The organism is Streptomyces sp. NPDC002742 (assembly GCF_042888885.1).
Lineage (GTDB): Bacteria > Actinomycetota > Actinomycetes > Streptomycetales > Streptomycetaceae > Streptomyces.
This window is the reverse complement of record NZ_JBIAQF010000010.1, coordinates 56,835-286,455: the sequence shown is the minus strand read 5'-3', so window position 1 is coordinate 286,455 and position 229,621 is coordinate 56,835. Positions and strand designations below refer to the sequence as shown.

The window sequence follows — 229,621 nt, the reverse complement described above, 5'->3', positions numbered from 1 at the left end:
TCGATGGCCGGGTCGACCCGGAGCGGCTCGTACGGCTCCTCCGTATCGAGCTGGAAGCGGTTGACGCCGACCACCACGCGCTCGCCGGAGTCGGTCTCCTGGGCGACCCGGTAGGCGGAGCGCTCGATCTCGCCCTTCTGGAAGCCCTGCTCGATGGCTTCGACGGCGCCGCCGAGGTCCTCGACCCTCGTCATGAGGGCGACGGCGGCCGCCTCGACGTCGTCGGTCATCCTCTCGACGACGTACGAGCCCGCGAAGGGGTCGACCGTCGCCGTCACGTCCGTCTCGTAGGCCAGTACCTGCTGGGTGCGCAGGGCCAGTCGCGCGGACTTGTCGGTGGGCAGCGCGATGGCCTCGTCGAAGGAGTTGGTGTGCAGCGACTGGGTGCCGCCGAGGACCGCGCCGAGGCCCTGGACCGCGACCCGGACGAGGTTCACCTCCGGCTGCTGCGCGGTGAGCTGGACGCCCGCCGTCTGGGTGTGGAAGCGCAGCATCAGCGACTTGGGGTTCTTCGCGCCGAACTCGTCCCTCATGACCCGGGCCCAGATGCGCCTGGCGGCACGGAACTTGGCGACCTCCTCCAGGATCGTCGTACGCGCGACGAAGAAGAAGGAGAGGCGGGGTGCGAAGTCGTCGACGTCCATGCCGGCGGCGACGGCCGTACGGACGTACTCGATGCCGTCGGCGAGCGTGAACGCGATCTCCTGCGCGGGAGTCGCTCCCGCCTCGGCCATGTGATAGCCCGAGATCGAGATCGTGTTCCACTTCGGGATCTCGGTCCGGCAGTACTTGAAGATGTCCGCGATGAGCCGCAGGGACGGCTTGGGCGGGAAGATGTACGTCCCGCGGGCGATGTACTCCTTGAGGACGTCGTTCTGGACGGTGCCGGTCAACCGGTCCGCCGGGACGCCCTGCTCCTCGCCGACCAGCTGGTACATCAACAGCAGCAGCGCGGCGGGCGCGTTGATCGTCATCGAGGTGGAGACCTTGTCCAGCGGGATCCCGCCGAACAGGACGCGCATGTCGTCGACCGAGTCGATCGCCACACCGACCTTGCCGACCTCGCCGTGCGCGAGGGGGGCGTCCGAGTCGTGGCCCATCTGGGTGGGCAGGTCGAAGGCGACCGACAGGCCCGTCGTGCCGTTGGCGATCAGCTGCTTGTAGCGGGCGTTGGACTCCACGGCCGTGCCGAAACCGGCGTATTGCCGCATGGTCCACGGACGGCCCGTGTACATCGACGGGTACACACCACGGGTGAAGGGGTACGCGCCCGGCGCGCCCAGCTTCTCGGCCGGGTCCCAGCCGTCCAGGGCCTCGGGGCCGTAGACCGGTTCGATGGGCAGTCCGGACTCGGATTCGCGCGCCATTGCTGTGCCTCCCGTGAAGCGGCCCGCCGACAGGAATCGACCTCGGCCACGGACTGTAGCGGCCCCGGTGCACCAGGCGGAGGGACCCGCGCCGGGACCTTGCTCACCGGCCCTTTCGCGGGCCGGTTCCATGGTTCTCTTCCACCATGCGGCCTTTCGCGACCGGTCACCCCCGGGGAGCATCTCAGGTGACACGACGGCGGGACGGGGGCCTGATGTGCATGACAGGACGGGTGGAACAGGGGTCCGGATGCGTACGACTGGCTTGAAGAGATCACTGGCCGCGCTCGCGGCCCTCGCCGTGGTGAGCGGCTGCACGGCGCACGCCGTGGACGCGCGGGGGAAGAAGCCTCCGGTGCGGATCGACGGTTCGCTCGCCCCGGCCCCCGGCGCGAAGGGGGAGGACGGCAAGCCCGCCGCGCCCTCGAAGGGGGAGGACGACAACTCCGGCTCCGCGGGGGCGGGGAAGGACGACAAGCACGACAAGTCCTCCGCCGCACCCGCCGAAGTCCTCTGGTCCAGCGGCGACCGGGGCGATGACGTCCGCAAGGCGCAGGCCCGGCTGCACCAGGTCGCCTGGCTGATCACCCCGCCGACAGGGACGTACGACGCCCGGACGGTCGACGCCGTGAAGGGGTTCCAGGGCAAGCGGGGACTGCCGCGCACAGGTGAACTGGACACCGTCACCTGGCAGCGCCTGCGGAGAATGACGCACGAACCGGCGGACTGGGAGCTGTACCCCTACGGCGGGCAGCCTGCCGCGAAGCCCGACCCGCGCTGCATGACGGGCCGGGTTCTGTGCGTCAGCAAGACGAGCCGCACGCTGCGTTGGATGATCGACGGCAGGACGGTCTCGGAGATGGACGTGCGGTTCGGCTCGCAGTACACACCGACCCGCGAAGGTGTGTTCAGCATCTACTTCAAGTCACGCCACCATGTGTCGACGATCTACCACACGTCGATGCCGTACGCGATGTTCTTCAGCGGTGGCCAAGCGGTGCACTATTCCTCGGACTTCGCGGCCCGCGGCTATTACGGCGCCTCGCACGGTTGCGTCAACGTGCGGGACGAGGGGAAGGTCGCGGCGCTGTTCGCGCAGGTCCGCAGCGGCGACAAGGTCGTCGTCTACTGGTGACGCGCCCCTGCGCCGGGTCGGGGCGAGGGGGAGAGTGGGGCGCGGGCGGGACCGGGGGAACGTGTCCCACCCGCGCCGGTTGCACAGAGCCATGGGTACGGGGGGAACCCGGGCTCCGTGCGACGGCCGATGACCAGTCGGCTCACCACGTACTGCGCCACGGCGGCCGAAAACGTCACACCCGGCCCGGAAAAAGTTCAACAACATACGAAAGCGCAGGTCAGCGGGTTGGGGCGGACCTCGCCGAACGAGGAGTCACGGCTCTGGGCCACCCGACGGGGCACGACCGTACCGAGCCGGGCGGCGCGCTCCGCGCGAGGACGACCGCGACAACAGTGCGCCGGCCGGAGAGCTGACGGCACGACATCACCGGCAGAAAAGCCAATGGCACCATCAGCGCCTGGAAGAACGGCGGTTCACGAAAGGACGCTGCCGGACGGGCTCGTCGTCGGGCTCGTCGTCGCCCTCGGCAGCGGGGACCTCGTCGGCACGGCCGGCCGGAGCGGAACCCGCCCCGGGTGCAGGGCGGACCGGACGATACCGCCGTCGCCCCGGGGGTCGTTGCCGCGCGGCGCTATGTGATGGCCGTCGCCGTCACCGCCGCCCTGGTCGCCGCCCTGGTCCCCCTCACCGCCCTGGCCGGAGCCCTGCCCCGACCCTTGTCCCGACCCCTGCTCGCCGCCGTCACCCGCTCCGCCGCCCGTGCCGCCGCCGGCTCCGCCGCCCGGTCGGCGACCGAGGACGCCCGAACAGTAGAGCTTCACCCGGCCGCCGCCACCGGCCACATGCTCCAGGACGCGCCTGCGGTCCGCGTCGAGATCCTTGCCGTCGAGGACATCGCGGCAGTACGAACGCGTACGGACCCACCACTCGCGGGGGTGGTCGGCGCTCTTGGTGAAGTCCGGACGCGGCGGACCGCTCGGGTAGTCCGTGCCGGAATCGGCGGGCGAGGACGTCTCGCCGGAGGGCTCATCCGACGGACCGTCAGGAACCGGCACCATGGAGCCGGTTCCGCCGGAGAGTCCGGGCGAGGGGGAGGCGGAGACGAGTGGCCGGTCCGGAGTCCGTACCGCCGTGGCCGAGGCGGCCGGGCCCGGGTGTTCACGGGTGAACGGAGTCGGCAGCACTCCGGTTCCGGCCGCGACGGCGACCCCGCCGACCATCCCGACGGCCAGCACCGCGGCGAGCCCGAAGCGCGTGGGCCGTCCCCAACGCGTCCGGCGTCCGTGCGCGCCGGGTCGCCCGATCCGCACCAGACCGGCGTCCGCCACATGCGCGCCGGGTCGCGCGTGACCACGGTGGCCGAGGGGCGCCGCGGCGCCGTCCCCGCCCGCGCGCGCCTTGCGGAACGCGGCCAACGCGGCGGCCTCGCCCGGGAGTTCGTCACTGCTCAGCTTGGGTTCGGCGGCCAGTGCGCCGAGGGCCTCGGCAAGGCGGTCCACCTGCTCGCGGGTCCCGGCGTCGACGGCTTCCAGCGGCTCTCCGCGCAGCAGACGCTCCGCGGCGTCGCGGTCCAGCCACCTGTACTGCTCGTCGGCCATCACATGTCCTTCTGCGCCCGCGAACGCGTATGCGTCACACCGGCGGACGTCACCGCGCGGGTGCGCGAACCTCGTTGCGGGGGAACGGCGTCGAGCGCGCCGACGGATTCCGGATCGGTGCCGAGCAGCTCCGCGAGCCGTTTCAGGCCGCGGTGTGCCGCCGTGCGGACGGCTCCGGGGCGCTTGCCCAGGGTCTCGGCGGCCGTCTTGGCGTCGAGGCCGACGACGACACGCAGGACGACCGCCTCAGCCTGGTCCTGCGGGAGCTGGGCGATGAGCGAGAGGGTGCTGTCGGTGGCCAGCGCCTCGATCGCCTCGACCGCGGTGTCGGACTCGGCGGCCTTGCCGGTCAGTTCGGTCTCGTCGCCGCCTATCGAGGGACGGCGGCCACGCATCCGTATGTGGTCCAGGGCGCGGTTGCGGGCGATCCTCGCCGCCCAGCCTCGGAAGCGGTCCGCGTCCCCGCTGAACCGCTCCAGGTCACGGGCGATCTGGAGCCAGGCCTCGGACGTGACGTCCTCCGCGTCCGGCTCGCCCACCAGCGTCCGTACGTATCCGAGCAGGCGTGGATGCACCGCTCGGTACACAGTCCGGAACGCGGTCTCGTCCCCGCCCTGTGCAGCAAGTACCGCGGCGGTCAGCTCCGCGTCGTCCCCCAGCACCCCCGCGCCCCTCTTTGCGCCTCAACCGGCGCCGCTCTCGCGGACCGGATTCTCGCCGTCGTGGTTCCTCGATGGACGGTTGTGGTCCCAGATCCGTGTGGTCGTGGTCTCAGATCCCACACGGTTCCGGTCTCAGGCCCCACGTGGTCGCGGTCCCGGATTCCACTCAGTCGTGGTCTCCGGTTCCTCGTGGTTGCGGTCGTCCGTTCTCCGCACCGGCGCGAAAGGCACGTTACGGCCTGAAACAGCTCCCCGTCCATGTTCGTACAACGCGCAACTACATGGTGACGGTGCGAGGTGTGACACAAAACGCAGTCCCGGCGCTGTAGGGAGTACGGGTCGCCGCGCGGCCCGTGCCGCGCGACGGTCGGGGCCTCTCCTGTGGGGGGTGGCGGCCCCGGCCGTTGCCATCGGCGGGAAGGTGCGCCGGAGCCGCCGGAGCCCGGTTCGAATCCGCGGCCTGCCGCCCGGCCCGTCCACCGCCGCACGCCCTACCGCTCGTTCTTGGACTTCGTCGCCTCGGGCGTGACGGCCGGGGCTCCCGGAACCGGCGTCCCGGCCGCGGACCCGGGCTTCCCCGTCCCCCTGGTCCCCTTCGCGGCCTTGGCCCCGTCGTGCGCCGCCAGTTGCCCGGCGCAGTACGCCTCGACCTCGCGCTCGCCACCCGCGGCCGCGACGAGCCGCCGCCAGGCCCTCGCGTCCATGGCGTCGCCCCGGCCCCCCGCCGACGCGTACGCACGGCAGTGGGCCTCGTTGTCACGGGCCCGTGCCGGACGCCCCGCGGGGTCGGTCGCCACGGAGCCGCCCGGGGTGGAGACACCGGGAGCCCCCGGGCCGACGGGCGGCGCGGCCTCGACGGAGAACCGGTCCGGAACGCTGCCGGAGGGACGGGCCCCGGCTCCGGCCCGGTGGCCGCCGTCGTCGTGCGAGGACGGCCCGACGGCCGCGAAGGCGACGCCGCCCAGCGTCAGACCGGCCAGCAGCACGGCGAACGCGACCCTCGTGGAACGGCTCGGCCACCTCTGCTCGCCGGGGCGCCAGTCGTCCCGCCGCCGGGTGCGCGCGGTGTGCGCGCCGTCGTCCCGCGCGGCCCGGAAGGCGGCCACGGCCCGCTTCTCCGCCTCGGTGTCGTCCGCCCGGGCGCGCATCGCCGCGCCGAGAAGCGCCTCCACGCCGGCCGGTCCGCTCCCCGCGTCCGCCGGATGCGCGACGCGAGGGCCGGCAGTCCCGCCGCCGCCGTGCCGTTCGCCCTTGTCCGGTTCCACGTCCGGTTCCACGTCCGGTTCCCTCTCCGTCCGCCACTCCGCCCGACGACTCCTCGCCGTACCGGGACTCCACTCCACGCTCCGCGCCGTACAACGACCTCGCGCCGTACAACGACCGTGTGCCGTAGGACGACCCCGCTCCGTACGGCGGCTGCTCGCCCCGCGGCGGCTTGCGGCCGAGGGGTGACATCCCGCCTTACGACGATGCCGCCGCGGATGACGACGGCGTACCGGCCGTACCGGACGAACCGCTCACCCCGACTCCCCCAGCGTCCGGGCCTCGTCATCCGTCACACCCGTGACGCCGAGTTGGCGCGCGAGCCGCTTCAGGCCGCGGTGGGCGGAGGTTCGCACCGCGCCGGGGCGTTTGCCGAGCACGCGCGCAGCGGCCGGTCCGTCGAGGCCTACGACCACGCGCAGGAGCACCGCCTCGGCCTGGTCACGCGGCAGTCCCGCGACCAGTTCCAGGGCGTACTCCGTGGACAGGGTCTCCAGCGCCTCGTCGTGCGTGCTGTGCCTGCCGGGCAGGTCCAGCGCGTCCTGTTCGATGGTGGTTCCCCGGGGCCTCACCCTCAGCCGCCGCAGATGGTCCAGCGCCCGGTGCCGGGCGATGGTCGCGGTCCAGCCGCGGAAGCCCGCGCCGTCCCCCCGGAACCGTCCCAGGTCCCGGGCGATCTCCAGCCAGGCGTCGGACGCCACGTCCTCGGCCTCGTCGCCGACGATGCCGCGGAGATAGCCGAGCAGTCCTGGCTGCACGATCCGGTACGCGACCGCGAAGGCGACCTCGTCCCCCTCCTGCGCCCGCGCCACGGCCACGCCCAGTTCCGCGTCGTACGGCTGCGCGCGGCGGGGTTCCCCTCCCTGGCCCAACACTGTCCTCGTTCGCACCGAGTTCGCCCGAATGTGCTCCGTCGACGCGGCCGGCCGCGTCGACTCCCCCATGGTCATCAGCGTCGGGCCCCGGGGAAATGTCACAGTGCGTCAGACGTCCGGCCCGGCCCGGCCGGACCACCGGCCGCGGAAGACGTCCGCCGGGCGCGCGCCCTCGCGGCAGCCGACGGGACGACGCGGTACGGAACCCCAACTTCCGCACCCACGGCCCTGGTTCACCTGTCCTGACGGGTGGCCTCGCGGCACAGCAGGCGCAGGGAACCGTCGCCCGCGTAGCAGCGACGGGCCTCCTCGATCGGGTCCCAGAGTCGTCCGTCGGGCGATCGCAGCCAGTGTTCGCCGCCGGTCTCCCACCACTCGGCGCCGACCTGACGGGCGACGACCTCACCGGCGTACGCCCCGAACCCGCGGAGCACGCTCTCGACGGCGGCGTACGGGGCGCCGTCCCGGCGTATCTCGTCGATCACGCGGTCGACACGCAACAGGCTCTGCGCCGAGTAGTCGAGGCGCAGCCGGGCGCCCTCGCGCATGGTCGCGACCGTGTCGGCCGCCCAGCGAACGGGCTTCGTCGCAGCTGAGGGCCGGGTTGCTTGAGTTGCGTTCACACTCGATAGAGCGCGACGACAGCCGGATTCGTCACGCGTCCGGGCGAGGGTTCGCGACACCGGCCCAGGACCGTCACCTCCACCCCAGGACCGTCACAGGAACCCCTCAGGATCAAGGTTTGGGGTGCGCCGCAGCCGTACCGCCTCCGGCGCACCCGCGTCCCGGGGCTACACCCGCCCGCGCGCCCTGCGTGACACCACCGCCCGCAGCACGCGCCGCCCCTCCGTCGACGCGTCCAGCGCGAGCCGGAGTCCACCCTTGCCGTGCTCGGCGAGCAGTTCCAGGATGGCGACCTGACGGCGCAGTTCGGCGGCGACGAGGGGGGACATGCCCTCCGTGCGACCCTCACGGCGCGCCGTCACGCACGCCTCCGCGTCGTCGGCGTGGTCGAGGAACCGGTGCACCTGCAGCGCCGCCACCGAGCAGGCGTCCGACCAGGCACGCAGCTCCTCCTCGTCAGGCTTCGCGGGGACGGCGTCGAGCATGCCGCGAGCGAGCACGGCGGCGTGGTCCTCGTCGGTCACGGCGGGCTCGGGGTCCTCCGCGTCCAGCTTGGCACGCGCCTCGTCGAGGCGCGTCCCCCACTCGGCCCACGGGTCCGTCTCCGCCAGGCTCGCCCACAGGGGTCGCAGGACATCGTCGTCACCGCCCAGCAGCGGCACACACCGATCCAAACAAGCCAGACCGCTCGCCGCCAGACCTCGCTCGTCGGCCTGAGCGATCAGTTCCACCAGACTCATCACGACTCCCTCGAAATGCCTCGACAGGGCGCCCTTGCCTTACGGAGCCCGCACTTCCCCTTACTGCGTGCAACGGACCAGGAGTGTCACAGTGCGACCCCACCTTGCCTGCCGAAGAGCCGGATGAACAGGTTTTCAGCCAATTGCTCTGACTCGCACCCGACACGCCGAGGAGCGGCCGGCCGGCCGCTCAGGCGCGCGAGAGCACCCCCGCCAAAAGGGGCGACTGTTGAATTTCAGACGCCGGACGCGACCGGGCCCTCGTGCGCCTTGCGGTCCTGCATCCGCGTCAGCTTCAGCACGACGAGGATCGCGAACACGGCGGCCACGATGTCGAGGGTGTCCGCGATCATGGCCTCGCCGGCCGTGGCCTGGAGCTCCCCGGCGGTTTCGGCCTTGCCGTTCGCGCCGAAGGAGGCTCGGCCGAACAACAGCCCCATGATCCAGAAGGTCCACCAGACGTTGACCAGCCCATGCCCGCGCCGGGCACCCGCGGGGCGGCTCGCGTCCCAGATGTCCGCCATGACCCGACGCGGGAACCACAGGTTCACCACCGGGACGAACCAGCCCCAGCCCACCCAGGCGCGGGATTTCTCGTGCCCGAAGGGACTGAAGACCTCGGCGTTGACGCGCACCCGCAGGAACCAGTTCAGGAAGACGACGGCGGCCACCACGAGCGTGGCCCCCTGCGCGTACCCGACGGCGGCGTTGAGCGATTCCGCGTGCTCGGCCCGTCGCCAGGCGGTGTCACCGGACCCGCCGTCCACGAGGACTCCCAGCGCGTTCTCCAGCGTGTAGTCCGCCCAGACCGCGAAGAGGTCCACGGCGATCACCAGGCCGAGCAGCGCGGCGGCGACCTTTCCGAGGACGACGGGCGAGCGCAGCGAGGCGGGGCCGTGCGGCGACGGGAGCGGCGGCAGCGGCGGCAAAGGGGCCCGTGAGGCGGTCCCCTGCGCAGCGGGCTGCGGCGGCACGGGCCCTTCCGCCACGGGCTGCGCCGGGGCAGGCGCCTCCGACATGGGCTGCTGCGGCGATGGTGGCACGGTCATGGGAACCCCCCGGGTGTGCGTCACCGCGCGGTGACGGCACAGGAAGCCGGGCGCCCCCTCCCCGGAGGTCGCGCCCGGCATACGAACAAGTAGCCGAAGATATGGTTCAACGCGTCGCCACGTCCAGCGCGTTCCGGCGACACCCCGTACCGGCCCGGTACCGCCTCAGCCCAACTGGTTCGCCAGTGCCTTGAACTGCGTCCAGGACAGGGCCGGCGTGCGCGGGTCCCAGAGTTTCTGGGTCAGGGCGCGCAGCGGCATGCGGATGCCCGCCGCGACCTGGTCCTGGGTCTGCGAGCCCGCGAGGTCGCACCAGACGGCGAAGGACCCGCCGAGGATCTGGGGGTCGTACTTCGCGGGGACCGGCGCCGTACCGCGCAGGACGAGGGGCGTCCACTGCTGGTAGATGCGCTGCCCGGTCGGGTAGACGAAGGTCTGGGGCTCGCCGAGGACGTAGTAGAGGAACTCGTCGTTGTAGTTGACGACCTTGCGGCCCGCGCTCAGATACGCGAGCGGCTGCCGGGCCCCGATCTCCTTGCCGGTCCAGTACGCCACCTGGAGAGCGCCGTCCGCCTGGACGGTTCCCCCGCTGAAGATGCCGTCGTTCCAGGCCCGCGCCGTCCGGCCGTGCCCGTGGATCAGCTTGGCGCGGTCGTTCAGCCAGCCGGTCGTCAGGTCGGCGACGCTCGCGCCCGCTCCGTACTTGTTCCTGGCCGCGGTGGCCAGCTGCGGGAAGGAGGCCGCCGGGTTCGCCACCGTCAGGGCCTGGTACTCGTCGCCGCCGAGGTGCCAGTAGGCGCCGGGGAAGAGGCCCGCGTACTCGTTGAGCAGGTCGTCGACCATGGTGGCCGCCGCGGGCTTGGAGATGTCGACGGCGCCGCGGACGGGGACCCCCGACACATTGCGCAGCTGGAGGTCGGGGTGCGCCGCGATGACCGCGCCGAGGTGGCCCGGCGAGTCGATCTCGGGCACGACGGTGATGTGCCGGCTCGCCGCGAGGGCGAGGATCCGGCGCACCTCCGCCTTCGTCAGGTGCTGGTTCGACACGATCTCGGGGTGCGTGTCGGACTGGATGCGGAAGCCCTGGTCGTCGGAGAAGTGCAGGCCGAGCTGGTTGTACTTCAGGTCCCCGAGCTCCCGCACCCGGTCCTCGATCCAGGCCGCCGTGAAGTGCTTGCGCGCGATGTCGAGCATGAACCCGCGGAACGGCTTCGCGGGCCGGTCTCGCACGACGCCCTCCGGCGCCGTACCGCCGCCGTGCACCTCCTGCTTGAGGGTGCGCGTGCCGTAGAACACACCGGCCTCGGCGGGCCCGGTGATCTTGACCCGGCTGTTCTTGACGGTGAGGGAGTACGACTCCGGGCCCGCGCTCCCCTTGTCCAGGCCCAGCTCGACATCGCCGGCCTTGGCACCCGTCCGTCCCGCGTACGTCAGCTTGAGCTCGCCGGCGAGCAGCCTGCCCTCGTCGGCGAGGCCGTTGTCGTCGACGACGACCCGGGCGCCGGCGGCCGGGCGCCAGCCGGGGCCGTGGGCCGCGGTGTGCTCCCGTACGGCCGGGATGGTGCGAGGGGCCTTGGAGAGCGGGTAGCTCCGGGTCGGCGAGGGACTGGCGGCGGGCGACAGGCCGGCGGACACGGCCTGGGACCGGTCTGCGGACGGCACCCGCGCCCCGGCCGGCTGCCCACCGCCGCCTGGCCAGACCGCCACGGTCACCGCGACGACGCCGGCGACCGCCAGACCGCCCGCGACGAGCCCGGCCTGCCCGTTCCGCCCTGTCCGCCGCCGCGGTGCCCGCCGCCTGCCACCACTCACTCCGCCACCCTCATCTCACCGCGCTCGTTCCGCCCTGCTCACTTCACCTTGATCACTACGCCGCGCTCACATCACTCTGCTCACTTCACCCGATTCATTTCGCCACCACATCTCGCCACCACATCTCGCCATCACATCTCACCCCGCCGGTTCCGTCACGTTCGTGTCGCCGCCCGGGGCGCTCCCCGATGCGCCCGCCCGTTCCGCCACGCCCGAGCCGCCGCCGGACCCGCTCCCCCATTCAGGTGTACTCCTCCATCGAGGCGTCCACCTCTCCACTCCGCTCCCCGGCGCCGCTTCTCCGCTCCACCGAGAACTCTGCCGCGACCGTCAGCACAACCGTCCACCACACGCTCCGAAACTCTCCCGTGCGGGTGAAATCCAGGCATCCGTCGGACAGGTCCCGACACACCTCGATAGCGTGAGCGGCACATCTTTCACTTCCCCCCCTGCCGAAACACACGTATCGCACGCACGTCACGCTCACGGGGCGTCGCGTGTCACACCCCCACCGCCGAGGACCCACGCTGACGTCTCACCGTCTCCCACGCCTCCCCGGCCAGGTCGCCCTCCCCGAGCAGAAGAGCGCGGGGCCGTCCCCGGCCCGCCTCGACGGGTTCAACTCCGCACCCGCCGATGAGGTCACCCGCGCCCTGCTCGCCTGCTGCCGCAGCCTGCGCTGGGTCCACCGTCTGACCGACCACCGCCCCTACCCGGACCTCGGCGCCCTGCTGGCCGCGGCCGACGAGGCGGCGTACGACCTGACCCCCGCCGACCTGGCCGAAGCCCTGGCCGGCGAGTCGCTCACGCCGCTCCCGGACAGCGCGTACTCCGCCGCCCACACCGCGCTGAGCGCCGCGCACGCCGCATACGAGAGCAGATTCGGACACGTGTTCGTCATCTGTCTGGACGGATTCGCCCCCGGGGAGGCGCTCGACCGGGTGCTCGTCGGAATCCGGTCCCGCCTGACGAACGATCCCGAGGAGGAACGGGTCATCACCGCCGACGAGCTGCGCGGACTGGCCCGCGGCCGGCTGACCCGACTCGTCCGTCAGTACGCCCAGGAACCGCGACCCGCCGAGATCCGGCGTCCGCAATAGCCCGAACGTGCCTGATTGATTGCCAGTTTGATCACATTGATAGGGCCGCTGTAAGCGTTCCGACAACACGTCGCTACGATGGCCGGGGCCGGTGGACCGTACCCGGCCGGGCCCGACCGACAGAGAAGCCGGCGCGGCCCCAATCCCCGCTCCCGGAGGGTTCTTCCGTGCCGGCTGGAACGCTGTACCGCGGCCGGGAAGGAATGTGGTCCTGGGTGGCTCATCGAGTCACCGGCGTCCTCATCTTCTTCTTCCTGTTCGTACACGTACTGGACACCGCTCTCGTCCGTGTCTCCCCCGAGGACTACGACAAGGTCGTGTCCACGTACAAGACGCCGGTCGTCGCGCTGCTGGAGTACGGCCTCGTGGCCGCCATTCTCTTCCACGCGCTCAACGGCCTGCGTGTCATCGCCGTCGACTTCTGGTCCAAGGGCCCGCGCTACCAGAAGCAGATGCTCTGGTCCGTCGTCGGTATCTGGGTCGTGCTGATGTTCGGGGCTCTTTACCCCGTCCTCGGTCACGCATTCCGCGAAGTATTCGGGAGCTGACGCAGATGTCCACTACTGACACCGCCGCTTCCGGTATCGGCCCCGTAGAGGGCGCCGGAGGTTTCTCGGCCTACAGCGTCGACAACCCGGCCCCGTTCATCGAGGCCCCGCGCAAGCGCACCAAGAAGACCCCGAAGTCCACCCGTGGCAACTTCGAGATGTACGGCTGGCTCTTCATGCGCCTGTCCGGCATCGTCCTGGTCGTCCTGGTCCTCGGCCACCTGCTGATCCAGCTCGTCCTCGACGGCGGAGTCTCCAAGATCGGCTTCGCCTTCGTGGCCGGCCGCTGGGCGAGCCCGTGGTGGCAGGCCTGGGACCTCGCGATGCTGTGGCTGGCCATGCTGCACGGCTCCAACGGCCTGCGTACCGTCATCAACGACTACGCGGAGCGCGCGAACACGCGCCTGTGGCTGAAGGGCCTGCTGTACACCGCCACGGTGTTCACGATCCTGCTGGGCACGCTGGTGATCTTCACCTTCGACCCGAACATCCGCTAGGCACGGGGCTGAGGCAACCACTCATGAAGATCCACAAGTACGACACCGTCATCGTCGGCGCCGGCGGCGCCGGCATGCGCGCCGCCATCGAGGCGACGAAGCGCAGCCGCACCGCCGTGCTGACGAAGCTCTACCCGACCCGCTCCCACACGGGCGCCGCGCAGGGCGGTATGGCCGCCGCGCTCGCCAACGTGGAAGAGGACAACTGGGAGTGGCACACCTTCGACACGATCAAGGGCGGTGACTACCTGGTCGACCAGGACGCCGCCGAGATCCTGGCGAAGGAGGCCATCGACTCCGTCCTCGACCTGGAGAAGATGGGCCTGCCGTTCAACCGGACGCCCGACGGGACGATCGACCAGCGCCGCTTCGGCGGTCACTCCCGCAACCACGGCGAGGCCCCGGTCCGCCGGTCCTGCTACGCCGCGGACCGCACCGGTCACATGATCCTCCAGACGCTGTACCAGAACTGCGTCAAGGAGGGCGTGGAGTTCTTCAACGAGTTCTACGTCCTCGACCAGCTGATCGTCGAGATCGACGGGGTCAAGCACTCGGCGGGCGTCGTCGCCTACGAGCTCGCGACCGGCGAGATCCACGTCTTCCAGGCGAAGTCCGTGATCTACGCGTCCGGCGGCACCGGCAAGTTCTTCAAGGTGACCTCCAACGCGCACACCCTCACGGGTGACGGCCAGGCGGCCGTCTACCGCCGCGGGCTGCCGCTGGAGGACATGGAGTTCTTCCAGTTCCACCCGACCGGCATCTGGCGCATGGGCATCCTGCTGACGGAGGGCGCCCGCGGTGAGGGCGGCATCCTCCGCAACAAGGACGGCGAGCGCTTCATGGAGAAGTACGCGCCGGTCATGAAGGACCTCGCGTCCCGTGACGTCGTGTCCCGCTCCATCTACACGGAGATCCGCGAGGGCCGCGGCTGCGGTCCCGAGGGCGACCACGTCTACCTCGACCTCACGCACCTCCCGCCGGAGCAGCTGGACGCCAAGCTGCCCGACATCACGGAGTTCGCGCGCACCTACCTCGGTATCGAGCCCTACACGGACCCGATCCCGATCCAGCCCACCGCGCACTACGCCATGGGCGGCATCCCGACGAACGTCCAGGGTGAGGTCCTCTCGGACAACACCACGGTCGTCCCGGGCCTGTACGCCGCCGGTGAGGTCGCCTGTGTGTCGGTGCACGGCGCCAACCGTCTCGGCACGAACTCGCTGCTGGACATCAACGTCTTCGGCAAGCGGGCCGGCATCGCGGCCGCGGAGTACTCGGCGAAGGCCGGTTACGTCGAGCTTCCCGAGGACCCGGCCTCCCAGGTCGTGGCCCAGGTCGAGCGCCTGCGCAACTCCACGGGCACCGAGCGGGTCGCCGCGATCCGCCTGGAGCTGCAGGAGTGCATGGACGCCAACGTGATGGTGTTCCGCACCGAGCAGACGATCAAGACGGCGGTCGAGAAGATCGCGGAGCTGCGCGAGCGCTACCTGAACGTCTCGGTCCAGGACAAGGGCAAGCGGTTCAACACCGACCTGCTGGAGGCCATCGAGCTGGGCAACCTGCTCGACCTGGCCGAGGTCATGGCCGTCTCCGCGCTCGCCCGCAAGGAGTCCCGCGGCGGTCACTACCGCGAGGACTACCCGAACCGCGACGACGTCAACTTCATGCGCCACACCATGGCGTACCGCGAGGTCGGCGAGGACGGCACCGAGTCCATCCGTCTCGACTACAAGCCGGTCGTCCAGACCCGCTACCAGCCGATGGAGCGTAAGTACTGATGGCTACTCCCACCCTGGACAAGGCGGACGCGGCCGGCGCACCCGAGCCCGGTTTCGCCGACTCCCCGTACATCACCGCCACGTTCCGCGTCCGCCGGTTCAACCCGGAGGTCTCGGCCGAGTCGGTCTGGGAAGACTTCCAGCTGGAGATCGACCCCAAGGAGCGTGTCCTCGACGCGCTGCACAAGATCAAGTGGGACCAGGACGGCACGCTCACGTTCCGCCGCTCCTGCGCGCACGGCATCTGCGGCTCGGACGCCATGCGGATCAACGGCAAGAACCGCCTGGCCTGCAAGACGCTGATCAAGGACCTCAACCCCGAGAAGCCGATCACGGTCGAGGCCATCAAGGGCCTGACGGTGCTGAAGGACCTCGTGGTCGACATGGACCCGTTCTTCCAGGCGTACCGCGACGTGATGCCCTTCCTCATCACGAAGGACACCAACGAGCCGACGCGCGAGCGTCTGCAGTCCGCCGAGGACCGCGAGCGGTTCGACGACACGACCAAGTGCATCCTGTGCGCGGCGTGCACGTCGTCCTGCCCGGTGTTCTGGAACGACGGCCAGTACTTCGGTCCGGCCGCCATCGTGAACGCCCACCGCTTCATCTTCGACTCGCGTGACGAGGCCGGGGAGCAGCGTCTGGAGATCCTCAACGACAAGGACGGTGTGTGGCGCTGCCGCACGACGTTCAACTGCACGGACGCCTGCCCGCGCGGTATCGAGGTCACCAAGGCGATCCAGGAAGTCAAGCGCGCTCTGATCACGCGCCGCTTCTGAGGTCTTCCTCTGCAGCTTGTACGTCGTGTGGGCCCCGCTCCCTCCGGGAGCGGGGCCCACACGCGTGCGGAGCCACGAACGGGTGAAACGGACCGATCACGACTCAGGGGCGCCCACCGGCCTACGATGATGCTCTCGACACCAGCCCACAGGAGGCACGTGATGTCCGCAGCATCCGTCGAGCGGCCCCACGACGACCGTCCGCTGATCGCGGAGGCGAACCGTCTCATGGACCGCAACCCGGGCTACCGCGTCGAGATCATCGAAGGCCAGATCCTCGTGTCCCCGCCGCCTGACGGCCCTCACGCCGAGGCCCTGACCAGTCTCACCGTCCCCTTCTTGACGGCTGGGCTGCACGCTTCCGGAACACGAGTGCTCCAGGGGGTCGGGCTGTGGCTCCCCAGTGGCACGGAGGACTATGCGATTCCGGACCTGTCGGTGGTGGATGCCGACTACCGGGACAGCTGCGTCGAGAACAACTGCTACGACCCCATGTGCTTCCGCCTCGTCCTGGAAGTCACGTCCAGCAACTACCAGTCCGATCTGCGCACCAAGGTCTCCGCGTACGCCGCCTCCGACGTGCCCGTGTACGTCATCGTCGACCGCAAGCACCAGCGCCTCCACGTGCTCACCGACCCGGCCGAGGGCGGATACGGCAACCACCGCATCCACGCCCCCGGCGAAATCGTCACTCTCCCCGACTCCCTCGGCGCCAAGGTGAGCCTCGACGTGGCCGAGATCCTCGCAGCGGGCGGCCCCGAACCGGCTTCCTGATCACAACTGGCTCAGGATCGTCGGATCCGTGATCCGCAGGTCGTCCGCCAGCAGCATCGCCTTGCTGAGGATCAGCGCCAGCATCCGGTCGCCCTCGAAGGGCAGGTAGCCGGTCCGGGGCTCTCCCACGGCGGACTTCGGGACGATGCACAGGTACTGGTCGTTCGGAGTCATCAGGATGTTCCCCGAGCCCAGATGGATCTTGTACGTGTGCCGCTCGCCCTTCACGTGCAGGAAGCGGCCCTCCAGCGTGCAGCGGTCGGCTATCGCCAGCCGGGGGATCAGCCGGTCGAGGAGGGCGCGGCGGGTCTGCGCGGTCTCGGTCAGATCGCCGAAGCCGTACGACGTCCAGTACTCCTGGAAGCGGCCGCCGGGGCCGCCGTCCTGCCACGTCGGGTCATTGCCGACACTGGCCACGCCGACGAACAGGTCGACGTCCCGCAGGACTTCGGACAGGACGAGGGGCGGGATGTCGGTGAGGGGCAGTGGCTCCACCGGGTCCCGGCCGTCCCACAGCGGCATGCGGTACTCACCGCCGTAGCAGTGCGCCGAGTTCTCGGGCGCGTCGATCGGATAGAAGCGCACCTGGTCGGTGCGCAGCCGCAGATAGCTGCCGGACTCGGTGGTGTCCTCGCCGTACTCGCCGTCGCCGGTGATCCAGTACTCGGCGCGCAGCCCCCACTGCGGCAGCTCCCGGGTGGCCGGGGGCGCCTCGTCGTCGACGCAGAGGCGGAGCTTGTTGCGCCATCCCCTGACGGCGGCAAGGGAGTTGAACTGGTGCTGGCGCACGAAGTGCGCGGCGAAGCGGTTGGAGTACGTGGCCGTCGCGCGCTCGGCGTCGGTGAGGAGGTACACCTCACGGTGGGCCTGCTTGAAGGGCTGGGTGATCTCGTGCCGCTCCAGCCAGTCCCGCCAGGCGACGACCTCGGCGGGCTCACGGCCGACCGGGTGCCAGAGGGTGACCTCCGTGCCTTCCTTCACCGGGTCGTCGGTGAGAGTGGAAAGCTCGCCGTTCGCGAACCCGACCGGTGTGCCGTCGACCGTCCACAGGAGCCGACGGGCGAGGGTGCCGACGAGCGGGTGGTCGAGGCAGCGCTCGCGCCAGGTGTCGTACGTCCAGGTGCGCCGGGCGAGGAACTGCCGGTCCAGGCGCTCGACCTGTGCCGACAGCATCTTGTCGATGTCCTTGACCGCCGCCTTGAGCTCCTTGAGCTCCTCGGCGTGGTCGCGCCGCACGGCGGCGGGCACGCTCTTGACGGCCTTTCCGGTCGCGTTGTGCCAGCTCAGCGTGGCGCGGGTGCCCTGGACGCCGACGAGTGCGGTGATCTCCCCGAAGTCGTGGCGGGCCTGCCCCACCTCGCTGAACCCGTACGCCGGGACGGCCAGTTCCTCGATCTCCTCCCGGCTCATACCGAGGGCCGCGGCCTTCGCTTCGAGGAAGCCGTCGATGAGCTTGCCCGTGGCCTTGTACGTCACCCGGGTGGCCAGCCGGGCCAGTTCGGCGAGGGCTGCTTCGCCGTCGATTCGGGAGAGCGCGATCACACCGGCGTTGGCGACCTTCGGATTGCGCGGGCCCAGTCCGCTGACCTTCTTCAGGGACGTCTCGACGAGTGCGCCGAGGGCCCGGGCGGTGTCGGGGTGGGGCGGCAGCACGGAGACCAGCCAGGCGAGGCCGCGCAGGGCGTTGGCGTTGTACGCGTCATAGGTGCTGTTGATGTCCGCCTCGTACGACCTGGGCTCCAGCGGGTGGGTGCGTGGGCGGCCGACGAGGGCGAGCCAGGACAGAGCGGCGGCGCGGACCCGGTCGGTGCCGAGGGCTTCGACGAGGGCGTGTGCCTGCCGGTCCCACTTGGCGGAGGGCTTGGAGGCGGTGGCTGTCATCAGATGGACGAGCAGAGCCTGCCAGTCGGGCGCGGAGGCGTCCCTCATGGCCTGCTCGGCCCATTCCTCACCGACGTTGAGCACGGGCTCCGTGAGCTTCTTCATCAGGGCCGCGACGGACTCGCGGCGGTAGGTGTCAACGCCCGTGCGGCGGAAGACCGCGACCACGGCCGGGTCCAGTGTGCGGCCGGCCGCCAGTTCGGCCTCGGCCAGGACGTCCATCCGCGTCGCGTACCAGACGGTGTTCTGCCTGCCGAGTTCCTCCAGTTGCGTCGCCCGCTCGTCGGCGAGCGGGTACTCCGTCAGGCCGTGGGAGATGGCGGCGAGCAGGGTCAGCACGTTGTTGCGGGGTTCCGATCTGCCGCCCACCGTGTGATAGCCCTCCGCCAGTGCGCCGGCCAGCCTTTCCCGCTGGTCGGCGGGCAGCGCGCTCAGCAGGTCGAGGACCTCGTCCCAGCCGCTGCCCCACTGGCCCGGGTTGACCAGTGCGGCCCTGAGGAGGTCGGTGGCGAGCCCGCCGATGTTGCCGTCGGCCGCCTGCGAGCGGATCCACTCCACATGCGTCTTGGTGTCGGCCATCGTCATCCCCCTACCAGCGCGACGAGCTTGAGGAACGTGACCTCGGTGCCCAGGACCAACTCGATCTCCTCGTCGAGGTCGGTCACCTGGCGCTCGCCCACGAGCACCAGAAAGCCGTTCCCCGCGAAGGCCTTGAGCGCCAGCTCGCTCTGCGCCTCCGGGTCTATCCGGCGGGGCGTGCGCAGCGCGTAGCCGTTCAGCACCCGCTCGGTGTCCTCGGGCTGCACGAGCCCCTGGAACACCTCCGGCATGCGCGCGTTGTACTCGGCGACCTCCTGGAAGACCCGCCGCCGGATCAACTCGCGCACCGCGAGCCGCTCCTCGGCGATCTCGATCCCCCAGCCGGCACCCCGGCCCCCACTGGTCGTCTCGTCGACGAACGTCACCATTCCCATGCCGACGAGAGTACGAGCCACCACTGACAATCGGTCACCGAGCCCGGATCAGCCCTCGTGCGCTGTCTCCGCAGTCGGCCCCGAACCGCCCCTCCGTCTGCCGATGGCCGTCAGATCGATCTCGATCCCGAAGGGGACGGTGGCCTTGAGGCGGTCGTGGAAGATTCCGGTGAGGGCGTACGACTTGGTGGCCGGGTCGAGCTCGTAGACGTACACGACGGGCAGGCCCTTGTCCTCGTCCTGTTCGACCCGCCAGAAGTGCGGGACCCCGGCCTCGGCGTACTTGCGGGGTTTGACCTCCCGGTCGCGTTCGCGTGAGTCGGGCGAGACCACTTCGACGGCCAGGAGGATGTCCTCGGGCTTGTACCAGGTCTGGCCCGGCCCCGTGTTCGCGTCCACCGGAAACACCATCACATCCGGCTCCGGCCGGTTCTTGGTGTCGAGCTTGATCGTCATCTCCCGCATGACATCGAGATGGTCCGGAGCCTGCTCCAGGAGAGTGTTCTCCAGCAGACGCATGCACCGTCCGTGAAAAGCCGTCTGCGGACTCATGAAGACGAGACTCCCGTCGATCAACTCCGTGTGCGGTGGGAGGCCCGGAATCCGGTCGAGGTCGTCCGCGGTCCAGCCCTCGGGGGGCGGGATCGGCCAGCGGTACGCCGGCTCGTCGTCGAGCCCGTTCTCGGATGCGGCGCTCATCAGTGCTCCCATGGGCCGGAGTCTCGCCTGTCGATTCAGCGTACCCAGGGGGAACGGGAGGCGCTTCACCTCAACGGGTGATCACATGTTCGGCCTGCGGTCAGCCCCGCCCCGTCTCCCCGTGGCCCACTCCTAATCTGATGGCATGTCAGACGCGGTGTCGTACGAACTTCTCGGACTCGACAACGCACTGCTGCCCGTCGGGAATCTCGGCGAGGCCGTGGGTTTCTACGAGCGTGCCGGGTTTCCGCCGGCCTTCCGGCTCGACGAGGCCGGGATCGCGCTGCCGAAGGTGGGCAAGGAGACACCGGGTGTGCCGCTGCGGCTGGACGAGGAGCTGAGCCACCGGCCGCCGCCGTGGGCGTCGCCGCGGCTGTGGCTGGAGGTGCCGGACGCCCGCGGCGGCCCGCTCGCCGGCCGCCGCGGGCATCACACCCCTCGACGAGCCCTTCTCCGGCACCACCGGCTGGACCGTCGAGATCGCGGACCCCTGGGGCAATGCCATCGGCCTGACGGACTACACCAAGCGCCCCGAACTGGCCTGCGGGGCCCAGCGATAGCCCCGGCTCACCTCGATGCGCCGCCCCTGGACGTGGCGCTGACGCACCGCGGCCCGAGCGCGGCCGATCCATTCGCGAGATCCGACTTGAACATGTTCAAAAGCAGGTCTACATTCATCCCGGACAGTGTTTTTGAACGCGTTCAAGAAGGGGTGGGGACATGGATCTCACAGTCGTCGCGTACGTCATCTATCTGCTGGTCAGCATCGCTCTGACGGTCTGGGTGGCACGCACGCTGAGCCACAACGGACGGATCTTCCTGGCGGACGTCCTGCATGGCAACGAGAAGCTCGCCGACGCCGTCAACCATCTGCTGGTGGTCGGCTTCTACCTCGTCAACCTGGGCTTCGTGGCGCTCTATCTGCACCAGAGCGACGAGATCTCCAACGCCCGCGAGATCTTCGAAGCCCTGTCGACGAAGCTGGGCGTCGTCCTGCTGGTGCTCGGCGTCATGCACCTGGGGAACGTCTACGTGCTGAACAAGATCCGGCGGCGGGGCGTCATGGAGCGGGAGCAGGTGCCGCCGGTACGGCCGACGGACTGGGTCGCCCCCACGGCCGGGGCGTGAGGGCGGTGGCCGGCACCTCAGCCACCCGGGACCGGGGCGCCGCGCGCGTCCCGGTCCTCGGGCTCACCGTCCTCTACGACGCGCGCTGCTCCCTGTGCGCCTTCCTGAAGCAGTGGCTCGCCGGGCAGGCGCAGCTCGTTCCGCTCCGGTTCGTACCGGCGGGCTCCGAGGAGGCCGCCCTGCGCTTCCCGGGGCTCGATCACCGCGCCACCCTGGACGAGATCACCGTGGTGGGCGACGCCGGGCAGGTGTACCAGGGTGCCGCCGCCTGGGTCGTCACCCTGTGGGCGCTGCGCGACCACCGGGCGCTGGCCCATCGGCTGAGCACTCCCACGGGTGCGAGGCTGGCCAGGGGCGCGACCCTCGCCGCCGCCAAGTGGCGCGGGGCGCAGGCATCACGGACGTCCCGGCGGTGGGGCGGTGGCGCGTACCAGTGGGGCGACGGGTGGAGCTACGACCCGACCGCGGGATGGACGTACGCACCCCCCGCCTGCGACAGCGGCGAATGTTCGACCGTTCCCAGTCGTTAGGCTCGTCCCGTGCCAGCACCGACAGACAGCCCCGGCCCCATCGGGTCCTCCGAACCCGACCAGCCCACCGAGGCCACCGCGGCCACCGAGCCCTCCAAGTCCCTTGGCAAGGAGACGACGAAGAGCCCGGCCAAGAGCGAGCAGACCCGGGCCCTGATCCTGGAGACCGCGATGCGGCTGTTCCAGGAGCGGGGGTACGACAAGACGACGATGCGGGCCATCGCCCAGGAGGCCGGGGTCTCCGTCGGGAACGCGTACTACTACTTCGCCGGCAAGGAGCACCTGATCCAGGGCTTCTACGACCGGATCGCCGCCGAACACCGGGAGGCGGTCCGGGAGGTACTGGACCGCGAGACGGACCTGGAGGCCCGGCTGGGCGGCGTGCTGAGGGTATGGCTGGACATCGCCACGCCGTACCACGAGTTCGCCGTGCAGTTCTTCAAGAACGCCGCCGACCCGGACAGTCCGCTCAGCCCCTTCTCCCCCGAGTCGGAGCACGCGCGCGAGGAGGCCATCAGCGTCCACAAGGAGGTGCTGGCCGGGACGAAGACCAAGGTGCCCGAGGAACTGCGCGAGGTGCTGCCCGAGCTGATGTGGCTCTCCCAGATGGGCCTCGTCCTGTACTGGGTCTTCGACCGTACGGAGGGCCGCGAGCGCAGTTACCGGCTCGCCGAGCGCGGCGCACGCCTCACCACCCGCGGCGTCCAGCTGTCCCGTTTCCGGCTTCTGCGGCCCCTCGTCCACGAGGTGCACGAGCTGTTCACGGACTTCCTGCCGGGAATGACGAAGGCCCTGCCCGATCCGGCCAGGAAGAAGGAAGAGTGAGGGGCGCCCGCGAGGCCGGGCACCCCTCACATCATGCGAAGACTGCGTCCGGCGGCCTCAGTTGACCGCGTCCACGTCCACCTCTCCCTCCGCCAGCTCCACGTCGTGCACCAGCGGTTCGTCCGTGACGACCACGTGCCGTGCCCGCGTCCCGTACGAACGGGCCGTCGCCGACAGCAGGTACTTCCCCGGGGCGGGCACCGAGACGATGTACGAACCGTCGGCCAGCGAGGTCACCCGGTCCAGTTGACGGCCGCCCTGGGACAGCAGGGTGAGGACCGCTCCGTCGACGGGCGCGCCCTCCGCGTCTCGGACGAACCCGTGGACGACCGACGCGCCGCCACCGGCCGGTGCCGCTTCCTCGGACGACGCCTCGGCCGGTTCCACCGCCAGGTGCGGCAGCCGCTTGTCCAGGCCCGCGGGCAGCCACCAGTTGGAGTTGCCGAGCAGGTGCATCGCGGCGGGGACCAGGGCCGTACGGAGGATGAAGGCGTCCAGGGCGACGGCCGCCGCGAGGCCGACGCCCGCCATCGCCGCTCCCGCGTCACCGCTCAGGACGAAGGCGAGGAAGACGCACACCATGATCAGGGCGGCGGAGTTGATGACCCGGCCGGTCTCGGCCAGACCGACCCGCACCGCACGCGCGTTGTCCTTCGTGTGCACCCATTCCTCGTGCATACGGCTCACCAGGAACACCTGGTAGTCCATGGAGAGGCCGAAGAGGAGCGAGAGCATGATGACGGGCAGGAAGGCGTTGATCGGGCCCTCCTTGCCGAGGCCCAGCAGCCCCAGGCCCCAGCCCCACTGGAAGATCGCGACGAGGACGCCGAAGGACGCGGCGGCGGCGATCAGGTTCATCAGCGCCGCCGTCAGCGGGACCACCAGCGAGCGGAAGGCGATGAGCAGGAGCAGGAAGCCGAGGCCGATGATCGTGGCGACGAAGTAGGGCAGGCGGTCGCCGGTGATGGTGGCGAAGTCCTTCGACACGGCGGTGACGCCCCCGACATGGGCCGTCACCCCGGCGTCCGGGATCACCCGGTCCCGCAGGGTGTCGATGAGCTGGTCGGTCCTCGTCGACTGCGGTGAGGTCGTCGGCACCACCTGGATCACCGTCACGCCGTTCGCGGGCGGCAGCGCGGCGACCGCGGCGACTCCGGACGTACCGTCGATGCTCTTGACCAGGGCGGCCGTGTCGCCGTCGGTCACGACCACCTGCAAGGGGCCGTTGAAGCCGGGTCCGAAGCCCTCGGCGAGCAGGTCGTAGGCCTTCCTGGTCGTCGTCGTGGAGTCGTCGTTGCCCTGGTCGGTGGCGCCGAGGTGCAGCGACAGGACCGGGATCGCGAGGATCGCCATCACGACCAGCGCGAGGGCGGCGATCGTACGGGGGCGGCGCTGCACGGTCATCGACCAGCGGGCCGCGGCACCGCTCGCCCGCTCCGGTTCGGGCCCCCGCGCCGCCAGTTTGCGCCGCTGGCGGCGGCTGAGCACCCGGGTGCCGAGGAGCCCGAGCAGCGCCGGCAGCAGAGTGGTGGCCGCGAGCACGCTGAACACGACGGTGAGGGAGGTGCCGATGACCACGCCGTCCAGGAAGCGGAGGTTCGTCACGAGCATGCCGGCGAGCGCGATGCACACCGTGCCGCCCGCGAACAGCACCGCCCGGCCGGAGGTGTTGAGGGCGACGACCGCCGACTCCTCCGGCGCCAGGCCGCGCAGGATGCCGCGCCGGTGCCGGGTGACGATGAACAGCGCGTAGTCGATGCCGACTCCGAGGCCGATCAGCGTCGCCAGCAGCGGGGCGAGGTCCGGGATGGCCGTGGAGTGGCTGAGCAACTGCGTGGAGAACAGCCCCGTACCGACCCCGAAGATCGCGATGCCGATCGGCAGCAACATGGCGAAGAGCGAACCGAAGGCGAGGAAGAGGACGACGGCCGCGGCCAGGATGCCGACCATCTCGGCGAGCCCGGTGGGCGGTTCCTGTACGCGCTGGATCGCCTGGCCGCCCAACTCCACCTGGAGTCCGCCGCGTTCGGCGCCCTGCGCGGTGTCGACGACCTTCTGCACCAGTTCCTTGGGTACGGCGTTCGCCTGCTCGGCGAAGGTGATCTGGGCGTACGCGATCCTGCCGTTCCGGCTGATCTGAGCGGCGCCCCGCTCACCCTGGTACGGCCCCGCGACCTTGCCCACGCCCTTCATCCCGGCGATCTCGTCCAGCACGGGCTGGATCCGGGAGCGCACGGAGGCGTCCCTGACCGTGCCCGCGTCGACCTTCCACACCACCGTGTCGGTGTCCCCCGCGCTGTTCGGGAAGGCCTTCTCCATCTGGTCGTACGCACGCTTGGAGTCCGTGTTCGGGAGGGAGAACACGTTCGCGTAGTCCGTGCCCGCGGTGGTCGCCGCGAAGCCGAGACCGAACAGCGCACCCACCCACAGCAACAGGACCACCAGCCGGTGCCGATAGCACCACCGTGCCAATGCCGCCACGTTCAACGCTCCTTAGTCGGTCGGTCGGTCCCCCAGGTCCTGGGCAACAGGATTGGCGCCGACGCGTACGCGTGGACATGACCCGCCCATGACTCTCAAGGAACTCCAAGGGGCGAACGGCTCCCGCTGTCGGTGGCCCCGCCGATACTGGGGACATGACCGTCGCCCACGAGGGAGCCACCATCCTCGTCGTCGAGGACGAGCCGAGCATCGCGGACGTCCTCACCATCGCGCTGCGCTACCACCGCTTCGAGGTGATGGCCGCCGGCACCGTCCGCGAGGCGCTCGCGCTCGCCGAGCGCACCCGCCCCGACGCGGCGCTGCTCGACGTGATGCTCCCGGACGGCGACGGCCGGGCGCTCGGCCGTGAACTGCGGTTGCGGCAGCCCGACCTGGCCGTCGTCTTCCTCACCGCGCGGGACGCGCCCGCCGAGATCGTCGGCGCGCTCGGCTTCGGCGACGACTACATCACCAAGCCGTTCAACATCGACGAGGTCGTGGCCCGGATCACCGCCGTCCTTCGCCGTACGCGGCCCGACGACGTCCTGCCGCAGCGCCCGCCGCTGCGCTACGGCGATCTGGAGCTGGACGAGACGACGTACCGGGTCCACCGCGCGGGCACCACGGTCGAGCTCACTCCCACCGAGTACGCGCTGCTGCGCTTCCTCGTCCGCAACGGCGGGCGGATCGTGCCCAAGGAACAACTCCTGCGCCATGTATGGCAGTACGAGCACTCCGCCGAGTCGACGGTCGTGGAGACGTACATCAGCTATCTGCGGCGCAAGCTCGAACCGCTGGGGCCACCGGTGATCCAGACCCGCCGGGGCGTCGGATACGGACTCGCGTGAACCCGCCCGTCCGGCCCGGCTGCCGCCCCCCGCGCTACAAGCACGGCGTCCACTCACTGCGCGGCAAACTGACCATCGCGAACGTCGGACTGCTGGCCCTGGGCATCGTGGTGGCGACCGCCGTGAGCCTGATGGGCATGCGGCACTATCTGCTCGACCAGGTGGACACGCAACTCGCCAAGACCCGGCAGTCGCTGGGCGTCTCGCGGCTCACCATGAGCCAGATCGACTCGCTGAGCGCCCTCGCGTTCGTCCGCGACCGGATCGGGCCCGCGGTGGACGAGTCGCCGAAGCCGGACTCGATCTTCGCGGCCGTCGACCGGCGCGGCGAGGCCGTCGAGGTGGCCGGTTTCGAACCCACCCGGACACAACGGGCGTTCGCCGCCGCCGTGGACGACCCGGCCGCGCTCGCCCGCGCCGACGAACCGCGCGACATCACCGTGCGCGGCGCGGCCTACCGGGCGACCGGGGCACGGCTCGCCGACGGGACGTACGTCCTGTTCGCCGCGTCGACCGACGGGCTGCACAAGGGCATAGCGAAGGCGCTCAAGCTCGATCTGACCGTGGGCACCCTGCTGTTGGCACTGCTCGCGTGCCTGACGATGTTCAGCGTGCGCCGCCGGATGCTGCCGCTGGAGGCCATGGTGGAGACCTCGTCGGCCATCGCCGAGGGCGATCTGACCCGGCGGGTGCCCTCCAGCCATCATCCGACCCAGGAGGTCGAACAGCTGCGGCTCGCGCTCAACTCGATGCTGCACCAGGTCGAGTCGGCCTACCGGACGCGTGAGGACAGCGCCGCCCAGCTGCGCCGGTTCGTCGGCGACGCCTCGCACGAGCTGCGCACACCGCTGGCGGCGATCCGCGGCTACCTCCAGTTGTACGAGAAGGGGATGCTGACCGATCCCGTCGAGCGCAGACGGGCCTGGGACCGGATGAACGCGGAGGCCGACCGCATGGGCCGGCTCGTCGACGAGCTGCTCACCCTGGCCCGTCTCGACCAACGGCCCGAACTGCGCTTCAGGACCGTCGACCTGAGCCGGCTCGTGCGGGACGCGGCCGAGGACCTGCGCGCCCAGCAGCCCGGCCGTCCGGTGACGGTGGGCGCCGACGGCACGCTGCTGGTGCAGGCCGACGAGTCGGGGCTGCGGCAGGTACTGGGCAACCTCGTGGGCAACGTACGCACGCATACGCCCGACGACGTACCGGTGCGGCTCGCTCTGGAGCGCGCGGACGGTGTCATACGGCTGTGTGTCGCGGACAAGGGGCCCGGGCTGGCGGAGGAGGACGCGGCGCGTGTCTTCGACCGCTTCTTCCGGGCCGGAGGCGGCGCGGGCAGCGGGCTCGGAATGGCGATCGTGCAGGGCGTGGTGAGGGCGCACGGGGGCAGCGTCGCGGTACGGACGGCCCCTGGTGAGGGCCTGGCGGTGACGGTGACGCTGCCGGTGCGGTGAGGGCGCGGACGCCGGTGCGGCGAGATCGCCGACGGCGGTTCGTCCGGCGACACTGCGGACTCGGTGGGCGAGCGTGCCGACGCTCGTGGGGCAGGGGTGACGACGCCGGGCCGTGGCCCTGCCAGGGTCTGCCGCGCGGGACGGGACGAGCGTGCCGACGCCCGTGGGGCAGGGGTGACGACGCCGGGCCAGTGGCTCTGACGGGTCTGCCGTGCGGGCCGGGACGTCCTCGCTCGCACTGCCGTGACCTGCGGGAACGGACTTGGGCAGAAGCTGACCGAAGCGGTTGAACACGGGCCGCCACGTCCCCGTACACCACGATGAGGGCGAATCGGTCTCTTCCGATGGCCCCGCCACGCCACCACGACGCATCGCACGGAAGGACCGCCGGGTTGTCGTTCAAAACGAGCTCTCGACAGCTGCCGAACACGGACGAGGCGCCTCCACGCGACGAGCCGACGCCGGAGCCGCTCGCGGCCTCGGACACGGAGGCGGAGGCAGAGACGGAGACGGATTCGGACAGGGTCACGGATCCGGCCGCGGACACGGACAAGGACGCCGCCGCCTCGGGCGAGGGGGAGGCAGCGGCCGAGGCGGCCCCCGAGGGCATCCCGACCGGCGCGACAGCCCCGGCCGCGCCGACCGAGGGGGCCGCCTCCATCCACCCGCAGGACCCGGACGGGACTCCGGCGGAACCGGCTGCCGCTGAGCCGGCAGCCCCGGCAGGGACCGGCACCGGCAAGGACACCGGGGCCGAGAGCCCGGTCGAGGCGGGTGCCGCGGACGATGCCCCCGCCGACAGCTCCGCCGAAGCGGTCTCGACCGGAACCGCGACCGTGACCTCGGCCGAGGAGTCGGCCGAGGAGTCGGCCGAAGCCGACGCGGACACCGTCGAAGCCTCGGGCCCGTGCGCGCAGGCCCCGGACCCGGCCGTCGGGGACGTAGACGGTGACGGGGCCGTTGACGGAGAGGAGCCTCCGGGAGACGAGCCGCCCGTACGCGGCCGGTGGCGCGGGTGGCGGGACCGGTATCCCGTCGCCGCCCGCACCCTCGCGTGGGCCACGACCCTCGCCGCCGTCGCACTCGTCCTGTTCGCGCTGCTCATGCCGACCCAGTCGGACAAGTTCCGGGCGGCCGCTTTCGTGCGTCTCCCGGTGGAGGCGATCTTCGGCGCCGCCCTGCTGATCGTCCTGCCCCGCAAGCCGCGGATCGCCGTGGCGGTGTTCGCCGGGCTCGGCCTGGGCGTGATGACCGTCGTGAACTTCCTCGACATCGGTTTCAACGAATACCTCGGGCGAGGCTTCAACCTCGTCCTCGACTGGTCGCTCTTCAGCGATGCGCAGGGATACCTCCAGGACACGTTCGGCGCGGGCGGCGCGCTCGGCATCGCGGCCCTGGCCGTGGCCCTCGTGCTCGCCATACTCGCCCTCATGACGATGTCGGTGGTCCGCCTGGGCAACCTGGCGGCCCGGAACACCGAGTCGGCGACCCGCACGACGCTGATACTGGCGATCGCCTGGGTCACCTGCGCGGCGCTGGGCGTCCAGTACGCCGCGGGCGTGCCCATCGCTTCGGAGCACACCATGCAGGCCCTCCAGTTCAAGGCGCAGCAAGTGCGGCAGACGCTGCGGGACGAGGCCGAGTTCGCCAAGATCTCCAAGAAGGACAACTTCGCGAACACGCCGCCCAGCCAGTTGCTCACCGACCTGCGCGGCAAAGACATGATCATCACGTTCATCGAGAGCTACGGCCGCAGCGCCATCGAGGACCCGGTCATGGCGCCGGGCGTCGACGCGACACTGACCGCGGAGAACAGCAAGCTGACCCAGGCCGGTTTCGCGGCGAAGAGCGGCTGGCTCACCTCCGCGACGTACGGCGGCAGCAGCTGGCTCGGCCACTCCACGTTCCTGTCGGGCCTGTGGATCAGCAACCAGCAGCGGTACCGCACCGTGACCGCGGGCAAACACCTGACCCTGACCGAGGCCTTCAAGAAGACCGGTGACTACGACACCGTGGGCGTCATGCCGGGTATCCAGAAGGCCTGGCCCGAGCAGAAGTACTACGGCATCGACAAGCTCTACGACGCCAACCACCTCGGTTACAAGGGGCCGAAGTTCAGCTGGTCGACCATGCCCGACCAGTACGCCCTGACCGCGTTCGAGCGCCTGGTGCACAGCAAGAAGCACGACAAGCCGCTGATGTCGACGATCATCCTGACCTCCAGCCACCAGCCCTGGGCGCCGATCCCCAAGACGGTTCCCCAGGACCAGGTCGGCGACGGAACGATCTACGACGCCATCGAGAAGGCCGGCAACAAGCCCGCGGACATCATCACCAGCTCGCCGAAGTCGAAGGTGGAGTACGGCAAGTCGATCCAGTACTCGGTGACGAGCCTCATCGACTACCTGGTGAGGTACGGCAACAAGAACACCGTGCTGATCTTCCTCGGCGACCACCAGCCGATCGCCCGGGTCAGCGGTGCCAACGCCAGCCGCGACGTGCCCGTCTCGATCATCGCCAAGGATCCGAAGGTGCTCGACAAGATCGCCGACTGGGGCTGGACGGACGGCCTGCAGCCCGAGCACAACGCTCCGGTGTGGAAGATGAACGCCTTCCGTGACCGCTTCCTGACGGCGTACGGATCCACTCCGCACCCGTAGAGGTGCCAACTGCTCATCCGCGGGCGGCGGTTACGGCGAGGGCCGTCACCGCCGCCCGCGGACGGAACGCGCAGGGGGCCAATGATCATTTCAGGCCCGTTCCGCAGCGGCCTCTCAGGCCTGGCGCGAGGCCAGCTCGACGACCGTGATGTCCGAGGGCGCGCCGACCCGGGTCGGCGGTCCCCAGGCTCCGGCGCCCCGGGAGACGTACAACTGCGTGTCGCCGTAGCGGTCCAGGCCCGCGAGTGTCGGGTTGGCCGCGGCCGCGACGAAGTTCCCTGGCCACAGCTGTCCGCCGTGCGTGTGTCCGGACAACTGAAGGTCGACCCCGTGGCGTACCGCCTCATGAATCTGCACCGGCTGATGTGCGAGCAGCACACAGGCTCGTGTCATGTCCCGGTCCCCGAGCGCCTTGCCGAAGTCGGGGCCGTGCCCCTCGCTCCGGCCCTGCAGGTCGTTCACGCCGGCGAGGTCGAATCCGGCCAGCTCGGTCCGCGCGTTCTCCAGGGGATGGATCCCCAGCTCCCGCACCTCCCGGATCCACTGCTCGGCTCCGGAGAAGTACTCGTGGTTCCCGGTGACGAAGTAGGACCCGTGCCGGGCTCGCAGCCGGGCGAGCGGTGCGGCCGCGGGGCCGAGGTTCTTCACACTGCCGTCGACCAGGTCACCGACGACGGCGATCAGGTCGGGCTGCGTGGAGTTGATGGTGTCGACGACCTTCTGGGCGAACCCGCGCCCGAGCACCGGCCCCAGGTGGATGTCGCTCACGACGGCGATCCGGAAACCGTGGGCGGACCGGGGCAGTTTGGCGAGCGGCACGGTGACGCGCTTCACCGCGGGCCCGCGCAGGACGCCGTACGTCCCGTAGCCCACGGTCCCCACCGCGACGGCCGCGGCCGCGCCGCCCACGATCCGCGAGACGAAGAGACGCCGCGACGGCGCCCGATCGACCTCGGCGGCTCCGGCGGCTCCGGCCGCTCCGGCCGCTCCGGCCGCTCCGGCCGCTCCGGCCAATTCTGCCGACCCGGTCACCCCAGCCGGTTCCCTCGGCCCTGCCGACTCCGTAGGTCTCGACTGTTCCGCCGGTGCCGACGGCTGTTCCACCGGTGCCGGCTGCGCCGCAGGCTCCGGCTGTCCCGCCGGTGCCGGCTGTTCCGCGGGCTCCGGCGAAGGCGACGCGCCGGGGCGGGAACGTACGGTCCCGCCCGGCCGCGCACCCTCGGCCGCGGCTGGGGTCGCGGCCCCGTCGGTCTCCTGACGTCCGGCAGCCCCGCGCTCCACGGCCCACCGCAGCAGCGGCCGTACGACCTCCCCGGCCAGCAGCGCCAGCAGGAGGTAGAGGGCCAGCGCCATCCACAGGAACCCCGGCCAGGACAGCGTCTGCTGGAGCCAGAAAGGAGCACCCGCACGCTCGCTCGCGACGGCGCCGATCATCAGCACCGGCCCGGCGGCGAAGACGGCCGCGCCCACCCGGCGGACCGCTCCGGGGCCGCTCGTGGTGTCCCGGATCAGCCTCCGCCAGGCATACCGGTGGAGTCCGCCGAGCACGGCCGCCGCGGCCACGCCCGCCAACACGAACAAGATGACCATGACGTCGTATCCCCGGTTATGACGTCTGGCGCAAAGCGCGTACGCCGCGCAACCCGATGACCCCGACGGCCGTCCCCAAGACAAACGAAACGACGGCGAGCGTCAGATGCACCCAGAAGTACGCCGTCGGATCGCCCGCGCCATCGAACGCGAGCCCGCTGGCGTCTTTCCAGAGATTCTTGACGAAAGTGACCCAAATGACCCAACTCCACACTCCGAAGGCGAGCAGGAACCAGGACACGGGGCGGCTGAGCTTCATGCGTTCAGTATCGCCGTCGCCCACCGTGATCCGGCGCCGGGGTGGAGAGGGCGAGACTGCTTCCCCGAATGGTGATGGGACTTCCGGTCATGACCCCTGTACTTTCTCGATCGTGCCCGCCTCGAAAAAGACCATCCGACGATCCCTGTTGGTTGCTTCCGCCTCCTTGTTGACCCTTTCGCTCACCGCGCCCGCGTTCGCCGACGCCGCCGACGACGTGGCCCCGACCGAGAGCCCCACGGCCTCGCCGTCCGCAACTCCCCCGGCGAACATGTCGACCCTCGGTGGTGAGCGACTCGGCCGGCCCGGCAGTCAGGTGAACCTCGGCGGCGGCGCCCCCGTCCTGCCCAAGGACATCACCGCCCGTTCCTGGATCGTCGCCGACGCGGAGTCGGGCGACGTCCTGGCCGCGCACGACGCCCACTGGCGGCTGCCCCCGGCGAGCACCCTGAAGATGCTGTTCGCCGACACGGTGCTGCCCAAGTTCCCGAGGACCACCTCGCACAAGGTGGCCCCCTCCGACCTGGCGGGCATCGGCGCGGACTCCAGCATGGTGGGCATAAAGGAGAACGAGACGTACACCGTCCACGACCTGTGGCTCGGTGTCTTCCTGCGTTCCGGCAACGACGCCGTACATGTGCTGTCCGCGATGAACGGCGGCGTGGACCGGACGGTCAAGGACATGCAGGCGCACGCCGAGGACCTCCAGGCCCTCGACACGCACGTGGTGAGCCCGGACGGCTACGACGCCGGGGGCCAGGTGTCGTCGGCGTACGACCTGACGCTGTTCGCCCGTTCAGGGCTCCAGAAGAAGGATTTCCGGGAGTACTGCTCGACGGTGCGGGCGACGTTCCCCGGCGCGACGACCAAGAACAAGAAGGGCACGACGAGCCGCGCGTCCTCCGAGATCCAGAACACCAACCGGCTGTTGTCCGGTGACAGCGACGTCACCGTGTACCAGGGCATCGCGGGCGTGAAGAACGGCAACACCACCAACGCGGGCGCCACCTTCACGGGCGTCGCCGAGCGCGACGGCAAGGTGCTGCTCGTCACGGTCATGAACCCGGAGAAGAAGGAGCACAACGAGGTCTACAAGGAGGCCGCTCGGCTGCTCGACTGGGGATTCCAGGCCGCGGGCAAGGTCCAGCCGGTGGGCGAACTCGTCGCGCCCAAGGGCGTCGACACCACCGCTCAGCCGGGCGCGAAGGCATCGGGCGGGGCGAGCTCCGACGCGGGCTCCGGCACGAACTCCGCGAACGCCTCCACGAAGCCGGTGGCGGCCTCCTCCGGCGCGGCGAAGAGCGGTTCGAGCGGCATCGGCGTCGCGCTCGGCCTCGCGGGCGGCTTCCTCCTTCTGCTCGCGGCGGGCGTCTTCCTGGTCAACCGCCGCTGGCCGCTGCCGGACCTGATGCGCCGCCGCCGCTGACCACCCGGGGCTCCGGAGCCTTCCCGTTCTTCGGAGCCCCCGAGGCCCTCCGGCCCTCCGAGCCGGCCTGATCGGCGGAGTCCGACGGTTCCCGCGGGCCGGACGCTTCCGGTGAGCCGGCCGGATCCGGTGAGCCGGCCGGATCCGGTGAGCCGGCCGGATCCGGTGAGCCGGCCGGATCGTCCGGCCCCGCGGGCGCATCCGGCCCCGCGGGCTCGTCGGCACCCGCCGCTTCCCGTGCCGACGCCCCGCTCGGCGTCGCCGTCCAGGCGGCGGAGTACAGGAGCAGTTTCGACGTGAAGTTGATCCACAGGAGCAGCGCGATCGGCACCCCGAAGGCGCCGTACATGCTCTTCGACGCCACGCCTCGCATATAGCCGCTGAGCAGCAGTTTGAGCAGCTCGAACCCGATGGCGCCGATCAGCGCGGCGACGATCAGCCTGCGGCGCGGCGGCTCGACGCCGGGCAGCAGTGTGAGGACGTACAGCAGGACGAGGAAGTCGGCGAGCACGGCCACCGCGAAGGCGATGACCTGGAGCAGGGTGCTCCCCCAGCCGTGCTCGTCGAGGCCCAGGTGCCGCGCCGACCAGCCCATCGCCGTGGACGCGAGCGTGGAGACGGCGATGGTGAGCAGCACGGCGCCGCCGAGACCGACGAGGACTCCGCCGTCCTTGAGCTTGCGCACGAACGGGTTCTCCTCGCTGTCGGGCAGCTCCCAGACCGCGCGCAGGCACTCCCGCATCGAGCCGACCCAGCCGATGCCGGTGATCAGCAGCAGGGCGCCCGCGATGATCCCGATGGTGCCGGCGTTCTGGACGAGGCCCTGGATGTCGAGCTGGTCGGAGATGCCCGGCACCTGCTCGGCGAGCTTGTCCTGGAGGTCCTTCTGCTGCCCGCTGCTCAGCGTGGCGGCCCCGATCGCCGCGGCCAAGGTGAGCAGCGGGAAGAGCGCCACGAAGCTGATGAAGGTCATCGCCGCGGCGAGCCGTGTCCATTTCACCCGGTCCAGCCGCTCGTACGACCGCCACGCGTGCGTGGCCATCAGGCTGACGACCAGAGGTCCTACGCCGGGAATCCTTTTCAGCCAGTCCATGATCCAACTCTGCCCTCGCCTCGGAAAACCAGTGACCGGGTACCCCAAAAACGCAGGACAGTGGCGAACGCCATGCCGATTCCCGCGCCCGAGACGGTGTCCGCGGGCGGTGAGGTGAACCCGGGCCCGTAGTGACCGACGGCGAGGCAGAGCAGTTGCACGAGCGCGCCCGCGATGTTCACCGCGAAGAAGATCACGTACCGGTTCCATGACGGCGGTCCCGGGGCCGCGACGCCCGCCCCGCCCGCGTCGCGGAGCCCGGAGCCGGGCCGGTCCTCCGTGGCGCTCACCAGTTCGCCACCGCGAGCCCGTACATCGCCAGCCACACCAGGCCGATGAGGGCGAGCGGGCGGTCGCGCAGGACCACGTCCTCCGGCTCACCCGCCGTACCCCGGTCGGCGAAGACGGCGTAGCGCAGGACTGCCAGGATGAAGGCGACCATGGACAGCTGACGCCACGGCAGCACACCGGTGCTCGGCACCCCGCCGCCCTCCAGGGCCCACAGGCAGTAGCCGAGGACGGAGACCCCGGCGGCCAGCTGCCAGACGAAGCACAGGTAGCCGGTCGTGTACTCGGTGAGCAACGCGCGCGTGGCACCGGCCGTCCCCGCCATCTGCACGGCTTCGGAGTAACGCTTCGCCGAGACCATGAACAGCGCCCCGAAGCCGGTGGTGATCAGGAACCAGCGCGACAGCGGGATGCCGAGGGCCAGACCGCCGATCATCGCCCGCATCAGGAACCCGGTCGTGACGACGACGAGGTCCACGACGAGCACGTGCTTCAGGCTGACGCAGTAGGCCAGTTGCATGCCGACGTACGCGATCAGCAGCGCGCAGACGGCCGGCGGGCAGAACCAGGCGGCGACGGCGGGCGCGAGGACCCCGAGGGCGCCCCCGACGGCGTACGCGACCGGGACGGGGACCTGGCCCGCGGCGACCGGGCGGTGGCGCTTCACCGGGTGGGCGCGGTCGGCGACGGCGTCCCGGGCGTCGTTGATCAGGTACACGGCGGCCGCGCAGACCGTGAACAGGGCGAAGACGAGGCCGAGTCGACCGAGCGCGTGCGCCGAGAAGAGCCGGCCCGCCGCGGCCGGGGCGGCCGCGACGAGCACGTTCTTCACCCACTGGCGCGGACGCGTGGTTCTGACGAGGCCCCGGACGAGCCCGGTCAGGTTCCTCGGCGGTGGGGCCACGGCCGGGGTGCGCTCCAGAAGCGCCGTGCGCTCAGCCATGGCCGGCCCCGATCCAGCGGGCGCCCAGTCCGGCCGCCGCGGCGCCCAGGGCCGCGCCCGCCGCGACATCCGTGGGGTAGTGGACGCCGACGACCAGGCGTGACAGGCACATCGCGACGGCGATCGGCGGGACGGCGTACCCGCCGAGCGCGCCGTAGGCGACCGCCGCGGCGGTCGCGGAGGTGGCGTGCGAGCTGGGGAAGGAGTGCCGTCCGGCCGTGCGGACCCGGGGCGCCACGTGCGTGGGGCGCGGGCGGCGCACGATCCGCTTCACCCCCATGCCCGCGAGATGCGCGGAGGCGGTGAGCGCCGTCGCGCGCAACCACGCGCCGCGCCGCTCACGGTCGGTGGCCGCCCCCGCGAGTCCCGCGGCGAGCCACAGCGCGCCGTGCTCCCCGCTCCGGGACAGGACGCACGCGACGGCCGCGACGCGCGGGTCCCTGCCGTACGCGTGGACCGCGGACAGCAGCCGACGGTCCACGCCATCGAGTCGGCGATCCATCTCTCTCCTTGCGTGGGAATCCCGGCCTTCGGGCCGGGCGGGAAACGCGTCCTGAGTGCCGGAGCCGGTGAAGCGGCGCAGGAGGCTTTGCTTCCGCCTTCGGCAAGCGGTCAGGGCGTGGCCGTCATGAACTCCCTCGGAGTCGAGTGCGAAGCCCCCTCGTTCACGAGCGGGAGGAGTCGTCACGTGATCCCACTCTTCTAGGGAGGGGTCGCAGAATTACGATATTCTCGTACGACATCCCATTAATCACCCATTTCGGTGAGGGCTTGTGAGGGCTGGGTGGATTGCCCCGAAACGCACCCTCAACGGCGCTACGGTCACGGTCATGCCTGCCGACACCGTCTCCGTCACGGGTTGGGGCCGCACCGCCCCGACCACCGCCCGTCTGGTGCGCCCGCGCACGTACGGGGAGGCGGCGCGGGCCGTCCGGGAGTGCGGGGCACGGGGAGGGATCGCCCGGGGACTGGGGCGGGCGTACGGCGACGCCGCGCAGAACGCGGGCGGGGCGGTGCTCGACATGACGGGCCTGGACCGGATCCACACCATCGACGTGGACGGCGGCACGGTGCTGTGCGACGCGGGGGTGTCCCTGCACCGGCTCATGGAGGTCCTGCTCCCCCTCGGCTGGTTCGTGCCGGTGACACCGGGGACCCGCTACGTCACCGTGGGCGGCGCGATCGGCGCGGACATCCACGGCAAGAACCACCACGGGTCGGGCTCGTTCACCCGCCACGTCCCGTCCTTCGAGCTGCTCACCGCGGACGGCGAGATCCGGACGGTCGGACACGGCACCCCCCTCTTCGACGCCACGGCGGGCGGCATGGGCCTGACCGGTGTGATCCTCACGGCGACCGTCCGCCTCCAGCCGGTGGAGACCGCCGTGATGCGCGTCGACACCGAACGCGCGGTGGACCTGGACGACCTGATGACCCGCCTCACCGCCACCGACCACCGGTACCGCTACTCGGTCGCCTGGATCGATCTCCTCGCGCGCGGGGCGCGGCTGGGGCGCTCGGTCCTGACCCGCGGCGATCACGCGCCGCTGGACTCGCTGCCCCCACGCGCGCGCAGACACCCGCTGGCGTTCCACCCCTCACACCTGCCGGCCACCCCCGCCTTCGTACCGGAAGGGCTCCTCGGGCGGACGACGGTGGGCCTCTTCAACGAGCTCTGGTACCGCAAGGCGCCCCGCGCCCGGACGGGTGAACTCCAGCGGATCCCCGCCTTCTTCCATCCCCTCGACGGGGTGCCGCACTGGAACCGCGTCTACGGGCGCGGCGGCTTCGTCCAGTACCAGTTCGTCGTCGGACACGGCCGGGAGGAGACGCTGCGCCGGATCGTGCGGCGCGTCTCCGAGCGCCGCTGTCCGTCCTTCCTCGCCGTCCTGAAGCGCTTCGGAGAGGGCGATCCGGGCTGGCTGTCCTTCCCCGTGCCCGGCTGGACCCTCGCCCTGGACCTCCCGGCGAACCTGCCGGGCCTCGGCGCCTTCCTCGACGAACTGGACGAGGAGGTGGCGGGCGCCGGGGGGCGCGTGTACCTCGCCAAGGACGCGCGGCTGCGGCCCGAGCTGCTGGCCGCGATGTATCCGCGGCTCGGCGCGTTCCGGTCCCTGCGCCGGGAGCTGGACCCACGGGGAGTCTTCACCTCGGACCTGGCCCGCCGCCTGGGCCTGTAGAGCACCCTTCCCGGCCGCCCGTCCTCGTCCCCTCGTCCCCAGGAGCTGTCATGAAGGACGCCTTCGGAATCCCCCAGTCCCTGCTGGTCCTCGGCGGCACGTCCGAGATCGCGCTGGCCACCGCGCGCCGGCTGATCACCCGGCGCGCCCGCACGGTGTGGCTGGCCGGACGGCCGACGCCCGCCCTGGAGGAGGCCGCCGAGCACTTGCGGCGACTGGGCGCGGACGTGCGTACCGTCTCCTTCGACGCCCTCGATCCCGAATCCCACGAGGCCGTGCTCGGCAAGGTCTTCGCCGAGGGCGACATCGACATGGTGCTGATGGCCTTCGGGGTGCTCGGCGACCAGGCCGTCGACGAGAAGGAACCGGTCGCGGCGGTTCGGGTGGCGCAGACCAACTACACGGGCGCGGTGTCGTCCGGCCTGGTGTGCGCACGGGCACTGCAGACGCAGGGGCACGGCTCCCTTGTGGTGCTGTCCTCGGTCGCGGGCGAACGCGCCCGCCGCTCGAACTTCATCTACGGCTCCAGCAAGGCGGGCCTGGACGCCTTCGTACAGGGCCTCGGCGACGCCCTGTACGGCACGGGCGCGCACGTCATGGTCGTACGCCCCGGGTTCGTCCGTACGCGGATGACGGCCCATCTGCCGGAGGTGCCGCTGTCGACCACTCCGGAGGCGGTGGCCGCGGCGATCGAGCTGGGGCTGCGGCGCCGGTCCGAGACCGTGTGGGTGCCGGGCGCGCTCAGGATGGTCATGTCGGCGCTGCGGCACACGCCGAGAGCGGTGTTCCGGCGGCTGCCCGTCTGAGGTTCCGCCGACGGGCGGGGACCACGGAGAGCGGGGCGCCCGAGACCAGAGACCGGCACCCCGCGGGCCGGGACCCGGAGCGGACGGGCCGGTCGTCCTAGAGCGCCGGGAGTGTGGTGTCCCGCTCGGGCGCGCACGCCTGCGGGGGCACCACCGCGCCGCCGAAGACGAACTCGCGGAGCTTGCGCCACACGCCGTCGGCGCCCTGCTCGTAGAGGGCGAACCCGGTGCAGGGCCATCCGGCCTCGTACCCGGCGAGCGCCTCGAAGGCGCGGTCCATCGCCTCGTCGTCGATGCCGTGCGCCACGGTGACATGGGGGTGGTACGGGAACTGCAGCTCACGGGCGACCGGTCCCGAGGCGTCCCGGACCTGCTTCTGCAGCCAGGTACAGGCCTCCGTGCCGTCGGCCACGCGTACGTACACGACCGGCGACAGGGGGCGGAAGGTGCCCGTGCCGCACAGCCGCATCGGGAACGGGCGCCCGGCGGCCGCGACCTCGACGAGGTGCGCCTCGATCGCGGGAAGCGCCGAGGCGTCGACCTCGGTCGGCGGCAGCAGGGTGACGTGCGTGGGAATGCCGGAAGCCGCGGGGTCGCCGAAGCCCGCGCGCCGCTCCTGGAGCAGGCTGCCGTGAGGCTCCGGGACCGCGATCGAAACACCGATCGTTACGGTCCCCACGTCGTCTCCTGTCGTTGTCGATGGTCAGGGCTGTTCGGTGGTGCTGCGCGGGCGGAGGCGGTTCGCCGGCCCGCCCGGCTTTCGACTGTACGGCGGTATGACCCGCAATCGGCCGTCGTAGGAGTGTCGCGCTCGTCTCGTACTGACTGACGAGGGTGCTGTGGTAGAGGACCGTGCCCCGCCGTACGCCGGGGCACGGCCGCGCCTACGGTGGCGGCCTCGGCCGTCAGTGCTTGGCGGGCAGGAATCCGACCCGGTCGTATGCCTGGGCGAGGGTCTCGGCGGCGACGGCGCGCGCCTTCTCGGCGCCCTTGGCCAGGATCGAGTCGAGTGTCTCCGGGTCGTCCAGATACTGCTGGGTGCGCTCCCGGAACGGTGTCACGAAGTCGACCATGACCTCGGCGAGGTCCGTTTTCAGCGCACCGTAGCCCTTGCCGGTGTACTTCTCCTCCAGTTCCGCGATCCCGGTCCCGGTGAGCGTCGAGTAGATGGTCAGCAGGTTGCTGATACCCGGTTTGGCGCTCGTGTCATACCTGATGACGGTGTCCGTGTCGGTGACCGCGCTCTTGACCTTCTTGGCGGTCGCCTTCGGGTCGTCGAGCAGATTGATGAGGCCCTTCGGCGTCGACGCCGACTTGCTCATCTTGATCGACGGGTCCTGGAGATCGAAGATCTTCGCCGTCTCCTTGAGGATGTACGGCTTGGGGATCGTGAACGTGTCGCCGAAGCGGCCGTTGAAACGCTCCGCGAGGTCGCGCGTGAGCTCGATGTGCTGGCGCTGGTCCTCACCGACCGGGACCTCGTTGGCCTGGTACAGCAGGATGTCCGCGACCTGGAGGACCGGGTACGTGAAGAGGCCGACGCTCGCGCGGTCGGCGCCCTGCTTGGCGGACTTGTCCTTGAACTGGGTCATACGGGCCGCCTCGCCGAAACCGGTGAGACAGTTCATGATCCAGGCGAGCTGCGCGTGCTCGGGGACATGGCTCTGGACGAACAGCGTGCAGCGCTCGGGATCGAGACCGGCGGCGAGCAGCTGTGCCGCGGCGAGCCGGGTGTTGGCACGCAGGTCCGCGGGGTCCTGCGGAATCGTGATCGCGTGCAGGTCGACGACCATGTAGAAGGCGTCGTGGGACTCCTGGAGCGCCACCCACTGACGGACGGCGCCGAGGTAGTTGCCGAGGTGGAACGAGCCTGCCGTGGGCTGGATTCCGGAGAGCACGCGAGGACTGTCAGAGGCCATGCTCACCATTCTCTCAGGTACGGGGGCCCGCTCCGGAACTGGCCGGAAAGTCATGGGTCCCTGTCGGGGCGGCGCCGCGATTCCTGGAACGGCGCCCTCCGGGTCTCCGGCCGGTCGGCACAGACGGTGACCGTTTCGCTCACCTGAGCGGTTTTCGAACACTCGCCGTCATAGAAGTGCAACGGTGAGGTGACATTCCTGCTGGAGGGGGTGTTTTTCGAGGTCCCGGAAGCTTAAGAATGCCGAAACGCCAGGTAGCCGGATTCGGCAGGGCGGAGCACTGCTCGGACGTCGCCGTCGAGGGGAACCCCGGCGGGCCCCCGGCGGTGTACCCAGGATTTGGCACAACGGTGTGCGGGCCGACTCTGCGTCGGCCGGTTGGGGGTTCCATGCGCGGGCTTCGTGAACTGGTCACGGTGATGGGAACGTTGGGGGCGACCGCCGTGGCGGTGATGTCGACGGCACCGTCCGCCCTGGCCGGCCCGGCGGCGAGTGCGCCGGTGGTCTCACCGGCGGTCCTGGAGAGCGCGGAGCACGCTGTGGAGCGCACCTCGGGGGACAGCCCTGACGTCGCCCTGACGATCGCGGGTGACACGGGACGGACGACCACGCTGCACAACGAGGACCCGGACTTCGGACGGCTGTGGCGGCTGCTGTCTCCCCGGTACACGGGAACGCAGAAGGCGCCCGACGGGTGGCGGGACGGCCACCTCCCCGAACCGCAGGCCACGGTGATCTGGGGGGTCACGGGTAACGAGGGCGGGACACGGACCGCACATCGGACACCCGGCGGTGATGTCACCATGGAGCGCCAGGACCAGGTGTACATCGCCCTGGACGGTACGCCGTGGGTGCGGTCGAACCTGTCGCCGGACTCGATGAACCACGACATCCGCTGGCATCCGGCGTCGCGCTCGGTGTTCGACGAGCTGACGAAGGACGGAAGGCTCTTCGGCTCCGGGTCGACCGTGTCCGCCGCCAAGGTGGAACTGGACCCCGGGTTCTGGGCGGTGCCCGGACTCGCGGCGGGCGTGGCGCTCGGCGCCGGGGCCACGTGGTTCATCTGCAACGCGGCGGTCCGGGCCCGGCGTGAGAACGGCGGGTCACTGCTGGGGCCCCGCCAGGAGCTGATCGAAGTCCAGTGACCGGCCGGCCCGGCCCGACCTGAGCCGGGCCCGACCTGAGCCGACGTGACCCGAGCCGACGTGACCCGAGCCGGTCCGAGCGCCTCGGGCCGGGCGGCCCGTCATCGGTCCGGCCCCCGTGCCGGTCCGGGGCCGGACCGGTCCGGCCCCGGTGCCGTGCGTCAGCCGAGGTCGATCTCCGGGTAGAGCGGGAACGGGGCCAGCAGGTCGGTGGCGCGGTGGGCGATCTCGTCGGAGATCTTCGCGTCCAGGACGTGCTGGGCCTTGGAGGGGGCGCCCTTGGCGGTGGTGCCGGCCTCGGCGGCGGTGAGGACGCGGTCGATCAGACCGGCGATCTCGTCCATCTCGGTCGCGCCGAGACCACGGGTGGTCAGCGCGGGGGTACCGATGCGGATGCCGGACGTGTACCAGGCGCCGTTCGGGTCGGCGGGGATGGCGTTGCGGTTGGTGACGATGCCCGAGTCGAGCAGGGCGGACTCCGCCTGGCGGCCGGTCAGGCCGTAGGAGGAGGCGACGTCGATGAGGTTGAGGTGGTTGTCCGTACCGCCGGTGACCAGAGTGGCGCCGCGCCGCATCAGCCCCTCGGCCAGGGCACGGGAGTTGTCGACGACGGCCTGGGCGTAGTCACGGAACTCGGGGCGCCGCGCCTCGGCGAGCGCGACGGCCTTGGCCGCCATGACGTGCGGAAGGGGGCCGCCGAGCACCATCGGGCAGCCGCGGTCGACCTGTTCGGCGAGGGTCTCGTCGCACAGGACCATGCCGCCGCGCGGGCCGCGCAGCGACTTGTGCGTGGTGGTGGTGACGATCTGGGCGTGCGGGACCGGGTCGAAGTCACCGGTGAGGACCTTGCCCGCGACCAGGCCGGCGAAGTGCGCCATGTCGACCATGAGGGTGGCGCCGACCTCGTCGGCGATCTCCCGCATGATGCGGAAGTTCACCAGACGCGGGTAGGCGGAGTAGCCGGCGACGAGGATCAGCGGCTTGAACTCGCGGGCGGACGCGCGCAGTGCCTCGTAGTCGATGAGACCGGTGGCGGGGTCGGTGCCGTAGGAGCGCTGGTCGAACATCTTGCCGCTGATGTTGGGCCTGAAGCCGTGCGTGAGGTGGCCGCCGGCGTCCAGGGACATGCCGAGCATGCGCTGGTTGCCGAAGGCCTGGCGCAGTTCGGCCCAGTCGGCCTCGGTGAGGTCGTTGACGTTGCGGACGCCGGCCTTGGCGAGGGCCGGGGCCTCCACGCGGGCGGCGAGGACGGCCCAGAAGGCGACGAGGTTCGCGTCGATGCCTGAGTGCGGCTGGGCGTAGGCGTGCTCGGCGCCGAACAGTTCGCGGGCGTGCTCGGCGGCGAGGGCCTCGACGGTGTCGACGTTGCGGCAGCCGGCGTAGAAGCGGCGGCCGACGGTGCCCTCGGCGTACTTGTCGCTGAACCAGTTGCCCATGGCCAGCAGGGTGGCCGGGGAGGCGTAGTTCTCGGAGGCGATCAGCTTGAGCATGTCGCGCTGGTCGGCGACTTCCTGGCCGATGGCGTCGGCGACACGGGGCTCCACGGCCCGGATCACCTCAAGGGCACTGCGGAAGGCGGTGGACTCGGTGGAAAGGGGCTCTGGCATGACGGCCTCCGGACGTGGCGTTCAGCGTTCACGGGTCGGCCCAGGCGCACGGCACTCGGTTGCCACGACTCTCGCCCGGATACTCCGGGCCCCTCGGGACGGCCTGCTTCTCCGTTCAGAGGTCCGGGAATCACCCCGGGGAAGCCACAGCGCGGGTGCCGCTCCCCGATGGTCGGTCCCATCCCAGCGCGCCAGTCACGGCCCCGCCGGTCAGCCTACCGGGCGCGCCGGATCACCGGGGTCCCCGGTCCACCATGCGAGCGACGATAGGAAATAGGCCACAAGCCCAGCCCCGCGCGGGCGACACGAGCCCGTGCCCGGGGAGAACGCGCCGTGCGGCGTGCCGGGGAGGACCGCGCCACTCCCCCGTGCCGCTCGTCAGAGAACGGAGTTCCCGTGACCGCCATGGAAGCCAGGGAGACCACGGAGGCGTTCATCGCCTCGGCCGACGCGCACAGCGCGCACAACTACCACCCCCTGCCGGTCGTCGTGGCGACGGCGGACGGAGCCTGGATGACGGATGTCGAGGGGCGCCGCTTCCTCGACATGCTGGCCGGATACTCCGCGCTGAACTTCGGCCACGGCAACCGGCGGCTGATCGAGGCGGCGAAGGCGCAGATGGACCGGGTGACGCTGACGTCGCGGGCGTTCCACCACGACCGGTTCGCGGACTTCTGCCGGGAGCTGGCGTCGCTGTGCGGCATGGAGATGGTGCTGCCGATGAACACCGGCGTGGAGGCGGTGGAGACCGCGGTGAAGACGGCCCGGAAGTGGGGGTACCGGGTCAAGGGCGTCCCCGCCGAGATGGCGAAGATCGTGGTCGCGGGCAACAACTTCCACGGGCGTACGACGACGGTCATCAGCTTCTCGACGGACCATGAGGCGCGGGCCGACTTCGGCCCGTACACACCGGGGTTCGAGATCGTGCCGTACGGGGACGTCACGGCCATGCGGGCGGCGGTCACGGAGAACACGGTGGCCGTCCTGCTCGAACCGATCCAGGGGGAGGCTGGGGTGCTGGTGCCGCCGGCCGGCTATCTGCCGGCCGTGCGGGAGCTGACGCTGGAGCGTGACGTGCTGTTCGTCGCGGACGAGATCCAGTCGGGGCTGGGACGGACCGGCCGTACGTTCGCGTGCGAGCACGAGGGTGTGGTGCCGGACGTGTACGTCCTCGGGAAGGCGCTGGGCGGCGGGGTGGTGCCGGTGTCGGCGGTGGTGTCGAGCGCGGAGGTGCTCGGGGTGTTCCGGCCCGGGGAGCACGGATCGACGTTCGGCGGGAATCCGCTGGCCTGCGCGGTGGCGCTGGAGGTGATCGCGATGCTGCGGTCGGGCGAGTACCAGCGGCGGGCTGCCGAGCTCGGTGAGCATCTGCACCATGAGCTGGGCCTGTTGAAGGACTCCGGTCATGTCACGGCGGTGCGCGGGCGCGGGCTGTGGGCCGGCGTCGACATCGCCCCGGTGCACGGCACGGGCCGGGAGATCTCGGAGAAGCTGATGGACCGGGGCGTCCTCGTGAAGGACACCCACGGCGTCACCGTCCGGATCGCCCCGCCGCTGGTCATCGGCAAGGACGACCTGGACTGGGGGCTGGCCCAGCTGCGGGCCGTGCTGGGGGCGTAGATCCCGGCGGGACGGGCCCGTCCCGCCGGGATCCGGACCAGGACCGGCACCGGCACCGGGACCACCGCCCGGTCCCGGACCGGCACCGGCACCGGGCGGGACCTGAGCTCCCCGCAGGCCCTGCCCGGACCCGCCCGGGTCCGGGCAGGGCACGCCCGGGTCCGGCGGCTAGAGGATCACGTGCGGCAGGAATCGGGCGTACTCGTCCGTGATCGGGCCCGAGGACTCCCGGATGCCGAGGCCCGCCGACTCGTCCTCGACGACCCAGGCGCCGAGGACGACACGGTTGCCGTCGAAGGACGGGAGCGGCGCCAGCTCCTGGTAGCAGCAGGCCTCTTCGCGTACGACGGGGGCGGCGCCGGCTTCGTGGATCGTCACGCCGGCGCCCTCGCGGCCGAGCAGGGGCTTGGAGACGTACCCGTTCGTACGGGCCAGCTCGCGCGGGCCGTCGAGGTAGGCGGGGAGAAGGTTCGGGTGGTCCGGGTGGAGCTCCCAGAGGACGGCGAGGAGAGCCTTGTTGGAGAGGAGCATCTTCCAGGCGGGCTCGATCCACAGCGTCGTACCGGTGCCGCCGCCGTTGTCGAGGGTGTCCAGGACATGGCCGCCGAATTCGTCGGAGACCAGCCACTCCCAGGGGTAGAGCTTGAAGCAGCTGCGGATGAACCCGAGCCGGTTGTCGACGAAGCGGCCGGACAGGTGGTCCCAGCCGATCTCCTCCATCGAGATCCAGTCGGTGTCGAGACCGGCCTGTTCCGCGGTCTCCTTCAGATAGGCGACCGTCATCAGGTCCTCGCCGAGTTCGTCCTCGGCGGAGTGCGCGAAGAAGAGCGGGCTGCCCGGCGGGAGCAGGGCGCCCTGCTTCTTCCAGGCGGCGACGAGGCGTTCATGGAGGGAGTTCCACTGGTCGGCGCCGGGAAAGCGGTCCTCCATCCAGAACCACTGGGGGCTCGCGGCCTCGACCAGGGAGGTCGGCGTGTCGGCGTTGTACTCAAGGAGTTTCGCCGGGCCCGTGCCGTCGTAGCGGAGGTCGAAACGGCCGTAGACGGACGGGAGTTCGGCACGCCGGTGCCAGGCCTCGGCGACGGCCGCCGCGACCCGCGGATCATCGATGCCGAGGTCGGCGAAACGTTCCCGCTCGACGATGTGACCGGCCGCCGTCAGACACATGGCGTGCAGTTCCTCGACGACTTCCTCCAGCGCCTCCACCTCTGGCAGCGAGAAGGCGTAGTAGGCGCTCTCGTCCCAGTAGGGGCGCAGGGAGTCGTCGGGGTGGCGGGTCAGCGGGTAGACGAGCCCCTGCTGCTCGACGGTCTGCTGCCAGCCGGGGCGGGGGGCGATGGTGCGGCGTTCCATGGTGGGTCTCTGTTCGGGCGGGGCGGGCCGGCCGGCGCGAGGGGCGGACACGGCGGGAGGGGCGGGGCGTTTCGTGGGGGCGCGGCGGCCGCGTCTCGTCGGCGCCGGACGCGCTGGGCGCATTGGGTGCCGTGGGTGCGGGGGCGCCGGACGCGCTGGGTGCGGGGGCCGCGGACGCGCTGGGTGCGGGCGCGTCGGAGGCATCGGTTACGGGCGCGCTGTCCGGTCGGAGGGCGCCCGCGGGATCACCGGCGCCTCAGCCGCCGGAGCCGCCCTTTCCGCCGCCGAAGCCACCGCGGTGGACACCGCTGTGGCTACCACCGGTACCGCCGGAACCGCCGGAGCTCCGGGGCTTGGTGAAGGAGCCGCCGTCGACCCAGCCGCTCTTCCTGTCGCCGTCGTAGTACCAGGCGCTGTTGGCCGAGACCTTGGTGGAATCGCAGTTCTTGTCGGAGACGACCTTGTAGCCCTTGCCGAGGCGGTAGCTGTCGCGGTCGACGCAGCGCTGGTCGGGTTCCGAGGAGCAGGCGGTGAGCGCCGCCGCGAGGAGCCCCATGCCGCCGAGGACGACCGTGCCAGAGCGCAGTTGGCGCCGTACGTCCACCATGTCCGCTTCTCCCGTTTGTTCTGTTCGTGTTCGGTGAGGGGAACAGACTAGAGAGCGGGTGGAGCCCACCCGCGGTGGCCCCCGGGGATGCGCTGTCCCCTACAGTCGCTTCGTGCTCTTTGGAATGGTGTGCGCCCTTGGTGCCTCGGTCTGCTTCGGTACGGCGACGGTTCTGCAGGCGATGGCCGCGCGGGCCGCGGGCGAGAGCGGGACGGGCGGCGGAGCCGGCGGTGCGGCGGCACTGCTGCTGCGGGCGCTGCGGCAGTGGCGCTATGTGGCGGGGCTGGGCCTGGACGGGGTCGGCTTCCTGCTGCAGATCGTCGCGCTGCGGTCGCTTCCGATCTACGCCGTCGGCGCGGCCCTCGCCGCGAGCCTGGCCGTCACGGCGGTGGTGGCCTCGCGGCTGCTCCATGTGCGGCTGAGCCGGGTCGAGTGGGGCGCGGTGGCGGTGGTGTGCGCGGGTCTCGCGATGCTGGGGCTGGCATCCGGGACGGAGGGGGACCGGACGGGGTCCCTGACGTTGAAGTACGTGATGCTGGCGACCTCCCTGGCCGTGCTGGTGCTGGGGCTGGTCGGCGGACGGCTGCCCGACCGGGGGCGGGCGCTCGCCCTGGGGCTCGGGGCGGGATTCGGGTTCGGGGTGGTCGAGGTGGCGGTGCGGCTGATCGCGGACCTCGATCCGGGGACGCTGCTGGCCAATCCGGCGACGTACGCGCTGCTGATCGGTGGCGGGGCCGCGTTCCTGCTGCTCACCACGGCCCTGGAACGGGGTTCGGTGACGACGGCCACCGCCGGCCTGGTCATCGGGGAGACCATCGGGCCCGCGCTGGTGGGGGTGGTGTGGCTGGGCGACCGTACGCGCGAGGGACTGTCCTGGCTGGCCGTTCTCGGTTTCGCGGTGGCTGTGGCGGGGGCCCTGGCGCTGGCGCGGTTCGGCGAGGCGCCGGGCACGACGACGTCCGCGGCCGCGTCCGGGCGCACGGAGGCGGAGGCGGAGGAAGAGGAAGAGGAAGAGCGGAAGGCGTAGGTCCCGCGAGGGGAAGAGCGTCCGCGAGGGCTGCCCTCCCGGTGGTGGGTCCTTTTCAGGGAAGTGCTCGGCACAGCGCGTCGAGCGCGCCCGACCAGGCGTGATCCGGCGGTGTGCCGTAGCCGACGACCAGGGCGTCCTGGGGCGGGGTGACGGCGGCGGGGTGGCGGTGGCGGGAGAGGCCGTGGACGGCGAGGCCCTGCCAGGCGGCGGCCTGGACGACCGACCGCTCGGTGCCCGGCGGCAGTTGGAGCACGGCGTGCAGCCCTGCGGCGATGCCGGTGGCGTGCACGGCGGGGGCACGGGTGGCGAGCGCCGCGACGAGGGCGTCTCGGCGGCGCCGGTAACGCAGCCGGGCGGCGCGGACATGGCGGTCGTACGCACCGGAGGTGATGAACTCCGCCAGGGTCAGCTGGTCCAGTGCTCCGGTCGACCAACCGCCCTCTCCTTTCAGGGAGATGACCTCGTCCGCGAGGGACGGCGGCAGCACCAGCCAGCCCAGGCGCAGCGCGGGCGCCAGCGATTTGCTCGCGGTGCCCAGATGGATCACGTGGTCGGGGTCCAGGCCCTGCAACGCGCCGACGGGCTGCCGGTCGTAGCGGAACTCGCCGTCGTAGTCGTCCTCCAGGACGAGCCCGCCGGTGCCGCGGGCCCAGCCGACGACGGCGGCCCGGCGGTCCGGGTGCAGCGGCACGCCCATCGGGAACTGGTGGGCGGGAGTGAGCAGTACGGCTCGTACACCCGTCATGTCACCCGTGTCGGTGCCGAGTTCGTCGAAAGGCAGGGGGGTCGTGCGCAGGCCCGAGCGGTGCAGGAGATTCCAGTGCACGTCCAGGCCGTAGGACTCCACGGCGAGCGAGCGCAGCCCCCGCCGCCGCAGGACCGCTCCGAGCAGCGTGAGTCCGTCCGAGAAGCCGGAGCAGATCACGATGCGCTCCGGGTCGGCGCGGACGCCCCGGGCACGGGAGAGATAGCCCGCGAGGGCGGTGCGCAGTTCGGGGCGGCCGCGCGGATCGCCGTAGCCGAGGGCGTCGTGCGGTGCGACGGACAGGGCGCGGCGGGCCGCCTTGAGCCAGGCGGTGCGCGGGAAGGACGCGAGGTCGGGGGTGCCCGGAACGAGGTCGTACGCGGGACGGCGCTGTTCAGGGGGGCACGGCGCGGCCCTGGGCGCCGGTCGTACGACGCTCCGCCCGGCCACCCGTGTGCCCGAGCCCTGGCGGGCGGTGAGCCAGCCCTCGGCGACGAGGTCGCCGTAGGCGTCGGCGACCGTGTTGCGGGCGACGCCCAGGTCGGTGGCGAGCGAACGGGAGGACGGGAGGCGGGTTCCGGGGGCCAGCCGGCCGCTGCGGACCGCCTCGCGCAACGCGTCCGTCAGCCCTTTGCGGACGCCGGATCCGGTCGGCTCGACGTGAAGGTCGACTCCCAGAGTGGCCCATGTTCTCGCCATGGAAATGGACCATACCCCTGGGCTACTCCCCTCGTAGGGTCGATCTCATGACGACGCGGGACATGACCACGCAGAACACGACGACGAACACCACGACCAGCACCGACGACTCCGCGCGGTACGCGCCCGAGCCCGTCCCGCGACTCGACTGGACCAAGCTCGCCCCCGACGTCTACAAGGCGATGGTCAGGCTCGACGCGGCGGCCCGGCGCGGGCTGGACCCCCTGCTCCTGGAGCTGGTGAAGATCCGCGCCTCGCAGCTCAACCACTGCGCGTTCTGTCTCGACATGCACACCAAGGACGCGCTCGCGGCGGGCGAGAGCGTGGAGCGGATCGTGCAGCTCGGCGCGTGGGAGGAGTCGCGGCACTTCTACACGGAGAAGGAGCTCGCGGCGATCGAGCTGACGGAGGCCGTCACCGTGCTCACGGAAGGGTTCGTGCCGGACGAGGTGTACGAGCGCGCGGCCCGGCACTTCGAGGAGGCCGAGCTGGCCCAGCTGATCGCCGCGATCACCGTGATCAACGCCTGGAACCGGTTCGGCGTGACCTGCCGCCTGGTGCCCGGCCACTACCGGGCGGGCGGGCACAAGTGAGGCTCCGGCTCGGCCCGGAGGGCAATGGCGTCCCGGACGGAAGTGCACGGTGGTGAACAAGGCCGAGGTGTTCCGGGCGCTGCACCACGGCCGCGGGCCGGTGAACGTGTTCGCCCGGCTCGACGGGGTATCGGCGGCGGAACTGGGTGAGCTCGGGGCCACCCGGGTCACGTTCGGCCCCGGCCCGCAGCGCCGGGCGACGGAGGCGCTGCGGGACATCGCGGCCGGGCTGAGGTAGGCCGGACGGCGGCTCGCCCCGCAACGCTCCCCATGGTGCGGGGGCGGGGCGGGCACCGCTCCTGGCGCTCGCCCCGCACCCGCCCCCGCAGCCGCGCGCGAGAGGCGCGCGCGAGGCGGCGACTACGAGTGGGACGGAAGCCACGCCCGCCAGGTCGACGCGTGGCGCTCCGCCCACTTCTTCGCCGCTTCCTCGGGCGTCAGCTTGTCGTTGGCGATCATCAGCGAGACCTCGTTCTGGTCCGCGGTGGTCCACTTGAACTTCTTCAGGAAGGCGGCGGCCTTGCCGCCGGTCCTCGCGAAGTCGGCGTTGAGGTACTTCCGCAACGGGGTGTGCGGGTAGGCGCAGGCGACCTTCGCCGCGTCGGCGTCGCAGCCGTCCTGGTAGGCGGGCAGCTTCACCTCGGTCATGGGGACCTTCTCGAACAGCCACTGCGGGGAGTACCAGTACGTGAGGAACGGCTTCCGCTCCTTCGCGAACTGCTTCATCTGCGTGATCTGCGCGGCCTCCGAACCGGCGAACACCACTTGGTAGTTCAGGTGCAGGTTGTTCACCAGCGCCTTGTCGTTGGTGACGTACGACGGGGAGCCGTCGAGGAGCTGCCCCTTGCCGCCGCTCTCCGGCGTGCGCAGCCGGTCGGCGTACTTGTCGAGGTTCTTCCAGTTCGTGACGTCGGGGTGCTGCTTGGCGAAGTACGTGGGGACGTACCAGCCGATGTGCCCGGTCACGCCCAGGTCCCCGCCGGGCGCGATCGTCTTCTTGCCCTCGACGTACCGCTTCTCCTGGTCGGGGTGGCCCCAGTCCTCCAGGATCGCGTCGACGCGGCCCTGGCTGAGCGCGTCCCAGGCGGGCACCTCGTCGACCTGGACGGTGTCGACGCGGTAGCCCATCTCGTGTTCGAGGAGGTACTGCGCCACGGCGACGTTCGACTGGGCGCCCACCCAGGACTGCACGGACAGGGTCACCGTTCTCGCGCCCCGGGCGTTCGCGAAGGGCGAGGCCTGCTTGGTCATGTCGGCGGCACCGCAGCCGGTGAGCAGCAGCAGGGCCGACGCTCCGGCCACCGCGGATGTCGTACGGACGCGCATGTCAGGCTCCCGTCTTCGCGCGGCGTTCGGTCGGCTGGGTCACCCGGTCGAGCATCAGGCCGAGGCAGACGATCGCGGCGCCCGCGACCAGGCCGGTGGCCAGATCGCCCTGGGCGAGGCCGAACACGACGTCGTAACCGAGCGCGCCACCGCCTACCAGGCCGCCGATGATGACGACGGCGAGAACCAGGACGACGCCCTGGTTGACGGCGAGCAGCAGCGCGGGCCGCGCCAACGGCAGCTGGACCTGGCGCAGTTGCTGCCCGGGGGTCGCGCCCAGGGAGCGGGCGGCCTCCAGTGCGGCCGGGTCGACGGCGCGCAGCCCCTGGGTGGTGATGCGGACCACGGCGGGCAGCGCGTAGACGACCGCGGCGGCGACGGCGGGTGCCCGGCCGACGCCGAACAGCGCGACCACGGGGATGAGGTACACGAACTGCGGCATGGTCTGGAAGACGTCGAGGACGGGTCGCAGCAGGCGCTCGAACCGCTCGCTGCGCGCGGCGGCGATGCCGGTGGCGAAGCCGAGCACGAGGGTCACGGCGACGGCCGCCAGCACCTGGGAGAGCGTGTCGAGGGACGGCTTCCACGCGCCCAGCACGCCGATCGCGGCCATGGCGAGGACGGCCGTGAGCGCGGTGCTCCAGGTGCCGATCAGCCAGGCCAGGGCGGCCACGGTGAGGAGCAGCGCCCACCAGGGCAGCCATTGCAGGCCGTCCCGGAGCGGGTCGAGGACCCAGGTGGTGAAGTGACCCGCCCAGTCGGCGGTGCCGCCGACGTAGGGGACGCCGGAGTACAGATGGCCGGTCATCCAGTCGACGGCGCTGTTCACCGGCTCGGCGATGTTCACCGCCCAGGCGTCGGGCCAGTCCAGCCGGCCCGTGAGGCGTCCGGCGGTCACGACGGCCACGACGGCGGCCGCCGCGTACAGCCAGGGCGTCTTCTCGCCGGCCTGTCCGAGCCGTTCGCCCGCCGCGGCCGTGACCCGGTCGAGGACGACCGCGAGGAGGACGATCGGGATGCCGGCGGCGAGCGCGGCGCCCACGTCCACGGAGGCGAGTGCCTGGTAGACGCGGTCGCCGAGACCGCCGGCGCCGATCACCGAGGCGATGACGGCCATGGACAGCGCCATCATGATCGTCTGGTTGAGGCCGAGGAGGAGTTCCTTGCGGGCCAGTGGAAGTCGGGCGGTGAGCAGCCGCTGCCGGGCCGTGGCGCCGAGTGAGGCGACGGCCTCCATCACGCCCTCGTCCGCGTCGCGCAGGCCGAGCGCGGTGAGCCGGGCCATCGGCGGGGCGGCGTAGACGACGGTGGCGAGCACGGCCGCGGGGACACCGATGCCGAAGACCAGCACGACGGGCAGCAGGTACGCGAACGCCGGGAGCACCTGCATGGTGTCGAGGACGGGGCGCAGCGCGCGGTGGGTGCGGTCGGAGAGCCCGGCGGCGAGGCCGAGCAGCGTACCCAGCACGACGGAGGCGAACACGGCGACCACCATGACGGCCAGCGTCTGCATGGTGGGCACCCACATGCCGAGCAGACCGCAGGCGAGGAAGGCCGCGCCGGCGCCGAGGGCCGACCGTACGCCCGCGGCCCGCCAGGCCACGAGGGCGGCCACGGCGGTCACTCCGGCCCAGCCCGCCGCGAGGAGCAGCAGATAGACGGCGCGCACCGAGAGGACGACGGCGTTGCTGACGTAGCCGAAGAAGTACAGGAACAGCGGGTGGCTGTCACGGTTGTCGATGATCCAGCCGCCGGCTCTGCCGAGCGGTCCGGTCAGGTCGACGGTCAGCGCGTGCGGCCAACTGCCACCGGACCAGCGGGCGTCGGCGAGGGGCACGAGCACCGCCGCGACGACCGCGAGCAGCAGGAGCTTGGCGACGGCCGGATGCCGGAGGAGGCGGGGAAGGACGGTACGGGGGAGGGAGGTGGACGTGGTGACCGCGGCCATCACAGCGCCTCCTTCCGCGGGTCCGCCCCGCCGCGTGGGTCCACGCCGGTGCGCGAGTCCGTCGCGACGCCGAGGTCGGTTCCGGCGACGACGGCGAGCAGCCGCTCGTGGTCGACGACGCCGAGACAGCGGCCGTCCCGCACGACGCAGGCGGCCCGGCCGCTGCGGGCGACGGTCCTGATGGCGTCGGCGACCACGGTTTCGGGGGCGAGCGCGCCGGGGTGGTCCGGCCCGCCGCAGTCCCCGGCCCGCATGGCGGTGCGGACCGTCATGACCTGCTCGCGGGGCACGTCCCGGACGAACTCGCGGACGTAGGCGTCGGCAGGGGAGCCGACGATCTCCTCGGGGGTGCCGAGCTGGACGATCCGGCCGTCGCGCATCAGGGCGATGCGGTCGCCCAGGCGCAGGGCCTCGGTCAGGTCATGGGTGATGAAGACCATCGTGCGGCCCTCCTCGCGGTGCAGCCGGACGACCTCCTCCTGCATGTCACGCCGGATCATCGGGTCGAGCGCGCTGAACGGCTCGTCGAAGAGCAGGACTTCGGGGTCGGCGGCGAGCGCGCGGGCCAGCCCGACGCGCTGCTGCTGACCGCCGGACAGCTGTCCGGGCCTGCGCTGCTCCATGCCCTGCAGACCGACCTTGGCGACGACCTCGGCGGCCCTCGCCCGGCGTTCCTCGCGCGAGACGCCCTGGATCTCCAGGCCGTAGGCGACGTTGTCGAGCACCGAGCGGTGCGGCAGCAGGCCGAAGTGCTGGAAGACCATGGCGGCACGGTGGCGGCGCAGTTCGCGCAGCCGGGCCTTGTCCATCGCGAGGACGTCCTCGCCGTCGATCGAGAGGCGGCCCGAGGTGGGCTCGATCAGCCGGGTCAGGCAGCGCACGAGCGTGGACTTGCCCGAGCCGGACAGCCCCATGACGACGAAGACCTCGCCCTTGAGCACGTCGAAACCGACGTCACGGACGGCGGCGGTGCAGCCGGTGGCGGCGCGCAGTTCGGCGGCGTCGAGCGCGGCGAGTTCGGGATCGCCGGGGACTCGGTCGGCCTTCGGCCCGAAGACCTTCCAGAGGTTCCGCACGGAGAAGACGGGCTCGCTCGACTGGGCGGTGGCCCTGACTCCCTTGCCGGGCACGGCGGTTGTGGCGTCGGCGGGGGTGTCGTCGTCCGCGGCGGACGGGTTCACGTCGGTGGTGGTACTCATCGCGCACCGCCCCCGATCAGGTCGGCGGCCTTCTCGCCGACCATGAGCACGCCGATCATCGGGTTCACGGCGGGCATGGTCGGGAAGACGGAGGCGTCGGCGATCCGGATGCCGTCGAGACCGCGGACGCGTAGTTCGGGGTCCACCACCGCGCGTTCGTCGGAGAGTTCGCCCATCCGGCAGGTTCCGGCCGGGTGGTACACGGTGTGCGCGACCTGGCGCGCGTACGCGCCGAGTTCCTCGTCGCCGGTGACGGCGGGACCGGGGCACACCTCGCGTTTGAGCCAGCCGGCGAGCGGCTCGGCCGCGGCTATCTCGCGGGCGATCTTGATGCCGTCGACGAGGGTACGGCCGTCGTAGTCGTCCTCGTCCGTGAAGTACCGGAAGTCCAGGGCGGGTTTGACGGCGGGATCGGCGCTGGTCAGGTAGAGGCGGCCGCGGCTGCGCGGCTTGGGGATGTTGGGGGTCATGGAGACGCCGTGCGCGGGGCGTTCGTAGCCGAGGCGCTCCGGGTTGTCCGTGAAGGGGAGCTGATAGAAGTGGAACATCAGGTCGGGACCCGGCTGTTCGGGGTCGCGGCGCACGAACAGGCCCGCGTCGGAGTCCATCGCGGAGTTCTCCGGGATCGGCCCGTTCGTCTCCCAGACGATCACCGACTCGGGGTGGTCGAGCAGGTTCTCGCCGACGCCCGGCAGATCGTGCACGACCGGGATGTCCAGCTCCTCGAGGTCACCGGCGGGTCCGATGCCGGAGTGCAGCAGCAGCCGCGGCGAGTCGACCGCGCCCGCGCACAGCAGTACCTCGTTCCGGGCCCGTACGAGAACCTCTTCGTCGCCCTTCGTGCGGACGTGCACGCCCGTGACGCGCGTTCCGTCCAGTTCCAGCTTGTACGCCCAGGTCTCCAGCAGGAGCGTCAGGTTGGGACGCCCGTCCATCACCGGGTGCAGGTACGCCACCGAGGCGCTCGACCGCTTGTTGGTCTCCGGGTGGTACGCGAGGTCGAAGAATCCGACGCCCTCCGTGAACGGCTGCCGGTTGAAGCCCTCGACGCGCGGCACGTCGAGCGCGGCCTGTGCCGCGTCCACGAAGTCCCTCGCGATGGCGTTCCGGTCCTTCTCGTCGACCGGGACGATGTTGTTCAGGAGCCGCGCGTAGTACGCCTCCATCGACACCGCGCCCCAGCCCTTGGCGCCGGCCGCCTCCCACTCGTCCCAGTCGGACGGCAGCGGCTTGAACGCGATCAGCGTGTTGTGCGACGAGCAGCCGCCGAGGACCCGGGCGCGGCTGTGCCGGATGTGCGAGTTGCCGCGCGGCTGCTCGGTGGTCGGGTAGTCGTAGTCCAACTCCCCGCCGAGCAGCCCCATCCAGCGGCGCAGGGTGAGGACGTCGTCGCGGCCGACATCGCTGGGGCCGCCCTCGATGACGGCGACGGTGACGTCCGGGTTCTCGGTGAGGCGGGACGCGATCACGGAGCCCGCCGTGCCGCCGCCGATGACGACGTAGTCGTACGTGTTCTCGTGCTGGGACATGAAGGAGTGCTCCAAAGTGCCTTGTGCGGTGGGGTTTCGGGGAGGGACGGAGCCCTGGAGGGGGACGGGGAGGCCCGCCGGGCGGACGGAAGCCGAAGTCGGCCGGCGAACCGAAGGACGCGCGCGGAAGCCAGGCGGCGGACCGACCGACGGGCGCCGAAGTCAGCCGGCGAACCAGCGGACCGGCGCCGGCGCGAGGTTCTGGTAGACGTGCTTGGTCTCGCGGTACTCGGCGAGCCCGGCCGGGCCGAGTTCGCGCCCGACGCCGCTCCTGCCGAAGCCGCCCCACTCCGCCTGCGGGAGGTAGGGGTGGAAGTCGTTGATCCAGACGGTGCCGTGGCGCAGCCGCCCCGCGACGCGGCGGGCGCGGCCGGCGTCGGCGGTCCAGACGGCGCCCGCGAGGCCGTACTCGGTGTCGTTGGCGAGGGCGACGGCCTCGTCCTCGGTGGCGAAGGTCTCCACGGTGAGGACGGGCCCGAAGACCTCCTCGCGGACGACCCGCATCCCGCGGTGGCACTGGTCGAGCACGGTCGGCTCGTAGAAGTACCCGCCGGCGGGCCGGACCCTTGACGGCTCGGGCCGCTTGCCGCCGGCGCGCAGCACCGCGCCCTCGGCCAGCGCGGAGGCGACGTATTCCTCGGTCTTCGCGCGCTGCTGCTCGGAGACGAGCGGGCCGCACTCGACGCCGTCCTCGGTGCCGCGGCCGAGCCGGATCACGGTTGCCCTGCGGGCGAGTTCGGCGACGAAGCGCTCGCGCAGGGACTCCTCGACGATGAGCCGTGAACCCGCCGAGCACACCTGGCCGCTGTGGATGAAGGCGGCGTTGAGGGCCTGGTCGACGGCGGTGTCGAAGCCCTCCTCGGTGGCGCAGGCGTCGGCGAAGACGACGTTGGGGTTCTTGCCGCCGAGTTCGAGCGCGACCTTCTTGACCGTGTCGGCGGCGGCACGTGCCACCTTCGTACCGCTGGCGAGGCCGCCGGTGAAGGAGACGAGGTCGACGTCGGGGTGCTCGGCGAGGCGGGCGCCGACGGTGTGTCCGGGGCCCGTGACGAGGCCGGCGACTCCGGCGGGCAGCCCGGCCTCGGCCAGCAGACCCAGCAGGGCGACCGTGGTCAGCGGGGTGATCTCGCTCGGCTTGACCACGAAGGTGTTGCCCGCGGCCAGGGCCGGAGCGATCTTCCAACTGGCCTGCAGGAGGGGGTAGTTCCAGGGTGTGATCAGGGCGCACACTCCGACGGGCTCGTGCACGACGACGCTGTGGACGTCGGACGAACCGGCGTCCACCACGCGCCCGCCGCCCTCCCCCACCACGAGGTCGGCGAAGTAGCGGAAGGCGGCGACGACGCAGTCGATGTCGACGCGGCCCTCCTCCAGGGTCTTGCCCGCGTCACGGCTTTCGAGCAGCCCGAGCTCCTCGCGGTCGCGGACCAGGAGGTCGGCGACGCGGCGCAGCAGGGCGGCGCGCTCGGTGACGGGGGTGTGCGGCCAGGGACCCTCGTCGAAGGCGCGGCGTGCGGCGGCGACCGCGAGGTCCGCGTCCTTCCCGTCGCCCTCCGCGACCACGGCGAACGGCTCGGCATCGGCGGGGTCGAGGATCTCGCGCTTCGCGCCGGAGAGCGCCGCGCGCCACTCGCCGCCCACGTGGATGGTCTGTTCTGCCTGCTGTCCGGCCATGATCGGTGTTGCCTTCCGTTCCTGTTCGATGCCCCTGTGTCACACGTGTGTCACTCCCGGGAGCCGTGAGCACCTGCCCTCCGACCTCGATCGCATGCACAATCCGTCACCAGAAGTGCGCCGGGTCACTGAAAAATCGACCAAAATACGACCAGAACGGCCGCTCGGCAGCGATGGACGGTTCGCTTTCCTTTGACTAAAGTCAAAGGAACATGGACGGAACGGCACCGGAACCGGACAGGGGGCCGGAAAAGATGGAGCCAGTGTCAGCGGACCAGGTGACGGCGCTGCGGCGGTTCAACCGCTACTTCACCCGGCGCATCGGAGCACTCGACGACCACTACCTCGGCCAGGACCGCCCCCTGGGCGAGGCCCGGCTGCTGTTCGAGATCGGCGGGGCGGGGGCCTCCCTGCGCGAACTCAGGGCCCGGCTCGGCCTGGACGCCGGGTACTTGAGCCGGATGGTGCGGGCCCTGGAGTCACAGGGTCTGGTCCGGGTGAGCGTCCATCCCGGCGACAGCAGACTGCGCGTCGCCGATCTCACGGCCGCCGGGCAGGCCGAGGTCAAGGAACAGAACCGGCTGGCCGACGGTCTGGCCGAGGGTCTGCTCGGCGGGCTCGACACTCCCCGGCGCGTGGAGCTGACCGCGGCCCTCGACACGGCACACCGGCTGCTCCGGCTCGCCGCGATCACCGTCGAGACCGTCGACGGCGCCTCCCCCGACGCCCGCGCCTGCCTCGACGCGTACGCGGCCGACATCGACGAGCGGTTCCCCGAGGGCTTCGACCCCGGCGCCCTCGTCCGGCCCGACGAGGTGTCGGGCGACGCGGGCGCCTTCCTCGTCGCCTACGAGGAGAACCGCCCCGTGGGCTGCGGCGCGCTCCGTCGGCTCGCTCCCCGCGTGGGCGAGATCCGCCATGTGTGGGTGCACCCCGGCGCCCGCCGCCTCGGCCTCGGACGCCGCATCCTCGACGGCCTCGAACAACGGGCCACCGAACGCGAGTTCACCGTCGTACGGCTCGACACGCACGCCGTGCTCACCGAGGCCCGGGCCATGTACCGGGCGTGCGGATACACGGAGATCCCGCGGTACGACGACAACGTGTACGCGGCGCACTGGTTCGAGAAGCGGCTGCCCGGCGCCGGGACACAGGAACCGCCCGCGCGTTAGGGGCGGTTCCTTCTCCAACGGTGGTTCTGAGCCGGGTGGGGCTCGTTTGTCAGGTGGGGCCCGCGTGTCAGGTGAGGCCCGCGTGTCAGGTGCGATTCATGCGTCAGGTGGAGCTGGTGCAGTCGAAGCCGGTCGGGCAGAAGGAGTTCACGGCCGTCGTCAGCTGTTCGGTCATGTCCACACCCGGCGGACCGCTCGCGACGATGGCGTACGGCGTGCCGTCGGCGGCCTGGAAACGGTGGTCGATGGTCTGTGTGGCTCCGTACCGCTTGTCGTAGTAGCTGTAACTGAACTCCGTCCAGCCGGTGCCGGTCCGCCGGTCCAGGTACTGGTAGTCCTTGGCCCCCTGCGCGATGCTCTCGGCCTGCGCCGAGGATTCCGCCGCCGAGGGTTCCATGATCTCGAACACCAAGAGCCTGCGGTTTCCGTCGGGCGCCGTGTAGGTGACGACGGGCGCCAGCTTGCCCTGCTTCTCCTCGCGCGCCCAGCCGTCCGGCACGTCCACGGAGTAGCCGACCGGGTCGTCCGCCCGGCGGTACCCGGGGGACGGCACAGGAGCGGTGGTCGCCGCCGGGTCGGCGTAGGCGCCCTCGCCGCCGGAGGCGCCGGAGGCGTTCGAGGTCTCCGGTGACACGCCGGGCCGCGTAGCCGTCACGGTCACCGAGGGACCGGACGAACCCGCGCCCGGATGCCCGGGTGAGCCCCCCTTGGTCAGCGCCCACAGCCCGCCACCCACACCGCCCGCCAGAACGGCCACGGCCACGATCACCAGGAGCAGCCGCCGCGAGTCACCGGCCCTCGGCGCCGCCTGACCGCCCCCGGGCGTCGCGCCGCCCCCGGGCCAGGTCTGCGGTTGCTGGTGCGGCTGCTGGTGCGGCTGCGACCAGGCCTGAGCCTGCTGCTGATATTGATACTGGGGCTGGGACCAGTGCGGCTGCTGTTGCTGTTGCTGTTGCGGCGTCTGCACCTGGGGCTGCGGCGGTACGGAACCCGGGGGCGGACCGGGCTCAGGCTGCCGCAGTGGACCCGCCTGCGTGGCCGCCGCCCACCACTGCTCCTGGTCCCCGGCCGGCGGCGCTCCGCCGGCGTCGACACCGTCCTGAACTCCACCACCGTCCTGAACTCCACCATCGGCCGGCCGGACCGTACCGTCATCGACCCATTGCCGACGGTCCGCGTCCCATCGCTGCGCCATCCCGTCACCCCCCGCTCCCCGTCGGCCCCACCCGACGGCCCGATCCCGACGCATTTCTCGCCGAACCTCTGCCGCGCCCCTGTCCCCAGCGGACCGTACGCAATGACGATAGTGAGAATTCCGCCAACAGCACCCCTCTTTATGGCGACAAAGCACACACGTTCGATACGTACTTTCCGTACGCCTTTCCGCCCTTCACCCGCGCCGCCGGACGACAAGGCGGTCTCCGGCCGCATGGACGCGCGTACACGCGACGGCCGGCCCCCGAACACACCGATGCCCGGGTGGTGAACACCACCCGGGCATCGTGTGTACTGCGGAGGAACCGACTCGGCCAAGCCGAGTCGGACCGGTATCAGCCCGACTCGGACCGGCTCAGCTCGGTCCGCATCGGATCGGATCGGATCAGATCCCGGTCGATCGGATTCCGGTCGGATCGGATTCCGGTTGGATCAGATCAGGCCGAGGCTGCGGACCGCCTCGCGCTCCTCCTCGAGCTCCTTCACGGAGGCGTCGATGCGGGTGCGCGAGAACTCGTTGATGTCCAGGCCCTGGACGATCTCGTACCGGCCGTCCTTCGTGGTGACGGGGAAGGAGGAGATGAGACCCTCCGGCACACCGTACGAACCGTCCGACGGGATACCCATGGAGGTCCAGTCGCCGTCGGCCGTGCCGTTGACCCAGGTGTAGACGTGGTCGATGGCGGCGTTGGCGGCCGAGGCGGCCGAGGACGCGCCACGGGCCTCGATGATCGCCGCACCGCGCTTGGCGACGGTCGGGATGAACTCCTCGGCCAGCCACTTCTCGTCGTTGACGACCTCGGCGGCGTTCTTGCCGGCGACCGAGGCGTGGAAGATGTCCGGGTACTGGGTGGCGGAGTGGTTGCCCCAGATCGTCAGACGCTGGATGTCGGCGACCGTGGTGCCCGTCTTCTTCGCGAGCTGGGTCAGCGCGCGGTTGTGGTCCAGACGGGTCATCGCGGTGAAGCGCTCGGCCGGTACGTCCGGGGCGGCGGCCTGGGCGATCAGCGCGTTGGTGTTCGCCGGGTTGCCGACGACCAGGATCTTGACGTCGTCCGCGGCGTTGTCGTTGATGGCCTTGCCCTGCGGCTTGAAGATGCCGCCGTTGGCGGAGAGCAGGTCGCCGCGCTCCATGCCCTTGGTGCGGGGGCGGGCGCCGACGAGGAGACCGACGTTGGTGCCGTCGAAGGCGACGTTCGGGTCGTCCGTGATGTCGATGCCCTGAAGAAGCGGGAAGGCGCAGTCGTCGAGCTCCATGGCGGTGCCCTCGGCGGCCTTCAGCGCCGGTGTGATCTCCAGGAGGCGCAGCTTGACCGGCACGTCCGCGCCGAGCAACTGGCCGGAGGCGATGCGGAAGAGCAGGGCGTAACCGATCTGGCCGGCCGCGCCGGTGACGGTGACGTTCACGGGAGTGCGGGTCATGGCGTTCTCCGTATGACAGCTGGCGGTGGGGCGTCCCTGCCCCGGGTGCAGGATCGTCCCCTGCAACCGCCGCAATGATCGATCAAAGGTGACGATGATCGATCTCTCGGCGTCAAGAGAGATCCGCCGTCAGGCTATCGCGCATCCGGGACGCCGGACGTCAGGGTCCGTGTGGCCCACCCCACAGATCTCCCGCAAATACCCCCGGGAGGGCGGCCGCCGGGCTCGGGAGAGGGTGAACTCGGCGACGCCAAAGGGGTTACCGGGGGCGCCGGAAAGGGATCTCCCCCCTCCCCGACAGCACCGGATCCCGTGGGGGTACCGTCCGCCTGCCCCCTCCGGGCGAACTCAAATCCCCCAACCCGGAGGATTTCTCCGGGGTCTGTCCGCGGCTGTGCTTCGCATCCTCCGCCGCGTCCTCCGCCGCGTCCTCCGCCGCGTCCTTCCCAAGGTCTCTGCTTCGCTCGACCAGGGAACCCTCATCGCCCCTCAGGCTCCGCCCCGGGCCCCGTCCCCGGGGCGCCGGACGATGCTCCGCCCCGTCCCGTCCGGACGGCTGCACCGGCACCGGTACCGGCGCGACGGCAGGCCTCAACGACCACCCAGCGGGCCGGAGTTGAATATTTCTCGTCGCACAGCGCGCACACCGTACCGGAATGGTCACTTCCGTGCCACAGCGGACGGCCGGCTGTTGAACAGTCCGTTCCCGTACACAAGGGTTGACCCCGGGCGGAACACTCGCCCGACCGCGGCCCGTCCCGACTCGGGGGAGGGGACGAGCCGCCGTCACCTCCGGACGGGAAACCGAAGTCGAGGCCGAGTCGACGCCGGAGTCGGAGTCGACGTCGGAGTCGACGTCGGAGTCGAGGCCGAGTCGAGTTCGACATCGAAGTCGCCACGCGGGCGTCGGCAAGCGCGCGTCGGCAAGTGCGCGTCGGGTGAAACAACACGGCCCGCCTTCCCCCGAAGGAGAAGACGGGCCGCGGGCCGCAGAGGCGAGCCGGGACACGCGCAGGTCGTCCGCGATTCAGCGCACCGTGAAGTGCAACGTGTCGTCGAGGAACGGGATCACCAGCATCGGATGGGGCTGGGCCATCAGCGCGAGCACGACGATGGCGGTACCCAGGACGCCGTACGTGAGCATGTCCGTGAAGCGGGAGCGGACCGCGAGCATGCCGACGCTGGGCAGCATCCAGCGCATCGCGGCACCCGCGAGCAGCGCGGCGCCGATCAGGATCGTGCCGACGCGGAACACGTCGAGCGCGGTGAGCAGCAGGCCGAGCGCGACGGCGGACAGCACGGTGAGGATCGGCCACTGACGCGCGGGCGCCGGGGCATCCCCGGCCGCCGCCCGGCCACCGCCCTCGGGCCGGGCGGTGTCCCGGGTGAACAGCGGGAAGCGCCGCGTGGTGCGCCGCGGCTTCCCCTCGGCGTCGGGTGCGCTGATCGCGTCCCGCACGGTCACCCCGTCCAGCTCATCCCCCTCGGCCTCGGAGCCCGTCCCGGTCCCGGACCCGGTCTTCGCCTCCGCCACGGACCCGGCCTCGCCTCCGGCCTTTTCCCCGGCCCCGGCCTTCAACTCGGTCTGGGTCTCGGTCTCGGTCTCGATCTCGGTCTCCTTCTCGGAAGCGGACTCGGTCCGCCGAGCGGTCCCGGTCCCGGCAGCCGACCTGGGCTCGGTCCCGGCGGCCGACCCGGGCCCGGTCGCCCGGCCGTCCGTGCCCCGCGCCCGGGAACCGGCCCCCGCCCCGGCTCCCGCAGAAGCGGAGGCGGGGGCGGACGAGGAGGCGGACGAGGAGGCAGAAGCACGCGTCCCGGTGACGGCCTCGCGCAGAGCGCTCTCCGCCTCCCGTACGGCCGCCTCGGTGCCGGCGCCTCGCGCGTCGCGCGCCGCGCCGTCCCCGGACTCGTGGGTGTTGCCGTCAGCCGACACTGCGTTCCGCCGCTTCCACCACGTTGACGAGCAGCTGGGCCCGGGTCATCGGGCCGACACCGCCCGGGTTCGGCGAGATCCAGGCGGCGACCTCGGCGACGTCCGGGTGGACGTCGCCGACGATCTTGCCCTCGGCGCTGCGCGAGACACCGACGTCCAGGACGGCGGCGCCCGGCTTCACGTCCTCGGCCCTGATCAGGTGCGCGGAGCCCGCGGCGGCGACGATGATGTCGGCGCGCTTGAGGTGCGCGGAGAGGTCACGGGTGCCGGTGTGGCACTGGGTGACGGTGGCGTTCTCGCTGCGCCGCGTCAGCAGCAGAGGCATCGGGCGCCCGATGGTGACGCCGCGGCCGACGACCACGACCTCGGCACCCTTGATCTCCACGCCGTAGCGGCGCAGGAGCGTGAGGACGCCGTTGGGGGTGCAGGGCAGCGGGGCGGGCTCGTTGAGGACGAGACGCCCGAGGTTCATCGGGTGCAGGCCGTCCGCGTCCTTGTCCGGGTCCATCAGTTCCAGGATGCGGTTCTCGTCGATGCCCTTGGGGAGCGGCAGCTGGACGATGTAGCCGGTGCAGGCGGGGTCCTCGTTCAGCTCCCGGACCACCGCCTCGATCTCTTCCTGCGTGGCGGTCGCGGGCAGTTGGCGCTGGATGGAGGCGATGCCGACCTGGGCGCAGTCGCGGTGCTTGCCCGCGACGTACTTCTGGCTTCCGGGGTCGTCGCCGACCAGGACCGTCCCGAGGCCGGGCGTGACGCCCTTCTCCTTCAGGGCCGCCACGCGGACGGTCAGGTCGGACTTGATCGCGGCTGCGGTGGCCTTGCCATCGAGAATCTGGGCGGTCATGACCCCCATCCTCCCGGATGACGCGGTCCAGGTTCCAATCCGGGGCCACAACCGCCCTCCCGCACCCGATTCGCCCGTATCCGGCCATGATCACTCATGTTGCACTTGGACAACACATACGGAATGGCGCTGGACAAGTAAGAGCCCGCTAAAGAACGATGAGCACACAGTGTCGCGGGCAGTACCGGGGGGACAGACCGCTCTGTAGCAATTCCTCCGAACCGTGCCACGCGTAGTCACCGCACCAGGCAACGGAGGAAACCCGCCATGAGTTTCGGCGACCCGAACAACCCCTACGGCCCGCCGCCGCAGCAGCCTCCCACCGCGCCGCCGCCTGGGCCTCCCGGGTACGGATATCCGCAGGCCCCGCCCGGCGTGCCCCCGCAGGGCTACGGCTACCCGCAGCAGCCCGCGTACCCGGGCTACCCGGTCGGCAACATGATGCAGCCGACCATGCCGGGCCTGATGACCACCGCTCGTGTGCTGCTCTACATCGTCGCCGCCGTTCAGGTCCTCATCGGCATATTCGCGATCTTCGGCGCCGCCACCATCAACGACGCGTCCAACGCGGGCGAGAACACCTTCGGCAACAACGGCTTCTCCGACCTCGGCCACGACTCCGCGGGCATCATCCTCGTCATCGCGTTGCTCTTCCTCGGCCTCGCGGGTCTGTCGATCACGCTGGGAGTCAAGTTCACCAGAGGCGGGCAGGGCGTCCGGATCACCACCATGATCTACGGCATCCTGGGCTCCCTGTTCGGCTTCCTCGGCCTGATCTCCGCGGCGAACGCCAACTCCTCCGCTTCGCTGGTGTTCGCGCTGCTGTGGATCGGCTTCGGCGGTGTGATGGCGGCGGCGATGATCGTGCCGTCCGGCGTCGCGTGGTTCAACCGTCCGCGCTACTGAGCGAACCCGCCAAGGGCCGTGCCTCACCCCTACAGGGGGGACACGGCCCTGGTGCTTGCGCCGCTCGCGCGAAATCCCGTACGCGGACGGGCTCGGCGCGGTCGGGGATCAGTGGAAGAAGTGCCGTGTCCCGGTGAAGTACATCGTGACACCGGCCTTCTTCGCGGCCTCCACGACCAGCTCGTCGCGGACCGAACCGCCGGGCTGGACCACGGCCTTGACGCCCGCGTCGGCGAGGATCTCCAGGCCGTCGGGGAACGGGAAGAACGCGTCCGAGGCGGCGTAGGAGCCACGGGCGCGCTCGGCGCCGGCCCGCTCGACCGCGAGCTTCGCGGAGTCGACGCGGTTGACCTGGCCCATGCCGACGCCGACCGAGGCGCCGTCCTTGGCGAGCAGGATGGCGTTGGACTTCACCGCGCGGCAGGCGCGCCACGCGAAGGCCAGCTCGTCGAGCTCGCCCTCGCTCAGGGCGTCACCGGTCGCCAGGGTCCAGCTCGCCGGGTTGTCGCCCGCGGCCTGGAGCCGGTCGGTGACCTGGAGCAGCGCGCCGCCGTCGACGGGCTTGATCTCGACCGGGGCGGCCGGGGCGTTGTGGGCCCGCAGCACGCGGATGTTCTTCTTCTTGGTGAGGGCTTCGAGGGCGCCGTCCTCGTACTCCGGCGCGACGATGACCTCCGTGAAGATCTCCGCGACCTGCTCGGCCATCTCCTTGGTGACCGGCCGGTTGACCGCGATCACCCCGCCGAACGCGGACAGCGGGTCGCAGGCGTGCGCCTTGCGGTGCGCCTCGGCGACGTTCGACGCGACGGCGATCCCGCACGGGTTGGCGTGCTTGATGATCGCGACGCAGGGGTCCTCGTGGTCGTACGCGGCACGGCGCGCGGCGTCCGTGTCCGTGTAGTTGTTGTACGACATCTCCTTGCCGTGCAGCTGCTCGGCCTCGGCGAGGCCGCCCGTGCCGGAGGTGTAGAGCGCCGCGGGCTGGTGCGGGTTCTCGCCGTAGCGCAGGGTGTGCGCGCGCTCCCAGGTGGCACCGAGGAAGTCGGGGAACTGCCCCGCGGCGGAGCCGCTGTCGGCCGCAGCGTCGACCGGCGCGTACGAGGAGGCGAACCAGGAGGCGACGGCGACGTCGTACGCGGCCGTGTGCTGGAAGGCCTCGGCGGCGAGCCGCTTGCGGGTGTGCAGGTCGAAACCGCCGTCCTGGACCGCGGCGAGGACGTCGCCGTAGCGGTCGGGGCTGGTGACGACGGCGACGGAGGGGTGGTTCTTGGCCGCGGCACGGACCATCGAGGGACCGCCGATGTCGATCTGCTCGACGCACTCGTCGGGGGTCGCCCCGGACTCGACCGTCTCCCGGAAGGGGTAGAGGTTGACGACGACGAGGTCGAACGGTTCGACGCCGAGCTCGGCGAGCTGCTGCCGGTGGCTCTCCAGGCGCAGGTCGGCGAGGATCCCGGCGTGGACCTTGGGGTGCAGGGTCTTGACGCGGCCGTCCAGGCACTCGGGGAAGCCGGTCAGCTCCTCCACCTTGGTGACGGGCACACCGGTCGCGGCGATCTTCGCGGCGGTGGATCCGGTGGAGACGAGCTCGACGCCGGCCGCGTGCAGCCCGCGGGCCAGCTCCTCAAGACCGGTCTTGTCGTACACGCTGACGAGCGCGCGACGGATGACCCGCTTGGTGCCCTCGGTGCTCTCGGCCGTGACTGTGCTGTCGGCGGTCACTGGATAACTACCTTTCGTCCCTCAATGCGATAGCCGTTGCGGGCGAGCCGCCCCACGACATCGACGAGCAGGCTTCGCTCGACTTCCTTGATGCGCTCGTGCAGAGCGCTCTCGTCGTCCTCGTTGCGGACCTCGACCACGCCCTGGGCGATGATCGGTCCGGTGTCGACGCCGTCGTCGACGAAGTGGACGGTGCAGCCGGTGACCCGGGCTCCGTACGCGAGCGCGTCGCGGACGCCGTGGGCGCCGGGAAAACTGGGCAGCAGCGCGGGATGGGTGTTGACGAACCGTCCGCCGAAGCGGGCGAGGAATTCCTTCCCCACGATCTTCATGAACCCGGCGGACACGACAAGATCGGGCTCGTACGCGGCGGTCGCGTCGGCGAGCGCGCGGTCCCACTCGTCCCGGCCGGCGTGGTCCTTGACCTTGCACACGAAGGTCGGGAGCCCGGCCCGCTCGGCCCTCGCGAGCCCCTCGATGCCGTCCCGGTCGGCCCCGACGGCCACGATCTCGGCACCGTAGGCCGCCGGCCCCGCCTCCGCGACGGCGTCGAGCAGTGCCTGCAGATTCGTACCTGATCCGGAGACCAGCACGACGAGGCGCTTGGTCTTGGCCACGAGAGGGCCCTTTCTCGGGGGAGCGTTTGTACGGTCGTACGAATGCTTCGCGCCCCGGGATACGGGGAAGTCTACGAAGCGGCCGACCGACAGCAACGATACCGGCACACCGGGCGGCCCCCGCGGGACGGGGGCGAGGCCGGAAGGTAGCGTCTGGGGAGGATCCACCCGGGAACACCTGCGGCAGGGGGAACGCCCCGTGCGCGCGGGACGTTGACCTGGGACAAGACGAACTGTCGGGGCACGGCCCCGACACCACCTGTGGCACGGGCCCCGGAGACATCCGGAGCGCGTGTTTGGGGGGTACGAGCTCGGGGCGCGAGTCCGGAGTGCGAAGCTCGGGGCGTCAGTCCGGGGCGGACCGGCCCGAGGCGTCAGCCCGGGAGGACCGGCTCGGGGCGCGCGTCACGAGCGCGAAGCTGTGTGGACACGCCGCCTGCCAGAACCACCAAGGGGAAGACGCTCACCTGATGCCGGACCGCAGTCTCCGACTCCCTCCGCTCCTGCTGCGCGAGCGGCGCCCTTCGTCCACCCCGCCGAGGTCGGGCGGGGACGGCTCCACAGGACCCGGCTCCGCGGACGGGAACGGCGGCGGCTCGGCGGGTGGAAGCGGCGGCCCCTCGGACGAGCGCGGACCCGACGCGCCCGACGCTCCCCCGTCCGACCCGGCCTCCTCCGGCCAGGAGGACAATCCGTTCGCGCCGCCGCCGGAGGGGACACCCGACCGGCCATGGCAACCGCGCCGGCACGGCCACGGACAGGGCTCGGGCGAGGGCGGCGAGGGCGGGCATCAGGGTCCGGGGCCCTCCCCCTGGGGCAGCCAGTGGAGCGACCGGCAGCCCGGTCCCTCCAGTGGCGGCGGCTTCGGCGACCGGCCGGGCGCGCCGCAGGGGCAGAGCGGCCCCGAAGGACCCGGCGGCACACCCGGCGGGGGGATGCGCTGGGACCCCACGGACCCGGCCCAGCGCCGCGCCCGTTACGCACTGCTCTCCGGCATGTGGGCGTTCTTCTTCGTCCTCTTCGGCTGGCCGTACGTGGCCCTGCTGCTCGGCACACTCGCCCTGTACTGGGGCGGCAGCGCGCTCCGTTCCAGGACGCGCACTCCGGACCCGGACGCCCCGGCGCCCGACCCGAACGTCCGCCCCCAGATGACCGCCGCGGTGAGCGGCATGGTCACCGCGTCGCTGGCCATCGTGATGGTCGCCGGGATCTTCACCGCCCACCTCGTCTACAGCGACTACTACTCCTGCGCGAACGACGCCCTGACCAACGCCGCGAAGCAGTCCTGCAACGACCTTCTCCCGAAGGACCTGCGCGGGCTGCTGGGCACCCACAACTGACGAATCGCCTTCTGCCCGGGGCCACCGCCCGGGGCAGGAGGCCGGTTCGCCGCCCGGCAGGAGGCCCGCTCCCCGCCCGGCAGGACATGCGCTCAGGGCCCTGCCGGGCCCTCCAGGCCCTCCGGGTGTTCCAGGCCCTCCGGTTCCTCCGATTCGGCGTGCCCGCTCGCCTTCTTCAGGGCCTCCCAGCGGGTCTCCCTCGACGTTTCCTCGTGCCACGCGACCGCCGCGGCCTCCCCCGGCAGAAAGTCGTACGGCTCGTACGGCTCGTCGGGGCCGTAGGGGTCGTAGCGGTCGTACGGATCGAAGGCGTCCTCCAGAACGGACTCCAGCACCGCGGGTTCGACCCGAGCCGCGGGTTCCGCCCGAGCCGCGATGGACGGCGACGCCCGCGTCGGCACCGGCACCGGCACCGGCACCGAGGTCGTGCCCCTCCGCCGCGGCATCCAGCGTGACATCGGCAGCCGGGGGGTCCAGCCGCTGCCACGCGCGTCCCGGCGGACACCCGCGTCCTTCGCCGCCCCGCGCCCACGGTCCTTCCACTCGGCCGCACCCACCGCGACGGGAATCCCGACGACCGCCGTCCACACGGCCGCCGCGGGCCCCACCTGCCACCACACCGGCCCGAAGTGGGTCAGGGCGCCGACCCCCAGCGGCCCCCCGGCCAGCCCGGCGAGCACGCCGAGCGCGATGCCGCACCACCCGGCGGCGAGCGAGACGACGCCCACGATCCGCCCGAGCGGCCAGGGTTCCTCCCGGCCGTGGGTCCCCCGTACGGCCCGCGCCTTCACCACGAACCGCGCCACCGTCACCCCGGCGGCCACCGGGACCAGCCAGCTCAGCCAGGTCGGCGGCGCCCCGGAACCGGCCCCGGGCAACGCCGCGAGCAGCGGGAACGCCGGGAGCAGATCGGCCGACGTGCGCGCGCCGGCGACGGTCGCGGACAGCGGCCCCGCGACATGACCGGCGCTCAGGACGACGCCGGGGCCGAGCCCGTACGCCGCCCCCCACACCGCCGCGTTCGGCACCAGGACAAAACACAGCAGCAGCACGGCGAACCGGCCCGACCAACCCCCGGCGAGCTGGACGAACGAGGCGCGAGCCGTGTCCCCGTGCCAGACCAGCGACGCGGCCACGAGCAGCGCGCCACCTCCGACGAGGACCGCGACTCCGGCCGCGGCGGCCCGCGCCGCTCCGCCGAGGGCACGGTCGTCGTCGGCGACGAGACGGCGTACGGCCAGGACCGGACGCACTCCGTCGAGCGGAAGAGCCGCCGCGGCCCGCTTCCGCCAGAACGGCATCGGGCCCCACGGCCGGCCGTACGCCGTCCAGACGCCCGTTCCGGCGGCGATCACCGCGAGCAGCGGCAGGCAGACGACGGCCCAGGTCCAGGAGGGGCGCAACGTCCCGCCCGAGGCGTACAGCGCGGCGGCCCAGCCGACGGACAGATAGCCGGTCACGACACCGGCGCACGCCGTACGCGGCGACGCCCCCGACGTGACATCGGCCGCCTCCCGCCCGGCCCGGTGCAGCAGCCACACCGGAAGGGCGAGCAGGAGGAGCGGCGTCACCCCCACCGGCATCGGCAGGCCGGACAGGGTGTCGGTGCGGATCAACTCCACGCCGTGGGCGAGCAGCCAGAGCGCGGCGGCGACATGCAGCGCCCCGCCCGGCCCGCTGTCCGGGTACGGCGAGCTGATCCACAGCACCATGACGAGGACGGCGAACGAGCCGAGTCCGAGCCCCGCGGCGAGGGCGCCGCCCAGGAGGCCCGAGGCCAGTCCGGGTGATCGGTCGCGCATCCGGGTGAACAGCGGCGACAACGAGAGCCTGCGGTCGGTGATTTGGGTCACGACTCTCATGCTCCCAACGACACGCGCTTTCTCGTCGTAACAGGCGAACCCTGGAGGTGTCGCTCAATATGCAGTTATGTACTTTTTCGCACGAAGGGGCACCCTGGGGGATCCGACATGACACAGAGCCCCGTCACCCCGCTGCCGGCGCCCAAGGAGCGCCGCCGCCTGCGCGAGGGCCGATCGTTGAGCCAGGCCGACGTGGCCACCCGGCTGGGCGTCAGCCGGGCGACGGTGCGCTCGTGGGAGTCCGGCCGTTCGGCACCGCACGGCAGCCTGCGGGAGGCGTACGCGAGCCTGCTCACCGCCGAGTCGGCCCACGCCCAGGTGAACCTCCGTCAGGAGGACATCGCTCCCGAGCTGGTGGGAGCGGGTGCGGGGACTGGGACGGGGACGGGGACGGGGGCGGCCCAGGAGGCCAGGCCGGCCGGGGGCGGGGAGCGGTCCGCCACGGGCAGGAAGCGTTCCGATCGGGCGGGGCAGCGTTTCGACCGGGCCGGTGAGCGGCTTGCCGCGAACGCGGACCCCGATCCCCTGGAGCCGCCCCTGACGCCCACTCAGGCCTTCGACGCGCTCTACGCGTTCTGCGCCCCCGCCCTCGTACGACAGGCCTATCTGCTGACCGGGCGGCGCGAACTGGCCCGAGAGTCCGTGGAACGCGCGTTCCAACAGGCCTGGTACCGCTGGCCCGAAGTGGCCGTGGACCGCGACCCCGCCGGATGGGTGCGCGCGACGGCGTACGAGTACGCGCTCTCCCCCTGGCATCGGCTGCGCCCGCGCTACCGGCACCCGGAGGCGCCGCCCGCCGGCGCGGCCGACCGTGCGCTGCTCGACGTACTCCTCGAACTGCCGCCCGTGTACCGGCGCACGCTGCTGCTGTACGACGGTGTCGGGCTCGGGCTGCCGGAGACCGCGGCCGAGACGGAGGCGAGCACGCCCGCGGCGGCCAACCGGGTGCTGCACGCACGCGAGGCCGTCGCCGCACGGCTGCCGGAGCTGGCCTCGCCGGAGGATCTGCACTGGCGGCTGGCCGAACTCGCGAGCGCGGAGCGGCTGCGCGCGGCGAAGCCCCGCACGGTCCGCTGGTACGGCGAGCGGCGCGCCCAGCAGTGGACCCGGGCCGCCATCGCCTTCACGGTCCTGCTCATCGGGGTGACCGCCCTGACGCTGCGCACGGCCCCGGACCACTACGAGGCCCCCCTCTCCCCGCCGGAGACCATCCACGGGCTGCCGCCCCGGGCCGCCCCCGGGCCGCTCTCCGCGGCGGAGCTGAGGCTCCGGGCCGAGCTGAGGTCCCAGGAGATGAGCGGCCCGGAGCGGATGGTCCCGGAGATCCGCTGACGTCCGGAGCGCGAGAACGCCGGTGGGCCCGCACCCCCAAAGGGTGCGGGCCCACCGGCGTTCGGTCGGGCTACAGCTCAGCCCGCGAGGATCTCGCGCGCGAGCTTGGCCGTCTCGGTCGGCGTCTTGCCGACCTTGACGCCCGCGGCCTCGAGGGCCTCCTTCTTCGCGGCGGCCGTGCCGGAGGAGCCGGAGACGATGGCGCCGGCGTGGCCCATGGTCTTGCCCTCGGGCGCGGTGAAGCCGGCGACGTAGCCGACGACCGGCTTCGTCACGTTCTTCGCGATGAAGTCCGCCGCACGCTCCTCGGCGTCGCCGCCGATCTCGCCGATCATGACGATCAGGTCGGTGTCGGGGTCGGCCTCGAACGCGGCGAGCGCGTCGATGTGCGTCGTACCGATGACCGGGTCGCCACCGATGCCGACGGCGGACGAGAAGCCGATGTCACGGAGCTCGTACATCATCTGGTACGTCAGCGTGCCGGACTTCGAGACCAGGCCGATGCGGCCCGGCTTCGTGATGTCGCCCGGGATGATGCCGGCGTTGGACTGGCCCGGGGTGATGAGACCGGGGCAGTTCGGGCCGATGATGCGGGTCTTGTTGCCCTTCGACTTCGCGTACGCCCAGAAGGCGGCGGAGTCGTGGACGGCGATGCCCTCGGTGATGACGACCGCGAGGGGGATCTCCGCGTCGATCGCCTCGACGACGGCGGCCTTGGCGAAGGCCGGCGGCACGAAGAGGACGGACACGTTGGCGCCGGTCTTCTCGATGGCCTCGGCGACCGTGCCGAAGACGGGGATCTCGTTGCCGTCGATGTCGACGGAGGTGCCCGCCTTGCGCGGGTTCACGCCACCGACGATGTTCGTCCCGTCCGCGAGCATGAGCTTGGTGTGCTTCATACCCGTGGCACCGGTCATGCCCTGGACGATGACCTTGCTGTCCTTGTTGAGGAAGATAGCCATGGCTGTTTAGTCCCTCGTCCCTTACTTCGCAGCCGCGAGCTCGGCGGCCTTGTCGGCCGCGCCGTCCATGGTGTCCACGCGCTGGACCAGCGGGTGGTTGGCGTCCGACAGGATCTTGCGACCCAGCTCGGCGTTGTTGCCGTCGAGACGCACGACCAGCGGCTTGGTGACTGCCTCGCCCTTGTCGGCGAGCAGCTGGAGCGCCTGGACGATGCCGTTGGCGACCTCGTCACAGGCGGTGATGCCACCGAAGACGTTAACGAAGACGGACTTGACGTCCGGGTCGCCGAGGATGATCTCCAGGCCGTTCGCCATGACGGCGGCGGAGGCGCCACCGCCGATGTCGAGGAAGTTGGCCGGCTTCACGCCACCGTGGTTCTCACCGGCGTACGCGACGACGTCGAGGGTGCTCATGACGAGACCCGCGCCGTTGCCGATGATGCCGACCTCACCGTCGAGCTTGACGTAGTTGAGGTTCTTGGCCTTGGCGGCGGCCTCCAGCGGGTTGGCCGCCGCGTGGTCGACGAGCGCCTCGTGGTCCGGCTGACGGAACTCGGCGTTCTCGTCCAGCGACACCTTGCCGTCAAGGGCGATGACCTTGCCCGAGGCGACCTTGGCGAGCGGGTTCACCTCGACGAGGAGGGCGTCCTCCTTGATGAAGGTGTCCCACAGCGTCACCAGGATCTCGGCGACCTGCTCGGCCACCTCGGCCGGGAACTTCGCCTGGGCGACGATCTCGCGGGCCTTCTCGATCGACACGCCTTCGTTGGCGTCGACCGGCACCTTCGCGAGGGCGTCGGGGTTCTCCTCCGCGACGACCTCGATCTCCACGCCGCCCTGAACGGACGCCATGGCGAGGAAGGTGCGGTTCGTGCGGTCGAGGAGGTACGAAACGTAGTACTCCTCGACGATCTCGGGCGCGGTCTCGGCGATCATCACCTTGTTGACCGTGTGGCCCTTGATGTCCATACCGAGAATGTCCGTCGCGCGGGCGACGGCCTCGTCGGGGGTGGCGGCGAGCTTGACGCCGCCGGCCTTGCCGCGGCCACCGACCTTCACCTGGGCCTTGACGACGGACTTGCCGCCAAGACGCTCGGTCGCCTCGCGGGCTGCCTCAGGCGTGTCAATGACTTCACCGGCCAGCACCGGTACACCGTGCTTGGCGAAGAGGTCCCTCGCCTGGTACTCGAACAGGTCCACGCGCGTCCGTCCCTATCAGTGATCTCGCGGTTCGTTGGATGCGTGGGCGTGCCGCGAAGGGCAACGTGACGTCCGCTTGTCACAAGGGTGGCGCACACGGTGTCCGAGCGCGCGGCATGTCCGTCTCGCAGGTTATCGCCGTGGGACGCGGGTCCCTAAATCGCAGATCACACCTCAGCGGTGATACCTGTCACAGAACGGGTCCGGACAGGCCCTCACCTGGCCGGGGATCACCCGCTGAGGCCCTTGTGAGCAGCCACTGAGGGCCCCGAGCGGCCGGCCGCTCCCCGCCGGGATCCTGTCGGCGGGCACCCAGGGGTCCGGTCGGGTGGATCCGCCGGCTTTCGGCCGTCCGGGTCCCTGAACCAGCCTGAACCGGTCATCCGCGCTCAGGACGGGAACGCGGACTCAGGCAGGAACGCTCACCTCGTGTCCGGTATCGGGAGCGGTCGCTTCTCGATCGCCGCGGCCATGACCTCGGGGAACAGGTCGGGTGTGCAGGCGAACGCCGGCGCGTCGAGCGCCGCGAGCGCCGCCGCGTGCTCACGGTCGTACGCGGGCGCCCCCTCGTCGGACAGCGCGAGCAGCGTCACGAACCGCACCCCCGACGCCTTCATCGCCGCGACCCGCTTCAGCATCTCGTCGCGTATCCCGCCTTCGTAGAGGTCGCTGATGAGGACGACGACCGTGTCGGCGGGTCTGGTGATCTGCGACTGGCAGTACGCGAGTGCGCGATTGATGTCCGTGCCGCCGCCGAGCTGGGTGCCGAAGAGGACGTCGACCGGGTCGTCGAGCTGGTCGGTGAGGTCGACGACGGCCGTGTCGAAGACGACGAGCCGGGTGGCGATGGACCGCATCGACGCGAGCACGGCACCGAACACGGAGGCGTAGACGACCGACGCCGCCATCGATCCCGACTGGTCGATGCAGAGGATGACCTCCTTCTTCACCGACTGCGAGGCCCGCCCGTAACCGATCAGCCGCTCGGGCACGATCGTGCGGTACTCGGGCAGGTAGTGCTTCAGGTTGGCCGCGATCGTGCGGTTCCAGTCGATGTCGTGGTGGCGGGGTCTGCTGATCCGGGCGCTGCGGTCGAGGGCGCCGGTGAGTGTGGCCCGGGTGCGCGTGGCGAGCCTCTTCTCCAGGTCCTCCACGACCTTGCGCACCACGGCCCGCGCGGTCTCCTTCGTCGTCTCCGGCATGGCCTTGTTGAGGGAGAGGAGGGTGCCCACCAGGTGCACGTCGGCCTCCACGGCCTCCAGCATCTCGGGTTCCAGGAGCAGCGCGGAGAGCCCGAGCCTGTCGATGGCGTCGCGTTGCATCACCTGGACCACGGAGGAGGGGAAGTAGGTCCGGATGTCGCCGAGCCAGCGAGCGACCGACGGCGCCGACGCCCCGAGCCCCGCCGAGCGGTCCCGCCCCGACTGCCCCTTGCTCCCGTTGCCCCCCTTGCCGTAGAGGGCGCCCAGCGCCCCGTCCATGGCGGCGTCCCGCCCGGACAGCACGCAACCGGTGCCGTCCGCCTCCTCGCCGCCGAGCACCAGCCGCCACCGCCGCAGCCGCTCGTCGCCCACCGCTGCCTCGGTCATGGAGCCATCCTCACAAGATCGTTGTCGTTGACGTGGTCCGTCCGCGCGCCGCCGTTCCCGTCGTCGGCCCGGACGTCCGCGTCGTCGCCTTCCGCGTCTCCGGACTCGCCCAGCCCCAGCAGCAGGCTCAGCAGCGGCAGCACGGCGTCCGCGCGCCCGGCGTCGAGGTCGGGGGCGAACCCGGGTATGCCGGAGCCGGAGCCGGAGCCGGTGACCTCGGCACTCGTCCGCAGCTCCGGTCCGCGCCTTACCAGTTCACCCAGCGTCCTGCGCACCCCTGTCTCGTACGCCGAGAACGTCCGGCGCAACAGCGGCAGCACGTCGGTGAACGCGTCCGTCGGCACCCCGGTCAGCCACGCGTCCACCAGCCCGAGCAGCCGCTCGTCGTGCACGAGCAGCATTCCGCCGCCAGAACCGCCCCCGACGAACCCCTCGATCCACGCGGCCGCGTCCGCGGGCTCCGTACCCGGCGACAGCACGAGCCCCATGAGCCGCGCGGCCTCCTCCTGCGCCAGCTCTCCTTCGTCGAGGAGCAGTCGGACCGCCCGTCCCCTGACCACCCCGGGCACGGTGTCCCGCGCGGCGAGCACCCGCAGCACGGAGTGCCAGCGCCCGCGGATGCCGTCGGCCGAGGCTCCGCCACCGGGCGAAGCGGTCCCCGCGGCCACCTCCCCCAGCAGTCCCACCGCCCCGTGTACGGCGTCGACGTGGCGGCGCATCTCCTCGGCCGCGTCGCCGTCGAGGGCGGCGCAGGCCGGCGGAAGACCGACGAAGACGCGCTCGGCGAGGCCGGCCGCGACATCGGCGAGGGCGTGGGTGTCCGTGCCGCGTACGTCTCCGTACCGAAGGGAGCGGACGAGTGCGGGCAGGGCCTGCGCCAAGTGGCCCACGTCGGCGTCGAGGGCGGCCCGGTCGGCGAGCACGCGCATCACCACGGGCAGCGCGTCCGGGAGTTCGGCGAGGAGGCAGTGCTCGGCGAGCGCCGTGACATCGGCCAGTGAAGGCGCGCCGACGGCATCCGCCTCGGCCTTGGCCGTCGCGGCGGCCGGAACCGTCGTGCCCCACACGCCGGCCTCGGCGACCCGCACCGACAGCTCCGGCTCCCAGCGGAGCCGCCAGGTCTCCCGGAAGGTGCCCGTGCTGCCGCGGGACATCACGGGCTCCCCCCACGCGACACCCAGGAGCCGCAACCGGTGCAACAGCGTGCTGCGCCCCGCGTCGGTCTCCTTGCGCAGGTCGAGCTCCATCTCCCGCTCCAGCGCCTCGGGTCTGATCCGCAGCCGCCGCTGCGACCGCGTGAGGTCCCGCTGCAACGGCACCGCCGGGGCGGACTCCGGCACCTCCCCCAGCACGTCCCCGACCACGAGCCGGTCGCGCACCAGCGCCAGGGGAACGTCCGAGCCCTCGCACATCACGGCCCGGACGGCGTCGGTGGTCTCGGTCAGTCCGGGCAGCGGGCGCCCGCGCATCGCGGCGAGCGTGTCGGCCAGCCGCACGGCCTCGATGACGTGGGCCGACGACACGCCCCGGTCCTCGTCGCGCAGCAGCCGGGCCACCTTGGTCATCCACCGTGCGACCGGGCGGTCGGGGGCGCTGAACAGATGCCCGTACCAGCCCGGCGAGTCGATGCCCGCCCCGTACCCGCTGATCCGGGAGAGCCGCCGGTGCGTCCAGGGCACCCATGTCAGGTCGGCCTTGACCTTCGGCAGGCCCTTGAGGAGTGCCCGGTCGGCGCCGACCGGGGTCCGCCGCCGGAGCGCGGGCACGTGCCAGGCCCCGCACACCACGGCCACGTCGTCCCCGAACTCGCGCTGCGCCGCCCGGATCCGGAGCCGCATGTACGCCTCGCGCACCAGGTCCCGGTCGTGTCCCCCGACCCCGTACACCTCGCGCAGCGCCCCCATGGCCTCCTCCAGCACGGCGAACGGCGCGAACGGGTCTCCCGCCCTCCCGGCCCGGTGCTCGACCACGTCCTCCCACCAGCGCTCCGGGTCGTCGTATCCGGCCACCTCGGCGAGCATCCCGAGGGGGTCGATCCGCACGGCCTCCGCGTCCAGGGAACGGCCGGCATCACCGGCCGCACCCGGCCGCCCGGGATCACCTGCCGGGCCGAGATCTCCCGCCGGGCCGGAAGCACCCGGTGGGCCGGGACCTACTGCCGGGGCGGGGTCGCCCGCCGGGCCGGGGTCTCCTCCCGGACCTCGGTCTCCTCCCGGACCTCGGTCTCCCTCCGGACCGTGGCCTCTCCTCGGACCGTGATCTCCCCCCGTGCCGGGCGCGTCGGGGTTCCCGGGCGGGGTCGGCTCGGCTGCGAACGTGCTCCCCGGCTCGTCGCGTTCCGGGTCCACCTCGTCCTTCCCCCAGGCCAGGGTGTGAGCCGCCGGAAGGTCGATGAAACGGACGCCGGCTCCGTGCTCCAGAGCCCACTGGATCGCCACCCACTCCGGCGAGAACTCCGCCAGCGGCCAGAAGGCCGAGTGGCCGGGCTCGTCCACGACATGGGCGAGGAGCGCCACGGGGGGCCGCATGTCCTTGTCGGCGGCCAACGGTACGAGCGCGTCCGCCTCGGGCGGCCCCTCGATCAGTACGACCCGCGGAGCCGCCGCCTCCAGCGCTGCCCGCACGGCCCGCGCCGACCCCGGCCCGTGATGCCGCACCCCGAGCAGCAGCGGCCCCGTGCCCCGGACGGTCACCCCGTCCTCCGGCGCGGGCGGCCCGGCGTCCCGCTCCGCGCTCATGCGCTCACCTCGCGGCAGGCACGGTAGAAGTCCTTCCAGCCGTCACGCTCGCGGACGACCGCTTCCAGGTACTCCTGCCAGATGACGCGGTCCGCCGCCGGGTCGCGCACGACAGCGCCGAGGATGCCGGCGGCGACGTCGCTCGCCCGCAGGACGCCGTCGCCGAAGTGGGCTGCCAGAGCAAGGCCGTTGGTGACGACGGAGATCGCCTCGGCCGTGGACAGCGTGCCGCTGGGCGACTTCAGCTTCGTCCGCCCGTCGGCCGTGATCCCGTCGCGCAGCTCCCGGAAGACGGTGACGACCCGCCGGATCTCGTCGATGCCCTCGGGCACGGCCGGCAGATCGAGGGAGCGGCCGATCTGGTCGACACGGCGCGAGACGATCTCGACCTCGGCGTCGGCGCTCTCCGGCAGCGGCAGCACCACCGTGTTGAAACGGCGGCGCAGCGCGCTGGAGAGTTCGTTGACCCCGCGGTCGCGGTCGTTGGCCGTGGCGATCAGGTTGAAGCCGCGGACGGCCTGCACCTCCTGGCCCAATTCCGGGATCGGCAAGGTCTTTTCGGAGAGAATCGTGATCAGGCTGTCCTGTACGTCCGCGGGAACGCGGGTCAGTTCCTCGACACGGGCCGTCATGCCCTCGGCCATGGCACGCATGACGGGGCTCGGCACGAGCGCGTCCCGGCTGGGTCCGTGCGCGAGCAGCCGCGCGTAGTTCCAGCCGTACCGGATGGCCTCCTCCGGCGTACCGGCCGTGCCCTGCACGAGCAGCGTCGAGTCGCCGCTGACAGCGGCGGCCAGGTGCTCGGACACCCAGGTCTTCGCGGTGCCTGGGACACCGAGCAGGAGCAGCGCCCGGTCGGTGGCGAGCGTGGTGACGGCGACCTCGACGATGCGGCGCGGTCCCACGTATTTGGGGGTGATCACGGTGCCGTCCGGCAGTGTCCCGCCCAGCAGATAGGTGGCCACGGCCCAGGGCGACAGCAGCCAGCGTTCCGGACGGGGCCGGTCGTCCTGCGCGGCGAGCGCGGCGAGTTCGGCGGCGAAGGCGTGCTCGGCGTGCGGCCGCAGCGCCTCGCTCGGCCGACTCGTCCCGCTCTCCCCCGCGGGTGTGTGAACGGACGTCGGTTCAACGGACACGGTCATGGCTCGGTCCCCCTCCAGCTCGGCCGGTTCGGATCTGGTTCCACGGTGCACCACGCCACTGACAATGCGCTTTGACCTGCGAAAACGTACTCGCGAGGGTCGATTGTCAGTGGTGGGACCTACCTTCGATGGCATGACACAGCAGGCGGTGCGCTGGACGGCGGATCAGGTGCTGGCACTGGCGCCTGACGCCGCGTCACGCAAGGCGGGGAGCAAGCTCGGCTCGGCCGGCCCGTGGTCGGAAGCGGGCAGCACTGAGGAGGGGACGGTATGGGGACTGTGCAGGGGAAGCGGCAGCAAGCCGTATCAGACGGCCATCGACATCGCGGACTCGGCGGGTCCCGCTTACAAGTGCAGTTGCCCGAGCCGGAAGTTCCCGTGCAAGCACGCGCTGGGGCTGCTGCTGCTCTGGGCGGGCGCCGATGGCGCGGTGCCGTCCGGGCAGGCGCCGGACTGGGCCGCGCAGTGGCTGGAGGGAAGACGCAAGCGCGCCGAGGGCCGGAGTGCGGCGGGCGGGGGATCTGGAGCTTCCTCGCCGGGTGATCCCGAGGCGGCGCGGCGCCGGGCGGAGCGGCGGGCCGAGCGGATCACCGCGGGGGCGGCCGAGCTGGAGCAGCGGCTCGCGGACCTGCTGCGCGGCGGCCTCGCCACCGCCGAACGGGCGGGGTACGGACTCTGGGAGGAGACGGCGGCCCGGATGGTCGACGCGCAGGCACCCGGTCTGGCCTCGCGCGTACGGGAGTTGGGCGCGATTCCCTCGTCGGGACCGGGCTGGCCGGTGCGGCTGCTGGAGGAGTGCGCGCTGCTCCACCTCCTCGGCCAGGGCTGGCTGCGGCGCGAGCGGCTGCCGGACGACCTGGCCGCCACGGTCCGTTCCCGCGTGGGGCTGCCCGGCTCGGCGGACGGCCCGCCGGTGCGCGACCGCTGGCTTGTCCTCGCGCAGTACGACACGGCTGACGCCCGGCTCACGACCCGCAGGATCTGGCTCTACGGGGCGGAGTCCGGCCGCACGGCCCTGCTCCTCTCCTACGGCGCGGCCGGCCGGGCACCCGATCTGGCCCTGCCGGTGGGGCTGGCCTTCGAGGCGGAACTGTCCGCTCACCCCGGCGCCGGTCAGCTGCGGGCGGCTCTGGGCGAGCGGTTCACCCCTCCGGCGCCCACCGCGATACGGCCGGCGGGGCTGACCACGCCCGAGGCCGCCGCCCGCTACGGAGAAGCTCTCCGCACCGATCCCTGGCTGGACTCCTACCCGGTCACCCTGGAGCGGGTCGTTCCGACGCCGGACGGAGATGCATGGCAACTAGCCGATGCCGAAGGCGAGTTGGCCCTGCCCCTCTCCCTTGCCTCACGGTCCCGCCCTGATCTGTGGCGTCTGGCCGCCCTGTCCGGCGGCGCCCCGGTCACGGTCTTCGGCGAGTGCGGCCACCAGGGCTTCACTCCGCTGACGGCATGGCCGCGGGGCGAGGGCGAGGCCGTGCCACTGTGCTGACCGTCGTCCCCGCCCTCGCCAACGCGCACGTCCCCGCGCACGACACCCCGACCAGCGTGCCCGGCGGGCGGCTGCCGCTGGGCGGACGGCCACCGCTGATGCCCTCCGTACGGAAAGGACGCTCATGAACACGACTTCGGCTTCGACGGGCGCGCCCGTCGGCGGTTCCTGGGAGGAGCTCGTCACAGTGGCGCTGCTCGGGACCGAGCGACGTACGCCTCCGGGGCACCACCCTGGACAGCAGGCTCCGGTGACGCTGCTGGACGCGGCCGCCGTGGAGACCGTGCGGCGGCGGGCCGGAATGCGGCCCGCACGGGCGGCGGCCCGTCCGGAGCCCGCGGCACCGGACCCGCGGACCGCGCTGCCGCCCGCCGCGGCCCGCAGACTGGCGACGCTGCTGGCGGACCGCCCCGGCACGGGCGGCGGCGGCCGCAGAGGGGCGGCCCCGGATCTCATGGAGCTGCTGCCCCAGTGGCTGAGCCTGGCGAACGCGCGCGGATTCGCCGCACCTGCGCAGAGCCTTCCGGCGCTCCTCGACGCGGCCCGGGGGCGCACGGACCTGCGTCCCGCGGCACTGGCCTTCGCCGGGCCGCGAGCGCTGTGGCTGGCCCGGCTGAATCCGGAGTGGCGGTTCGCGCTGCGCGCCTCACCCGGCGGCGGCGCCGCGCTGCCGGATCCCGAGGAGACCGAACACATTCAACGGCTGTGGCAGGAAGGGCTGTTCGCCGAGCGGGTCGCGTTGCTGGCGGCGGTGCGGGCCAAGGATCCGTCCGGCGCGCGCGAGCTGCTGGTCGCGACCTGGGCGACGGAGCGGGCCGAGGACCGGCTGATGTTCCTCGACTCACTGCGGTCCGGGCTGTGCGCCGAGGACGAACCGTTCCTCGAGCGGGCCCTCGCCGACCGCAGCCGCAATGTACGGGCGACGGCGGCCGAGCTGCTGTCCGCGCTGCCGGGATCCGCGCTCGCCTCGCGGATGGCGGCCAGAGCCGTCTCGTGCGTGGCCGTCGACCGTACGGGCCCGGCGCCCGTGATCACGGTCGAGGCACCGCACGAGTGCGACGCGGCGATGGAGCGGGACGGGGTGGTGCCGAAACCCCCGGCCGGCCGAGGTGAACGGTCTTGGTGGCTGGGCCAGTTGGTCGAAGCGGCACCGCTCGGGACCTGGCGGGAGCGGCTCGGCGGGCGTTCACCGGAAGAGGTGGTCGCCCTGCCCGTGGCGGACGGCTGGCAGGGGGAGCTGCACGCGGCGTGGTGCCGGGCGGCGGTACGGCAGCACGATCCGGGTTGGTCGAGGGCGCTCCTCGGGGCACCCTCGGCTCCGGAGGCCGGGGGGCCCGGGGCGGTGTCGCTGGCCGAGCGGGCAAAACTGCTCGCCACTCTGGGCGCCGGGGAGCGGGCCGAGTGGGTGGCCGGGTTCATCGGTACGCACGGGCTGTCCGAGGCGTTCCAGCTCCTCGGAGTGTGCGCGGTGCCCTGGGCGGGAGGGCTCGGGCGGGCCGTGGTCGACGCGCTCGACATCGCGCGGGACGCGGGGAGCTACCCGTGGAGCTTCAGCGGGGTCATGGGGCTGGCCGAGCGCTGCCTCGACCCCGTGGAGGCGGCGCGGCTCGACGGCCTCACCTCGGTCCCCGACGAGTCGGAGAACGCGGTACCGGGCGCCGGCGGCTACTGGGCCGAGGCATTCCAGCGACTGGTGACGACCTTGCGCCTGAGAGCGACCATGTCCGCCGAACTCACGGCGCCATGATCTTCTGCCCACCGCCCCGGCGCGGGCGGTGGCACCCGGACCCACCGAGTCCGCGGCCTGCGGACGCTCCGGCCCGTGCGGCACGCCGCCCCGCCCCGGCCGGCACCTCGACGAACCCGGCCTTCCGGATCACCCGGCGTCCAGGACCACGCGTCGCCTCACCCGGCGTCCAGGACCACGCGCCGTCCGGAATCACCCAGCGCCGCCACCCGCCCCGCTTCTCGAACACCGAAGAGCCCGAAGAAACCCGAAGAAACCGAAGAACCGCAGTATCGGGAGAACCGGAGCCCCGAAGGCCCGGAGAGCCGGAGAACCCGAAGCTCTCCAGCGCTGGAGCTCTCCGGCGCTGGAGAACGTCGAAAGCCGTAGGTCTGCGGACGTCGGCGAAGGCGTGCCCGGCGGCTATGCTCCGGCCGGCTGTCTGACGTTCGCCCGTACCCAGTCCACGATCGAAACCGTCGTCGCGCCCGGTGTGAAGATCTCCGCGACGCCCTTCTCCTTGAGAGGGGCGATGTCCGCCTCGGGGATGATGCCACCGCCGAAGACCTTGATGTCCTCCGCTTCGCGCTCCTTGAGGAGGGCGATGACGGCCGCGAAGAGCGTGTTGTGGGCACCGGAGAGGATGGACAGACCGATCGCGTCGGCGTCCTCCTGGATCGCGGTGTCGACGATCTGCTCGGGGGTCTGATGAAGCCCGGTGTAGATGACCTCCATACCGGCGTCGCGCAGCGCCCGCGCGATCACCTTGGCCCCGCGATCGTGGCCGTCGAGCCCCGGCTTGGCCACCACCACGCGGATCGGACCGGCTGCCACACCCATCACTGCCTCCATGAACCCACTACGTCAACCTGCACCGACGAGGACTGCCGACACATACCTACGACAACGGACCACCACCGGCCACCGGCCACCGACTGACGACGGCCGACTGACGACGGCCGACCACCGATCGATAACTCACCGATTGACCGGTACCGACTACCCGCTGTCACCAGCAAGTGCGTGCCGACCGTGCCGACTACTGACCATCGGCACATATCGCTCAATTTTCCGCTCGCCACACCGGATCGCTCCGGAACACCGATCACGCCAAGCGCCACAGGCGCCCCGGACCCTTTCGGCCGGGGAAGTGAACGAACGTTATCGCCAGCATCCCGCACCCGGCAGTTTCGCGGTGGAGACCGAGGGGGAAATCACACACTGGGACAAGTTCGCCGCGCACGGCTCCGTATCGGGGCACTGGCGCCGCAGGGAACTGCGACGTACGGGCCACGGCCGGAGCAGGCGCAAAAGAGCCGCGATCAGGTGGCCGCACCATCGCGTCGTCAGCGGGACGGCGTGATGCCGGGGCACATCGGCGACGGCACGACAGCGGGGAGCGACGCCGGCAAGGACCACGGGAACACGAGGACGACTCCACGCCACGACACGACGTCGGCGGATCCAGCGCGGCGGACCGTCGCGGAGGCGGGGCCGGCGTCGTATCCCGCCCCCATTCGGCCGAGCACTCCGTAGCGTCACCGGACTCACACACCGCGGACGCGCCGTCGGCCACCGCCGTCGCCGACCTCACGGCTTTCCACTAGGGCACACGGGGGACGGAGTGGTCCTCCCGCGTGCCGACTGGAGGTCGGCCATGAAGGTCGCTGAGGCTGCGTCGCCCTTTCTCCCCCTGTGTCAGCGCCTGTTTCCGACGAAACTGGCAGGGCTCTCGGTGGCCCTACTGAAGGCAACGGCTCTGGAGCTCGCGATCCTCGCCGGGCACCTCCTCCTCTACCCCTCCGGTATCACCCAGGAACGCCGTACCGGACACCCGCTCCCCTCACCCGACGTCGCCACCCAGCTGCCCACCGGGGCCAAACCCCCGGTCGTCCTGCTGCACGGCTTCATCGACAACCGCTCCGTCTTCGTCCTGCTGCGCCGCAACCTCGCCCAGCACGGCAGACAGCACATCGAGTCCCTCAACTACTCGCCGCTGACGTGCGACATCCGGACCGCGGCGGAACTGCTGGGCCGGCACATCGAGGAGATCTGCGAGCGCACGGGTCATGAGCAGGTGGACATCGTCGGGCACAGCCTCGGCGGACTGATCGCGCGCTACTACGTGCAGTGCCTCGGTGGCGACACCCACGTCCGCACACTCGTCACGCTCGGCACCCCGCACTCGGGCACCCGCGTCGCCCCCTTGATGAACGCGCACCCGATCGTCCGGCAGATGCGCCCCGGTTCCGCCGTGATCGAGGAGCTGACCGGGCCCGCCCCGGGCTGCCGGACCCAGTTCGTCAGCTTCTGGAGCGATCTCGACCACCTGATGGACCCGCTGGAGACGGCCTGCGTCGAGCATCCCGACCTGCTCGCCCAGAACGTCCGCGTGAGCGGGGTCGGCCACCTCGCGCTGCCCGTGCATCCGGCCGTCGCGACAGGGATCCGGCAGGCGCTCGACATCGAGGTGCCGGGGAGCCGTACCGCCACCCGGATCGGCGGCCTCACGGTGGCCTGAGGAGAGGGCGAGACGCGTCGAGGGCGGGCCGAGGACGGTTCGAGGGTCGTTCGAGGGCCGGTTGAGAGCCGATTGAGAGCCGATTGAGGGCCGATTGAGGGAGGGCTGACGGCCGCCTGACACCCCTCCTGCGACCCCAGCGCTTCGAACGTTTATCGAACGCCAGGCCAAAGCCTTGCCCGCCCTCCCCCGAAACACGGCCGATTGCCCGTTTCCCGCGAAGGGGAAACCTGCCGAAGATTGTCGCGCCCGCATACCGCCGGGTACAGTCGCCGCACTGCTCTGCCAGCCCCTGTTGTCGAGGCGAAAGAGAAGTTGGTGAACGACCGTCACCCGTCGGGGATCGCGACTCCCCCGGCTCCGGCTTCCGATGCCGCCGCGGCGCTCTGCGCGCAGTACGGTGCGCAAGAAGCCCAGTACGGCGACTTCACCGCGTACGGCGACTACTCCGCCACGGCTTTCGACTCGGGCGCGAACGCGGCCACCACGGGCTCCTGTCCCGGCACGGATTTCGCCGGTGACCCGCTCTTCGGCGATATGCCGGGCGGAGGCGGTGGCAACGGTTCGTACGACGCCACGCAATGGAACGCCGGCGCCCAGCAGCCGCTGCACTACGACCCGTACGCGGCACAGCACCAGGCCGGCTACGACACCGGCGCCCACGGCGCGACAGCTTGGACGAACGGCTACCAGCAGTTCGCCGACATCCCCGCGCAGCATCCGGGCCCCGACGCCTCAGGTCAGTGGGACGCGAACGCCTGGATCCAGCCCGAGCAGCCGCTCGACGGGACCCAGCACTGGACCGTGCCGACGCAGGGGACGGGCGCGTACGACGCCACGCAGTGGAACAGTTCCGGAAGCCAGGACTCGTACCAGGCGTACGAGCACCCGCGGCACGAATCCTACGAACAGCAGCAGTCCCGGTCCGACTCGTACGAACAGCAGCACCCGCAGCCCGACTCGTACGAACAGCACGCCGAGCCCGAGTCGTACAGCCATGAGCTCACCCAGCTCGACATGACGTACGAGCAGCAGTCCGATCCAAGTGCTCCGGTCCCCTTCGACCAGCAGGCGACCGCGACCTTCGACCAGGCGGCCCACGGTCGGCTCACCTCCGACGAGGACGAGTTCGACGACTCCGAGGACTTCGCGGACACGGACAGCTCGGACGGGTCTGACGACTCTGACGACTCGGTCGATTCGGAAGAGGCGTACGACCCGTACGACGAGGGGCGCGAGAGGCCGCTGCTCGACGACATGGAAGAGATCACCCCGGCCCGGCGTCCCGCTACGCGAACCGCTTCCCGTTCCCGGCGTCGCAGTCCCGCGAAACGTTCCGCTCTGCTGACCGTCGCGGTGCCCTCCGTCTGCGTGATGGGGGTGGCGGGGATCGCCGCCGCCTCCGTGGGCGGCGTCGGCGGTCTCGGCGGGGACAACTCGAAGGACACGACGGCCAGCGCCTCCGACGCGACCGCGGTGAAGCCGTCGGCCGCCAACATCAAGCTGGACACCCAGCTCCAGAGCCTTTCCGCGGGCGCGGACGACTTCGCCGACCGGGCGAGTCGCACGCAGGAACGGATCGACCTCAAGGCCCAGCAGGCGACGGAGAAGAAGAAGGCGGCGGAGGAGGCGGCCCGTAAGGAGCGGCTGCGTCCGAAGTTCCTTCTTCCGGTGACGCAGCGGGGCCTCAGCGCCTACTTCGGCCAGGCCGGCGTCAACTGGATGTCCGTGCACACGGGCATCGACTTCCCGGTCTCCTACGGTACGCCGGTGATGTCCGCGACCGACGGGACCGTCCGGACGCAGTGGAACAGCGCGTACGGCAACATGATGATCGTGACCGCGATGGACGGCACGGAGACGTGGTACTGCCACCTCTCCACGTACAAGGTCCCCTCCGGCACCACCGTGAAGGCCGGTGACCAGATCGCCTTCTCCGGGAACTCCGGGAACTCGACCGGCCCGCACCTGCACTTCGAGGTCCGTCCGGCCGGCGGCGCGGCGATCGACCCGCTGCCCTGGCTCCGCAGCCACGGTCTGGACCCCGCGTAAGGCGTGACGCGTAAGGCGTGACGCGCGCGTAGACGTGACGCGCGGCACGCACCTCGCAGCGGGCGATGACGGCCCGAACCCGGGAGACGAGAGGCCGCCGACCGCCGGTCCCCCGGCCGTCCTCGGACAGCCAGGGGTCCCCGCGATCCGGTCCCGCGAACGATCTCGCGGGCTACAGCTTCTCCACCGGCGCGTACCGCAGCAGCAGCCGCTTCGGCTTGGGCTCTCCGAAGTCGACCGTCGCCTCCGCGTTCGCGCCCGTACCCTTCACGCCGACGACGGTGCCGAGGCCGAACTGGTCGTGCGTGACCCGGTCCCCGACGGCCAGCGAGACCACCGGCTTCTCGGTGGCACCGCGGCGGGTGGCGAACCCGGAGGCACCCGAGGCCGCGGACCGCGAACGCGAGGACGACAGGGAGGCGGCGACACCGGAGACCGGACCGGCCGGCATGGACGCCGTCGCCCCCGTGCGCTTCCAGTCCAGATGGGTCGCCGGGATCTCCTCCAGGAAGCGGGAGGGCGGGTTGTACGAGGGCTGACCCCACGCACTGCGCATCGACGACCGGGTGAGGTAGAGCCGCTCCCGCGCGCGCGTGATGCCCACGTACGCCAGGCGCCGCTCCTCCTCCAGCTCCTTGACCTGTCCGAGCGCGCGCATGTGCGGGAAAACGCCGTCCTCCATGCCGGTCAGGAAGACCACGGGGAATTCGAGGCCCTTGGCGGTGTGCAGGGTCATCAGGGTGATGACGCCGTTGCCGTCCTCCTCGTCCGGGATCTGGTCGGAGTCGGCGACGAGCGCGACCCGCTCCAGGAACGCGGCGAGTCCGCCCGTGTTCTCGCCCTCACCGGTCTCCTGCTCGAACTCCAGGGCCACGGCGGCGAGTTCCTGGAGGTTCTCGATCCTGGTCTCGTCCTGCGGGTCGGTCGAGGCCTGCAACTCGGCGAGATAGCCGGTGCGTTCGAGGACGGCCTCCAGGATGGTGGCCGGACCCGCGCCGGACTCGACGATCGTACGGAGGTCCTCCATGAGCGTGTTGAACCGCTTGACCGCGTTGGTGGAGCGCGCGGCCATGCCGTAGGCCTCGTCGACGCGGCGCAGCGCCGCCGGGAAACTGATCTTCTCTCGCTGCGAGAGGGCGTCGATCATCGCCTCGGCGCGGTCACCGATGCCGCGCTTGGGCACGTTCAGGATTCGGCGCATCGGGACGGAGTCCTCGGGGTTGGACAGCACCCTGAGGTACGCCAGGACGTCCCGGACCTCCTTGCGCTCGTAGAAGCGGACACCGCCGACGACCTTGTAGGGCAGGCCGACGCGGATGAAGATCTCTTCGAAGACACGGGACTGCGCGTTCGTACGGTAGAAGACCGCGACGTCGCCGGCCTTGGCCTCGCCCGCGTCGGTGAGACGGTCTATCTCGTCGGCGACGAACTGGGCCTCGTCGTGCTCGGTGTCCGCGACGTAGCCCGTGATGTTCGAGCCCGCGCCGGCGTTGGTCCACAGGTTCTTGGGGCGGCGGGACTCGTTGCGCTCGATGACCGCGTTGGCGGCGGACAGGATCGTCTGGGTGGAGCGGTAGTTCTGCTCCAGGAGGATCGTCGTCGCGTTCGGGTAGTCCTCCTCGAACTGGAGGATGTTGCGGATGGTCGCGCCCCGGAAGGCGTAGATCGACTGGTCCGCGTCACCCACGACGCACAGCTCGGCGGGGGGCAGGTCGAACTCGCCGGGCGTTACGTCCACGGGGTGCTCGGAGGTGCCCACGAGCTCCCGCACCAGCGCGTACTGCGCGTGGTTGGTGTCCTGGTACTCGTCGACCAGGACGTGCCGGAAGCGGCGGCGGTAGTGCTCGGCGACGTCCGGGAAGGCGCGCAGCAGATTGACCGTGGTCATGATCAGGTCGTCGAAGTCGAGCGCGTTGGCCTCGCGCAGCCGCGACTGGTACATCGCGTACGCCTGAGCCAGGGTCTTCTCGAAGCCGTCGGTGGCCTGGGCGGCGAAGTCCTCCTCGTCGATCAGCTCGTTCTTCAGGTTCGAGACCTTGGCGCTGAACGACTTCGGCGGGAAACGCTTGGGATCGAGGTCGAGATCACGGCAGACGAGCGCCATCAGACGCTTGGAGTCGGCGGCGTCGTAGATCGAGAACGACGAGGTGAAGCCGAGCCTCTTGCTCTCGCGGCGCAGGATGCGGACGCAGGAACTGTGGAACGTCATCACCCACATCGCGTTGGCACGCGGACCCACGAGCGCCTCGACGCGCTCCTTCATCTCGCCCGCGGCCTTGTTCGTGAAGGTGATCGCGAGGATCTGGCCGGGGTGGACATTGCGCTCGCCGAGCAGATGCGCGATCCGGTGGGTGAGCACGCGGGTCTTGCCGGAGCCGGCGCCGGCCACGATGAGCAGCGGGGAGCCGGAGTGCACCACGGCCGCGCGCTGGTTCTCGTTCAGTCCGTCCAGCAGGGCCGCCGGGTCCACGACGGGCCTGGGCGCGCCGTCGCGGTAGTAGGCGTCACGGCTCGGCGGCATGTCGAACTTCCCGCCGAACAGATCGTCCGGAACCGCCTCCGGTACATGATCGTCCTCGGGCGGCGGCGGGTGTTCGTCCTCGTGGGCCCCGGAGGGCTTGAGGTTCGCCAGGAAGCTGTCGTCAAAGAGGCTGCTCATCGCTCTCCGAGTCTAGGCCGCCCCACTGACAGCCCGCCGCCACCCCGGGAACTCGACCGGAACTCGTGACCCGATTCCCCGGCGGCCGGACGTCCAGCCGCCGGACGTCCGGCCACGGCTGCGCCCGCCCCTCGTTTCCATCCGCCGCCCGCGCGTGCCCCGCCGGCAACCGGTGCGGAGATCCCTAGCATCGGACGCATGCCAGATACACCGGACCTGCCGGACATTCCCCCGTTCCGCGCCTGGTGGTCGGAGCGGCCGCCCGCCGCCGGGACCGCCGTCATGGCCACCGGCGTCATCTCGATCGGGCTGCGCCTGACCGGCTACGAGACCCTTTCCCGGATCGCGCTGGTCCTCGCGTCGCTCGCCTGGATCGGGCTCGCCGCGGACTTCCTCGTCCGGCTGGTGGGCGACCGGGAACAATGGACGCGGCAGGCCGGCACGCCGGCCGGGCTCAACGCGGTCGCGGCGACCACGGTGCTCGGCACCCGGATCTCCGAACTGGGGTGGCAGGGGCTCGCCGAGGCCCTGCTCGCACTGTCGGCGGCGCTCTGGCCGATCCTCCTCCTGACCGTCGTACGGCACTGGCGGCGCCGTATGGCGGGAGAGGTGTTCCTCGTCTGCGTGGCCACGCAGGGACTCTCGGTGCTCGGCTCGACGATCGCCACCGCCGTGGGCGCGGACTGGCTCGCGCACACCGCGATGGTGCTGTTCTGGCTGGGGATCGTGCTCTACGGGGTGTCCTTCGGGCACTTCGACCTGTGGGAGGTGAAGCGGGGTGCCGGGGACCACTGGGTGGCGGGTGGCGCGCTCGCGATCTCGGCGCTGGCCGGGGCGGGACTCGTCACCGCGCACGACGTGAACATCTACCTGTGGAACAACGACGACCAGGGCGTCCTGCGCGCCGCGACCGGCACACTGCTCGTGCTCGACCTCACCTGCTACTGCGTGCTGCTCGTCACGGAGGCGGTGTGGCCGCGCCCGCGGTACGACGTGCGGCGCTGGGCGACCGTCTTCCCGATGGGGATGACGGCGGTGGCGACCCTCTCGGTCGCGGCCGCCCTCGACGTCTTCTGGCTCAAGGGGCCGGGGCAGGTCCTGCTGTGGATCGCGGTGGCGGCGTGGCTCGTGGTCGCCGCGGGCGCCGCCCTCGCCGTCAGATCCGCGACGCGAGGGTAAGGGCGCCGGCCAGGTCCGCCACGTAGAGGTGAAGACGTAGGCGCGAAGACGTACGTGTGAAGAGGTACGTGTGAAGAGGCACGTGTGAAGAGGCACGTGCGAAGAGGTAGGCGTGAAGGCGTAGAGGTCAAGGGCCCGGCCAAGCCTGCCGTGCGGCGAGGGGGCCGGCACATCGCCGCGCGCGGGGATCGAGGCGCCGGTCAGGTCCAGAGGACGGCGATGAAGATGTTCGCGACGGTCAGCAGCCCGACGAGGCCGAAGAGGCGCTTGTCCACCTTCTCGTCGTCCCGCTTCACGTAGACGAGCCCGAGGATCACGATCAGCAGGGCCAGCTTCACACCGATCTTGACCGTGTTGACCGTGTTGCCGTCGGCCTGGTTGAGCCCGACCAGGGCGACACCGGTGACCAGCATGGTCAGCGCGCCGTGCAGCATCGCGGGGACGAAGCGGGCGGTGCCCTGGCCCATCGCCTTCATCTGGGTGAAGAAGCCGCCGAGGAGCGCGGCGATGCCGATGATGTGCAGGCCGACGAAGAGATGGATGAGTACGTCCATGGGGCCGGAGCCTAATCGCACGCCCTGACGCCCCTTCCCACCGGGCCACCCCTTCGCTCCGCCCGCTCTCGTCACCCTTTTTCCACCGGGCCATCGCGTGTCATCCGTAGCACCGGCACCTCTCCGGTTGTCCGGGATTCGCCGCATCGGTCATCACCCTGCGTGAAGTCGGTGATGCCAGGCCAGAATCCTGGTCACGTTCGGTCACTCGGCGATCTAGTGGCGACAGTTCTGTACATAGCGTTACCAAGGCCGCGCTCCCAGGTTTAACGTCCTCCCCCAGGTGACCGGCTCCCCACCGCCGCCCGGGCCAGGGGCGACAGCCGGACACCACCGCCGAGAAGGTCCGGCGGCGGCCCGCTCCCCCTGTGTGAGCCGCCGCCGGACGTGTCACCGCTTGACCGCACCCGCAAGGGCGGTCGCACGGAAGGATGTGGGCCCTCGTGGCAGCGCACCGCAAGGCCAAACAGCGCTCGATCGGCGGAAACACGGCCCGCACGGCAGTCACCATCGCTCTCGCGGGCGCTGCGACGGCGACCGGCTTCGACGGGATCGGGCACGCCGACCCCCAGCTGTCCCCGGCACAGGTGAAGGCCAAGGTCGACAAGCTGTACGAGGAGGCGGAGGCCGCCACCCAGAAGTACGACGGCGCCAAGGAGAAGGCCGACAAGGCGGAGGCACACCTGAGCACACTCCGCGACGAGGCCGCGCGCCGGGAGGACCGGCTCAACTCGGCCCGGGAGGCGCTGGGTTCGATGGCGGCGGCGCAGTACCGAAGCGGTGGACTCGACCCCGTGGTGCAACTCGCGCTCTCCGACCGCCCCGACCAGTACCTGGAAGGGGCCGCGTTCGCCGAGCGGGTCGGCAGCCGGCAGTCGGCGGATGTCGCCGGGGTACGCAGACAGCTGCGCGAGATCGAGCAGTTGCGGGGCGCGGCGCACATCGAACTGGCCGCGCTCAAGTCGCGGCAGACCGAGCTGAAGCAGCAGAAGAAGACGGTCAACGAGAAGCTCGACGCGGCTCGCCGACTACTCGCGCGGCTCACTCCCGAGCAGCGCACGCAGTACGTGGAGCGGGGTGGCGCGGGCGAGCAGCAGCACGTCTCGCGTTCCTCGGCCCGCGACCTGGCCCCGGTGGCGCCGGCCGACACATCCGGTGCCACCAGCGTCGGCGGCACCACCGCGGCGCCCGACTCCCGGGCGGCGGCGGCCGTCGCCTACGCCTACTCGAAACTCGGCAGCCCCTACGTCTGGGGCGCCACCGGCCCCGACGCCTTCGACTGCTCCGGACTCGCCCAGGCCGCGTACCGTTCCGCGGGCATCTCGCTGCCCAGGACGACGTATTCCCAGATCAACGTCGGCCAGCGGGTCGCCCTCTCCGAACTACGCCCCGGCGACCTGGTGTTCTTCTACGCGGGCATCACCCACGTGGGCATCTACATCGGTAACGGCCAGATGATCCACGCCCCCAATCCGTCGGCACCCGTGCGGGTGGCCCCGATCAGCGAGATGCCCTTCGCGGGGGCCGCCCGGGTGGCGTGATCACCTGGGTGACGTGATCCGGCGCCCGTCCGGCAACGCGTTCCTGGTCGTCGGCTCCTGGGCACGCAACGCGTTGCGGACCTGGGCAGCGTGCCGGTGCACGTCGTGGGCGGAGAGCGGGTGGGAGCCCCGGTCTGCTCTCCCGGCCTCGACGCCGGGCCGGAGCCCCGCGTGGTCGGCCGACCGCGCGCCCGATGAGTTTCCGGCTTGGGTTACAGCTCCCCGACAGGCCCGGCAGAGGCCGTCCGGAAGGGCCTCTGGACGGCCGGGCACACCGCAGTCGGTGCATTCCAGACCGGCGCGGGACCTGCGCTCCTCCGGAGCGGGCAGGTCGGGCGGCATCTTGTCACGCAGCCGCCGTTGCACGAGGGCACGGGGCGAGTGCACGTGCTCGGGGAGCCCGGCGACGAGGGACTGCGTCAGGTGGTCCACGGTGGCCCCCCGGGCGAGCCACGTGGACGCGAGTTCTTCCAGGACTGCGCAGTCGGCGGCGGAGAGTGGCAAGCGGGGCTCGATGCGGCCGAGTTGGGCAAGCGCTCTGTAGGCGGCGGAGGGGCCGGGCCGTTCTGCGGGGTGCGGCGGCTCGGCTTGTTCGGCGTGCTGCGCTTTCTGGGGCCGTACGTCACTGGGGGCGCCCGGAGACACAGAAGCCGGGCGCGCCTCCGCGGGAGTCTCGGGCCGCTCCTCGGCCGGTACGTCATCCACGAGGAACCGGGCCCACCAGTCGCTGTCACGTGCGGGAGCCCTTCCGCTTGCGGCAGAGGTCCCGCTGGGTGCGCTTGAGTTTTTTCTCGGCCCGGCGCAGGAACCGGGGTGAGTCGATCTTGGTGCCGTCGGACAGGACAGCGAAGTGTGTCGGCCCTAGGTCGACACCCACCTCGCTTCCAGCGTCTGCCGGTGCCTCTTGTAGGCCGGTCTCGACGACGAAAGACGCGAAGTACCGGCCCGCGCTATCCTTGATCACTGTCACCGTAGAGGGTTGCGCGGGCAGCATCCGGGACCACTTCACCCGCACCTCGCCGATCTTCGGCAGGGACAGCTTCCCGCCGACCGTGATCTTCCACCGGGCGTTCGCCGTGAAGCGGACCGCCTGCCGGGTGTCCCGCTTCGTCTTGTACCGGGGCGCCCCCATCCGCGGGCGTGCACCCTTCAGTCCGTCGAAAAAGTTCCGGTACGCCGCATCCAGGTCCCTCAGCGACTGCTGCAGGACGACGGCGGACACCTCGCCGAGCCAGGCCCGCTCCGGGGTCCTCTTCGCCTCGGTGATCAGAGCCTTGGACAGGTCGCCAATCCTGGGAAACGGCAACCCCTCACCGCGGGCCGTCTCCCGCGCCCGAAGGGCATCGTTGTAGATCACCCGCGCACACCCGAACGCCTTGCCCAACAAACCATGCTGACCAACCGTTGGGTACAGGCGGAAGTTGTACCGAAGCTGCACACCATGATCATAGGAGGCTTGCTTCATGACCGACATGCAGAACATTCGTACGGGTAGAGACTCCGCCACGAAGGTTGGGTTCAGCCCAACCACCTAATTCTCACAAACAGAGCTCGGATCTCGTCGCTCGAAGCACGGGGTTCGAGCGACGGTCGGTCAGGCGCTTCGGACGTGGTCGACGAACGCGGCCCAGGCCTGCGCCGCGACCGCGAACTCCGGGCCCCGAGCCCCGAGCTTCGAGTCCCGGACGTGGGTGACGTGGGGACCGGCGGCTACTTCTACGCAGGCGGCGTCGAAGCCGGTGCCGTGACTGGACTTGCGCCAGGCGTAGGCGACTTCGAGGCATTCGCCGCCCTGGTCATCGCTGTAGCTGGACTTGAACCACGACAGCTCGGCTCTCACAGCTCCTCAGCCACCTTCCTGATCATCCGGGCAGACTCTTCGACGTTGAGCGCCTGCATGCGGATCATGCCATGCCGCTGCGTCAGGGCATTGAGCTTGTCCGCATCGACGTACAGCGCTCCGGTCTCCTGCCCTTCCACGTAGCCATAGTGCTCGTGATCAGCAGTTTCTACGAGGATCAACGGGCCGCCGAGCGCCACAGGAGGAGCGGCCGCGAACGGCAAGACCTGGATCGACACGTTCCGTTGCTTCCCCACCTCCAACAGGTAGTTGAGCTGCCTGCGCATCGCGTCCCGGCCACCCACCATGGCCCGCAACGCAGCTTCATGGATCACGTAACTGAAGTGCGCCAGCGGCTTGTTGGTCAGCTTCTCCTGTCGCGCCAGTCGGGCGGCCACGCGCTCTTCGACCGTCTCCTCATCGAGCGGCGGGCAACTGTTGCCGATGAGCTCCTGTGCGTACTCCTCGGTCTGCAACAGGCCAGGGATCAGCAGTACCGCATACGAATACAAGGTGATGGCCTCAGCTTCCACCAGCACGTACTGCTGCGTCCGCTGGGGGAACGGCTCAGGTTTCAAGTGCTCGTGCGCGGCGACCAGCTTCCCGCGCGCCCCACACAGCTGATCCGCGGCCTGCAAGAGCCTGAGCGTCGGGCGGCGCCGCCCGCACTCCATGGACTTGACGTACTCATAGTCATAGTTGGCCTCCTTGGCCAGCTCCTGACGGCTGACCCCGGCCTCCTCACGCCACAGCTTGATCTGGCTCCCGCAGTACCGCCACGCCTGCTGTGGCTGCTGAGCATCCCCGGAAGTCACCACGCGCGATCCGCCTCCCGCCGACACACCGTGTACAAGCACGCTGTGTACCCGCGCCGCCACTCCCGAGGTTAAGCGGCACCGGCCAGCCTGATCACGGCAAATGACGGAGAATCACACGCAAGGACCGAAGCACATGCCGATGCCCGGAGACCGCCCCCGGCCCGCTCCGGCCGCTGCCCCCAAGGACATCGAGTGGCGCCTGCCGCGTCACGCCCGCAGCGTGGGCAGAGCCCGAACTCTCCTCCGCGAGCAGGCCACTTCGTGGAAGGTCCCGGAGGAGGTGGCAGAGACGGCGGTCCTGCTCCTCAGCGAGCTGATGACGAACGCGTACCGCCACGCGAGGGTGTCCCCGGGCCGAGAGATCCGGGCCCGCTGCGCCCTGGACGACGACCGCCTCCGCGTCTGGGTGACGGACGCGAGTGACGCGCTCCCCGCACCCCGCAACGCATCGCCGGACGACGAGTCGGGCCGAGGCCTGGCGCTGGTGGCCGCGCTGGCGGAGAAGTGGGGCGCTGATCCCCGGGAGGGCGGTATCGGCAAGACAGTCTGGTTCCAGCTCACGCTCGAGGTCTGCGGCACACCCGAGGACGCGTACTGACGCGGCATATCGTCAGTCGGTGAGAACGCTCATCAACGTCCTCTTGATCAACCGCAACTTGCCCAGCTGGCGGTATCTGATCACCTGCTGTTCGCGCAGAGCCCCGGCCTGCCGGTCCAGGGTCCGCTGATCAGCCACGGTCGGCAGCTCCATCTCCACATCCAGCAGACGGAGCGGGCTGAGGAAGGTCGCCTCTCGCTCCGAGGGCCGGGCCACGTGACGAACCCGCCTCTGAACGTGAGGCAGCCGAAGCCACGCAGCCAAGTAGTGCGGGCTCAGCCGGAGCTTGCGAGGCTTCAGGCAGATAACCCCGGTTCCGAAGGCAGCCCTTGGCAGTTGCCCCTGCCACATCACGACCTTGAAGGTCCGACCGGTCGTCACGGCGGCTATCAGGACATCACCGTCCTCCAGCAGTGCGTCGTCCTTGCCGATCGAACCGGGATCGATGCGACGGAGCCGGGACAAGTCCAACCCACCGGCTGTCAGACTGCTCGCGGTGATCACTGGTGTCCCGTCCGTCGCCTCAGGGGCGCGCAGCCAGCTCCTGGTACGTGCCGACACGAGTACGTCGCCCAGCGGACGGCGTTCCACTCCGGCGTCCTTCCCCGCCGTACCAGTGGCCAATAGCGCGAGGGGGGCCATCAGCTCGTCGAGTTCCAACTTGGCCAGCGCGCCCTCGGCGAACTTCTCCGCGTCGATCAGATCATGAATGACCGATGCGAGCTGCTGCCGCCCGGCCACAGTACGCGCGCTGTCCGCTGTGAGATCCCACGCCCGGTGCTGAGACCAAGGGTTGCTCTGGACCGTTCCTTCCGCGGTACCGAACAACTGGCTCTCGATCTCGCGGAGGGGCAAGCGGTACTTCTCCTGCCACCTCTCGTACGTCCGGACGAGCTCGCCGCTTCGCCGTACTGTCAGCACCTCCAGCCTGGCGGCCAGACTGTTCTTGAGCACCTCAAGCACGGTGCCCCGCTCGCCGTCTGTCGAGGCCAACTCGATACGAGATGCCGTCAGACGACGGACCAAGCCTCTCTCCAGGGTGTCGACCGCCTTCCCGGCCGCAGCTCGTCTCCGCTGGAGCGCACGCATCGCCGTCGCATCCAGGGCCGCCTCCACGACCTCGGGATCGATCTCCTCCGCTTCGGCGCCTTCCTCCGATGTCTCCGCCGCAGCGCGCGCCCGTTCGAGCGCTGCCGACGCCTCCCGCGCAGCCCTCATCTCCTCGACCAGTTTTTCGTGCTCGCGCTCGGCTTCGGCCAGTTCCTCAAGGAATCCGGAGGCGATTGCGGCAACCGCCTTGTGTCCATAAGCCTGCCGCCGTTTCGCTGCCGTGCGAGCCCGCGCACCGCCCGTGCGTGAGTCCGTCCCGGGCGCGAGCATCGACTCGACCGTCGCAACCCAGCCGTCCACGACACCGGCGAAACCGTGCACCGACAGAGCCTTCAGGTCGTTCTTGACGTCCTGCCACCATCCGGCGACCGCGTCGGCGAGCGCGTACCGGTCCAGCAGTCCGACCCGCAGCAAACGTTCCTGGCACGAGTCGATCAAGTCGGCGCGTAGACAGGCCAGTTGTGCCTTGCGCTCACGTTCCGTGCGATTGTCGCCCTCGACGGGCTCCAGCGCGGCGATCCGCTCCGTCTCCGAGCCCCACCACTCCTCGAAGACGGCCCGCAGGTTCTGCTCACGTGCGCTCGCCAACTCGGCCAGGCGGGTCGCGTCCGGGTGCTCGCCCTCGGGCAGGAAGTCGACGTACCCGAGGTCGTGCTCGCGGACCGCGAAGAGATCCCGGACCCTGATGCCGTATGCGTCCAGCAGCGGTTTCTTCGCCTCGATCTCCGCGACCGGGACGCCGCCCACCAGGTAGGCCCGTACGTCCTGTGGCTCGGGCGGCGGGGTGTTGTCGACGTAACGGCGGATGGTGAGGTCGAAGTCGTTCTCCTCCAGTTCGGCACGGTCGACCACCCGCGCCAAGCGCTCCACGTCCTTGAAGGCGTGGAACGTGGAGACGATCTTCTCGACGTGCTCGGGCAGGAGGACGTTCTGCGCGTGCTCCGCATGGAACTCACGGTCGGCGTTGATGAACAGCACCTTGCCCCGGCGGTCCCGCCGCTCCTCGCGGCCCGGTGCGCGCAGCACGATCACGCAGGCCGGGATGCCGGTGCCGTAGAAGAGGTTCGGGGCGAGGCCGACGACCGCCTCGATCAGGTCGTGCTTGAGCAGCTCCGCCCGGATCTTGCGTTCCTCGCCCCCGCGGAACAGCACACCGTGCGGCATGACGGTGAACACGGCTCCGGCCCGCTTCTTCACCATGTCCAGCATGTGCTGGAGGAACATCAGGTCGGTCTTGCCGCGCTCGGGCGTCTGGCCGTGAGGCATCCGCGTCAGCAGGTTCGGCACCTGGGCCTGCTTGTAGTCCATGGAGAACGGCGGATTGCTGAGCACCAGGTCGAAATCTCCCTCAGGGTGCATCGGGTTCGTGAGGGTGTCCCCGGTCTTGAGGGAGAAGTGCTTGGCGCCGTGGAAGAGCATGTTCATGGTGGCCATGACCCAGGAGCCACTGTTGGCGTCCTGCCCGGCGAGCAGCAGGTCGTCGGAGTCCTCGCCGTGCTCGTCGACGTACTCCATGGCGTGGATGAGCATGCCGCCGGAGCCGACGCACGGGTCGTAGATGCGCATCCCGCCGTGCGGCCGGGCCAGCTCGACCATCATGCGGACGACGGAACGCGGGGTGTAGAACTCGCCACCCATGCGGCCGGCAGAGTCCGCGAAGTCCTTGATCAGGTACTCGTACGCGGCGCCGATCATGTCGGGGAACTCTAAGTCGTTCTCGCGCAGCCGGATGCTGCCGAAGTGCTTGATCAGTGTCTCAAGGCGCCGGTCGGCGAGTTCTGCCGCGGAGCCCTTGCCGCTGCTGCCGCCGCCGATGCGGTTGAAGTTGACGTGCCCGAACAGGCCGCGGAGTTCACTGTTGCCCTCCTGGTCCTCCAGGGCGTCCAACGCGGGCTGGAGGTACTCCATGGCCACGTTGTCCTGGGCACCGGCCAGCCGCTCCCAGCGGGCTTTCTCCGGGACGAAGATGACCCCGCGAGGACGGTAGAACTCGAACTGCTCGGCGTCGTCCTCGGCGTCCTCGCGGCTCTCGCCTGCCTTCAGCCGCTCCGCGATGATCGCCTCGTGCGCGGCCTCGAACTCGTCGTTGACGCGCTTGAGGAAGAGCATGACGAAGATGAAGTCGCGGTACTCGGCAGTGTCCATCGTGCCGCGCAGAATGTCCGCCGCCGCGAAGAGATGGCGTTCCAACTGCGCGAGCATGAGCTTGGCCACGTACGACACGCTCCCCTGGGACGACTGGCTGTGTCCGGTGCACCGGGCAGCCTACGGCCCAGAAGCCGGGAGGAATCACCGTATACGCGAAGTGATCGTAGGTGGCGGGACAGGTAGCCGATTCCAGTCGTCAGACTCTGCGAAGGCCGGACAGCCTCAGTAGTCGACCACGTCCAGGCCGTCCTCGACGAAGCTCCACACATCGGTGTACGGGTCCCAGCGGGTCTGATCGGGTCCCGTGTACCCCGCGCTGATCTGTCTGGCGTGCTGTCTGGCCTTCTTGTACTTCCCCTGCAACTGGCCGGGCATGACCCGCTTGGCCTGCTCCGGGGAGACGGACCGGATGGTGGGGCCGTAGGTCTGGGCGAAGCCGGGCTGGTTCTTCAGTCGGTCCGCCGCGCTGTCGCAGACGCCGCCGAAGGTGCTCGTGTAGTTCTGGTAGTGGAGCAGGCGCCACAGCTCGAAACAGGGGTGGGAGTAGGCGACGTGCAGCTTCGCCTTCCGGGCCCGTGAGAAAGCCGTCGGGATGTCCTCGTGCTGGTCCCGGTCGAAGAGACACCACACCTGAGGCCAGTTCCAGTCGTCGGGATCCAGCTTCGCCTTCTTGGCGGCCTTCTGGACCTCGTCCCACTTCCTGATGGCCTCGTCCACGAGCGGCAGCGGCTTGCGGCGCTTCGTCGGTGCGTTCAGGTTCTCGACACTGCAGTTGACCTTACGGCCCCGCTGTGCGCGGGTGCCCTGTTCGGTGACGAACTCGATGAATTCCGGCTCGGTGACCTCACCCTCGGTGAAGACGTACACCTCACGCGGACGATCCTGAGGCAGCACTCTCTTGTGCCTGCCCGCGATGTTGTCCCGCCCCTTGTCCCGCGCCATCAGGAACGCTCTGCCTCCCCTGCCAGTGCCGTCAGCACTCTGCGGCCGATCTGTCCTTGAGTCACTCTCGGAACGGCGCCGAACGCTCCTGCGAGGTAGGAGTCCGAGAGGTCCTCGTCGGGACCCGGGTCCGCGTCGCTCAGCGGGTACAGCTGTGTGGCGCCGCCGCCGTCCTTCTCCGTGAGCCAGATCTGGCCGGGCTCCAGGGGACGCCCGCCCCTGGGCGATTTCAGCAGCGACGGAGCATGGGAGGTGAAGACCAACTGGGCGCCCTTGGTGTTGACCCAGGGCGCCTGGAAAAGGCGTACGACCTCTGCGGCGAAGCGTGGGTGGAGGCTGGAGTCCAGCTCGTCGATCAGCAGGACGGCGCCCTTGTCCAACGCCAGCAGCAGTGGTCCGATCAACGCGAACCACGAACGCGTGCCGAACGACTCGCGCTGCCAGTCCATCGCCACGGGCTCGTCGGAGTCACCGCCGTGCAGCAGGCGTACGAGCGGGGACTGCCCTGGGCGCTGCTCCACCTCGGCGCCCCGGATACCGAGGTCGGCGACCCGCAGCAGTTCCTCGATGCGGTCGCGGGCGTTCTCGTCCAGCAACTGACGGGCGGTGTACGCCTCTCGCTGCGTACGCTCCGTCTCCGGCGTGACATCCCACAGGTTCTGGTTGAACCAGTCGTAGATCCGCGTGAGTTGAGGGTGGTTGTCGTTCGCCGCCCGGCTGAGCATGAGGGCGTTCGGGCGAGTGCTGCGGGCCAGGTGCGCGCGGTCGTGGATGCGGTCGCCGGGGAACTCGAAGACGTTGTCCCGTGCGGCGTCGCGGTCCAGCCATACCTGCCGGCGCCCCTTCGGGTAGGCGTGAAGCCATTCCGACTCCACCACCCTCGGCCCGAGCTCGAAACCGTAGGTCCAGCGGACGCCGTCGTCGAGCACGAAGTCGGCCTCGTAAAAAGTGCTCTCCGCAGCCGACTTGGGGTCGAGTGCGAACTCCTCCCGGGGAATCCCCTGGTACGACGTCCAGTCGGAGTACGACCCGAGAACCGCTTCCTTCATCTTCTTCAGGGCGACGATGACATTGGACTTGCCCGAAGCGTTCGCGCCGAAGATGCCCAGGAGCGGATAGACCTGAAGCGACTTTCCGTCCGACAAGGTCAGGGTGCGTGCCGCATCCGACTCCTCGCCTTGGGGCACCACGAAGGACAGCTCCTGCTCGTCGCGCAGCGATCGCACGTTCGCCACACGAAATCGAAGCAACATGCTGTCCTCCTCTCGTCGCGCACAGGCTATCCACGTGATCGTGCACGCGCCTACCGGACGGTCACAACGGTCCGGGTTTCGGCCGGGTCAGACCAGCCGCCTCGCCGTAGCCCACCGGGTCAGCTCATGCCGGTTCGACAGCTGGAGCTTGCGCAGCACCGCCGAGACGTGCGACTCGACCGTCTTGACGGAGATGAACAGCTGCTTGGCGATCTCCTTGTACGCGTATCCCCGGGCGATGAGGCGCAGGACCTCGCGTTCGCGCTGGGTGAGGCGGTCCATGTCCTCGTCGACGGGCGGGGCGTCGGTGGAGGCGAAGGCGTCGAGGACGAACCCGGCGAGGCGCGGGGAGAACACCGCGTCGCCGTCCTGTACTCGGAAGACGGAGTCCACGAGATCCGTGCCGGTGATCGTCTTGGTGACGTACCCCCGCGCACCGCCGCGGATCACACCGATCACGTCCTCCGCCGCGTCCGAAACGGAGAGCGCGAGGAAACGGACCGGCTGCTCGGCGTCGCCCATCAACGGGGCGCAGCGGCGCAGCACTTCGACGCCGCCGCCGCCGGGAAGGTGGACGTCGAGGAGGACGACCTCGGGCCGGGTGGCCGTGATGACCGTGACCGCCTGGTCGACGTCCGCGGCCTCACCGACCACTTCGACGCCGGTCCGCTCGGTCTCGCCGATCTCGGCCTGGACCCCCGTACGGAACATGCGGTGGTCGTCGACGAGCACCACGCGCACCCGGCGCCCGCCCTCGGTGCCGCCCGGACCGGCCGCGGGGGCCGCGGCTCCGGACCCGGCGGTCACGGGGGCTTCTCCGGCCGAACCACCGGACTCCACAGGCTCGTTCGTGTCGCTCATGACGTCTTCTCCGCCCTTTCCATCTCCAGCTCGACCTCCGTGCCGCCGTCCGGCACCGCGCGCAGTCGCGCCGTACCGCCGTTGCGCTCCATGCGGCCGATGATCGATTCTCTGACGCCCATGCGGTCCCCGGGTATCGCGTCGAGGTCGAAGCCGGGGCCGCGGTCGCGGACGGACACGAAGACCGTCCTGCCCTCGACTTCGGCGTAGACCTGTACGGCGCCGCCCTCGCCACCGTACTTGGCCGCGTTCACCATCGCTTCGCGCGCCGCCTGCATCTGTGCGGTCAGTCGGTCGTCGAGCGGGCAGTCGCCCACGACGACGACCTCGATGGGAACCCCGTGCTTGTCCTCGACCTCGGCGGCATGGCGGCGGACCGCCTCGGCGAGGGTGTCGGGCTCCTCGTCCTCGTCCTTGCCGCTGCCCTCCGGCTTGTAGAGCCAGGCCCGCAGATCGCGCTCCTGCGCGCGGGCCAGCCGGCGCACCTCGTTCGCGTTCTCCGCGTTGCGCTGGATCAGGGTCAGGGTGTGCAGCACCGAGTCGTGGACGTGGGCGGCGACTTCGGCCCGCTCCTGCGCGCGGATGCGCATCAGGCGCTCCTCGGAGAGGTCCTGGGTCATGCGGATCAGATAGGGGCCGGCGAGCAGCGCGATGCCGACGAGCACCGCGAGCGCCGCCTGGAGCACCGAGCCGAGGTGGGCCGCGGAACCCTGGAGGACGAACATCCCGGAGACGCCGACGGTGACGAGCAGGACGCCCGCCGCGGACCGCAGCAGCGTGAGCGTGCGGCGTCGGCGGCCCACCTCCGCCCAGCGGGCGCGGCGCGCGTTGTCCGCCTGGCGCCAGACCAGGGCGACACCCGCGCCGACGAGGACCGTCGGCCACAGATACGCCTTCGTGCCGCCGCCGAGATTCACGTTGCCGACGAAGACCATGGCCACGACGACCATGAGGAGCAGGGCGACGATCTGGCCCTTGTCCGGCTTGCGGGCCACGAGCCTGCGCCGGCCGTCGGGCGAGGTCTCGGTGGTGAACGCCGGTGTGCGGCCGCCGGAGCCGACGCCGCCGACGCCGAGGGGGACGAAGAACCAGAACGCGGCGTACAACAGCGCGCCGAGGCCGTCCGCCATGAACAGTCCGACGAACATCAGCCGCACCCAGACCACGGGCAGCCCGAGATGGCCGGCGAGCCCTCGCGCCACGCCCCCGAGCCAGCGTCCGTCGCTGCTGCGGTAGAGCTTGCGCGGGGGCCGCGGGTCGTCGACGGGCATGGCTGCGGCTTCCGGCATGTCATCGATGTTCACACGCCCGGCGGACCGGAGCATCAGGGTCGGCCCCCGATACTCCCCTGATCTTCGCTCCTGACCCTCAATCCTGTCCTCCTGTCCCTCTGTGCTCCCGTGCTCCCGTGCTCCCGTGCTCCTGGTCTTCAGTCCCCTGATCGCCAGGAACTGGCGCTCGCACGTTCCCGCCCTCCCCTCCGGCGGATATCAGGGTTCGGCCAGGGTCATCCCGACTGCCGCCACGCCGTCCCGCCCGTCACCATGGACGCATGACAGATCAGCAGCACGCGGCGGCGGTGCCGGGCCCCGGCACCGCTCCGGGTGAAGAGCCGCGCGCTCACGGGGAAGCCGCCTCGGCGCGGCCCGCGGACTCCGGTCCCGCCCCCGAGGTGCCGCGCAGGTTCCGGCGCGACCGTCGGCAGAAGATGCTGGGCGGGGTGTGCGCCGGGCTCGGCCGGCAGTGCGACATGGACCCGGTGATCTTCCGGATCGTGCTCGCGGTGCTCGCCGCGACCGGCGGAATCGGCCTCATCTTCTACGGCTTCGCCTGGCTCTTCGTCCCCTACGACGAGGAAGAGGAGAACGAGGTCCGCAAGCTGCTCACCGGCCGTGTCGACGGCCAGGCGCTGACCGCCGTGCTCTTCGCGCTGGTCGGCTGCGGAGTGTTCCTCTCCATGCTCAAGAACGGCAGTGTGCTGACGTTCGCGGTCGTCCTGTCGCTGCTGCTGGCGGGCGCCGGCTACTGGTCGCAGAACCGAGGCGCCATCGACCCGGACCCCCTCGCCGCGCAGGCCGTCGCCGACGCCCCGCCCGAGGCTCAGGCCCCGCCCGTGCCCGCCTCCTACCCCTCCTGGTGGCGCGACCCGATCGTCAAGGACGGCTCGCACGTCGGAGGCACCGGCTACATGTGGGGCCCGCCGGAGACCCTGGACCGGGATGTCGCGGCCGCGCTCAACATCGCTCGCGGCACCTCCCGCCCCGACCTGCGCACCGAACGGGAGCGCAGACAGCGCGGCCCCCGCCCCATAGGCGGCCGGATCTTCCTGCTCGCCCTTCTCGCGGGCGGCCTCGGCACCGGCCTGACCTGGCACGACCAGGCGCTCGGCACCAGTCTTCAGACCGGCCTCGCCGCCGCCCTCATCGTGTTCGGCCTGGGCATCGTCCTCAGCTCCTTCCGGGGCCGCACCGGCGCGGGAACCATCTTCCTGGCGGTGATCACGGCAGGCCTTCTAGCGGCCTCCGCGGCGCTGCCCAAGGACATCGACACTCACTGGGTGCGGACGAACTGGACTCCGGCGACCGCGGCCGACGTACGGCCGCGTTACCAACTCGGCACGGGCGTAGGCACCCTCGACCTCAGCCTCGTCGACCTGGCCAAGGGACAGACGGTGAAGACCGACGCCCAGGTGGGCGCGGGCCGGCTGAAGGTGATCGTCCCCAAGGACGCGACCGTGCGGCTCACCATCGAGGTGGGCGTCGGAGACATCCAGTTGCCGGGTGACAACAAGAAGGACGTGGACGTGGAACCGGGCAAGCACAAGCAGGTGACCCTGCCGCCGACGACGGGCGGCAAGGACGGCGGCACCTTCGACCTGGATCTCCAGGTCGGCGCGGGCCAGGCGGAGGTGGCCCGTGCCACGTCATGAGTTCCTGCCCGGAAAGCTGGTGGCGGGCCTCTTCCTCACCGCAGGGGGCATCGCCTACGCCGGCGACGCGGGCGGCTGGTGGGACACCGAGTGGTTCGCGATCATCCCCGTCGTTGTCGTCGGCCTCTGTCTGGCGGGCGCGGTGGCGTCCGTGAACCACGCCGTACGCAGACGCCGCGCGGACCGGGGTCCGCGCGGCGTGAAGTCCTAGGACGGTTCTGGAGCAGGCTCTAGCGATAGGCCCCGGCGCGTTGTCTGCGCCGGGCTCGTAGAGCCGAGTCCACGGAGAAGATCGAGGCGCCCGCCAGCACGAGGGGGGTCCAGGCCATCAGATAGGGCAGGTCGTTGCCGTAGTAGTACGGGTCGGAGGCCCAGCTCATGGTCAGCCACAGGCTGAGCGAGATGAGTGCGCCGCCCAGTGCGGCGAGGCGGGCGAACAGGCCGATCAGGGTGCCTATTCCGACGGCCAGTTCACCGAACGCGATGGCGTAGCCGAAGCCGACGGGGCTCTTCAGGGACAGGTCGATGAGGGCAGGTATGGCGGAGGAGTCACGCACCGTGCGCATCATGTCGCCGATCGAGCCCGACCCGGAGGCTTTCATGAAGGCGCTGTTGGTCAGTTTGTCGAGGCCGGCGTAGATGAAGGTGACACCCAGGAAGAGACGGAGTGGCAGCAGGGCGTAACGGGTAGCGGTGTCCCGCCAGTCCCGCCTCTCCTCCAGATACTGGGTGTTCGTATCCGTCCGCATACTGTGAGTCATCGCTCTCCGCCGCCTTTCGCCCGCGTGCCGTTGACCACTCAACAGACCATACGTACGAATCCGTTCCCCTACTCAGGGGCTGGAACCTTTTTTCGGGCTCCACCTCACGAAACACCCCGGACCGGCCTCTCGCGCCCCGACACCCCCACGGTGGTTCTTCGCCCCCTCCGCCAACGCAATTCCCGTCCCTGGAGCTTGGCCCAAGAACCCGCTCCTCGAACGCCGGAGGAGCCGGAACGGACGGACCCGGCCCCTGCGTGCGCGCCTGCCTGCCGCGAAGGGCGACAGCGAACCGCCAGTCCGTCAGGTCGATTCAGTCCGTCACGTCGATCTCGTAGCGATTCGTCTCGACGCCCGCCGCCGTGACCACCTGCACCTCCACCCGGCCCGGCTCCACGTCCACCGGCACCGGCACCGTCAGCACCGCGTCCGTGGGATTGCTGAACCCCCCGGACACCGGCACCAACGGCACGTGCACATGCACCGGACCGATCCGCACGACCATCCGCGACAGCCGGTCCGCGGTCTGCGCCCCGGGCGGCACGAACCCGGCACCCCGGATCTCGATGTCGTCCCCGGTGCGGATGGGCGCGTCCAGATCACCCGCCTCGCGGGACCGGACCACCGAGAGGATCACCGGCCGCCCGCCCTCGGCGTACTTCCCCGCGAGATAGGTCGCGGCCGACACGAGCACCAACAGGGCCAGCCCCCACGGAAGATCGGGCAGCTGCCACGGCCGCCGGGCCAGCCGCACCGCCGCGAAGACCAGAGCGACCCCACTGATCACCACGTACTGGATGTCCGCGAAGCCACCCCGCCCGGAGTCGTCGGTCAGCAGGTCGGCCGCGCGCGGCCGGTCCGCGCGGACCTTCTGCAGCCGCTGCCCCAGCACCCGCAGCCCGACCACCCGCCGCACCAGCACCGCGACCCCGCACACCACGGCGACGACGGTCACGACACCGGCGCCCCGGGCGAGTTCGAGCCCGGCGATGAGTTCGTCCCGGCGGCCGGGCGCCGAGGCCACCACCAGCTGGCCCACCAGCACGAGCACCGCGTACACCACGAGCACCACCCAGCCGGCGGCGACCGCGCGGGAGGTGGAGAGCCGGTTGTCCTCGCCGATGACCGGCGCGAGGGCCCCGCCCCGCGTCCGGTGCAGCCAGGCCGCACCCGTCAGGAGTCCGGCCAGGACGACCGCGGCGAGCAGCCCGGCCGTCCGTGCCGCCGTCCAACCGGCCCCGATCGCGGTGAGCGCCTGCACGAGCAGGAGGACGACGACGCCGGCCCACACGGTGGACGCGGTGTAGCGCCACAGTCGGCCCAGCCAGGCCTCGCCCTCGAGGCGGCCGCGTTCGGCGACGAGGTCCGCGGACTGGGTGAGTTCGTCGGACACCCACTGCCGGGACGCGGAAGCCGAGTGCGCGACGCCGGCTGGCAGTCCCTGCCCGGACGCCAGCGCGTCACGCTTGGCGAGGAACGCGGCGACTGCCCGCCGGTGCCCCGTACGCGCTCCGTGCGGGCAGTCCCCGCACGTGCAGCCGCCCTCGTGCACGCCCGACCCCCCGCCCAGGCCCGCGCCCGGCCCACCACCGGCACCACCGCTCCGCCCGCCACCCGTTCCGGTGCCCGACCCGGCACCCGACCCGGCACCGTGCCCCGCACCGTGTCTCGCCTCCTGCACCGCCACGCCCACTGCCGCCTTCCCGCACCAGAAAACTCCGTACAGCCGGAACGTCCGTACGCCCGACCGCCCCATCGCCGGAACGTCACACACGCCCGGCCGTCACACCGCCGGGGCGCCACGTACGCCCGACCGTCACACCGCCGAGGCGTCACGTACGCCGGTCGCCGCACAGCCCGAAGCCCGCACCCGCCCGACCCACCCGACCACCCGGCCGCCCCCGACGCGAAGCACCCGTCAGGCCTCCGCCCGACCGGAATCCGGTGCGCCCCCGCGGCCGGCCGCACGGTCTGATCCGCCGCGCCCGGCCGTGCCCGGCCGTCGTGCGGCCGGACCTGATGTGCCCGACCATCGCACACCGGAGCGTCCGTACGCCTGACTGCCGCACACCTGCCTGACAACTGTTCCGCGATGACAGCGAATTGTGCCGTACGGACCACGGCGCGCACGCGTCAGGTCGGTTCGGCGCGGGTGATGCGAGGGACCTCTTGTTGACCCGGCTGGGACAATTCACCCATGGCCCAGATCACCCAGCGCGACGGGACCTGGGCCTTCGACGGCAGCACGGTCAGGATCGCACCGGGACCGCACCGCGGCGTGCCGCTGTTCCGGCGGACGTACGGCGAGATCGAGGAGTTCGCCAGGACGAAGGCGGCCGTGCTTCGGGGCTTCTAGCTGAGGAGATCGGGTTCGCTCCGGCTGATGTCCTGCCACAGCGGCTGGTAGTTGATCCACGCCACCAGGTCGCCGCCGAGCTGTTCGCGGGTGGCGACCGCCTGCTTGTGGTCGATGAGGAGGGGCCGGCCCGCGGCCTTCGCGGTGAGCTGGACCTGGCTCGACCGCTCCATGGACAGGAACCACCAGGCCGCCGCGTCCACCGAGTCGCCGACGGTCAGCAGACCGTGGTTGCGCAGCACCAGCGCCTTGCGGCTGCCCAGCGCGGACGCGATCCTGCGGCCCTCCTCCGCGTCGACGGCGACGCCGGAGTAGGCGTCGTACAGAGCGTGATCCTCGTAGAAGGCACAGCTCTCCTGGGTGATCGGGTCGAGCAGATCGCCGAGGGCGGCCAGCGCCCGGCCGTGCACGGAGTGGCAGTGGGCGACGGCGACGACGTCGGGGCGGGCGGCGTGGACCTGGGAGTGCACGGTGAACGCCGCCTGGTTCACGTGGTAGCGGCCCTGGATCACCTGGCCGTCCTGGTTGGCCATGACCAGGTCGCTCACGGTGACGTGCTTGAACGGCATGCCGAACGGGTTGACCCAGAAGCAGTCGCTGTACTCCGGGTCGCGTGCCGTGATGTGCCCGGAGACGCCGTCCTCGAAGCCGAGCCGTCCGAACAGCCGCAGCGCGCCGGCCAGCCGCTCCTTGCGGTGCTGCCGTTCGTCGTCCGTCGACTCGTGCATCGGCGGCATGGCGAAGCGCAACTGGTCGGTGGGGCGGGGCAGGGGCGGAGTGGGCCCTTGCATAGGTCCTCCAGCACTGGCGTGTTCGGTACGGAGCGGAAGTTACCCGGGGTCAGCGCAGGAGAACAGGGGTGTTCCGTGAGAGAAAAAAGAGGAACAAAGAGGGACACCCGCAATACCCGACAGAAGATGTCCGGTATGCGCGCCAGACTCGGGTCATGAACTGGGCAGCTCTCTCCACGGCCGAACCGGCCCTCGCCGGCACCGTCGAACAGCGCTTCGGCGCCTTCACCCACCACGTCCTCGCCACCCTCCGCAAGGACGGCTCACCCCGCACCTGCGGTATCGAGGTGCGCTTCCTGGACGGCGAGCTGTGGCTCGGCATGATGCCGGACTCCCTCAAGGCGCTCGACCTGCGCCGCGACCCGCGCTTCGCGCTCCAGGCGAATCCGGGGGCCGGCACGGACATGGGCGGCGGCGACGTACGGATCAGCGGGCGGGCGGTCGAGGTGGGCGACGGCGTCCCCGCCAAGGCCGCGTACGTGAAAGAGGTGGAACCGCCGGAGCCGTTCCACCTCTTCCGCACCGAGCTGACGGAGGTCACGCGGACCTGCGTCGAGGACGACACGTATCTGGTCGTCCAGGTCTGGAAGCCCGGCGCGCCGGTGCGCACGCTCAAGCGGACCTGAGGGGGAGGGTCACTCCCCCAGGGAGAGTGACCCCGGGGGGACTACTCCCACTCGATGGTGCCCGGGGGCTTGCTCGTCACGTCGAGCACGACGCGGTTGACGTCCGCGACCTCGTTCGTGATGCGCGTCGAGATCTTGGCGAGTACCTCGTAGGGCAGCCGCGACCAGTCGGCCGTCATGGCGTCCTCGCTGGACACCGGACGGAGCACGATCGGATGGCCGTACGTCCGGCCGTCGCCCTGGACGCCCACGCTGCGCACGTCCGCGAGCAGGACCACCGGGCACTGCCAGATGTCCCGGTCGAGACCGGCGGCGGTGAGCTCCTCGCGGGCGATGGCGTCGGCCTGGCGGAGCAGGTCGAGACGCTCCTTGGTGACCTCGCCGACGATCCGGATGCCGAGGCCGGGGCCGGGGAACGGCTGGCGCTGGACGATCTCCTCCGGGAGGCCGAGCTCCTGGCCGACCATCCGGACCTCGTCCTTGAACAGCTTGCGCAGCGGCTCGACGAGCTGGAACTCCAGGTCCTCGGGGAGGCCGCCCACGTTGTGGTGGGACTTGATGTTGGCGGTGCCGGTGCCGCCGCCGGACTCGACGACGTCCGGGTAGAGCGTGCCCTGGACCAGGAACGCGACGTCCTCGCCCTCGGCGGCCTCGGCGATGATCTCCGCCTGGGCCTGCTCGAAGACGCGGATGAACTCGCGCCCGATGATCTTCCGCTTCTCCTCGGGGTCCGAGACGCCCTTGAGCGCGGTGAGGAAGCGCTCCTCCGCGTCCACGACCTTGAGCTGCACGCCGGTCGCGGCGACGAAGTCCTTCTCGACCTGCTCGGTCTCGCCCTGGCGCATCAGACCGTGGTCGACGTACACACAGGTCAGCTGGGAGCCGATGGCCTTCTGCACGAGGGCCGCGGCGACCGCCGAGTCCACTCCGCCGGACAGGCCGCAGATCGCGCGCTTGGTGCCGACCTGTTCGCGGATCAGGGCGACCTGCTCGTCGATGACGTTGCCGGTCGTCCAGGACGGGGTGAGACCCGCGCCGCGGTACAGGAAGTGCTCCAGGACCTGCTGGCCGTGCGTGGAGTGCATGACCTCGGGGTGGTACTGGACGCCGTAGAGCTTCTTCTCGTCGTTCTCGAACGCGGCGACCGGGACGACGTCCGTGGAGGCCGTGACGGTGAAGCCCTCGGGAGCGGCGGAGCAGGCGTCGCCGTGCGACATCCACACCGGCTGCTCGTCCGGGGTGCCCTCGAACAGGGTGGAGCCGGACTTCGAGACGTGCAGCGGCGTACGGCCGTACTCGCGGGCTCCGGTGTTGTCGACCGTGCCGCCGAGGGTGGTCGCCATCAGCTGGAAGCCGTAGCACATGCCGAAGACGGGGACGCCCGCCTCGAAGAGCTCGCGGTCCAGGCGCGGGGCGCCCTCCGCGTAGACCGACGAGGGACCGCCGGAGAGGATGATCGCGGCCGGGTTCTTGGCGAGCATCTCCTGGACCGGCATGGTGCTCGGCACGATCTCGCTGTAGACCCGGGCCTCACGGACGCGACGGGCGATGAGCTGGGCGTACTGCGCACCGAAGTCGACGACCAGGACGGTGTCGGGGGCGGCGGGGGACGCTTCTGGCACGGTCTGCCTTCCGGCGGTGAGCAAAAGGGTGTGTAGGGCCGATTCTACCGGGGGCCGCGGCGGGCCCGGCGCCCGCGGGGCTTCGGGGTCACCGACGGGCCCGGCACCTGCGGGGTTCCGGGAGCGTGGTAGGCCCGGCACCTGCGGGGTTCCGGGGGCCGCGCGGGACCGGCGCCCGCGGGTTCCGGACGCCGGGTCTCACCATCCGAACCGTCCTGGCCGACGCCGCCGCGGGCGTGCATACTGCCGTCATGCTCACGCAGACGACCTTCCTGTTTACCTATGGCAACCGGCCCACCGGCTGCCATGGTCGTGCTGCTTGAGCAACTGACAAGCGACTTCCCAGGCGCCCCGGGCCGACAAGGCCCGGGGCGTCTGCCGTTTCCGGGCCGTGCCGCTCCGGGGCACCCCTTCCACCGAGGAGCCCCACCATGGCCGACGTACTCGACAAGACCGGCGCCCGCACCGACGAGGCCGCCGATGTGATCACCGGTGCCCGTGAGCGCATCGACGCCCTCGACGACCGGATCATCGGTCTCGTACAGGAACGGATGGCCGTCTCGGCCGTGATCCAGGAGGCCCGGATCACCTCCGGCGGCCGCCGGGTGAACCTCTCCCGCGAGATGGAGATCCTCGGCCACTACCGCGAGGCGCTCGGCAAGCCGGGCACCTCGCTGGCCATGACCCTGCTCGAACTGTGCCGCGGCCGGGTCTGAATCCCGGAGGCGGAGTACGACTACGGGCGCTGGCACACGTCGACGGGCGGCGGCCTCCGGTACGGGGGCCCGGTACCCGGCGTACGCACGTACGCATCCCCTCTCACCCGTACGGCGCATCACCGGAGTGCCGCGGACTTCGTTTCTTCTGGTGTCCGTGTCAGCCAGGGGCGGGCCCGAAGGAACCACGCGTGGCTTCGCTGGGGCGATGAGACGTACGGATCGTGCCGTGCGTCGTGGGACCTCGCTCCAGGTGGTGTGACCGGACGGCAGGGGACAGCAGCCCGGTCACTCAAGAGAACGGTCGGCCCCGGGGACGCCCGGGGCCGTCCGACGGAAACCGTTCAAGGCCGGCACCACGTGCGCGCCCTCGTGCGCCGCCGCGCACGACCGGCCGCCACTCCCGCGACCAGCGGCGCGTCCCCCGGCGCCGCTTCCAGGCACCGACGCCACCCTGACGTCGGTGCTGTCGGAAGAAGGGCCCCGCGGACATCCGTCCCGCGGGGCCCTTCGACGTGCCGGAAGTCCGAAGGCCCTCACACCCGAAGGCCCTCACACCCGAAGTGTCGACGCCGGCCGGCCCGGCCCGGCCACGGGCGCGGTCAGGTGCGGGACACCGTTCCGCAGTCGGCCGTGGGGGAAGTCCGGAGGTCACGGCTGCGGTCGTACGGGTCGACGGTCGGGCCGGTCGGCGGCGCACCGGTGGGCGTGGCCGACACGAACTGCGGGTGCAGGAAGCCGTCGTGGACGTCGCAGGCCGAGTTGCCGATGTTCTCGTCGTACCGACGGACCGTCAATTTCCCGGGAGTGACCCGGAACTTCCTCGGGTCGGAGAACGAGACGTCGAGGACGCGGCGCACGATGGTGCGGGTCACCTCGGCCGGGTTCCCACCGGCCGGGTTCCCACCGGCCGGGGACACCGGGTAGACGAAGGTGTAGTCGGCGTGGATGGCGACGGACGCGTCCACGCCCGCCTTGAAGGTGATCCGGCCGCGCACCTTGACCACGTGTCCGACCAGGCGCGCCTCGCGGGGGTCGAAGCGGCTGAACAGGACCAGCGGATCGTGCTTCTTGTCCGGCGCGCGCAGTCGGCGGTCGACGTCGTCCACGGTCCGGGGCTGCTTGGGGTCGAGGACGGCGATCGCCGCATCGGGACGCTCACCGCGCAGGGTCGCCGGGTCGAGGTTCGCCCCGACGAGCAGGTTCTTCGTCTGGCGCAGCGCGGTGGCCACCTGCTCCTTCGTGAGGGAGCCGACCGGGGTGGCCTCGGGTACGACGATGGCGTCCGCGCCGGCGGCCCAGCGCTCCGCGGGAGATCCGGCGAACGGATGTTCCCGGGTGGGCGACCGGGAGTCCTGGGCGGAGGGCGGCGCGGTCGGGGCGGCCGTCTCGGCCGACAGCGTGGGGCCGGTCGAGGGGGACTTGGCCGAGGCGCCGAAGGGATCGCCGGGCAGCAGGGACGGCTTCATCGCGACGAACGCCACGGCGACGGCGAGGGGGACCCCGAGGATCGCCCACAGCCTGCGGCGCCGGGCGGCACGCCCGTCCATCTCGCGCCGGGCGGGGCCCGTCCGCCAGCCCTCGGGCCGGGCCGCCGGTCGCGCCTCCTTCCGGGAGGTCCGGCGGGTCGCCCGCTCGGCCTCCCGCGCGTCCTGCAGACGCAGCCGCTCCGTCACCATGCGCGCCCGCGCGGACGGCTCCTTGGGGGCCGAGGCGCGGATGTCGCGTTCGCTGTCCGCCGCGAAGCGTTCCCACACATCGTCAGGAACCGTCGGCTCGCCGGTTTCCCCGGGCTGCTGTTCAGACACGATGCCAATTTGTAAACGGCCCGAACGGGCGTACGCAAGGCGGATCAAGGTGTGACTCAGGCCACATGAGGATTCTGTGAGTCACAGGACAACCATTCTCCGGCTTCGCCGGTCACACCTGCAGAACCAACGGCCACACCCGCGCCCCACACGCGGAGGCCTCACCCACAAACGCCATACACGCGCCATGAGTTCACGGCGCACCGGACATCCGAGGTCTTCATGAAGCTTCGCCGCGCCATGGCCACTGCGGCCGCGACGGCTGTCATAGCACCGCTCGCGCTGCTGTCGGTCGCGCCGGCCGCGTTCGCGGACGAAAGCCCGTCCCCGAGCGTGAACACGTCCGAGTCCCCGTCGCCGAGCGCGCCCGAGCCGTCGTCCAACACAGAGTCGGCCTCCGCCTCCGCCTCCGCGTCCACGCCCGCGTCCACGCCCACATCCCCCTCCGCGAACGCTCTGGCCCCGAGCAGCTCCGCTCCGGCGACGTCCCCGGCGCCGAGCGCCCCCGAGTCGGAGTCCCCTGAGCCCCAGCCCTCCGACTGCTCGGACTCCAAGGTCCAGGTGTCCATCACCGGCCTGCCCGGCAAGATCGCGAGGGGCAGCGGTTGGCACAAGTTCTCGCTGAACGTCCTGAACAACTCCGACTCCACCCTGAGCGACCTCGCCTTCCTCGCCGGCGCGTCCTCCGACAAGGCGGGCGAGAACCTCTTCGAGAGCAAGCAGGTCCAGCTCCAGGCGTACAACCCGGACGACAAGGCATGGGAGAACGTCGACTCCGACGGGACCGCGGTCGGCTTCGTCGGTTACACGGACGAGCTCAAGCCCGACTACGAGGTCGACATCCCGCTCCGTGTCAACGTGAAGTCCAGCGCCCCGGTCGGCGTCGGCTTCTCCCTCGGCGCCAGCATCTACGGCGACGCCGACGCGGAGTGCGTCGGCTTCGGCCAGATCGCGTACAAGTTCCAGATCGTCGGGGCCGGCACGGACACCGACGGCACCAAGCCGCAGGAAGGCGGCAAGGTTCCGGTCTCGGACAAGCCGGCCGACAAGAGCAACACGCCGCAGGTCGACGGCAGCCTCGCCGAGACCGGCTCCAGCTCCGCCCTGCCGATGATCGGCCTCGCCGGTGGTATCGCGGTCGTCGCCGGTGCCGGTGCGCTGGTCGTCGTCCGTCGCCGCAAGTCCGGTGGCACGGCCGCGTAACACGGCCCGGCACGACTGACGCGGGCATCAGCCTCGCAAGAGGTCGCGAGAAGTCGTAGGAAGTCGCGAGAGGAGAAGGACCTGCGCTCGGAGGGGGGCGCAGGTCCTTCTTTTCGCTGTCCGGGGGCCGGGGCTCCGCTTCGGCTTCGGCTACGGCTTCGGCTTCTGCGGCACCGCCGGCATGCCCAGGAACGGCAGCCTCAGCGCGCCGAAGGCGTCCGCGGGGACGGCGGGCCGGCGCGGCTCCACCGCCTTGAGACGCTCGTACGCGGCTCCCGGCGCCGGACGCGGATCGGCCTCACCCTTGTTGGGCCAGAACGACATGGCCCGCTCGGCCTGTGCGGTGATGGTGAGCGACGGGTTGACGCCGAGGTTCGCGGAGACGGCGGCACCGTCGACGACGGAGATGCCGGGGTGGCCGTAGAGCCGGTGATACGGGTCGATGACACCTTCTTCCGCACCGGCGCCGATCGGGCAGCCGCCGAGGAAGTGCGCGGTGAGCGGGGTACCCATCAGCTCGCCGACATTGCTGCCCGCGAAGCCGTTGATCTCCTCGGCGATCACGGAGGCGGCCTGCGAAGCGGCCCTGATCTGCTTGGGGTTGGGGGCGCCGTGCCCCTGACGTGCCGTCAGCAGTCCCCTGCCGGCGCCCTTCGGCTTCAGATACGTCGTCAGGGAGTTGTCCAGCGACTGCATGACAAGACCGATGATGGTGCGTTCGGACCAGCGGCGGTTGGACAGCGACCGGAGTACCAGCAGCGGATGCCTGGCCGCGTTGACGAGCCATCCGGCCACCCTCGACGAGCCCTCCGCGTAGGGGACTTGGAGGATGGACAGACCGCCCATCGCGTTGGAGCCCTTGCCGTAGCGGACGGGTTCGATGTGGGTGTTCTCGTCCGGGTGGATCGAGGACGTGATGGCCACACCCTGGGTGAAGTCGGCCCTGGGCGCCCCGTGCGCCTTGCGGTAGCGGCGGTTGTCCGTCTGCGCGCCCACCAGCGCCTCGGAGTTGGTACGGGTCAGCTCGCCCAGCCTCTTCGACAGGTACGGCAGCTGACCGCCCGCCTTCATGCGGTGCAGCAGCGTCTGGGTGCCGTAGGTGCCGGCCGCGAGAACGACCCGCTGCGCCGTGAAGGTCCGCCCCTCCCCCTTGCGCCGCTCGTCCGTCGGGAGGGTCTGGACGGCGTACCCGCCCCGCGAGTCGTCGGTGACGGACACGACGGTCGTCATGGGATGGACGGCCGCGCCCGCCTTCTCGGCGAGGTGGAGATAGTTCTCGTTGAGGGTGTTCTTGGCACCGTGACGGCAGCCGGTCATGCACTCGCCGCATTCGGTGCAGGCCTTGCGGGAGGGCCCGACGCCCCCGAAGTAGGGGTCGGCCACCTCCTCGCCGGGCTTCGCCCCGGCCGACCCGTCCGCGTCCTGTCCGTCTCCGAAGAAGACGCCGACGGGCGCCATGTGGAAGGTGTCGCCGACCCCCATCCGCTCCGCGGCCGCCTTGAGGTGCACGTCCGACGGGGTCATGGTCGGGTTGAGCCGCACGCCCAGCATGCGCCGGGCCTGGTCGTAGTACGGCTTCAACTCCCCTTCCCAGTCGGTGATGTCCTTCCACTGCGGGTCCTCGAAGAAGGGCTTCGGCGGCACGTAGAGGGTGTTGGCGTAGTTGAGCGAACCACCGCCGACACCCGCCCCCGCGAGCACCATCACATTGCCCAGCAGATGGATGCGCTGGATTCCGTACATGCCGAGCCGCGGGGCCCAGAGGTAGTTCTTGATGTCCCAGGAGTTCTTGGGGAGCGTGTCGCGGGTGAAGCGCCGTCCTGCTTCCAGGACACCCACGCGGTACCCCTTCTCCGTCAGCCGCAGGGCGGTGACGGAGCCGCCGAAACCGGAGCCGACGACGACGACGTCGTAGTCGTACGTCCCCTCGTCCGTTCCCTCGTCCGGCTGTTCCTGGACAGAGCTCTCCTGTGACACGTGCCGCTCTCCTCGTCGAGAACCGTTCGAGAACTGTTTGAGAACCGTGGATCGTTGTCGAGGGCCCGCGAAGGGCCGTGGGCTAACGCAGCCGGAACGCCTTCATGAGCTTCAGGCTCCGGCTCATGAACGCCGCGTACTTCTCGTCGTCCATGCCGAGGGACGGCGCCATCGGCAGCAGCCTCTGATGGGCGACGGTCTGGGCCTCGGTGTACTTGAGGATGCCCTCGGAGCCGTGCCGACGGCCGAGGCCGGAGTCCTTCATGCCGCCCATGGGCGACTGGACGCTGCCGTACGCGGGCGCGTAACCCTCGTTGACGTTCACCGTGCCGGTCCGCAGCCGGGCCGCGACCGCGCGGCCGCGCCGCCCGTCCTTCGTCCAGACGGACGAGTTGAGGCCGTACGACGTGGAGTTGGTGAGCTCGACGACCTCCTCCTCGGTCTTGAACCGGTAGAGGGAGACGACGGGCCCGAAGGTCTCCTCGGCGCAGACGGCCATCGGGGCCTCCACTCCGTCGAGGATGGTGGGCTCGTAGAAGTACGGGCCGATGTCGGGCCGGGCGACACCGCCGGCGACGACCCTGGCCCCCTTGGCGACGGCTTCCTCCACGTGCCGCGTCACGGTCTCCAGCTGCCGTTCCCCGACCAGCGAGCCCATGTCGGCCCCGTACGCCAGGGACGTGCCGAGGCGCATGGCCCGGGTCCGGGCGGCGAACCGCTCCGCGAAGGCGTCGGCGATCGACTCGTGGACGTACAACCGCTCGATGGAGATGCAGAGTTGACCGGCGGAGGAGAAGCAGGCACGGACGGCCCCCGCGGCGGCCTTGTCGAGATCGGCGTCCTCCAGGACCACCATGGCGTTCTTGCCGCCGAGTTCGAGGGAGACGCCGACGAGACGGGCGGCCGCGCCCTGGGCGACCTCGCGGCCGGTCCGGGTCGAACCGGTGAAGGAGACGTAGTCGGCGTGCTTGACGACCTCGGGTCCGACGACCGGCCCGTCGCCGATGACGACCTGGAAGATCTCGGCGGGCAGCCCGGCCTCGATGAGCAGGTCACGCGCCCACAGGGCGGTGAGGCAGGTCTCGGTGTCGGGCTTCATGACGACCGCGTTGCCCGCGACGAAGGCCGGCAGCGCGTCGCCGACCGACAGCTCCAGCGGGTAGTTCCAGGGCGCGATCTGCCCCACGACACCGCGCGGGTGGCGCAGCTCGGTGACCTTGGTGAGGGTCGGGACCGCGCCGGTGTGCCGCTTGGGGCGCAGATACGAGGGCGCCTTGCGTCCGTAGTGCCGCGCGGCGACCACGACGGCCTGGACCTCTTCGTGGGCGTGCAGCCGGGCCTTGCCGGTCTCCAGCTGGATGAGGTCCAGTACCTCGGCCTGCCGGGCGAGCACGAGGTCGTGGAAGCGGAGCAGGACGGCGGCGCGCTGCCGTACCGGGGTGGCCGCCCAGGCGACCTGGGCGGTGCGGGCCCGCTCGAAGGCCTTCTCGACGTCCTCCGGGGTGGACTCGGGCACGTCTGCCAGCTTCTCGCCGGTGAACGGTGTGTGGTTGGCGGTCCGCCCGGAGCCGGCCACTCCCTTGGTGAGCTGCGCGACGAGTTCGGGGGTGACCACATCGGCGGCGGTGCGGGCGCCGGCCGGGGCGGGGGCGAGGGGGTTGGTGCCTATGGCACCGGGGGTACCGGCCCCGTCCGCACCCGCGGCGCTGTCAGCGGCCAGGGCCTCCGCGACCTGGGCGGCCTCGGCCGGACCGGCCGTTTCCGCGGCGGCGGGCTCCTCCCTGGACACGGCCGTTTCCGCGGCGGTGGGCTCCTCCCTGGACACGGCCGTTTCCGCGGCGGTGGGCTCCTCCGTGACAACGGCCGTTTCCGCGGCGGCGGGCTCCTCCGTGACAACGGCCGTTTCCGCGGCGGCGGGCGTTCCGTCCGTATCCGCGTTCGTCCCGGCCTTGTCGTCCGCGTCGGCCGCCGCGTCGACGGCGGACGTCAGGTCCGTGGCGGTCGGCGCGCTCACGCCTGCCGCCGCTTCGGTACCGGCCGTGTCATCGGTGCCGGTGTTTTCCGTGGCCTGCTCCGCGGCCTGCGAGTCCGTCATGAGCCGCAGGGTATGCCCGCTCGCTCCCTTTGGGTACCCGTCGGTAATGGCCTTTCACGGAGTACTCACACAACGCCAGTGATCACTGGCAGCAAATAGGCTGATCAGGGCGTTGTCGGCCGGGCGATCACCGGAGGATCGACGGGACCCGAGGACCGACCGAGGCGGCGGGTATGTCGCCCATCGCGGGACTACGGGCTCCACGAGGGGACGGACGTCACGCGGCCACGAACGTGTCCACCGCCACGTCGAAGTACTCCTTCGCCTCCGTCACGCTGCCGACCGGTGCGGAGACCCAGACGTCGTACATCCGGCCTCCTTCCTCCCAGCACAGGTCGTAGGTGTGCCGTGGGCCCTCCGACTTGGTGAAACCGTTCCAGGTGAACTCCCAGAGGGCGGCGGGGTGTCCGTCGTGGGCCGTCCGGGCGACCGTGCCGTCGCGGTAGCCGGGATTGTTCGCGGGCCCGTCGGCGTCCGCCCTGCGCATCACACCGAGCGGACCGCCCGTCTCGGGATCGGCCACCTTGATGCCGATACGGAAGGTGTCACCCGGTGACATGTAGAAGATCCGCTCCCCCTGCGGATCCCGGGTGAAGCCGTCGGGCACGGCGAGCGAGAAGCCGTTCGGATCGGGCGCGGTGCGATAGCCCGAGGGCGCTGTGCGGGGAGTGGCGGCCGACGTCTGGCGCCGGGTCACCGTGACGGTGGGGTCGGCACTCCTGGGCGGGGCCGAGACCGTGCCGGACACGGAGGACGACGTGGTCGGCGTCCTTGATGTGGACGCCGTACCCGATGTGCGTGAGGTGGCGGGCGAACTCGACGAGGCGGGTTTGCCGTCACCGCCGCCGCCCATCAGCAGCGCGGCCGCGGACACCCCCGCTCCGGCCATCGCGGCGACCAGCGCGGCCGCCACGAGGAGACTGCGCGTGGACTGCCCGGGCGGGTGGTCCACCGCGTCGGCGGGGTGGCCCTGAGAGGGCTGGGGCGCGGGTCTGTGCAGGGGGATGTCCCGCCGCGTGGGCGTGTACGGGACCGCCAGCCGCGGTGTCCGGCCGGTGTCCCGGAACGCGCGCAGCATCCGCTCCGCCTCCGCCGCGTCGAGCCGTCGCTCCGGATCGCGCTCCAGCAGCCCTCGTACGACGGGCAGAAGCGGCGCGGCCTGGGCCGGCGGACGGATCTCGTCGACGACGACCGCGTGCAGGATGCCGCCGAGCGAGTCCCGGCGGAAGGGCGACGCCCCGCTCAGCACCGTGCACAGCAGCGCGCCGAGCGACCACAGGTCGGACTCCGGGCCGGTCCGTGCCCCGGCCATCCGTTCGGGCGCCGTGTACTCGGGCGAGCCGACGAACGCGCCGGTCTCCGTGAGCGTCGTCGCGCCCGCGACCTGGGCGATCCCGAAGTCGGTGAGCACGATGCGGTCGGTGCCCGCTTCGACGAGGACGTTGGCGGGCTTGAGGTCACGGTGCAGGACACCCGCCTCGTGCGCGCGGCGCAACGCTCCGAGCAGGTCGATACCGATGCGGGCGGCCTCGCGGGCGTCGACCGGCCCGTTCGCGGAGATCCGTTCGGCGAGCGAGCCGCCGTCGATCAACTCCATGACGATGTAAGGACGTTCGTCGTCCTCGACGACGTCGTGGACGACGATGATGTGCGGGTGGTGCAGTTGCGCCACGGCCCGCGCCTCGCGCAGGGTGCGGTCGCGCTGGAGCCGGGCCTCCTCCGCCGAGAGCGAGTCGTCGAGGACCAGTTCCTTCACCGCGACCCGGCGGCCGAGCAGTTGGTCGGTCGCACGCCAGACGACGCCCATGCCGCCCCGGCCGATTCTGGCCTCCAGCCGGTAACGACCCGCGATCACACGGACGTTCTCCCCCTCGGTCCCCATGGGTCCATCATGCCCCACCGGACGGAGACCCTCCGGAGCGGTGACGACGCCGTAGGTGTTATCAGGCCTTGGGATTCCAGCTGCGCAGGATCACCTTGAACTGCTTGAGCGCGGTGTCCCAGTCCGCGACGGGTGAGGACATGTAGATCGCGTACTCGACGCCGTTCCGGCCGAGGTAGGTCTGCTCGATGGCGCGACGCGGCCCGGGGAACGGCGTCTGATTCGGCAGCGCGGTCCAGGTGAAGTCCCACAGGGAGCCGTGGCAGTCCCGGAACGTGTCCGCCTCGAGGCTCACCCGCGCGTAGTCCTGGAGCTTCGTCAACTGCTCCTCCAGATCCTTCTGGTGACTGTACGGATCCGGGAAGTCGGGCGAGTCGTCCACGGCGATGCGGACGAAGTGCTTGCCGCCGTCCGGGGTGTAGTCGACCTGGGAGCCGTTGGGCTTGCGCTTCCAGTTGTCGCCGGGGAGGGCGATGCTGAAGCCGTCGGGGTCGTTCACGGGTACCCAGTTGGCGGGGAGGGTGCCGACGATGGTCCCCGCCCGGCCGCTGGGACCGTCGGTGGCGCCGCCCTTGTTCCCGCCGGTCGAAGCATCGTTGTTCTGCCGCCAGTTGTCCGCGTACCGCATGGCGACGGCACCGCCGCCGCCGACCAGCGCGGCCATGACCAGGACGAGGGCGATGGTGCGGCCCCGCCGGCGCTTGCGGGGCTCGGGGCCGGGCGTGAGCTGGTACATGGTCCCGGCGGGACCGCCGCCCTGGGGCGGGGTCGCTTGCGCGGTGACGCCGGTTCCATGGCTGTGGTCGCCCGCGGTCGGTGCGCCGTAGGACGGACCGGTGTGGCCGGCACCCCCGTGGTTCTGACCATCGTGGGTTCCGCCGCCATGTGTCCCGGTCCCCGGTATCCCACCCCCGTGGGCAGGGTCGTGCCCGCCGCTCCTGTCCACATGTTGTGTCGGCACATACGCCTGGGCCGTCCTCGGGCGGCGGCCCTCCGCGGCCTCGGCGAGCATCTCCTCGGCCTCGTCCGGACCGGGGCGTCCCGCGGGGTCCTTGCGGAGCAGAGCGACGATGACGGGCTCCAGCACACCGGCGTTCTGCGGGGGCGTGAGCTCCTCGTCCACCACGGCCTGCATGGTCGACAGCGGCGACGTGCGCCGGAACGGCGACCGCCCCTCCACCGCCGTGTACAGCGTGGCCCCGAGGGCCCACAGGTCGGAGGCCGGACCGGGGTCGTGGCCGCGCACCCGCTCGGGCGCGAGGTAGTCGACGGAACCGACGATCTCTCCGGTGCGGGTGATGGTCGTGTCGCCCTCGACCTGCGCGATCCCGAAGTCGGTGAGCAGCACGCGCCGGTCGGACGACAGCAGGACGTTGCCCGGCTTCACGTCCCGGTGCAGCACCCCGGCCGCGTGCGCGGCGCGCAGCGCGCGCAGCACCCACAGCCCGATCCGCGCCGCCTCGGCCGGTTCGAGACGACCCTGCTCCTTGACCTCGTCGGCCAGCGAGTTGCCCTCGACCAGCTCCATGACGATCCACGGCCGGTTGTCGTGCTCCAGCACGTCGTGCACGGTGACGACGGCCGAGTGGTTGATCCGGGCCGCGGCCCGCGCCTCGGCATGGGTCCGGGCGAGCAGCCGTGCCAGGTCGCTCTCGGCCACGTACAGCGCGGCTGTCAGCTCCTTGACCGCGACCGCGCGGTGCAGCACCTCGTCATGGGCGCGCCAAACCCGGCCCATGCCACCGCTGCCGATGGAGTCGACAAGCCGGTAGCGGCCCGCGAGGAGCAGGCCCTGCATCTGATTCACGTTTCCCCGCAATGGTATTGACAGGGTCAGACTAAAGAGCGGTGCCCACCCTGGGAACAAGCGGGGTCGTACGGAGACCGCACTGTGACGGTTGTCCCTTCCTTGTACGGAAGGGAACCGTTTGGCGTTCAGATGCCCCCGCCTGCTGAAACGCGGCGTCCGGCGCGCAACAGAGGTGTTCAGCCGGTGACTTGGTAGGTCGACGAGGCCTGCTCGTACAGCCGTGTCACCTCGTCGCGCTCGGCATCCGGGCCGCGCACCTGCACCACGTGGTAGTGCCCGCCGACGAGGATCGCGAGGTTGCGCACGTAGAGCGAACGCCCCGCTGAGTCCTGCCAGGTGAACTGGCCCTCGGCCATCACCTTGCCGCCCACGTCGATCCGCCGCATCCCGCTGGAGGTGGCCCAGGTCGAGTCACGGAAGGGCTGCAACTCCTTCTCGTTCTCCCGCTGGTAGGTCATCGGGTCGCTGCCGTACGTGGCCGTGCCGTCCCGCCCGGGTACGACGATGAGCTCGAAGTCCCCCTGGGAGTAGACGACCTGGCCGCTGCCGTTCCTCGGCGAACGGGTCCAGCCGCTCGCCACGGCGACCTGGAATCCCTCGGGGTCCTTGCGGAGTGTGAACCCCTGGGCGACGTTCGGGTCGCCGGTGGTGTGCGAGGACGTCGAACTGGACTTGCTCGACGGGCTCTTGCCGGGGTCCGGCGAGGTCTGGTCGGGGCGGGGCTCGCCGCTCGCCGTCGCGTCGCCGCCGGTGTCGGGGGTGGGGTCGGCCTGTCCGGCGGCGCCGGTCCGCCCCTCGCCGGTGCCGCTCCGGTCCGACTTGGGCATGAAGACCACGGCGTACGCGACCGCCGCGGCCAGCAGGAGCAGGATCAGCAGGAGCAGGTTCCGGCCCAGTCGGCGGGGTCCCGCCGAACTCTCCGGCCTGGCGCGCTTGTGTCGGGCGTGCGGGCCGGTCGCGGGCAGCCCGGCGCGGCGCCTGCGGACGAGCTCGCCCCGGCGGCGCACGATCGGCAGCCGGCTCGGGTCGACGGGCGGCGCGGGCACGACATGCGTCCCGGCCTCGGGCTCCGGCGCGGACCGCACCAGGGACCGCAGCCAGCCGCGCAGTTCCTCGAAGTCGAGCCGCTCGGTGGGGTCCTGGCGCAGCAGCGACTCGACGACGGGCCGCAGCGGCCCGCACTCCTCGGCGAAGGCGGGCGGCTCCGCGCACACCAGCTGCACCAGCTCGGCGGTGCTCTCCTCCGGGTAGGGGGCGTGTCCCTGGACTGCGCGGAAGAGCAGCGCGCCCAGCGCCCACAGGTCGGTCGCCGGTCCGATCGGGGCGGCCAACTGCCAGTTCTCGTGCACCGGTCCGGCCTGCTCGGGCGCCCAGCGCTCGGTGACCGGTCCGACCACGGCCATCCGTGCCTGGCGGGCCCGCTCCGCCGCGAGCGCGGTGGCCGGTCCTCGGCGCGGTGGCGTCCCGACGGCCGGTTCACCCCAACCGCCGCCGCGGCGCTCGGGGTTGCGTGGGGCGGGAGCGGGGCTCTGCGGGGTGCCGGGAACCCCGGTGCGGCCGGGGGCCGGAGAAGCGCCGGGCAGGCGGGCCCGGCCGGAGTCCGTGAACCCGCCGGGGTGACCGGGTGCTTGGGTGCGGCCGGAAGCCTGGAAGCCGCCGGAGAACCGGCCGTTGTCCGGAACTCCGTCGTTGTCGCCGGGCCGTCCGGGAGCCGGGACTCCTGGACGGCCGCCCTGGCCCGCGGTGTAGGGCGCCTGTCCGGGCGCGAGCGCGGGGTTGTCGTACCCCGTCACGCCGGGGGCCGGCCCGCCGCCCGCTCCCGCTCCCGATCCCGAGGGGAGCGTGGGGCGACCTTGGCCGTTGTCTTCGCCGACCGCTCCGGCGGGGCGCGGCTGAACTCCGTGCCTGCTGATGCCGCCGACCCCGTACGGGTCGGCTATCTGCCCCGGAGGGGCGGTGTGAGGGCGCTGCCGGGCCCCTTGGCCGGGCAGCTGCGGCGGGGCGTAGCCCTGGGCTTGTGTGGAGTGCGGGGAAGCGTCGTACGGGCTGTCCTGGCCGGTCCGCGCGGAGGCGTCGTACGGGCCGTCCTCGCCGGTCCGCGCGGAATGCTGGGAAACGTCGTACCGGCCGTCCTGCCCGGTCCGCGCGGAATGCGGGGAAGCGTCGTACCGGCCGTCCTGCCCGGTCCGCGCGGAATGCTCGCCGGGTGCCGAGGGCCGGGGCGCCGGGAGGGCGAGCGGATCGCCTCGCTGGTCCCCCTGGACGCGGGCGGCGGCACGTGCTCCGGCGCGGTACGCGGCGATGGCTCCGGCGCGTGCGGCACGGATGTCGTCCCCGGCGTCCTCCGCTCCCCCGGCCGCCTCCGGTCCGCCGCCCTGCCCGGCCGCTCCCGCCGGACGGCCCGGCCCCGCCGGTCCGCCCGCTTCGAGCGCACGGGGGCCCCGGCCTGCCGTGGGCATCCCCGAATCCGGTGTTCCCTGCTCCGCGCGGGCCTCGATCGCCGCCCGGCGGGCCGCTTCGGCATCGGCGCCGCTCGTGGCCGCCACGGCGACACCGCGCGCGGCGCCGCCGAAGCCGATGCCACCGGCGGGACCCCGTCCGCCCGCGGCGCTCGGCCCGCCTCCGGTGGCATCCCGGGCAGCGCCCGCCCCGGCCGGACCGCCGTTCCCCGGCTGTCCGGCGCGGGAGCCGGACCCGGACCCGGGCTCAGTCGTGAAGTCGTCCTCCGGCGCAGGAACCGGGTCGTACCCGCACAGCGCCTCCTCGGCCGCGCCGGCCGCCAGTCCGGTGAGCAGGACGCGGCCGTCGTCGCACACCAGCACCGTGCGCACGGTGATGTTCCGGTGCACCCATCCGTGCGCGTGCAGGACCCGCAGCGCGGTGAGGACGTCGGCGGCGACCTCGGCGGCGCGGTAGGGGCTGAGCGGCCTCTCGGCGAGCAGCGCGGCCAGCGGCCTCGCGGGCACCAACTCGCTGACTATCCACAGCGACCCGCCCTCGGCGAACACGTCGAAGACCTGGTCGAGCCGGGGATGGTCGGGGATCTGCGCGGCGGCCTGCGCGGCCTCGATCGCGCGCCGCACCGCGGGTTCGGCGGGCCGGCGCGTGGTGCGGGCGGACGCCCTCCGCACCCCGCCGTCCCGGGCCACGAATCCGTCGGGCAGCCCGTCGGCGTCGAGCACCTCGGCCTCGACGACTTCCGGCAACGGCACCTGCCGCACCAGGACTTCCTGCCCGCTGTAGGTGTCGAAGGCCCGGCTCTCGGCGAGTTCGTACTCGTCGGCCGGTGGCAGAGGCAGGCGGTAGCGGTCGGCGAGTACCCGTCCCGCATAGTCGTCCACGATGCTTCCCCCAGCCGACCGGTTGGTCAATTCCGTTCGCCGTGCGTTCCGTTGTGGCTTCGTTCGGTCCGCAACCACTCACGATACGTGCCCGAGGCAACCCGCAGAGCGGTGATGCGAGATCTCGGGCTCCCTTCGTGGCGGAACGTCACCGCGGCGAGCGGTACGTCACGACTTCGGCTGGAACGTCTCGGTCAGCGTCGCCCAGGTGCTCTTGCGCAGAGCGCTGTCCCACGCGGATGCCGTCGCCGTGTACATCAACGCGTACCCCTGATGCGGGTTCACGACGAAACCGCGGTCGATCGACCGGTACTTCGTGCCCCCGTCCACATAGGTGAATTCCCAGTCGGCCGTGTTCCAGCCGCGGTAGTCCACTTTCTCTATGCGCACCTTCGAGTACTGGGAGCGTGTCATGTACCGCTCCTGGTTCTTCCAGTCCGCGACCGGGTCGTCCTTGGGCGTGGTCGTCCAGCCGACGAGGAGCTTCTGCCCGTCGGGACCCGCGAACCGGGCTCCCGCGGCGTCCTGGGACTGGAACTTCCACCCCTTCGGGAGCCCGATCGAGAAGCCCTGGCCGCTCCTGTACGTCGTGACGGCGGTGGAACCCGATCCCGAGCCCGAGCCCGGCTCCTTGCCGTCACCGCTCGACCCGTCCGACGTGCTCGCGCTCGCGTCCGTGCCCGAAGACGTGTTCGCGCCGTCGTCCGAACCGGAGCCGGAGCCCGACTTGTCGTCGTTGTCGGTGTGCGCGGCGTCGCTGCCGCTCTTGCCGCCGTCCTTGCCACTGCCGTTGCCGCTGCCGGCGGTCGCTCCGCTGGAGGCGGTCGCCTTGCCGCCGTTGCTCTTGCCGCTGTTGGAGCCGTCGCCGTCCCCACCGCCGAGAGTGAGGGCCAGCACGATGCCGATCACGACCAGCGCCACGGCCACGGTGAGGATCACCAACGTCCGCAGCGGCACGACATCCGTCAGCGAGGCCTTCGGCGCCGGGCGTGCCGGACGCTCGGGGGCCACCGGCCATCCGGACCCGGAGGCACTGCGTGTACCGGCGGCACCCGCCGCTCCGGCACCTCCGGCCGAACTGGAGTTCACCGACGTACCGTCACGACCGCCCGCCTGGCCCGGGACGGACGGCGCACCGGGGGTGGCCGAACCCGCCGAGGCGGACGGCACAGAGGTGCCGCCGTCCGGCCCGGTGGACCCCGCACCCGTGCGCGGGGAGGCCGTTTCGGCGGCTCCCTCCGCCCGGGAGGAGTCCGAGCCGCCGGCCGTCCTGGCGCGGGTCGCCGCCGCCGAGGTGGCCGCCGCGGTGGCGGCCCCGGCCGCGGTCGCGGCCTTGCGAACCGAACGCAGGGCCCCGCGCAGCCGCTCCGCGGGTTCCTCGCCCTTCCTGGCGCCGGAACCGAGGCCGCCCGCACCCCGGCGGCCCGGCTCTTCCGGCAGCGGCGGCATGGCCACGACCTTCGTCGCGTCCGGCGGCTCCGGCACGCTCCGCTCGGGCTCGGGCGCGCGCAGCACCTCGTTGAGCATCGCCCGTGCGCCCGCGTCGTCGAGCCGCTGCTCGGGATCCTTGGCGAGCAGGCCGTAGATCACGTTCTCCAGCGGGCCCGCGTTCTTCGGCTGTTCCACCGGCTCGGTCATCACGGCGGTGAGCGTCGCGATCGCGGAGCCCTTGTCGTACGGCGGCACGCCTTCGACCGACGCGTACAGCAGACCGCCCAGCGACCACAGGTCGGCCGCGGGTCCGGGCTTGTGACCGCGTGCCCGCTCCGGCGAGATGTAGGAGGGCGCGCCGACGAGCATGCCGGTCGAGGTGATGGACGGGTCGCCCTCCACCTGCGCGATACCGAAGTCGGTGAGCACGACCCGGCCGTCATGGTCGATCAGCACGTTCGACGGCTTCACGTCCCGGTGCAGGATGCCCTCGCTGTGCGCCGATCGCAGCACGTCGAGGATGGCCAGGCCCACCTCGGCGGCGCGCTTCGGCGTGAGCACTCCGTCCTCGCGGATGGCCTCAGCGAGGGACTTGCCCTCGATGAGCTCCATCACGATCCACGGCCGGTTGTCCTCGTCGACCACGTCGAAGACCGTCACCGCGCCGTTGTTGCGGATCCGCGCGATGGCCTTGGCCTCCCGCAGCGTGCGCGTGATCAGCCGGCGCTTCTCGTCCTCGTCGATGGCCGACGGGAACCGCAGCTCCTTCACGGCGACCGTGCGGCCCAGGGTCTCGTCCTCGGCGCGCCACACCGTGCCCATGCCGCCGCGGCCGAGAACATCCCCCAGCCGGTACCGCCCGGCGAGGAGACGTTCGCTCTTGTCCTGACGGGATGCTCCCGCCCGCTCCGCCTCCGACATGCGTCCCCTCATGCAACCCGCCCTGACAGAGCCTCCATTGTCCCTCACCCGACAAGTGGCCGACGCCCAGGGGCCCCCTGGAACCGCAACAGCTCATCCAGTGAGACGCCCGGACCCCGCCGAGAGCTCGCCGACGACCGCGTCCCGCACCCGCCGACCGCTCCGCAACCGGGCTCCCGCATGTCCGTCGCACCCGGCCGCCGGCGCGGCCGGGTGCGACGTCCGTCGTCTCTTCACCTTCCGGCCGGACACGGACGGGGTCGCGGACTCGACGCTCGAACATGCCTGGTTCGCCGCCGAGTTGGGGCCCCCGCACCTCGTAGAACGGCCGGGGAGCGAGCGAGGATCCCAGGTCACCGCACCCGTTCGAGTGACGTGGCCGCAACCGGCGGTCAGAACGGCACGATGTCCGGCGCCCCCAGCCGAGCCGCGTCCGCCGTCAGGTCGTCCGGCTGGCGCTGGGACTCCCGCTCGGCCTCGACCCGCTTCTCGTAGTGTTCCACCTCGCGCTCGATCTGGTCCTTGTCCCAGCCGAGGACCGGCGCCATCAACTCGGCGGCCTCGCGGGCGCTGCGGGTGCCCCGGTCGAAGGTCTCGATGGAGATGCGGGTGCGCCGGGTCAGGACGTCGTCCAGGTGGCGGGCGCCCTCGTGCGAGGCGGCGTAGACGATCTCGGCCCGGAGGTAGTCCTCGGCGGCCGGCAGGGCATCGCCGAGGGACGGGTCCTCCGCGATGAGGTCGAGAAGCTCCTCGGCCATCGCCCCGTACCGGTTCAACAGGTGCTCCACACGCACCACGTGGATGCCGGTGCGCGCCGCGATCCGCGCTCGCGCGTTCCACAGCGCCCGGTAGCCCTCGGCCCCGAGCAGCGGGGTGTCCTCGGTGACGCACTCGGCGACGCGCTGGTCGAGGCCGTGCACCGCCTCGTCCACGGCGTCCTTGGCCATCACCCGGTAGGTCGTGTACTTGCCGCCGGCCACCACCACGAGTCCCGGCACCGGGTGGGCCACGGTGTGCTCGCGCGACAGCTTGCTGGTCGCGTCCGACTCCCCGGCCAGCAGCGGCCGCAGCCCCGCGTACACCCCCTCGACGTCGTCGCGGGAGAGCGGCACGGACAGCACCGAGTTCACATGCTCCAGCAGATAGTCGATGTCCGCGCTGGACGCCGCCGGGTGGGACTTGTCCAGGTCCCAGTCGGTGTCCGTGGTGCCGATGATCCAGTGGCGGCCCCACGGGATCACGAACAGCACGGACTTCTCGGTGCGCAGGATCAGGCCCGTCGAGGAGTTGATCCGGTCCTTCGGTACGACCAGATGGATGCCCTTGGACGCCCGGACGTGGAACTGACCCCGCTCGCCGACCATGGCCTGGGTGTCGTCGGTCCACACACCCGTGGCGTTCACGATCTGCTTGGCGCGGACCTCGTACTCACCGCCCCCCTCGACGTCGCGCACCCTGGCCCCGACCACCCGCTCGCCCTCGCGCAGGAAACCGGTGACCCGCGCGCGGTTGGCGACCTTCGCGCCGTACGACGACGCCGTGCGCACCAGCGTCGCCACATAGCGGGCGTCGTCCATCTGCGCGTCGTAGTACTGCAGGGCGCCGATCAGCGCGTCCTTCTTCAAGGCCGGTGCGACGCGCAGGGCGTGGCGGCGGCTCAGATGGCGGTGGCCGGGCAGGCCCCGGCCGTGGCCGCGGGCCATCGACATGGCGTCGTACAGCGCGACGCCGGAGCCCGCGTACAGCCGCTCCCAGCCCTTGTGCTGGAGGGGGTACAGGAACGGGACGGGCTTCACCAGGTGCGGCGCCAGCCGTTCGAGCAGCAGACCCCGCTCCTTGAGCGCCTCGCGGACGAGCGCGAAGTCGAGCATCTCCAGATAGCGCAGGCCGCCGTGGATCAGCTTGCTGGATCTGCTCGACGTGCCCGACGCCCAGTCACGCGCCTCGACCAGGCCGGTGGACAGTCCGCGTGTCACGGCGTCCAGCGCGGTGCCCGCGCCGACCACGCCCGCGCCCACGACCAGCACGTCCAGCTCACGCTCGGCCATTCCCGCAAGTGACTCGGCGCGCTCCGCCGGCCCCAGTGTCGCTGTCCTCACCGCTGCCTCCCGCTGTTGGTCGCGCTGGCCGCACCTGTCCGGCGACGCCCGGCTCACATCCCCCCTGCCCAAAGTCTGACCGGCTTGCCCCTCATCGGCCACCGTCCGTCCGCAGCCTGTGGACAACTCTTGGCGACGCGTACGGAATCTTGATCGATCAATCCCACAAATCGGTCATATTTACTCCTAGTCTGACATTGCTCTCGCCCATCCTGTCCACAGGGCTTGCGCACCTGTCCCGCATCGGTTACTGGGAAGGACGGCCCACTCCATGCCCGCAGACCTCGCCGTCATCGGACTCGGTCATCTCGGCCTGCCCCTGGCCCAGGCCGCCGTCGCCGCCGGCATCTCCACCCTCGGCTACAAAACGGGACCGGAGGGCGGCTCCCTCACGCCCGCGGAACTGCGCCGGATGCTCTCGGGGGGCTTCCGGCCGGCCACCAACCCGGCCGAGCTGGGCCGCGTACGCACCGCCGTCATCTGCGCCCCGACCCCACGGGGCGCGGACGGCACCCTGGACCTCGGCCAGCTGGAGGCGGCGGCCCGGACCCTGGCCGCGCGGCTGCGCCCGCACACCACGGTGATCCTGGAATCGCCCGTGCACCCCGGCACCACCGAGGACTTCCTCCGCCCACTCCTCGAAACCGGCTCCGGCCTGCGGGCGGGGCGCGATTTCCACCTCGCCTACTCACCCAGCCGGGTCGATCCCGGCAACCGCGATTTCACCCCCGCAGACACACCGAAGGTCATCGGCGGCCTCACCCCGGCGTGCACCGAGTCGGCCGCCGCCTTCTACGGGCGGCTCACCGACAAGGTCGTCCGCGCGCGTGGCCCCCGCGAGGCGGAGACCGTGCAGGTCCTGGAGACCAACTTCCGGCACGTCAACATCGCGCTGGTCAACGAGATGGCCGTGCTCTGCCACGACCTGGGCGTCGACCTGTGGGACGTCATCCGCTGCGCGGAGACCAAGCCGTTCGGATTCCAGGCGTTCCGGCCCGGTCCGGGGGTCGGCGGACACGGGATCGCCCAGGACCTCGGCGGCCCGTCGGGGCGCCCTCTGCGGATGGTCGAACTGGCCCAGCAGGTCAACAACCACATGCCCCAGTACGTCATCCAGCGCGCCGCCGCGCTGCTCAACGAGCACGGGAAGTCCGCCCGCGCCGCGCGCGTGCTCCTCCTCGGCGTCACCTACAAGGCGGACATCGCCGATCAACAGGGCGCCCCCGCACATGAGATCGCCGTACGCCTGCTGGAACTCGGCGCCTCCGTCAGCTACCACGACCCGCACGTCCCGGCCTGGAGCGTGCTCGGGCGGCCCGTACCCCGCGCCGACTCCCTCTACGAAGCCGCGGCCGACGCCGACCTGACGATCCTGCTCCAGCAACACCGCACATACGACCTGCAAGGACTGTCCGTCAAGGCCCAGCTCCTCCTGGACACCAGGGGGGCAACCCCGACCGGGGCCGCACACCGGCTCTGAGCCGAGGAAATCCCGGCGTTCCGGGGCCCCCGCGGGCCGGTCTCCGAGGACGCCCGTGACGGGCGTCCGACCAGAGGGCCTCGTACGGAAGGGCCCGTCCACCGGGGGGTGGACGGGCCCTTCCGTACGAGGTACGCGCCGGTGCGGCCGTGGTGACTACCTCTTGTGCTGGGAGTCCGCGACCGTCACCTCGACGCGCTGGAACTCCTTGAGCTCGCTGTAGCCGGTGGTGGCCATGGCACGGCGGAGGGCGCCGAAGATGTTCATCGAGCCGTCCGGGATGTGCGACGGACCGGTGAGGATCTCCTCGATGGTGCCGACGGTGCCGAGGTCGACCTTCTTGCCGCGCGGCAGTTCCTCGTTCACCGCCTCCATGCCCCAGTGGTGTCCGCGGCCGGGCGCGTCGGTGGCTCGCGCGAGCGGGGAGCCCATCATCACGGAGTCGGCGCCGCAGGCGATGGCCTTGGGGAGGTCGCCGGACCAGCCCACACCGCCGTCGGCGATGACGTGCACGTACCGGCCGCCGGACTCGTCCATGTAGTCGCGGCGGGCCGCGGCGACGTCCGCGACGGCGGTGGCCATCGGGACCTGGATGCCCAGCACGTTGCGCGTGGTGTGCGCGGCGCCGCCGCCGAAGCCGACGAGGACACCGGCCGCGCCGGTGCGCATCAGGTGCAGCGCCGCGGTGTACGTGGCGCAACCGCCGACGATCACCGGGACGTCGAGCTCGTAGATGAACTGCTTCAGGTTCAGCGGTTCGGCGGCACCGGAGACGTGCTCGGCCGAAACCGTCGTACCGCGGATGACGAAGATGTCCACGCCCGCGTCGACGACGGCCTTGGAGAACTGCGCCGTGCGCTGCGGGGACAGGGCGGCGGCGGTGACGACTCCGGAGTCGCGCACCTCCTTGATGCGCTGCCCGATCAGCTCCTCCTTGATGGGAGCCGCGTAGATCTCCTGGAGACGGCGCGTCGCCGTCTCCGAGTCCAGCCCGGCGATCTCGTCCAGCAGCGGCTGCGGGTCGTCGTACCGCGTCCAGAGGCCTTCCAGGTTCAGGACGCCGAGGCCGCCCAGCTCGCCGATACGGATCGCGGTGGCCGGGGAGACGACCGAGTCCATCGGGGCGGCCAGGAAGGGCAGCTCGAAGCGGTACGCGTCGATCTGCCAGGCGATCGAGACCTCCTTCGGGTCCCGCGTACGGCGGCTCGGGACGACGGCGATGTCGTCGAAGGCGTACGCCCGGCGGCCGCGCTTGCCGCGCCCGATCTCGATCTCAGTCACGTTGTGGCCTTTCCCTCTTCGCTTCTGCGCCTCCCAGTATCCCCGACGCCTACGACAAGGGCGGCCCCGGAACCTCCGGGGCCGCCCTTGTGGCGGGTCTCAACGCGCGCGTGGAAGACCGTTCAGGTGTACGGGTGACTACTTGAGGCGGCTGTAGTTCGGCGCCTCGACCGTCATCTGGATGTCGTGCGGGTGGCTCTCCTTGAGGCCCGCCGAGGTGATCCGGACGAACCGGCCCTTGGACTCCATCTCGTCGATGGTGGCGGCGCCCACGTAGCCCATGGTCTGGCGCAGACCGCCGACGAGCTGGTGCAGCACGTTGGCCAGCGGGCCGCGGTAGGGCACCTGCCCCTCGATGCCCTCGGGCACCAGCTTGTCGTCGGACGCGACCTCCGCCTGGAAGTAGCGGTCCTTCGAGTACGACCTGCCCTGCCCACGGGACTGCATGGCACCGAGGGAGCCCATGCCGCGGTACGACTTGAACTGCTTGCCGTTGATGAAGAGCAGCTCTCCGGGGGACTCCTCACAGCCCGCCAGGAGGCTGCCGAGCATCACCGTGTCGGCACCGGCGGCCAGCGCCTTGCCGATGTCGCCGGAGTACTGCAGACCACCGTCGCCGATCACCGGGACACCTGCGACACGGGCCGCGAGGGCCGCTTCGTAGATGGCGGTGACCTGCGGGACGCCGATACCGGCGACCACACGGGTGGTACAGATCGAGCCGGGGCCCACACCCACCTTGACGCCGTCGACGCCGGCGTCGATCAGGGCCTGGGCACCGTCACGGGTGGCGACGTTGCCGCCGATCACGTCGACGTTCACGCTCGACTTGATCTTCGCCATCCAGTTGAGCGCGTTGCTGTTGTGCCCGTGCGAGGTGTCGACGATCAGGAAGTCCACCCCGGCCTCGGCCAGCGCCTGAGCGCGCTCCAGGGCCTCGGGGCTGGCGCCGACGGCGGCACCCACCAGCAGGCGGCCCTCGGCGTCCTTCGCGGCGTTCGGGTACTTCTCGGCCTTCACGAAGTCCTTGACCGTGATGAGGCCCTTGAGGACGCCCGCCTGGTCGACCAGCGGAAGCTTCTCGATCTTGTGGCGGCGCAGCAGTTCCATGGCGTCGGTGCCGGAGATGCCGACCTTGCCGGTGACCAGGGGCATCGGCGTCATGACCTCGCGCACCTGGCGCGAACGGTCGGTCTCGAAGGCCATGTCACGGTTGGTGACGATGCCGAGCAGCTTGCCGTTGCCGTCGGTGACGGGGACGCCGCTGATGCGGAACTTGGCACACAGCGCGTCGGCCTCGCCCAGCGTCGCGTCCGGGTGCACCGTGATCGGGTCGGTGACCATGCCGGACTCCGAGCGCTTCACCAGGTCGACCTGGTTGACCTGGTCCTCGATGGAGAGGTTGCGGTGCAGTACACCGACGCCTCCCTGCCGGGCCATGGCGATCGCCATGCGCGACTCGGTCACCTTGTCCATCGCCGCGGAGAGCAGCGGGATGTTCACACGTACGTTGCGGGAGATGCGGGACGAGGTGTCGACCGCGTTGGGCAGCACCTCGGAGGCGCCCGGCAGCAGCAGCACGTCGTCGTAGGTCAGCCCGAGTGTCGCGAACTTGGCGGGCACTCCGTCGACGTTGGCAGTCATGACACCTTCCCCAAATGGCCTTGATCGGTGCGGATGTCCATGCTAACGGGAAGCATGGCTCTCTCATTCCACGGTTGAGGGTGGGCTTCGGCTTCGTATGTTCGTACGGGTCACGGTGCGTCCCCGTTCAGACCCGTGTCCGGAGCGGGCGCCGAGGCCCCCGCCCGGACCGCCCCGCCTGGGCGGCCTTCGTCGGCCGGCACCTCGCCGTCGTGCCGGAGGGGGAGGCGACGTCCGTCCCGGGCGAGCCGGTCCGGCGTCACCGGGGGCCGCCACCTTTTGCCTGCAATTTGCGGAGGGAAAGGGATCCGGAGTGACGGTGCGCAGGCCACCGGGCCGCCTCGCCGAGCCCCGGAGGGCATCACCGGAACGTGGCACTCCGGCGGGATCCGGTCGGCGCGTCGGGAACATGCCGCCCAGGTCGCGTCGCCGCGACCGGACCGCGTTCCCGGCGTTCCTACTGCTCCGCCAGTGCCCGCAGCCGGCTCAGTGCCCGGTGCTGGGCCACCCGGACGGCACCCGGCGACATTCCCAGCATCTGGCCCGTCTCCTCGGCCGTGAGGCCCACCGCGATACGCAGAAGGAGCAGCTCGCGCTGGTTCTCGGGGAGGTTGGCCATGAGTTTCTTGGCCCATTCGGCGTCACTGCTGAGCAGCGCGCGCTCCTCGGGGCCGAGGGAGTCGTCGGGCCGCTCCGGCATCTCGTCGGACGGGACGGCCGTGGACCCCGGATGGCGCATCGCGGCGCGCTGGAGGTCGGCGACCTTGTGCGCGGCGATCGCGAAGACAAACGCCTCGAAGGGGCGCCCGGTGTCCTTGTAGCGAGGCAGCGCCAGGAGAACCGCGACACAGACCTCCTGCGCCAGGTCCTCCACGAAGTGCCGCGCGTCCCCCGGAAGCCGGGACAGACGGGCGCGGCAGTAACGCAGCGCGAGCGGGTGTACATGGGCGAGCAGGTCGTGTGTGGCCTGTTCGTCACCGTCGACCGCGCGATGGACGAGCGCACCGATCCCCGTCGTCTCGTCTTCACGCATCGGTCCATGGTGCCTTGGCGTCGTCCTGTCCGTGGCACCGCGTCCATAGTTGTGCACCGAAGCGTTATGAGCAGGTGCGCCGGAACTCATCTCCTGCGCCCTCCCCTTCCGCTCGACCGACTTGTCCCCAAGGAACTCCACACCTCAAGGATGCGGCATCCGCCGGGAAACGGGGATCGGACACCGCAGAGGCTCTCTCCGAGGGCCCGGCCCCACCCGCCGTCCGGCGGGCAGGGACTACTACCGTCATACCCTCGAGACGGCTCACCTAGCGGACCAGGCCCCACCGGAATCCGAGCGCGACGGCGTGCGCCCGGTCGGAGGCGCCGAGCTTCTTGAAGAGCCGCCGGGCGTGCGTCTTGACCGTGTCCTCGGAGAGAAAAAGCTCACGTCCGATCTCCGCGTTCGAGCGGCCGTGGCTCATTCCTTCGAGGACCTGGATCTCACGCGCGGTGAGGGTGGGCGCTGCGCCCATCTCCGCCGAACGCAGTCTGCGCGGCGCGAGCCGCCAGGTCGGGTCGGCGAGCGCCTGGGTCACGGTGGCGCGCAGCTCCGCCCGTGAGGCGTCCTTGTGCAGATAGCCGCGGGCGCCGGCGGCGACGGCGAGTGCCACACCGTCCAGGTCCTCGGCCACGGTGAGCATGATGATGCGCGCACCGGGGTCGGCGGACAGCAGCCGCCTGACCGTCTCGACGCCGCCCAGTCCGGGCATACGTACGTCCATCAGAATCAAATCCGAACGATCGGCTCCCCAGCGGCGGAGGACTTCCTCGCCGTTGGCCGCCGTCGTCACGCGCTCGACACCGGGCACGGTCGCGACCGCACGGCGGAGCGCCTCTCGGGCAAGCGGGGAGTCGTCGCAGACGAGGACGGATGTCATGACCGTCCTCCGCAGCTGATGCGCGTCACCTTGAGCCTCCAGGCTGTTACGAATCGTCACCTGTGCGGTCGACACTCGCAGGCGGATATGACCGCCTACCCGAGCGCTTGTTCCTTCAACCGCCTCAGCCATCTCAACGATGGTCACTCGAAAGAGTTACGGGGCAGTCAGCCGTCATCGGCACTGTACGTGAGGGGTCGGACACGGTGCAGACATGCGCGCCGACCCTCAACGTTTCATCACAACCCGTGCCCCATTTGGCCTCTTTTCTTCCCATTTGCTGGTGTCTGAGGCTAGATTCGCAATGAGTCATATTTTCATCTCCTTAGATCGTAGATGTACGGTCGGTGGGCACAGAGCAGCCCAGAACGGCAACAAGGGGACACGCAATGGCAGATTTCTCCCGCCTTCCCGGTCCGAACGCGGACCTCTGGGACTGGCAGCTCCTCGCGGCCTGCCGCGGGGTCGACAGCTCGCTCTTCTTCCACCCGGAGGGCGAGCGCGGTGCGGCACGGAGCGCTCGCGAGAACTCGGCCAAAGAGGTCTGCATGAGATGCCCGGTACGCGCGGAGTGCGCGGCGCACGCGTTGGCGGTGCGCGAACCGTACGGCGTGTGGGGCGGACTGACCGAGGACGAGCGCGAAGAACTCATGGGACGGGCACGCAACCGACTGGTCTCGGCATCGGCCACCGGAAACGCTTCCGCTTCGAACGCCTGAAGGAACGTTTCCGCCTTAGAAGTACGCAAGACCCCACGTGGGCGGTGCGTACGCGGGGCGATGTCTGCGGCGCGCCGTGCCGGACGTTGCGTAGCGCGGGACGTCGCGTGCAGGGATACCGCTAGCGGGCCGCTGCCTGTGCCAGCCGGTCAAGTGTCGCGGCCACCGCCGGCACCTCGGCCAGGTCCGGGAGGGTGAGGGCGACGATCTCGCGGCGCACCGCGGGCTCCACCGTGACGGTGCGCGCCCCCTTCGGGCGGACGGACTCGATCGCGAGTTCCGGCAGGACTGCGACGCCGAGTCCCGCGCCCACCAGCCCGACCACCGCCGGATAGTCGTCGGTGGCGAAGTCGATACGGGGCTCGAAGCCGGCGCCACGGCACACCTCGACGAGCTGGCCGCGGCAGCGCGGGCAGCCCGCGATCCACGACTCATCGGCGAACTCGCCGATCGCGACGGACTCCGCGCGCGCGAGCGGGTGCCGCTCGGGCACCAGGCCGACAAGACGGTCCAGCAGCAGGGGCCGTACGACGAGGTCGTCCCACTCCTCGACGCCCGGAGCGCCCTCGTAGCGGAACGCGAGCGCTATGTCGCAGTCCCCGGCCCGGAGCTTCTCGACGGACTCCGGCGGTTCGGCCTCCTCCAGGGAGACACGCGTGCCGGGGTGAGCGGCGCGCAGCGCGGCGAGCGCCGTGGGAACGAGGGTGGAGCTGCCGCTGGGGAAGGACACCAGACGGACGCGGCCCGCGCGCAGACCGGCGATCGCGGCGACCTCCTCCTCGGCGGCGGTGAGGCCGGCCAGGATGCTCGTGGCGTGCTTGACGAGGGCCTCACCTGCCTGGGTGAGGCGCATCTCGCGGCCCGTCCGGACGAGCAGGGGCGTGCCGACGGACGACTCCAGGGCCTTCATCTGCTGGCTGACGGCGGGCTGGGTGCAGCCCAGTTCGCGGCCCGCCGCCGAGAAGGATCCGGTGGTGGCGACGGCGCGCAGGACACGGAGATGACGAGCCTCGATCACCTTTCGAGCATAAGCGCATCTTGGATGGGGCGGCGAATATCGCGTCGACGCTTTGGGGGGTATCGCCTAGCTTGGTGTCATGAAGCTCTTGTCGCTGAACCTGGGCCGGGCGCGGGCCGTCGAGTACACGGACCAGCCGGAGGGCGTGACCGGCATCGACAAGCGACCGGTCGACGGGCCGGTACGCGTGACGGCTCCGGGACCCAAGGGGGTCGGCGGGAGCGGGCTCGCCGGGGACGCGGTGTGCCATCTGCGGCATCACGGCGGTGACGACCAGGCCGTGTACGCGGTCGCGCGCGAGGACCTCGACGACTGGGAGCGCGAGCTCGGCCGGACACTGCCGAACGGCGTGTTCGGCGAGAACCTCACGACACTGGGACTCGACGTGTCCGGCGCGCTGATCGGCGAGCGCTGGCGGATAGGGTCCGACGTCGTCCTGGAGATCACCTCCGGGCGCGTACCCTGCCGCACCTTCCAGGAGCACCTCGGGGAGAAGGGCTGGGTGAAGCGGTTCACGAACCGGGGCGCGCCGGGCGCGTATCTGCGGGTGATCGAGTCCGGCGAGATCCGCTCCGGGGACCCGGTCGAGATCGTGCACCGGCCAGGTCACGATGTCACCGTCGCCATCCAGTTCCGCGCCTCGACGACCGAACGGGAGCTGCTGCCGAGGCTGTTGGCGGCGGGCGACGCGCTGCACGCGGAGTCGCGGGCGACGACACGGGAGTACGTGGCGAAGCACGGCGGGTAGGAGCGGTCCCGGCGGACATCTCCAGGGGTGTCATGGGGGATCCGTGAGGTGTCCGCGCCGCGGGAAGCCGGGGTGCGGAGAACACGTGGAGCCCGGTCGGGCGTTGGGCGGCACCGCGCGGCGGGGTCCCCGGCCGGTCACTAACCTTGCGCCATGACAACGGCTCTGATTACGGGATCGACCGCGGGAATCGGTGCCGCCTTCGCGCGGCGGCTGGCGGCGGACGGGCACAACCTCGTGCTGGTGGCGCGTGATACGAAGCGGCTGCGGGAGCAGGCGACCGAGCTGCACGACCGGCACGGCATCGAGGCGGAGGTGCTGACGGCCGACCTGGCGACGGACGAGGGCATCGAAGAGGTGGCCGCCCGTCTCTCCGACCGCAGGAGCCCGGTCGACCTGCTGGTCAACAACGCCGGCTTCGGCAACAAGGGCCGCTATCTGGACGTATCGATGGCGGACGAGCTGAAGATGCTCAAGGTGCACTGCGAGGCGGTGCTCCGGCTGACGTCGGCGGCGGCCGAGGCGATGCGGGAGCGCGGCCGGGGCGGCGTCGTCAACGTCGCGTCGGTGGCCGCGTTCGTGCCGCGGGGTACGTACGGGGCGTCGAAGGCGTGGGTCGTGCAGTTCACGCAGGGCGCGGCGAAGGATCTCGCGGGCAGCGGCGTACGGCTGATGGCGCTGGCTCCCGGCTTCGTGCGCACCGAGTTCCACGAGCGGGCCGGCATGGGCACGGACAACATCCCGAACTGGATGTGGCTCGACGCCGACAAGCTGGTCGCGGCCGCGCTCGCCGATCTGGCGCGCGGAAGAACCCTGTCCATCCCGGATCCGCGCTACAAGGTGCTGATGGGCGTGGTGAAGGTGACCCCGCGGTCGCTGCTGGGCGGGATCTCGTCGAAGACCGGGCGGAAGTACGGGCCCCAGTGAAGCGCGGCCCCCGGCAGGGGTGATCACGTGGGGCGCGCGGATCGCGGGACGGATGCTCGCGATGACCGTGCGGTGGGTACCGCCACCCCTCCGGTGGGATGATTGGTAGTGATTCGACCGATTCGACCGGACCAGGGGAGCCGGAGGCGGCGGCATGACTTTCGTACAGCTGATTGACTGCAAAACCAGTCGGTTCGACGAGATGAACCAGCTGATGGACACATGGGTCGAGAAGACCAAGGGGACACGGACCGCGACGCACAGCGTCATCGGCAAGGACCGCTCCGACGCGAACCACTTCGTGGAGATCGTGGAGTTCCCGTCGTACGAAGAGGCGATGCGGAACTCGAAGCTTCCGGAGACCGAGACGATCTTCCAGGAGATGGTGGCGCTCTGCGACGGGGTTCCGACGTTCACGGACCTGGACGTGGTGCGGGACGAGCAGCTCTACGCGGCGAACATCCGCGCGTTCTTCGAGATGGCGGCGGCCCCGGGTGAGCTGCCGCCGCTCAACGGACTGATGGCGGAGAGCTATCACGACCACGATCCTTCCCGTGATCAGGACGCCATCGGGCTCGACGCGGTGCGGCGCGTGATCGAGATGTGGCGCGGCGCCTTCGACATGGCGTTCACGATCGAGGACCAGATCACGGAGGGGGACCGCGTCTGCACGCGGTGGACCTGGAACGGCACGCACACGGGCGACTTCATGGGGATCCCGGCGTCCGGGAAGCAGGCCTCCATGACCGGCGCGACCATCTTCCGGTGCGGGGAGGACGGAAAGATCGTCGAGGGCTGGTGGCAGTACGACCGGCTGGGTCTGATGGCCGGGCTCGGCGCGCTGGACGCGCTGGAGGGCTGATCCAACGGCTTCCACGGACCCCCACCAGGAGCGAAGCCTCCGACCCCGGACGCCGGGACCGGAGGCCTCTCCAGGTGTTCGGCTCGCATCCGCAGCCACAGCGGCTGCCGCATATCCCCGCCTCGGCACTCGTGCGATGTGTTGATCGCCGTGCCCGGCGGGCTCTGTCTGTCGGCATCAACCGCGCGCGGCCATCCGCAGGAACAGAGTCCATTGGTCGGCTGACCAAGTGCACGTCGTAGGCGTGCAACTCGGCTGCCTCGGCCTCGTAGCTCACGAACTTCCGGAAGAACCCCGGATACCGAGCCCTGGCCACCTCCTCCTTCATGGCCGCCGGCACCCCCCGAGCCCCCACCGCTCGATCCACCGCATCGATCAGCTCGGGCTTCGGAATCCGCCACCCCTGCTCCACCGCCGCGATCTGCGCCTCGCCGTACCCGACCCGCTCCCCCAACTGCGCCTGGGTGAGCCCGGCCAGCTCCCGCAACAACTTCACCTGGCGCCCGAAGCACCGCAGGAACTCGACGTCCGAGCCCGGTTCCGCACCCGCGTCCATCCCGCTCGCCCCTGCCGCCGCCACGCTCTGTAGCCGCAGGCTAGGACGACCCTGCGTCAACCAAGCGCGCAACCAGGCAAGTTGATTCGTGTGAGTGAAAGCCCCCACGAAAGCTTTCTTCACTCAATGTGCCTTTCCAAACACTTTCCGTGCTGTACCGTCAGCAAAAAATACGGCCCCCGCAACGGCTGGAACCGTTCGCGAGGGCCTGAACCACCAGTGGAAAGCGACTCCACCCGTGATTTACAGGCACCATATCGCGCCCCCGCGCGCCTTCACCCAGTTCTCCCACGAGCTCATCCGGCACCCCCGCCTGTCCTCCGACGCGGTCCGCCTCCTGACCTGGCAGCTCTCCCTTCCCGAGGGAGCGCGCGAGCCTCTCTCGCGCACCGCCGAACGCGCCCGTATCGAAGCAACCGCCTTCACCCGCGCCAAGCGCCAGCTGAAGGACGAGGGCTTCGTGCACGAACGGCGCCTGCAAGGTCCCGGTGGCCAGTGGGCCACCCAACAGCTCGTCTCCAGTGTGCCGTTGAGCCCCGCCGAGGCCGCCAAGCTCCTCGCCCGGATTCCCGTGGGCGTCGGCACCACCACCGAGCGGGTGTCGCCGCAGGTGGTACCGAGTCCCCGTTTCCCGACCGTCGGCGAACCGACCACCCCGCCCACCGACGGTCATCCCAACAAACACCCTGGAGAGAACACCTCCCGCCGACCCCCCGAACCCCCAGGCAACCGGATCCGGAGACAGAACCGGAGCTGGAACCGAAACCGAAACCGGAGACACCCCAAGCACCCCTGGCACCCCAGACCCCTACGACCGCCCCCAGCCCGCACACCCCCGAACTCCTCGAAGCCGCCCGCGCCCTCGCCGCCGCCTACCCCCTGCTCTCCCCCGACCTCCGCCACATCCCCCGCGCCATGCACCCGGAGTTGACGGACCTCACCGCCCGCTGGCTCGCCGCCGGGCACCCGCCCAGCGCCATCCGCACCCACATCCTCCGCGGCCTCCCCGACGACGGCACCCCCGTCCACCGCCCCGGCGGCCTGCTGCGCCACCTGCTCCGGGACGTACCCCCACTCGCGCCCGTCCCGCACAGCACGCCTCCACGCGACCCGGAACAGCCGCCCCCCACCGTCGGCCTGTCCTCACGACTGGCCGCCCTGCGCGAGTGCGAGGGTCATCACGTGCAGGCGACCCTGTTCCGGCCGGTCCGCGACGAGACGTTCTGCCCGCGCTGCACCGGCTGAATGCGCTTCAACCCACCGTCGCGCACCCTCGGCAGCTGCCTGGAGTGCCACAACCGCACGCCCGCGTCGCGCCGAGAGCGGCCCGCAGACACGCCTCGGCCTTCGCCTTCACGGCCGCACCGGCCTCGACCCTGCCCAGCAGGACTACGGACGGCTCGGGATGCCGATCGGCGATCTCCGCGACGCAGTTCGGCCGAAAGCCGCATGCCCGGGTGGTGGTCGGGTCTCATCGAACCTCGACACCCTGTCGGCTATATGGGCTTAGCGGGTCTCGATTCACACCAATTAAAAATGCAATCCCGCACCCATATAGCGGAGATGCGTGTGGCTGAAAATCGCCGACTTCGTTCCGACAGTCCGCAAGGAAGTCGGCAAATTAGAAAAATGCTACACACCACGGATCGAAGAGGGCGTACCGAGCGCTCTCGGCGACGGATTTTCCTGGCGGGCATGATCTTGTACGCCGGAACCCTTTCCGTAATCTTGGAGCTGATCTAGACTCCCGATGTTCGCAAGGCGTGGGGGCGCGCGATTTGGACGTTTTGAATCCAGATCTTCCTTGCGGCTGCCGGGCGTTGGCTGCTCGGCGGATGGGGGGAATGCAGGCCGACGTCATTATTCGGTGCATTCGCGACCGCACTCCGAGCCCATGAGGAATTTCTTGTGCAGTACGTCAGCAGCTACACCCGGTACATGGGAGTCCGGCTGGAGGACAACTACACCGCCACCGCCGACACCGAGGACTTCGGCGCCTACTCCCAGTACGCCGGCCCCGTCTACCAGAACAAGGGTTACTGCGGCCGGGCCTACTCCTACATGGAGGAACCGAGCGGCAACGTTGTCGTCGACAATCTCCTTGCCGTCGGTACATGCGACTGACACCGCCGATGCACCTTCGACCCCGCAGATCCGTCCGCGTCCGAGCCTGCGCCGTCCTCGCCCTGGCGCTCCTGACGGGAGCGTGCAGCGCAGGAGGCGAGGACAGCGGGATTCCCGGCGTCCCGCACCCGGTGACGGAACCCGCACAGCCCAGTGCGACATCCGCCCCGGCCACGTCCGCCGCGCCACCGGAGGAGCCGGAACCCACGCCTTCGTTCTCGCAGAACGGAAAGACCAGGGTTCTGTACTACGGCGACGTGAAAGTGGACGCCACTCCGGTGGACGACGGCGTCCTCACGACGGTCACGGTCCACAACGACACGGACAAGGCCGTCAATTACAGCGTCGAGGTCAGTGTCGGCAACGATGTCGACTGGGTCGCCTCCAGCACGTTCCGCATCTCGGGCGTGCCCGCCCACGGCGTCAAAAGCCAGGCCTCCACCGTCGGCGGCACACACCTGGGACCCATTCCGCAGCAGCCGAAGATCTTCGTCGACCGACTGGAAACCTACTGAAAAGTGCGGGCAGGGCTTCATCTCAGTAGTGGTATCGAGCCTTGATGATCACGATTTCCTTCTCGGTGGCCCGGTAGACCAGCCGGTGCTCGTCGTCGATCCGGCGTGACCAGTAACCCGACAGGTCACCTTTCAGCGGTTCGGGCTTGCCGATCCCCGTAAAAGGGTCGCGCTGGATCTCCCCGGTCAGGCGGACCAGCTTGCCGAACAGCTTCTTGTCGGCGGACTGCCAGTAGAGGAGGTCCTCCCATCCGGTGGGACGGAACCGTACGTCCCTCACTCCCCGTCCTCCGCCAGGACCGTCAGTTCGTCCAGGGTCCTGGTGATCAGCGGTGTCTCGGCGGCCTTGTCCTCGGCGACGGCTGCCATGAGGCGGGCGGCGTTGACAGGACTGCGGAGCAGGTAGATGGTCTCCTGCCAGGAGCGGAAGTCGTCAGCCGACATCAGTATGGCGTTGCCGCCTTTGGACGTGATCTCGACCGGCTCGTGATCGTCGTTGACCTGCTGGATGAGCGGGAACAGTCTGGCTCGGGCCTCGCTGGCGGTGATGGCCATGGACTCGTCCTCCCAAGGAGTGGTACAGAACCACGGTACCACTCGACCGGTACAAGGATCCGGTACCAGTCCGGAGAGCCCGACGTGTACCCGGCCGATGCCGACGCCCGGTGCCTCCCCGGAGTCGGACACCCCCCTCATCACATCAGCGGCTGCCGCCATCCGCACGAACGCGGCCGGACCCGCCACGCAGCGCCGCCTCACCCCTACAGATGCCCTCTGTAGGGGCGTCATACCTGGTCAGAGCCTCCCCAGAGGCGCGATCTTCGAGTCATGACCGCCTTCGTCCTCCGCTTCAGCGCCACCCCTCGGGGCGCCCGCTTGGCCCGCCGTCTCGCCTCCCACCAGATGGATCTCTGGGGCTGGGCCTACGGCAGCCCGCTGCACGACACCGTGGAGCTGATCGTCGCCGAGCTGGCCGCGAACGCCGTCACCCACAGCCGGGTCCCCGGCCGTGACGCCGAGCTGCGGCTCAGCCGGGACGACGGCACGGGGCACGTCCGCGTGGAGGTCACCGACGTACGCGGGGAGCGGCTGCCGGTTCAGGAGCCACTCCTGGACGGCCGACCGCTCACGGACGGCGGGCGTGGCCTGGCCATCGTGGCGGCGCTGGCCGAGAACTGGGGCGTCGCTCCCCGGCCCGGCACACCGGCCGCGCCCGGCAAAGTCGTGTGGGCGGTGCTCTCCGTGGCCCCGAAGGGCCGTCCGGCCCGGACCGGCACCCGGGCCGGACGCACACCGTGACTACTTCACGAACCTGCCGTTGCCACGACGACACCCGGTCTGCTGTTGATCGCGTCCGGCGCCCACTTCACGATGGAGACGTCGACCGTAATCGCACCGGCCCCGGTCACGTCCTCTGTCACGTCGAGCACCTCGCCGGTTCGCAGGGTGAGGCTCTTGACCGTCGATCGATTCAGGCCTCGGCCGCTGCGGACGTCGGGAACAACCGCCTCGACTCCAGCCGCCCGCCCGGTGTACATCCGCCCGCTCAAACAGCACGTCGCCCCGCCGCAAGCGGCGGGGCGACGTGCTGTCGGGCCCGATTCAGCAGACAACATCCCCGGTGAGAGACGTCAGTGCCGGCTCATGACCCACTGGTGTGTACTCAGTGGGAGTGCCCGTGGCCGCCGTGACCGGCGTCGCCCTCGTCCTCGGCCGGCTTCTCGACGACCAGGGTCTCGGTCGTGAGGAGCAGGGAGGCGATGGAGGCGGCGTTCTCCAGGGCGGAGCGGGTGACCTTGACCGGGTCGATGACGCCGGCCTTGACCAGGTCGCCGTACTCACCGGTGGCGGCGTTGAAGCCCTGGCCCTTGTCGAGCTCGGCGACCTTCGAGGTGATGACGTAACCCTCAAGGCCGGAGTTCTCGGCGATCCAGCGCAGCGGCTCGACGGCGGCCTTGCGGACGACCGCGACACCCGTGGCCTCGTCGCCGGTCTTGCCGAGGTTGCCCTCGAGGACCTTCACGGCGTGGACGAGCGCGGAGCCACCACCGGAGACGATGCCCTCCTCGACCGCGGCGCGGGTCGCGGAGATGGCGTCCTCCAGACGGTGCTTCTTCTCCTTGAGCTCCACCTCGGTGGCGGCGCCGACCTTGATCACGCACACGCCGCCGGCCAGCTTCGCGAGGCGCTCCTGGAGCTTCTCGCGGTCCCAGTCGGAGTCGGTGTTCTCGATCTCGGCCTTGATCTGGTTGACGCGGCCGAGGACCTCGTCGGAGCTGCCGCCACCGTCGACGATCGTGGTGTCGTCCTTGGTGACGGTCACGCGGCGGGCGCTGCCCAGCACGTCCAGGCCGACCTGGTCGAGCTTGAGGCCGACCTCCTCGGCGATGACCTGACCACCGGTGAGGGTGGCGATGTCGCCGAGCATGGCCTTGCGGCGGTCACCGAAGCCGGGGGCCTTCACGGCGACGGCGTTGAACGTGCCGCGGATCTTGTTCACGACCAGGGTCGACAGGGCCTCGCCCTCGACGTCCTCGGCGATGATCAGCAGCGGCTTGGAGGCGTTCGACTGGATGACCTTCTCCAGCAGCGGCAGCAGGTCCTGGATGGAGCTGATCTTGCCCTGGTGGATGAGGATGTACGGGTCGTCGAGGACGGCCTCCATACGCTCCTGGTCGGACACCATGTACGGGGACAGGTAGCCCTTGTCGAAGGCCATGCCCTCGGTGAAGTCCAGCTCCAGACCGAAGGTGTTGGACTCCTCGACGGTGATGACACCGTCCTTGCCGACCTTGTCCATCGCCTCGGCGATGAGCTCGCCGACCTGGCTGTCCTGGGCGGAGAGCCCGGCCACGGCGGCGATGTCGGACTTGTCGTCGATCGGGCGGGCCGTCGCGAGGAGCTCCTCGGAGACGGCCTTGACCGCGGCGTCGATGCCCTTCTTCAGGAGGGCGGGCGACGCGCCGGCGGCGACGTTGCGCAGGCCCTCGCGGACGAGCGCCTGGGCCAGCACGGTGGCGGTGGTCGTACCGTCACCCGCGATGTCGTTGGTCTTGGTCGCCACCTCCTTCACCAGCTGCGCGCCGAGGTTCTCGAACGGGTCGTCGAGCTCGACCTCGCGGGCGATGGTCACGCCGTCGTTGGTGATGGTGGGGGCGCCGAACTTCTTGTCGATGACGACGTTGCGGCCCTTGGGGCCGATCGTCACCTTCACCGTGTCGGCAAGCTTGTTGACGCCGCGCTCAAGGGCGCGACGGGCGTCCTCGTCGAACTTCAGGATCTTCGCCATGGGAGCGGTTCAGCCCTCTCGGAAAACTTGGGAGAAACGAACGGCGCCCCCAGCGCCCGGTTCATATAGGTAGCGGGGGCCAGGGGCGCAGTTCACTGCAATGCTTGGTGCGGGGTTGTCCGGGGACTGACCCCGAACTCCCTTACCAGGTGAATTACTTCTCGATGATCGCGAGCACGTCGCGGGCCGAGAGGACGAGGTACTCCTCGCCGTTGTACTTCACCTCGGTGCCGCCGTACTTGCTGTAGAGCACGACGTCGCCGACGGTGACGTCGAGCGGAAGACGGTTACCGTCCTCGAAGCGACCCGGACCCACGGCAAGGACGACGCCCTCCTGGGGCTTCTCCTTGGCCGTGTCCGGGATGACCAGGCCAGAGGCCGTGGTCTGCTCGGCGTCGAGCGGCTGGACCACAATGCGGTCCTCGAGCGGCTTGATGGCAACCTTGGAGCTGGTGGTCGTCACGATCCGACCTCCCCCTTCGGAGATCTCACGGGGTTAACTGTCTGAGGTGGCGACCAGGTGGATCCGTCGTCGCGGGTGCCGGACCTGCCTGTCGCTATTGGCACTCTCCAGGGGGGAGTGCCAGACCTGAGACTATGACTGCGATTAGCACTCGGTCAAGCGGAGTGCCAAAGGCGTGGGCGTGGCGTGGCCCGAACGGCGCCGGACGGCACCGAACGGCGGCCCCCTGGAGGTGGCTCTCCGGCCGCGCCGGAAGGCGGGCTCCTGAACGTCGCGCTCCAGCCGCACCGAACGGTGACCCCCTGAAAGTCGCCCGCCGGCCGAACGGCGGGTTCCTGGAGGTGGCTCTCCAGCCGCCTCCTGGTCAGAGGTAGTTCTCCAGCCGCGCCGGAGTGAAGCCCTCCCGCTGGATCCGGCGGAGCAGCCGGAGCGTGGCGTCCGTGAGATTCGGTTCGCCGAAGCCGGTGAGGATGTCGCCCGGCCGGAGCCGGTGCGCGTCGGCCGCCCGGCCGAGGACGATCGCGGCGACCCCGCAGTCGGCGGCGGCGCGCAGGGTGGTCTCGTCGAACCTGCCGTACGGGGGCCGCAGCAGCCGGGGCCGGACACCGAAGCGCCGTCTGAGCTTGTCCTGCTGTCCGCAGATCTCGGCACGCTGACCGGCGTAGGGCAGACCCCGCAGGGACGCGTGGTCGAGAGTGTGGTTCTGGACGCTCGCGCCGACCGCGCGCAGCCGGGCGAAGTGCCCGTATCCCGGCCCGACGACGCTGTCCGTGAGGAACATGCTGACCGGCAGCCGCAGTTCGCGGACCATGTCGACGAACCGGGGATCGCGCTCCGCCCCGTCGTCGTACGTCAGGAAGACCACCTTGTCGCGGGTGCGCACCTGGTCCACGACGGGCGGGAGTCCCGGACCCGCGGTGCGCGCGGCGGTCCGGGCGGCCACCTTCGGCGCCGGGGAGAGCGGGGCGGCCAGACCCCAGCGGCGGTACGCCGACTCCTGTGGACGCACCCCCTGGGCCGCCTTCTTGCCGAGTCGCTCGATGGGGTCGACGGACTGCGCGCAGCCGCTGAGCAGTGCCGCCACGAGCAGCCCGGCGGCCGGCACCCGCAGCCTCACAGGTAGTCCTCCAGGCGTGCGACCGCGTACCCCTTGGCGGTGACCGTCCTCAGGAATCGGCGGACCATGTCGGGCATGGTGCCCTTCCATTCCTCGCGGCCCTGGAAATGGGTGAGGACGATGTCGCCGGGGTGCAGGTCCTGGTCCTCCTCGCGGTACTCCCAGTGGTCGACGAAGACCTCCTCGTTCCAGATGGGCGCGTACTTGATGCCGCAGGACTTCGCGGCGCGCAGGGTGTCCTGGTCGTAGTTGCCGTACGGCGGGCGGAAGACGGTCGGGCGCCTGCCGAACTGCTTCTCCATCACGTCCTGCATGCCGCAGATCTCGTGCTTCTGGCGCGCGTAGGAGAGTGCGGGCATGTAGGGGTGGTGCAGCGTGTGGTTGTCGAGCGTGATGCCGCGGTCGCGCATCTTCCGGAAGTACCCGTAGTCGTCCTTGACGAGGTAGTCGCTGAGGAAGGCGGTGTACGGGATCCTCAGGTCGCTCATCATCCGCAGGAACGCGGGGTCCTTCTCCTCGCCGTCGTCGACGGTGAGGAAGACGACCTTGTCCTTGGTGGGGACGGTCGTGAAGACGGGCGGCAGCCCCAGCTCCTCCTGGTCGTCCACCTCGAAGCCCTCGCGGGCCTCGATGACCGGCTTCCTGGCGGGCGGCGCCGGGGGTGCCAGCGGCACCTCGGCCAGCCCCCAGCGCCTGGCGACAGCGGCGCTGCGGGCCTGCGTCGAGCGGAGCCGGGAGGCGTACGCGGCGAGGGCGCGGGCGGCGGGCTCCCCGAGTCCGGCCCGCGGCCCGTGGGCGGGCCCGGCGGCGCCCAGCCCGCCGTGAACCGGTTCGGCGGTGTCGGCACCCGCGCCCGCGCCGGTCCCGGCACAGCCGGAGAGGAGGAGGGCGAGGGCGAGCACGCCCACCCCCCAGCGCACACCGGCCCCGTTTGCGCCGTTTTTATCATTTTGTCGTACGGGTCGCATGGAGCCGGATCCTCCCAGGTCACGGCCCCGGCGAAGGCCCCGACACCGCCGCCGGAAGCACACCGTCCACCGACTGGCCCACAATGGCCGGGTGAACGACGTCTCCTTCGCCCCCCTCCTCACCGACGAGGGCCGCGCCCTGCTCGACGAGGTCCGCGCCACCGAACCGGCACAGGAACTGGCCGTCGCCACCCGGCTGCGCCGCGAGCACCCCGCCGAACTGGTCTCGGCGGCCCTCGGACAGGCACGGCTGCGGCAGCGGGCGGCGGCGAAGTTCGGAGCCGAGGACGCCGGACGCATGTTCTTCACCCCCAACGGGGTCGAGCAGTCCACCCGGACCACCGTGGCGGCGCACCGCGCCGAGCGGCTGCGCGCGCTGGGGGTCCGCTCCGTCGCCGACCTCTGCTGCGGCATCGGCGGCGACGCCATCGCGCTGGCCCGCGCCGGGATCCGCGTCCTCGCCGTCGACCGCGATCCGCTGACGGCCGCCGCCGCCCGCGCGAACGCCGACGCGCTGGGACTCGCGGACCTGATCGAGGTGCGCGAGACGGATGTGACACAGGTGGACACCGCGTCGTACGACGCGGTCTTCGTGGACCCGGCGCGCCGGGGTGGCCGGGGCCGGATCTTCGACCCGGAGGCGTACTCGCCGCCACTGTCCTGGGCCGTCGGGGCGGCCCTGCGGGCTCCGATCGCCGCGCTGAAGATCGCCCCCGGCATCCCGCACGAGGCGATCCCCGCCGAGGCGGAGGCCGAGTGGATCTCGGACGGCGGCGACGTGAAGGAGGCGGTGCTGTGGTTCGGCACCGAACCGGGCCTGGTGCGCGCCACCCTGCTGCCCGGCCCCCGCGAGCTGCGCGGACGCGGACTGCCGGATCCGGCGGTGCGAGCGGTAGGACGCTATCTGTACGAGCCGGACGGCGCCGTCATCCGCGCACACCTGGTCGCCGAGGTGGCCGAGGACCTGGACGGCGGGCTGGTCGACGAGACGATCGCCTACGTCACCGCGGACGAACTGCGCCCGACACCGTACGCCGCCGCCTACGAGATCACCGATCAACTGCACTTCAACATGAAGAAGTTGAAGGCGCTGCTCCGGGAGCGGGAGGTCGGCGTCCTGACCGTGAAGAAGCGCGGGTCGGCCGTCGAGCCGGAGGAGCTGCGCCGGAAGGTGAAGCCGCACGGCCCACGGTCCGCGACGGTCTTCCTGACCCGGGTGGCGGGTGCCCCGACCATGCTCGTCGGGGCACCCGCGCAACCGCCTACTGGTGGTGGACCGTCTTGAGGGGGGACAGGTCCGGCTCGTCGACGGACCGCGGCTCCGATCCGGTCCGCGCCGCCGGAGCACCCACGGGCGATCCGGCCGAGGAGTACGAACTCGCCATCGGCGCAACGCCGTTGTAGTACGCCTTGTACGTCCACTGGGTGCTGCTCGCGCTGATCGCCGCGCCCGCGGAGTTCAGCGCCGCCGTCGACACCGAGCCGGTGCCGCCGAACGCGGCCACGGTGTTGATGTTCGCGGCGCCGTTGACCAGGTAGGACTTGGTCTCGGCGGAGAGGCCGGCGACGTCCGTCCACAGCAGCGGGCCGAACACGTTCATCGCCGCCGCGGCCGAGGTGCCACCGAGCCAGCTGTCGGTGGAGGCCAGGGCCACGCTGCCCGGACCGCCCCACCAGAAGCGGGCGAGGGCGGCCGCGGTGCCCGCGTTGGTGCTCGCCGTGACCGGGTAATAGGAGTACGAAGCGGGCCAGTTGGAGAACCCGGTGTGCGTCAGCGCGTACTTGGCCGAACCGCCGACCGTGATCATTTCGGTGTCACGCGGGTCGAGGCTGTTGAGGTACGACTTCACGGACGGGCTCAGCGTGTTGCCCTCGTTGAGCACGACGACGGCCTTGCCGTTCGTCCCGTCCGCGCCCGCGGCCGACGCGGCGGCGAGCGCCGAGTGGTAGTCGGTGCCGGTCGCGATGAAGACGTAGTCCGGCGTGCTGGTGATCGACTTGGCGACGGCGACCGAGGTCGAGTAGCGGGAGGTGCCCGCCAGCCGCTTCGGCACGAAACCGAGCGCGGAGACCTTCGAGGAGACGGAGCCGCTGAGGACCGACGTGCCGCCGACGAGGTAGACGCTCGCGCCCCGCTTGAGGGTCCGCTTGAGCTCGTTCTGGACGGACGTCGACAGCGAGGTGCCCGGGGTCAGCAGGACCGGGCCGTGCTTCTTGCCCGCGAGGGCGGGGGCCGTCAGCGCGTACGGCTGGCTGCTCTGGGAGACCAGCACGGCGGACGAGGCGTTCATCAGACCCGGCTCGCTCTTGCCGACCGTGTTCCAGGTCCAGCGGGACGCGGCGATGTTGCTGCCGTAGACGTCGGCGCCCCAGACGCGGGCGAGGGTGTTCTTGCGCAGCGGCTGCCAGGCCAAAGACCCCCTGACCGCGGTGGGCCCGTCGTAGATGACCTTCTCGGTCCCCGTGGCGAGGTCGAGGACGCGGTCCTCCCAGTCCATCGAGGCCTTCACGACGTCGTACGCCAGCCGCGTCCCGTCCGGCGACCAGGCGGGGTTGTAGACGTTGCCGGTCTCGTCGGGGAGCCGGCGCGTCACGCCGGTACCGTCGGCGTTGGCGGTGTAGAGCTTCCCGGCCGAGACGTACGCGATCTTCGTACCGTCCGGGGAGAGGGACGGGTCGGTGACCTTGCCCGCCACCAGCTGCTTGAAGGAGCCGTTCGCACCGTCGTACAGCCACACGGCGCCGTAGCGGATGTCGCCGCTGCACGTGCTGCCCGAGCGGATGAACACCAGCTTGCCGCCCACGGATCCACTGGGCTGGGTGTCGCAGCCCTCCTGCGCGGTGGCGAAGAGGTGCCTCTGGTACGTGGAGCCGTCGGACGCCGCGGACTGCAGCCTGCCGTTGAGGGAGAAGACCACGGAACGGCCGCTGTACCAGAAGGTCGGATCGGCGGCGAGGATCGTGTTGTCCGTTTTGACCGGGAGCTCCACGGGGCCCTTGAAGTCGTAGCGGACTACGTTGACGCGGCCGGTCCGGGTGTTGACGTAGGCCATCCGGCTGCCGTCCGGCGACCAGGACGGCTGGTCGGCGCTGTCGAGCCGTTCGACGGGCGGCGCGGATCCGTCCACGCTCATCGTCGAGATCGTCTCTTCCATGACCCCGGTGAGCATGCCGTCGGTCGCGGGCCACCCGGCGACGTCGGCCGACGCGCCCGGTGCCAGCGCGATCGCGGTGCCGGCGGCCAGGGCCGTCACCGCGGTGAGCGCCACGAGTCTGTGGCGCGCGGAGATTTTCATGGGTGTACCCCCAGGTAGGCGCGATGGGCTGCCGGGCCACGCCTCGCGGGGGCCTACGGGGTGAACGGAGAGCGTCATTCCCGTGTACGGCAGCGGCGCCACTGTAAGCCCTTGCTGATCACGTTGGGAACGGTGTTACCGAACGGGAACTTCACGAAGTCCGCAGCTCACGGGCCCGTGCCGTCAGCAGCTCGCGCTCCCGTTCGTTGCGCGCCAGCGCCGCCGCCCGCTCGAACTCCGCCCGCGCCTGCGCCGTACGTCCCAGCCGCGCGAGCAGGTCACCGCGCACGCTGGGCAGCAAGTGGTAGTCGCGCAGGGCGGGTTCGCCGGCGAGGGCATCGACGATCTCCAGGGCGGGGCCGGGTCCGTCGGCCATGGAGACGGCCACCGCGCGGTTCAGTTCGACGACCGGGGAGGGGGTGCGGGCCGCCAGCAGGCCGTACAGGGTGGCGATCCGCCGCCAGTCCGTGTCCTCGTAGGTGTGGGCCTGCGCGTGGCAGGCGGCGATGGCGGCCTGGAGGGCGTACGGCCCCGGGCTGCCGGTGGCGACGGCGTTGGCACGGCCGAGGGCGGTGAAGCCCCGCCGGATCAGCATGCGGTTCCAGCGGCGGCGGTTCTGGTCCTTGAGGAGGACGGGTTCGCCATCGGGCCCGGTGCGGGCGGCCGCCCGGGACTCCTGGAGCTCCAGCAGCGCGGTCAGACCGTGCACCTCGGGTTCCTTGGGCATCAGCTCGGCGAGCACCCGGGCCAGCCGGAGCGCGTCCTCGCACAGCGCCGGACGGAGCAGGTCGTCGCCGGCCGTGGCCGCGTACCCCTCGTTGAAAATGAGGTAGATGACCTCCAGTACGGACCCGAGCCGGGCTTCGCGGTCAGGGCCGTACGGAACCTCGAAGGCGACCCCCTTCGTCGCCAGCGTCCGCTTGGCCCGCACGATGCGCTGGGCGATCGTCGCCTCCGGGACGAGGAAGGCGCGGGCGGTCTCGGACGTCGTCAGGCCGCCGAGGAGCCGCAGGGTCAGCGCGATGCGGGCCTCGGCGGACAGGACGGGGTGACAGGCGGTGAAGACCAGCCGGAGCAGGTCGTCGTCGATGTCGTCCGGATCGGCGGGTTCGTCGACGTGGTGCGGCGCCGACAGCGACAGGTCCCGCCCGACCTCCGCCAGCTTGCGCGCGTAGCGCTCCCGGCGGCGGACGAGGTCGATCGCCCGGTGCTTGGCCGTGGCCGTCAGCCAGGCGCCCGGGTTGTCCGGCACACCGTCCCGCGGCCACTGCTCCAGCGCCGCGACCAGGGCGTCCTGGGCGAGTTCCTCGGCGATGCCGACGTCACGGACGATCCGGGCGACGCCCGCGATGATGCGGGGGGACTCGATACGGAAGATGGTCTCGACGGCCGTGTCGACGCCGCCGGCGGGGGTTCGGCCGGGCTGCTGTTCCACAGCACCATCAGACACCCGCGGCGGCGTCGGACCAAGGAGACCGCTCACGTCGAGGGACCACTCGGTCCATGGGACCACTACGTCCATGGGGGCCGAGCGGTCCATGTGGGCCGAGCGGTCCATGTGGGCCGAGCGGTCCGAGGAGAGCCTCAGCCCCCGGCGATCTCCCGCACCTCGCAGGTGACCGTCCAGAACTCCTCGTGCGTCTTCAGGAAGCGCTTGGTCCACTCCACGGCCTCGGCCATGTCCTTGCACTGCATGATCGCGTAGCCACCGACGACCTCCTTGGACTCGGTGAAGGGCCCGTCGGTGACGGACAGCTGCCCACCCGACCAGTGGACGCGCTTGCCCTGCGCGGTGGGCGTCAGGCCGTCGGTCTCCAGCATGACCCCCGCCTTGGTGATCTCCTCGATGAGCTCGCCCATCCGCTGCATCAGCTCGGGGCTGGGACCCTCGGCGGGCGCGGTGCTCTCGTCGATCTGGACGAGCGAAAGGTAGCGGGGCATGGTGACTCCTCGTGTCTGTGTTGCCTCGGAGGCGGGGCTTCTCCCTGCCTCTCACCCGTGCGTCGAACGGGAGACACCTGTTTCGACACGGTCCCCGGATTTCTTTGATTTCTTTCTTCGGGCGGGCCCGGACGGATCAATCGGGGGAGTCGGGTCAGTCGGCGAAGTCCTTGAGCTCAGCGGTCTCCAGGGTGAAACCGACGGGATCCGGCAGTTCGACGGCTGTACCGTATGGACGGGTCGTGATGCAGCGGTACCGACCGCCCTCGGGCTCTGCGTGGACAATCACGCTGCCCGCCTGCCTGTCGATCAGGACATAGACGGGGATGCCCGCGGCGGCGTAACCGTCCGGCTTGTCGATGTGGTCCCGCCGAACAGCGTCCCCGTCGTGCGAAGTGACCTCGACCGCCATCAGGACACCGTCCGGATCCGCCCACTCACGCGTCCCGACGAAGTGCCGACGGGGTGCCAGGACGCCGTCCGCCTTCGCCCGTCCGTTGCGGTACTCCTCGACCTTCAGGCCCTGCTCTCCGTACAGCCAGAGATCGGGCCGGTGCTGCATACAGACCTGCTGAAGCCAGGCGATGACCTCATTGTGGTTACCGTCCGGCACGGGCTTGACCACGACCTTTCCGTTGATGAACTCCAGCCGCACCAGCTCAGGCGCGTTGCGGGCGAGTTCTTCGAACTCCTCGACGAGCATCTGGGGCCGGTCGGCTGTGCTGGGACTGCGGGTCATGGCGTCGCCTCCTCCCCTCCATCCTGCCCCGGTCACGGGCGGACCGTGCTGCAAGGTCGTCATGTGCCTGCTCCCTTCTCCGCTTTCTCCGTGGTCTTCTCCGTGCGGGTCCCGGTACGCAGAGCGGCGCGCAGCCGTCCGACATGGGCCCGCACTTCATGAGCCGCGAGGGCGGGCCGCCCGCCCCGGCACACCCCGCACAAGCCGCCCCGCAGCTCGACACCGTCCCCGCCCGGCTCCCCGCACGCCGTGCACACCACTTCGTAACGGGGCGCCGGTGGCTGCGGCTCGGGCGGCGGGGGCAGCTTGGCGCGAAGCCGGGCGCGTACGAAGCCGTACGCGTGCGCCACGGGCTCGGGGAGCCCCGCCGTCAGCGCCTGGACGAGCTGTGGCTCACCCGCGCCCCGCGCGAACCACTCGGCGGCCGCCTCCTCCAGCGCCGCGCACTCCCCCGCCGACAGCGTCAGCCGGGCGTCGATCCGGCCGAGCCGGGCCAGCACGCCGTACGCCGTCGAGCGCGCCGCCTGCGCCGGGGGCCGCTCGGTCACGGGCGCCTCCCCGGCGAGGAAGGAATTCCACCAGGCGTCGTCGTGAGCGGTGCGCGAGAAGAAGGTGTGCCAGACCCAGCGGGGGCAGCCGTCGACGGTGACCGGGCGGCGTACGCGGCGCAAATGGCCTGCCGCGGAGAGGTTGTTGAGGGCGGTGGAGAGGGCGCACTGGCCGTACGGGAGGTGCTTGGCGAGGGTCTTGATGGAGAGGTCCGACTCGTCGGCGAGCCGGTCGATGTACGTCGCGATCGACGCCTCGCGGGTGGGCAGATGTACGAAGTCCCGACCCGTCCGTGGGGTTTGGTCGGGCGCCGATCGTTTTCCGTACCCCGGATTGGCGAGGGGATGGGCGGACGGGCGCAGGGCAGCACTAGGCTGAGTGACAGCCATGGATCGACTCTCTTTCGATCTGCTTGGTCAGACCCCCGCGTGGTGCTCCAACACCCACGGGGGTCGATGCTTTCGCGGCGCACGCTACACGTCCGCCACGCTCCGCCGCGACCTGATCACGAAAAGTCATATCCCCTGGCCCGGACGCCACTTCGGCCGCCGGCAAGGGAGGGTGGGTGGGTTGAACCTCCCACCCATTCCATACAAAAGAGGCTCGAATCCCGAACCCCGAAGCTCAAGTCCCGAGGACCTTCTCCTCGTTCATTTGAGCGAGGCCCACAGATCGCTCGCCTCCGGCTCGTTCGCGATCACCCGGTTGTGGTCCGAGGGGGCCGTCACCACCGGCATCATCACCGTCGTGACCTCGTCGGAGGAGAGGGACTTGAGGCTCTGGCCGAGCTTCGTCAACTCGCCGAGCGAGTCCAGCCCGGTGTCCGTCGTCAGGCTGCCGGTCACCGCGTTCGCCACGTTGTAGAGCTTGACCGGTTCGGTGAGCAGGCCGGCCGACGAGATCTGCGCCAGCAGGGCTTTGACGAGCTTCTGCTGGAGACCTATGCGGCCCAGGTCGCTGCCGTCGCCTATGCCGTGCCGGGTGCGGGCGAGGGCGAGGGCCTGCGTGCCGTCGAGGTGGTGCTCGCCCGCGGCGAGGTGCAGATGGCTCTTGTCGTCGTCGATGTCGTCGTCCGTGGTGACCGTGACACCGCCGAGCGCGTCCACGAGGGTCGCGAAGCCGGAGAAGTCGATCTCGATGTAGTGGTCCATACGGACATCGGTCAGGGACTCGACCGTCTTCACCGCGCAGACCGGACCGCCGATCGAATAGGCGCTGTTGAACATCGCGTCGTACGCCACCGCCGTGGTCCCCCCGGAGGAGGTGTGGCAGGCCGGCCGGGTCACCAGGGTGTCCCGGGGGATGCTCACCACGGTCGCCCGGGTGCGTCCGGCGTCGATGTGCACGACCATCGCCGTGTCGGAACGCGCACCGGAGCTGTCACCCCCGCCGAGCTTCGCGTTCGCCTTGCCGCTGCGCGAGTCGGAGCCGAGGACCAGGATGTTGAGGGCGCCGCTGGGCAGCGGGGAGGCGGATGCCGGGGACGAGGGTGTCGACACGGCCTTCACCGGGCGGTCGTCGCCGAGGGCACTGTCGATGTCGACGCTCTTGATGTTCCGGTTCAGATGCCAGTAGGCCCAGCCCGCCGTGCCGATGCCCAGCACCAGCACTCCCGCCAGGGTGAGGCCGACGGCCTTCAGTACCCGCGACCGTCGGCCCACCGGCCCGACCCCGTCCCCGCCCTCTTTGTGTCCCGTCACGAGGAGGAACGTAAGTCCGAAATATTACGAGCGGAGGTTCGATGTGACGTTTCTTCGAAAACTCTCACGCTTCTCAGAACGACCTCACACCGGCCCCCGTACAACCCCGGCCCGACCTCAGCCCAGCGTCACTGTCGGCACCGGATTGCTGCCGCTCCAGGAGGAGTTGAACCCGAAGGTCACCGAACCGCCGTCCGGAACGGTCCCGTTGTAGGAGACGTTGGCACAACTCACCGCCGTGCCGGTCTGCGTGCAGGTCGCGTTCCAGGTCTGGGTGATCCGCTGGCCCGCTCCGTACGTCCAGTTCACCTTCCACGAAGCCAGCGCCGCCCCGGAGCACGCGATGCGCACCTGCCCCGTGAACCCGGTGTTCCACTGGCTCTGGACGCTGTACGTCGCCGTGCACGCGCCCGTGGGCGGCGGTGTCGAGGTTCCGCCGCCGAGCGAGGTCGCGATGGCGTAGTACGCCGGTTTGGGAGCGTAGTTCTCGTCGTACGGTGTCGCCGCGCCGTAGCCCGAGAAGACGTCCGGGATCCAGGAGTCGGAGTCGGTGAAGCCCCAGACGGTCACGCCGTAGCAACGGGTCACCGCGACGCAGGCGTCGAACACCGCCTTGTAGTCGGCGGCCTGCTGCGCCAATTTGGTGCTGTCGGAGGGGAGTTGCATCCGGATGTCCAGCTCCGTGATCGCGACGTCGACACCGAGGTCGGCGAAGCGCTGGATGTTCTGCTGGAGGGTGCCGGGAACCTGGCCGAGGATGAGGTGGGCCTGGAGGCCGACGCCGTCGATCGGGACGCCGCGAGCCTTGAGGGACTTGACCAGGTTGTAGAGGGCGGTGCTCTTCGCGTTGACGCCCTCGACGTTGTAGTCGTTGATGTAGAGCTTGGCGCTCGGGTCGGCGGCGTGCGCCCAGGTCAGCGCCTGGGCGATGTAGTCGGCGCCGAGGCCGTTGTACCAGAGGGTCGAGCGATAGGTGCCGTCCTCGTTGAAGGGCTCGTTGACCACGTCCCAGGCGGCCAACTTGCCTTTGTAGCGGGTGACTTCGGTGGTGATGTGGTCCTGGAGCAGACCGCTCAGCTCGGCGGTCGTCCAGGTGCCGTTCGTCAGCCAGCTCGGGTTCTGGCTGTGCCAGACGAGGGTGTGGCCGCGCACCTGCTGGTTGTGGGCCTGCGCGAACGCGACGATCTGGTCGGCCTCGGACCAGTTGAAGCTGCCCCGGGTGGGCTCGACGGTGCCCCACTTCATGGCGTTGCCCGGCGTCAGCGAGTTGAACTGGGCCCCGGCGAGGTCGCCGTACGTCCCCGTCAGCTTGGAGCCGGTGACGGCGGTGCCGATGGCCTTTCCCTTGGCGGCGGCGAGATCGCGCAGCGGGGTGTCGGCTGCGTGCGCCGTCGTGCCGGCCGCGAGCAGGGCGCCCACGGTCACGACTCCGGCCAACAGCGCGGCGACGCGACGGCGTAAGGGGCGGGTTCTGGAGGTTCTCATGGCGGGTGCCTCCGAAAGTTTCGGTCGTACAACCGATTGACTTCGCAGGAGTGTGGAGGCGGATGCCCCACCCGTCAACATGGTCCCTGAGCCAACTTCGAGCCGATCCGGCCACCTTCACCCCATGCCGAACTGCGGCCACACCGCTCACGCCGGAGGCGCCCCCGTGCTGCTGCGGACGACCAGGCTCGTCGCCAGTTCCATCCGCGTTCCGGCCGACGGCCGTTCCTGACGGCCCAGTTCGAGCACCAGCTTCGCCGCCGCCTCGGCCATCTCCGTCAGCGGCTGCCGTACGGTCGTCAGGGGCGGCCCCACCCAGCGCGCCACCGGCAGATCGTCGAAGCCGACGACGCTGAGGTCCTCGGGAACGCGCAGCCCCAGCTCGCGGGCCGCCTCGTAGAGGCCGAGCGCCTGGAGGTCGTTCCCGGCGAAGACGGCCGTGGGCCGGTCGGGCCCGCGCAGGAGGTCGAGCCCGGCCCGGTAGCCGCTGTCGTGATGGAAGTTGCCGGGGCGGATCAGGGCGGGGTCGACGGGCAGCCCGGCCGTCTCCAGCGCGGCCCGGTAGCCGTCGACCCGGGCGCGGCTGCACATCATCCGCGAGGGCCCGGTGATCGCGCCGATGCGGGTGTGGCCGAGTTCGATCAGATGGCGTGTGGCCGCGAGCCCGCCGTGCCAGTTGGTGGCGCCGATGGACGGCACGTCGTCGCCCGGGTCACCGGCCGGGTCCATCACGACGAACGGGACGGATCTGCTGGTCAGCAGCGCCCGCCCGGACTCGTCGAGCCCGGACAGCACGAGGATCACCCCGTACGGGCGGCGCGCCGCGACCTGGTCGGCCCAGGTGCGGCCGGGGCTCAGCCGGCCGGCGCTCTCGGACAGCACCACGCTCAGCCCCTCGTCCCGGGCGACGTTCTCGACCCCGCGTATGACCTCCATCGCCCAGGCGCTCTCCAGCTCGTGGAAGACCAGGTCGATGAGGGGCGACCTGGTCGCCTCGGCCCTGCGCCGCCGGTATCCGTAGTCGCGCAGCAGTTCCTCGACGCGGGTGCGGGTCGCCGGGGCGACGTCGGCGCGGCCGTTGAGCACCTTCGAAACAGTCGGAGCCGACACTCCGGCCTCGCGGGCGATCTCGGCGAGCGTCGCGGTCCTGGTGGACCGCGCGCTCGACCGCTTCGACCCGTTCTCGCTGGTGGCCGGTGACGGATTCGACGCGTTCGCGGGAGTCATGCGCCGGATCGTAGCCGCGCCCACCGGAACGTCGAACCCCTGTTTGGCGCCAAACACCTCCTCGTGTCCGCGCCGTGTGGCCCGAAAGATTCGCTCCTCACTTCACCCGGACCTCGCACCGCATCCGCCGTCCGGGGCCCACCACCCGCTCGGGTCCGGTCAGCGTCACCGGCACCGCGTACCGCACGTCGCCGTCCGCGCTGGACACCCCGAGCCGCAGTTCCAGCTCTCCGGGTTCCACGATCCGCTGTCCGTCGGGGCCGGTGTACGCGGCCAGGTCGGCCGGGACCGTGAAGTGGACCTCGGCCGAGGCGCCGGCCTCCAGCGGGACGCGGGCGTAGCCGATGAGCCGGGCCACGGGCCGGGCCACCTTGCCGACCGGGTCGTGGAGATAGAGCTGCACGACCTCCGCGCCGGCCCGCTCCCCCGTGTTGCGCACGGTGAGCCGCAGTGTCGTCTCGCCGTCCGTCGCGAACTCCCGGTCGTCGGCCACCGGCGGCAGCCAGGTGTACGAGGTGTACGAGATGCCGTGCCCGAAGGCGTACAGCGGGGTCGGGTCGAGGGTGCTCGCCTCGCCGCGCAGGCCGAGCGGCGGCGCGAGGTACGTCCACGGCTGGCCGGCCGGGTCGCGCGGCACGCTCACCGGGAGCCGTCCGGAGGGGTTGACGCGCCCGGAGAGGACCCCGGCGATCGCGGGAGCGCCCTCCTGGCCCGCGAAGAACGTCTGTACGACCGCCACGCACCGGTCCGCCCAGCGGCCGAGCGCGTAGGGGCGTCCGGAGAGCAGCACCAGCACGACCGGCGTTCCGGAGGCCAGCGCCTTGTCCACCAACTCGCCCTGCCCCTCGGGAAGTTCCAGGTCGGCCGCGTCGCAGCCCTCGCCGGAGGTGCCCCGGCCGAACAGCCCGGACCGGTCACCGACCGCGATCACGCAGACGTCGGCTCCCACCGCGTCGTCCGTGACCTCCACGTCGGGAAGTTCCGCGCGCAGCGCTTCGAGCAGGGTCGGCACGGCGACGCCCATCGGCACGTCGGGGTGGTCCAGCAGGACATGGCGGGGGAAGGTGTAGCAGCCGAGCAGGCCCGCCGGGTCGTCGGCGAGCGGTCCGAGCACGGCGACGCGGCGCACGCCGGGTCCGAGCGGCAGCGCTCCGTCGTTGGCCAGCAGGACGACCGACTCCTCGGCCAACCGGCTCGCCAGCGCGCGCATATGGGGCGGGTCGAGATCCACCGGGGCGTCGGTGGCGGGCGGGGCCCAGTCGGGGTCGAGGAGGCCCAGTTCGCACTTCTGCGTCAGCACGCGCAGGGCGGCCCGGTCCACGTCCTTCTCGTCGAGGGGCCCGGCTCCGTAGCAGCGCGCAGCGGGGAGTTCGACGTCGACGCCCGCCGCGAGCGCGAGCGCGGCCGCGCCTGCCGGGGAGTCGGTGAGCCCGTGCGCGGACTCCAGGAAGGACACCCCGAAGTAGTCGGAGACCACCGTCCCGGCGAACTCCCATTCCTCTCGGAGGAGTTGGGTGAGCAGCAGGTGGTGGGCGTGGGCGGGCAGCCCGTCGAGGTCGTTGTAGGCGGCCATCACCGAGCGGGCGCCGCCCTCCCGTACGGCCATCTCGAACGGCGGCAGGATCACATCGGCGAGTTCGCGCGGGCCGAGGGAGGCGGGGGCGTGGTTGCGGGCGCCGCGCGAGGCCGAGTACCCGGCGAAGTGCTTGAGGGTGGCGATCACGCCCGCGGACTGGAGGCCCTGGACGTACGCGGTGCCGACGGTCGCCACGAGGTAGGGGTCCTCGCCGATCGACTCCTCCGTACGGCCCCAGCGGGGATCGCGTACGACGTCGAGGACGGGGGCGAGGCCCTGGTGGACGCCGACCGAGCGCATCGAGGCGCCGATCGCCGCGGCCGTCTCCTTCACCAGGGCCGGGTCGAAGGTGGCGCCCCAGGCCAGCGGGGTGGGGAAGACGGTGGCCCGCCAGGCGGTGAAGCCGGTCAGGCACTCCTCGTGGGCGAGGGCCGGCAGCCGGAAGCGGTTGGCGGAGCGGACGCGTTCCTGGAGGGAGGCGAGCCGGGCGGCGCCCTCGGCGGGCTCGACCGGCACCGTGCCGAAGGGGCGGGTGAGCTGGCCGAGTCCGTCGGGCAGCAGTCCGGCCAGGTCGATGTCCTCGGACAGGGCGTGCTGGAGGGGTGCCATGTCGCCGCCCGGCGTCTCGTTCGAGCCGGGCCAGACGCTGTAGAGCTGGGCGGTCTTCTCGCGCCGGGTCATCCGGGCGAGCAGGTCGGCGGCGCGGACGCCTGCGGGCAGAGCGGGGTCCTGCCAGGGGTGGATCATGTAACTCCTCGCATCCGTAAGGGAATCCGGGGCATCTCGGGCGTCGTCGTCTGCGGCGGAGTGGGTATCCGGGAGGTCCGAGGAGTCCCCCGGTCCCGGAGTCCGGGGAGTCCTCCGCGGGCCCCGGGCGGGCCCCTCCGTGGCTCAGCCCTTGGTCGCGCCGAGCGTGATGCCGCCGATGAGCTGTCGTTCGGCGACCGCGTAGAAGGCCAGGGCGGGTGCCATGGCGAGCACCAGATAGGCGAAGATGCGGGCCACGTCGGAGGCGTACTGGCCCTGGAACTGCTGGATGCCCACGGGGACCGTCCACCAGGTGGGTTCGCTGAAGACGAGCAGGGGCAGCAGGAAGTTGTTCCAGCTGCCGACGACGGCCAGCACGGAGACCGTGCCGAGCGCCGGGCGGGCCAGGGGCAGCAGGATGCGCCAGAAGAAGCCGAAGGCGGAGCAGCCGTCGAGGGTCGCCGCCTCCTCCAGCTCCCCGGGGATCTCCCGGAAGAAGCCGCGCAGGATGACGATCGTCAGGGGCAGCCCGAAGGCCGCCTGGGGCAGGATCACTCCCCAGGGGTTGTCGAGCAGCCCGACGGTGCGGAGCAGGATGAACAGCGGCAGTATCGCCACCGCGAACGGGAACATCAGCCCCATGGTGAAGACGGTGAACAGCACCTCCCGTCCCCGGAAGGCGAACCGGGCGAGCGCGTAGGCGGCGAGCGCCGACACCCCCACCGTCAGGAGGGCGGTCGCCACCGCGATCAGCGTGCTGCTGCCGACCGAGCGCCAGAACGGGCCCGAGCCGAGCAGCGAGGTGTAGTTGGAGGTCACCCACGGGTGCGGCAGGCCGAAGGTGTTGCTGGAGAGCTGGTCGGTCGTCTTGAAGCCGGAGACGAGCGCGAACAGCAGGGGCGTCACCATGACGGCGGCGACCAGCCACAGGACGACGTACACGGGGAGGGAGCGCAGCCGTCGGCGGCGCAGGACACTCTTCGGCGTGCTCATCGACCCGCTCGCGCGGTGGTCGGCGGCCGCTCGCACGGTGGTCATCGGCCCGCTCGCATGGTGGTGATGGCTCCTTCGGTGTCGCGGCGCAGCACGAAGCGCTGGTAGGCCAGGGCGAAGACGAGGCTGATCAGGAACATGGCCACGCTGATGGCGCTGGCATAGCCCATCTGGTAGCGCTTGAAGCCGTACTGGAACATGCTGATGACCATGGTTTCGGAGTGATGGTCGGGTCCGCCCGCGGAGATCACCCACACCAGGTCGAAGAGCTGGATGGCACCGATCACGGACAGGAACACGCTGATCCGCAGGGTCGGCGCGAGCAGCGGCAGGGTGATGTGCCGAAAGCGCTGCCAGGTACCGGCGCCGTCGATGCGCGCCGCCTCGTGCAGCTCGGCGGGGATTCCCTGGAGCCCGGCCAGGTAGAGCATCATGTGGAAGCCGAAGTACTTCCAGGTCATGACCAGGAAAAGGGTCGGCAGGACGGTGTTCTGGCCGGCGAACCAGAGCCCTCCCACGCCGCCGAGGCCGATCGAGCCGAGCAGTCTGTCGGCGAGTCCGTCGTCCGGCGCGAAGATCATGCCGAACAGCACGCCGGTGATGACCTCGGAGAGGACGTACGGCGCGAAGAACAGCATCCGGTAGACGGCCCGGCCGCGCAGCCGCTGGTTGAGGAGCACGGCCATGGCGAGCGCGAACGGCAGTTGCAGCACGATCGAGAAGACGATGAGCAGGAGGCCGCGCCACAGGTCGCCGAGGAAGACCGGGTCGTCGAGCAGGCGGCTGTAGTTGGCGAATCCCACGGAGTCCGAAAGCGAGCCGAAACCGCCCCAGTTGAAGAAGCTGACGTAGAAGGCGTAGCCCATCGGGACGAGGACGAGCAGCCCGAAGAGCGCGAGCGCGGGAACGGTGAAGACGAAGGCTCCCAGCCAGGCGCGCACCCGGCGCCGGACGGGCGGCCGCGCCGAGGGACCCGGGGAACCGGTCACCGGGCCCGAGGGCGTGCCGATGACCGGTGGGTACGTCGAGGTCGTCGAGTGCGTCATCGCCGGGCCGCTAGCTCTTCTCGCTCTTGGCGGCCTGGGTCACCGAACGCGTGACCTGCTCAGGGGACTTGGAGCCGGCGATGAGCGCGGCGACGCTGTCGTTGATCTCCTGGCCGACGGCGGGGGCGTACGCCTGGTCGAGGTAGAGCTGGAAGCCGGTGGACGAACTCAGCGCGTCCGCGACGGCGCTGAGGTTGGGGTCGGTCAGCGCTGAGCGCACGTCCTTGGACACGGGCACCAGGCCGGTCTCCTTGACGAGTTTCGCGGCGAACTCCTGCTCGGCGAAGAACTTCAGGAACTCCACCGCCGCGTCCGGCGCCCCCTTGCGCACCGCGTGTCCGCCGCCCCCGCCGAACACCTCGGTGAGCGCGCCCTTTCCGCCCTCGACGGCGGGGAAGGAGAAGAAGCCGAGGTCGTCGCCTATGCCCTTGCCGGACGACTTCTCGACGCTGGGCGCCCACTGGCCCATCAGCTCCATGGCCGCCTTGCCGTTGCCCATGGTGGCGGCCTCGCCGTTGGGCAGGGAGTACGCGGCGCCGAGGAAGCCCTTCTGGAAGGGGTCGAGGGCGACGAGGTCCTTGAGGTGCTGACCGGCCTTCACGAAGCCGTCGCCGGTGAAGTCGGCGTCGGTGGCGGCCTTCTGCATCGCGTCGAGTCCGGCGACGCGCATGGAGAGGTACGCCCAGAAGTACATGCCGGGCCACTTCTCCTTGCCGGCCAGGGCGATGGGCGTGACTCCGGCCTTCTTCAGCGCCTTGACCGCGTCGAGGTAACCGGCCCAAGTGGTGGGCGGGGTATCGATCTTGGCCTTCTTGAAGAGCGCCTTGTTGTACCAGAAGCCCACCATGCCGATGTCGAACGGGACGGCATACGCCTTGCTGTCGAACTGGTAGGCCGCCAGCGCCGCCGGGAGGTAGTCCTTCGTCCAGGAGGAGACCTTGCCGGTCAGGTCCTCGACCAGGCCGGCGTCGATCTGCTGCTTGAGGACTCCGCCGCCCCAGGTGTGGAAGATGTCCGGCAGCTTCCCCGAGGTGGTCAGGGCCGTCATCTTCGACTTGTACGCCTCGTTCTCCAGCGTGACGATCTTGATCTTCACGTCGGGGTGCGCGGCCTCGAAGTCCTTGGCGCGCTGGGCCCAGATCTTCTTCGCCGGGTCGGTGGTGGTGATGTTCCACCACTCGATGGTGGTCTTGCCCGAGCTGTTCCCGCTGTCGGACGAGCCGCACGCGCTCAGGGCGGCCGCCCCCAGTCCGGTCGCGGCGGAGGCCGCCAGAAACCCACGGCGGGAAAGAGAGGTGTTGCCCAACGCTCGCATCGCACACCTTCCGGAAGAGTGCCGAAAATTATCGGTCGAGTGCGCACGGAAGTTACGGGCGCAGGACAGGTATGTCAACGCTCCTGACAAATATCGGAGTTGACCGGCGGGACCCTGCGGCGAGCACCGCGGGCGCGCGAGTTCCTCGCGTCCGGCGCCGGGTTCTCCGAGCCGGACACCCCCGCGTCGCACATCCCGGCGCCGGCCTCCCGCGTCGCACATCCCGGCGCCGACGCCCCCGTGTCGGATCGCTCACGCCAAGCACCCCGGTGTCGGATGTTCCGCTCCGGACGCCCCGGCGTCAGACGCCCCCGCGTCGCACACCCCGGCGCCCCGGCGCCGGATCGCTCGCACCAAGCACCCCGGCGTCAAGCGCCCCGGCGTCGGGCCGTTCGCGCCCGACGCCCCGGCGTCAGGCGCTGCGCGCCGCCGTGCTCGCGCGCAGGACCAGTTCGGTGGCCAGTTCGACCCGGGGGGACGCCGGTTCCTCGCCCAGGGCGAGTCGCAGCACCGTGCGGGTCGCCAGTTTGCCCATGTCGGCGAGCGGCTGGCGCACGGTGGTCAGGGGCGGCGCCGACCACCGCACCTCGGGCAGGTCGTCGAACCCCACCACGCTCATGTCCTCCGGCACCCGCAGCCCGCGCCGCCGCAGCGCCTCGATCGCGCCCAGCGCCATCTGGTCGCTGGCCGCGAACAGCGCGGTGGGCGGTTCGGCCAGGTCGAGCAGCGTGTTGCAGCCTTCGAACCCCGCCGCGTGGTAAAAGTCCCCGGGCACGATCAGGCCGTCGTCGACACCGACGCCGGCGCCCTCCAGCGCGGCCCGGTACCCGTCCAGCCGCGCCCGCGAACACAGCAGCCGCGGCGGTCCGGCGATGAAGCCGATCCGGCGATGGCCGAGGCCGAGCAGATGTTCCGTCGCGGCCATCCCGCCCGCCCAGTTGGTGGCGCCGACGGTCGGTGCGTCCAGAGCGGGAGAGCCGGCCGGGTCGACCACCACGAGCGGCACCCCGAGCCGCCGCAGTTCCTCGTGCAGCCGGGGTTCGAGGACCGAGGTCACCAGGATCACGCCGTCCGAGGCGCGGGCCCGCAGGTTGGTCATCCACTGGCGGGCCGATCCGGAGGCGCCGTGGATCGCGGAGACCACGGTGCCCACTCCGGCCGCGTGCGCGACCTCCTCGACCCCGCGGATGATCTCCACGGCCCAGGGGCTGTCGAGGTCGTTGAAGACCAGGTCGATGAGGGCGGCCCGGTCACCGGGCGCGGACGCCCTGCGCCGGTAGCCGTGATGGCGCAGCAGGTCCTCGACCCGGGCCCGCGTCTCCGGTGACACGTCGGAACGGCCGTTGACGACACGCGACACGGTGGGCACCGACACCCCGGCCTCCCGGGCGATCTCCGTGATCGTGACCTTGTTCTTGATGCTCTCCCGGGCCACTGCGCCCACCTCCGTCGACGTGTCCAAGACGCCTCTACGGTTCCACACACCCGTACGAAACTTTGCAGGAGTCTTCCGGAAAACCCTGGTCGACGGGAAGCCCGGCCCGAAACAGAGTGTCCGGGGCCGAAGAGTCGGCGGCGGAAGGCCGGAGACACCGCGACCGGAAGACGGGCACGGAGCGCCACGCGGCCCGGCACGCAGCGCCGTCAGTCCACCGTCATCCCGCCGTCAGTCCGCCGACCGAACCGCTGGCCGAACCGTCGACCGGACCACCGGTGAGCCCACCGGCTAGCCCACCGACTCGAAGCGCCACCTGTGCACCGTCCGGGTCACCAACTCCCCGTCCGGCTCCGCCAGTTCGGGCAGCTCCGCGTCGTACGCCGCGTCCCACCAGGTGATGACGAGGACCCGGTCCTGGGGCGCCCGCAGGATCTCCCGCCGCACCGGGTTCCCGAGGGTCTCCTGCCCGCGCACCCAGGCGAGCAGGTCCTCGCCCCGGCCGGCGACGGCCCGTGCCTCCCACATCAGCGCGACGGTCACGGGTAGAGGTTCTCCTTCGCGACCTCGTGCACGTGATCGTGATCGTGCGTGTGCGTGTGCCCGCGCCCCGGCACGTGCGGATCCGTGACCGGCAGCGACGAGTCCGCCGACAGGTCCCAGTCGGAGGCGGCCCGGTTCCGGGCGACCATCTCGGCGCCCAGCGCGGCGACCATCGCGCCGTTGTCCGTGCACAGCTTGGGGCGCGGCACCCGCAGCCGGATACCGGCCGCCTCGCAGCGCTCCTGGGCGAGCACGCGCAGCCGCGAGTTCGCGGCCACGCCGCCACCGATCATGAGGTGGTCGACTCCCTCGTCCTTGCACGCGCGGACGGCCTTGCGGGTGAGCACGTCCACCACGGCCTCCTGGAAGGACGCGGCCACGTCGCGCACCGGCACGTCCTCCCCGGCCGCCCGCTTGGCCTCGATCCAGCGGGCCACGGAGGTCTTCAGACCGGAGAAGGAGAAGTCGTAGGCCGGATCGCGCGGACCGGTGAGACCGCGCGGGAACGAGATGGCCTTCGGGTCGCCCTCCTTCGCGTACCGGTCGATGACCGGGCCGCCCGGGAAGCCGAGGTTCAGCACGCGCGCGATCTTGTCGAAGGCCTCGCCCGCCGCGTCGTCGATGGTCGCGCCCATCGGCCGTACGTCGGAGGTGATGTCGGTGGACAGCAGCAGCGACGAGTGGCCGCCGGACACCAGCAGGGCCATCGTCGGCTCCGGCAGCGCGCCGTGCTCCAGCTGGTCCACGCAGATGTGGGAGGCGAGGTGGTTGACGCCGTACAGCGGCTTGCCCAGCGCGTACGCGTACGCCTTCGCGGCCGAGACCCCGACGAGCAGCGCCCCGGCGAGCCCGGGTCCGGCGGTGACGGCGATGCCGTCCAGGTCCCCGGCCGACACCCCGGCGTCCTTCAGCGCCCGCTGGATGGTCGGCACCATCGCCTCCAGGTGCGCCCTGGACGCGACCTCCGGTACGACCCCGCCGAAGCGCGCGTGCTCGTCGACGCTCGACGCGATCGCGTCCGCGAGCAGGGTGTGCCCGCGGACGATGCCGACACCGGTCTCGTCGCAGGAGGTCTCGATGCCGAGGACGAGAGGTTCGTCAGCCATGGGTCTCTGTTCCTTGTACGGAGGTCGATGGGTCGTGCAGACGCATCACCAGGGCGTCCACGTTCCCCGGCTGGTAGTAGCCGCGTCTGAAGCCGATGGGCTCGAAGCCGAAGCGCTCGTACAGCTTCTGCGCGCGGACGTTGTCCACGCGGCATTCGAGCATCACCTCGGCGCAGTCGAATTCGCTGGCGGCCCGCAGCAGTTCGGTGAGCAGCCGGCCGCCGAGGCCGGTGCCCCACTGGTCCCGCCGCACCGCGAGGGTCTGCACGTCGCCCAGGTCTCCCGAGGCTGCGAGCCCGGCGTATCCGACGAGCCGGTCGCCGTCGCAGGCGACCAGGTAGCGCCGGGTCGCCTGCGGCCCGCGGGAGTGGGCCAGCTCGGACCAGAACATGCCCCGGGACCAGGCGTCCACGGGGAAGAGTTCCTTCTCCAGCTCCAGTACGGGATCGATGTCCCACCAGCGCATCTCGCGCAGCACGAGGGTCACTTGGGGGTGACCACCTTGTAGTTCTTGGGCACCTGGGCGTCCGGGCGGCGCAGATACAGCGGCCGGGGCGGCTCCGGTTCCTCGCCCGCGGCCAGCCGCTCCGCGGCCAGGGAGGCGAGCGCGGCGGCCGAGACGTACTCGGGCGCGCGGGCGTCCTTGAAGGTGTCGGGGTACAGGAGGGCGCCCGCGCCGACGGCGGGCAGCGCGGCGACCGTCCCGTCGATCTCGGCGGGCCGGTCCACGGCGGGCTCCGACAGCCGGGTACGGCGGTCGGCGTAGCGCGCCCAGTAGACCTCCTTGCGCCGCGCGTCCGTCGCTACGACGAACGGCCCCTCCACGTCGGCCGCGTACGCGAGCCCGTCGAGGGTGCACACACCGTGCACGGGCACGCCGAGCGCGAGTCCGAAGGTGTCGGCGGTCATGAGGCCGACGCGCAGCCCCGTGTACGGGCCGGGGCCGACGCCCACGACGATGCCGGTGACGGCGTCCAGCTTGAGGCCTGCCTCGGTGAGCACCCGGTCGACGGCCGGCAGCAGCAGCTCCCCGTGCCGGCGCGCGTCCACCTGGCTCGACGAGGCGATGACGGACGTGCCGTCGTGCAGGGCGACGGTCACGGCGGGGGTGGCGGTATCCAGAGCGAGCAAGAGCACGCAAACAGCGTACGGCGCCGGAGCCTGACGCAAGGCCGCCCGGGACTCCCGTCCCTCGGCTGCTACCGTCACAGCAAGTACGTACGAAGGTCGAGAGGTGGGCACACAAGGTGGCTAGGAGCAGCTCGGGAATCGTGGCCGGGCTCACCGTTGCGGCGATCGCGGCAGTCGGCTTCCTCGCGTTCCAGGCGTCCGCGAACGTTCCGAACACCCTGGGCAAACCGAGCACGCCCGTGTCGACCACGTCCTCCGCCCCCAAGACCCCCCACAGCAAGAAGGACCCGGCCGCGCTGCCGGCCCCGTCCGGCACGGGTGTGCGGGTCGTCTACTCGACCGGCGGCGACCGCGTCTGGCTGGTCGGCGCGGGCAACAAGGTGCGGCGCACCTTCGAGGTCACCCCGGGCACGGTCGACCCGGCCGTCGGCACCTACGCCGTCACGTCGCGGTCGGGCCTGGCCTCCGGGTCCGACGGGACACAGATCGAGCACGTCGTACGGTTCACGCAGGTGAACGACGTCTTCATCGGCTTCAGCGCCGCGGTGAACGGCTCCACGGACGCCCCGGACCCGGAGAAGAAGCTCGGCGGCATCCGAGCCTCGCGTGCCGACGGCGACGCGCTGTGGGCGTTCGCGACCGTGAACGCGAAGGTCGTCGTCGTCAAGTAACGGCACGCCCCCGTCGCGCCGCCGTCCGGGCGGCCGCACAGGTCGGTTCGGGAACCTTCCACCGGCGTACCGGCGTACCGGCGTACCGGCGGGCGCAAAAAAACACAAGACGCCCGCGCCGCGTCGGGGTCCCCCTGCGCCGCGTCGGCGTCAGGCGGCCTCGCGGGGGCGTTCGGCGGCGCCCGGTTCGCCCAGGGGCGCGCGAGGCGGCCTGGACACCGCCTCGGCGGCGGCGCACGCCGCAAGGAGATCCCGCATCGACACCCCGGCCATCGCGCGCGGCGCGGACGGCACGTCACGTTCTGAAGCCGGCACTGCAGCCGACTCTGATGCCGACATGGACGCCTCCTCGGGCTTCGGGGGCCAGCATAGTTAGGTAGACCTAACTATGTACTGAGGTCCATGTGACCACGGCCGGGAGGCCGAACGCAATATTTTACCGACGCCCTGTCGGAAACGTTGGCCGAATGTACGAGCGAAAGCCGCCCGCGCCGCGAAAACCCGGCGAGACCGCGGACCCGTCGCGGAGGGACCACGGGGCCGTCGCGGGCGGGCCGCGGTCGGGCCGCCGCAGGCGGGACCACGGGGCCATCGCGGGTGATACCGCGGGGCCGTCGCGGCGAGACCGCGGGACCCGTCACGGAGAGACCACGGGGCCATCGCGGGCGGGCCGCGGTCGGGCCGCCGCAGGCGGGACAGAGTCGGACCGCCGCAGGCGAGACACGGGCTGGCCACCGCAGGCAGGGCGCCCTCGGCCCGCGGCCCGCGGCCCGCGAACACGCTGCCCTCGGCCCGCGGGAATGGCGCCGTCAGGCCTGCGGGCATGCCGCCATCGGGCCCCGAGCAGGTCGGCCGTCGGCTGCGAGGGCGGTCAGGTCGCGAGGACGGCCAGGTCGGCGGTGGCCCAGCGCTGTCCGAGCCCCGTGACGGTCACGTGCCGCACCTCGTCGGTGGTGTCCCCGACGGCCCGGTGGATGACGACGTGCAGCCGGTCGTCGGTCAGCTCCTCGACCTTGCCCTCGCCCCACTCCACGACGATCACGGAGTCGGAGAGCGAGACGTCGAGGTCGAGGTCCTCCATCTCGTCGAGCCCGCCGCCGAGGCGGTACGCGTCCACGTGCACGAGCGGCGGTCCGTCGCCGAGAGAGGGGTGAACGCGGGCGATGACGAAGGTCGGCGAGGTGACCGCGCCGCGGACGCCGAGCCCCGCCCCGAGCCCGCGGCTCAGCGTGGTCTTGCCCGCGCCCAGCTCGCCGTTCAGCATCACGAGGTCGCCCGCGCGCAGCAGCTTGGCGAGCCTGCGGCCCAACTCCTGCATCTGCTCGGGGGAGTTGACGGTGATCTGCACGCCGTTCGATGCCGAGGCGCGCGATGTCGAGATGTCTTCCATCGTCACTCACTTAGCGTAGTACACTTGCCACATCCCGTGAGGGATCGGTTCGGGCTGGACCGCAGCCGAAGGCTGGAAGCCACCTCCACTAGGAGGAGGCGGAGTCACAGCCGCCAACGGTAGCCGTGGTTGGCACCGCCCCTGTGCGGGCGAGCAGATCGGCGAGGCGATCTATGACGACCTCTGGACACTCCAGCATGACCAGGTGTCCCGCGTCGGGGACGAGCACCAGCTCCGCGTCCGGCAGCAGGTCGGCGATGGCCTCGCTGTGCTCGCTGGGCGTCACCAGGTCCTTGACCCCGGCGAGGACGAGGACGGGCATCTCGGTGAAACGGGCGAGCGCGGCGGTCTTGTCGTGTTCGGTGAACGCCGGGTAGAACTCGGCGACCACGTCGATCGGCGTGCCCTCGATCATGCGCTCGGCGAACCGCTCGATGGCCGGATCGACGTCGCGGCTCGCGAACGAGTACCTCTTGATGACCCCGGCGAACAGGTCGGCCGTGGCCCGCCGTCCGCGCTCCACCAGGGCGGCCTGCTGCCCGAGCGCCTTCAGCACGCCGGGGAGCACCCGCCGCACGGCGGCGACGCCCGCGACGGGCAGCCCGAAGTTGACCTCGCCGAGCCGCCCCGACGACGTACCGACCAGGGCGACGGCGACGACCCGGTCGCGGATCAGCTCGGGGAAGTGATCCGCGAGCGCCATCACGGTCATACCGCCCATGGAGTGCCCGACGAGCACGATCGGGCCCTCGGGCACCGCCGCCTCTATGACGGCCAGCAGGTCGCGGCCGAGCTGGTCGATGGTGACCGGCGTCCGGTCCTCAAGCTGGGCCACGCCCCGCCCGGACCGCCCGTGGCTGCGCTGGTCCCAGTGCACGGTGCGCACGACACCGCGCAGCGCGGCACGCTGGAAGTGCCAGGAGTCCTGGTTGAGGCAGTAGCCGTGGCTGAAGACCACGGTGACGGGGGCGGGGGCCTTACGGCCGAAGAGCCTGCGCCGGCGCGGGGCGAGCGAGGCCTCCGGCTCGGCCTCGTCGACCTCGTAGTACAGCTCGGTGCCGTCGTCGGCGTACGCCTTGCCGGGCGTGCCGCGCAGCGAGCCGTACGGGCCGGTCGAGTCGAGGGCGAGGCGCGCCTTCTTGCGCATGCCGCGGCCGACCGTGAGCCGCTCGATCGCGACTCCGGCCGCGGCGCCCGCCGCGACCACGCCTATCGCGGCGCCGGCGACCCCGGCCCTGCGCCAGTTCCCGGCGGAGACGGCGGCCGAGGCCGCGCTCACGACGGCCTCCGCGCTGCTCTCGCTCACGTCCCGCTCCTCTTCGCTCCGGCTGTCCGCTGTCCGCTGTCCGCTGTCCGCTGTCGACTCTGGCTGTGCGCGCGTCGGTGCGGCTCCCGCCCACCGTGTGCCGCCCACCGTGTGCCGCCCACCGTGTGCCGCCCGCCGCTCTCCGCTCGCCGGGCCCCGCGCGCCTGTTCGACCAAAGGGTGTTACCCCTCTTGTTCCTCTTTCACATTCACGTAGACGCGCGGAACGCGGGTTCCGATGCGCGTGACGATCTCGTACGCGATCGTGCCCGCCGCTCGTGCCCAGTCCTCGGCGGTGGGCTCACCGTCGTCGCCGGGCCCGAACAGGACCGCCCGGGCGCCGGGCTCCGGCTCGTCACCGCCGAGGTCGACGACGAACTGGTCCATGGCGACCCGGCCCGCGACCGTACGCCATTTGCCGCCGACCAGGACAGGGCCGGTGCCGGAGGCGTGCCGCGGGATGCCGTCCGCGTAGCCGACGGGGACGAGGCCGAGGGTGGTCTCGCCGGGGGTGACGTAGTGATGGCCGTAGCTCACGCCGTGGCCCGCCGGGGTGTGCTTCACCAGCGCGATCGACGCACTCAGCGTCATCACCGGGCGCAGTCCGAACTCTGCCGGGGTGCCGAGCTCCGGGCTGGGCGAGATCCCGTAGACCGCGATCCCGGTCCGTACGAGGTCGAAGTGGCTCTCGGGGAGGGTCAGCGTCGCGGGCGAGTTGGCGATGTGCCGCACCTCGGGGCGCACCCCCTGCTCCTCGGCGTACGCCACCATCTCGCGGAAGAGCGCGAGCTGGGCCCGGATCGAGGGATGCCCCGGCTCGTCGGCGCACGCGAAGTGCGACCAGAGCCCGGTGACCGTGATCAGCCCGCGCGCCTCGGCGGCCAGGGCCTCGGCGACGAGCTCGGCCCAGTCGGCGGGCTGGCAGCCGGCGCGGCCGAGGCCGGTGTCGGCCTTGAGCTGCACGCGGGCGGTCGCGCCTACGGCCTGGGCGGCCGCCACGGCCTCGCGCAGCGCCCACATCCCGCTGACCGACACGTCGATGTCGGCCTCGACGGCCTCGGCCCAGGGCCCGCCCGGGGTCCAGAGCCAGCACATGATGCGCCCCGGCAGTCCGGCCGCCCGCAGTGCGAGCGCCTCCTCCGGGGTGGCCGTGCCCAGCCAGGTGGCGCCCGCCTCGCGCGCCGCGCGGGCACACGGGACCGCCCCGTGGCCGTACGCGTCGGACTTGACCACGGCCATCACGGCCGCGGTCGGCGCGTGGGCACGCAGGGTCCGCACGTTGGCTCGCAGGGCGGCCAGATCGATCTCGGCGCGGGCGCGCAGGGGCGCCGTCCGCGGGTGTGCTGTCTCTGTCATCGCGCCCCAGTGTCTCAGAGGCGCGGAACAGCCTTCCGGCACCGGTCCGCGGCACGGACCCGGGACCGCCCCGTGCCGCCGCGACGGCACGGGGACCTGTCCGGTGGAGCCGCTAGCTGCCGGGCCTTCGGCCCCACACGTAGACACGGTCGCGCGTCCGCAGCACCTTCCAGAGCGCGCGGGCGTCGGCGAGCCGCAGATTGACGCAGCCCATCGAACCCCCGACCGTTCGGATACCGCCGCGGACGGCGTGGAAGGCCTGCCCGCCGCTGAAGAACTGGGCGTACGGCATGGGGGTGTTGTACAGCGTCGACCAGTGGTACCGGTGCCTCCAGTAGATCCTGAACCAGCCGGTCCTGGTGCGGTGCCCGACCCCGCCGCTGCGCATCGGTACGGGCCCGAACAGGATCCTGCCGCGCTGCTGCACCCAGGTGATCTTGTGGGTGAGGTCGACGCAGGCGACCCGGTACGAGCGGGCCGGGCAGCCTCGGGTGACGTGCGGAGCTCTCCGGGCGGACAGTATCCGCATGCGGGCCCAGGTCACCGGTCCGGCGATGCCGGTGACCGGCTCGATGCCGTGCTTCTTCTGGAAGGCGCGGATGGCCCGGCAGTCGGCCGCCGACTGCTTCCCGTCCACCTTCAGCCTCAGCCACCGCTCGGCCTGCCGCTGGTACGGGCCCCCGCGCCCGTCGCACGCCGCCGGACGGGCGTCGGCCTCCCCGAACGGCGCGTACGTGATCGGCACGCCCGTGCTCCCGGGAGCGTCCCGCGCCTCCCGCTCGTCCTCCCAGGCGGTGAACGTGTCCGCGGCCGGTAGCGGCACCGGGCGGCCCGGGGTCTCATGCCGCCAGGACGGATGCGGTTCTCTCGCCGCACCGGACAGCCGCTCGCCGACGGGCCCAGAGGTGGGCACCGGTGGCGCGGAAGCGGCCGCCACCGTCCCCACCGGCACGGCCGCCACCACCGCCAGCAGCACCGCGATCCCCCGGCACACCCTTTGTCTGCTCATCATGCGAACAGCCATACGCAACAACGCGCCGCCCCCGGGTGAGCCGCGCGGAAAGGGTCCCCCGATCTGTGCAACGCGCCGGACGGCCGACCCGTACGGCGGCGAGCGGGGCGGAACGGCCGACCCGCCCGGCGCGAACGCGGAACAGAACGGCCGACCCGCCCGGCGTGACCGCGGAACAGAACGGCGGACCCGCCCGGTGTGCGCCGGGACGGGCGGCGGTCAGTCGAGTGTGTCGCGCCAGGCCTCCGGGATGGCGGCGGCCACGTCGTGGGCCCCGGCGGGCGCGCCGTCCGCGGCGAAGCGGCCGGCGAGCCCGTGCAGGTACGCGGCGACACTTCCCGCGTCGAGCGCGGAGAGCCCCGCCGCGAGCAGCGAGCCCGCCAGCCCCGACAGCACGTCCCCGCTCCCCGCGGTGGCCAGCCACGCCGTCCCGGTGGCGTTGACGCGCACCGCCCCGCCCGTGGGACCGGCGACCAGCGTCGTCGCCCCCTTGAGCAGCACCGTCGCCCCGTACAGCCCCGCGAGCTCCCGTACGGAGGCGAGCCTGGCCGCCTCCACCGCCTCCCGGGCGACCCCGAGCAGCGCGGCGGCCTCCCCGGCGTGCGGGGTCATCAGCGTCGGCGCGCTGCGGGCCCGCACGGCCCCCCGCTCGGCGAGCCGCAGCCCGTCCGCGTCCACCAGCACCGGAACGTCCGCGGCCAGCACCTCCGCGACCGCCGAGGCGTCGTCGCCGGCCCCGGGGCCCACCACCCAGGCCTGTACCCGGCCCGCCTTCGACGGCCCCGTGCCGGACACCAGCGCCTCGGGAAAGCGCGCGATGACGGCGTCCGCGGCGGGCCCGACGTACCGGACGGCCCCCGCCCCGCCCCGCAGCGCCCCGGACACGGCGAGCACCGCGGCTCCGGGGTAGCGGGCGGACCCCGCGGCGATCCCCACGACTCCGCGCCGGTACTTGTCGCTCTCCGCCCCCGGCAGCGGCAGCCGGGCCGCGACGTCGGCGTGCTGGAGAGCCTCCAGATCGGCCGGGTCCGGCAGGTCGAGCCCGATGTCCACGAGGCGTACCGAACCGGCGTACCCGCGCGCCGGGTCGATGAGCAGCCCCGGTTTGTGGGTGCCGAAGGTGACGGTGAGGTCGGCGCGGACGGCCGCGCCGAGCACCTCTCCGGTGTCCGCCTCGACCCCGCTCGGGAGGTCGACGGCGACGACGGCGGCGCGGGACGCGTGCGCGAGTTCGGCGAGCCGCGCGGCATCCGGCCGCAGGCCGCCCCTGCCGCCGATCCCGACGATGCCGTCGACGACGAGATCGGCGCGCCGCAGGAGCGGTTCGGCGGCGCCGGGCGCGGCCGGGGTGCCGCCGGCGCGCAGCAGCGCCGCCAGTCCTGCCTGGTGGGTCCGTTCGGGGGCGAGAAGCACCGCGGTGACGCCGGCGCCGCGCCGGGCGAGGCGCGCCCCGGCGTACAGGGCGTCGCCGCCGTTGTCCCCGCTGCCGACCAGCAGCACCACGCGGCGGCCGTACACCCGGCCCAGCAGATCCGCGCAGGCGGCGGCGAGCCCGGCGGCGGCCCGTTGCATCAACGCCCCTTCGGGGAGCCGTGCCATCAACTCCCGCTCGGCGGCTCTCACGGTCTCCACGCTGTACGCAGTACGCATGCTGCCGAGTCTCCCGCACCGACACTCCGCGTGCGCCCCGTCCAGGGCGCCCTCCTGGGCGTGCCGTGCCCGCACCGTCCGGGACGACCGGTGTCTTCCCCGGCCACCGGACCGCCATCGCCACCGGACCGCCATCGGCGTCTGCGTCGGCGTCGGCGTCGGCGTCGGCGTCGGCGTCGGCGTCGGCGTCGGCGTCGGCGTCGGCGTCGGACCACTGTCGCCGCCGGCCTCGGCCCCGGCCCGAACGGCCGTGTCGGCCCCGCGCCGTGTACCGGGTGACGTCCGCCCCGGACCCCGTCCGCCCCGGACCCCGTCCGCTCCGCGGACCCTGTACCGGGTGACGCCCGTGTTCCAGGGAGCCGGGCAGCCCTCGCGGCTGCTGTACCGGCACGCCCACGACGGTCCGGCCGAGCCGCCCCCGCCGGAGCGGGGCCCCGGTTGCGGGCGCCGCCCAGGCCGGAGCGGGGCCTACCCGGTTGCCGGATCGCCCCGGCTACCCCTCCGCCACCACCACCGCCGAAGCCACCCCCGCGTCGTGACTGAGCGACACATGCCAGGAGCGCACGCCCAGTTCGGCCGCGCGGGCCGCCACCGTGCCCTTCACGCGCAGCCGCGGCTGGCCGCTGTCCTCCACGTAGACCTCGGCGTCCGTCCAGTGCAGTCCCGCCGGGGCGCCCAGCGCCTTGGCGAGCGCCTCTTTGGCGGCGAACCGGGCCGCGAGCGAGGCGATGCCCCGCCGGTCACCGCTGGGCAGCAGCAACTCGCTCTCCACGAAGAGACGTTCGGCCAGCCCGGGCGTCCGCTCCAGCGACGCCCGGAACCGGTCGATCTCGGCCACGTCGATACCGACCCCGATGATGCTCATGTCCGCACCCTAGAGGGCGGGGCCGCTCCGCGGCCTGACACGGCGACGGCGCTCACTCCACCGTCACGGACTTCGCCAGGTTGCGCGGCTGGTCCACCTCGTTGCCCCGGGCCGTCGCCAGTTCGCAGGCGAACACCTGCAAGGGGACCGTCGACACCAGCGGCTGGAGCAGGGTGGGGGTGGCGGGGATGCGGATGAGGTGGTCGGCGTACGGGACGACCGCCTCGTCGCCCTCCTCCGCGATGACGATCGTGCGGGCTCCCCGGGCCCGGATCTCCTGGATGTTGGAGACGATCTTGTCGTGCAGGACCGAGCGGCCGCGCGGCGACGGGGCCACGACCACGACCGGCATGTCCTCCTCGATCAGCGCGATCGGGCCGTGCTTCAGCTCGCCCGCCGCGAACCCCTCGGCGTGCATGTACGCCAGCTCCTTGAGCTTCAGGGCTCCTTCGAGCGCGACCGGATAGCCCACGTGCCGCCCGAGGAACAGCACGGTGTCCTTGTGGGCGAGGGAGCGCGCGAGTTCCCGTACGGGCTCCATGGTCTCCAGGACCCGCTCGACCTCGCGGGAGATGCGGGACAGCTCCCGGATCACGGCCCGGATCTCGTCGCCCCACTTGGTGCCGCGCACCTGGCCCAGGTACAGCGCCACCAGATAACAGGCCACGAGCTGGGTCAGGAACGCCTTGGTGGAGGCGACGGCGACCTCGGGGCCGGCGTGCGTGTACAGCACGGCGTCGGACTCGCGCGGGATCGTCGAGCCGTTGGTGTTGCAGATCGCCAGCACCCGGGCGCCCTGCTCGCGGGCGTGCCGCAGCGCCATCAGCGTGTCCATGGTCTCGCCGGACTGCGAGATCGCGATGACGAGCGTCTGCCGGTCCAGGATCGGGTCCCGGTAACGGAACTCGCTGGCCAGCTCCACCTCGCACGGGATTCGCGTCCAGTGCTCGATGGCGTACTTGGCGATCAGCCCGGCGTGGAAGGCGGTCCCGCAGGCGACGATGACGACCTTGTCGGCCTCGCGCAGCACCTGGACCGGGATGCGCACCTCGTCGAGCGACAGCGAGCCCGCCGCGTCGATCCGTCCCAGCAGCGTGTCGGCGACCGCCTTGGGCTGCTCGGCGATCTCCTTGAGCATGAAGTAGTCGTAGCCGCCCTTCTCCGCCGCCGACGCGTCCCAGTCGACGTGGTACGAGCGGACCTCGGCGGGGCTGCCGTCGAACCCGGTGACGGTCACGCCGTCCCGGCGCAGTTCGACCACCTGGTCCTGCCCCAGTTCGATCGCGGAGCGGGTGTGGGCGATGAACGCGGCCACGTCCGAGGCGAGGAAGGCCTCGCCCTCGCCGACACCGACCACCAGCGGCGAGTTCCGGCGTGCCCCCACGACCACGTCCGGATCGTCGGCGTCCACCGCGACCAGCGTGAACGCGCCCTCCAGACGCCGGCACACCAGCCGCATCGCCTCCGCCAGGTCCGCGCACGAGGAGAACTCCTCGGCGAGCAGATGGGCGACCACCTCGGTGTCCGTCTCGGAGGCCATGGCGTGGCCCCGTTCGGCCAGTTCGGCGCGGAGCAGGGCGAAGTTCTCGATGATGCCGTTGTGGACGACGGCGACCCGGCCCGCGTTGTCGAGGTGCGGATGGGCGTTGGCGTCCGTCGGGCCTCCGTGGGTGGCCCAGCGGGTGTGCCCGATTCCCGTCGTTCCGGAGGGCAGCGGCCTGCCGCCCAGCTCCTTCTCCAGGTTGACCAGTTTCCCGGCCTTCTTCGCGACGGCGAGTCCCCCGTCCGCGAGGACGGCGACACCCGCCGAGTCGTATCCCCGGTATTCCAGTCGCTTCAGTCCGGCCATCACCACGTCGAGCGCCGGCTGCGACCCCACATAACCCACGATTCCGCACATGCCCAGCAGCCTAGGGTTCGACGTCCGCCGAAAAGAGCCGCCGCGTGCCCGGAATCGGAAATTCCTACCGCGGTACGAGCGGCTCCGCGGGCCGGGCCGGCGACTGCCGTGCGCCGAACGACCAGCCGAGCCCCGTCAGCCGGGCTCGGTCAGCCGAGCTTGGTGAGCTGGGCGTCGACGATCTCCGTGGGGAAGTCCCAGTCCTTGCCGGTGGCGGCCGAAGCCATGTCGACGGCGGGGAAGTAGGCGAGGGTGGCCCCCTTGCGGACGACGACCCCCTTGACCGGTGCTTCGTCCCCCTCTTCCAGCTGGACGCTGGAGGTCAGGGCGAACGCCTCGTCGCCACCCTTGGGCGCGTCGGTCTTGACGACCTTCAGGTTCTTGGTCGTGTCGCCCTCCGCCGTGATGCTGAAGCCGCCGGCGCACTTCGCGGCGGCCGTGTTCAGGTCCTTCATCGCCTGCTCGGCGCCGCCGTCCTCGTAGGAGGCGAGTGTCACCACCACCATGGTGCCCACACCGGCGAAGAGCTTCTCCTCGTCGCTGGCGCCCGCGGCGGGCTTCCTCGGGTCGCCCGCCCACTGGCGCGCCACGGTGGCGGAGGGCTTGCCCACGTAGGAACCGACCTGGAGGTAGGCGAGCGGGGCGCAGGCCGCGTCGGAGGTCTTCACCTTGTCCTGCGCGACGACCGCCGTCGCCGGCACCTTCTCGGTGACCTTGCCGCTCTTGACGTCCGCCTGCGTGAGCGCGGCCTTCTCCAGCTCGGCGGCGGTGAGCGCCTTGGCCGCCGGGGCGGAGGACGCGGCCGCGCCACCCTTGTCCTCACCGCTGCCGCCCTTGTCGGCCTTGTCGTCGCCGCCACACGCGGTGGCGAACAGGGCGAGGGCGGCAGCGGAGGCGGCGAGGGCGGTACGGCGGACGGCGGCGGATCTCAAGGCGGAAGCCCTTTCTGTCAGTCTTCTGTGTGCACACCGTGCACATCCGTCGAGCACGCTAGCCAGAAGATCATTCCGTCGTCCGCCCACAAGATCACTCGACATCCGATCGTGACGCCGACGTGACTCGGCAACCGGTCGGCCTCTGGCGTCATCGACGGAACGTCAGTTGCGGTCGCATTCGCCCGAGTTCAACTCGGGCCGGGCGACTCGGCGCCGAGTCTCGTCACCGACATGCCGACGCCAAACTGGGCTCAGTAAGCCCAGGACCCCAAGGACAGGAAGATCACCGAGAATGCCGGATTTCGTACGAGAGGGACGTCTGTTCCGAGTGGTCGGCTTCTCGCCGTCGCATCGGCAGCTGCTGCTGCGCAGCGACGCCATGGCGGTCGACGGGACAGACACCCGCGTCGAGGTGTACTTCGGCCATGTGGAGCTCATGCTGCTCAAGCCCGTCTACGAGCACGGCGTCCACGTCCGCCGGGCGTCGGAGGCGGAGTTCGCGGTGCTGAAAGAACATCATGACCTCGTCGCGGACGACGCGGACTTCACCTGGATGATCGAAGCGGACGGTGGCAGCTTCGTCATCTCCGGCGACCCCTCGTGGCGCGAGGCGGACCGCAAGTTCGAGGACCCGTCCCTGTTCGACTTCGGCCGGCCCTGGCCCCCGGACTTCCCCGTGGAGTACGGCAGCGTCGGCTGACGCGGATGACACGCTGAGGGCGTCCCCTGCCACAGGGGGCGCCATCAGCGCCGTGCAAGCCCCTTTCCGGAAGGGTGACCGTGACACACGGGTATGAGAGCGAATTCGAGGACGATTTCGTCGAGGCCGAATTCATCGAAGACATCTTCGTGACGGACCTCGGGCTGACCTGGCTGGCCTCTCAATGGCTGGTGTTGGAGGAGTTCTACAGGGAGCACTTCCCGTCCCTTGCCGACGACCCCGGCCCCGTCACGGTGTGGCTCATGCTGGCGGAAACGTCGCTCGACCAGTTCGACCGCTCCAAGGCCGCCCAACTGGGCCAGGACATCCAGCGGCTCCTGCGCTCACCGCTGCCGGACGAGACGATCCGCACGGTGTGGCTCGCCGCCACGCACGGCATCCTCGACCCGGACGAGCACGGGATGACGGCCCGCACCTGGCTGCGGCGGATCGAGGAGGCGTGGCTGGCCCGCGTGCACCAGGACGATCCGGCGTTCGTCCCTTCGCCGCCGCAACCGGTGGTCGACGAGGAGCTGCGGCGGGCGGTGATCGAGGTGATCCACGCGGTCGCGGGGCCCTTGGGCCCCGCCTCGGAGACGCCCCCGTACGGGGTTCCGGCGACCGGCCTGGTCCCCGCCCTGGAGCGGGTCGTCACCGAGGCGTGCGCCGATCTCGGCTACCGGCTCTTCCTGCGCGCGGTGAAGGCCTACTTCGTGCCGGTGCCGTCCGACGGGGAGACGTACGCCAGGTTCGTCGCCCTCGGTGAGCGGTTCGGCTACCCGCGCTGGGTGGTACGCGAAGGACTCAACGACCGGACCGACTGACGCCGAGGCGCGGGGGCGGGCGGACGGACTCCGCCCGCCCCCGCGGCACGTCGGGGGTCCGGCACCCACGTGACGCACCCCACCCCCCACCCCGTTCAAACTCCGTTAACAATGGACTGTGATCTCTCCGGTCTCCCCGTTGCCGCGGAGCGCCCACCGGTCCAAGCCGGAGGCGACTCCCTACGTCGATCTCACCCGTGCCGAGTGGAGCGCGCTGCGTGAGAAGACGCCGCTCACGCTGAACGCCGAGGAGCTGGAGAAGCTGCGCGGCCTGGGCGATGTCATCGACCTCGACGAGGTGCGGGACATCTATCTGCCGCTGTCCCGGCTGCTGAACCTGTACGTCGGCGCCACCGACGGACTCAGAGGCGCCCTGAACACGTTCCTGGGCGAGAAGGGCTCGCAGTCCGGCACCCCGTTCGTCATAGGCGTCGCCGGTTCCGTGGCCGTCGGCAAGTCCACCGTCGCCCGTCTGCTCCAGGCCCTGCTCTCCCGCTGGCCCGAGCACCCCCGCGTCGAGCTGGTCACCACGGACGGCTTCCTGCTCCCCACCAAGGAGCTCGAAGCGCGCGGGCTGATGTCCCGCAAGGGCTTCCCCGAGTCGTACGACCGCCGGGCCCTGACCCGGTTCGTCGCCGACATCAAGGCGGGCAAGGACGAGGTGACGGCACCCGTCTACTCGCACCTGATCTACGACATCGTGCCCGGTGAGCGGCTCACGGTCCGCCGCCCCGACATCCTCATCGTCGAGGGCCTGAACGTGCTGCAGCCCGCGCTGCCCGGCAAGGACGGCCGCACCCGCGTCGGCCTCGCGGACTACTTCGACTTCAGTGTGTACGTCGACGCCCGCCCCGAGGACATCGAGCGCTGGTACCTGAACCGGTTCGGCAAGCTCCGCGCGACGGCCTTCCAGAAGCCGGACTCGTACTTCCGCAGGTACACCCAGGTCTCGGAGGAGGAGGCCCTCGACTACGCCCGGACGACCTGGCGCACCATCAACAAGCCGAACCTGCTGGAGAACGTGGCCCCGACCCGCGGCCGGGCGACCCTCGTCGTGCGCAAGGGCCCTGACCACAAGGTGCAGCGCCTGAGTCTGCGGAAGCTGTAGTCCCGTACGGCGCTCGCTTTCGTACGACTAGTCTGCGGCCATGCTGCACCTGCGCCTGATCACTCCCGCCGACCGCACCGACGACGTAGTACGCCTGATCGAGAAGACGGTCGGCACCACGCACCTCGTCGTGCTCCCGGGCGCCGCCCGCAATCCCGTGGGCGATGTCGTGATGTGCGACGTCGCTCGCGAGGCGGGCGACGAACTCATCGGCGCGCTCCGCGAGTCGGGGCTCGACCGGACCGGTTCGATCGCCGTCGAGACCATCGAGCTGTCGCTGTCGGAGCGGGCCGACCGGGCGGAGGAGGAGGCTCCGGGCGAGGGCGCGGACGCGGTGCTGTGGGAGCAGCTGCGGGACGCGACGCACGAGGAGTCGACGCTCAACGTCACCTATCTCGCGTTCCTCACCGTGGCCACGATGCTGGCGGCCTGCGGTGTGATGCTCGACAACGCGATCCTGATCGTCGGCGCGATGGCCGTGGGCCCGGAGTTCGGGCCGCTGGCCGGCATCTGCACGGCGCTGGTGCAGCGGGCCCCGCACCTGGTGTGGCGGTCCCTGTGGGCACTGCTCGCCGGTTTCGCGGCCGCGATGGTCATGACCGCGGGCTTCAGCTGGCTGATGGACGTCTTCGGGCTGTTCGACAAGTCCATGGTGGAGGCGGCCCGGCCGAACACGGCGTTCATCTGGAAGCCGGACTGGATGTCGTTCGTGGTGGCGTTCCTCGCCGGAATCGCCGGGACGCTGTCCCTCACCTCCGCCAAGTCGGGCGCTCTGATCGGCGTCGCGATCTCGGTGACCACGGTGCCGGCCGCCGCGAACGCCGCCGTGGCCCTCAGCTACACCGACTACGCCCAGACCTGGGGATCCACCAAGCAACTGCTGTTCAACCTGCTCGGCATCGTGGTCGCCGGAACGCTCACGCTGCTCGCGCAGAAGTGGTTCTGGGCGATGCAGCGCAAGCGCCAGGTCGCCCGGCCGGACCCCGCCCGGTAGGGGGGCCGCCCGGCGGCGCCCGCCGCTCACAGCCGTGAGGCCCGGCACCCCTGGCGCTTTCCAGGGGTGCCGGGCCTCACGGCTTCAGGCGGAGGGATCAGGACCTGTCCTAGCCGAGCGCCGACTTCACCGCGTCGGCGAGGCGGGCGGCCACCGAGCGGGCGTGGTCGATGTCGGCGGCCTCGACCATGACACGGACGAGCGGCTCGGTGCCGGAGGGGCGCAGCAGCACCCGTCCGGTGGTGCCGAGTTCGCGCTCGGCGTCGGCCACCGCGGCGGACAGCTCGGCGGAGGAGTTCACCCGCGACCGGTCGACGTCGGGCACGTTGATGAGGACCTGCGGCAGCCGCTCCATGACCGAGGCGAGGTCGCGGAGCGTACGGCCGGTCTGGGCGACGCGGGCGGCGAGCAGCAGGCCGGTCAGCGTGCCGTCGCCGGTGGTGGCGTGGTCGAGGATGATGACGTGCCCGGACTGTTCGCCGCCGAGGGCGTAGCCGTGCCGCTTCATCTCCTCCAGTACGTAGCGGTCGCCGACCCCCGTCTGGACGAAGGCCAGGCCCTCGCGCTCCATGGCGAGCTTGAATCCCAGGTTGGACATGACCGTCGCGACAACGGTGTCGGAGCGCAGTGCGGAACGCTCCCGCATCGCCAGCGCGAGGACGGCCAGGATCTGGTCGCCGTCGATCTCGTCACCCGTGTGGTCCACGGCGAGGCAGCGGTCGGCGTCGCCGTCGTGCGCGATGCCGAGGTCGGCGCCGTGCTCGACGACGGCGGCCTTGAGGAGCTCCAGGTGGGTGGAGCCGCAACCGTCGTTGATGTTGAGCCCGTCGGGCTCCGCGCCGATCGTGATGATCTCGGCACCGGCCAGCGCGAAGGCCTCGGGCGAGACCCGGGCGGCCGCGCCGTGCGCCTCGTCGAGGACGACCTTCAGACCGTCGAGGCGGTTCGGGAGAACACCGATGAGGTGGGCGACGTACTGGTCGGAGCCCTGGTCGTAGGAGGTCACCCTCCCGACGCCGGAACCGGTCGGACGGTCCCAGGGAGCGCCGGTGCGGTGCTCCTCGTAGACGCCCTCGATCCGGTCCTCCAGCTCGTCGGCGAGCTTGTGCCCGCCACGGGCGAAGAACTTGATGCCGTTGTCGGGCATGGCGTTGTGGCTGGCGGAGAGCATCACACCGAGGTCGGCACCCAGCGCCCCGGTGAGATGGGCCACCGCCGGGGTGGGCAGCACACCGACGCGCAGGACGTCCACACCCGCGCTGGCGAGGCCGGCGACCACGGCGGCCTCCAGGAACTCCCCGGACGCACGCGGATCCCGCCCGACCACGGCCACGGGCCGGTGACCTGCGAACGTGCCCGCCTCGGCGAGTACGTGCGCCGCCGCCACGGAAAGCCCGAGCGCGAGCTCGGCCGTCAGATCCGCGTTGGCGACACCGCGCACGCCGTCCGTGCCGAAGAGTCGTCCCACTTGTCCTCCTGAGAAAGCTGCAGAGTACGGAATTCCCCCGAAGGATACGGATGTCATCCGATCACATGAGCCTTTGAGCACCTTGTGCCGTTATACGCCCAACCACTGTGATAAACGAACGCCCCGGCGGCACTGTGGTGTGCCGCCGGGGCGTTCGGAGCTACGCGTACTGACGCGCAGAAGCAAGCAGCGAAGATTAACGCTTGCTGTACTGCGGGGCCTTACGGGCCTTCTTGAGACCGGCCTTCTTGCGCTCGACCGCACGGTCGTCGCGCTTGAGGAAGCCGGCCTTCTTGAGGGCGCCGCGGTTGTTGTCCACGTCGGCCTCGTTCAGCGCACGGGCCACGCCGAGGCGCAGGGCACCGGCCTGACCCGAGACGCCGCCACCCGAGATGCGGGCGACAACGTCGTAGCGGTTGTCGAGCTCGAGCACCTTGAAGGGCTCGTTGACTTCCTGCTGGTGCACCTTGTTGGGGAAGTAGTCCTCAAGGGTGCGACCGTTGATCTTCCACTTGCCGGTGCCCGGGACGATCCGGACGCGGGCGATGGCGTTCTTGCGACGTCCCAGGCCGGCGGCCGGCTGCGGGTCGCCGAAGCGGCCTTCGAGCGACTCCGAGGTGTACTCGCCCTCGACGGGCACCTCGGACTCGGTGGTGTAGCTCTCGATGTCGACGAGCTCAGTCTCTTCGACCGGCTGCTCAACGGTGGTCTCGGCCACGATTCTCCTCAGATTTCTTTATGTCTTAGGGGGTGGCCGGAACTACTGCGCGACCTGGGTGATCTCGAACGGGACCGGCTGCTGCGCAGCGTGCGGGTGGTTCTCGCCCGCGTAGACCTTCAGCTTCGAGAGCACCTGACGGCCCAGGGTGTTCTTGGGAACCATGCCCTTGATGGCCTTCTCGACGGCCTTCTCGGGGTTCTTCGCCAGCAGCTCGTCGTAACGGACGGAGCGCAGACCACCCGGGTAACCGGAGTGGCGGTACGCCAGCTTCTGGGTCTTCTTGTTGCCGGAGAGGTGCACCTTGTCGGCGTTGATGATGATGACGAAGTCACCAGCGTCGACGTGGGGCGCGTAGATCGGCTTGTGCTTGCCGCGCAGAATGTTCGCGGCAGTGGTCGCCAGACGACCCAGGACGACATCCTGGGCGTCGATGACGTACCACTGGCGAGTGATGTCGCCGGGCTTGGGGCTGTACGTACGCACGGTCGTAGCCTTCGCTTCTTCAGTGAGTGGGTCCTGACATGGCCACCACGGACGATCACGACAGCCTTGACCGCACTGCGGTGACGCATACCGCGTGCTGGTCGCTGGTCATCAGCCCCGGTGGACCGGTGTAAGGGCCCCTCACGTGAGAATGAGCAAGCCAATACACATAACGAACTGCAAGCTTACCCGCGGTGCCCCGGAAGGGTCAAAACGCGAGTGCTCACGCCCCGTGGCCCGTCGTCCCTGTCGCGGAGCGACGAAGTGGTCGGGGCCGCCGAGCGGCAGATGACGGTGATGCCAAAGCGCCACCGATGCAGTCATTACACACAGGGTAGAGCAGTCCCGGCGGGAACGCCGGGTCACCGCTTCCGGCCGGGGCCGGTCGGCGCCCGGCACCCGGGGCACCGGAGCGAGCCGGAACCAGGGCCCACGGGCCGCCGAACGGGGACACGGCAGCCCCGCGAGCGGCAGCGGCGTCACCACGAGCGGACAGTGGCCGTACGACGGCCGGGACACCAGGAACGCCGAGGGCATCGGCGGCAGCGCGGTCCCAACAAGCCGCAGCGGCCCGGGAACACCGCGGGGCCGGCGGCGGCACGCGCCCAGGACCCCGGCACCCGCCGCGGCGCGGGCGAGCGGCACCACCACCCAGGACGGCACCCCGGGCCACGGCGGCACGGCCACCGGAGAAGCCCCGCAAAGGCGTACGAATCGATCATGTTCCCGCAGCAGAAACGGCGGCGCCCGTGTGACGAATCCCGCAGGATCCGGCAGCGGCACCGCGGCGGGCACCGCGCTCGGGAAATGGAGGAAGCGCCGGCCGGTATCGGGCGAGCCGCCGTCCAGCCAGGTGCGCGCCTCTCGTACGACGATCGCGTCGTCCGTCCCGCCCGCCGGGACGCGGAGCGCGACGCCCACGACAGGCGCGCACGGCGCCGCGCCCGACACCGCCCACGCGCGCCAGGAGGCCCTACGTACCAACCACCCTGAGATGTAACTTTTGCCCGTCCGTACTCAGGTCACGCTAGGGGCTCAAGTGCCCGGTGGAGCGGACCGGCACCCCCCAACGCCCGTCTAAGATGCGGCGCATGAGTTATGGGCAAGGTGGGCAGGGGCAGCCCCCGTGGGACCCCTGGAAGCCGGGGTCTCAGCAACCGCCTCAGTGGGGCAATCAGCGGTCCGGCGGGAATCCCGACTGGGCCGCAATGGCAGAGGCTTCCGAAACGCGCAACAGGCGCCGCAAAGTGCTGTTCATCGTGGGCGGGGCCCTGGCCACCGTCGCGGTCGGCGCGGCCGTGGCCATGGCCGTCGCCAACGCGAACGGGAACAACCAGGCGGGGAACGAACCGTCCAAGCTGCCCGCCAGCGCGGACATCCCGGGCGCCACGACACCGGCTCCGTCCTTCGCGCCGACCTCGGCTCCGCCGCCGCTGGATCCGAAGCAGTTCATAGCCAGCGCGCAGAAGGACACCGCGCCGCTGAGCCCGGACATCCTCTTCCCCGGTACGCAGCTCACCATGGGCGACCGCGTGTACCGCAAGGGTCCGACGGCCGACACGAAGAACTGCGCCTCGGCCGCGAAGGGCACACTGCCGCCGGTCCTCACCAAGGACGGCTGCACCCGCTTCATGCGCGTCACGTACGTCAAGGACGGGGTGGCGGTGACGGTCGGCGTCGCGGTCTTCGACACCGAGGCCAAGGCCACCAAGGCCAAGGGCGACGCGGACAACAAGAGCATCATCGCCTCGCTCCCCGGCAACGGCATCAAAGCGTTCTGCAACTCGGCCGTCTGCCGTTCGACCACCAACGCCTACGGCCGTTACGCCTACTTCACCCTCTCCGGTTTCACCAACGGCAAGGACGTGACGGCGAAGGACACCGCGGTGTTCACGACCGGCGACGATCTCGCGCAGTTCGCCTTCCTCCAGATCAGCCGACGGGGCCAGGCCCAGGCATCGGCCGCGGCCGAGCAGTAGCGGTTCCGGGCGGCGGCCCCGGCCGCCGCCCCCGTACCGCCCAAGGCAGTTGAGGCACCCGCCGCCGAGGCGCCCGCCCGACAGGCCCGCCGGTGTCAGCAGGTCTCGCAGCCGCCCGCACCCGGCAACGTCCGCTTGTTCCTGGCCTCCTTGCTCCGCGCGGCCAGCAACTCGTCCGCCGGGTAACCGACTTCTTCGAGCGTCAGCCCGTGCGGCCGTACGACGTGCACGGCCGAGTCCCGTACGGCGGCGGCGAGCACCTTCCCCGGCCACTCGGGCCCGCGATGCCCGTCCCCCACGAACAGCAGGGCCCCGATCAGCGACCGCACCATGTTGTGGCAGAAGGCGTCGGCCCGCACGGTCGCGGTGATGACCCCGTCCTCGCCGCGCACCAGGCTCAGTTCCTGGAGCGTACGGATGGTCGTCGCGCCCTCGCGCTTCTTGCAGTAGGCGGCGAAGTCGTGCTCCCCCAGCAGCCGTTCGGCCGCCTGGTTCATGGCGTCGACGTCCAACGGCCAGTCGTGCCACAGGACATGACTGCGCAACAGGGGGTCGACACCGCCGGGTTCGTCGGTGACGCGGTAGGCGTAGCGCCGCCAGATCGCCGAGAACCGCGCGTTGAAGCCGGGCGGCGCCTCGGTGAGCGACCACACCCGCACGTCCTTCGACAGCCTCCCGGCCAGCCGCTTCAGCAGCTTCTCGCGGTGCTCGGCCCACAACTCCCCGGGCAGGTCGACATGCGCCACCTGGCCACGCGCGTGCACTCCGGCGTCGGTCCGCCCGGCCACGGTCAGCTCGTACGTGGTGTCCTTCGTCCGCGTCACCGTCCGCAGCGCGTCCTCGATCTCGCCCTGCACGGTCCTGCGCCCCCCGGCCTGCTTGGCCCACCCGGAGAACTCGCTCCCGTCGTACGACAGGTCCAACCGCACCCGTACGAACCCGGGCTCCGCTTCGTCACTCACACCTAGATCCTCTCAAGCCCGGGTTCCTCCCCCGGAAACGCGAGAGCGGGCCCGCCCCGAAAGGGACGGACCCGCTCACAGCAAGGCAATGCCTCAGGCGTCCTTCGACTCCTCGGCGGGAGCCTCGACGGCGTCCTCGACCTTGGTGTCCTCGACCTTGGCCGGGGCCTCGGTCTCCTTGGCGGCACGCTTGGTGGCGGCCTCGGCCTCACCGGTGGCCTGCTGGGCCACGGTCAGGGCCTCCACCAGCTCGATGACAGCCATGGGCGCGTTGTCGCCACGGCGGTTACCGATCTTGGTGATACGGGTGTAGCCACCCGGGCGGTTCTCGTAACGCGGGCCGATCTCGGTGAAGAGCGTGTGCACGATGCTCTTGTCCGTGATCACCGAGAGCACCTGACGGCGGTTGTGAAGGTCACCCTTCTTCGCCTTGGTGACCAGACGCTCCGCGTAGGGACGCAGACGACGGGCCTTGGCCTCGGTGGTGGTGATGCGGCCGTGCTCGAAGAGCGACTTCGCGAGGTTCGCGAGGAGCAGCTTCTCGTGCGCGGCGCTGCCGCCCAGACGGGCACCCTTGGCGGGCTTCGGCATTGTTTCTCCTAGGTGTCTGCCCCGGCCGTATCAGGTACCGGGGACAGTGTCCGAGCGGGCGATTGCCCGTCGAAGATCCGGGGTCCCGAAGGACCCCGGAGGACGGAAGCCGTCCCAGTACCGGATCAGTACTGCTCGGTCTCCACGAAACCCGCGTCCGCGTCGTCGTCGGCGCCGAAGGCGTCGGCGGCGGCGGTCGGGTCGAATCCGGGCGGGCTGTCCTTGAGGGCCAGGCCCATGCCGGCCAGCTTCGCCTTGACCTCGTCGATGGACTTCGCGCCGAAGTTGCGGATGTCCAGGAGGTCGGCCTCGGAGCGGGCGACGAGCTCACCCACGGAGTGGATGCCCTCACGCTTGAGGCAGTTGTACGAGCGGACCGTGAGCTCCAGCTCCTCGATCGGCAGCGCGAGATCGGCGGCGAGGGCGGCGTCCGTGGGGGACGGGCCCATGTCGATGCCCTCGGCGTCGATGTTGAGCTCGCGGGCCAGACCGAACAGCTCGACCAGGGTCTTGCCGGCCGACGCCATGGCGTCACGGGGACGCATGGCCTGCTTGGTCTCGACGTCGACGATCAGCTTGTCGAAGTCGGTGCGCTGCTCGACACGGGTCGCCTCGACCTTGTACGTGACCTTCAGCACCGGCGAGTAGATCGAGTCGACCGGGATGCGCCCGATCTCCTGACCGACCTGCTTGTTCTGAACGGCGGAGACGTAGCCGCGACCGCGCTCGACGGTCAGCTCCATCTCCAGCTTGCCCTTGCCGTTGAGCGTGGCGAGGACGAGGTCGGGGTTGTGGACCTCGACACCGGCCGGGGGCGCGATGTCGGCGGCGGTGACCAGACCCGGGCCCTGCTTGCGCAGGTACATCACGACCGGCTCGTCGTGCTCCGAGGAGACGACCAGCTGCTTGATGTTGAGGATCAGGTCGGTGACGTCCTCCTTGACGCCCGGCACGGTGGTGAACTCGTGCAGGACACCGTCGATGCGGATGCTGGTGACAGCAGCGCCGGGGATCGACGAGAGGAGGGTGCGGCGCAGGGAGTTGCCGAGGGTGTAGCCGAAGCCCGGCTCCAGCGGCTCGATCACGAACCGGGAGCGGAATTCGTCGACGACCTCTTCGGTCAACGAGGGACGCTGAGCGATCAGCATGTGTGGATCAATCCTCTTTTTCGTGGACGCCCGCTATTTGACGCCCGACGGAACCGCGCCTCAGAAAAGGCCGGGTACAGCAAGGGTACGGGCGATACGGCCCTTTTACGGAGCCGTACCGCCCGGAAACCTCGAACCAGCACAGGGCCGTCGAGATCGACGACCGAGCAGCCGTGCGTCAGACGCGGCGGCGCTTCGGCGGACGGCAGCCGTTGTGCGGGGTGGGGGTGACGTCCTGGATGGAGCCGACCTCGAGGCCAGTGGCCTGGAGGGAGCGGATCGCGGTCTCGCGACCGGAGCCCGGGCCCTTCACGAAGACGTCAACCTTGCGCATGCCGTGCTCCTGCGCGCGACGGGCGGCCGACTCGGCGGCCATCTGCGCGGCGAAGGGGGTGGACTTGCGCGAGCCCTTGAAGCCGACGTGGCCGGCGGAGGCCCAGGAGATCACGTTGCCCGAGGGGTCCGTGATCGAGACGATCGTGTTGTTGAACGTGCTCTTGATGTGGGCGTGCCCGTGAGCGACGTTCTTCTTTTCCTTGCGGCGCACCTTCTTGGCAGCGCCCTGACGACCCTTGGGGGGCATCTATTTCTCCTACGGGGAGGTGGTCGGTCCTACAGCGAAGACCGCTGGTGAAGCGTTGTCCGCTGAGGACTACTTCTTGCCCGGCTTCTTCTTACCGGCGATGGCGCGACGCGGGCCCTTGCGGGTACGAGCGTTCGTGCTGGTGCGCTGACCGTGGACGGGCAGGCCACGACGGTGGCGCAGACCCTGGTAGCAACCGATCTCGACCTTGCGGCGGATGTCGGCCTGAATCTCGCGACGGAGGTCACCCTCGGTCTTGATGTTGGCGTCCACGTACTCGCGGATCTTGACCAGCTCCTCCTCGGAGAGGTCACGAACGCGCGTGTTGGGGTTCACGCCGGTCTCGGCCAGCGTCAGCTGGGAAAGCGTCCGGCCGATGCCGAACACGTAGGTGAGGGCGACCTCCACACGCTTTTCGCGCGGGATGTCAACACCGGAAACGCGTGCCATTCAATGGCTCCAGTTGTCGTTCGGAGGTCTTCCGCAGAACCGGATCCCGCCCGCCGTCGTCCTCTGACCCATGGGATCGAGTATTCGGTACGGACCGGGTCCCCGGCCTCCGACCGGGGGTGTCAGGACTGATGAGACTCAGGCCTGGATCCTGCGTATGAACATGTACTGCTGCGTCGCGCGAAGTATCTGCGGGTGCAGAAGGTGCGGTCGTGCGTCAGCCCTGGCGCTGCTTGTGGCGCGGGTTTTCGCAGATGACCATGACCCGACCGTGACGGCGGATCACCCTGCACTTGTCGCAGATCTTCTTGACGCTCGGCTTGACCTTCATTAGGTGAGGTTCTCCGGGTCAGTGCCACCCCCCGTGTCCCGGAACCGGAACACGGAGCAAGGCAAGATCTACTTGTAGCGGTAGACGATCCGGCCGCGCGTCAGGTCGTACGGAGACAACTCCACCACGACCCGGTCGTCAGGGAGGATGCGGATGTAGTGCATGCGCATCTTGCCGCTGATGTGCGCCAGGACCTGGTGGCCGTTCTGGAGCTCCACCTTGAACATCGCGTTCGGAAGAGACTCAACGACAGTGCCCTCGATCTCGATGGCACCTTGCTTCTTGGCCACGCTTTGCCCTTCGAATCGACTACCTTGATCGACTTCGTGCGAGCGCATGCAGACATGCGGGTGCACGAGAGCCGACGAGTCAGTCTACGTCAGGGCCCCCGGAAAGACGAATTCATACCCGCCCTCCTCTGCCACTCATGACGATGCCCCGCCCCTCGGCGCGGTATGCGCGAGGGGCGGGGCCGGCCGATTGCGCGATCGGCGAAGAAAGGAAGCGGGTGGAAAAGCGCCAGAGATATCGAACGGGAGATCGAAAGCAAGGGATGCCACGAACATCGGTGCGGCCGGGTTCCGGTGCGCCAGGGCCTCGCGTGCGGGCGGCGCTTCCGGACGGCGGTGTTCCCGTGCCGGACGACACCCCTGTGCGAGCCGTGCCCCGGTACAGGCGGTGCTTCAGCCCGCCAGGGGATCGGGCGCCGCCGCGACCCCGTACTCGGCGAGCTTCGCCCGGCCGCAGTCGGGTGCGGTGAGGACCAGCGGTCCCTCCTCCGTCAGCGCCACGGAGTGCTCCCAGTGCGAGGACCAGGTCCCGTCCGTGGTGATCACGGTCCAGTCGTCCTCGAGCACGTCGGTGCGCGGTGTGCCGAGCGACACCATCGGCTCGATGGCGAGGCAGAAGCCGGGAACCAGCTTCGGCCCCTTCCCCCGCTTCCGCTCGACGTAGTTCAGCAGGTGCGGGTCCATGTGCATCTCGGTGCCGATGCCGTGGCCGCCGTAGTCCTCGATGATCCCGTACTTGCCGCCGCCCGGCTTCGGCTGCCGGCGGATGTAGGTCTCGATGGCCCGCGAGACATCCACCAGACGGTTGCCCACCTTCATGGCGGCGATGCCCGCCCACATCGACTCCTCGGTCACCCGGGAGAGCTCGATCAGCTCCGGGGCGTGGCCGGTGCCCACGAACGCGGTGTACGCCGCGTCGCCGTGCCAGCCGTCCACGATCGCGCCCGCGTCGATGGAGATGATGTCGCCGTCCTTCAGGACGGTCTTGTCGTCCGGGATGCCGTGGACGACCACCTCGTTGGCCGAGGTGCAGATCGTCGCCGGGAAACCGCCGTACCCGAGGAAGTTCGACTTGGCGCCGTGCTCGTCGAGCACCTTGCGCGCGACCTCGTCCAGGTCCCTGGTGGTCGCACCGGGCACCGCCGCTTCCCGCGTGGCCGCATGGATCGCCGCGACGACCAGCCCCGCCTCACGCATCTTGGCGATCTGCTCAGGGGTCTTGATCTGCACCATGGTGGCTGCGGCCTTTCTGGACCGGGACTACGGACTACTCCAACGATACGGGGGACCGCACCCACCCCGCCCGGGGTCCGGGACCCCGTCTCGCGCACAGGGCCTCGGCCCCGCCCGCCTCGCACGTCGGCCGCGACACCCGGTGAGGGTGCCGCGGCCGATGCGACGTACTGCTTCACACACCCCGCGGTACGCGTGTACCGCGGAGCGGACCCGCGCGGACTAGGCGTCCTCGCGGGACAGTGCCTCCATCGCGCGCGCCGTGACCTCTTCCACCTTGCCGAGCGCCGGGATCGTGACGACCAGGCCCTGGGCCTTGTAGTAGTCGATGATCGGCTCGGTCTGCGTGTGGTAGACCTCCAACCGCGTGCGAACCGTGTCCTCGGAGTCGTCGTCGCGCTGGTACAGCTCGCCGCCGCAGACGTCACAGACGCCTTCCCGCTTCGGCGTCTTGTACGACACGTGGAAGACGTGCGACGAGTCGTTCCGGCAGATACGACGGCCCGCGATACGGCGGACCACCTCGTCCTCGGGGACCTCGAGGTCCAGCACCGCGTCCAGCTTCATGCCCTCGGTGCTCAGCATCTCGTCCAGCGCCTCGGCCTGCGAGACGTTGCGCGGGAAGCCGTCGAGCAGGAAGCCGTGCTCCGCGTCGGGCTGCTCCATGCGGTCCTTGGCCATGGCGATGGTGACCTCGTCCGGTACCAGTTCACCCTTGTCCATGTAGGACTTCGCCAGCTTGCCGAGTTCCGTCTGCCGAGAGATGTTGGCGCGGAACAGGTCGCCCGTTGAGATGTGCGGGATCCCCAGATTCTTGGCGAGGAACGCGGCCTGCGTTCCCTTCCCGGCACCGGGCGGCCCGACGAGGACGATTCGCATCAGCGGAGGAACCCTTCGTAATTGCGCTGCTGAAGCTGACTCTCGATCTGCTTCACCGTCTCGAGACCGACACCCACGATGATCAGGATGCTGGTACCACCGAACGGGAAGTTCTGGTTTGCCCCGAAACCAACCAACGCCACCGTCGGCACGAGAGCGATCAGCCCCAGATACAGCGAACCCGGCCAGGTGATCCGGTTGAGTACGTAACTGAGGTACTCAGCGGTAGGCCGGCCAGCCCGGATGCCCGGGATGAAGCCACCATACTTCTTCATGTTGTCGGCTACTTCCTCGGGGTTGAACGAGATCGCCACGTAGAAGAACGCGAAGAAAACGATCAGAAGGAAGTACAGAGCGATGTAAACCGGGTGGTCACCCTTGGTCAGGTTCTGCGTGACCCATGTTTTCCACCCGGAGTCGCTCTTCGAGAACTGGGCGACCAGGCTCGGAATGTAGAGCAGCGACGAGGCGAAGATGACAGGAATCACACCTGCCTGGTTGACCTTCAGCGGAATGTAGGTCGAGGTGCCGCCGTACGAACGGCGGCCGATCATGCGCTTCGCGTACTGGACCGGAACCCGGCGCTGCGCCTGCTCGACGAACACCACCAGGCCGACCATGCACAGACCCACCGCGATGACCGTGCCGAACTCGATCCAGCCACCGGCCAGCTTGCCCTGGACCTTGACGGTCCACAGCGCGCTCGGGAAGGTCGCGGCGATCGAGATGAACATGAGGATCGACATGCCGTTGCCGATGCCGCGGTCGGTGATGATCTCACCGAGCCACATGACGACACAGGTACCGGCGGTCATCGTGATGACCATCGTGATGGTGGTGAAGATCGACTGGTCCGGCACGATCTGGCCGGCCACGGGGCAGCCCGAGAACAGCGCGCCGCTGCGGGCGGTGGCCACCAGGCCCGTGCCCTGCAGGATGGCGAGCGCGACCGTCAGATAACGGGTGTACTGCGTGATCTTCGCCGTACCGGCCGAGCCCTCCTTCTTGAGGGCTTCCAGTCGCGGGATCACCACGGTGAGCAGCTGAAGAATGATGCTCGCCGTGATGTACGGCATGATGCCGAGCGCGAAGATCGTGATCTGCAGCAGCGCGCCGCCACTGAACATGTTGATCAGGCTGAACAGCCCACGGTTCGAGTCGGCCGTGTCGATGCACGACTGGACGTTCTTGTAGTTCACACCGGGGATCGGAACGTGGGTACCGACCCGGTAGACCACGATGATGCCGAGCGTGAAGAGCAGCTTCTTGCGCAGGTCGGGCGTCCTGAACGCCCGGGCGAACGCGGTGAGCACGGTGCCTCCTGCGACCCCCGCGCTACAGCGTCAGAGGTGACGGTCTTGAGGTTCGACGGATGACTGACAGCTAACCAACAGTCAAAGCCCGTCCGGAGTTCCCGTGAGGCACGCCGGACGAAAATTAACAGTGCAGGCCACCTTACCGGCGACACTGCCCCCCTAGGAACGACCAACCGGGGATGCCCCTTTTGTGGGGCATCCCCGGTCGGGATCGTTCAGGTCATCGAGACGCCTGCTGAAATCAGACGAGCTCGGTGACGGTACCGCCGGCGGCGGTGATCTTCTCCTTGGCGGAGCCGGAGACGGCGTCGACCGTCACCTGCAGCGCCACGGAGATCTCGCCCTGGCCGAGGACCTTGACGAGGCTGTTCTTGCGAACGGCACCCTTGGCGACGAGACCCTCGACGGTGACCTCGCCACCCTCCGGGTACAGCGCGCCCAGCTTGTCGAGGTTCACGACCTGGAACTCGGTCTTGAACGGGTTACGGAAGCCCTTCAGCTTCGGAAGACGCATGTGGAGGGGCATCTGGCCACCCTCGAAGCGCTCCGGAACCTGGTAGCGGGCCTTCGTGCCCTTGGTACCACGACCAGCCGTCTTACCCTTCGACGCCTCACCACGACCAACACGGGTCTTGGCGGTCTTGGCGCCCGGGGCGGGACGGAGGTTGTGGATCTTGAGCGGGTTGTTTTCCGCCATGATCAGTCGACCTCCTCGACCGTCACGAGGTGGCGGACGGTGTGAACCATTCCGCGGAACTCGGGGCGGTCCTCCTTGACGACCTGCGTGTTGATGCCCTTGAGACCAAGGGAACGCAGGGTGTCACGGTGGTTCTGCTTGCTGCCGATGTACGACTTCGTCTGCGTGACCTTGAGGCGAGCCATTACGCACCCGCCCCGGCACGTGCACGAAGGAGAGCCGCGGGGGCGACGTCCTCGAGGGGCAGACCACGGCGAGCCGCGATCTCCTCGGGACGCTGCAGGCCCTTGAGGGCCGCCACGGTCGCGTGCACGATGTTGATCGCGTTGGAAGAGCCGAGCGACTTCGACAGGATGTCGTGAACGCCGGCGCACTCCAGGACAGCTCGCACCGGGCCACCGGCGATAACGCCGGTACCGGGGGAGGCAGGCTTGAGCAGGACGACGCCCGCGGCCTTCTCGCCCGTGATCGGGTGCGGGATGGTGCCCTGGATACGGGGGACCTTGAAGAAGTGCTTCTTGGCCTCTTCAACACCCTTGGCGATCGCGGCCGGCACCTCCTTGGCCTTGCCGTAACCGACACCGACGGTGCCGTCACCATCGCCTACCACGACAAGCGCGGTGAAGCTGAAGCGACGACCACCCTTCACAACCTTGGCGACGCGGTTGATCGCGACAACGCGCTCAACGTACGCGGTCTTCTCGGCGGCAGCAGCGCCGCCGTCACGGCCCTTCCGGTCCCGCCGCTCGCCGCCACCGGCACCGCTTCCACGGCGCTGGGGTCCAGCCATTGGATTACCTCTCTCTTTTTCCGCTAGCTACGCAGCGACAATCAAGTCGCTAGCGCGACGGGCGACTCAGAACTTGAGTCCGGCTTCGCGGGCGGCGTCCGCCAGGGCGGCGATGCGCCCGGCGTACTGGTTGCCACCACGGTCGAATACGACAGCCTCGACACCGGCGGCCTTGGCGCGCTCGGCGACCAGGGCGCCGACCGACTTCGCCTGAGCCGACTTGTCGGCCTCGCCACCGCGGATCGTGGTGTCCAGGGTCGACGCCGACGCGAGGGTGTGACCCTTAACGTCGTCGATGACCTGGGCCACGATGTGACGGTTGGAGCGCGTCACGACCAGGCGCGGACGCTCAGCCGTACCCGAGATGTGCTTACGGATCCGGATGTGACGACGCTTGATGGCAGCACGCTTGTAAGCGTCGCCCTTAGCAATCTTGACACCGTATGCCATGGCTTACTTACCCGCCTTTCCGACCTTGCGACGAATGACTTCGCCCTCGTACTTGACGCCCTTGGCCTTGTACGGGTCGGGCTTGCGCAGCTTGCGGATGTTGGCCGCAACCTCGCCGACCTTCTGCTTGTCGATGCCCTCGACCGAGAACCGCGTCGGGTTCTCGACCTTGAAGGTGATGCCTTCGGGGGCCTCGACAGTGATCGAGTGGCTGTAGCCGAGCGAGAACTCCAGGTTGGAGCCCTTCGCCAGGACGCGGTAACCGACACCGCTGATCTCGAGCTTCTTCACGTAACCCGTGGTCACGCCGGTGATCATGTTCGCCACCAGCGTGCGGGACAGGCCGTGGAGGGCCTTGTTCTGACGCTCGTCGTTCGGGCGGGTGACGTTCAGAACGCCGTCCTCACCCTTAGCGATCTCGATCGGCGCCGCAATGGTGTGAGAGAGGGTGCCCTTGGGCCCCTTCACCGCAACCGTACGGCCGTCGATGGTGACGTCCACGCCGGCGGGAACCGTGATGGGGAGCTTGCCAATACGCGACATAGCTGTTTCCTCCGTTCCCTTCCGCTACCAGACGTAGGCGAGAACTTCTCCGCCTACGCCCTTCTTGCCGGCCTGCTTGTCGGTGAGGAGACCGTGCGACGTGGAGATGATCGCCACGCCGAGGCCGCCAAGCACCTTGGGCAGGGAGGTGGACTTCGCGTAAACCCGGAGACCGGGCTTGGAGATCCGCTTGATGCCCGCGATGGAGCGCTCACGGTTCGGGCCGAACTTCAGCTCGAGAACGAGGTTCTTGCCGACCTCGGCGTCCTCGACCTTCCAGCCCGTGATGAAGCCCTCCTGCTGGAGGATCTCCGCGATGTGCGACTTGATCTTGCTGTGCGGCATACCCACGGTGTCGTGGTACGCCGAGTTCGCGTTACGCAGACGCGTAAGCATGTCTGCGATCGGATCAGTCATGGTCATGAATTGGCCTTCGGCCTCTCTCGCCGGGGTTTCCTGTATGCGCCATCCCTCTCCCCACTCATGGGCGGGACGGGTGCGGTGCGGGGACCTACGGCGTAGTAAGTCGTTTGGGCGTCAGGCGCCCAACCCTCCTAGCCTAAGCCATGGAGAGGTGGGCACCTGACCGAGCCCTTTACTTACCGAGAGTCCTGAAATCCCTGAATTACAGGGACTACCAGGAGCTCTTGGTCACGCCCGGCAGCTCGCCACGGTGAGCCATCTCACGAAGGCAGACGCGGCACAGGCCGAACTTGCGGTACACGGAGTGCGGACGACCGCAGCGCTGGCAGCGCGTGTAGCCACGCACACCGAACTTGGGCTTACGAGCAGCCTTGGCAATCAGAGCCTTCTTCGCCATCTCGCTTACGCCTCCTTGAAGGGGAAGCCGAGGTGACGGAGAAGCGCGCGGCCCTCAGCGTCGTTGGTCGCCGTGGTCACCACGGTGATGTCCATACCCCGGGTGCGGTCGATCTTGTCCTGGTCGATCTCGTGGAACATGACCTGCTCCGTGAGACCGAAGGTGTAGTTGCCACGGCCGTCGAACTGCTTGGGGGACAGACCACGGAAGTCGCGGATGCGCGGAAGCGCGAGCGACAGGGTGCGGTCCAGGAACTCCCACATGCGGTCGCCACGGAGCGTGACGTGGGCGCCGATCGGCTGACCTTCACGCAGCTTGAACTGCGCGATGGACTTGCGGGCCTTGGTGATGGCCGGCTTCTGACCGGTGATCGTGGTCAGGTCACGGACGGCACCGTCCATGAGCTTCGAGTCACGGGCGGCGTCGCCGACACCCATGTTGACCACGATCTTGACGAGGCCCGGCGTCTGCATGACGTTCTCGTAGGAGAACTCTTCCTGCAGCTTCGCCGCGATCTCCTCGCGGTACTTCGTCTTGAGACGCGGAGTGGTGGTGGTAGCCATCAGATGTCCTCACCCGTCCGCTTGGCAACGCGGATCTTGTTGCCCTCGTCGTCGAAGCGGTAACCGACGCGCGTGACAACCTTGTTGCCGTCCTTCTCAACGACCAGCTGGACGTTGGAGACGTGGACGGGCGCCTCGGTCGTGACGATGCCACCGGCCTGCGAACCCTTGGCGGTCGGACCGGCCTTCGTGTGCTTCTTGACCCGGTTGACACCCTCGACCAGGACGCGCTCGTCGCGCGGGTAAGCGGCAATGACCTTGCCCTGCTTGCCCTTGTCCTTACCGGTGATGACCTGAACCAGGTCGCCCTTCTTGATCTTCATGCTTACAGCACCTCCGGCGCGAGCGAGATGATCTTCATGAACTTCTTCTCGCGCAGCTCACGGCCGACAGGGCCGAAGATACGGGTGCCGCGAGGGTCGCCGTCGTTCTTCAGAATGACGGCGGCGTTCTCGTCGAAGCGGATGTACGAGCCGTCCGGACGGCGGCGCTCCTTGACGGTGCGAACGATGACAGCCTTGACGACGTCACCCTTCTTCACATTGCCGCCGGGGATCGCGTCCTTGACGGTGGCGACGATCACGTCACCGATGCCCGCGTAGCGGCGACCGGAGCCACCGAGCACACGGATGCAAAGGATTTCCTTCGCACCAGTGTTGTCGGCGACACGCAGTCGCGACTCCTGCTGGATCACGTCTATCTCCTGATTGTCTGCCGGTTCCCGGGGCGGGACCGTCCACGACGGTCCCGCCCCGAGCCTGGCGGAACGAACCTGAGGGATACCTCAGGTGATTACTTGGCCTTCTCGAGGATCTCGACGATGCGCCAGCGCTTCGTCGAGGACAGCGGCCGGGTCTCCATCAGGAGGACGCGGTCGCCGACGCCGGCGGCGTTCTGCTCGTCGTGGGCCTTGAGCTTGCTGGTACGGCGGATGACCTTGCCGTACAGCGCGTGCTTCACGCGGTCCTCGACAGCGACGACGACGGTCTTGTCCATCTTGTCGCTGACGACCAGACCCTCACGGGTCTTGCGGAAACCGCGCTCGGTCTTCTGCTCAGTCACGTTGCTCTCGCTCATCAGGCGCTCTCCACCGTCTCGATGCCCAGCTCGCGCTCACGCATCAGGGTGTAGATCCGCGCGATGTCCTTCCGGACGGCCTTGAGCCGCCCGTGGTTCTCGAGCTGACCGGTCGCCGCCTGGAAGCGGAGGTTGAACAGCTCTTCCTTGGCTTCGCGGAGCTTCGCAAGAAGCTCCTCGTCACCCAGTTCGCGCAGCTCGGACGCCTTGGTACCGGCCGACATCACGCTTCACCTGCCTCGCGCTTGACGATCCGGCACTTCATCGGCAGCTTGTGGGCTGCGCGAGTGAGGGCCTCACGGGCGATCTTCTCGTTGGGGTAGGACAGTTCGAACATGACCCGGCCCGGGTGCACGTTCGCGACCCACCACTCGGGGGAACCCTTACCGGAACCCATGCGGGTCTCGGCGGGCTTCTTCGTGAGCGGGCGGTCCGGGTAGATGTTGATCCAGACCTTGCCGCCACGCTTGATGTGGCGGGTCATCGCGATACGCGCGGCCTCGATCTGGCGGTTCGTCACGTACGCCGGCGTGAGGGCCTGAATGCCGTACTCGCCGAACGAAACCTGCGTACCGCCCTTGGCCTGACCACGGCGCTTCGGGTGGTGCTGCTTGCGGTGCTTGACCCTGCGGGGGATCAGCATGTCGGTCAGGCCTCCGTTCCGGTGCTCTCAGCCGGAGCGGCAGCGGCGGCGGGAGCCTCGGCCTTGGGGGCCTCGGCAGCCGGCGCGGACTGCTGCTGCGGCTTGCGGCCGCGGCCGCCACGCTCGCCACCACGGCCACCACCACGGGCCGGGCGGTCGCTCGCGCCGCCACCACGGGCCGGGCGGTTACCCGCACGGGCAGCGGCGTTCTCGGCGCGAACCTCGGCGATGTTCTTGACGTCGCCCTTGTAGATCCAGACCTTCACGCCGATACGGCCGAAGGTCGTCTTGGCCTCGAAGAAGCCGTAGTCGACGTTCGCGCGGAGGGTGTGCAGGGGCACACGGCCCTCGCGGTAGAACTCCGAGCGGGACATCTCGGCGCCGCCGAGACGGCCACCACACTGGATCTTGATGCCCTTGGCGCCGGCCTTCATCGTGCCCTGCATGCTCTTACGCATGGCGCGACGGAAGGAGACGCGGGAGGACAGCTGCTCGGCAACGGCCTGGGCAACCAGCTGAGCGTCGGTCTCGGGGCTCTTGACCTCGAGGATGTTCAGCTGGACCTGCTTGCCCGTGAGCTTCTCGAGGTCACCGCGGATGCGGTCGGCCTCGGCGCCACGGCGGCCGATGACGATGCCCGGACGCGCGGTGTGGATGTCCACCCGCACACGGTCACGGGTGCGCTCGATCTCAACCTTCGAGATGCCGGCGCGCTCCATGCCGGACGTCATCATCCGACGGATGGCGACGTCTTCCTTGACGTAGTCCTTGTACAGCTTGTCGGCGTACCAACGGGACTTGAAGTCCGTGGTGATGCCGAGCCGGAACCCATGCGGGTTAACCTTCTGGCCCATTACCGGGTTCCTTCCTTGCTGCTGACGACCACGGTGATGTGGCTGGTCCGCTTGCGGATCCGGTAGGCACGGCCCTGGGCACGCGGCCGGAACCGCTTCAGGGTCGGACCCTCGTCGACGTAGGCCTCGGAGATGACGAGGCTGCCGGCGTCGGTGTGGTCGTAGTTGTGTGCGGCGTTGGCAATGGCGCTGTCAAGCACCTTGCCGACCGGCACGCTCGCGGCCTGCGGGGCGAAACGCAGGACCGCCTGAGCCTCCGTGGCATCCATGCCACGGATAAGGTCCACCACTCGGCGGGCCTTCATGGGCGTAACGCGGATGTACCGCGCCTGGGCCCTGGCTTCCATGGTTGTCCTTCCAGTGTCTGTCATGGTCGATTCCACCCCGCGTTAGCGGCGCTTCGACTTCCGGTCGTCCTTGACGTGACCCCGGAAGGTGCGCGTCGGCGAGAACTCGCCGAGCTTGTGGCCGACCATCGACTCGGTGACAAACACCGGGATGTGGGTCTTGCCGTTGTGCACCGCGATCGTGTGGCCGAGCATGGCCGGGATGATCATCGAGCGACGGGACCAGGTCTTGATGACGTTCTTGGTACCAGCTTCGTTCTGTACGTCCACCTTCTTTACAAGGTGTCCGTCGACGAAGGGTCCCTTCTTGAGACTGCGCGGCATCTAAACCCGCTCCTAGCGCTTCTTGTTCGTCTTGCGGCGGCGGACGATGTACTTGTTCGAAGCCTTCTTCGGCGAACGAGTACGACCCTCCTTCTGACCCCACGGGGAGACCGGGTGGCGACCACCGGAGGTCTTGCCCTCACCACCACCGTGCGGGTGGTCAACCGGGTTCATCGCCACACCGCGGACGGACGGGCGAACGCCCAGCCAGCGCTTACGGCCGGCCTTACCCCAGTTGATGTTGCTCTGCTCGGCGTTGCCGACCTCGCCGACCGTGGCGCGGCAGCGCTGGTCGACCAGGCGGATCTCACCCGACGGCATGCGGAGGTGGGCCATGGTGCCCTCCTTCGCGAGCAGCTGCACCGAGGCACCGGCGGAGCGGGCGAACTTGGCGCCGCCACCGGGACGGATCTCGATCGCGTGGATCGTGGTACCGACCGGGATGTTGCGGATGGCCAGGTTGTTGCCCGGCTTGATGTCGGCCCCAGGACCGTTCTCGACGCGGTCACCCTGCGACAGGTTGCGCGGGGCGAGGATGTAGCGCTTCTCGCCGTCCGCGTAGTGCAGCAGCGCGATGCGCGCGGTGCGGTTGGGGTCGTACTCGATGTGCGCGACCTTCGCCGGCACGCCGTCCTTGTCGTGACGACGGAAGTCGATCACTCGGAAGGCGCGCTTGTGTCCGCCACCCTGGTGGCGAACGGTCACACGACCGGAATTGTTACGGCCGCCCTTGCTGTGCAGGGGGCGAACCAGCGACTTCTCCGGCGTGGACCGCGTGACCTCGACGAAGTCGGCGACGCTGGAGCCACGACGGCCCGGCGTAGTCGGCTTGTACTTGCGGATTCCCATTTCTCAGTCCTCGTCCGATATTCGGACCAGGGCACTCCGTTAGGAGGCCTGGCCGAAGATGTCGATACGGTCGCCCTCAGCGAGGGTCACGATCGCGCGCTTGCTGTCGGCACGCTTGCCGAAGCCCGTCTTGGTGCGCTTGCGCTTGCCCTGACGGTTGATCGTGTTGACCCCGGTGACCTTGACCGAGAAGACCGCCTGGACGGCCTGCTTGATCTGGGTCTTGTTGGCCCGCGGGTCCACGACGAAGGTGTACTTGCCCTCGTCGAGCAGCGCGTAGCTCTTCTCCGAGACGACCGGCTTGAGGAGGACGTCACGGGGGTCCGTGAAGCTCTTGCTCAGCGGGGTCTCGACGGTGTTCTTGCCTTCGGCCTCGTGGCGCTTCGCCTTGGCGACGCGCGCGACCTTCTTGGCCTTGGCGGCCTTCGAGGCAATGCTCGGGTGACGCGTAGCCATCAGGCTTCGCTCCCTTCGGTGTCAGCGGCCTGGGGGCCAGACACGAAGGACTCGAAAGCGGCCTGGGTGAAGACCACGTCGTCCGAGACGAGAACGTCGTACGTGTTCAGCTGGCCCGGCTCCAGGATGTGGACCTGGGGCAGGTTGCGCGCGGAGAGCAGCGCGGCCTCGTCGGAGCGCTCGATGACCAGGAGCACGTTCTTGCGCTCGCTGACCTTTCCGAGGAAGCTCTTCGCGGCCTTGGTGGAGGGGGTCTCGCCCTCGATCACGCCGGTGATGACGTGGATGCGAGCGTTGCGGGCCCGGTCGGTGAGGGCGTGGCGCAGGGCCGCGGCCTTCATCTTCTTCGGGGTCCGCTGCGAGTAGTCACGCGGGGTGGGGCCGTGAACGACGCCACCGCCGGCGAACTGCGGCGCGCGGGTCGAACCCTGACGGGCGCGGCCGGTGCCCTTCTGGCGGTAAGGCTTGCGGCCACCACCACGGACCTCGCCACGACGCTTGACCTTGTGCGTGCCCTGACGGGCCGCGGCCAGCTGCGCGACGACAACCTGGTGAAGCAGCGGGATGCTGATCTTCTCTACGTCGAAGATCTCGGCCGGGAGCTCAACGGTCCCGGCGGTGTCGCCGGAGGGCGACAGAATGTCAATGGTGCTCATGTCCTCAAGCCCCCTTGGCCGCGGTACGGACCAGGACGAGGCCGCCGTTCGGACCCGGGATGGCTCCCTTGATGAGGAGCAGGCCCTTCTCCGCGTCAACGGCGTGAACGGTCAGGTTCTGGGTGGTGACCCGCTCGTTGCCCATGCGGCCCGCCATGCGGACGCCCTTGAACACACGGCCCGGGGTGGCACAGCCACCGATGGAACCGGGGGAGCGGTGCTTGCGCTGGACACCGTGTCCGGCGCCGAGGCCCTTGAAGTTGTGACGCTTCATGACACCGGCGAAGCCCTTGCCCTTGCTCTTGCCGGTCACGTCCACCTTGATGCCGGCCTCGAACACCTCAGCGGTGATCTCCTGGCCGAGGGTGTACTCGCTGGCGTCAGCGGTACGGATCTCGACGAGGTGGCGGCGGGGGGTGACGTCGGCCTTGGCGAAGTGACCCTTGAGGGGCTTGTTCACCTTGCGCGGGTCGATCTCGCCGAAGGCGATCTGGACCGACTCGTAGCCGTCGGAGTCATTCGTACGGACCTGGGTCACGACGTTCGGGCCGGCCTTGACGACGGTGACGGGAACAACACGGTTGTTCTCGTCCCACACCTGCGTCATGCCGAGCTTCTCGCCCAGGATGCCCTTGATCTGCTTAGCCATTCTCAGATCACCGATCCCTAGAGCTTGATCTCGATGTCGACACCGGCCGGGAGGTCGAGTCGCATCAGGGAGTCAACGGTCTTGGGCGTGGGGTCGAGGATGTCGATGAGGCGCTTGTGCGTGCGCATCTCGAAGTGCTCGCGAGAGTCCTTGTACTTGTGCGGCGACTTGATGACGCAGTACACGTTCTTCTCAGTGGGCAGCGGCACCGGGCCTGCGACCGACGCACCAGTGCGGGTCACCGTTTCGACGATCTTCTTCGCCGAGGAATCGATGACCTCGTGGTCGTAGGCCTTGAGCCGGATGCGGATCTTCTGTCCCGCCATGGCTACTCAGTAGTCCTTTGTCTAGTGAAACGCTCCGGAACCCGGGGGTTCGCGTCCTGACCTCCGACCCACGCGGTCGGGTGTGTCGCGCTCCTGCCGACAGGGATATCCGTGATGGATTTCCCTGCGAGGGACGCGGCTCCGCCCGAAAGCAACCGCAGGACCGGGGATGAAGACACCCACCGGGCGCCTGGTCTGCACCCCGCTGACACTTCCCGGAAGATTCCCGTACGTCCGCCCCAGCGCTGCCTTACGGCAGATAGGGCGACGAGTACTGTGGGACTCGCTTCCAGTCCTCCCGACGGGAGGCGCGCAGCATCGGCACTCGACCGAGCAACCCCGCTAGTCTGCCATACCGGACGGGGGGCTGGCCAATCGAGCCGGAGATCGTACCCCTAAGGTGACGAAGGTCAAACCCCGGCACGGCCTGGACCACGGGACCGGTCCCGCCGAGGCCCCGCACCCGGCCCGAAGCCCCCGCACCACTGCCCCACCAGAGGCCTCAGCCCCTTCCCTGGCCGGACCCGCCGCCCCTCCCCCGTCCGTCAGCCTGCTCCAGCAGTTCCTCCAAGGCGTGTGCGTAGGCGCGGAAGCCCGCCCTGCCGTACTCCGGAGCGCTGGAGTCCGGACGGAGAACGCCCGGCAGGAAGGCGACCCGCCAGGCCCGGAACGTGTCGGCGGCGCCGCTTCTCCCCGAGTCGTCGGCCAGCGCGACCGCGATGGTGAGGGCCTCGGCCACTCTTTCCGCTCCCCGCGCCGCCTCGGTCCCCCCGGCGATGGAGGCGGTGACCAACGCCTGAAGGAAATGGGCGAGTTGGAGATCCGCCCCCATGCGGCACATGCGCCGCACGGCCGACGGGCGTTCGAGTTCCGTGAGGCGGGGCGAGATCTCCTCGATGCAGCCGGACCACAGGAGCAGGGACGGCGCGGTCACCTCGTGCTCACGCAGACAGCCCAGTTCGTCGACGACGGCCATGGACGCGTCGCTGAAGCCACCGAGCGCGCGGACGACGGCGAGCAGCCGGTCGATCTCGGCGCGCCGCGCGCTCACCAGACTGCCCACCGAGGCGTCCGCGACCGCCCACGCACCGGTGGCGACGACCGCGCCGATCTCCACGATCCCGCCGAGGGTACTGAAGACCTCCCGCGCGTACGCCGACTCGGGCAGCGGGGTGATGTGTTCGTCCGGACCGACGTCGCGCCGGCCCCGTGCCGCGCCGGAATCCGGCATCCCTGTGATGGCTACCCGCCTCCCAGCATCATGTCCTCGTCGAAACCGAGTTCGTCCTCGATCCCCAGTTGCTCCGCCGCGTGCCACCTCAGCGGGCCGGGCCATTCCTCCGGGGTGCTCGTGGCGATGCCCCTGAGGAGTGCCAGCGCTTCGGGAGTACCGATCTCTCCGAGCGACTGGACCCCTTTCACGCACAGCGGGAAGAACGGCCCGTCGGAGCCCTTCCTCTCCCGCACGAGAGCGCCGATCACGTCCACCGCCTCGGGGGCGCGCAGTTCGCCGAGCATGTCGACCAGATCCTCCGCGTTCACCCCTCGCGCGCCCGACGCGAGCACCGCCGCCAGGATCGGGGCGAGCCCTTCGGGACGCAGATGGACAGCCACGCCCGCGAGCCGCTCGAACCTCCGCCAGTCTCCGGAGTCGGAGGCGAGCCGCAGCCAGTCGAGGATGCGGGTGCGCGACCCGGGGACGGCTGCCGCCCATTCCTCAGCTCTCTCGCGACCGATGTGTCCCCGGCCGGCGATGAGGACTCCCGCGGCGTACGGCTGATTCCGGAACAGATTGACCACCACCCCCTTCATGGGAAGTCCACCCCCTGTCTTCGGCGAAACACCTCGCAGCGGGCGACGTTCAGCCTCGGACCGGCTCACCGGCTCACCGGCTCACACAGGCCTTGGACGCGATGCGGGCTTCCCCTGTGTCAGTGCCGTCGGCGCAGCGCCCGCCAGGCGTCCTCGACCGTCTCCACCGATCGCAGCCACCGGCTCTCCAGCTTGTTGCGCGCCTGCGACCGGATCTTCCACCATCTGAATCGCGGAGGCAGCTCCCGAAAGGGTACGAAGGTCAGGGTGTCGTTGATGGCGTACTCGGCGATGCTCCTGGGGCCCTCCGCGCGCAGTTCGGCGTACAGCTCGGGGGTCAGACGTCCGTTGAGTCGCGCGGCGGTGCCGGCCGCGGTGAACGCGAACGCGCGCTCAGCGAGATCCGGCAAGTGCATCGCCCTGACGATCCGGGGCGACGCCTCCTCCAGGGAACAGTTGAAGGCCAGCCCGATCACCGCGGTCCCGAGATGACCCTCACCTCGCTCGAACGCGGCGTCCACCTCGGCCGGGCCGTCGATACGTATCAGATCCTCGCCGGAGTCCCAGTCATGGCCGGACGTCATACCGATCCTTCATTGCTCCCTCTCGTGCCTGCGACCACGGCAATCCTCCGACCCGCCGATGGATCAATCCCACGGATCACGCAGCGGCCTGCGCTTCCACCACTGTGCGAGTTCCGCCTCGGGACTCGCCTCGGTCGGACGCACCCAGGCGCGCAGAGACCGCTCCGGATCCGGGACGCTCGCTGCCGTGAAGCGCTCGTCCAACCGCGCCAGCAACCGCCCCGGCGCACCCTCCCGGGCCTCCGCGGGCAACCCGAGCATCAACTGCTGCAGCGAGTCACGGGAGTCGAGGTCGTTCGCGTAGGCGCCGACGGGGTAGAAGTCGTCACTCGACCAGCCGGGCTCCATCCGGCGCACCACACGCTCCCATGACGCGAACCGATCCGCGACCGAATAGACGGGGGTCGTGATCCGCTCCCGCAACTCCGGCGCGACCCGGGACCGTTCCACCTCAAGACGCTCCGCGTCGCACCGGGCGACGGCCTCGACAATCTCGGCCGACAACCCCGTCCACACGGACCTCGTAGCCGGCGCGGACCGGAACACGTCGTACGGTTCACGCTTCCTGCCCCGCCGCGCCGGGATGGGCCCCTCTCCCTGCGTCAACGCCATTACTCCTTCCGTCGCTTCAGGAAGTCCTCATAGCCGCCGTCCCGTTTCCATGGTGTCGGCCTCCGCATCGCGGCGAGCGGTCCCTGTGACCGCGCTCAGGTACGGCGTCGGCGCAACGATCGCCAGGCGTCGCCGACGCCATCCTTGGACCGCATCCACCAGTACCCCAGTTTGTCCAACACGGTTGTCCGCACCATCTGCCACCTGAACCACGGCGGCAGCCGCCGGAACGGCACAAAGGTGAGAGTGTCCCTGATGGCGTTGTCGGCGATGCCGCCCGGACCTTCGGCACGCAGTGCGGCGTACAGCTCCGGCGTCAGCTCACCATGGATTCGGGACGCGGCGCCCGCCGCCGTGAACGCGAACCCCCGCTGAGCGCGGTCCGGCAGCGCCATCGCCCTGACGATCCGAGGCGAGGCCTCCTCCAGCGAACAGTTGAAGGCCAGCCCGATCACCGCCGACCCGAGAGGCCGCTCACCACGCTCGAAGGCGGCGTCCCACTCAGCAGGGTCGTCGACATGCGACACGCCCTCGCCGCTCTCCCAGTTCCACTCCGACGCCATGGACTGCTCCCCCTTCCCTCAGCGCCGTCTACGCAGGGCCTTCCAGGCATCACTGACCGCGTACGCGGACTCCAGCCGCCAAGTCTCCAGCTTGTCCAGCACCTTTGACACGGCCTTCCACCACTTGAGCCACAACGGCAGCTGCCGGAACGGCACGTAGTCGAGGGTGTCGTCGATGGCGTTCCCGGCGATGCTCCTACGACCGGGGCCTTCGGCCCGCAACGCCGCATACAGCTCCGGCGTCAACTCCCCGTTGAGCCGGGCAGCGACACCGGCCGCGGTGAAGGCGAACCCACGCTGGTCGCGGTCCGGCAACCCCATCGCCCTGACGATCCGAGGCGAGGCCTCCTCCAGCGAACAGTTGAAGGCCAGCCCGATCACCGCCGTGCCAAGGTGCCCCTCGCCGCGCTCGAATGCCGCGTCGACCTCGGCGGGATCGTAGATCCGCAGCAGGCCTTCGCCGCTTCCCCAGTCCCACTCCGGTGCCATGTCCGACTCCCCCGTGTCAGTGCCGTCGGCGCAGCGCCCACCAGGCGTCCTCGACCGTCTCCACCGATCGCAGCCACCGGCTCTCCAGCTTGTTCCTCCTAGCGGATTCCCTCGACCAGTTTCTCCAGCGCTCGGTCCGCGGTTTCCGCGAGCAGCGTGACGCTGTCCATGCCGATGAAGACCGCACCGTTCGGAGCGATGCCCAGGTAGCTGTTGCGACGGTCGGCTTCCCCGATCGGGTAGAGATCGGCGCCGGCCTCTTCGCTGAGCACGTCAAAGATTTCGTCGTCCCACTCGGCCACGGTCGGGTCGAGCCTGAACCCCATGCGGGCCATGGTTTTCCCAGGCCCTCGCTCGCTGCTCTCCAGCCCACCGAACTCGGCGAGGAACCTCCGAGCGCTCTCGTGCATCTCGAAGCCGCCGCGCTCGCGGAGCGCGCTTTCCCACTCGCCGGTGGGTACCGATCGGCCCGGCTGCCAGCCGGCCCCCCTCAAAACGCGATCCGTCTCCGCGGACCACCGCGAATCGATCTCCTGGCCCATTTCTAAGTCACCGCCGTAATCCCGAGCTGATCAAGCACATGTTGACATGAGGAGCACGGCGCCTTGGGCACACCGTGCTTTGGATTGCCCGCGGCACGTACTTCCACAGAGGCCATGACACCGCCTCGCGGGTCGACCCCGGCATTCATGGCGTCCGACAGCGCCTCCGCCTCGCCGCATCGCCCGTGCTGGCTGCCCGCTGGGCGCTGTCCCAGCGGAACCCGGTCGTAGGCAGCCTGTACGTCCGGGTGCAGATTGTGGTCGCCGCCGCCCTTGATACTGGCACCGCTGAACGGTGCGTCATGCCCCGGAACGGAAAGCCCGGCGGCACTTGTGGGTCTGGTCTGTTTACTGGCTCCCGGCCGAGCCTGCTCTTGGTCGGCCCGCCGTCGGGCGGCATCGCGCGCGGCGTTTTCACAAGCCGGCGACAGCCCGAACGGGTCCACGGCGGTGAGTGGATTCTGAACATATCCACGGGGGTTCGGCCCTGGTGCAAGACCAAGGGGGTCCAACGAGACGTACTGGCCCGTCTCCGGATCATAGTGCCGCTGATAGTTGTAATGGAGGGCCGTCTCAGGGTCTCGGTACTGGCCCGGAAAGGCGAGAGGGCAGTCCACACCAGCGGAATTACGACCCTCGAGCAACGCCCCCCATGCCGTCGCTCGCGCCTTCCACGCCAGCTCCCCGTGCTCACCGACGAGTTCGGTGGGAGTTCCGACGAGATCGGTCACGATGCCGTGGAACTGCTTGTCCACCCACTCCTGGGAGAGATCTTCCGAGAGCACCCTTTCGACCTGGGTGACAGGGCTGAACCGATCCCGCTCCCAGTCCCACACCGTGCAGGTGGACGCCCCGTCGCCAGACCTGACGACCTGCTCAGCCAGGACGAACCCGTCCCAGGCGAAGGTCACTTCCTCGACGACCGTCTCACCGTCGACACCAAGACGCCGTTTGGCGATACGTCGTCCGAACGGGTCGTACTGATAGACCCACTTGGTACCGTCGGGCGTGGTCACCGCGACCAGACGATCCTGGCTGTCCCAGGTGTAATGCCAGACATCGGCCTTGCGCGACAGGCGCTTCTTGCGCCTGACCGTCACCCGGCCTTGGGCGTCGTATTCATAGCGGATTCCCCCGACCCTGCGAACCCACCCGCTTTCGTTCTGTTGCGCGGGTCGGCCAGCCGTGTTCTGCCGGCATTCGCCTTGCAGAACGTTGCCCGCGGCGTCGTACACATAGCGTTCCGACCAGGCCGCCGCCCTGACACCGGTGATCCGGCCCAGGTCGTCGACTTCGACCGCACGATCGCCGTCGATCGAGTCACTGATCGCGGCGACCGCGCCATCCGGGTGATACCGGTATGCGCGGTGCTGGATCAGGCCCGGTTCGAGCTGCTCCGACCGATCGGTGTGTGCCGTCAGCGTCTGCGAGTTCAGCCTGCCGCCCGCTCCCCAGGCCTGGCTCAGTACGGCAGCGCCCATGCGGCGCTCGACCTCCCGCCCGGCCTCGTCGTACGCGAACGTGACGGTTCTGCCTGCCGTTCGCAGCAGCACCGGTCTGTCCCGTCCGTCGTACTCCCAGACGCTCTCGGCATTCGACGGCGTCACCCGGCGGGTCCGTCTGCCGAGCGAGTCGTAGGCAGAGCGCACGGTGGCGCCGTTGCAGGTCTCGGCGAGCACCCGCCCACGGCCGTCACGCTCGTATGTCAGCTCCGTCCGGCCGCTGACCACGCGGTACACGTTGCCGACCGGGTCGTAGGCATAGGTCGTGACCCCTTCGGGGGTCCGCTGCTCCACTACCTTGCCGAAGTGGTCACGAACGTACTCGACGGACTGATTCTCACCGTTGGTCTGCCCGGCGAGCCGACCGGCCGCATCGAAGCGATAGCTCTGCGAACGTCCGGCGTAGTCCTGCTCGCGGACCAGTCTGCCCGAGGCGTCATAGAAGTAGCGCCATGCGGCGCCGAGTTGGTTGCTGACCGAAGTGACGCGCAGTTCGGCGTCATAGGAGAACTCCAGGCGGGAGCCGTCGGAGTCGATTCGGGCCACGGGCAGATCGAATCCGCCGTACTCGAAGCGTGTCACGTGTTCCAGGGCGTCCACGCGCTCAAGGACGTTGCCCTCGCCATCGTAGACGCGGCGTTCCGTGCCACCATCAGGAAGATCGCAGTGGCTCAACCGGCCTTCCCGCGTCCAACCGAATCGGGTTACCGCCCCGTCCGGAGCGGTCTCGGCAACCACTCTGCCGAACGCGTCACGCTCGTACCGTGTCGTCGCGCCCTCGGCATCGGTGGACGCGACCGGCAACCCCGTCGCGTCGGGCTCCACAAGAGCGGTGCGGCCGACGGCGTCGGTCACGGCGGTGAGCGCACCGATCGCGTTGTACCGGTAGGAGATCCGGGCTCCCGTGGGGTCCGTCTCGCCCGTCAGGTTGCCGCACGTGTCGTACTCCATGTGCCAGACGTGGCCGTCGGCCTGGATCACCGACACAGGCCGGCCGAACGCGTTGTTCTCCGCCGACTCCCGATGGCCGTCCGGTCGGACGACCGCCGTCGGCGCGCCCTGATCGTCGTACTCGTAACGCGTCGTCTGACCGAGCGGATCCGTGCGGGAAAGCAATCGGTCGTATCGGTCCCACTCCGAACACGTCGTGTGGCCAAGAGGATCCGTCACGGCGACGAGTTGGTACAACTCGTTGTGGCGATAGGCCGTCGTGTTGCCGAGTGCATCGGTGTATCGCGTTTCGAGGTGTTCCTCGTCGTACGCGATCGTGCAGGAGAGGAGCCCGTCGGTGCCCTCGCCACGTATGCAGCGGTCCTGGTCGTCGTAGGTGAAGCGGTACCAGTAGCCGTTCCGGTCGGTCCACGACGTGATGCGTGCCTGGTTGTCGTACGTGAGGTTCAACGGCAAACCGCTGGAGTTGTAGATCTCGGTGAGGTCGCCATCGGGACTGTAGCCATAGCGCCTCAGAACCGAGCCCTCCGGGCCGTCCTCCGGGTTGCGCAGACGGATCCGGACGACGCGGTCTCCCTCGGTATCGACGTGGAGATGCCGACCGCCGGAGTCACGTACGGCGACTGGGACGCCGGCTGCGTCACGGTCGAAATCGATGCGGAGGCCATTGCGGTCGGTGATCGCGGCAACCGGCAGCGTGAACGCTTCGTCTACCGCGGCCGGCGCCGTCCGAGGGGCGAAGTGCCGGGTGATGCCTGTGACCGGATCGGTGATGCGAATCGGGGCATCGGGCGTGCCGTCCCAGTCCAGTGGCCAGCGGGGACCCTCCAACGGCAGGACCGTGGCGCCTGGTTCGGGCACCGGGTAGAGGAGGATCATGCCGTCCTCCACGGCGAAGGCCGCACCCTCTTCGTCCAGTTCAAGGCGTTCATCCAGGGTCGAAGCCCAGGACGCGCCGAAGGAACGGCCCCACCGGTACGTCGAAAGATGCGTACGCCGCAGAACAAGTGGGAGCAGTCCGGGCAGTTCGACGTCGGTCTCCTCCATGAGCATCTCGCCGGAGACCATGTCGATCGGGTCGCCCTTCTTGGTGCGTCCCAGGGCTCGCTTACCCTTGCTCACCGCGTCGTCGATCCCGCGCCGAAGGCCGCCCTTCCCCAAGCCCTTCGCCATGGCTTTGAGGCCGCCCTTGCCAAGGGTTTTCATGCCCTTGGCGAGTTTGCCGAGGCTGGTGATCCCCTTGCCGCCGGGTATGCAGTCCAGCGCCGCGAAGCCCACATCCCATAGGGACGCCTGGCCCTTCGCGTATTTGTTCAGCGTGTCGGCGAGGACGACGAGGGCGGCGATCAGCACGATCGCGCCGAGGATCGGCCCCCCGATGATCATCGCGATGATCCCGACCACGGCCACGACGACCTTGCAGACCGCGACGATGGTGTCCCAGTTGTCGGAGAACCAGTCCCCGACCTCCTCCCACCACTTCCGGTTGTGAATACCGGCGTCCGAAGCTTCGTCGATCTTCGACTTGGCGTCCCGCGCGGCCTCCTCCCGCATCTTGCGGGCGTCCGCGGCCATCTTCTTCGCCGCGTCCAGCGCACTGTTCGCGTTCGTCACATCCGACTGAGCCGAGGTCTGCGCCGACTTCGCGTGCTGGGCGTCCCGGGCCGCGGCCCGTACCTTCGCCTCGTCCGGCTTCTCGGTGTCCTTGCTGCCGGTCGGATCGTCCTTGTACTTGTCCGCTTCCTTGCCGGCCTTGGTCACCCACGAATCAGCCGACGACAGACGGGACTTGGCGGACGACAGATCGGACCGCGCCTCGCGGCCCCTGGCGAGCGCCTTGTCCGCCAGGGCCTGGGCACGCTCCAGCTTCGGCCAGTAGTCGGCGAGCGCGTCCCCCGCCATCTCGTACGACTTCTTCAGCTTCCTCAGCTGCTTCGGCACACCCGAGAACTCGTCCTGGAACGCCTTCGCCGACTTCCCCGCCCACTGCAGGACGGCGTCCTCGTCCGCCATCCCCTTGATGAGCCGGAGCGCGTCCGAGACGTCGTCGGCGAAGTCGTGCAGGTTCTTGGCCAGGTGGCGCACCCGGTCCGGATCCCCCGGAGTGGGGTCCTTGTCCAGGTCCAGGACATCCCAATCCGTCGGCCGATTCCCCGCCACGCCGCAACCCCCGTCACGTTCGCCTCAGTAACTCTCGTACGCATCAGCGAATTTACCCGAGCACGAGGACATGTGTGGATCAAGCCACCGCCGGACCGGGCAACCAACTCGGTCGGCCCGTGCGTCACTTCGGCGTCGGACGCGACTCACGTATACGGATCGATCACAGCTTCCAGGCCATGGGCGTACGCCCTGAACTGGGTCTTGGCCTCGGCACTTGAGGAGGAGTCAGGGCGCAGGGTGTCCGGCAGGGACGTGACACGCCACATCCGGAAGGTGTCCGCCACCGCCCGGTCGCTCCGGACACCCAGCAACGATCCCGCCGTCCGCACGGCCTCGACGACCAGAGGCACAGCCCTGTCGGGACCAGGGCCTCTCACGGTGGCCGTTCCCACCAAAGCGTCCATGAAAGCCACCAGTTGGAGGTCCCCGCCCATGCGGACCATGCGCCGCAGTACGGCTGGATCACCGACCTCGGGAGGGTAGTTCTCGATGCATCCCGAGTAGATCGTGAGGTACTCGGCCGTCACCTCATGGCCTTCGTTCCATCCTCCCTGGCTCTCGAAGGCGGCCATCGTCTCGGGAGAGAAGTCGCCGATGGTCCGAACCAGTGCGAGGAGCCGATCGACCTCGTCCCGGTGAGCCGCCACGAAGTCGGCGAGTGACACGTCCCGCAGAACCCTCGCCGCCGATTCCGTCACCGCGCCGAGCTCCAGAATCCCCCACAGCGGGGCGAACACGTCATAGCCGAGTCCCGTTTCCGAGATCGGCGCCTGGACGTGGCCCGTCGCCGCAGACCAGCGCGAGCCGTTCTCCTGACTCACGCTTGAGTGGCGCACGGGAGGAAGGCTGCCCACGCGGTGGAGGCGAATGTGAGGTGCGGGCCCTGGGGGTTCTTGGAGTCACGGAGGTGGATCTTGGTGGGGGTGGGGCCCATCTCGACGCATTCGCTGCTGTTGCTGTAGCTGCTCTTGAACCACTTCAGCTCGGAAGCTTCCCCGACCGAGGTCCCGTGGGTCATGTCTCTCCCAGCACTTGCTCGATGAAGGCCAGCGACTCCCTCGGGGTGAGGGCTTGGGCCCGGATCATGCCATACCGCAGTTCGAGGATCCGCAGGTCTCTTGGGTCCGAGACAGGGCGGCCGTTGAACGCGCCATCGGAACGCCCGACTGCCGTACCCTCTGATCGGCATCCCCGTCTACGCCGTCTTCGACCCCCGCACCGGCACGGGCGCCGTCCTCAGCGACATCCACTGCACCCCCGAGGGGCCGCGCTATGCGACCCGCAAGGACTTCGTCTACGGCGAGGACGTCACCATCGCCGAGTGGACCATCTCGACCCGGAACCTGCCCCGCTACCGGAGCTAGCCCGGCCGACGAACGGCACGCTCCCCCGGACTGGCGGCTGCACTCCGGGAAGCCCCCTTCGGCAGGTGGGCGACCTCTCCCCCGTACCCTCTCCCCATGCCCCGCACGACTCCGCCCCGCCCCCTCGAAGTCACCGCCCTCTTCCCCGAGTTGGCGCCGCTGGCCCGTACCGCGGTCCGGCTGCACCCCCGTCCCGGCGCGCCCACCGCCGCCGACAGTTCGATCGGCGGCCCTCTGCTGTGGCCCGCCGATGAGCCCTGGCCCACGTGCCCGGATCACGCCGGACCCTCGCACCGCGGTGTCACCCCCGACGACGTACTGCTGAGGCGGCGCATCCTCGCCGAGGCCTGGGCCCGCCCCCGGGCCGAGGACGCCGACCTCCTCAGCCCCGAGGAGCGGCTGCACGTCGACCGCGCCGCCGCCCGTACACGCATCGCCCAGGACGGCCCGGTCCCGCTGATCCCCGTGGTGCAGCTGTACGCCGCCGACGTTCCCGAACTGCCCCGTCCCGCCGGTACCGACCTGCTCCAGTTGCTGTGGTGCCCCTTCGACCACGCCGAGGACTACCTCCCCGCGGTCCGGCTGCGCTGGCGGGCCTCCTCCGACGTCACCCGGCCCCTCGCGGCCGCCCCTCAGCCGTCGGTCGTCGGCAACAGCGACTATCTCCCCGAGCCCTGCGTCCTGCACCCGGAGACGGTCGTCGAGTATCCGGCCCCGCACGAGCTACCGGAGGACCTGGCCGAGCGGATCGAGGAGTGGGAGGTGGAACAGAATCCGGAGGAGCTGGACGACATCGACGTCGTGTACTACCAGTACGACCTCAGCCTCGCCCCCGGCTGCAAGCTCGGGGGCCACGCGCCCTGGAGCTTCAGCGACCCGTTCCCCATGGCCTGTTCCGAGTGCGGCGCGGACGTACGCCCGCTGCTCACGATCGACGGCGTCGAATGGGACGGCGGCAACGGCAGCTGGCGCCCGGTCGAAGACGCCGGCTACGACGGTCTGCACTTCCTCGGGCCGGCCTGCGCCACCCAGCTGAACATCGGACGCGGCTACAACCTGCAGGTCTACGTGTGCACGGCCTCGTACGACCATCCGCATGTGCAGAACATGCAGTGAGGGTCCCCGCCACGTGACCATCGGCGCCGACGGGCGACGGACACGTCGATCGGCCGGTGACGGACATTCCGCCGGGTGGCGGGTGACGGACACAGCGAAAGGGCCCGTACGACCGAAGTCGTACGGGCCCTTTCTGGAGCTCTTGAAGGAGCTACCAGGTCATACGGTCAACAATTACTTGTTGATCTTGGTGACCTGGCCGGCGCCCACGGTCCGGCCACCCTCACGGATGGCGAACTTCAGGCCCTCTTCCATGGCGACGGGCTGGATGAGCGAAACGGTCATCTCAGTGTTGTCGCCCGGCATGACCATCTCCGTGCCCTCGGGGAGGGTCACAACACCGGTCACGTCAGTCGTACGGAAGTAGAACTGGGGACGGTAGTTGTTGAAGAACGGCGTGTGGCGGCCACCCTCGTCCTTGGACAGGATGTAGGCCTGGGCCTCGAACTCGGTGTGCGGCGTGACCGAACCCGGCTTGATGATGACCTGGCCGCGCTCGACGTCCTCGCGCTTGATGCCACGGAGGAGCAGACCGACGTTCTCACCGGCCTGGCCCTCGTCGAGCAGCTTGCGGAACATCTCGATGCCGGTGACCGTGGTCGTGGTCTTGTCCTGCTTGATGCCGATGATGTCAACGGTCTCGTTGACCTTCAGGACACCACGCTCGATACGGCCGGTGACGACCGTACCGCGACCGGTGATCGTGAAGACGTCCTCGACGGGCATGAGGAACGGCTTCTCGGTGTCACGCGGCGGGGTCGGGATCGCCTCGTCGACGGCGGCCATGAGGTCCAGAACGGTCTGGCCCCACTCCTTGTCGCCCTCGAGCGCCTTGAGCGCCGAGACCTTGACGACCGGAAGGTCGTCGCCCGGGAACTCGTACTCGGAGAGGAGCTCACGGACCTCGAGCTCGACGAGCTCCAGGATCTCCTCGTCGTCCACCATGTCGGCCTTGTTCAGGGCGACGACGATGTACGGAACGCCGACCTGACGGGCCAGGAGCACGTGCTCCTTGGTCTGCGGCATCGGGCCGTCGGTCGCGGCGACGACGAGGATGGCGCCGTCCATCTGCGCCGCACCCGTGATCATGTTCTTGATGTAGTCAGCGTGACCGGGGCAGTCGACGTGGGCGTAGTGGCGGCCCTCCGTCTGGTACTCGACGTGCGCGATCGAGATCGTGATACCGCGCTGGCGCTCCTCGGGAGCCTTGTCGATCTGGTCGAAGGCCGAAGCCTCGTTCAGGTCCGGGTACGCGTCGTGCAGCACCTTGGTAATGGCGGCCGTGAGGGTCGTCTTACCGTGGTCGATGTGACCGATGGTGCCGATGTTGACGTGCGGCTTAGTCCGCTCGAACTTTGCCTTCGCCACTGGGGTCCTCCTGCGGAGTGGTTCTGGTACGCCTTACTCATCGGCGCCAGGTGATCTTTGCTGGGATGCCGCCCGCCGGGGTTTTCCCTTCCGGGTGAGCCCCGGCGGTCGGTGTCAAGCCTAAAGCGTGTAAACGGGGTGTGTTACTCGCCCTTGGCCTTCGCGATGATCTCCTCGGCGACGTTCCTGGGAACCTCGGCGTAGGAGTCGAACTGCATCGAGTAGCTTGCGCGACCCGAGGTCTTGCTACGGAGGTCTCCGACGTAGCCGAACATCTCCGAGAGCGGCACCAGACCCTTGACGATCCGGGCGCCCATACGCTCCTCCATGGCCTGAATCTGACCACGGCGGGAGTTGATGTCGCCGATGACCTCACCCATGTAGTCCTCGGGCGTGGTGACCTCGACGGCCATCATCGGCTCAAGAAGCACGGGAGAAGCCTTGCGCGCGGCCTCCTTGAAGGCCTGCGAACCGGCGATCTTGAACGCGAGCTCCGAGGAGTCGACCTCGTGGTAGCCACCGTCGAGAAGAATGACGCGGACGCCAGTCATCTCGTAGCCGGCCAGGATGCCGAACTGCATGGCTTCCTGCGCACCGGCGTCCACCGACGGGATGTACTCACGCGGGATACGCCCACCGGTGACCTTGTTCACGAACTCGTACGCCGGACCATCGGTCTCGGTGATGGGCTCGATCGCGATCTGCACCTTGGCGAACTGACCGGTACCACCGGTCTGCTTCTTGTGCGTGTAGTCGTGACGCTCGACGCCCTTGCGGATCGTCTCGCGGTACGCGACCTGCGGCTTGCCGACGTTGGCCTCGACCCGGAACTCGCGCTTCATACGGTCGACCAGCACCTCGAGGTGCAGCTCGCCCATACCGCCGAGGATGGTCTGGCCCGTCTCCTCGTCCGAGTGGACGTGGAAGGAGGGGTCCTCCTCCGCGAGACGCTGGATGGCGACACCCAGCTTCTCCTGGTCACCCTTGGACTTGGGCTCGATGGCGACCTGAATGACCGGCGCCGGGAAGTCCATGGACTCCAGGATGACCGGGTTCTTGTCGTCGCACAGCGTCTCACCGGTGGTGGTCTGCTTCAGGCCCATGACGGCGACGATGTCGCCGGCGCCCACCGCTTCGATCTCCTCACGCTTGTTCGCGTGCATGCGGTAGATCTTGCCGATGCGCTCCTTCTTGCCCTTGACGGAGTTCAGCACCGCGGTGCCAGTCTCCAGGCGGCCCGAGTAGACCCGGACGAAGGTGAGCTTGCCCAGGTGCGGGTCGCTCATGATCTTGAACGCGAGCGCGGACAGCGGCTCGTCGACGGACGGCTTGCGCTTGACGACGACCTCAGGGTCCTTCACGTCGTGGCCCTCGATGGCCTCGACGTCAAGCGGGGTCGGAAGGTAGCGCACGACCGCGTCGAGCAGGGGCTGGACGCCCTTGTTCTTGAACGCGGTGCCACAGAACACCGGGGTGACCGTGACGTCGGTGGACTTGCCGGACGCGATGGTGACACGACGGATCGCGGCGTACAGCTGCTCCTCGGTGGGCTCCTGGCCCTCCAGGAACAGCTCCATGATCTCGTCGTCGTGCTCCGCGACGCCCTCGACCAGCTTGCCGCGGTACTCCTCGGCAGCCTCGGTGTGCGTGGCCGGGATGTCGACGACGTCGTACATCTCGCCCTTCGCCGCCTCGGCGGACCACACGAGCGCCTTCATGCGGACCAGGTCCACAACGCCCTTGAAGTCCATCTCGGCACCGATCGGAAGCTGCATGATCAGCGGCACCGCACCGAGGCGGTCCTTGATCATGTCGACGCAGCGGTGGAACTCCGCGCCGGTCCGGTCGAGCTTGTTCACGAAGCAGATGCGCGGCACGCCGTAACGGTCGGCCTGACGCCACACCGTCTCGGACTGCGGCTCGACACCCGCGACACCGTCGAACACCGTGACCGCACCGTCGAGGACGCGGAGCGAACGCTCCACCTCGACCGTGAAGTCGACGTGCCCCGGGGTGTCGATGATGTTGATCGTGTAGTCGTTGTCCTCAAGCGGCCAGTGACAGGTGGTGGCAGCAGAGGTGATCGTGATGCCACGCTCCTGCTCCTGCTCCATCCAGTCCATGGTGGCGGCGCCGTCGTGGACTTCACCGATCTTGTAGCTGACGCCGGTGTAGAAGAGGATCCGCTCGGTGGTGGTCGTCTTGCCCGCGTCGATGTGAGCCATGATCCCGATGTTGCGGACCCTGGCCAGGTCAAGTGAAGTGGTAGCCATAAGGCTTCAGTCTTCTCTCGGTCTCGATGTGGGTAGCGACTACCAGCGGTAGTGCGCGAAGGCCTTGTTGGACTCGGCCATCTTGTGGGTGTCCTCACGCTTCTTCACAGCGGCACCAAGGCCGTTGGAGGCGTCGAGAAGCTCGTTGAGCAGACGCTCGGTCATGGTCTTCTCGCGACGGGCGCGCGAGTAACCGACGAGCCAGCGCAGCGCGAGCGTGTTGGCGCGACCGGGCTTGACCTCGATCGGAACCTGGTACGTCGCACCACCGACACGGCGGGACTTGACTTCGAGCGTGGGCTTGATGTTCTCCAGCGCGCGCTTCAGCGTGATGACCGGGTCGTTGCCCGTCTTCTCACGCAGACCCTCCATGGCGCCGTAGACGATGCGCTCGGCGGTGGAGCGCTTGCCGTTGAGCAGCACCTTGTTGATGAGGGAGGTCACCAGAGGGGAACCGTAGACCGGGTCGATGATGACCGGGCGCTTCGGGGCGGGGCCCTTACGAGGCATTTTCTACTTCTCCTTCTTGGCGCCGTAGCGGCTGCGGGCCTGCTTGCGGTTCTTGACACCCTGGGTGTCCAGGGAACCTCGGATGATCTTGTAACGAACACCCGGCAGGTCCTTCACACGGCCGCCGCGCACGAGCACGATGGAGTGCTCCTGCAGGTTGTGTCCCTCACCCGGAATGTAAGCCGTGACCTCGATCCCGCTGGTCAGACGCACACGCGCGACCTTACGCAGGGCCGAGTTCGGCTTCTTCGGGGTGGTCGTGAACACACGCGTGCAGACGCCGCGACGCTGGGGCGAACCCTCGAGTGCGGGCGTCTTGTTCTTCTCGACCTTGTCCTGCCGGCCCTTCCGGACCAGCTGCTGGATCGTAGGCACTACTTCTCCGGTTTCTGTGTGCCGAATGGTGGAGCTAACCTGGAACGCCACCGACCCACGCGGTCGGGTGTGTCGAATACTGCGAACCCTCGCCGCGAGGCGAAAAGGGCGCAGATTGCGGTGGCCGCTTACGGCTCCCCTTGCGGTCTGAAGGCACGCACGAGAGCCAGGGCACACCCCAGGCACAAGGTAAGAGCGTACCTACCTCACGGACTTCGGTCAAAACAAATGCCGTGGTGCCCGACACGCCGGACTTCTCCCGATCCATTCTCGGGGCTGTTCACGCCTGGCGCAGCTTGTCACCGGTTCAGCGGTGAAGCTCCCGATTCCGAGCGCACCGCACACACTGGGTGAGTACGTTGACCGGTTGCTGCGCGTTGGTCACTGTGCGTCGGCCGCGAGGCCGACCGGGGGATGGGGGACGGACTCATGGCGGCTGCGCCTTTACCCGGGGACGAGAGCCTGGACGACCGGGTGCCGTTCCTGGCGCGCCTGGAGAGCGAGGACCGCTCCGCGCTGCTTTCGCTCGGGCGCGAGCTGTCCTTCACGCCCCGGATGGTGCTCCTGCACCAGAGCGAGCCCTCCTCGCACGTGCTGATCGTGACGCACGGCTGGACGAAGGTCACGGCGTCCGCCGCCAACGGCTACGAAGCCCTGCTCGCGCTGCGCGGCCCCGGCGACATCGTCGGCGAGTCCGCCGCGCTCACCGGCCGGCCGCGCTCCGCGACGGTGACGGCCCTGGAGCCGGTCCGCACGGTCGCGCTCGTGCGCGAACACTTCAAGGACTTCCTGGCCCGCTCCCCCGCGGTCTCCTTCGCCCTCCTCGGCCTCACCTCGGACCGCACCCGCGCCGCCGACCGCCGGCGTCTGGAGTTCGCCTCCATGAGCGTCCGCGAGCGCTTCGCCGCGCTCCTCCTCGACCTGGCCCGTACGAACGGCCGCCGCACGGAGGAGGGCATCGAGCTCTCCGTCCCGCTGAGCAAGCAGGAGCTGGCGGGCTCCGTGGGAGCGTCGCGGGAGATGGTCCAGCGCCTCCTGAAGGAACTCCGCGAGCGGGGCGTGGTGCTGACGGGCCGGCGGACGATGGTGATCCTGCGTATGGACGTGCTGCGGCGGATCGCCCGGGGCTGACCCTCTGGCACCTGGGACAGCCGTGCCCGATGGAACTCTGACACCCGGGACGCCCGAGCCCGGGGGACCTCTGGCACCTGGGCCCCCGGCCCGGTGGACCTCCGGCGCCTGGGACGCCCGAGCCGGATGGACCTCCGGCACCCGGAACACCCGAGCCCGGGGGACCTCCGGCACCTGGTGCGCCCGTGACCGATGACCGCTTCTGTGCATACGGTCACACTTCGAGTGGGACATCCGCCCTCACACCCGCCCCACCGGTGACGCCAACCTGCTTGCCAGGCGAGGCCCCCACCGAAAGGCGACCATGACCGACCCCGTGAGCCGGACGATCCTCCTGCTGGACATCGAGACGTACAGCGACCGGGACGACGTCGAGCAGGCCTATCTGCGCCGGATGCTGTACGACATCACGGACCGCGCGCTGGAGAGCGCCGGCATCGATGAACGGCTGCGCCTGCGCGCCGACCGCGGTGACTCGGTGATGGAGCTGATCGACGCCAACGCCCCGGTCACGGGCCTGCTGCGCTCCCTGCTCACCGAGGTCCCCGCCCAGCTCCGCACCGTCAACCGGACCGCGTCCAGCTCCGCCCAGATCCGGCTGCGCGCCGTCGTCGCCACCGGATACGTCGCCGTCGACGCGTACGACGGCTGGGTCGGCTCCGACCTCAACCACGCCTGCCGGCTCCTCGACGCCCAGCTGCTGCGCGCGGCCCTGCGGGAGCGGCCGGACGACTTCGCCCTGTGCGTCTCGGAGAGCGTGCACGCGGGGATCGTGCGGCACGGCCACCCGGGCATCCCGGCGGACGGCTTCCACCCGGTGACGGTGGACAGCAAGAACGGACCCCTGCGGGCCTGGCTGCACGGCCCGGTTCCGTACAGGGCGGGCGATCACCGGGAAGCCCACGACGAAAGCCACCACGAAAGACGGGGAACCCCGGCGCCGGGCGGCTCGGGGGAGCGCCCGGCGTCGGCGGTGGCGGGGGCCCCGGACCCGGAGGCAGGAGCGGGGTCCGGGACAGGCCTGCGGACGGGGACAGGGGGCGAGCCAGGAACGGCGGCAGCGGCGGCAGCGGCAGAGACCCCGGGCTCGGACCGGCCCGAGTCCCGGCCCGAATCCCGGTCCGAGTCCCGGGTCGAGCCCGAGCAGCCCGCCGCGGCCGCCGGGAACGTCGTCTTCAACTTCGGCGGCGGCTCCCCCAGTTTCGGCGGCAGCCTCGTCGCGGGGGACCAGCACGGGGTGTCCGGCGGGCAGGTCACCGGGGACGTCCACCTGGGCAGGAGCGGGGGTGACCCGGCATGACGGTGCCTCCGCCCACGACACGGGGCGCCCTGGACGACATACCACCGCCGGAGCGGCAGTGGCCGGGAGAACCGCACCCGGCCTCCGAGGCGGGCGCCGACTCCGGCGAGCCCGAGGAGCGCACCCAGGAGGCCAGGGCCGCGCAGCGCGAACTCGTCGCGCACACCCCGGGATTCATCTTCAGCGAGGCCGCGTCCTTCGGCGGCAGCCTGGTCGGCGGGGCCCAGCACGGAGTGTCGGCGGGCGGCTCGGCCCGTGACGTGTTCATGGGCGGCAAGACGGAGATCCACCACCACGGCACGGCGTCCGCCTCAGCGGCGTACGTCTCCGGGGAGATCCCCCGGCAGCGGCTCGACGCGCTCGCCGGAGTCTTCGTCGAGGGCCCCTCCTTCGCCGCCGCCCTGGCCCGGCTGCGCGACGAGCGCGTCCTCGTCCTCACCGGCGCCCACTCCACCGGCCGCTACGCCGCCGCGCTGATGCTCCTGCACCACCTGGGCGTGCCCGCCGTACACGCGCTGTCCGCCGAGACCGGCCCGGCGAACCTGGGCGCCCGGCTCACCGCGCCCGGCGGGCACGTCCTGCGCGATCTGCCGCTGAGCCGCAACCGTCCGCTGCGGGAGACCCATCTGTACGCGGCCCGCGACCGGCTCACGAGGGCCGACGGGTATCTGGTGGTGACCCTGGAGAACTCTCCGTTCCTGCTGGGGGTCACCCCCTCCCGCTGGGAACCGCCGGAGGCGGCCGAGGTGCTGCGCGCCCACCTGGCCGATCTGCGGAAGGATCCGGGAGACAACGCCGGTCTGCTCGCCCTGGCCCCCGTCCGCGACTTCCTCGCGCGCGGCGCCCACCGCCCCGCCGAGGTCGCCCGGTTCGCCCTGGAGGTCGCCCGCTACGACGGCGGCGAGGAGGCGGCGGCCCGCCTCGCCGACTTCGGGCACGCGGCCGTCGAGCAGCAGTGCCGGGAGTGGCTCAGCGACCCCGAGGCCACCCTGCGCGACAAGGCCTTCCTCATCTCTCTCGCCGTCTTCGACCAGGCGCCGTACGTACTCGCCGCCGAACTCGCCGACAAGCTGTACGTGCACTTCCAGCGGCTCCAGCATCCCGAACAGCCGCCGGAGATCCCGCTGTTCGGCCTCGCCGCCGAAACCCGGCTGGAGCGGGCGCGGGCCGGGGGCGAGGTACGGGACGAGGCCACCGAGTGGGGCTCGGTGCCGCAGTTCACGGCCTACTTCAAGAAGGAGAACACCCCGCGTCTGCTGCTCGGGGAGGTGTGGACGGGCCATCCGTCGGCGCGGCCCGCGCTGGTCTCCTGGCTGAAGGAGCTGGCCCGCGACAGCCGCCCGGTCGTCCGTACCCGGGCCGCCGCGGCCGCCGCGCTGCTGGCCCGCGCCGACCTGCCCTCGGCGGTGGCGCTGCTGATCGACGGCTGGGCGGTGTCGAAGGCCTTCGGTCCCCGGGTCACCGCCGCGAACACCCTCACACTCGCCCAGCTCCTCGACGCGCCCGTCGTACTGCGCCTGCTCACCCAGTGGTGCACGGACACCCACTGGGCCCGCCGCTGGACCGCGATCCGCGCCTTCGGCCTGCTCACCCCGCTGCGCCCGGACCTCGCGGGCCCGGCACTGAGCGCGCTCGCCGCCCGCGCCCGCGCCGGAGGCAGCGGCAGGACCGAGTCGAACAACCTGATCGACTCCACCGCCCTGCTGCTCTCGGTCGGCGCCCGGCGTGGCGAGATGCTCTCCGAGCTGGTGCGCCTGCTCCACCACGACACGGCCTCGGTCCGGGCGCTCGCGCTGGCCGCGTTCGTGCGCGCCTGCGACAACGCCGAGGAGGGCGCGCTCGTCGAGTGGTACGCCGACACCGGCATGTACGAGGTGGACTCGGCCCGCGACCTGGCCACCCTCTGGCGGACCGCGCTCGGTGACCGCGGGCACACCCGCGGCGCCCTGGACGCCCTGCACACCTGGGTGCGGCTGGCCGAGCGCCGGGCGGACGTCGCACAGGCCCTGGAGCTGCTGCTGCCCGCGCTGGTCGTCACCGCGGACGACCTCAGGCGCCTGAGCCACGAAC

At 70.5% G+C, this 229,621-nt stretch carries 205 protein-coding genes and 9 pseudogenes (2 of these 214 only partly in view); 60 read left to right on the top strand and 154 right to left on the bottom strand.

Annotated elements, in window-relative coordinates:
* Positions 1–1,367, bottom strand: partial view of a methylmalonyl-CoA mutase gene (locus tag ACFYW8_RS20340; RefSeq protein WP_389077049.1) — the 5' portion only. The gene continues 214 nt to the left of window position 1, outside the view; 1,367 of the gene's 1,581 nt are visible here — the first part of the coding sequence; it begins with the start codon at positions 1,365–1,367; its stop codon lies beyond the left edge, outside the window.
* 250 nt (positions 1,368–1,617) lie between these two features.
* Between ACFYW8_RS20340 and ACFYW8_RS20335 the strand changes: the two genes are divergently transcribed.
* Complete coding sequence (locus tag ACFYW8_RS20335) at positions 1,618–2,502, top strand: L,D-transpeptidase family protein (RefSeq protein WP_365870714.1); 885 nt, start codon at positions 1,618–1,620, stop codon at positions 2,500–2,502.
* A gap of 416 nt (positions 2,503–2,918) precedes the next feature.
* Here ACFYW8_RS20335 and ACFYW8_RS20330 read toward each other — a convergent pair whose 3' ends face one another.
* The 8 genes from ACFYW8_RS20330 to ACFYW8_RS20295 all read right to left on the bottom strand — a co-directional run bounded on the left by ACFYW8_RS20330 (position 2,919) and on the right by ACFYW8_RS20295 (position 11,068).
* On the bottom strand, positions 2,919–4,043 hold the full coding sequence (locus tag ACFYW8_RS20330) for a hypothetical protein (RefSeq protein WP_389077043.1): 1,125 nt from the start codon (positions 4,041–4,043) through the stop codon (positions 2,919–2,921).
* Positions 4,043–4,705 (bottom strand): RNA polymerase sigma factor, encoded by a 663-nt coding sequence (locus ACFYW8_RS20325; protein WP_365870716.1) that lies wholly within the window; start codon positions 4,703–4,705, stop codon positions 4,043–4,045. The genes ACFYW8_RS20330 and ACFYW8_RS20325 overlap by 1 nt, the downstream gene beginning before the upstream one ends.
* A 491-nt stretch (positions 4,706–5,196) precedes the next feature.
* A complete protein-coding gene (locus tag ACFYW8_RS20320) occupies positions 5,197–5,982 on the bottom strand; it encodes a hypothetical protein (protein ID WP_389077037.1) in 786 nt (261 codons plus the stop codon).
* A 240-nt stretch (positions 5,983–6,222) separates the two neighbouring features.
* Complete coding sequence (locus ACFYW8_RS20315; protein WP_389077032.1) at positions 6,223–6,840, bottom strand: RNA polymerase sigma factor; 618 nt, start codon at positions 6,838–6,840, stop codon at positions 6,223–6,225.
* A gap of 236 nt (positions 6,841–7,076) precedes the next feature.
* On the bottom strand, positions 7,077–7,466 hold the full coding sequence (locus tag ACFYW8_RS20310) for a hypothetical protein (RefSeq protein WP_365870719.1): 390 nt from the start codon (positions 7,464–7,466) through the stop codon (positions 7,077–7,079).
* A gap of 168 nt (positions 7,467–7,634) precedes the next feature.
* Complete coding sequence (locus ACFYW8_RS20305) at positions 7,635–8,207, bottom strand: hypothetical protein (protein ID WP_389077027.1); 573 nt, start codon at positions 8,205–8,207, stop codon at positions 7,635–7,637.
* A 236-nt stretch (positions 8,208–8,443) separates the two neighbouring features.
* Positions 8,444–9,256, bottom strand: coding sequence for a DUF4328 domain-containing protein (locus tag ACFYW8_RS20300; protein ID WP_389077022.1), 813 nt, complete (start codon positions 9,254–9,256; stop codon positions 8,444–8,446).
* A 165-nt stretch (positions 9,257–9,421) separates the two neighbouring features.
* Positions 9,422–11,068 (bottom strand): glycoside hydrolase family 20 protein, encoded by a 1,647-nt coding sequence (locus tag ACFYW8_RS20295; RefSeq protein ID WP_389077017.1) that lies wholly within the window; start codon positions 11,066–11,068, stop codon positions 9,422–9,424.
* A 497-nt stretch (positions 11,069–11,565) separates the two neighbouring features.
* Between ACFYW8_RS20295 and ACFYW8_RS20290 the strand changes: the two genes are divergently transcribed.
* The 6 genes from ACFYW8_RS20290 (at position 11,566) to ACFYW8_RS20265 (ending at position 16,544) form a co-directional block, all read left to right on the top strand.
* Positions 11,566–12,168: a 2-oxo-4-hydroxy-4-carboxy-5-ureidoimidazoline decarboxylase gene (locus ACFYW8_RS20290; protein ID WP_389077010.1), complete on the top strand. Its 603-nt coding sequence runs from the start codon at positions 11,566–11,568 to the stop codon at positions 12,166–12,168.
* A 167-nt stretch (positions 12,169–12,335) separates the two neighbouring features.
* Positions 12,336–12,716, top strand: a complete 381-nt coding sequence (sdhC, locus tag ACFYW8_RS20285) for a succinate dehydrogenase, cytochrome b556 subunit (RefSeq protein WP_365870724.1) — start codon at positions 12,336–12,338, stop codon at positions 12,714–12,716.
* Positions 12,717–12,721: 5 nt separating this feature from the next.
* The gene (locus ACFYW8_RS20280) at positions 12,722–13,213 is read left to right on the top strand and encodes a succinate dehydrogenase hydrophobic membrane anchor subunit (RefSeq protein WP_389077002.1); all 492 of its coding nucleotides are present in this window, start codon (positions 12,722–12,724) and stop codon (positions 13,211–13,213) included.
* Positions 13,214–13,236: 23 nt separating this feature from the next.
* A complete protein-coding gene (sdhA, locus tag ACFYW8_RS20275) occupies positions 13,237–14,991 on the top strand; it encodes a succinate dehydrogenase flavoprotein subunit (protein WP_389076998.1) in 1,755 nt (584 codons plus the stop codon).
* Positions 14,991–15,770 carry a succinate dehydrogenase iron-sulfur subunit gene (locus ACFYW8_RS20270; protein ID WP_365870727.1) on the top strand — a complete coding sequence of 260 codons (780 nt, stop codon included), beginning with the start codon at positions 14,991–14,993 and terminating at the stop codon, positions 15,768–15,770. Before sdhA ends, ACFYW8_RS20270 begins: the two co-directional genes overlap by 1 nt.
* A 162-nt stretch (positions 15,771–15,932) precedes the next feature.
* Positions 15,933–16,544, top strand: a complete 612-nt coding sequence (locus ACFYW8_RS20265; protein WP_389076991.1) for a Uma2 family endonuclease — start codon at positions 15,933–15,935, stop codon at positions 16,542–16,544.
* On the opposite strand, the gene ACFYW8_RS20260 is transcribed toward ACFYW8_RS20265, so the two are convergent.
* From ACFYW8_RS20260 to ACFYW8_RS20250, 3 genes are read right to left on the bottom strand one after another with little or no spacing between them, the layout of a single operon-like run.
* Positions 16,545–19,010: a DUF4132 domain-containing protein gene (locus ACFYW8_RS20260; RefSeq protein WP_389076987.1), complete on the bottom strand. Its 2,466-nt coding sequence runs from the start codon at positions 19,008–19,010 to the stop codon at positions 16,545–16,547. It abuts the gene before it with no gap.
* Positions 19,007–19,399, bottom strand: a complete 393-nt coding sequence (locus tag ACFYW8_RS20255; RefSeq protein WP_365870730.1) for a hypothetical protein — start codon at positions 19,397–19,399, stop codon at positions 19,007–19,009. Before ACFYW8_RS20255 ends, ACFYW8_RS20260 begins: the two co-directional genes overlap by 4 nt.
* 48 nt (positions 19,400–19,447) lie before the next feature.
* A complete protein-coding gene (locus tag ACFYW8_RS20250; protein WP_389076982.1) occupies positions 19,448–20,098 on the bottom strand; it encodes a Uma2 family endonuclease in 651 nt (216 codons plus the stop codon).
* Between the two features lie 145 nt (positions 20,099–20,243).
* Here ACFYW8_RS20250 and ACFYW8_RS20245 point away from each other — a divergent pair.
* The 4 genes and pseudogenes from ACFYW8_RS20245 to ACFYW8_RS20230 all read left to right on the top strand — a co-directional run bounded on the left by ACFYW8_RS20245 (position 20,244) and on the right by ACFYW8_RS20230 (position 22,581).
* Positions 20,244–20,658: pseudogene (locus ACFYW8_RS20245) on the top strand (VOC family protein).
* 160 nt (positions 20,659–20,818) lie between these two features.
* Positions 20,819–21,226: a hypothetical protein gene (locus tag ACFYW8_RS20240; RefSeq protein ID WP_365870733.1), complete on the top strand. Its 408-nt coding sequence runs from the start codon at positions 20,819–20,821 to the stop codon at positions 21,224–21,226.
* Between the two features lie 5 nt (positions 21,227–21,231).
* Positions 21,232–21,756: a thiol-disulfide oxidoreductase DCC family protein gene (locus ACFYW8_RS20235; RefSeq protein WP_389076975.1), complete on the top strand. Its 525-nt coding sequence runs from the start codon at positions 21,232–21,234 to the stop codon at positions 21,754–21,756.
* Positions 21,757–21,765: 9 nt separating this feature from the next.
* A complete protein-coding gene (locus ACFYW8_RS20230) occupies positions 21,766–22,581 on the top strand; it encodes a TetR/AcrR family transcriptional regulator (RefSeq protein ID WP_389076971.1) in 816 nt (271 codons plus the stop codon).
* A gap of 57 nt (positions 22,582–22,638) precedes the next feature.
* On the opposite strand, the gene ACFYW8_RS20225 is transcribed toward ACFYW8_RS20230, so the two are convergent.
* Complete coding sequence (locus ACFYW8_RS20225; protein WP_389077284.1) at positions 22,639–25,053, bottom strand: MMPL family transporter; 2,415 nt, start codon at positions 25,051–25,053, stop codon at positions 22,639–22,641.
* Between the two features lie 164 nt (positions 25,054–25,217).
* On the opposite strand from ACFYW8_RS20225, the gene ACFYW8_RS20220 reads away from it, so the two are divergent.
* The 3 genes from ACFYW8_RS20220 to ACFYW8_RS20210 all read left to right on the top strand — a co-directional run bounded on the left by ACFYW8_RS20220 (position 25,218) and on the right by ACFYW8_RS20210 (position 30,021).
* The gene (locus ACFYW8_RS20220) at positions 25,218–25,910 is read left to right on the top strand and encodes a response regulator transcription factor (protein WP_389076967.1); all 693 of its coding nucleotides are present in this window, start codon (positions 25,218–25,220) and stop codon (positions 25,908–25,910) included.
* On the top strand, positions 25,907–27,361 hold the full coding sequence (locus ACFYW8_RS20215) for a HAMP domain-containing sensor histidine kinase (protein WP_365870737.1): 1,455 nt from the start codon (positions 25,907–25,909) through the stop codon (positions 27,359–27,361). The genes ACFYW8_RS20220 and ACFYW8_RS20215 overlap by 4 nt, the downstream gene beginning before the upstream one ends.
* 392 nt (positions 27,362–27,753) lie before the next feature.
* The gene (locus tag ACFYW8_RS20210) at positions 27,754–30,021 is read left to right on the top strand and encodes a sulfatase-like hydrolase/transferase (RefSeq protein ID WP_389076959.1); all 2,268 of its coding nucleotides are present in this window, start codon (positions 27,754–27,756) and stop codon (positions 30,019–30,021) included.
* Positions 30,022–30,135: 114 nt separating this feature from the next.
* On the opposite strand, the gene ACFYW8_RS20205 is transcribed toward ACFYW8_RS20210, so the two are convergent.
* Both ACFYW8_RS20205 and ACFYW8_RS20200 read right to left on the bottom strand, forming a co-directional pair.
* Complete coding sequence (locus ACFYW8_RS20205) at positions 30,136–31,611, bottom strand: metallophosphoesterase (RefSeq protein WP_389076954.1); 1,476 nt, start codon at positions 31,609–31,611, stop codon at positions 30,136–30,138.
* Positions 31,612–31,627: 16 nt separating this feature from the next.
* Positions 31,628–31,870 carry an SCO4848 family membrane protein gene (locus tag ACFYW8_RS20200; RefSeq protein WP_365870740.1) on the bottom strand — a complete coding sequence of 81 codons (243 nt, stop codon included), beginning with the start codon at positions 31,868–31,870 and terminating at the stop codon, positions 31,628–31,630.
* A 112-nt stretch (positions 31,871–31,982) separates the two neighbouring features.
* Between ACFYW8_RS20200 and ACFYW8_RS20195 the strand changes: the two genes are divergently transcribed.
* Entirely contained in the window at positions 31,983–33,296 is a 1,314-nt protein-coding gene (locus ACFYW8_RS20195) for a D-alanyl-D-alanine carboxypeptidase family protein (protein ID WP_389076944.1), read from the top strand.
* Between the two features lie 178 nt (positions 33,297–33,474).
* On the opposite strand, the pseudogene ACFYW8_RS20190 reads toward ACFYW8_RS20195, so the two are convergent.
* The 4 genes and pseudogenes from ACFYW8_RS20190 to ACFYW8_RS20175 all read right to left on the bottom strand — a co-directional run.
* Positions 33,475–34,389 (bottom strand): annotated as a pseudogene (locus ACFYW8_RS20190) (YihY/virulence factor BrkB family protein); the annotation flags it as partial.
* Positions 34,377–34,589 (bottom strand): annotated as a pseudogene (locus tag ACFYW8_RS20185) (GtrA family protein); the annotation flags it as partial. The pseudogenes ACFYW8_RS20185 and ACFYW8_RS20190, both read right to left, overlap by 13 nt.
* A gap of 86 nt (positions 34,590–34,675) precedes the next feature.
* Entirely contained in the window at positions 34,676–35,620 is a 945-nt protein-coding gene (locus tag ACFYW8_RS20180; RefSeq protein WP_365870743.1) for a decaprenyl-phosphate phosphoribosyltransferase, read from the bottom strand.
* On the bottom strand, positions 35,613–36,122 hold the full coding sequence (locus ACFYW8_RS20175) for a phosphatase PAP2 family protein (RefSeq protein ID WP_389076939.1): 510 nt from the start codon (positions 36,120–36,122) through the stop codon (positions 35,613–35,615). Before ACFYW8_RS20175 ends, ACFYW8_RS20180 begins: the two co-directional genes overlap by 8 nt.
* A gap of 328 nt (positions 36,123–36,450) precedes the next feature.
* Between ACFYW8_RS20175 and ACFYW8_RS20170 the strand changes: the two genes are divergently transcribed.
* The gene (locus ACFYW8_RS20170) at positions 36,451–37,800 is read left to right on the top strand and encodes an FAD-binding protein (protein WP_389076933.1); all 1,350 of its coding nucleotides are present in this window, start codon (positions 36,451–36,453) and stop codon (positions 37,798–37,800) included.
* Positions 37,801–37,850: 50 nt separating this feature from the next.
* On the top strand, positions 37,851–38,606 hold the full coding sequence (locus tag ACFYW8_RS20165; RefSeq protein WP_389076930.1) for a decaprenylphospho-beta-D-erythro-pentofuranosid-2-ulose 2-reductase: 756 nt from the start codon (positions 37,851–37,853) through the stop codon (positions 38,604–38,606).
* Positions 38,607–38,703: 97 nt separating this feature from the next.
* Here the strand turns inward: ACFYW8_RS20165 and ACFYW8_RS20160 are convergent, their stop codons facing one another.
* Positions 38,704–39,285 (bottom strand): 2'-5' RNA ligase family protein, encoded by a 582-nt coding sequence (locus ACFYW8_RS20160; RefSeq protein ID WP_365870746.1) that lies wholly within the window; start codon positions 39,283–39,285, stop codon positions 38,704–38,706.
* A 226-nt stretch (positions 39,286–39,511) separates the two neighbouring features.
* The gene (gene trpS, locus ACFYW8_RS20155) at positions 39,512–40,525 is read right to left on the bottom strand and encodes a tryptophan--tRNA ligase (RefSeq protein ID WP_365870747.1); all 1,014 of its coding nucleotides are present in this window, start codon (positions 40,523–40,525) and stop codon (positions 39,512–39,514) included.
* Positions 40,526–40,914: 389 nt separating this feature from the next.
* Here trpS and ACFYW8_RS20150 point away from each other — a divergent pair, with 389 nt between their 5' ends.
* On the top strand, positions 40,915–41,670 hold the full coding sequence (locus ACFYW8_RS20150; protein WP_389076922.1) for a hypothetical protein: 756 nt from the start codon (positions 40,915–40,917) through the stop codon (positions 41,668–41,670).
* Positions 41,671–41,831: 161 nt separating this feature from the next.
* Here the strand turns inward: ACFYW8_RS20150 and ACFYW8_RS20145 are convergent, their stop codons facing one another.
* On the bottom strand, positions 41,832–43,277 hold the full coding sequence (locus tag ACFYW8_RS20145; protein ID WP_365870749.1) for a glycine hydroxymethyltransferase: 1,446 nt from the start codon (positions 43,275–43,277) through the stop codon (positions 41,832–41,834).
* A 405-nt stretch (positions 43,278–43,682) separates the two neighbouring features.
* On the opposite strand from ACFYW8_RS20145, the gene rocD reads away from it, so the two are divergent.
* Positions 43,683–44,897 carry an ornithine--oxo-acid transaminase gene (gene rocD / locus ACFYW8_RS20140; protein WP_389077280.1) on the top strand — a complete coding sequence of 405 codons (1,215 nt, stop codon included), beginning with the start codon at positions 43,683–43,685 and terminating at the stop codon, positions 44,895–44,897.
* Between the two features lie 168 nt (positions 44,898–45,065).
* Here rocD and ACFYW8_RS20135 read toward each other — a convergent pair whose 3' ends face one another.
* Positions 45,066–46,250 (bottom strand): glutathionylspermidine synthase family protein, encoded by a 1,185-nt coding sequence (locus ACFYW8_RS20135; protein ID WP_389076915.1) that lies wholly within the window; start codon positions 46,248–46,250, stop codon positions 45,066–45,068.
* Between the two features lie 256 nt (positions 46,251–46,506).
* A complete protein-coding gene (locus tag ACFYW8_RS20130; protein WP_389076910.1) occupies positions 46,507–46,857 on the bottom strand; it encodes a hypothetical protein in 351 nt (116 codons plus the stop codon).
* 124 nt (positions 46,858–46,981) lie between these two features.
* Between ACFYW8_RS20130 and ACFYW8_RS20125 the strand changes: the two genes are divergently transcribed.
* Complete coding sequence (locus tag ACFYW8_RS20125; protein WP_389077275.1) at positions 46,982–47,884, top strand: hypothetical protein; 903 nt, start codon at positions 46,982–46,984, stop codon at positions 47,882–47,884.
* 55 nt (positions 47,885–47,939) lie between these two features.
* Here the strand turns inward: ACFYW8_RS20125 and ACFYW8_RS20120 are convergent, their stop codons facing one another.
* The gene (locus ACFYW8_RS20120) at positions 47,940–49,331 is read right to left on the bottom strand and encodes a PLP-dependent aminotransferase family protein (RefSeq protein WP_389076906.1); all 1,392 of its coding nucleotides are present in this window, start codon (positions 49,329–49,331) and stop codon (positions 47,940–47,942) included.
* Positions 49,332–49,393: 62 nt separating this feature from the next.
* Between ACFYW8_RS20120 and ACFYW8_RS20115 the strand changes: the two genes are divergently transcribed.
* The gene (locus tag ACFYW8_RS20115; protein WP_389077271.1) at positions 49,394–49,924 is read left to right on the top strand and encodes a carboxymuconolactone decarboxylase family protein; all 531 of its coding nucleotides are present in this window, start codon (positions 49,394–49,396) and stop codon (positions 49,922–49,924) included.
* A gap of 91 nt (positions 49,925–50,015) precedes the next feature.
* A pseudogene (locus ACFYW8_RS20110) lies at positions 50,016–50,162 on the top strand (isocitrate lyase/phosphoenolpyruvate mutase family protein); the annotation flags it as partial.
* Positions 50,163–50,284: 122 nt separating this feature from the next.
* Here the strand turns inward: ACFYW8_RS20110 and ACFYW8_RS20105 are convergent.
* The 5 genes from ACFYW8_RS20105 to ACFYW8_RS20085 form a co-directional block, all read right to left on the bottom strand.
* Entirely contained in the window at positions 50,285–51,250 is a 966-nt protein-coding gene (locus tag ACFYW8_RS20105; protein ID WP_389076900.1) for an ABC transporter substrate-binding protein, read from the bottom strand.
* A 1-nt stretch (position 51,251) separates the two neighbouring features.
* Positions 51,252–53,198, bottom strand: a complete 1,947-nt coding sequence (locus ACFYW8_RS20100) for an ABC transporter permease (RefSeq protein WP_389076895.1) — start codon at positions 53,196–53,198, stop codon at positions 51,252–51,254.
* Positions 53,198–54,397 (bottom strand): glycine betaine/L-proline ABC transporter ATP-binding protein, encoded by a 1,200-nt coding sequence (locus ACFYW8_RS20095; RefSeq protein ID WP_389076892.1) that lies wholly within the window; start codon positions 54,395–54,397, stop codon positions 53,198–53,200. The genes ACFYW8_RS20100 and ACFYW8_RS20095 overlap by 1 nt, the downstream gene beginning before the upstream one ends.
* Entirely contained in the window at positions 54,394–55,926 is a 1,533-nt protein-coding gene (locus ACFYW8_RS20090; protein ID WP_389076887.1) for a GMC family oxidoreductase, read from the bottom strand. Before ACFYW8_RS20090 ends, ACFYW8_RS20095 begins: the two co-directional genes overlap by 4 nt.
* 162 nt (positions 55,927–56,088) lie before the next feature.
* Complete coding sequence (locus tag ACFYW8_RS20085) at positions 56,089–57,600, bottom strand: aldehyde dehydrogenase family protein (protein WP_389076883.1); 1,512 nt, start codon at positions 57,598–57,600, stop codon at positions 56,089–56,091.
* Between the two features lie 254 nt (positions 57,601–57,854).
* On the opposite strand from ACFYW8_RS20085, the gene ACFYW8_RS20080 reads away from it, so the two are divergent.
* Positions 57,855–58,772, top strand: a complete 918-nt coding sequence (locus tag ACFYW8_RS20080) for a helix-turn-helix domain-containing GNAT family N-acetyltransferase (RefSeq protein ID WP_365870760.1) — start codon at positions 57,855–57,857, stop codon at positions 58,770–58,772.
* 103 nt (positions 58,773–58,875) lie between these two features.
* Here the strand turns inward: ACFYW8_RS20080 and ACFYW8_RS20075 are convergent, their stop codons facing one another.
* The 4 genes from ACFYW8_RS20075 to ACFYW8_RS20060 all read right to left on the bottom strand — a co-directional run bounded on the left by ACFYW8_RS20075 (position 58,876) and on the right by ACFYW8_RS20060 (position 64,186).
* Positions 58,876–59,967, bottom strand: coding sequence for a hypothetical protein (locus tag ACFYW8_RS20075; RefSeq protein WP_389076876.1), 1,092 nt, complete (start codon positions 59,965–59,967; stop codon positions 58,876–58,878).
* Positions 59,968–60,419: 452 nt separating this feature from the next.
* Positions 60,420–61,409, bottom strand: coding sequence for a malate dehydrogenase (locus ACFYW8_RS20070; RefSeq protein WP_365870762.1), 990 nt, complete (start codon positions 61,407–61,409; stop codon positions 60,420–60,422).
* A 1,027-nt stretch (positions 61,410–62,436) separates the two neighbouring features.
* A complete protein-coding gene (locus ACFYW8_RS20065) occupies positions 62,437–62,883 on the bottom strand; it encodes a DUF3017 domain-containing protein (RefSeq protein WP_389077266.1) in 447 nt (148 codons plus the stop codon).
* 448 nt (positions 62,884–63,331) lie between these two features.
* Positions 63,332–64,186, bottom strand: a complete 855-nt coding sequence (locus ACFYW8_RS20060) for a bifunctional methylenetetrahydrofolate dehydrogenase/methenyltetrahydrofolate cyclohydrolase (RefSeq protein ID WP_365870763.1) — start codon at positions 64,184–64,186, stop codon at positions 63,332–63,334.
* 267 nt (positions 64,187–64,453) lie between these two features.
* Here ACFYW8_RS20060 and ACFYW8_RS20055 point away from each other — a divergent pair, with 267 nt between their 5' ends.
* On the top strand, positions 64,454–65,092 hold the full coding sequence (locus ACFYW8_RS20055; protein ID WP_365870764.1) for a hypothetical protein: 639 nt from the start codon (positions 64,454–64,456) through the stop codon (positions 65,090–65,092).
* 108 nt (positions 65,093–65,200) lie between these two features.
* Here the strand turns inward: ACFYW8_RS20055 and purH are convergent, their stop codons facing one another.
* Positions 65,201–66,814 (bottom strand): bifunctional phosphoribosylaminoimidazolecarboxamide formyltransferase/IMP cyclohydrolase, encoded by a 1,614-nt coding sequence (purH, locus tag ACFYW8_RS20050; RefSeq protein ID WP_365870765.1) that lies wholly within the window; start codon positions 66,812–66,814, stop codon positions 65,201–65,203.
* Positions 66,811–67,431, bottom strand: a complete 621-nt coding sequence (purN, locus tag ACFYW8_RS20045; RefSeq protein WP_365870766.1) for a phosphoribosylglycinamide formyltransferase — start codon at positions 67,429–67,431, stop codon at positions 66,811–66,813. The genes purH and purN overlap by 4 nt, the downstream gene beginning before the upstream one ends.
* A gap of 470 nt (positions 67,432–67,901) precedes the next feature.
* Between purN and ACFYW8_RS20040 the strand changes: the two genes are divergently transcribed.
* Positions 67,902–68,771, top strand: coding sequence for a hypothetical protein (locus tag ACFYW8_RS20040; protein ID WP_389076860.1), 870 nt, complete (start codon positions 67,902–67,904; stop codon positions 68,769–68,771).
* 92 nt (positions 68,772–68,863) lie between these two features.
* Here ACFYW8_RS20040 and ACFYW8_RS20035 read toward each other — a convergent pair whose 3' ends face one another.
* Positions 68,864–70,633 (bottom strand): DUF6350 family protein, encoded by a 1,770-nt coding sequence (locus ACFYW8_RS20035; protein ID WP_389076856.1) that lies wholly within the window; start codon positions 70,631–70,633, stop codon positions 68,864–68,866.
* 108 nt (positions 70,634–70,741) lie between these two features.
* Between ACFYW8_RS20035 and ACFYW8_RS20030 the strand changes: the two genes are divergently transcribed.
* Entirely contained in the window at positions 70,742–71,965 is a 1,224-nt protein-coding gene (locus ACFYW8_RS20030; protein WP_389076852.1) for a helix-turn-helix domain-containing protein, read from the top strand.
* Between the two features lie 77 nt (positions 71,966–72,042).
* Here the strand turns inward: ACFYW8_RS20030 and sucD are convergent, their stop codons facing one another.
* The 5 genes from sucD to ACFYW8_RS20005 form a co-directional block, all read right to left on the bottom strand.
* Positions 72,043–72,927, bottom strand: coding sequence for a succinate--CoA ligase subunit alpha (sucD, locus tag ACFYW8_RS20025; protein WP_329301294.1), 885 nt, complete (start codon positions 72,925–72,927; stop codon positions 72,043–72,045).
* A 21-nt stretch (positions 72,928–72,948) separates the two neighbouring features.
* Entirely contained in the window at positions 72,949–74,127 is a 1,179-nt protein-coding gene (gene sucC / locus ACFYW8_RS20020; protein ID WP_365870771.1) for an ADP-forming succinate--CoA ligase subunit beta, read from the bottom strand.
* A 422-nt stretch (positions 74,128–74,549) separates the two neighbouring features.
* Complete coding sequence (locus ACFYW8_RS20015) at positions 74,550–75,716, bottom strand: VWA domain-containing protein (protein WP_389076844.1); 1,167 nt, start codon at positions 75,714–75,716, stop codon at positions 74,550–74,552.
* Positions 75,713–78,454, bottom strand: coding sequence for a DUF5682 family protein (locus ACFYW8_RS20010; protein ID WP_389076840.1), 2,742 nt, complete (start codon positions 78,452–78,454; stop codon positions 75,713–75,715). The genes ACFYW8_RS20015 and ACFYW8_RS20010 overlap by 4 nt, the downstream gene beginning before the upstream one ends.
* Positions 78,451–79,596, bottom strand: coding sequence for an AAA family ATPase (locus tag ACFYW8_RS20005; RefSeq protein WP_365870774.1), 1,146 nt, complete (start codon positions 79,594–79,596; stop codon positions 78,451–78,453). The genes ACFYW8_RS20010 and ACFYW8_RS20005 overlap by 4 nt, the downstream gene beginning before the upstream one ends.
* Positions 79,597–79,729: 133 nt before the next feature.
* On the opposite strand from ACFYW8_RS20005, the gene ACFYW8_RS20000 reads away from it, so the two are divergent.
* A complete protein-coding gene (locus tag ACFYW8_RS20000; RefSeq protein WP_389076832.1) occupies positions 79,730–81,085 on the top strand; it encodes an SWIM zinc finger family protein in 1,356 nt (451 codons plus the stop codon).
* A 124-nt stretch (positions 81,086–81,209) separates the two neighbouring features.
* Positions 81,210–82,832, top strand: coding sequence for a DUF5691 domain-containing protein (locus tag ACFYW8_RS19995; protein WP_389076827.1), 1,623 nt, complete (start codon positions 81,210–81,212; stop codon positions 82,830–82,832).
* A gap of 402 nt (positions 82,833–83,234) precedes the next feature.
* On the opposite strand, the gene ACFYW8_RS19990 is transcribed toward ACFYW8_RS19995, so the two are convergent.
* Positions 83,235–83,651 (bottom strand): cobalamin B12-binding domain-containing protein, encoded by a 417-nt coding sequence (locus tag ACFYW8_RS19990; protein WP_037626795.1) that lies wholly within the window; start codon positions 83,649–83,651, stop codon positions 83,235–83,237.
* Positions 83,652–84,468: 817 nt separating this feature from the next.
* On the opposite strand from ACFYW8_RS19990, the gene ACFYW8_RS19985 reads away from it, so the two are divergent.
* Together ACFYW8_RS19985 and ACFYW8_RS19980 are read left to right on the top strand one after the other, a co-directional pair.
* On the top strand, positions 84,469–85,332 hold the full coding sequence (locus ACFYW8_RS19985) for an alpha/beta fold hydrolase (protein ID WP_365870777.1): 864 nt from the start codon (positions 84,469–84,471) through the stop codon (positions 85,330–85,332).
* A gap of 318 nt (positions 85,333–85,650) precedes the next feature.
* Entirely contained in the window at positions 85,651–87,384 is a 1,734-nt protein-coding gene (locus ACFYW8_RS19980) for a M23 family metallopeptidase (RefSeq protein WP_389076817.1), read from the top strand.
* Between the two features lie 172 nt (positions 87,385–87,556).
* Here ACFYW8_RS19980 and pcrA read toward each other — a convergent pair whose 3' ends face one another.
* On the bottom strand, positions 87,557–90,043 hold the full coding sequence (gene pcrA, locus ACFYW8_RS19975; protein ID WP_389076813.1) for a DNA helicase PcrA: 2,487 nt from the start codon (positions 90,041–90,043) through the stop codon (positions 87,557–87,559).
* Between the two features lie 198 nt (positions 90,044–90,241).
* Between pcrA and ACFYW8_RS19970 the strand changes: the two genes are divergently transcribed.
* The gene (locus ACFYW8_RS19970) at positions 90,242–91,222 is read left to right on the top strand and encodes a tellurite resistance/C4-dicarboxylate transporter family protein (RefSeq protein WP_389076808.1); all 981 of its coding nucleotides are present in this window, start codon (positions 90,242–90,244) and stop codon (positions 91,220–91,222) included.
* Between the two features lie 200 nt (positions 91,223–91,422).
* Here the strand turns inward: ACFYW8_RS19970 and ACFYW8_RS19965 are convergent, their stop codons facing one another.
* Positions 91,423–91,776 carry a hypothetical protein gene (locus ACFYW8_RS19965; protein WP_365870781.1) on the bottom strand — a complete coding sequence of 118 codons (354 nt, stop codon included), beginning with the start codon at positions 91,774–91,776 and terminating at the stop codon, positions 91,423–91,425.
* 443 nt (positions 91,777–92,219) lie between these two features.
* Between ACFYW8_RS19965 and ACFYW8_RS19960 the strand changes: the two genes are divergently transcribed.
* Positions 92,220–93,317, top strand: coding sequence for an NlpC/P60 family protein (locus ACFYW8_RS19960; RefSeq protein ID WP_389076801.1), 1,098 nt, complete (start codon positions 92,220–92,222; stop codon positions 93,315–93,317).
* Here ACFYW8_RS19960 and ACFYW8_RS19955 read toward each other — a convergent pair whose 3' ends face one another.
* The 4 genes and pseudogenes from ACFYW8_RS19955 to ACFYW8_RS19940 all read right to left on the bottom strand — a co-directional run bounded on the left by ACFYW8_RS19955 (position 93,318) and on the right by ACFYW8_RS19940 (position 95,972).
* Positions 93,318–93,821 (bottom strand): hypothetical protein, encoded by a 504-nt coding sequence (locus ACFYW8_RS19955; RefSeq protein WP_389076798.1) that lies wholly within the window; start codon positions 93,819–93,821, stop codon positions 93,318–93,320. It abuts the gene before it with no gap.
* 232 nt (positions 93,822–94,053) lie between these two features.
* Positions 94,054–94,755 (bottom strand): annotated as a pseudogene (locus ACFYW8_RS19950) (RNA-guided endonuclease InsQ/TnpB family protein); the annotation flags it as partial.
* 156 nt (positions 94,756–94,911) lie between these two features.
* Positions 94,912–95,157: a DUF397 domain-containing protein gene (locus ACFYW8_RS19945; protein ID WP_389076793.1), complete on the bottom strand. Its 246-nt coding sequence runs from the start codon at positions 95,155–95,157 to the stop codon at positions 94,912–94,914.
* Entirely contained in the window at positions 95,154–95,972 is an 819-nt protein-coding gene (locus ACFYW8_RS19940; protein WP_389077262.1) for a helix-turn-helix domain-containing protein, read from the bottom strand. The genes ACFYW8_RS19945 and ACFYW8_RS19940 overlap by 4 nt, the downstream gene beginning before the upstream one ends.
* A 136-nt stretch (positions 95,973–96,108) precedes the next feature.
* On the opposite strand from ACFYW8_RS19940, the gene ACFYW8_RS19935 reads away from it, so the two are divergent.
* Positions 96,109–96,573, top strand: coding sequence for an ATP-binding protein (locus tag ACFYW8_RS19935; protein WP_389076788.1), 465 nt, complete (start codon positions 96,109–96,111; stop codon positions 96,571–96,573).
* A gap of 12 nt (positions 96,574–96,585) precedes the next feature.
* On the opposite strand, the gene ACFYW8_RS19930 is transcribed toward ACFYW8_RS19935, so the two are convergent.
* The 5 genes from ACFYW8_RS19930 to ACFYW8_RS19910 all read right to left on the bottom strand — a co-directional run bounded on the left by ACFYW8_RS19930 (position 96,586) and on the right by ACFYW8_RS19910 (position 104,176).
* Positions 96,586–99,897 carry an N-6 DNA methylase gene (locus ACFYW8_RS19930; RefSeq protein ID WP_389076784.1) on the bottom strand — a complete coding sequence of 1,104 codons (3,312 nt, stop codon included), beginning with the start codon at positions 99,895–99,897 and terminating at the stop codon, positions 96,586–96,588.
* A 156-nt stretch (positions 99,898–100,053) separates the two neighbouring features.
* Complete coding sequence (locus ACFYW8_RS19925) at positions 100,054–100,773, bottom strand: RloB family protein (protein WP_389076779.1); 720 nt, start codon at positions 100,771–100,773, stop codon at positions 100,054–100,056.
* Complete coding sequence (locus tag ACFYW8_RS19920) at positions 100,773–102,026, bottom strand: ATP/GTP-binding protein (protein ID WP_389076775.1); 1,254 nt, start codon at positions 102,024–102,026, stop codon at positions 100,773–100,775. Before ACFYW8_RS19920 ends, ACFYW8_RS19925 begins: the two co-directional genes overlap by 1 nt.
* Positions 102,027–102,113: 87 nt before the next feature.
* Complete coding sequence (locus tag ACFYW8_RS19915; protein ID WP_389076772.1) at positions 102,114–102,887, bottom strand: LuxR C-terminal-related transcriptional regulator; 774 nt, start codon at positions 102,885–102,887, stop codon at positions 102,114–102,116.
* Complete coding sequence (locus ACFYW8_RS19910; protein ID WP_365870794.1) at positions 102,884–104,176, bottom strand: PspC domain-containing protein; 1,293 nt, start codon at positions 104,174–104,176, stop codon at positions 102,884–102,886. Before ACFYW8_RS19910 ends, ACFYW8_RS19915 begins: the two co-directional genes overlap by 4 nt.
* Positions 104,177–104,439: 263 nt before the next feature.
* Between ACFYW8_RS19910 and ACFYW8_RS19905 the strand changes: the two genes are divergently transcribed.
* Together ACFYW8_RS19905 and ACFYW8_RS19900 are read left to right on the top strand one after the other, a co-directional pair.
* Positions 104,440–105,816: a PspC domain-containing protein gene (locus ACFYW8_RS19905; RefSeq protein WP_389076766.1), complete on the top strand. Its 1,377-nt coding sequence runs from the start codon at positions 104,440–104,442 to the stop codon at positions 105,814–105,816.
* Entirely contained in the window at positions 105,803–106,027 is a 225-nt protein-coding gene (locus ACFYW8_RS19900) for a hypothetical protein (protein ID WP_389076761.1), read from the top strand. The genes ACFYW8_RS19905 and ACFYW8_RS19900 overlap by 14 nt, the downstream gene beginning before the upstream one ends.
* 19 nt (positions 106,028–106,046) lie before the next feature.
* Here the strand turns inward: ACFYW8_RS19900 and ACFYW8_RS19895 are convergent, their stop codons facing one another.
* Positions 106,047–106,577 carry a DoxX family protein gene (locus ACFYW8_RS19895; RefSeq protein WP_365870797.1) on the bottom strand — a complete coding sequence of 177 codons (531 nt, stop codon included), beginning with the start codon at positions 106,575–106,577 and terminating at the stop codon, positions 106,047–106,049.
* 313 nt (positions 106,578–106,890) lie between these two features.
* Positions 106,891–108,129, bottom strand: a complete 1,239-nt coding sequence (locus tag ACFYW8_RS19890) for a hypothetical protein (RefSeq protein WP_389076755.1) — start codon at positions 108,127–108,129, stop codon at positions 106,891–106,893.
* 645 nt (positions 108,130–108,774) lie between these two features.
* Between ACFYW8_RS19890 and ACFYW8_RS19885 the strand changes: the two are divergent.
* Positions 108,775–108,888: pseudogene (locus tag ACFYW8_RS19885) on the top strand (Tat pathway signal sequence domain protein); the annotation flags it as partial.
* A gap of 41 nt (positions 108,889–108,929) precedes the next feature.
* Here ACFYW8_RS19885 and ACFYW8_RS19880 read toward each other — a convergent pair.
* Positions 108,930–109,724 carry a class II aldolase/adducin family protein gene (locus ACFYW8_RS19880; RefSeq protein ID WP_389076751.1) on the bottom strand — a complete coding sequence of 265 codons (795 nt, stop codon included), beginning with the start codon at positions 109,722–109,724 and terminating at the stop codon, positions 108,930–108,932.
* Positions 109,725–109,879: 155 nt separating this feature from the next.
* Between ACFYW8_RS19880 and ACFYW8_RS19875 the strand changes: the two genes are divergently transcribed.
* Positions 109,880–110,350, top strand: coding sequence for a pyridoxamine 5'-phosphate oxidase family protein (locus ACFYW8_RS19875; protein ID WP_389076747.1), 471 nt, complete (start codon positions 109,880–109,882; stop codon positions 110,348–110,350).
* A 41-nt stretch (positions 110,351–110,391) separates the two neighbouring features.
* Here ACFYW8_RS19875 and guaA read toward each other — a convergent pair whose 3' ends face one another.
* The gene (gene guaA / locus ACFYW8_RS19870; RefSeq protein ID WP_389076743.1) at positions 110,392–111,972 is read right to left on the bottom strand and encodes a glutamine-hydrolyzing GMP synthase; all 1,581 of its coding nucleotides are present in this window, start codon (positions 111,970–111,972) and stop codon (positions 110,392–110,394) included.
* Between the two features lie 431 nt (positions 111,973–112,403).
* Between guaA and ACFYW8_RS19865 the strand changes: the two genes are divergently transcribed.
* Positions 112,404–112,688, top strand: coding sequence for a chorismate mutase (locus tag ACFYW8_RS19865; RefSeq protein ID WP_261705907.1), 285 nt, complete (start codon positions 112,404–112,406; stop codon positions 112,686–112,688).
* A gap of 602 nt (positions 112,689–113,290) precedes the next feature.
* Here ACFYW8_RS19865 and ACFYW8_RS19860 read toward each other — a convergent pair.
* Together ACFYW8_RS19860 and ACFYW8_RS19855 are read right to left on the bottom strand one after the other, a co-directional pair.
* Positions 113,291–114,496 (bottom strand): hypothetical protein, encoded by a 1,206-nt coding sequence (locus tag ACFYW8_RS19860; RefSeq protein ID WP_389076734.1) that lies wholly within the window; start codon positions 114,494–114,496, stop codon positions 113,291–113,293.
* Positions 114,497–114,657: 161 nt separating this feature from the next.
* Complete coding sequence (locus tag ACFYW8_RS19855; protein WP_389076730.1) at positions 114,658–115,065, bottom strand: hypothetical protein; 408 nt, start codon at positions 115,063–115,065, stop codon at positions 114,658–114,660.
* On the opposite strand from ACFYW8_RS19855, the gene ACFYW8_RS19850 reads away from it, so the two are divergent.
* On the top strand, positions 115,058–115,699 hold the full coding sequence (locus ACFYW8_RS19850) for an LAETG motif-containing sortase-dependent surface protein (RefSeq protein WP_389076724.1): 642 nt from the start codon (positions 115,058–115,060) through the stop codon (positions 115,697–115,699). The two genes, ACFYW8_RS19855 and ACFYW8_RS19850, sit on opposite strands and share 8 nt — an antisense overlap.
* Before the next feature lie 150 nt (positions 115,700–115,849).
* On the opposite strand, the gene ACFYW8_RS19845 is transcribed toward ACFYW8_RS19850, so the two are convergent.
* The 7 genes from ACFYW8_RS19845 to ACFYW8_RS19815 form a co-directional block, all read right to left on the bottom strand.
* Complete coding sequence (locus ACFYW8_RS19845; RefSeq protein WP_389076720.1) at positions 115,850–117,676, bottom strand: GMC oxidoreductase; 1,827 nt, start codon at positions 117,674–117,676, stop codon at positions 115,850–115,852.
* A gap of 82 nt (positions 117,677–117,758) precedes the next feature.
* Positions 117,759–119,771 (bottom strand): succinic semialdehyde dehydrogenase, encoded by a 2,013-nt coding sequence (locus ACFYW8_RS19840; RefSeq protein WP_389076716.1) that lies wholly within the window; start codon positions 119,769–119,771, stop codon positions 117,759–117,761.
* Positions 119,772–119,988: 217 nt separating this feature from the next.
* A complete protein-coding gene (locus ACFYW8_RS19835; protein ID WP_389076711.1) occupies positions 119,989–121,653 on the bottom strand; it encodes a serine/threonine-protein kinase in 1,665 nt (554 codons plus the stop codon).
* Positions 121,654–121,714: 61 nt separating this feature from the next.
* Complete coding sequence (locus ACFYW8_RS19830) at positions 121,715–123,451, bottom strand: serine/threonine-protein kinase (protein ID WP_389077257.1); 1,737 nt, start codon at positions 123,449–123,451, stop codon at positions 121,715–121,717.
* Positions 123,452–123,639: 188 nt separating this feature from the next.
* Positions 123,640–126,804 carry a protein kinase gene (locus tag ACFYW8_RS19825; RefSeq protein ID WP_389076706.1) on the bottom strand — a complete coding sequence of 1,055 codons (3,165 nt, stop codon included), beginning with the start codon at positions 126,802–126,804 and terminating at the stop codon, positions 123,640–123,642.
* Between the two features lie 168 nt (positions 126,805–126,972).
* On the bottom strand, positions 126,973–129,156 hold the full coding sequence (locus tag ACFYW8_RS19820; RefSeq protein WP_389077253.1) for a serine/threonine-protein kinase: 2,184 nt from the start codon (positions 129,154–129,156) through the stop codon (positions 126,973–126,975).
* A 392-nt stretch (positions 129,157–129,548) separates the two neighbouring features.
* Positions 129,549–131,255, bottom strand: coding sequence for a glycerol-3-phosphate dehydrogenase/oxidase (locus tag ACFYW8_RS19815; RefSeq protein ID WP_365870811.1), 1,707 nt, complete (start codon positions 131,253–131,255; stop codon positions 129,549–129,551).
* A 271-nt stretch (positions 131,256–131,526) separates the two neighbouring features.
* Between ACFYW8_RS19815 and ACFYW8_RS19810 the strand changes: the two genes are divergently transcribed.
* Positions 131,527–132,735 (top strand): nucleotide sugar dehydrogenase, encoded by a 1,209-nt coding sequence (locus tag ACFYW8_RS19810; protein ID WP_365870812.1) that lies wholly within the window; start codon positions 131,527–131,529, stop codon positions 132,733–132,735.
* 156 nt (positions 132,736–132,891) lie between these two features.
* Here ACFYW8_RS19810 and ACFYW8_RS19805 read toward each other — a convergent pair whose 3' ends face one another.
* The 4 genes from ACFYW8_RS19805 to ACFYW8_RS19790 form a co-directional block, all read right to left on the bottom strand.
* Complete coding sequence (locus ACFYW8_RS19805; RefSeq protein WP_328553915.1) at positions 132,892–134,016, bottom strand: GuaB3 family IMP dehydrogenase-related protein; 1,125 nt, start codon at positions 134,014–134,016, stop codon at positions 132,892–132,894.
* Positions 134,017–134,154: 138 nt separating this feature from the next.
* Complete coding sequence (gene guaB / locus ACFYW8_RS19800) at positions 134,155–135,660, bottom strand: IMP dehydrogenase (protein ID WP_365870813.1); 1,506 nt, start codon at positions 135,658–135,660, stop codon at positions 134,155–134,157.
* Between the two features lie 457 nt (positions 135,661–136,117).
* Positions 136,118–136,693, bottom strand: coding sequence for a sigma-70 family RNA polymerase sigma factor (locus ACFYW8_RS19795; protein WP_315903658.1), 576 nt, complete (start codon positions 136,691–136,693; stop codon positions 136,118–136,120).
* A 268-nt stretch (positions 136,694–136,961) separates the two neighbouring features.
* A complete protein-coding gene (locus ACFYW8_RS19790; RefSeq protein WP_003948568.1) occupies positions 136,962–137,573 on the bottom strand; it encodes a response regulator transcription factor in 612 nt (203 codons plus the stop codon).
* Between the two features lie 389 nt (positions 137,574–137,962).
* Here ACFYW8_RS19790 and ACFYW8_RS19785 point away from each other — a divergent pair, with 389 nt between their 5' ends.
* Entirely contained in the window at positions 137,963–138,292 is a 330-nt protein-coding gene (locus ACFYW8_RS19785; RefSeq protein WP_365870814.1) for a WhiB family transcriptional regulator, read from the top strand.
* Positions 138,293–138,413: 121 nt separating this feature from the next.
* Here ACFYW8_RS19785 and ACFYW8_RS19780 read toward each other — a convergent pair whose 3' ends face one another.
* Complete coding sequence (locus ACFYW8_RS19780) at positions 138,414–139,310, bottom strand: LysR family transcriptional regulator (protein ID WP_389076689.1); 897 nt, start codon at positions 139,308–139,310, stop codon at positions 138,414–138,416.
* A gap of 79 nt (positions 139,311–139,389) precedes the next feature.
* Between ACFYW8_RS19780 and ACFYW8_RS19775 the strand changes: the two genes are divergently transcribed.
* From ACFYW8_RS19775 to ACFYW8_RS19765, 3 genes are all read left to right on the top strand, one after another.
* Positions 139,390–140,058 (top strand): MOSC domain-containing protein, encoded by a 669-nt coding sequence (locus ACFYW8_RS19775; RefSeq protein WP_389076686.1) that lies wholly within the window; start codon positions 139,390–139,392, stop codon positions 140,056–140,058.
* Between the two features lie 153 nt (positions 140,059–140,211).
* Positions 140,212–140,985: an SDR family NAD(P)-dependent oxidoreductase gene (locus tag ACFYW8_RS19770; protein ID WP_389076681.1), complete on the top strand. Its 774-nt coding sequence runs from the start codon at positions 140,212–140,214 to the stop codon at positions 140,983–140,985.
* A 154-nt stretch (positions 140,986–141,139) separates the two neighbouring features.
* Positions 141,140–141,847, top strand: coding sequence for an ester cyclase (locus ACFYW8_RS19765; protein ID WP_389076677.1), 708 nt, complete (start codon positions 141,140–141,142; stop codon positions 141,845–141,847).
* A gap of 352 nt (positions 141,848–142,199) precedes the next feature.
* On the opposite strand, the pseudogene ACFYW8_RS19760 reads toward ACFYW8_RS19765, so the two are convergent.
* A pseudogene (locus tag ACFYW8_RS19760) lies at positions 142,200–142,403 on the bottom strand (multiprotein-bridging factor 1 family protein); the annotation flags it as partial.
* Positions 142,404–143,318: 915 nt separating this feature from the next.
* On the opposite strand from ACFYW8_RS19760, the gene ACFYW8_RS19755 reads away from it, so the two are divergent.
* From ACFYW8_RS19755 to ACFYW8_RS19745, 3 genes are all read left to right on the top strand, one after another.
* Positions 143,319–143,648 (top strand): hypothetical protein, encoded by a 330-nt coding sequence (locus ACFYW8_RS19755; RefSeq protein WP_389076673.1) that lies wholly within the window; start codon positions 143,319–143,321, stop codon positions 143,646–143,648.
* 663 nt (positions 143,649–144,311) lie between these two features.
* Positions 144,312–144,527: a hypothetical protein gene (locus tag ACFYW8_RS19750; RefSeq protein ID WP_389076670.1), complete on the top strand. Its 216-nt coding sequence runs from the start codon at positions 144,312–144,314 to the stop codon at positions 144,525–144,527.
* The gene (locus tag ACFYW8_RS19745) at positions 144,518–145,042 is read left to right on the top strand and encodes a hypothetical protein (RefSeq protein WP_389076666.1); all 525 of its coding nucleotides are present in this window, start codon (positions 144,518–144,520) and stop codon (positions 145,040–145,042) included. The genes ACFYW8_RS19750 and ACFYW8_RS19745 overlap by 10 nt, the downstream gene beginning before the upstream one ends.
* A 22-nt stretch (positions 145,043–145,064) precedes the next feature.
* Here the strand turns inward: ACFYW8_RS19745 and ACFYW8_RS19740 are convergent, their stop codons facing one another.
* Together ACFYW8_RS19740 and ACFYW8_RS19735 are read right to left on the bottom strand one after the other, a co-directional pair.
* Positions 145,065–145,322 carry a Txe/YoeB family addiction module toxin gene (locus tag ACFYW8_RS19740; protein ID WP_389076663.1) on the bottom strand — a complete coding sequence of 86 codons (258 nt, stop codon included), beginning with the start codon at positions 145,320–145,322 and terminating at the stop codon, positions 145,065–145,067.
* The gene (locus tag ACFYW8_RS19735) at positions 145,319–145,597 is read right to left on the bottom strand and encodes a type II toxin-antitoxin system Phd/YefM family antitoxin (RefSeq protein ID WP_389076658.1); all 279 of its coding nucleotides are present in this window, start codon (positions 145,595–145,597) and stop codon (positions 145,319–145,321) included. The genes ACFYW8_RS19740 and ACFYW8_RS19735 overlap by 4 nt, the downstream gene beginning before the upstream one ends.
* A gap of 273 nt (positions 145,598–145,870) precedes the next feature.
* Here ACFYW8_RS19735 and ACFYW8_RS19730 point away from each other — a divergent pair, with 273 nt between their 5' ends.
* Positions 145,871–146,341, top strand: a complete 471-nt coding sequence (locus ACFYW8_RS19730) for an ATP-binding protein (RefSeq protein ID WP_389076655.1) — start codon at positions 145,871–145,873, stop codon at positions 146,339–146,341.
* A gap of 364 nt (positions 146,342–146,705) precedes the next feature.
* Here the strand turns inward: ACFYW8_RS19730 and groL are convergent, their stop codons facing one another.
* The 4 genes from groL to ACFYW8_RS19710 all read right to left on the bottom strand — a co-directional run bounded on the left by groL (position 146,706) and on the right by ACFYW8_RS19710 (position 150,879).
* A complete protein-coding gene (groL, locus tag ACFYW8_RS19725) occupies positions 146,706–148,331 on the bottom strand; it encodes a chaperonin GroEL (RefSeq protein WP_365870825.1) in 1,626 nt (541 codons plus the stop codon).
* Between the two features lie 154 nt (positions 148,332–148,485).
* Positions 148,486–148,794, bottom strand: coding sequence for a co-chaperone GroES (gene groES, locus ACFYW8_RS19720; protein ID WP_261705370.1), 309 nt, complete (start codon positions 148,792–148,794; stop codon positions 148,486–148,488).
* 364 nt (positions 148,795–149,158) lie between these two features.
* The gene (locus tag ACFYW8_RS19715) at positions 149,159–149,911 is read right to left on the bottom strand and encodes a polysaccharide deacetylase family protein (protein ID WP_389076648.1); all 753 of its coding nucleotides are present in this window, start codon (positions 149,909–149,911) and stop codon (positions 149,159–149,161) included.
* Positions 149,908–150,879 carry a polysaccharide deacetylase family protein gene (locus ACFYW8_RS19710; protein ID WP_389076643.1) on the bottom strand — a complete coding sequence of 324 codons (972 nt, stop codon included), beginning with the start codon at positions 150,877–150,879 and terminating at the stop codon, positions 149,908–149,910. The genes ACFYW8_RS19715 and ACFYW8_RS19710 overlap by 4 nt, the downstream gene beginning before the upstream one ends.
* Positions 150,880–150,970: 91 nt before the next feature.
* Between ACFYW8_RS19710 and ACFYW8_RS19705 the strand changes: the two genes are divergently transcribed.
* Entirely contained in the window at positions 150,971–152,164 is a 1,194-nt protein-coding gene (locus ACFYW8_RS19705; protein ID WP_389076638.1) for a methyltransferase domain-containing protein, read from the top strand.
* Here the strand turns inward: ACFYW8_RS19705 and ACFYW8_RS19700 are convergent.
* The 17 genes from ACFYW8_RS19700 to tsaB form a co-directional block, all read right to left on the bottom strand.
* Entirely contained in the window at positions 152,142–154,175 is a 2,034-nt protein-coding gene (locus tag ACFYW8_RS19700) for a cell wall-binding repeat-containing protein (RefSeq protein ID WP_389076633.1), read from the bottom strand. The genes ACFYW8_RS19705 and ACFYW8_RS19700 overlap by 23 nt on opposite strands.
* Positions 154,176–154,326: 151 nt before the next feature.
* Complete coding sequence (locus tag ACFYW8_RS19695; RefSeq protein ID WP_389076628.1) at positions 154,327–155,610, bottom strand: RNA polymerase sigma factor; 1,284 nt, start codon at positions 155,608–155,610, stop codon at positions 154,327–154,329.
* A 149-nt stretch (positions 155,611–155,759) separates the two neighbouring features.
* A complete protein-coding gene (locus ACFYW8_RS19690; protein WP_355844027.1) occupies positions 155,760–156,116 on the bottom strand; it encodes a YciI family protein in 357 nt (118 codons plus the stop codon).
* A gap of 154 nt (positions 156,117–156,270) precedes the next feature.
* Positions 156,271–156,855, bottom strand: coding sequence for a Uma2 family endonuclease (locus ACFYW8_RS19685; protein WP_389076621.1), 585 nt, complete (start codon positions 156,853–156,855; stop codon positions 156,271–156,273).
* Between the two features lie 59 nt (positions 156,856–156,914).
* A complete protein-coding gene (locus ACFYW8_RS19680; RefSeq protein ID WP_389076617.1) occupies positions 156,915–157,793 on the bottom strand; it encodes a hypothetical protein in 879 nt (292 codons plus the stop codon).
* Between the two features lie 261 nt (positions 157,794–158,054).
* Positions 158,055–159,104 carry an LCP family protein gene (locus tag ACFYW8_RS19675; RefSeq protein ID WP_389076613.1) on the bottom strand — a complete coding sequence of 350 codons (1,050 nt, stop codon included), beginning with the start codon at positions 159,102–159,104 and terminating at the stop codon, positions 158,055–158,057.
* A 117-nt stretch (positions 159,105–159,221) separates the two neighbouring features.
* On the bottom strand, positions 159,222–160,589 hold the full coding sequence (locus ACFYW8_RS19670; protein ID WP_389076609.1) for an endo-1,4-beta-xylanase: 1,368 nt from the start codon (positions 160,587–160,589) through the stop codon (positions 159,222–159,224).
* Between the two features lie 147 nt (positions 160,590–160,736).
* The gene (locus ACFYW8_RS19665) at positions 160,737–161,816 is read right to left on the bottom strand and encodes a LacI family DNA-binding transcriptional regulator (protein ID WP_389076605.1); all 1,080 of its coding nucleotides are present in this window, start codon (positions 161,814–161,816) and stop codon (positions 160,737–160,739) included.
* 97 nt (positions 161,817–161,913) lie between these two features.
* Complete coding sequence (locus ACFYW8_RS19660; protein ID WP_389076600.1) at positions 161,914–164,139, bottom strand: glycoside hydrolase family 3 N-terminal domain-containing protein; 2,226 nt, start codon at positions 164,137–164,139, stop codon at positions 161,914–161,916.
* Positions 164,140–164,283: 144 nt separating this feature from the next.
* Positions 164,284–165,132 (bottom strand): carbohydrate ABC transporter permease, encoded by an 849-nt coding sequence (locus ACFYW8_RS19655; RefSeq protein WP_389077249.1) that lies wholly within the window; start codon positions 165,130–165,132, stop codon positions 164,284–164,286.
* 41 nt (positions 165,133–165,173) lie between these two features.
* The gene (locus ACFYW8_RS19650) at positions 165,174–166,178 is read right to left on the bottom strand and encodes a carbohydrate ABC transporter permease (RefSeq protein WP_389076597.1); all 1,005 of its coding nucleotides are present in this window, start codon (positions 166,176–166,178) and stop codon (positions 165,174–165,176) included.
* 10 nt (positions 166,179–166,188) lie between these two features.
* A complete protein-coding gene (locus tag ACFYW8_RS19645; protein ID WP_389077244.1) occupies positions 166,189–167,484 on the bottom strand; it encodes an extracellular solute-binding protein in 1,296 nt (431 codons plus the stop codon).
* Positions 167,485–167,905: 421 nt separating this feature from the next.
* Positions 167,906–168,955 (bottom strand): LacI family DNA-binding transcriptional regulator, encoded by a 1,050-nt coding sequence (locus tag ACFYW8_RS19640; RefSeq protein ID WP_389076594.1) that lies wholly within the window; start codon positions 168,953–168,955, stop codon positions 167,906–167,908.
* A 264-nt stretch (positions 168,956–169,219) separates the two neighbouring features.
* Positions 169,220–169,471 (bottom strand): hypothetical protein, encoded by a 252-nt coding sequence (locus ACFYW8_RS19635; RefSeq protein ID WP_389076589.1) that lies wholly within the window; start codon positions 169,469–169,471, stop codon positions 169,220–169,222.
* Positions 169,468–170,577 (bottom strand): tRNA (adenosine(37)-N6)-threonylcarbamoyltransferase complex transferase subunit TsaD, encoded by a 1,110-nt coding sequence (tsaD, locus tag ACFYW8_RS19630; RefSeq protein WP_389076585.1) that lies wholly within the window; start codon positions 170,575–170,577, stop codon positions 169,468–169,470. The genes ACFYW8_RS19635 and tsaD overlap by 4 nt, the downstream gene beginning before the upstream one ends.
* Positions 170,570–171,064 carry a ribosomal protein S18-alanine N-acetyltransferase gene (gene rimI / locus ACFYW8_RS19625; RefSeq protein ID WP_365870841.1) on the bottom strand — a complete coding sequence of 165 codons (495 nt, stop codon included), beginning with the start codon at positions 171,062–171,064 and terminating at the stop codon, positions 170,570–170,572. Before rimI ends, tsaD begins: the two co-directional genes overlap by 8 nt.
* Positions 171,061–171,714: a tRNA (adenosine(37)-N6)-threonylcarbamoyltransferase complex dimerization subunit type 1 TsaB gene (gene tsaB, locus ACFYW8_RS19620; RefSeq protein ID WP_365870843.1), complete on the bottom strand. Its 654-nt coding sequence runs from the start codon at positions 171,712–171,714 to the stop codon at positions 171,061–171,063. Before tsaB ends, rimI begins: the two co-directional genes overlap by 4 nt.
* 110 nt (positions 171,715–171,824) lie before the next feature.
* Between tsaB and ACFYW8_RS19615 the strand changes: the two genes are divergently transcribed.
* Positions 171,825–172,379 carry a hypothetical protein gene (locus tag ACFYW8_RS19615; protein ID WP_365870844.1) on the top strand — a complete coding sequence of 185 codons (555 nt, stop codon included), beginning with the start codon at positions 171,825–171,827 and terminating at the stop codon, positions 172,377–172,379.
* A gap of 150 nt (positions 172,380–172,529) precedes the next feature.
* Here ACFYW8_RS19615 and ACFYW8_RS19610 read toward each other — a convergent pair whose 3' ends face one another.
* From ACFYW8_RS19610 to ACFYW8_RS19570, 9 genes are all read right to left on the bottom strand, one after another.
* The gene (locus ACFYW8_RS19610; protein ID WP_365870845.1) at positions 172,530–172,718 is read right to left on the bottom strand and encodes a hypothetical protein; all 189 of its coding nucleotides are present in this window, start codon (positions 172,716–172,718) and stop codon (positions 172,530–172,532) included.
* A gap of 532 nt (positions 172,719–173,250) precedes the next feature.
* The gene (gene tsaE / locus ACFYW8_RS19605) at positions 173,251–173,769 is read right to left on the bottom strand and encodes a tRNA (adenosine(37)-N6)-threonylcarbamoyltransferase complex ATPase subunit type 1 TsaE (protein WP_389077239.1); all 519 of its coding nucleotides are present in this window, start codon (positions 173,767–173,769) and stop codon (positions 173,251–173,253) included.
* An 88-nt stretch (positions 173,770–173,857) separates the two neighbouring features.
* A complete protein-coding gene (locus ACFYW8_RS19600) occupies positions 173,858–175,075 on the bottom strand; it encodes an alpha/beta fold hydrolase (RefSeq protein WP_389076571.1) in 1,218 nt (405 codons plus the stop codon).
* A gap of 182 nt (positions 175,076–175,257) precedes the next feature.
* Complete coding sequence (gene alr / locus ACFYW8_RS19595) at positions 175,258–176,430, bottom strand: alanine racemase (RefSeq protein ID WP_365870848.1); 1,173 nt, start codon at positions 176,428–176,430, stop codon at positions 175,258–175,260.
* Positions 176,431–176,542: 112 nt separating this feature from the next.
* The gene (locus tag ACFYW8_RS19590; RefSeq protein ID WP_389076565.1) at positions 176,543–177,442 is read right to left on the bottom strand and encodes a L,D-transpeptidase family protein; all 900 of its coding nucleotides are present in this window, start codon (positions 177,440–177,442) and stop codon (positions 176,543–176,545) included.
* 219 nt (positions 177,443–177,661) lie between these two features.
* A complete protein-coding gene (locus tag ACFYW8_RS19585) occupies positions 177,662–179,092 on the bottom strand; it encodes an NAD(P)H-hydrate dehydratase (RefSeq protein ID WP_389076560.1) in 1,431 nt (476 codons plus the stop codon).
* A 493-nt stretch (positions 179,093–179,585) separates the two neighbouring features.
* Entirely contained in the window at positions 179,586–179,957 is a 372-nt protein-coding gene (locus ACFYW8_RS19580) for a holo-ACP synthase (RefSeq protein ID WP_389076555.1), read from the bottom strand.
* A 52-nt stretch (positions 179,958–180,009) separates the two neighbouring features.
* Complete coding sequence (gene glmS, locus ACFYW8_RS19575; protein ID WP_365870852.1) at positions 180,010–181,857, bottom strand: glutamine--fructose-6-phosphate transaminase (isomerizing); 1,848 nt, start codon at positions 181,855–181,857, stop codon at positions 180,010–180,012.
* 149 nt (positions 181,858–182,006) lie between these two features.
* A complete protein-coding gene (locus ACFYW8_RS19570) occupies positions 182,007–182,789 on the bottom strand; it encodes a hypothetical protein (RefSeq protein WP_389076547.1) in 783 nt (260 codons plus the stop codon).
* A 295-nt stretch (positions 182,790–183,084) separates the two neighbouring features.
* On the opposite strand from ACFYW8_RS19570, the gene ACFYW8_RS19565 reads away from it, so the two are divergent.
* From ACFYW8_RS19565 to ACFYW8_RS19550, 4 genes are all read left to right on the top strand, one after another.
* On the top strand, positions 183,085–183,492 hold the full coding sequence (locus ACFYW8_RS19565) for a hypothetical protein (protein ID WP_389076543.1): 408 nt from the start codon (positions 183,085–183,087) through the stop codon (positions 183,490–183,492).
* An 80-nt stretch (positions 183,493–183,572) separates the two neighbouring features.
* Positions 183,573–184,316 (top strand): hypothetical protein, encoded by a 744-nt coding sequence (locus ACFYW8_RS19560; protein ID WP_389076538.1) that lies wholly within the window; start codon positions 183,573–183,575, stop codon positions 184,314–184,316.
* A 118-nt stretch (positions 184,317–184,434) separates the two neighbouring features.
* The gene (gene coaA / locus ACFYW8_RS19555) at positions 184,435–185,424 is read left to right on the top strand and encodes a type I pantothenate kinase (RefSeq protein WP_365870856.1); all 990 of its coding nucleotides are present in this window, start codon (positions 184,435–184,437) and stop codon (positions 185,422–185,424) included.
* 40 nt (positions 185,425–185,464) lie between these two features.
* Positions 185,465–186,418, top strand: a complete 954-nt coding sequence (locus tag ACFYW8_RS19550; RefSeq protein ID WP_389076533.1) for a DUF389 domain-containing protein — start codon at positions 185,465–185,467, stop codon at positions 186,416–186,418.
* Positions 186,419–186,527: 109 nt separating this feature from the next.
* Here ACFYW8_RS19550 and glmM read toward each other — a convergent pair whose 3' ends face one another.
* From glmM to rplM, 3 genes are all read right to left on the bottom strand, one after another.
* On the bottom strand, positions 186,528–187,886 hold the full coding sequence (gene glmM / locus ACFYW8_RS19545; RefSeq protein WP_389076528.1) for a phosphoglucosamine mutase: 1,359 nt from the start codon (positions 187,884–187,886) through the stop codon (positions 186,528–186,530).
* A 196-nt stretch (positions 187,887–188,082) separates the two neighbouring features.
* Positions 188,083–188,604 (bottom strand): 30S ribosomal protein S9, encoded by a 522-nt coding sequence (gene rpsI, locus ACFYW8_RS19540; protein ID WP_261705341.1) that lies wholly within the window; start codon positions 188,602–188,604, stop codon positions 188,083–188,085.
* Positions 188,605–188,646: 42 nt separating this feature from the next.
* Positions 188,647–189,090: a 50S ribosomal protein L13 gene (gene rplM / locus ACFYW8_RS19535; RefSeq protein WP_168529673.1), complete on the bottom strand. Its 444-nt coding sequence runs from the start codon at positions 189,088–189,090 to the stop codon at positions 188,647–188,649.
* Positions 189,091–190,181: 1,091 nt separating this feature from the next.
* On the opposite strand from rplM, the gene ACFYW8_RS19530 reads away from it, so the two are divergent.
* On the top strand, positions 190,182–191,069 hold the full coding sequence (locus ACFYW8_RS19530; protein WP_365870859.1) for a hypothetical protein: 888 nt from the start codon (positions 190,182–190,184) through the stop codon (positions 191,067–191,069).
* A 95-nt stretch (positions 191,070–191,164) separates the two neighbouring features.
* Here the strand turns inward: ACFYW8_RS19530 and truA are convergent, their stop codons facing one another.
* The 42 genes and pseudogenes from truA to ACFYW8_RS19320 form a co-directional block, all read right to left on the bottom strand.
* Positions 191,165–192,031, bottom strand: a complete 867-nt coding sequence (truA, locus tag ACFYW8_RS19525; RefSeq protein WP_365870860.1) for a tRNA pseudouridine(38-40) synthase TruA — start codon at positions 192,029–192,031, stop codon at positions 191,165–191,167.
* A gap of 93 nt (positions 192,032–192,124) precedes the next feature.
* Positions 192,125–192,622 (bottom strand): 50S ribosomal protein L17, encoded by a 498-nt coding sequence (gene rplQ / locus ACFYW8_RS19520; protein ID WP_356755684.1) that lies wholly within the window; start codon positions 192,620–192,622, stop codon positions 192,125–192,127.
* A 125-nt stretch (positions 192,623–192,747) separates the two neighbouring features.
* Entirely contained in the window at positions 192,748–193,770 is a 1,023-nt protein-coding gene (locus tag ACFYW8_RS19515) for a DNA-directed RNA polymerase subunit alpha (RefSeq protein WP_003966937.1), read from the bottom strand.
* A gap of 178 nt (positions 193,771–193,948) precedes the next feature.
* Positions 193,949–194,353 carry a 30S ribosomal protein S11 gene (gene rpsK, locus ACFYW8_RS19510; RefSeq protein ID WP_003956432.1) on the bottom strand — a complete coding sequence of 135 codons (405 nt, stop codon included), beginning with the start codon at positions 194,351–194,353 and terminating at the stop codon, positions 193,949–193,951.
* 69 nt (positions 194,354–194,422) lie between these two features.
* Positions 194,423–194,803, bottom strand: coding sequence for a 30S ribosomal protein S13 (gene rpsM / locus ACFYW8_RS19505; protein WP_356468887.1), 381 nt, complete (start codon positions 194,801–194,803; stop codon positions 194,423–194,425).
* A gap of 217 nt (positions 194,804–195,020) precedes the next feature.
* Positions 195,021–195,134 (bottom strand): 50S ribosomal protein L36, encoded by a 114-nt coding sequence (gene rpmJ / locus ACFYW8_RS19500; protein WP_003998809.1) that lies wholly within the window; start codon positions 195,132–195,134, stop codon positions 195,021–195,023.
* 68 nt (positions 195,135–195,202) lie between these two features.
* Complete coding sequence (infA, locus tag ACFYW8_RS19495; protein ID WP_003948620.1) at positions 195,203–195,424, bottom strand: translation initiation factor IF-1; 222 nt, start codon at positions 195,422–195,424, stop codon at positions 195,203–195,205.
* 393 nt (positions 195,425–195,817) lie between these two features.
* Positions 195,818–196,657 carry a type I methionyl aminopeptidase gene (gene map / locus ACFYW8_RS19490; protein WP_389076510.1) on the bottom strand — a complete coding sequence of 280 codons (840 nt, stop codon included), beginning with the start codon at positions 196,655–196,657 and terminating at the stop codon, positions 195,818–195,820.
* Between the two features lie 222 nt (positions 196,658–196,879).
* A complete protein-coding gene (locus ACFYW8_RS19485) occupies positions 196,880–197,536 on the bottom strand; it encodes an adenylate kinase (RefSeq protein ID WP_365870863.1) in 657 nt (218 codons plus the stop codon).
* On the bottom strand, positions 197,536–198,849 hold the full coding sequence (secY, locus tag ACFYW8_RS19480) for a preprotein translocase subunit SecY (RefSeq protein ID WP_365870864.1): 1,314 nt from the start codon (positions 198,847–198,849) through the stop codon (positions 197,536–197,538). Before secY ends, ACFYW8_RS19485 begins: the two co-directional genes overlap by 1 nt.
* 244 nt (positions 198,850–199,093) lie before the next feature.
* Positions 199,094–199,549, bottom strand: coding sequence for a 50S ribosomal protein L15 (gene rplO / locus ACFYW8_RS19475; RefSeq protein WP_189190330.1), 456 nt, complete (start codon positions 199,547–199,549; stop codon positions 199,094–199,096).
* 2 nt (positions 199,550–199,551) lie between these two features.
* Positions 199,552–199,734: a 50S ribosomal protein L30 gene (rpmD, locus tag ACFYW8_RS19470; protein ID WP_055553514.1), complete on the bottom strand. Its 183-nt coding sequence runs from the start codon at positions 199,732–199,734 to the stop codon at positions 199,552–199,554.
* Complete coding sequence (rpsE, locus tag ACFYW8_RS19465; RefSeq protein ID WP_006376045.1) at positions 199,734–200,339, bottom strand: 30S ribosomal protein S5; 606 nt, start codon at positions 200,337–200,339, stop codon at positions 199,734–199,736. Before rpsE ends, rpmD begins: the two co-directional genes overlap by 1 nt.
* A 66-nt stretch (positions 200,340–200,405) precedes the next feature.
* Positions 200,406–200,789, bottom strand: a complete 384-nt coding sequence (gene rplR, locus ACFYW8_RS19460; RefSeq protein WP_060901491.1) for a 50S ribosomal protein L18 — start codon at positions 200,787–200,789, stop codon at positions 200,406–200,408.
* A 3-nt stretch (positions 200,790–200,792) separates the two neighbouring features.
* Complete coding sequence (rplF, locus tag ACFYW8_RS19455; RefSeq protein ID WP_365870865.1) at positions 200,793–201,332, bottom strand: 50S ribosomal protein L6; 540 nt, start codon at positions 201,330–201,332, stop codon at positions 200,793–200,795.
* 24 nt (positions 201,333–201,356) lie between these two features.
* Entirely contained in the window at positions 201,357–201,755 is a 399-nt protein-coding gene (gene rpsH, locus ACFYW8_RS19450) for a 30S ribosomal protein S8 (RefSeq protein ID WP_190037509.1), read from the bottom strand.
* Between the two features lie 211 nt (positions 201,756–201,966).
* Entirely contained in the window at positions 201,967–202,152 is a 186-nt protein-coding gene (locus ACFYW8_RS19445; protein ID WP_003948630.1) for a type Z 30S ribosomal protein S14, read from the bottom strand.
* Between the two features lie 5 nt (positions 202,153–202,157).
* Positions 202,158–202,715, bottom strand: coding sequence for a 50S ribosomal protein L5 (rplE, locus tag ACFYW8_RS19440; RefSeq protein ID WP_037626984.1), 558 nt, complete (start codon positions 202,713–202,715; stop codon positions 202,158–202,160).
* Entirely contained in the window at positions 202,715–203,038 is a 324-nt protein-coding gene (rplX, locus tag ACFYW8_RS19435) for a 50S ribosomal protein L24 (protein ID WP_007494760.1), read from the bottom strand. Before rplX ends, rplE begins: the two co-directional genes overlap by 1 nt.
* Positions 203,039–203,040: 2 nt before the next feature.
* Positions 203,041–203,409 (bottom strand): 50S ribosomal protein L14, encoded by a 369-nt coding sequence (rplN, locus tag ACFYW8_RS19430; RefSeq protein ID WP_003998823.1) that lies wholly within the window; start codon positions 203,407–203,409, stop codon positions 203,041–203,043.
* Between the two features lie 98 nt (positions 203,410–203,507).
* Positions 203,508–203,792: a 30S ribosomal protein S17 gene (rpsQ, locus tag ACFYW8_RS19425; protein ID WP_181863401.1), complete on the bottom strand. Its 285-nt coding sequence runs from the start codon at positions 203,790–203,792 to the stop codon at positions 203,508–203,510.
* Positions 203,792–204,016: a 50S ribosomal protein L29 gene (gene rpmC / locus ACFYW8_RS19420; protein ID WP_003998824.1), complete on the bottom strand. Its 225-nt coding sequence runs from the start codon at positions 204,014–204,016 to the stop codon at positions 203,792–203,794. The genes rpsQ and rpmC overlap by 1 nt, the downstream gene beginning before the upstream one ends.
* Positions 204,016–204,435: a 50S ribosomal protein L16 gene (gene rplP / locus ACFYW8_RS19415; protein WP_099500627.1), complete on the bottom strand. Its 420-nt coding sequence runs from the start codon at positions 204,433–204,435 to the stop codon at positions 204,016–204,018. The genes rpmC and rplP overlap by 1 nt, the downstream gene beginning before the upstream one ends.
* A 5-nt stretch (positions 204,436–204,440) precedes the next feature.
* The gene (gene rpsC, locus ACFYW8_RS19410) at positions 204,441–205,289 is read right to left on the bottom strand and encodes a 30S ribosomal protein S3 (protein WP_326786061.1); all 849 of its coding nucleotides are present in this window, start codon (positions 205,287–205,289) and stop codon (positions 204,441–204,443) included.
* Entirely contained in the window at positions 205,289–205,636 is a 348-nt protein-coding gene (gene rplV / locus ACFYW8_RS19405; RefSeq protein ID WP_006604878.1) for a 50S ribosomal protein L22, read from the bottom strand. The genes rpsC and rplV overlap by 1 nt, the downstream gene beginning before the upstream one ends.
* A 42-nt stretch (positions 205,637–205,678) precedes the next feature.
* Entirely contained in the window at positions 205,679–205,960 is a 282-nt protein-coding gene (rpsS, locus tag ACFYW8_RS19400) for a 30S ribosomal protein S19 (protein WP_024755409.1), read from the bottom strand.
* A 12-nt stretch (positions 205,961–205,972) separates the two neighbouring features.
* Positions 205,973–206,809 (bottom strand): 50S ribosomal protein L2, encoded by an 837-nt coding sequence (gene rplB / locus ACFYW8_RS19395; protein ID WP_365870867.1) that lies wholly within the window; start codon positions 206,807–206,809, stop codon positions 205,973–205,975.
* Positions 206,810–206,848: 39 nt separating this feature from the next.
* Positions 206,849–207,265, bottom strand: a complete 417-nt coding sequence (gene rplW, locus ACFYW8_RS19390; protein ID WP_189190335.1) for a 50S ribosomal protein L23 — start codon at positions 207,263–207,265, stop codon at positions 206,849–206,851.
* Entirely contained in the window at positions 207,265–207,921 is a 657-nt protein-coding gene (rplD, locus tag ACFYW8_RS19385) for a 50S ribosomal protein L4 (RefSeq protein ID WP_037627000.1), read from the bottom strand. Before rplD ends, rplW begins: the two co-directional genes overlap by 1 nt.
* A 4-nt stretch (positions 207,922–207,925) precedes the next feature.
* On the bottom strand, positions 207,926–208,570 hold the full coding sequence (gene rplC, locus ACFYW8_RS19380) for a 50S ribosomal protein L3 (protein ID WP_261705325.1): 645 nt from the start codon (positions 208,568–208,570) through the stop codon (positions 207,926–207,928).
* 17 nt (positions 208,571–208,587) lie between these two features.
* A complete protein-coding gene (gene rpsJ / locus ACFYW8_RS19375; protein ID WP_003948644.1) occupies positions 208,588–208,896 on the bottom strand; it encodes a 30S ribosomal protein S10 in 309 nt (102 codons plus the stop codon).
* A 502-nt stretch (positions 208,897–209,398) separates the two neighbouring features.
* Complete coding sequence (locus ACFYW8_RS19370) at positions 209,399–210,127, bottom strand: hypothetical protein (protein WP_389076464.1); 729 nt, start codon at positions 210,125–210,127, stop codon at positions 209,399–209,401.
* 11 nt (positions 210,128–210,138) lie between these two features.
* Positions 210,139–210,708, bottom strand: a complete 570-nt coding sequence (locus ACFYW8_RS19365; RefSeq protein WP_389076461.1) for a HEAT repeat domain-containing protein — start codon at positions 210,706–210,708, stop codon at positions 210,139–210,141.
* Between the two features lie 119 nt (positions 210,709–210,827).
* Positions 210,828–211,292 carry a hypothetical protein gene (locus tag ACFYW8_RS19360; RefSeq protein ID WP_389076457.1) on the bottom strand — a complete coding sequence of 155 codons (465 nt, stop codon included), beginning with the start codon at positions 211,290–211,292 and terminating at the stop codon, positions 210,828–210,830.
* Positions 211,293–211,355: 63 nt separating this feature from the next.
* Positions 211,356–211,796, bottom strand: a complete 441-nt coding sequence (locus tag ACFYW8_RS19355) for a hypothetical protein (RefSeq protein WP_389076454.1) — start codon at positions 211,794–211,796, stop codon at positions 211,356–211,358.
* A gap of 203 nt (positions 211,797–211,999) precedes the next feature.
* Complete coding sequence (locus ACFYW8_RS19350; RefSeq protein ID WP_365870873.1) at positions 212,000–212,467, bottom strand: hypothetical protein; 468 nt, start codon at positions 212,465–212,467, stop codon at positions 212,000–212,002.
* Between the two features lie 18 nt (positions 212,468–212,485).
* A complete protein-coding gene (locus tag ACFYW8_RS19345) occupies positions 212,486–212,956 on the bottom strand; it encodes a hypothetical protein (protein ID WP_389076448.1) in 471 nt (156 codons plus the stop codon).
* 98 nt (positions 212,957–213,054) lie between these two features.
* Positions 213,055–213,498, bottom strand: a complete 444-nt coding sequence (locus ACFYW8_RS19340; RefSeq protein WP_389076443.1) for an SUKH-3 domain-containing protein — start codon at positions 213,496–213,498, stop codon at positions 213,055–213,057.
* Between the two features lie 2 nt (positions 213,499–213,500).
* The gene (locus tag ACFYW8_RS19335; RefSeq protein WP_389076439.1) at positions 213,501–218,111 is read right to left on the bottom strand and encodes a DUF6531 domain-containing protein; all 4,611 of its coding nucleotides are present in this window, start codon (positions 218,109–218,111) and stop codon (positions 213,501–213,503) included.
* 146 nt (positions 218,112–218,257) lie between these two features.
* A complete protein-coding gene (locus ACFYW8_RS19330) occupies positions 218,258–218,950 on the bottom strand; it encodes a hypothetical protein (protein WP_389076435.1) in 693 nt (230 codons plus the stop codon).
* Positions 218,932–219,132 (bottom strand): DUF397 domain-containing protein, encoded by a 201-nt coding sequence (locus ACFYW8_RS19325; RefSeq protein ID WP_389076431.1) that lies wholly within the window; start codon positions 219,130–219,132, stop codon positions 218,932–218,934. The genes ACFYW8_RS19330 and ACFYW8_RS19325 overlap by 19 nt, the downstream gene beginning before the upstream one ends.
* A pseudogene (locus ACFYW8_RS19320) lies at positions 219,129–219,296 on the bottom strand (transcriptional regulator); the annotation flags it as partial. The gene ACFYW8_RS19325 and the pseudogene ACFYW8_RS19320, both read right to left, overlap by 4 nt.
* Between ACFYW8_RS19320 and ACFYW8_RS19315 the strand changes: the two are divergent.
* Positions 219,287–219,478 (top strand): annotated as a pseudogene (locus ACFYW8_RS19315) (Uma2 family endonuclease); the annotation flags it as partial. The pseudogenes ACFYW8_RS19320 and ACFYW8_RS19315 sit on opposite strands and share 10 nt — an antisense overlap.
* A 96-nt stretch (positions 219,479–219,574) precedes the next feature.
* Positions 219,575–220,594, top strand: a complete 1,020-nt coding sequence (locus ACFYW8_RS19310; RefSeq protein ID WP_365870878.1) for a hypothetical protein — start codon at positions 219,575–219,577, stop codon at positions 220,592–220,594.
* A gap of 174 nt (positions 220,595–220,768) precedes the next feature.
* Here ACFYW8_RS19310 and tuf read toward each other — a convergent pair whose 3' ends face one another.
* The 4 genes from tuf to rpsL all read right to left on the bottom strand — a co-directional run bounded on the left by tuf (position 220,769) and on the right by rpsL (position 225,120).
* On the bottom strand, positions 220,769–221,962 hold the full coding sequence (gene tuf, locus ACFYW8_RS19305) for an elongation factor Tu (protein ID WP_389076425.1): 1,194 nt from the start codon (positions 221,960–221,962) through the stop codon (positions 220,769–220,771).
* A 143-nt stretch (positions 221,963–222,105) separates the two neighbouring features.
* On the bottom strand, positions 222,106–224,235 hold the full coding sequence (gene fusA / locus ACFYW8_RS19300) for an elongation factor G (protein WP_365870879.1): 2,130 nt from the start codon (positions 224,233–224,235) through the stop codon (positions 222,106–222,108).
* A 39-nt stretch (positions 224,236–224,274) separates the two neighbouring features.
* Positions 224,275–224,745, bottom strand: coding sequence for a 30S ribosomal protein S7 (gene rpsG, locus ACFYW8_RS19295; protein ID WP_003974303.1), 471 nt, complete (start codon positions 224,743–224,745; stop codon positions 224,275–224,277).
* 3 nt (positions 224,746–224,748) lie between these two features.
* A complete protein-coding gene (gene rpsL, locus ACFYW8_RS19290) occupies positions 224,749–225,120 on the bottom strand; it encodes a 30S ribosomal protein S12 (protein WP_003948652.1) in 372 nt (123 codons plus the stop codon).
* Between the two features lie 429 nt (positions 225,121–225,549).
* Between rpsL and ACFYW8_RS19285 the strand changes: the two genes are divergently transcribed.
* From ACFYW8_RS19285 to ACFYW8_RS19275, 3 genes are all read left to right on the top strand, one after another.
* Positions 225,550–226,251 carry a Crp/Fnr family transcriptional regulator gene (locus ACFYW8_RS19285; RefSeq protein ID WP_365870880.1) on the top strand — a complete coding sequence of 234 codons (702 nt, stop codon included), beginning with the start codon at positions 225,550–225,552 and terminating at the stop codon, positions 226,249–226,251.
* A gap of 304 nt (positions 226,252–226,555) precedes the next feature.
* The gene (locus tag ACFYW8_RS19280; protein WP_389076416.1) at positions 226,556–227,551 is read left to right on the top strand and encodes a hypothetical protein; all 996 of its coding nucleotides are present in this window, start codon (positions 226,556–226,558) and stop codon (positions 227,549–227,551) included.
* A protein-coding gene (locus tag ACFYW8_RS19275; protein WP_389076412.1) for a hypothetical protein crosses the window boundary here: on the top strand, positions 227,548–229,621 show its 5' portion. 107 nt of this gene lie beyond the right edge of the window; 2,074 of the gene's 2,181 nt are visible here — the first part of the coding sequence; its start codon is at positions 227,548–227,550; its stop codon lies beyond the right edge, outside the window. Before ACFYW8_RS19280 ends, ACFYW8_RS19275 begins: the two co-directional genes overlap by 4 nt.

Coding starts and splice junctions, on each gene's coding strand:
- ACFYW8_RS20335 (WP_365870714.1), top strand. CDS start 1,618: ATGCGTACGACTGGCTTGAAGAGATCACTGGCCGCGCTCGCGGCCCTC.
- ACFYW8_RS20330 (WP_389077043.1), bottom strand. CDS start 4,043: ATGGCCGACGAGCAGTACAGGTGGCTGGACCGCGACGCCGCGGAGCGT.
- ACFYW8_RS20305 (WP_389077027.1), bottom strand. CDS start 8,207: ATGAGTCTGGTGGAACTGATCGCTCAGGCCGACGAGCGAGGTCTGGCG.
- ACFYW8_RS20300 (WP_389077022.1), bottom strand. CDS start 9,256: ATGACCGTGCCACCATCGCCGCAGCAGCCCATGTCGGAGGCGCCTGCC.
- ACFYW8_RS20280 (WP_389077002.1), top strand. CDS start 12,722: ATGTCCACTACTGACACCGCCGCTTCCGGTATCGGCCCCGTAGAGGGC.
- sdhA (WP_389076998.1), top strand. CDS start 13,237: ATGAAGATCCACAAGTACGACACCGTCATCGTCGGCGCCGGCGGCGCC.
- ACFYW8_RS20270 (WP_365870727.1), top strand. CDS start 14,991: ATGGCTACTCCCACCCTGGACAAGGCGGACGCGGCCGGCGCACCCGAG.
- ACFYW8_RS20265 (WP_389076991.1), top strand. CDS start 15,933: ATGTCCGCAGCATCCGTCGAGCGGCCCCACGACGACCGTCCGCTGATC.
- ACFYW8_RS20260 (WP_389076987.1), bottom strand. CDS start 19,010: ATGACGATGGCCGACACCAAGACGCATGTGGAGTGGATCCGCTCGCAG.
- ACFYW8_RS20255 (WP_365870730.1), bottom strand. CDS start 19,399: ATGGGAATGGTGACGTTCGTCGACGAGACGACCAGTGGGGGCCGGGGT.
- ACFYW8_RS20250 (WP_389076982.1), bottom strand. CDS start 20,098: ATGAGCGCCGCATCCGAGAACGGGCTCGACGACGAGCCGGCGTACCGC.
- ACFYW8_RS20240 (WP_365870733.1), top strand. CDS start 20,819: ATGGATCTCACAGTCGTCGCGTACGTCATCTATCTGCTGGTCAGCATC.
- ACFYW8_RS20220 (WP_389076967.1), top strand. CDS start 25,218: ATGACCGTCGCCCACGAGGGAGCCACCATCCTCGTCGTCGAGGACGAG.
- ACFYW8_RS20205 (WP_389076954.1), bottom strand. CDS start 31,611: ATGGTCATCTTGTTCGTGTTGGCGGGCGTGGCCGCGGCGGCCGTGCTC.
- ACFYW8_RS20200 (WP_365870740.1), bottom strand. CDS start 31,870: ATGAAGCTCAGCCGCCCCGTGTCCTGGTTCCTGCTCGCCTTCGGAGTG.
- ACFYW8_RS20180 (WP_365870743.1), bottom strand. CDS start 35,620: ATGGCTGAGCGCACGGCGCTTCTGGAGCGCACCCCGGCCGTGGCCCCA.
- ACFYW8_RS20175 (WP_389076939.1), bottom strand. CDS start 36,122: ATGGATCGCCGACTCGATGGCGTGGACCGTCGGCTGCTGTCCGCGGTC.
- ACFYW8_RS20170 (WP_389076933.1), top strand. CDS start 36,451: ATGCCTGCCGACACCGTCTCCGTCACGGGTTGGGGCCGCACCGCCCCG.
- ACFYW8_RS20165 (WP_389076930.1), top strand. CDS start 37,851: ATGAAGGACGCCTTCGGAATCCCCCAGTCCCTGCTGGTCCTCGGCGGC.
- trpS (WP_365870747.1), bottom strand. CDS start 40,525: ATGGCCTCTGACAGTCCTCGCGTGCTCTCCGGAATCCAGCCCACGGCA.
- ACFYW8_RS20150 (WP_389076922.1), top strand. CDS start 40,915: ATGCGCGGGCTTCGTGAACTGGTCACGGTGATGGGAACGTTGGGGGCG.
- ACFYW8_RS20145 (WP_365870749.1), bottom strand. CDS start 43,277: ATGCCAGAGCCCCTTTCCACCGAGTCCACCGCCTTCCGCAGTGCCCTT.
- rocD (WP_389077280.1), top strand. CDS start 43,683: ATGGAAGCCAGGGAGACCACGGAGGCGTTCATCGCCTCGGCCGACGCG.
- ACFYW8_RS20135 (WP_389076915.1), bottom strand. CDS start 46,250: ATGGAACGCCGCACCATCGCCCCCCGCCCCGGCTGGCAGCAGACCGTC.
- ACFYW8_RS20130 (WP_389076910.1), bottom strand. CDS start 46,857: ATGGTGGACGTACGGCGCCAACTGCGCTCTGGCACGGTCGTCCTCGGC.
- ACFYW8_RS20125 (WP_389077275.1), top strand. CDS start 46,982: ATGGTGTGCGCCCTTGGTGCCTCGGTCTGCTTCGGTACGGCGACGGTT.
- ACFYW8_RS20120 (WP_389076906.1), bottom strand. CDS start 49,331: ATGGCGAGAACATGGGCCACTCTGGGAGTCGACCTTCACGTCGAGCCG.
- ACFYW8_RS20115 (WP_389077271.1), top strand. CDS start 49,394: ATGACCACGCAGAACACGACGACGAACACCACGACCAGCACCGACGAC.
- ACFYW8_RS20105 (WP_389076900.1), bottom strand. CDS start 51,250: ATGCGCGTCCGTACGACATCCGCGGTGGCCGGAGCGTCGGCCCTGCTG.
- ACFYW8_RS20100 (WP_389076895.1), bottom strand. CDS start 53,198: ATGGCCGCGGTCACCACGTCCACCTCCCTCCCCCGTACCGTCCTTCCC.
- ACFYW8_RS20095 (WP_389076892.1), bottom strand. CDS start 54,397: ATGAGTACCACCACCGACGTGAACCCGTCCGCCGCGGACGACGACACC.
- ACFYW8_RS20090 (WP_389076887.1), bottom strand. CDS start 55,926: ATGTCCCAGCACGAGAACACGTACGACTACGTCGTCATCGGCGGCGGC.
- ACFYW8_RS20085 (WP_389076883.1), bottom strand. CDS start 57,600: ATGGCCGGACAGCAGGCAGAACAGACCATCCACGTGGGCGGCGAGTGG.
- ACFYW8_RS20080 (WP_365870760.1), top strand. CDS start 57,855: ATGGAGCCAGTGTCAGCGGACCAGGTGACGGCGCTGCGGCGGTTCAAC.
- ACFYW8_RS20075 (WP_389076876.1), bottom strand. CDS start 59,967: ATGGCGCAGCGATGGGACGCGGACCGTCGGCAATGGGTCGATGACGGT.
- ACFYW8_RS20070 (WP_365870762.1), bottom strand. CDS start 61,409: ATGACCCGCACTCCCGTGAACGTCACCGTCACCGGCGCGGCCGGCCAG.
- ACFYW8_RS20060 (WP_365870763.1), bottom strand. CDS start 64,186: ATGACCGCCCAGATTCTCGATGGCAAGGCCACCGCAGCCGCGATCAAG.
- ACFYW8_RS20055 (WP_365870764.1), top strand. CDS start 64,454: ATGAGTTTCGGCGACCCGAACAACCCCTACGGCCCGCCGCCGCAGCAG.
- ACFYW8_RS20040 (WP_389076860.1), top strand. CDS start 67,902: ATGCCGGACCGCAGTCTCCGACTCCCTCCGCTCCTGCTGCGCGAGCGG.
- ACFYW8_RS20035 (WP_389076856.1), bottom strand. CDS start 70,633: ATGAGAGTCGTGACCCAAATCACCGACCGCAGGCTCTCGTTGTCGCCG.
- ACFYW8_RS20030 (WP_389076852.1), top strand. CDS start 70,742: ATGACACAGAGCCCCGTCACCCCGCTGCCGGCGCCCAAGGAGCGCCGC.
- sucD (WP_329301294.1), bottom strand. CDS start 72,927: ATGGCTATCTTCCTCAACAAGGACAGCAAGGTCATCGTCCAGGGCATG.
- ACFYW8_RS20015 (WP_389076844.1), bottom strand. CDS start 75,716: ATGACCGAGGCAGCGGTGGGCGACGAGCGGCTGCGGCGGTGGCGGCTG.
- ACFYW8_RS20010 (WP_389076840.1), bottom strand. CDS start 78,454: ATGAGCGCGGAGCGGGACGCCGGGCCGCCCGCGCCGGAGGACGGGGTG.
- ACFYW8_RS20005 (WP_365870774.1), bottom strand. CDS start 79,596: ATGACCGTGTCCGTTGAACCGACGTCCGTTCACACACCCGCGGGGGAG.
- ACFYW8_RS20000 (WP_389076832.1), top strand. CDS start 79,730: ATGACACAGCAGGCGGTGCGCTGGACGGCGGATCAGGTGCTGGCACTG.
- ACFYW8_RS19995 (WP_389076827.1), top strand. CDS start 81,210: ATGAACACGACTTCGGCTTCGACGGGCGCGCCCGTCGGCGGTTCCTGG.
- ACFYW8_RS19990 (WP_037626795.1), bottom strand. CDS start 83,651: ATGGGTGTGGCAGCCGGTCCGATCCGCGTGGTGGTGGCCAAGCCGGGG.
- ACFYW8_RS19985 (WP_365870777.1), top strand. CDS start 84,469: ATGAAGGTCGCTGAGGCTGCGTCGCCCTTTCTCCCCCTGTGTCAGCGC.
- pcrA (WP_389076813.1), bottom strand. CDS start 90,043: ATGAGCAGCCTCTTTGACGACAGCTTCCTGGCGAACCTCAAGCCCTCC.
- ACFYW8_RS19970 (WP_389076808.1), top strand. CDS start 90,242: ATGCCAGATACACCGGACCTGCCGGACATTCCCCCGTTCCGCGCCTGG.
- ACFYW8_RS19965 (WP_365870781.1), bottom strand. CDS start 91,776: ATGGACGTACTCATCCATCTCTTCGTCGGCCTGCACATCATCGGCATC.
- ACFYW8_RS19935 (WP_389076788.1), top strand. CDS start 96,109: ATGCCGATGCCCGGAGACCGCCCCCGGCCCGCTCCGGCCGCTGCCCCC.
- ACFYW8_RS19925 (WP_389076779.1), bottom strand. CDS start 100,773: ATGGCGCGGGACAAGGGGCGGGACAACATCGCGGGCAGGCACAAGAGA.
- ACFYW8_RS19920 (WP_389076775.1), bottom strand. CDS start 102,026: ATGTTGCTTCGATTTCGTGTGGCGAACGTGCGATCGCTGCGCGACGAG.
- ACFYW8_RS19915 (WP_389076772.1), bottom strand. CDS start 102,887: ATGAGCGACACGAACGAGCCTGTGGAGTCCGGTGGTTCGGCCGGAGAA.
- ACFYW8_RS19910 (WP_365870794.1), bottom strand. CDS start 104,176: ATGCCGGAAGCCGCAGCCATGCCCGTCGACGACCCGCGGCCCCCGCGC.
- ACFYW8_RS19905 (WP_389076766.1), top strand. CDS start 104,440: ATGACAGATCAGCAGCACGCGGCGGCGGTGCCGGGCCCCGGCACCGCT.
- ACFYW8_RS19895 (WP_365870797.1), bottom strand. CDS start 106,577: ATGACTCACAGTATGCGGACGGATACGAACACCCAGTATCTGGAGGAG.
- ACFYW8_RS19880 (WP_389076751.1), bottom strand. CDS start 109,724: ATGCAAGGGCCCACTCCGCCCCTGCCCCGCCCCACCGACCAGTTGCGC.
- ACFYW8_RS19875 (WP_389076747.1), top strand. CDS start 109,880: ATGAACTGGGCAGCTCTCTCCACGGCCGAACCGGCCCTCGCCGGCACC.
- ACFYW8_RS19865 (WP_261705907.1), top strand. CDS start 112,404: ATGGCCGACGTACTCGACAAGACCGGCGCCCGCACCGACGAGGCCGCC.
- ACFYW8_RS19855 (WP_389076730.1), bottom strand. CDS start 115,065: ATGGACACCTGGACCTTGGAGTCCGAGCAGTCGGAGGGCTGGGGCTCA.
- ACFYW8_RS19840 (WP_389076716.1), bottom strand. CDS start 119,771: ATGACGGACTCGCAGGCCGCGGAGCAGGCCACGGAAAACACCGGCACC.
- ACFYW8_RS19835 (WP_389076711.1), bottom strand. CDS start 121,653: ATGGGGACCGAGGGGGAGAACGTCCGTGTGATCGCGGGTCGTTACCGG.
- ACFYW8_RS19830 (WP_389077257.1), bottom strand. CDS start 123,451: ATGCAGGGCCTGCTCCTCGCGGGCCGCTACCGGCTTGTCGACTCCATC.
- ACFYW8_RS19820 (WP_389077253.1), bottom strand. CDS start 129,156: ATGTCGGAGGCGGAGCGGGCGGGAGCATCCCGTCAGGACAAGAGCGAA.
- ACFYW8_RS19810 (WP_365870812.1), top strand. CDS start 131,527: ATGCCCGCAGACCTCGCCGTCATCGGACTCGGTCATCTCGGCCTGCCC.
- guaB (WP_365870813.1), bottom strand. CDS start 135,660: ATGACTGCCAACGTCGACGGAGTGCCCGCCAAGTTCGCGACACTCGGG.
- ACFYW8_RS19795 (WP_315903658.1), bottom strand. CDS start 136,693: ATGCGTGAAGACGAGACGACGGGGATCGGTGCGCTCGTCCATCGCGCG.
- ACFYW8_RS19790 (WP_003948568.1), bottom strand. CDS start 137,573: ATGACATCCGTCCTCGTCTGCGACGACTCCCCGCTTGCCCGAGAGGCG.
- ACFYW8_RS19785 (WP_365870814.1), top strand. CDS start 137,963: ATGGCAGATTTCTCCCGCCTTCCCGGTCCGAACGCGGACCTCTGGGAC.
- ACFYW8_RS19775 (WP_389076686.1), top strand. CDS start 139,390: ATGAAGCTCTTGTCGCTGAACCTGGGCCGGGCGCGGGCCGTCGAGTAC.
- ACFYW8_RS19770 (WP_389076681.1), top strand. CDS start 140,212: ATGACAACGGCTCTGATTACGGGATCGACCGCGGGAATCGGTGCCGCC.
- ACFYW8_RS19765 (WP_389076677.1), top strand. CDS start 141,140: ATGACTTTCGTACAGCTGATTGACTGCAAAACCAGTCGGTTCGACGAG.
- ACFYW8_RS19755 (WP_389076673.1), top strand. CDS start 143,319: ATGCACCCGGAGTTGACGGACCTCACCGCCCGCTGGCTCGCCGCCGGG.
- ACFYW8_RS19745 (WP_389076666.1), top strand. CDS start 144,518: ATGCGACTGACACCGCCGATGCACCTTCGACCCCGCAGATCCGTCCGC.
- ACFYW8_RS19735 (WP_389076658.1), bottom strand. CDS start 145,597: ATGGCCATCACCGCCAGCGAGGCCCGAGCCAGACTGTTCCCGCTCATC.
- ACFYW8_RS19730 (WP_389076655.1), top strand. CDS start 145,871: ATGACCGCCTTCGTCCTCCGCTTCAGCGCCACCCCTCGGGGCGCCCGC.
- groL (WP_365870825.1), bottom strand. CDS start 148,331: ATGGCGAAGATCCTGAAGTTCGACGAGGACGCCCGTCGCGCCCTTGAG.
- ACFYW8_RS19710 (WP_389076643.1), bottom strand. CDS start 150,879: ATGCGACCCGTACGACAAAATGATAAAAACGGCGCAAACGGGGCCGGT.
- ACFYW8_RS19700 (WP_389076633.1), bottom strand. CDS start 154,175: ATGAAAATCTCCGCGCGCCACAGACTCGTGGCGCTCACCGCGGTGACG.
- ACFYW8_RS19690 (WP_355844027.1), bottom strand. CDS start 156,116: ATGCCCCGCTACCTTTCGCTCGTCCAGATCGACGAGAGCACCGCGCCC.
- ACFYW8_RS19685 (WP_389076621.1), bottom strand. CDS start 156,855: ATGACCCGCAGTCCCAGCACAGCCGACCGGCCCCAGATGCTCGTCGAG.
- ACFYW8_RS19680 (WP_389076617.1), bottom strand. CDS start 157,793: ATGGCTGTCACTCAGCCTAGTGCTGCCCTGCGCCCGTCCGCCCATCCC.
- ACFYW8_RS19670 (WP_389076609.1), bottom strand. CDS start 160,589: ATGAGAACCTCCAGAACCCGCCCCTTACGCCGTCGCGTCGCCGCGCTG.
- ACFYW8_RS19665 (WP_389076605.1), bottom strand. CDS start 161,816: ATGACTCCCGCGAACGCGTCGAATCCGTCACCGGCCACCAGCGAGAAC.
- ACFYW8_RS19660 (WP_389076600.1), bottom strand. CDS start 164,139: ATGATCCACCCCTGGCAGGACCCCGCTCTGCCCGCAGGCGTCCGCGCC.
- ACFYW8_RS19655 (WP_389077249.1), bottom strand. CDS start 165,132: ATGAGCACGCCGAAGAGTGTCCTGCGCCGCCGACGGCTGCGCTCCCTC.
- ACFYW8_RS19650 (WP_389076597.1), bottom strand. CDS start 166,178: ATGACGCACTCGACGACCTCGACGTACCCACCGGTCATCGGCACGCCC.
- tsaD (WP_389076585.1), bottom strand. CDS start 170,577: ATGGCTGACGAACCTCTCGTCCTCGGCATCGAGACCTCCTGCGACGAG.
- ACFYW8_RS19610 (WP_365870845.1), bottom strand. CDS start 172,718: ATGTCGGCATCAGAGTCGGCTGCAGTGCCGGCTTCAGAACGTGACGTG.
- tsaE (WP_389077239.1), bottom strand. CDS start 173,769: ATGGAAGACATCTCGACATCGCGCGCCTCGGCATCGAACGGCGTGCAG.
- alr (WP_365870848.1), bottom strand. CDS start 176,430: ATGACAGAGACAGCACACCCGCGGACGGCGCCCCTGCGCGCCCGCGCC.
- ACFYW8_RS19590 (WP_389076565.1), bottom strand. CDS start 177,442: ATGATGAGCAGACAAAGGGTGTGCCGGGGGATCGCGGTGCTGCTGGCG.
- ACFYW8_RS19585 (WP_389076560.1), bottom strand. CDS start 179,092: ATGCGTACTGCGTACAGCGTGGAGACCGTGAGAGCCGCCGAGCGGGAG.
- ACFYW8_RS19580 (WP_389076555.1), bottom strand. CDS start 179,957: ATGAGCATCATCGGGGTCGGTATCGACGTGGCCGAGATCGACCGGTTC.
- glmS (WP_365870852.1), bottom strand. CDS start 181,857: ATGTGCGGAATCGTGGGTTATGTGGGGTCGCAGCCGGCGCTCGACGTG.
- ACFYW8_RS19565 (WP_389076543.1), top strand. CDS start 183,085: ATGCCGGATTTCGTACGAGAGGGACGTCTGTTCCGAGTGGTCGGCTTC.
- ACFYW8_RS19550 (WP_389076533.1), top strand. CDS start 185,465: ATGCTGCACCTGCGCCTGATCACTCCCGCCGACCGCACCGACGACGTA.
- ACFYW8_RS19530 (WP_365870859.1), top strand. CDS start 190,182: ATGAGTTATGGGCAAGGTGGGCAGGGGCAGCCCCCGTGGGACCCCTGG.
- rplQ (WP_356755684.1), bottom strand. CDS start 192,622: ATGCCGAAGCCCGCCAAGGGTGCCCGTCTGGGCGGCAGCGCCGCGCAC.
- ACFYW8_RS19515 (WP_003966937.1), bottom strand. CDS start 193,770: ATGCTGATCGCTCAGCGTCCCTCGTTGACCGAAGAGGTCGTCGACGAA.
- rpsK (WP_003956432.1), bottom strand. CDS start 194,353: ATGCCCCCCAAGGGTCGTCAGGGCGCTGCCAAGAAGGTGCGCCGCAAG.
- rpsM (WP_356468887.1), bottom strand. CDS start 194,803: ATGGCACGCGTTTCCGGTGTTGACATCCCGCGCGAAAAGCGTGTGGAG.
- rpmJ (WP_003998809.1), bottom strand. CDS start 195,134: ATGAAGGTCAAGCCGAGCGTCAAGAAGATCTGCGACAAGTGCAGGGTG.
- map (WP_389076510.1), bottom strand. CDS start 196,657: ATGGTGCAGATCAAGACCCCTGAGCAGATCGCCAAGATGCGTGAGGCG.
- ACFYW8_RS19485 (WP_365870863.1), bottom strand. CDS start 197,536: ATGCGAATCGTCCTCGTCGGGCCGCCCGGTGCCGGGAAGGGAACGCAG.
- rplO (WP_189190330.1), bottom strand. CDS start 199,549: ATGGCGGAAAACAACCCGCTCAAGATCCACAACCTCCGTCCCGCCCCG.
- rpmD (WP_055553514.1), bottom strand. CDS start 199,734: ATGGCTCGCCTCAAGGTCACGCAGACGAAGTCGTACATCGGCAGCAAG.
- rpsE (WP_006376045.1), bottom strand. CDS start 200,339: ATGGCTGGACCCCAGCGCCGTGGAAGCGGTGCCGGTGGCGGCGAGCGG.
- rplR (WP_060901491.1), bottom strand. CDS start 200,789: ATGGCATACGGTGTCAAGATTGCTAAGGGCGACGCTTACAAGCGTGCT.
- rplF (WP_365870865.1), bottom strand. CDS start 201,332: ATGTCGCGTATTGGCAAGCTCCCCATCACGGTTCCCGCCGGCGTGGAC.
- rpsH (WP_190037509.1), bottom strand. CDS start 201,755: ATGACCATGACTGATCCGATCGCAGACATGCTTACGCGTCTGCGTAAC.
- ACFYW8_RS19445 (WP_003948630.1), bottom strand. CDS start 202,152: ATGGCGAAGAAGGCTCTGATTGCCAAGGCTGCTCGTAAGCCCAAGTTC.
- rplE (WP_037626984.1), bottom strand. CDS start 202,715: ATGGCTACCACCACCACTCCGCGTCTCAAGACGAAGTACCGCGAGGAG.
- rplX (WP_007494760.1), bottom strand. CDS start 203,038: ATGAAGATCAAGAAGGGCGACCTGGTTCAGGTCATCACCGGTAAGGAC.
- rpsQ (WP_181863401.1), bottom strand. CDS start 203,792: ATGAGCGAGAGCAACGTGACTGAGCAGAAGACCGAGCGCGGTTTCCGC.
- rpmC (WP_003998824.1), bottom strand. CDS start 204,016: ATGTCGGCCGGTACCAAGGCGTCCGAGCTGCGCGAACTGGGTGACGAG.
- rplP (WP_099500627.1), bottom strand. CDS start 204,435: ATGCTGATCCCCCGCAGGGTCAAGCACCGCAAGCAGCACCACCCGAAG.
- rpsC (WP_326786061.1), bottom strand. CDS start 205,289: ATGGGCCAGAAGGTTAACCCGCATGGGTTCCGGCTCGGCATCACCACG.
- rplV (WP_006604878.1), bottom strand. CDS start 205,636: ATGGAAGCCAGGGCCCAGGCGCGGTACATCCGCGTTACGCCCATGAAG.
- rpsS (WP_024755409.1), bottom strand. CDS start 205,960: ATGCCGCGCAGTCTCAAGAAGGGACCCTTCGTCGACGGACACCTTGTA.
- rplB (WP_365870867.1), bottom strand. CDS start 206,809: ATGGGAATCCGCAAGTACAAGCCGACTACGCCGGGCCGTCGTGGCTCC.
- rplW (WP_189190335.1), bottom strand. CDS start 207,265: ATGGCTACGCGTCACCCGAGCATTGCCTCGAAGGCCGCCAAGGCCAAG.
- rplD (WP_037627000.1), bottom strand. CDS start 207,921: ATGAGCACCATTGACATTCTGTCGCCCTCCGGCGACACCGCCGGGACC.
- rplC (WP_261705325.1), bottom strand. CDS start 208,570: ATGGCTAAGCAGATCAAGGGCATCCTGGGCGAGAAGCTCGGCATGACG.
- rpsJ (WP_003948644.1), bottom strand. CDS start 208,896: ATGGCGGGACAGAAGATCCGCATCCGGCTCAAGGCCTACGACCACGAG.
- ACFYW8_RS19370 (WP_389076464.1), bottom strand. CDS start 210,127: ATGCCGGATTCCGGCGCGGCACGGGGCCGGCGCGACGTCGGTCCGGAC.
- ACFYW8_RS19365 (WP_389076461.1), bottom strand. CDS start 210,708: ATGAAGGGGGTGGTGGTCAATCTGTTCCGGAATCAGCCGTACGCCGCG.
- ACFYW8_RS19360 (WP_389076457.1), bottom strand. CDS start 211,292: ATGACGTCCGGCCATGACTGGGACTCCGGCGAGGATCTGATACGTATC.
- ACFYW8_RS19350 (WP_365870873.1), bottom strand. CDS start 212,467: ATGGCGTCGGAGTGGAACTGGGAGAGCGGCGAGGGCGTGTCGCATGTC.
- ACFYW8_RS19345 (WP_389076448.1), bottom strand. CDS start 212,956: ATGGCACCGGAGTGGGACTGGGGAAGCGGCGAAGGCCTGCTGCGGATC.
- ACFYW8_RS19340 (WP_389076443.1), bottom strand. CDS start 213,498: ATGGGCCAGGAGATCGATTCGCGGTGGTCCGCGGAGACGGATCGCGTT.
- ACFYW8_RS19325 (WP_389076431.1), bottom strand. CDS start 219,132: ATGACCCACGGGACCTCGGTCGGGGAAGCTTCCGAGCTGAAGTGGTTC.
- ACFYW8_RS19310 (WP_365870878.1), top strand. CDS start 219,575: ATGCCCCGCACGACTCCGCCCCGCCCCCTCGAAGTCACCGCCCTCTTC.
- fusA (WP_365870879.1), bottom strand. CDS start 224,235: ATGGCTACCACTTCACTTGACCTGGCCAGGGTCCGCAACATCGGGATC.
- rpsG (WP_003974303.1), bottom strand. CDS start 224,745: ATGCCTCGTAAGGGCCCCGCCCCGAAGCGCCCGGTCATCATCGACCCG.
- ACFYW8_RS19285 (WP_365870880.1), top strand. CDS start 225,550: ATGGCGGCTGCGCCTTTACCCGGGGACGAGAGCCTGGACGACCGGGTG.
- ACFYW8_RS19280 (WP_389076416.1), top strand. CDS start 226,556: ATGACCGACCCCGTGAGCCGGACGATCCTCCTGCTGGACATCGAGACG.